Origin of the sequence: Streptomyces massasporeus (genome assembly GCF_014648995.1) — a bacterium.
In the GTDB taxonomy this organism is placed as follows: Bacteria; Actinomycetota; Actinomycetes; order Streptomycetales; family Streptomycetaceae; genus Streptomyces; species Streptomyces massasporeus.
Genome location: NZ_BMSE01000005.1, coordinates 227,642 through 444,588, shown reverse-complemented (window position 1 = coordinate 444,588; position 216,947 = coordinate 227,642). Strand labels below are relative to the sequence as shown.

General features: G+C 71.8%; 189 protein-coding genes, 2 pseudogenes and 2 riboswitches (1 of these 193 cut by a window edge). Of the genes and pseudogenes, 103 read left to right on the top strand and 88 right to left on the bottom strand.

Annotated features, from left to right (window positions below):
• Nucleotides 1–795 (bottom strand): maltotransferase domain-containing protein (locus tag IE153_RS15710; protein WP_189590318.1); only part of this gene is annotated, 795 nt, incomplete at its 3' end.
• Between the two features lie 215 nt (nt 796–1,010).
• Nucleotides 1,011–2,213: a S8 family peptidase gene (locus IE153_RS15705; protein WP_189590317.1), complete on the bottom strand. Its 1,203-nt coding sequence runs from the start codon at nt 2,211–2,213 to the stop codon at nt 1,011–1,013.
• A gap of 276 nt (nt 2,214–2,489) precedes the next feature.
• Here IE153_RS15705 and IE153_RS15700 point away from each other — a divergent pair, with 276 nt between their 5' ends.
• The gene (locus IE153_RS15700; protein ID WP_189590316.1) at nt 2,490–5,108 is read left to right on the top strand and encodes a glycosyltransferase family 1 protein; all 2,619 of its coding nucleotides are present in this window, start codon (nt 2,490–2,492) and stop codon (nt 5,106–5,108) included.
• 75 nt (nt 5,109–5,183) lie between these two features.
• Here the strand turns inward: IE153_RS15700 and IE153_RS15695 are convergent, their stop codons facing one another.
• The 7 genes from IE153_RS15695 to IE153_RS15665 form a co-directional block, all read right to left on the bottom strand.
• Nucleotides 5,184–5,714: a DUF1990 domain-containing protein gene (locus tag IE153_RS15695; protein WP_189590315.1), complete on the bottom strand. Its 531-nt coding sequence runs from the start codon at nt 5,712–5,714 to the stop codon at nt 5,184–5,186.
• Nucleotides 5,715–5,781: 67 nt separating this feature from the next.
• Nucleotides 5,782–7,428, bottom strand: coding sequence for a M4 family metallopeptidase (locus IE153_RS15690; RefSeq protein WP_189590314.1), 1,647 nt, complete (start codon nt 7,426–7,428; stop codon nt 5,782–5,784).
• A 220-nt stretch (nt 7,429–7,648) separates the two neighbouring features.
• Entirely contained in the window at nt 7,649–9,709 is a 2,061-nt protein-coding gene (locus IE153_RS15685; RefSeq protein ID WP_189590313.1) for a M4 family metallopeptidase, read from the bottom strand.
• 315 nt (nt 9,710–10,024) lie between these two features.
• Nucleotides 10,025–11,797, bottom strand: a complete 1,773-nt coding sequence (locus tag IE153_RS15680; protein WP_189590312.1) for an ABC transporter ATP-binding protein — start codon at nt 11,795–11,797, stop codon at nt 10,025–10,027.
• A complete protein-coding gene (locus IE153_RS15675) occupies nt 11,794–13,587 on the bottom strand; it encodes an ABC transporter transmembrane domain-containing protein (protein ID WP_189590311.1) in 1,794 nt (597 codons plus the stop codon). The genes IE153_RS15680 and IE153_RS15675 overlap by 4 nt, the downstream gene beginning before the upstream one ends.
• A gap of 25 nt (nt 13,588–13,612) precedes the next feature.
• Nucleotides 13,613–15,499: an ABC transporter ATP-binding protein gene (locus tag IE153_RS15670; protein ID WP_189590310.1), complete on the bottom strand. Its 1,887-nt coding sequence runs from the start codon at nt 15,497–15,499 to the stop codon at nt 13,613–13,615.
• Nucleotides 15,496–17,301, bottom strand: coding sequence for an ABC transporter ATP-binding protein (locus IE153_RS15665; protein WP_189590309.1), 1,806 nt, complete (start codon nt 17,299–17,301; stop codon nt 15,496–15,498). Before IE153_RS15665 ends, IE153_RS15670 begins: the two co-directional genes overlap by 4 nt.
• Nucleotides 17,302–17,684: 383 nt before the next feature.
• Here IE153_RS15665 and IE153_RS41615 point away from each other — a divergent pair.
• Nucleotides 17,685–17,774 (top strand): annotated as a pseudogene (locus IE153_RS41615) (ABC transporter ATP-binding protein); the annotation flags it as partial.
• 6 nt (nt 17,775–17,780) lie between these two features.
• Here the strand turns inward: IE153_RS41615 and IE153_RS15660 are convergent.
• Nucleotides 17,781–19,187, bottom strand: a complete 1,407-nt coding sequence (locus tag IE153_RS15660; RefSeq protein ID WP_189590308.1) for a sulfatase family protein — start codon at nt 19,185–19,187, stop codon at nt 17,781–17,783.
• Between the two features lie 173 nt (nt 19,188–19,360).
• Complete coding sequence (gene glgX, locus IE153_RS15655) at nt 19,361–21,628, bottom strand: glycogen debranching protein GlgX (RefSeq protein WP_189590307.1); 2,268 nt, start codon at nt 21,626–21,628, stop codon at nt 19,361–19,363.
• A 188-nt stretch (nt 21,629–21,816) separates the two neighbouring features.
• Here glgX and IE153_RS15650 point away from each other — a divergent pair, with 188 nt between their 5' ends.
• The 5 genes from IE153_RS15650 to IE153_RS15630 all read left to right on the top strand — a co-directional run bounded on the left by IE153_RS15650 (nt 21,817) and on the right by IE153_RS15630 (nt 27,490).
• Nucleotides 21,817–23,061 carry a L,D-transpeptidase gene (locus IE153_RS15650; RefSeq protein ID WP_189590306.1) on the top strand — a complete coding sequence of 415 codons (1,245 nt, stop codon included), beginning with the start codon at nt 21,817–21,819 and terminating at the stop codon, nt 23,059–23,061.
• Between the two features lie 155 nt (nt 23,062–23,216).
• Nucleotides 23,217–24,449, top strand: a complete 1,233-nt coding sequence (locus IE153_RS15645; RefSeq protein ID WP_438817919.1) for a L,D-transpeptidase — start codon at nt 23,217–23,219, stop codon at nt 24,447–24,449.
• Nucleotides 24,450–24,689: 240 nt separating this feature from the next.
• Complete coding sequence (locus IE153_RS15640; protein WP_097220785.1) at nt 24,690–25,457, top strand: enoyl-CoA hydratase/isomerase family protein; 768 nt, start codon at nt 24,690–24,692, stop codon at nt 25,455–25,457.
• A gap of 169 nt (nt 25,458–25,626) precedes the next feature.
• Nucleotides 25,627–26,235 (top strand): ATP-binding protein, encoded by a 609-nt coding sequence (locus IE153_RS15635; protein ID WP_189590304.1) that lies wholly within the window; start codon nt 25,627–25,629, stop codon nt 26,233–26,235.
• A 76-nt stretch (nt 26,236–26,311) separates the two neighbouring features.
• Nucleotides 26,312–27,490, top strand: coding sequence for a YncE family protein (locus tag IE153_RS15630; protein ID WP_189590303.1), 1,179 nt, complete (start codon nt 26,312–26,314; stop codon nt 27,488–27,490).
• On the opposite strand, the gene IE153_RS15625 is transcribed toward IE153_RS15630, so the two are convergent.
• Nucleotides 27,457–28,185, bottom strand: coding sequence for a GNAT family N-acetyltransferase (locus IE153_RS15625; RefSeq protein ID WP_438817918.1), 729 nt, complete (start codon nt 28,183–28,185; stop codon nt 27,457–27,459). The genes IE153_RS15630 and IE153_RS15625 overlap by 34 nt on opposite strands.
• Between IE153_RS15625 and IE153_RS15620 the strand changes: the two genes are divergently transcribed.
• The 3 genes from IE153_RS15620 (at nt 28,184) to IE153_RS15610 (ending at nt 30,202) form a co-directional block, all read left to right on the top strand.
• The gene (locus IE153_RS15620) at nt 28,184–29,098 is read left to right on the top strand and encodes a helix-turn-helix domain-containing protein (protein ID WP_189590301.1); all 915 of its coding nucleotides are present in this window, start codon (nt 28,184–28,186) and stop codon (nt 29,096–29,098) included. The two genes, IE153_RS15625 and IE153_RS15620, sit on opposite strands and share 2 nt — an antisense overlap.
• Nucleotides 29,099–29,146: 48 nt before the next feature.
• The gene (locus tag IE153_RS15615) at nt 29,147–29,359 is read left to right on the top strand and encodes an EF-hand domain-containing protein (protein WP_030855113.1); all 213 of its coding nucleotides are present in this window, start codon (nt 29,147–29,149) and stop codon (nt 29,357–29,359) included.
• Between the two features lie 180 nt (nt 29,360–29,539).
• Nucleotides 29,540–30,202: an NADPH-dependent F420 reductase gene (locus IE153_RS15610; RefSeq protein WP_189590300.1), complete on the top strand. Its 663-nt coding sequence runs from the start codon at nt 29,540–29,542 to the stop codon at nt 30,200–30,202.
• 1 nt (nt 30,203) lies between these two features.
• On the opposite strand, the gene IE153_RS15605 is transcribed toward IE153_RS15610, so the two are convergent.
• The 6 genes from IE153_RS15605 to gcvT all read right to left on the bottom strand — a co-directional run bounded on the left by IE153_RS15605 (nt 30,204) and on the right by gcvT (nt 36,793).
• A complete protein-coding gene (locus IE153_RS15605; protein ID WP_189590299.1) occupies nt 30,204–30,761 on the bottom strand; it encodes a glycoside hydrolase family 25 protein in 558 nt (185 codons plus the stop codon).
• A 143-nt stretch (nt 30,762–30,904) separates the two neighbouring features.
• Nucleotides 30,905–32,314, bottom strand: coding sequence for an MFS transporter (locus IE153_RS15600; protein WP_189590298.1), 1,410 nt, complete (start codon nt 32,312–32,314; stop codon nt 30,905–30,907).
• A gap of 102 nt (nt 32,315–32,416) precedes the next feature.
• Nucleotides 32,417–33,784, bottom strand: a complete 1,368-nt coding sequence (locus IE153_RS15595) for an L-serine ammonia-lyase (RefSeq protein WP_189590297.1) — start codon at nt 33,782–33,784, stop codon at nt 32,417–32,419.
• An 87-nt stretch (nt 33,785–33,871) separates the two neighbouring features.
• Nucleotides 33,872–35,134, bottom strand: coding sequence for a serine hydroxymethyltransferase (gene glyA / locus IE153_RS15590; protein WP_189590296.1), 1,263 nt, complete (start codon nt 35,132–35,134; stop codon nt 33,872–33,874).
• Nucleotides 35,135–35,142: 8 nt separating this feature from the next.
• Entirely contained in the window at nt 35,143–35,520 is a 378-nt protein-coding gene (gene gcvH / locus IE153_RS15585; RefSeq protein WP_097220803.1) for a glycine cleavage system protein GcvH, read from the bottom strand.
• A 103-nt stretch (nt 35,521–35,623) separates the two neighbouring features.
• Nucleotides 35,624–36,793 carry a glycine cleavage system aminomethyltransferase GcvT gene (gcvT, locus tag IE153_RS15580; protein ID WP_435812004.1) on the bottom strand — a complete coding sequence of 390 codons (1,170 nt, stop codon included), beginning with the start codon at nt 36,791–36,793 and terminating at the stop codon, nt 35,624–35,626.
• A riboswitch (glycine riboswitch) is annotated at nt 36,784–36,904 on the bottom strand. It overlaps the preceding gene by 10 nt.
• Nucleotides 36,905–37,004, bottom strand: a riboswitch (glycine riboswitch).
• Between the two features lie 223 nt (nt 37,005–37,227).
• Here gcvT and IE153_RS15575 point away from each other — a divergent pair.
• The 9 genes from IE153_RS15575 to IE153_RS15535 all read left to right on the top strand — a co-directional run bounded on the left by IE153_RS15575 (nt 37,228) and on the right by IE153_RS15535 (nt 46,919).
• The gene (locus IE153_RS15575) at nt 37,228–37,896 is read left to right on the top strand and encodes an AAA family ATPase (protein ID WP_189590294.1); all 669 of its coding nucleotides are present in this window, start codon (nt 37,228–37,230) and stop codon (nt 37,894–37,896) included.
• A gap of 102 nt (nt 37,897–37,998) precedes the next feature.
• Nucleotides 37,999–38,787: an enhanced serine sensitivity protein SseB gene (locus IE153_RS15570; protein ID WP_189590293.1), complete on the top strand. Its 789-nt coding sequence runs from the start codon at nt 37,999–38,001 to the stop codon at nt 38,785–38,787.
• 136 nt (nt 38,788–38,923) lie between these two features.
• Nucleotides 38,924–39,724 carry an enhanced serine sensitivity protein SseB C-terminal domain-containing protein gene (locus IE153_RS15565; protein ID WP_189590292.1) on the top strand — a complete coding sequence of 267 codons (801 nt, stop codon included), beginning with the start codon at nt 38,924–38,926 and terminating at the stop codon, nt 39,722–39,724.
• A gap of 344 nt (nt 39,725–40,068) precedes the next feature.
• The gene (locus IE153_RS15560) at nt 40,069–41,067 is read left to right on the top strand and encodes an ABC transporter permease (RefSeq protein ID WP_030851332.1); all 999 of its coding nucleotides are present in this window, start codon (nt 40,069–40,071) and stop codon (nt 41,065–41,067) included.
• 8 nt (nt 41,068–41,075) lie between these two features.
• Nucleotides 41,076–42,842: an ABC transporter substrate-binding protein gene (locus tag IE153_RS15555; protein WP_189590291.1), complete on the top strand. Its 1,767-nt coding sequence runs from the start codon at nt 41,076–41,078 to the stop codon at nt 42,840–42,842.
• Between the two features lie 91 nt (nt 42,843–42,933).
• Nucleotides 42,934–43,944 (top strand): ABC transporter permease, encoded by a 1,011-nt coding sequence (locus IE153_RS15550; RefSeq protein ID WP_030851334.1) that lies wholly within the window; start codon nt 42,934–42,936, stop codon nt 43,942–43,944.
• Nucleotides 43,941–45,023, top strand: coding sequence for an ABC transporter ATP-binding protein (locus IE153_RS15545; RefSeq protein WP_189590290.1), 1,083 nt, complete (start codon nt 43,941–43,943; stop codon nt 45,021–45,023). The genes IE153_RS15550 and IE153_RS15545 overlap by 4 nt, the downstream gene beginning before the upstream one ends.
• The gene (locus IE153_RS15540) at nt 45,020–46,180 is read left to right on the top strand and encodes an ABC transporter ATP-binding protein (RefSeq protein WP_189590289.1); all 1,161 of its coding nucleotides are present in this window, start codon (nt 45,020–45,022) and stop codon (nt 46,178–46,180) included. The genes IE153_RS15545 and IE153_RS15540 overlap by 4 nt, the downstream gene beginning before the upstream one ends.
• Nucleotides 46,181–46,244: 64 nt before the next feature.
• Nucleotides 46,245–46,919 (top strand): trimeric intracellular cation channel family protein, encoded by a 675-nt coding sequence (locus tag IE153_RS15535; protein ID WP_078885028.1) that lies wholly within the window; start codon nt 46,245–46,247, stop codon nt 46,917–46,919.
• Here the strand turns inward: IE153_RS15535 and IE153_RS15530 are convergent.
• The gene (locus tag IE153_RS15530) at nt 46,810–48,045 is read right to left on the bottom strand and encodes an alpha/beta hydrolase (RefSeq protein WP_189590288.1); all 1,236 of its coding nucleotides are present in this window, start codon (nt 48,043–48,045) and stop codon (nt 46,810–46,812) included. The two genes, IE153_RS15535 and IE153_RS15530, sit on opposite strands and share 110 nt — an antisense overlap.
• 144 nt (nt 48,046–48,189) lie before the next feature.
• On the opposite strand from IE153_RS15530, the gene IE153_RS15525 reads away from it, so the two are divergent.
• Together IE153_RS15525 and IE153_RS41610 are read left to right on the top strand one after the other, a co-directional pair.
• On the top strand, nt 48,190–49,050 hold the full coding sequence (locus tag IE153_RS15525) for a thioesterase family protein (protein WP_189590287.1): 861 nt from the start codon (nt 48,190–48,192) through the stop codon (nt 49,048–49,050).
• A 382-nt stretch (nt 49,051–49,432) separates the two neighbouring features.
• Nucleotides 49,433–49,585 (top strand): hypothetical protein, encoded by a 153-nt coding sequence (locus IE153_RS41610; protein ID WP_229829007.1) that lies wholly within the window; start codon nt 49,433–49,435, stop codon nt 49,583–49,585.
• 171 nt (nt 49,586–49,756) lie between these two features.
• Here IE153_RS41610 and IE153_RS15515 read toward each other — a convergent pair whose 3' ends face one another.
• Nucleotides 49,757–50,395, bottom strand: a complete 639-nt coding sequence (locus tag IE153_RS15515) for a TetR family transcriptional regulator (RefSeq protein ID WP_142159257.1) — start codon at nt 50,393–50,395, stop codon at nt 49,757–49,759.
• 116 nt (nt 50,396–50,511) lie between these two features.
• On the opposite strand from IE153_RS15515, the gene IE153_RS15510 reads away from it, so the two are divergent.
• From IE153_RS15510 to IE153_RS15500, 3 genes are all read left to right on the top strand, one after another.
• The gene (locus tag IE153_RS15510; RefSeq protein WP_031103608.1) at nt 50,512–50,676 is read left to right on the top strand and encodes a hypothetical protein; all 165 of its coding nucleotides are present in this window, start codon (nt 50,512–50,514) and stop codon (nt 50,674–50,676) included.
• Between the two features lie 50 nt (nt 50,677–50,726).
• Nucleotides 50,727–50,993, top strand: a complete 267-nt coding sequence (locus IE153_RS15505; RefSeq protein ID WP_031103607.1) for a hypothetical protein — start codon at nt 50,727–50,729, stop codon at nt 50,991–50,993.
• 140 nt (nt 50,994–51,133) lie between these two features.
• Nucleotides 51,134–52,303: a cysteine desulfurase family protein gene (locus tag IE153_RS15500; RefSeq protein WP_189590285.1), complete on the top strand. Its 1,170-nt coding sequence runs from the start codon at nt 51,134–51,136 to the stop codon at nt 52,301–52,303.
• 61 nt (nt 52,304–52,364) lie between these two features.
• Here the strand turns inward: IE153_RS15500 and IE153_RS15495 are convergent, their stop codons facing one another.
• A complete protein-coding gene (locus IE153_RS15495) occupies nt 52,365–53,030 on the bottom strand; it encodes an N-acetylmuramoyl-L-alanine amidase (RefSeq protein WP_189590284.1) in 666 nt (221 codons plus the stop codon).
• A gap of 60 nt (nt 53,031–53,090) precedes the next feature.
• Between IE153_RS15495 and mnmA the strand changes: the two genes are divergently transcribed.
• Nucleotides 53,091–54,221, top strand: coding sequence for a tRNA 2-thiouridine(34) synthase MnmA (gene mnmA / locus IE153_RS15490; protein ID WP_189590283.1), 1,131 nt, complete (start codon nt 53,091–53,093; stop codon nt 54,219–54,221).
• An 81-nt stretch (nt 54,222–54,302) separates the two neighbouring features.
• Here mnmA and IE153_RS15485 read toward each other — a convergent pair whose 3' ends face one another.
• Both IE153_RS15485 and IE153_RS15480 read right to left on the bottom strand, forming a co-directional pair.
• Nucleotides 54,303–55,085 carry an alpha/beta fold hydrolase gene (locus IE153_RS15485; RefSeq protein ID WP_189590282.1) on the bottom strand — a complete coding sequence of 261 codons (783 nt, stop codon included), beginning with the start codon at nt 55,083–55,085 and terminating at the stop codon, nt 54,303–54,305.
• Between the two features lie 61 nt (nt 55,086–55,146).
• The gene (locus IE153_RS15480; protein WP_189590281.1) at nt 55,147–55,470 is read right to left on the bottom strand and encodes a DUF427 domain-containing protein; all 324 of its coding nucleotides are present in this window, start codon (nt 55,468–55,470) and stop codon (nt 55,147–55,149) included.
• Nucleotides 55,471–55,551: 81 nt separating this feature from the next.
• Between IE153_RS15480 and IE153_RS15475 the strand changes: the two genes are divergently transcribed.
• The 6 genes from IE153_RS15475 to IE153_RS15450 all read left to right on the top strand — a co-directional run bounded on the left by IE153_RS15475 (nt 55,552) and on the right by IE153_RS15450 (nt 63,482).
• Complete coding sequence (locus IE153_RS15475) at nt 55,552–56,355, top strand: class I SAM-dependent methyltransferase (RefSeq protein ID WP_189590280.1); 804 nt, start codon at nt 55,552–55,554, stop codon at nt 56,353–56,355.
• The gene (locus IE153_RS15470; protein WP_189590279.1) at nt 56,352–56,891 is read left to right on the top strand and encodes an LOG family protein; all 540 of its coding nucleotides are present in this window, start codon (nt 56,352–56,354) and stop codon (nt 56,889–56,891) included. The genes IE153_RS15475 and IE153_RS15470 overlap by 4 nt, the downstream gene beginning before the upstream one ends.
• Nucleotides 56,892–56,964: 73 nt before the next feature.
• Nucleotides 56,965–57,654: an SDR family oxidoreductase gene (locus tag IE153_RS15465; protein WP_189590278.1), complete on the top strand. Its 690-nt coding sequence runs from the start codon at nt 56,965–56,967 to the stop codon at nt 57,652–57,654.
• A gap of 71 nt (nt 57,655–57,725) precedes the next feature.
• Nucleotides 57,726–58,733: a methionine synthase gene (locus IE153_RS15460; RefSeq protein WP_189590277.1), complete on the top strand. Its 1,008-nt coding sequence runs from the start codon at nt 57,726–57,728 to the stop codon at nt 58,731–58,733.
• A gap of 15 nt (nt 58,734–58,748) precedes the next feature.
• Nucleotides 58,749–60,944, top strand: coding sequence for an NAD-dependent DNA ligase LigA (ligA, locus tag IE153_RS15455; RefSeq protein WP_189590276.1), 2,196 nt, complete (start codon nt 58,749–58,751; stop codon nt 60,942–60,944).
• A gap of 258 nt (nt 60,945–61,202) precedes the next feature.
• Complete coding sequence (locus IE153_RS15450) at nt 61,203–63,482, top strand: putative bifunctional diguanylate cyclase/phosphodiesterase (protein WP_189590275.1); 2,280 nt, start codon at nt 61,203–61,205, stop codon at nt 63,480–63,482.
• Nucleotides 63,483–63,571: 89 nt separating this feature from the next.
• Here IE153_RS15450 and IE153_RS15445 read toward each other — a convergent pair whose 3' ends face one another.
• Entirely contained in the window at nt 63,572–64,159 is a 588-nt protein-coding gene (locus IE153_RS15445) for a TetR/AcrR family transcriptional regulator (RefSeq protein WP_189590274.1), read from the bottom strand.
• 95 nt (nt 64,160–64,254) lie between these two features.
• On the opposite strand from IE153_RS15445, the gene IE153_RS15440 reads away from it, so the two are divergent.
• From IE153_RS15440 to gatB, 5 genes are all read left to right on the top strand, one after another.
• Nucleotides 64,255–64,626, top strand: coding sequence for a DUF4267 domain-containing protein (locus IE153_RS15440; RefSeq protein WP_031107477.1), 372 nt, complete (start codon nt 64,255–64,257; stop codon nt 64,624–64,626).
• Nucleotides 64,627–64,729: 103 nt separating this feature from the next.
• Nucleotides 64,730–65,026 (top strand): Asp-tRNA(Asn)/Glu-tRNA(Gln) amidotransferase subunit GatC, encoded by a 297-nt coding sequence (gene gatC, locus IE153_RS15435; RefSeq protein WP_007384860.1) that lies wholly within the window; start codon nt 64,730–64,732, stop codon nt 65,024–65,026.
• A 5-nt stretch (nt 65,027–65,031) separates the two neighbouring features.
• Nucleotides 65,032–66,525 carry an Asp-tRNA(Asn)/Glu-tRNA(Gln) amidotransferase subunit GatA gene (gene gatA, locus IE153_RS15430; RefSeq protein WP_189590273.1) on the top strand — a complete coding sequence of 498 codons (1,494 nt, stop codon included), beginning with the start codon at nt 65,032–65,034 and terminating at the stop codon, nt 66,523–66,525.
• On the top strand, nt 66,522–66,761 hold the full coding sequence (locus IE153_RS15425; protein WP_030851407.1) for a hypothetical protein: 240 nt from the start codon (nt 66,522–66,524) through the stop codon (nt 66,759–66,761). The genes gatA and IE153_RS15425 overlap by 4 nt, the downstream gene beginning before the upstream one ends.
• Before the next feature lie 16 nt (nt 66,762–66,777).
• Complete coding sequence (gene gatB / locus IE153_RS15420) at nt 66,778–68,292, top strand: Asp-tRNA(Asn)/Glu-tRNA(Gln) amidotransferase subunit GatB (RefSeq protein ID WP_189590272.1); 1,515 nt, start codon at nt 66,778–66,780, stop codon at nt 68,290–68,292.
• 56 nt (nt 68,293–68,348) lie between these two features.
• On the opposite strand, the gene IE153_RS15415 is transcribed toward gatB, so the two are convergent.
• The gene (locus IE153_RS15415) at nt 68,349–69,158 is read right to left on the bottom strand and encodes an SAM-dependent methyltransferase (protein ID WP_189590271.1); all 810 of its coding nucleotides are present in this window, start codon (nt 69,156–69,158) and stop codon (nt 68,349–68,351) included.
• A 191-nt stretch (nt 69,159–69,349) separates the two neighbouring features.
• Between IE153_RS15415 and IE153_RS15410 the strand changes: the two genes are divergently transcribed.
• The 7 genes from IE153_RS15410 (at nt 69,350) to IE153_RS15380 (ending at nt 77,069) form a co-directional block, all read left to right on the top strand.
• Nucleotides 69,350–69,703 (top strand): hypothetical protein, encoded by a 354-nt coding sequence (locus IE153_RS15410; protein ID WP_189590270.1) that lies wholly within the window; start codon nt 69,350–69,352, stop codon nt 69,701–69,703.
• Nucleotides 69,704–69,860: 157 nt separating this feature from the next.
• Complete coding sequence (locus IE153_RS15405; RefSeq protein WP_189590269.1) at nt 69,861–72,107, top strand: MMPL family transporter; 2,247 nt, start codon at nt 69,861–69,863, stop codon at nt 72,105–72,107.
• On the top strand, nt 72,085–72,657 hold the full coding sequence (locus tag IE153_RS15400; RefSeq protein ID WP_031107468.1) for a GNAT family N-acetyltransferase: 573 nt from the start codon (nt 72,085–72,087) through the stop codon (nt 72,655–72,657). The genes IE153_RS15405 and IE153_RS15400 overlap by 23 nt, the downstream gene beginning before the upstream one ends.
• 35 nt (nt 72,658–72,692) lie before the next feature.
• A complete protein-coding gene (locus tag IE153_RS15395) occupies nt 72,693–73,229 on the top strand; it encodes a hypothetical protein (protein ID WP_184908548.1) in 537 nt (178 codons plus the stop codon).
• Between the two features lie 196 nt (nt 73,230–73,425).
• Nucleotides 73,426–73,611, top strand: coding sequence for a hypothetical protein (locus IE153_RS15390; RefSeq protein ID WP_189590268.1), 186 nt, complete (start codon nt 73,426–73,428; stop codon nt 73,609–73,611).
• Between the two features lie 128 nt (nt 73,612–73,739).
• Nucleotides 73,740–76,823: a helix-turn-helix transcriptional regulator gene (locus IE153_RS15385; protein WP_189590336.1), complete on the top strand. Its 3,084-nt coding sequence runs from the start codon at nt 73,740–73,742 to the stop codon at nt 76,821–76,823.
• A 60-nt stretch (nt 76,824–76,883) separates the two neighbouring features.
• Complete coding sequence (locus IE153_RS15380; protein WP_189590267.1) at nt 76,884–77,069, top strand: DUF6191 domain-containing protein; 186 nt, start codon at nt 76,884–76,886, stop codon at nt 77,067–77,069.
• A 9-nt stretch (nt 77,070–77,078) separates the two neighbouring features.
• Here IE153_RS15380 and IE153_RS15375 read toward each other — a convergent pair whose 3' ends face one another.
• Both IE153_RS15375 and IE153_RS15370 read right to left on the bottom strand, forming a co-directional pair.
• The gene (locus tag IE153_RS15375; protein ID WP_189590266.1) at nt 77,079–78,251 is read right to left on the bottom strand and encodes a PQQ-dependent sugar dehydrogenase; all 1,173 of its coding nucleotides are present in this window, start codon (nt 78,249–78,251) and stop codon (nt 77,079–77,081) included.
• Nucleotides 78,252–78,379: 128 nt separating this feature from the next.
• Nucleotides 78,380–79,378, bottom strand: a complete 999-nt coding sequence (locus IE153_RS15370; protein WP_189590265.1) for an aldo/keto reductase — start codon at nt 79,376–79,378, stop codon at nt 78,380–78,382.
• A 77-nt stretch (nt 79,379–79,455) separates the two neighbouring features.
• Between IE153_RS15370 and IE153_RS15365 the strand changes: the two genes are divergently transcribed.
• The 6 genes from IE153_RS15365 (at nt 79,456) to serA (ending at nt 89,404) form a co-directional block, all read left to right on the top strand.
• Nucleotides 79,456–80,406, top strand: a complete 951-nt coding sequence (locus IE153_RS15365) for a 2-hydroxyacid dehydrogenase (RefSeq protein ID WP_189590264.1) — start codon at nt 79,456–79,458, stop codon at nt 80,404–80,406.
• A 385-nt stretch (nt 80,407–80,791) separates the two neighbouring features.
• Nucleotides 80,792–83,803: a putative bifunctional diguanylate cyclase/phosphodiesterase gene (locus IE153_RS15360; protein WP_189590263.1), complete on the top strand. Its 3,012-nt coding sequence runs from the start codon at nt 80,792–80,794 to the stop codon at nt 83,801–83,803.
• Between the two features lie 225 nt (nt 83,804–84,028).
• Nucleotides 84,029–85,879, top strand: a complete 1,851-nt coding sequence (locus tag IE153_RS15355; RefSeq protein ID WP_189590262.1) for an acetolactate synthase large subunit — start codon at nt 84,029–84,031, stop codon at nt 85,877–85,879.
• Between the two features lie 21 nt (nt 85,880–85,900).
• Nucleotides 85,901–86,425: an acetolactate synthase small subunit gene (gene ilvN / locus IE153_RS15350; RefSeq protein ID WP_003993148.1), complete on the top strand. Its 525-nt coding sequence runs from the start codon at nt 85,901–85,903 to the stop codon at nt 86,423–86,425.
• Between the two features lie 121 nt (nt 86,426–86,546).
• Nucleotides 86,547–87,545, top strand: coding sequence for a ketol-acid reductoisomerase (gene ilvC / locus IE153_RS15345; protein ID WP_030851456.1), 999 nt, complete (start codon nt 86,547–86,549; stop codon nt 87,543–87,545).
• 269 nt (nt 87,546–87,814) lie between these two features.
• On the top strand, nt 87,815–89,404 hold the full coding sequence (serA, locus tag IE153_RS15340) for a phosphoglycerate dehydrogenase (RefSeq protein WP_031106628.1): 1,590 nt from the start codon (nt 87,815–87,817) through the stop codon (nt 89,402–89,404).
• A 56-nt stretch (nt 89,405–89,460) separates the two neighbouring features.
• On the opposite strand, the gene IE153_RS15335 is transcribed toward serA, so the two are convergent.
• Entirely contained in the window at nt 89,461–91,002 is a 1,542-nt protein-coding gene (locus IE153_RS15335; RefSeq protein WP_189590261.1) for an MFS transporter, read from the bottom strand.
• 86 nt (nt 91,003–91,088) lie between these two features.
• Here IE153_RS15335 and IE153_RS15330 point away from each other — a divergent pair, with 86 nt between their 5' ends.
• Nucleotides 91,089–91,667 (top strand): TetR/AcrR family transcriptional regulator, encoded by a 579-nt coding sequence (locus IE153_RS15330; RefSeq protein WP_189590260.1) that lies wholly within the window; start codon nt 91,089–91,091, stop codon nt 91,665–91,667.
• Here the strand turns inward: IE153_RS15330 and IE153_RS15325 are convergent.
• A complete protein-coding gene (locus IE153_RS15325; protein WP_229829006.1) occupies nt 91,637–92,299 on the bottom strand; it encodes an HAD family hydrolase in 663 nt (220 codons plus the stop codon). The two genes, IE153_RS15330 and IE153_RS15325, sit on opposite strands and share 31 nt — an antisense overlap.
• Before the next feature lie 14 nt (nt 92,300–92,313).
• Entirely contained in the window at nt 92,314–93,918 is a 1,605-nt protein-coding gene (locus IE153_RS15320) for a PucR family transcriptional regulator (RefSeq protein ID WP_189590259.1), read from the bottom strand.
• A gap of 152 nt (nt 93,919–94,070) precedes the next feature.
• Here IE153_RS15320 and IE153_RS15315 point away from each other — a divergent pair, with 152 nt between their 5' ends.
• The 4 genes from IE153_RS15315 to IE153_RS42365 all read left to right on the top strand — a co-directional run bounded on the left by IE153_RS15315 (nt 94,071) and on the right by IE153_RS42365 (nt 97,715).
• A complete protein-coding gene (locus IE153_RS15315) occupies nt 94,071–94,997 on the top strand; it encodes a proline dehydrogenase family protein (RefSeq protein WP_189590258.1) in 927 nt (308 codons plus the stop codon).
• Between the two features lie 90 nt (nt 94,998–95,087).
• A complete protein-coding gene (gene pruA / locus IE153_RS15310) occupies nt 95,088–96,719 on the top strand; it encodes an L-glutamate gamma-semialdehyde dehydrogenase (RefSeq protein ID WP_189590257.1) in 1,632 nt (543 codons plus the stop codon).
• A gap of 73 nt (nt 96,720–96,792) precedes the next feature.
• Nucleotides 96,793–97,335 (top strand): GNAT family N-acetyltransferase, encoded by a 543-nt coding sequence (locus IE153_RS15305; protein WP_189590256.1) that lies wholly within the window; start codon nt 96,793–96,795, stop codon nt 97,333–97,335.
• Between the two features lie 248 nt (nt 97,336–97,583).
• Complete coding sequence (locus IE153_RS42365) at nt 97,584–97,715, top strand: hypothetical protein (protein WP_104781486.1); 132 nt, start codon at nt 97,584–97,586, stop codon at nt 97,713–97,715.
• A gap of 54 nt (nt 97,716–97,769) precedes the next feature.
• Here the strand turns inward: IE153_RS42365 and IE153_RS15300 are convergent, their stop codons facing one another.
• A complete protein-coding gene (locus tag IE153_RS15300) occupies nt 97,770–99,350 on the bottom strand; it encodes a purple acid phosphatase family protein (RefSeq protein WP_189590255.1) in 1,581 nt (526 codons plus the stop codon).
• A gap of 154 nt (nt 99,351–99,504) precedes the next feature.
• Between IE153_RS15300 and IE153_RS15295 the strand changes: the two genes are divergently transcribed.
• Both IE153_RS15295 and IE153_RS15290 read left to right on the top strand, forming a co-directional pair.
• Nucleotides 99,505–100,548 carry a 3-isopropylmalate dehydrogenase gene (locus IE153_RS15295; protein ID WP_097220902.1) on the top strand — a complete coding sequence of 348 codons (1,044 nt, stop codon included), beginning with the start codon at nt 99,505–99,507 and terminating at the stop codon, nt 100,546–100,548.
• 16 nt (nt 100,549–100,564) lie between these two features.
• Complete coding sequence (locus IE153_RS15290) at nt 100,565–101,671, top strand: branched-chain amino acid aminotransferase (RefSeq protein WP_189590254.1); 1,107 nt, start codon at nt 100,565–100,567, stop codon at nt 101,669–101,671.
• 126 nt (nt 101,672–101,797) lie between these two features.
• On the opposite strand, the gene IE153_RS15285 is transcribed toward IE153_RS15290, so the two are convergent.
• Entirely contained in the window at nt 101,798–103,261 is a 1,464-nt protein-coding gene (locus IE153_RS15285; protein ID WP_189590253.1) for an L-fucose/L-arabinose isomerase family protein, read from the bottom strand.
• Nucleotides 103,262–103,263: 2 nt separating this feature from the next.
• The gene (locus tag IE153_RS15280; protein ID WP_189590252.1) at nt 103,264–104,550 is read right to left on the bottom strand and encodes an MFS transporter; all 1,287 of its coding nucleotides are present in this window, start codon (nt 104,548–104,550) and stop codon (nt 103,264–103,266) included.
• Between the two features lie 209 nt (nt 104,551–104,759).
• Between IE153_RS15280 and IE153_RS15275 the strand changes: the two genes are divergently transcribed.
• Nucleotides 104,760–108,710, top strand: coding sequence for a glycosyl hydrolase family 2 protein (locus tag IE153_RS15275; protein WP_189590334.1), 3,951 nt, complete (start codon nt 104,760–104,762; stop codon nt 108,708–108,710).
• Here IE153_RS15275 and IE153_RS15270 read toward each other — a convergent pair.
• The 4 genes from IE153_RS15270 to IE153_RS15255 all read right to left on the bottom strand — a co-directional run bounded on the left by IE153_RS15270 (nt 108,707) and on the right by IE153_RS15255 (nt 112,530).
• A complete protein-coding gene (locus IE153_RS15270) occupies nt 108,707–109,726 on the bottom strand; it encodes a LacI family DNA-binding transcriptional regulator (RefSeq protein WP_189590251.1) in 1,020 nt (339 codons plus the stop codon). The genes IE153_RS15275 and IE153_RS15270 overlap by 4 nt on opposite strands.
• A gap of 115 nt (nt 109,727–109,841) precedes the next feature.
• Entirely contained in the window at nt 109,842–110,603 is a 762-nt protein-coding gene (locus IE153_RS15265) for a carbonic anhydrase (RefSeq protein WP_189590250.1), read from the bottom strand.
• A gap of 130 nt (nt 110,604–110,733) precedes the next feature.
• Complete coding sequence (locus IE153_RS15260; RefSeq protein ID WP_189590249.1) at nt 110,734–112,002, bottom strand: MFS transporter; 1,269 nt, start codon at nt 112,000–112,002, stop codon at nt 110,734–110,736.
• A 96-nt stretch (nt 112,003–112,098) separates the two neighbouring features.
• The gene (locus tag IE153_RS15255; protein WP_189590248.1) at nt 112,099–112,530 is read right to left on the bottom strand and encodes a helix-turn-helix domain-containing protein; all 432 of its coding nucleotides are present in this window, start codon (nt 112,528–112,530) and stop codon (nt 112,099–112,101) included.
• A gap of 77 nt (nt 112,531–112,607) precedes the next feature.
• On the opposite strand from IE153_RS15255, the gene IE153_RS15250 reads away from it, so the two are divergent.
• Genes IE153_RS15250 through IE153_RS15240 form a run of 3 tightly spaced genes read left to right on the top strand, consistent with a single transcriptional unit; the run spans nt 112,608 to nt 115,300 of the window.
• On the top strand, nt 112,608–113,459 hold the full coding sequence (locus IE153_RS15250; RefSeq protein ID WP_189590247.1) for a class I SAM-dependent methyltransferase: 852 nt from the start codon (nt 112,608–112,610) through the stop codon (nt 113,457–113,459).
• 51 nt (nt 113,460–113,510) lie between these two features.
• The gene (locus IE153_RS15245; RefSeq protein WP_189590246.1) at nt 113,511–114,221 is read left to right on the top strand and encodes a ThuA domain-containing protein; all 711 of its coding nucleotides are present in this window, start codon (nt 113,511–113,513) and stop codon (nt 114,219–114,221) included.
• Nucleotides 114,191–115,300, top strand: a complete 1,110-nt coding sequence (locus IE153_RS15240; protein ID WP_189590245.1) for a Gfo/Idh/MocA family protein — start codon at nt 114,191–114,193, stop codon at nt 115,298–115,300. Before IE153_RS15245 ends, IE153_RS15240 begins: the two co-directional genes overlap by 31 nt.
• 2 nt (nt 115,301–115,302) lie before the next feature.
• On the opposite strand, the gene IE153_RS15235 is transcribed toward IE153_RS15240, so the two are convergent.
• Nucleotides 115,303–116,781 carry a glutamate-cysteine ligase family protein gene (locus IE153_RS15235; protein WP_189590244.1) on the bottom strand — a complete coding sequence of 493 codons (1,479 nt, stop codon included), beginning with the start codon at nt 116,779–116,781 and terminating at the stop codon, nt 115,303–115,305.
• A 140-nt stretch (nt 116,782–116,921) separates the two neighbouring features.
• Between IE153_RS15235 and IE153_RS15230 the strand changes: the two genes are divergently transcribed.
• From IE153_RS15230 to IE153_RS15220, 3 genes are all read left to right on the top strand, one after another.
• Nucleotides 116,922–118,103, top strand: coding sequence for an MFS transporter (locus IE153_RS15230; protein ID WP_189590243.1), 1,182 nt, complete (start codon nt 116,922–116,924; stop codon nt 118,101–118,103).
• A 101-nt stretch (nt 118,104–118,204) separates the two neighbouring features.
• Nucleotides 118,205–119,083 (top strand): SDR family oxidoreductase, encoded by an 879-nt coding sequence (locus tag IE153_RS15225; RefSeq protein ID WP_189590242.1) that lies wholly within the window; start codon nt 118,205–118,207, stop codon nt 119,081–119,083.
• Between the two features lie 64 nt (nt 119,084–119,147).
• The gene (locus IE153_RS15220; protein WP_189590241.1) at nt 119,148–119,876 is read left to right on the top strand and encodes a maleylpyruvate isomerase family mycothiol-dependent enzyme; all 729 of its coding nucleotides are present in this window, start codon (nt 119,148–119,150) and stop codon (nt 119,874–119,876) included.
• An 18-nt stretch (nt 119,877–119,894) separates the two neighbouring features.
• Here the strand turns inward: IE153_RS15220 and IE153_RS15215 are convergent, their stop codons facing one another.
• Nucleotides 119,895–120,287, bottom strand: a complete 393-nt coding sequence (locus tag IE153_RS15215) for a MarR family winged helix-turn-helix transcriptional regulator (protein ID WP_189590240.1) — start codon at nt 120,285–120,287, stop codon at nt 119,895–119,897.
• Nucleotides 120,288–120,373: 86 nt separating this feature from the next.
• Here IE153_RS15215 and IE153_RS15210 point away from each other — a divergent pair, with 86 nt between their 5' ends.
• A complete protein-coding gene (locus tag IE153_RS15210; RefSeq protein ID WP_189590239.1) occupies nt 120,374–121,864 on the top strand; it encodes an MFS transporter in 1,491 nt (496 codons plus the stop codon).
• Between the two features lie 70 nt (nt 121,865–121,934).
• On the top strand, nt 121,935–122,219 hold the full coding sequence (locus tag IE153_RS15205) for a DUF6332 family protein (protein WP_189590238.1): 285 nt from the start codon (nt 121,935–121,937) through the stop codon (nt 122,217–122,219).
• Here the strand turns inward: IE153_RS15205 and IE153_RS15200 are convergent.
• The 3 genes from IE153_RS15200 to IE153_RS15190 form a co-directional block, all read right to left on the bottom strand.
• Nucleotides 122,180–122,845, bottom strand: a complete 666-nt coding sequence (locus tag IE153_RS15200; protein WP_097215071.1) for a response regulator — start codon at nt 122,843–122,845, stop codon at nt 122,180–122,182. The two genes, IE153_RS15205 and IE153_RS15200, sit on opposite strands and share 40 nt — an antisense overlap.
• Nucleotides 122,842–124,098 (bottom strand): sensor histidine kinase, encoded by a 1,257-nt coding sequence (locus IE153_RS15195; protein WP_189590237.1) that lies wholly within the window; start codon nt 124,096–124,098, stop codon nt 122,842–122,844. The genes IE153_RS15200 and IE153_RS15195 overlap by 4 nt, the downstream gene beginning before the upstream one ends.
• Nucleotides 124,099–124,197: 99 nt before the next feature.
• Entirely contained in the window at nt 124,198–124,890 is a 693-nt protein-coding gene (locus IE153_RS15190; protein WP_189590236.1) for a TetR/AcrR family transcriptional regulator, read from the bottom strand.
• Nucleotides 124,891–125,061: 171 nt separating this feature from the next.
• Between IE153_RS15190 and IE153_RS15185 the strand changes: the two genes are divergently transcribed.
• Complete coding sequence (locus IE153_RS15185; RefSeq protein ID WP_189590235.1) at nt 125,062–125,511, top strand: nitroreductase family deazaflavin-dependent oxidoreductase; 450 nt, start codon at nt 125,062–125,064, stop codon at nt 125,509–125,511.
• Here the strand turns inward: IE153_RS15185 and IE153_RS15180 are convergent.
• Nucleotides 125,495–126,736 carry a geranylgeranyl reductase family protein gene (locus tag IE153_RS15180; RefSeq protein WP_189590234.1) on the bottom strand — a complete coding sequence of 414 codons (1,242 nt, stop codon included), beginning with the start codon at nt 126,734–126,736 and terminating at the stop codon, nt 125,495–125,497. The two genes, IE153_RS15185 and IE153_RS15180, sit on opposite strands and share 17 nt — an antisense overlap.
• Before the next feature lie 190 nt (nt 126,737–126,926).
• Here IE153_RS15180 and IE153_RS15175 point away from each other — a divergent pair, with 190 nt between their 5' ends.
• Both IE153_RS15175 and IE153_RS15170 read left to right on the top strand, forming a co-directional pair.
• Nucleotides 126,927–128,282, top strand: coding sequence for a dipeptidase (locus IE153_RS15175; protein WP_189590233.1), 1,356 nt, complete (start codon nt 126,927–126,929; stop codon nt 128,280–128,282).
• A gap of 61 nt (nt 128,283–128,343) precedes the next feature.
• On the top strand, nt 128,344–129,045 hold the full coding sequence (locus IE153_RS15170) for an MBL fold metallo-hydrolase (RefSeq protein ID WP_189590232.1): 702 nt from the start codon (nt 128,344–128,346) through the stop codon (nt 129,043–129,045).
• A gap of 22 nt (nt 129,046–129,067) precedes the next feature.
• Here IE153_RS15170 and IE153_RS15165 read toward each other — a convergent pair whose 3' ends face one another.
• The 13 genes from IE153_RS15165 to IE153_RS15105 all read right to left on the bottom strand — a co-directional run bounded on the left by IE153_RS15165 (nt 129,068) and on the right by IE153_RS15105 (nt 142,142).
• Nucleotides 129,068–130,153, bottom strand: coding sequence for an ABC transporter ATP-binding protein (locus tag IE153_RS15165; RefSeq protein ID WP_189590231.1), 1,086 nt, complete (start codon nt 130,151–130,153; stop codon nt 129,068–129,070).
• A gap of 26 nt (nt 130,154–130,179) precedes the next feature.
• Nucleotides 130,180–131,280, bottom strand: coding sequence for an ABC transporter ATP-binding protein (locus tag IE153_RS15160; protein WP_189590230.1), 1,101 nt, complete (start codon nt 131,278–131,280; stop codon nt 130,180–130,182).
• Between the two features lie 26 nt (nt 131,281–131,306).
• A complete protein-coding gene (locus tag IE153_RS15155; RefSeq protein WP_189590229.1) occupies nt 131,307–132,299 on the bottom strand; it encodes an ABC transporter permease in 993 nt (330 codons plus the stop codon).
• Nucleotides 132,300–132,377: 78 nt separating this feature from the next.
• Nucleotides 132,378–134,054: an ABC transporter substrate-binding protein gene (locus IE153_RS15150; protein WP_189590228.1), complete on the bottom strand. Its 1,677-nt coding sequence runs from the start codon at nt 134,052–134,054 to the stop codon at nt 132,378–132,380.
• A gap of 76 nt (nt 134,055–134,130) precedes the next feature.
• Entirely contained in the window at nt 134,131–135,162 is a 1,032-nt protein-coding gene (locus IE153_RS15145; protein ID WP_189590227.1) for an ABC transporter permease, read from the bottom strand.
• Between the two features lie 306 nt (nt 135,163–135,468).
• Nucleotides 135,469–136,512, bottom strand: a complete 1,044-nt coding sequence (locus IE153_RS15140; protein WP_189590226.1) for an NUDIX hydrolase — start codon at nt 136,510–136,512, stop codon at nt 135,469–135,471.
• A gap of 140 nt (nt 136,513–136,652) precedes the next feature.
• Complete coding sequence (locus tag IE153_RS15135; RefSeq protein WP_189590225.1) at nt 136,653–136,880, bottom strand: hypothetical protein; 228 nt, start codon at nt 136,878–136,880, stop codon at nt 136,653–136,655.
• A gap of 66 nt (nt 136,881–136,946) precedes the next feature.
• Nucleotides 136,947–137,171 carry a hypothetical protein gene (locus IE153_RS15130; RefSeq protein ID WP_189590224.1) on the bottom strand — a complete coding sequence of 75 codons (225 nt, stop codon included), beginning with the start codon at nt 137,169–137,171 and terminating at the stop codon, nt 136,947–136,949.
• Nucleotides 137,172–137,221: 50 nt separating this feature from the next.
• Nucleotides 137,222–137,497: a hypothetical protein gene (locus IE153_RS15125; protein ID WP_031106777.1), complete on the bottom strand. Its 276-nt coding sequence runs from the start codon at nt 137,495–137,497 to the stop codon at nt 137,222–137,224.
• 169 nt (nt 137,498–137,666) lie between these two features.
• Nucleotides 137,667–140,060, bottom strand: a complete 2,394-nt coding sequence (locus IE153_RS15120) for an ATP-binding cassette domain-containing protein (RefSeq protein WP_189590223.1) — start codon at nt 140,058–140,060, stop codon at nt 137,667–137,669.
• A gap of 101 nt (nt 140,061–140,161) precedes the next feature.
• On the bottom strand, nt 140,162–140,578 hold the full coding sequence (locus tag IE153_RS15115) for a VOC family protein (RefSeq protein WP_189590222.1): 417 nt from the start codon (nt 140,576–140,578) through the stop codon (nt 140,162–140,164).
• A gap of 10 nt (nt 140,579–140,588) precedes the next feature.
• Nucleotides 140,589–141,032: a helix-turn-helix transcriptional regulator gene (locus IE153_RS15110; RefSeq protein ID WP_030834860.1), complete on the bottom strand. Its 444-nt coding sequence runs from the start codon at nt 141,030–141,032 to the stop codon at nt 140,589–140,591.
• Between the two features lie 156 nt (nt 141,033–141,188).
• Nucleotides 141,189–142,142, bottom strand: coding sequence for an ROK family protein (locus IE153_RS15105; protein ID WP_189590221.1), 954 nt, complete (start codon nt 142,140–142,142; stop codon nt 141,189–141,191).
• Between the two features lie 198 nt (nt 142,143–142,340).
• Here IE153_RS15105 and IE153_RS15100 point away from each other — a divergent pair, with 198 nt between their 5' ends.
• Nucleotides 142,341–143,405 carry a LacI family DNA-binding transcriptional regulator gene (locus IE153_RS15100; protein WP_189590220.1) on the top strand — a complete coding sequence of 355 codons (1,065 nt, stop codon included), beginning with the start codon at nt 142,341–142,343 and terminating at the stop codon, nt 143,403–143,405.
• Nucleotides 143,406–143,412: 7 nt separating this feature from the next.
• Nucleotides 143,413–144,228, top strand: a complete 816-nt coding sequence (locus tag IE153_RS15095; protein ID WP_189590219.1) for a hypothetical protein — start codon at nt 143,413–143,415, stop codon at nt 144,226–144,228.
• Here IE153_RS15095 and IE153_RS15090 read toward each other — a convergent pair.
• Together IE153_RS15090 and IE153_RS15085 are read right to left on the bottom strand one after the other, a co-directional pair.
• Nucleotides 144,174–146,123 (bottom strand): serine/threonine-protein kinase, encoded by a 1,950-nt coding sequence (locus tag IE153_RS15090; protein WP_189590218.1) that lies wholly within the window; start codon nt 146,121–146,123, stop codon nt 144,174–144,176. The genes IE153_RS15095 and IE153_RS15090 overlap by 55 nt on opposite strands.
• A 154-nt stretch (nt 146,124–146,277) precedes the next feature.
• Nucleotides 146,278–147,606 carry a DUF6986 family protein gene (locus IE153_RS15085; RefSeq protein WP_189590217.1) on the bottom strand — a complete coding sequence of 443 codons (1,329 nt, stop codon included), beginning with the start codon at nt 147,604–147,606 and terminating at the stop codon, nt 146,278–146,280.
• Between the two features lie 193 nt (nt 147,607–147,799).
• Here IE153_RS15085 and IE153_RS15080 point away from each other — a divergent pair, with 193 nt between their 5' ends.
• The gene (locus IE153_RS15080; protein ID WP_189590216.1) at nt 147,800–148,705 is read left to right on the top strand and encodes an endonuclease/exonuclease/phosphatase family protein; all 906 of its coding nucleotides are present in this window, start codon (nt 147,800–147,802) and stop codon (nt 148,703–148,705) included.
• A 56-nt stretch (nt 148,706–148,761) separates the two neighbouring features.
• Here the strand turns inward: IE153_RS15080 and IE153_RS15075 are convergent, their stop codons facing one another.
• The 4 genes from IE153_RS15075 to IE153_RS15060 all read right to left on the bottom strand — a co-directional run bounded on the left by IE153_RS15075 (nt 148,762) and on the right by IE153_RS15060 (nt 151,774).
• Nucleotides 148,762–149,724 carry an electron transfer flavoprotein subunit alpha/FixB family protein gene (locus tag IE153_RS15075; protein WP_189590215.1) on the bottom strand — a complete coding sequence of 321 codons (963 nt, stop codon included), beginning with the start codon at nt 149,722–149,724 and terminating at the stop codon, nt 148,762–148,764.
• Nucleotides 149,725–149,776: 52 nt separating this feature from the next.
• Entirely contained in the window at nt 149,777–150,565 is a 789-nt protein-coding gene (locus IE153_RS15070; protein WP_031106599.1) for an electron transfer flavoprotein subunit beta/FixA family protein, read from the bottom strand.
• Between the two features lie 220 nt (nt 150,566–150,785).
• Complete coding sequence (locus tag IE153_RS15065; RefSeq protein ID WP_189590214.1) at nt 150,786–151,277, bottom strand: flavin reductase family protein; 492 nt, start codon at nt 151,275–151,277, stop codon at nt 150,786–150,788.
• Between the two features lie 83 nt (nt 151,278–151,360).
• Nucleotides 151,361–151,774 carry a thioredoxin family protein gene (locus IE153_RS15060; protein ID WP_189590333.1) on the bottom strand — a complete coding sequence of 138 codons (414 nt, stop codon included), beginning with the start codon at nt 151,772–151,774 and terminating at the stop codon, nt 151,361–151,363.
• A gap of 78 nt (nt 151,775–151,852) precedes the next feature.
• Between IE153_RS15060 and IE153_RS15055 the strand changes: the two genes are divergently transcribed.
• Complete coding sequence (locus IE153_RS15055; protein ID WP_189590213.1) at nt 151,853–152,269, top strand: DUF4395 domain-containing protein; 417 nt, start codon at nt 151,853–151,855, stop codon at nt 152,267–152,269.
• A 188-nt stretch (nt 152,270–152,457) separates the two neighbouring features.
• Nucleotides 152,458–153,186 (top strand): lysophospholipid acyltransferase family protein, encoded by a 729-nt coding sequence (locus tag IE153_RS15050; protein WP_189590212.1) that lies wholly within the window; start codon nt 152,458–152,460, stop codon nt 153,184–153,186.
• 18 nt (nt 153,187–153,204) lie between these two features.
• Here the strand turns inward: IE153_RS15050 and IE153_RS15045 are convergent, their stop codons facing one another.
• Nucleotides 153,205–153,906, bottom strand: a complete 702-nt coding sequence (locus IE153_RS15045; RefSeq protein ID WP_189590211.1) for a B3/B4 domain-containing protein — start codon at nt 153,904–153,906, stop codon at nt 153,205–153,207.
• Nucleotides 153,907–153,916: 10 nt separating this feature from the next.
• The gene (locus IE153_RS15040) at nt 153,917–154,489 is read right to left on the bottom strand and encodes a transglutaminase-like domain-containing protein (RefSeq protein WP_189590210.1); all 573 of its coding nucleotides are present in this window, start codon (nt 154,487–154,489) and stop codon (nt 153,917–153,919) included.
• Nucleotides 154,490–154,660: 171 nt separating this feature from the next.
• Between IE153_RS15040 and IE153_RS15035 the strand changes: the two genes are divergently transcribed.
• Complete coding sequence (locus tag IE153_RS15035) at nt 154,661–156,034, top strand: hypothetical protein (protein ID WP_189590209.1); 1,374 nt, start codon at nt 154,661–154,663, stop codon at nt 156,032–156,034.
• A 9-nt stretch (nt 156,035–156,043) separates the two neighbouring features.
• On the opposite strand, the gene IE153_RS15030 is transcribed toward IE153_RS15035, so the two are convergent.
• From IE153_RS15030 to IE153_RS15020, 3 genes are read right to left on the bottom strand one after another with little or no spacing between them, the layout of a single operon-like run.
• Nucleotides 156,044–157,114 (bottom strand): threonine aldolase family protein, encoded by a 1,071-nt coding sequence (locus IE153_RS15030; RefSeq protein WP_031106610.1) that lies wholly within the window; start codon nt 157,112–157,114, stop codon nt 156,044–156,046.
• The gene (locus IE153_RS15025; protein WP_189590208.1) at nt 157,111–157,857 is read right to left on the bottom strand and encodes an SDR family NAD(P)-dependent oxidoreductase; all 747 of its coding nucleotides are present in this window, start codon (nt 157,855–157,857) and stop codon (nt 157,111–157,113) included. The genes IE153_RS15030 and IE153_RS15025 overlap by 4 nt, the downstream gene beginning before the upstream one ends.
• A 41-nt stretch (nt 157,858–157,898) precedes the next feature.
• The gene (locus IE153_RS15020) at nt 157,899–159,296 is read right to left on the bottom strand and encodes a DUF6421 family protein (RefSeq protein ID WP_189590207.1); all 1,398 of its coding nucleotides are present in this window, start codon (nt 159,294–159,296) and stop codon (nt 157,899–157,901) included.
• A gap of 249 nt (nt 159,297–159,545) precedes the next feature.
• Here IE153_RS15020 and IE153_RS15015 point away from each other — a divergent pair, with 249 nt between their 5' ends.
• Nucleotides 159,546–160,229: a glycerophosphodiester phosphodiesterase gene (locus tag IE153_RS15015; RefSeq protein WP_189590206.1), complete on the top strand. Its 684-nt coding sequence runs from the start codon at nt 159,546–159,548 to the stop codon at nt 160,227–160,229.
• Here the strand turns inward: IE153_RS15015 and IE153_RS15010 are convergent.
• The gene (locus IE153_RS15010; protein ID WP_189590205.1) at nt 160,226–160,771 is read right to left on the bottom strand and encodes a GNAT family N-acetyltransferase; all 546 of its coding nucleotides are present in this window, start codon (nt 160,769–160,771) and stop codon (nt 160,226–160,228) included. The two genes, IE153_RS15015 and IE153_RS15010, sit on opposite strands and share 4 nt — an antisense overlap.
• 71 nt (nt 160,772–160,842) lie before the next feature.
• Here IE153_RS15010 and IE153_RS15005 point away from each other — a divergent pair, with 71 nt between their 5' ends.
• A complete protein-coding gene (locus IE153_RS15005) occupies nt 160,843–161,235 on the top strand; it encodes a VOC family protein (RefSeq protein WP_189590204.1) in 393 nt (130 codons plus the stop codon).
• Here IE153_RS15005 and IE153_RS15000 read toward each other — a convergent pair.
• A pseudogene (locus IE153_RS15000) lies at nt 161,217–162,152 on the bottom strand (N-acetyltransferase). The gene IE153_RS15005 and the pseudogene IE153_RS15000 overlap by 19 nt on opposite strands.
• A 184-nt stretch (nt 162,153–162,336) precedes the next feature.
• Between IE153_RS15000 and IE153_RS14995 the strand changes: the two are divergent.
• Nucleotides 162,337–163,098: a VOC family protein gene (locus IE153_RS14995; protein WP_189590203.1), complete on the top strand. Its 762-nt coding sequence runs from the start codon at nt 162,337–162,339 to the stop codon at nt 163,096–163,098.
• A 99-nt stretch (nt 163,099–163,197) separates the two neighbouring features.
• Nucleotides 163,198–164,250, top strand: a complete 1,053-nt coding sequence (locus IE153_RS14990; RefSeq protein WP_189590202.1) for an aldo/keto reductase — start codon at nt 163,198–163,200, stop codon at nt 164,248–164,250.
• Nucleotides 164,251–164,284: 34 nt separating this feature from the next.
• Here the strand turns inward: IE153_RS14990 and IE153_RS14985 are convergent, their stop codons facing one another.
• A complete protein-coding gene (locus IE153_RS14985; RefSeq protein WP_189590201.1) occupies nt 164,285–164,851 on the bottom strand; it encodes a MarR family winged helix-turn-helix transcriptional regulator in 567 nt (188 codons plus the stop codon).
• 209 nt (nt 164,852–165,060) lie between these two features.
• Nucleotides 165,061–166,725, bottom strand: coding sequence for an FUSC family protein (locus IE153_RS14980; protein ID WP_189590200.1), 1,665 nt, complete (start codon nt 166,723–166,725; stop codon nt 165,061–165,063).
• Between the two features lie 149 nt (nt 166,726–166,874).
• On the opposite strand from IE153_RS14980, the gene IE153_RS14975 reads away from it, so the two are divergent.
• The 5 genes from IE153_RS14975 to IE153_RS14955 all read left to right on the top strand — a co-directional run bounded on the left by IE153_RS14975 (nt 166,875) and on the right by IE153_RS14955 (nt 170,907).
• Nucleotides 166,875–167,423 (top strand): DUF5134 domain-containing protein, encoded by a 549-nt coding sequence (locus IE153_RS14975; RefSeq protein WP_189590199.1) that lies wholly within the window; start codon nt 166,875–166,877, stop codon nt 167,421–167,423.
• 95 nt (nt 167,424–167,518) lie between these two features.
• Entirely contained in the window at nt 167,519–168,454 is a 936-nt protein-coding gene (locus tag IE153_RS14970) for a M56 family metallopeptidase (RefSeq protein ID WP_189590198.1), read from the top strand.
• Between the two features lie 147 nt (nt 168,455–168,601).
• A complete protein-coding gene (locus IE153_RS14965) occupies nt 168,602–169,270 on the top strand; it encodes a phosphatase PAP2 family protein (protein ID WP_189590197.1) in 669 nt (222 codons plus the stop codon).
• A gap of 60 nt (nt 169,271–169,330) precedes the next feature.
• Nucleotides 169,331–170,020, top strand: a complete 690-nt coding sequence (locus tag IE153_RS14960) for an HAD family hydrolase (protein ID WP_189590196.1) — start codon at nt 169,331–169,333, stop codon at nt 170,018–170,020.
• 200 nt (nt 170,021–170,220) lie between these two features.
• The gene (locus tag IE153_RS14955; protein WP_189590195.1) at nt 170,221–170,907 is read left to right on the top strand and encodes a TetR/AcrR family transcriptional regulator; all 687 of its coding nucleotides are present in this window, start codon (nt 170,221–170,223) and stop codon (nt 170,905–170,907) included.
• On the opposite strand, the gene IE153_RS14950 is transcribed toward IE153_RS14955, so the two are convergent.
• Nucleotides 170,895–172,397, bottom strand: coding sequence for an LVIVD repeat-containing protein (locus IE153_RS14950; protein WP_189590194.1), 1,503 nt, complete (start codon nt 172,395–172,397; stop codon nt 170,895–170,897). The genes IE153_RS14955 and IE153_RS14950 overlap by 13 nt on opposite strands.
• A gap of 190 nt (nt 172,398–172,587) precedes the next feature.
• Between IE153_RS14950 and IE153_RS14945 the strand changes: the two genes are divergently transcribed.
• Nucleotides 172,588–173,241: a DUF305 domain-containing protein gene (locus tag IE153_RS14945; protein WP_189590193.1), complete on the top strand. Its 654-nt coding sequence runs from the start codon at nt 172,588–172,590 to the stop codon at nt 173,239–173,241.
• Between the two features lie 28 nt (nt 173,242–173,269).
• Here IE153_RS14945 and IE153_RS14940 read toward each other — a convergent pair whose 3' ends face one another.
• Entirely contained in the window at nt 173,270–173,728 is a 459-nt protein-coding gene (locus tag IE153_RS14940; RefSeq protein WP_189590192.1) for a DUF6214 family protein, read from the bottom strand.
• Between the two features lie 208 nt (nt 173,729–173,936).
• Here IE153_RS14940 and IE153_RS14935 point away from each other — a divergent pair, with 208 nt between their 5' ends.
• Nucleotides 173,937–175,283, top strand: coding sequence for an FAD-dependent oxidoreductase (locus IE153_RS14935; protein WP_189590191.1), 1,347 nt, complete (start codon nt 173,937–173,939; stop codon nt 175,281–175,283).
• A 6-nt stretch (nt 175,284–175,289) separates the two neighbouring features.
• Here the strand turns inward: IE153_RS14935 and IE153_RS14930 are convergent, their stop codons facing one another.
• Complete coding sequence (locus IE153_RS14930) at nt 175,290–175,640, bottom strand: ArsR/SmtB family transcription factor (protein WP_189590190.1); 351 nt, start codon at nt 175,638–175,640, stop codon at nt 175,290–175,292.
• A gap of 118 nt (nt 175,641–175,758) precedes the next feature.
• On the opposite strand from IE153_RS14930, the gene IE153_RS14925 reads away from it, so the two are divergent.
• Entirely contained in the window at nt 175,759–176,838 is a 1,080-nt protein-coding gene (locus tag IE153_RS14925; RefSeq protein WP_189590189.1) for an NADH:flavin oxidoreductase/NADH oxidase, read from the top strand.
• 34 nt (nt 176,839–176,872) lie between these two features.
• Here the strand turns inward: IE153_RS14925 and IE153_RS14920 are convergent, their stop codons facing one another.
• Entirely contained in the window at nt 176,873–178,168 is a 1,296-nt protein-coding gene (locus IE153_RS14920) for an extracellular catalytic domain type 1 short-chain-length polyhydroxyalkanoate depolymerase (protein WP_189590332.1), read from the bottom strand.
• Between the two features lie 392 nt (nt 178,169–178,560).
• On the opposite strand from IE153_RS14920, the gene IE153_RS14915 reads away from it, so the two are divergent.
• Complete coding sequence (locus tag IE153_RS14915) at nt 178,561–179,349, top strand: pectate lyase (RefSeq protein WP_189590188.1); 789 nt, start codon at nt 178,561–178,563, stop codon at nt 179,347–179,349.
• An 83-nt stretch (nt 179,350–179,432) separates the two neighbouring features.
• Here the strand turns inward: IE153_RS14915 and IE153_RS14910 are convergent, their stop codons facing one another.
• Nucleotides 179,433–180,191, bottom strand: coding sequence for a PaaX family transcriptional regulator C-terminal domain-containing protein (locus IE153_RS14910; protein ID WP_189590187.1), 759 nt, complete (start codon nt 180,189–180,191; stop codon nt 179,433–179,435).
• A gap of 75 nt (nt 180,192–180,266) precedes the next feature.
• On the opposite strand from IE153_RS14910, the gene IE153_RS14905 reads away from it, so the two are divergent.
• Nucleotides 180,267–181,937, top strand: coding sequence for an acyl-CoA dehydrogenase family protein (locus tag IE153_RS14905; RefSeq protein WP_189590186.1), 1,671 nt, complete (start codon nt 180,267–180,269; stop codon nt 181,935–181,937).
• 196 nt (nt 181,938–182,133) lie between these two features.
• Nucleotides 182,134–184,149 carry a HEAT repeat domain-containing protein gene (locus tag IE153_RS14900; RefSeq protein WP_189590185.1) on the top strand — a complete coding sequence of 672 codons (2,016 nt, stop codon included), beginning with the start codon at nt 182,134–182,136 and terminating at the stop codon, nt 184,147–184,149.
• Nucleotides 184,150–184,152: 3 nt separating this feature from the next.
• Here the strand turns inward: IE153_RS14900 and IE153_RS14895 are convergent, their stop codons facing one another.
• Nucleotides 184,153–184,737 carry an Rv1733c family protein gene (locus IE153_RS14895; protein ID WP_189590184.1) on the bottom strand — a complete coding sequence of 195 codons (585 nt, stop codon included), beginning with the start codon at nt 184,735–184,737 and terminating at the stop codon, nt 184,153–184,155.
• 201 nt (nt 184,738–184,938) lie between these two features.
• Between IE153_RS14895 and IE153_RS14890 the strand changes: the two genes are divergently transcribed.
• From IE153_RS14890 to IE153_RS14875, 4 genes are all read left to right on the top strand, one after another.
• The gene (locus IE153_RS14890; RefSeq protein WP_189590183.1) at nt 184,939–186,096 is read left to right on the top strand and encodes a WD40/YVTN/BNR-like repeat-containing protein; all 1,158 of its coding nucleotides are present in this window, start codon (nt 184,939–184,941) and stop codon (nt 186,094–186,096) included.
• A gap of 88 nt (nt 186,097–186,184) precedes the next feature.
• Nucleotides 186,185–186,862 carry a uracil-DNA glycosylase gene (locus IE153_RS14885; RefSeq protein ID WP_189590182.1) on the top strand — a complete coding sequence of 226 codons (678 nt, stop codon included), beginning with the start codon at nt 186,185–186,187 and terminating at the stop codon, nt 186,860–186,862.
• A complete protein-coding gene (locus tag IE153_RS14880; RefSeq protein ID WP_189590181.1) occupies nt 186,859–187,845 on the top strand; it encodes an N-acetylglucosamine kinase in 987 nt (328 codons plus the stop codon). The genes IE153_RS14885 and IE153_RS14880 overlap by 4 nt, the downstream gene beginning before the upstream one ends.
• Before the next feature lie 110 nt (nt 187,846–187,955).
• Entirely contained in the window at nt 187,956–188,879 is a 924-nt protein-coding gene (locus IE153_RS14875; protein ID WP_189590180.1) for a sirohydrochlorin chelatase, read from the top strand.
• Between the two features lie 149 nt (nt 188,880–189,028).
• Here IE153_RS14875 and IE153_RS14870 read toward each other — a convergent pair whose 3' ends face one another.
• Nucleotides 189,029–190,063: a lactonase family protein gene (locus IE153_RS14870; RefSeq protein WP_189590179.1), complete on the bottom strand. Its 1,035-nt coding sequence runs from the start codon at nt 190,061–190,063 to the stop codon at nt 189,029–189,031.
• A gap of 790 nt (nt 190,064–190,853) precedes the next feature.
• Entirely contained in the window at nt 190,854–192,344 is a 1,491-nt protein-coding gene (locus tag IE153_RS14865; protein ID WP_189590178.1) for an FUSC family protein, read from the bottom strand.
• A 210-nt stretch (nt 192,345–192,554) separates the two neighbouring features.
• Between IE153_RS14865 and IE153_RS14860 the strand changes: the two genes are divergently transcribed.
• The 4 genes from IE153_RS14860 (at nt 192,555) to IE153_RS14845 (ending at nt 197,593) form a co-directional block, all read left to right on the top strand.
• Entirely contained in the window at nt 192,555–193,031 is a 477-nt protein-coding gene (locus tag IE153_RS14860) for an Lrp/AsnC family transcriptional regulator (RefSeq protein ID WP_189590177.1), read from the top strand.
• Between the two features lie 19 nt (nt 193,032–193,050).
• A complete protein-coding gene (locus IE153_RS14855; protein ID WP_189590176.1) occupies nt 193,051–193,746 on the top strand; it encodes an HAD family hydrolase in 696 nt (231 codons plus the stop codon).
• Between the two features lie 128 nt (nt 193,747–193,874).
• On the top strand, nt 193,875–196,694 hold the full coding sequence (locus IE153_RS14850) for a beta-L-arabinofuranosidase domain-containing protein (protein WP_189590175.1): 2,820 nt from the start codon (nt 193,875–193,877) through the stop codon (nt 196,692–196,694).
• A gap of 140 nt (nt 196,695–196,834) precedes the next feature.
• Nucleotides 196,835–197,593, top strand: a complete 759-nt coding sequence (locus IE153_RS14845) for a DUF4142 domain-containing protein (protein WP_189590174.1) — start codon at nt 196,835–196,837, stop codon at nt 197,591–197,593.
• Between the two features lie 48 nt (nt 197,594–197,641).
• Here IE153_RS14845 and IE153_RS14840 read toward each other — a convergent pair whose 3' ends face one another.
• Nucleotides 197,642–198,424, bottom strand: coding sequence for a LysR family transcriptional regulator substrate-binding protein (locus IE153_RS14840; protein ID WP_189590173.1), 783 nt, complete (start codon nt 198,422–198,424; stop codon nt 197,642–197,644).
• A gap of 58 nt (nt 198,425–198,482) precedes the next feature.
• Here IE153_RS14840 and IE153_RS14835 point away from each other — a divergent pair, with 58 nt between their 5' ends.
• The 6 genes from IE153_RS14835 (at nt 198,483) to IE153_RS14810 (ending at nt 204,448) form a co-directional block, all read left to right on the top strand.
• Nucleotides 198,483–198,866, top strand: coding sequence for a DUF5997 family protein (locus tag IE153_RS14835; protein WP_031103267.1), 384 nt, complete (start codon nt 198,483–198,485; stop codon nt 198,864–198,866).
• A 200-nt stretch (nt 198,867–199,066) separates the two neighbouring features.
• Nucleotides 199,067–200,419, top strand: coding sequence for a sugar ABC transporter substrate-binding protein (locus IE153_RS14830; RefSeq protein ID WP_229829005.1), 1,353 nt, complete (start codon nt 199,067–199,069; stop codon nt 200,417–200,419).
• The gene (locus IE153_RS14825) at nt 200,416–201,327 is read left to right on the top strand and encodes a carbohydrate ABC transporter permease (protein WP_189590172.1); all 912 of its coding nucleotides are present in this window, start codon (nt 200,416–200,418) and stop codon (nt 201,325–201,327) included. The genes IE153_RS14830 and IE153_RS14825 overlap by 4 nt, the downstream gene beginning before the upstream one ends.
• Entirely contained in the window at nt 201,324–202,268 is a 945-nt protein-coding gene (locus IE153_RS14820; RefSeq protein WP_189590171.1) for a carbohydrate ABC transporter permease, read from the top strand. Before IE153_RS14825 ends, IE153_RS14820 begins: the two co-directional genes overlap by 4 nt.
• A gap of 24 nt (nt 202,269–202,292) precedes the next feature.
• The gene (locus IE153_RS14815) at nt 202,293–203,201 is read left to right on the top strand and encodes a 5-dehydro-4-deoxyglucarate dehydratase (protein ID WP_189590170.1); all 909 of its coding nucleotides are present in this window, start codon (nt 202,293–202,295) and stop codon (nt 203,199–203,201) included.
• Complete coding sequence (locus IE153_RS14810) at nt 203,198–204,448, top strand: glucarate dehydratase family protein (protein WP_189590169.1); 1,251 nt, start codon at nt 203,198–203,200, stop codon at nt 204,446–204,448. Before IE153_RS14815 ends, IE153_RS14810 begins: the two co-directional genes overlap by 4 nt.
• A gap of 46 nt (nt 204,449–204,494) precedes the next feature.
• Here the strand turns inward: IE153_RS14810 and IE153_RS14805 are convergent, their stop codons facing one another.
• From IE153_RS14805 to IE153_RS14770, 8 genes are all read right to left on the bottom strand, one after another.
• A complete protein-coding gene (locus tag IE153_RS14805) occupies nt 204,495–205,385 on the bottom strand; it encodes a peptidoglycan-binding protein (RefSeq protein WP_189590168.1) in 891 nt (296 codons plus the stop codon).
• On the bottom strand, nt 205,385–206,932 hold the full coding sequence (locus IE153_RS14800) for a DUF6519 domain-containing protein (protein WP_189590167.1): 1,548 nt from the start codon (nt 206,930–206,932) through the stop codon (nt 205,385–205,387). Before IE153_RS14800 ends, IE153_RS14805 begins: the two co-directional genes overlap by 1 nt.
• Before the next feature lie 83 nt (nt 206,933–207,015).
• The gene (locus tag IE153_RS14795) at nt 207,016–209,163 is read right to left on the bottom strand and encodes a hypothetical protein (protein ID WP_189590166.1); all 2,148 of its coding nucleotides are present in this window, start codon (nt 209,161–209,163) and stop codon (nt 207,016–207,018) included.
• Nucleotides 209,163–212,987, bottom strand: coding sequence for a putative baseplate assembly protein (locus IE153_RS14790; protein WP_189590165.1), 3,825 nt, complete (start codon nt 212,985–212,987; stop codon nt 209,163–209,165). The genes IE153_RS14795 and IE153_RS14790 overlap by 1 nt, the downstream gene beginning before the upstream one ends.
• A complete protein-coding gene (locus IE153_RS14785) occupies nt 212,984–216,094 on the bottom strand; it encodes a putative baseplate assembly protein (protein ID WP_189590164.1) in 3,111 nt (1,036 codons plus the stop codon). The genes IE153_RS14790 and IE153_RS14785 overlap by 4 nt, the downstream gene beginning before the upstream one ends.
• On the bottom strand, nt 216,091–216,486 hold the full coding sequence (locus IE153_RS14780) for a GPW/gp25 family protein (RefSeq protein WP_189590163.1): 396 nt from the start codon (nt 216,484–216,486) through the stop codon (nt 216,091–216,093). Before IE153_RS14780 ends, IE153_RS14785 begins: the two co-directional genes overlap by 4 nt.
• A complete protein-coding gene (locus tag IE153_RS14775) occupies nt 216,483–216,818 on the bottom strand; it encodes a hypothetical protein (RefSeq protein ID WP_189590162.1) in 336 nt (111 codons plus the stop codon). Before IE153_RS14775 ends, IE153_RS14780 begins: the two co-directional genes overlap by 4 nt.
• A gap of 15 nt (nt 216,819–216,833) precedes the next feature.
• On the bottom strand, nt 216,834–216,947 hold the 3' end of the coding sequence (locus IE153_RS14770) for a phage baseplate assembly protein V (RefSeq protein WP_189590161.1). 423 nt of this gene lie beyond the right edge of the window; 114 of the gene's 537 nt are visible here — the last part of the coding sequence; the start codon falls outside the window, past its right edge; the stop codon is at nt 216,834–216,836.

Sequence of the window (216,947 nt, the reverse complement as noted above, 5' to 3'; positions counted from 1 at the left end):
GCGGAACGTGCCGTGGGGCTGCTCGGGGGTGCCCTCCGAGCGCGGGAAGAACTCGTACCACGAGCCGTACAGGGCCCGCTCACGCTCCACGAGGAGCGGCAGGGGCTCACTGCTGGTGACCAGGTCCCGCAACGGATGCCGCTCCAGGACCGCGTCCACCTCCGGCGTCAGCGCCGCCGCCAGACGAGCCGCCGCGGGACGGTCCTCGTCCCGCAGGGCGTCGACGGCGGTGAGGATCACGTCGCGCAGTCCCTCCTCCTCGGGCACGCCCGCGGCCGCCCGCTCGTACAGACGCGCGCCCTCCTCGAGGACGACGTCCGTGTCCATGCCCGCCGGGATCTTGATCTCGGCGTGGTGACGCCAGGTACCGACCGGGTCCCCCCATGCCTCGACGGTGAACGTCCACAGGCCGGGTTCCCCGGCGGTGACCGTCGCACCCCACCGGTCCGTCCCCGGGGCGAGCTCGCGCATCGGCGTCCACGGGCCCGGACGGCCCTCGGCATCCTTCAGGACGGCGTTGGCGGCGACCGCGTCGTGCCCCTCCCGGAACACGGTCGCCGAGATCTCGAAGGTCTCGCCGGTGACGGCCTTGGCCGGCCGGCGGCCCCGCAGGACCACCGGGCGGACATCCAGTACGGGTATGCGCCCCACCGCGGTCGCGTCGTGATCGGGTGGTGGTGGCGAGGCCGGTTGACCGGCGACGGCCGGGCGCGCGGGGCGTGCCTCGCCGCCGGGTGCGTGCGCCCCGGTCGTGCGGCGGTTGGGGGGTGCTGGCGAATGGTGCTTGGCGGGCATGACCGCTCCTGTCCGCGTCAACGTGGGTAGGCGGATGTCTGTGGGGAGGTGGGTCCTGCGTGGTGCTCCTGAGAGGGGTACCCGCAGGAGCCTTCCCACCCTATTCGGGTGAGCAATCCGGCACTTTGTTAACTACTCACGCGTATGTCGACACACAAGACCGGCCTCGTCCGCGACGGACGAGGCCGGCCCCCTGGCATGGCTGCTCCTTCGCCCTATGCGCGCGGCACCCGCAGTAATTTGTCCGGCGAACCGATACCCCGGCCGGAGACCTTCCCGGCCGCCGCCGTGGTGGTCAGGACCGCCCCGACCTGGGCCGGAGTCGCTTTCGGATGATCGGCCAAATAGAGCGCGGCCGCGCCGGCGGCGTGCGGGGACGCCATCGACGTACCCGAAAAGGTGGACCGCGCCGTGTCGCTCGCGGCGGACGCGGAGGTGATTTCGACGCCCGGGGCGAACAGATCGAGGGCCGGACCGTGGTTGGAGAAGGCCGGTTTTGTATCCCCGCGGTCGGTCGCGCCGACCGTGACGGCCTGTTTGACGCCGCCCGGGGAGTACAGGCCGGCCGGCCTGCCGTCGTTGCCCGCGGCGACCGTGTAGGTGACGCCGGAGGCGATGGAGGCGCGCACGGCGGCGTCCAGCCGGTCGTTGCGCGGGCCACCCAGGCTGAGGTTGGCGACCGCGGGCTTCCTCGCGTGCCGGGTCACCCAGTCGATCCCGGCGATCACCCGGGCCGTGGTGCCCCCGCCCGCGGCGTCGAGGACGCGCACGGAGACGATCCGGGCCCGCTTCGCGACGCCGAAGGACGTTCCGGCGACCGTACCGGCGACGTGCGTGCCGTGGCCGTTGGCGTCCGAGGCGACCCGGTCGTTCCCCACGAAGTCCCAGCCGTGGCTCGCCCGGCCGGCGAAGTCCTCGTGGGTGGTCCGGACGCCGGTGTCGATCACGTACACCGTCACCCCCGCGCCGGCCGACCGGGGCCAGGTGTAGCTCCGGTCCAGCGGCGGCTTCCGCTGGTCGAGCCGGTCGAGCCCCCACGACGGCGGGTTCTGCTGGGTGCCGTCGAGCCGCACGCGGGTGTCCTGGACGACCGAGGCGACCCGGGGGTCGGCGGCCAGCCGCGCGGCCTGTCTCCCGCCCGCCCGCACCGCGTAGCCGTTCAGGACCGTGCCGTAGGTGTGGCTGATCTCCGCCCCGTACTCTTCGGCGAGGCCTTTTCCGGCCGCCGACCGGGCCTGCGTGCCCTCCTCCAGTGTCACCAGGTAACTTCCGTGCACGGAGCCGGGTGATCCGGCACCGAGTATCCGCCCCTCCGGTACGGCGTGCGCGGGCAGGGTGGTGGCCGAAAACGCCGCGGCGCAGATCGCCGCCGTCAGGCCCCCCGCCCGGCGCAGACGCCGCTCGCGCGTCCGAGCCATGGTCCGAGTTCCCCTCCTCGACTCGGCGTACGGCTGCCGCGCGGAGCCGCGTGCGGCGGGCGCGGGCCGGTACGCCAGAGGCAGCCTCTCGTGACGTGTGAAGCACCACAAGGACGCCTATGGGTGCGGAATCGGCCATATCCGTGAATGGTGCTGTTCAGGCCGATCGGGGGGCGGGTGGCGGAGCTCCAGCGGCGGGGGCGCCGACGCCGGTACTGTCGTAGGAGACGTCGTCGAAGCCCTGCGAAATCCAGCGAACGCGCCGAGGTGGAACCCGTGAAGGCGATCCGTCGATTCACCGTCCGACCCGTTCTCCCCGAACCCCTCCGGCCGCTCAGCGATCTGGCCCGCAACCTGCGCTGGTCGTGGCACGCGGAGACCCGTGACCTGTTCCGGTCGGTCGACCCCGAGCGGTGGGCCGCCTCGGGCGGCGACCCCGTCCGGCTGCTCGGCAGCGTGCCGCCCGCGCGGCTGGCGGAGCTCGCCGGGGACCGCCCGTTCCTGCGTCGCCTCGCCGCGGTCGCGGGCGATCTGCACGACTACACGACCGGCGAGCGCTGGTACCAGACCCAGCCCGAGGAACTGCCCGCCGCGATCGCCTACTTCTCGCCCGAGTTCGGCATCACGGCCGCCCTGCCCCAGTACTCCGGCGGCCTCGGCATCCTGGCCGGCGACCACCTCAAGGCGGCCAGCGACCTCGGCGTCCCGCTGATCGGCGTCGGCCTGCTCTACCGGCACGGCTACTTCCGCCAGACCCTCTCCCGGGACGGCTGGCAGCAGGAGCACTACCCGGTCCTCGACCCGAACGAGCTGCCCGTCGTCCAGCTGGAGGAGCCCGACGGCACCCCCGCCCAGGTCGCCCTCGCCCTGCCCGGCGGCAGGCAGCTGCACGCCCGGATCTGGCTGGCGCAGGTCGGCCGGGTCCCGCTGCTGATGCTGGACTCCGACGTCGAGGAGAACGACCTCGGCGAGCGCGGCGTGACCGACCGGCTCTACGGCGGCGGCAGTGAGCACCGGCTGCTCCAGGAGATGCTCCTCGGCATAGGAGGTGTCCGGGCGGTACGGACGTACTGCCGGCTGACCGGCCACCCCGCGCCGGAGGTGTTCCACACCAACGAGGGGCACGCCGGGTTCCTCGGCCTGGAGCGCATCGCCGAACTCTGCGCCGACGCGCTGGACTTCGACTCCGCGCTGGAGTCGGTGCGCGCCGGGACCGTCTTCACCACCCATACGCCCGTCCCGGCCGGCATCGACCGCTTCGACCGCGAGCTGGTCGCCCGCCACTTCGGCCCCGACGCCGAGCTGCCCCGCATCGACGTCGACCGCATTCTGCGGCTCGGCATGGAGACCTACCCCGGCGGGGAGCCCAACCTCTTCAACATGGCCGTGATGGGCCTGCGCCTGGCCCAGCGCGCCAACGGGGTCTCCCTGCTGCACGGCAACGTCAGCCGTGAGATGTTCGCCGGCCTGTGGCCCGGTTTCGACGCCGACGAGGTGCCGATCACGTCCGTGACCAACGGGGTGCACGCGCCCACCTGGGTCGCCCCCGAGGTGTTCCGGCTCGGCGCCCGCCAGATCGGCGTCCAGCGCGCCGAGGACGCGCTGACCGTCGGCGGCTCGGACCGCTGGGACACGGTGGCCGACATCCCCGACCAGGACATCTTCGACCTCCGGCGGGTGCTGCGCGAGCAGCTCGTGACCGAGGTGCGCGAGCGGCTGCGGGCCTCCTGGCGGCAGCGCGGCGCGCACACGGCCGAGCTGGGCTGGATCGATGGCGTCCTCGACCCGGACGTCCTCACCATCGGCTTCGCCCGGCGCGTCCCCTCGTACAAGCGCCTGACGCTCATGCTGCGCGACCGGGACCGGCTGATGGACCTGCTGCTGCACCCCGAGCGGCCGGTCCAGATCGTCGTGGCGGGCAAGGCGCACCCGGCGGACGACGGCGGGAAGCGGCTGGTGCAGGAGCTGGTGCGGTTCGCGGACGACCCGCGGGTGCGGCACCGGATCGTGTTCCTGCCGGACTACGGCATGGCGATGGCGCAGAAGCTGTACCCCGGCTGCGACATCTGGCTCAACAACCCGCTCAGGCCGCTGGAGGCCTGCGGCACGTCCGGGATGAAGGCCGCGCTCAACGGCTGTCTCAACCTGTCCGTCCTGGACGGCTGGTGGGACGAGTGGTTCCAGCCCGACTTCGGCTGGGCCATCCCGACGGCGGACGGGGTGGGGACGGATCCCGATCATCGTGACGCCATAGAGGCCGCGGCGCTGTACGACCTGCTGGAGCAGCGGGTGACGCCCCGCTTCTACGAGCGCGGGCGCAGCGGGCTGCCCGACCGGTGGATCGAGATGGTCCGGCACACGCTGAGCCTGCTCGGGCCGAAGGTGCTGGCGGGGCGGATGGTCCGCGAGTACGTCGAGCGGCTCTACGCTCCGGCGGCGCTCGCCCACCGCTCGCTCGTGCCGGACTCGGCGCGGGAGCTCGCCGAGTGGAAGGGGCGGGTGCGGGCGGCCTGGCCGGGCGTCACGGTCGACCATGTGGAGACGTCCGCGGTGGCCGCGCTGGCGGAACTCGGCACGACGCTGGGGCTTCGGGTGCTGGTCGGGCTCGGGGAGCTCGGGCCGGACGACGTGGAGGTGCAGGTCGTCTCGGGGCGGGTGGACGAGGAGGACCGGATCGGTGACGCGACGGTGATTCCCCTGAAGCCGGTGGGCTCCGCCGATCAGGAGGGGCGCTGGGTTTACGAGGGGCCCTTGTCGCTGGATCGCACCGGGCCCTTTGGGTACACGGTGCGGATCCTTCCCGCGCATCGGCTGTTGGCTTCGAGCGCGGAGTTGGGCTTGGTTGCCGGACCCTCTGAGGAACTGGTCGCGGCTGCGGGGTTGCTGATGCGGTGAGTTCGCCGTCTGCGGGCGCGTGGGGGGTGCTCGCGCCCACGCGGCGGAGCCGCGCATCGATACGGCCCCGCGCCCCTAGGTCGGCTCGCCACCCTGCGTCGCGAGGTTCCGCAGGACGTTGCCGCACCTGCGGGCGTACGCGTGCTGGAAACCCCTGGTCGCCGGGCCGCCCGCTTTGGCGTACCACTTGGCCGCCCGGCTGAAGGCGTTCACCGTCAGCCACACCGTGCCGTCTCCCGTCCGGTCCACGATGAACGACTCCTCGCCGGTTTCCGGGTGGCCGGGCAGCGTGCCGTAGGCCCAGCCGGCGCGGCGGGGTTCCTCGACCGTCCAGACCACCCGGCAGGGGGCCTTGATCATGCCGGCGAGGGTGACGGTGACGTCGACGCCGGGGGCGGCTCGTTCCGCGCTCGCGTCGAGGCCGACGCCCATCGACCGGTGCATCTCCCAGGTGAGGACGGCCTCCGAGGCCCGTCGGAAGACCTCCTCGCCCTCGCCGAGGCGGGTGCGGACGTTCATGGAGTGGAAGCCCGGAGGGCAGAAACCCTGGTCACGGGTGGCGCCGACATCGGCGTAGGTGAAGTCCTGCGAATCCGTAGAAGACACGGTCCCAAGAGTAGGGCGGTACCCGGACCCGCTTCGGGTCCGGGTACCGCCCAGGGGCGTGGATCGGTCAGCCGACGTTCACGGCCGACCAGGCGGACGCGACCGCCTTGTACTCGGTGCTGGACGCGCCGTACAGCGCCGAGGCCGCGTTCAGGGTCGCGGTGCGGGCCTGCGCGTACTTGGTCGTCGACGTCATGTACGTCGTCAGCGCCTTGTACCAGATCTGCAGTGCCTTGGTGCGGCCGATGCCGGTGACCGTGGAGCCGTTGGACGTGGGCGAGTTGTAGGTCACGCCGTTGATCGTCTTCGAGCCGCTGCCCTCGGACAGCAGGTAGAAGAAGTGGTTGGCGGGACCGGAGGAGTAGTGGACGTCCACCCCGCCGAGACTGGAGGACCAGCTGTCCTTGGACGCGCCGTCCTTGCTGGGCTTGTCCATGTAGCGCAGCGGGCTGCCGTCGCCGTTGATGTCGATCTCCTCGCCGATGAGGTAGTCACCGACGTCGGAGGAGTTGTTGGCGAAGAACTCGGCGCCCGCTCCGAAGATGTCGGAGGTGGCCTCGTTCAGACCGCCGGACTCGCCGCTGTAGTTCAGGCCCGCCGTGGCCGAGGTCAGGCCGTGGCTCATCTCGTGCGCGGCCACGTCGAGCGAGGTCAGCGGGTTGGTGTTGCCCGAGCCGTCGCCGTAGGTCATGCAGAAGCAACTGTCGGACCAGAAGGCGTTGACGTAGCTGTTGCCGTAGTGGACGCGCGAGTAGGCGGCCTTGCCGTCGTTGCGGATGCCGTTGCGGCCGAAGGCGCTCTTGTAGAAGTCCCAGGTGATCTGGGCGCCGTAGTGCGCGTCGGCGGCGGCGGTCTCGGCGTTGGACGGGTTGCCGGTGCCCCACACGTCGTCGGAGCCGGAGAAGAGGGTGCCGGTGCCGGAGGTGCCGCGGTTGAGGTTGTACGTCTTGTGGCCGCCGCGGGTGCCGTCCGTCAGGTTGTACGTCGACCCGGACTTGGTGGTGCTGAGCGTGACCGAGCCGCTGTAGGTGGTGTTGCCGGTGCCGGTCTCGACGCCCTGGTACTCGTAGAGCTTCTTGCCGGTGGCGGCGTCGGTGACGACGTGCAGTTCGTTCGGGGTGCCGTCCTCCTGGAGACCGCCGACGACGGTCTCGTAGGCGAGGACCGGCTTGCCGCTCGCCGCCCAGATCACCTTGCGGGGAGCCGAACTCGCCTCGGTCTTGGCCGAGCCGGCCGCCTTGGCGAGGGTCACGGCCTGCTTCTCCGCCTTGGCGGCGGTGACCTCGGGCTTGAGCGAGGTGACCTTCAGGGCCGCCTTGGTGGCTCTGGTGACGCCCTTGGCCGCGCCGGACTTCGACTCGTGCACGACGAGGTCGCCGCCGAGGACCGGCAGGCCCGCGTAGGTGCGCTCGTAGCGGGTGTGGACCGAGCCGTCGGCGTCCTTCACGACGTCCCTGACGACCAGCTTCTCCTGGGCGCCGAGGCCTATCTCGTCGGCGGTCTTCGTGGCGTCCGCCTGCTGCTCCTGGATGAGCGCGGTGCGGGCGGGCGCGGAGAGCAGGACCGGGGCGGCGGCGAGAGCAGGCTTGCTCGCGGAGTCCGCGGCGGCGCTGCTGCCGGAGGTCAGGCCGGTGGTGAGCAGGGCGCCGGCGGCGACGGCGGTGGCGATGGCGAGCGTGGCGCGCTTTTGACGCGCGTAGACAGAGGTGGACACACGAGCTCCTCGTTGTGGGGGAAGTGCTTCGGTGCTGTGCGGCGTGGGGGAAGAGTGGCACTGGAGACGCGTACATGTCAGGAGTGGGGCGTGATGTTGGCCGGAACTCGACGGCCAGATGTACGCGAGGGCAGGTGAAACGGACGCCGCCCCGGGGGATTCGAACCCACCGGGGCGGCGCCCTGACTCTGAGGCCCTACGGGCCCGCGGATCTACCGGCCTACGGGAACGTCAGCTTCCAGCTGTTGATGTAGCCGGTGTCGATGGCCGCGTTGTCCTGCACCCGCAGCTTCCACACGCCGTTGGCCACCTCGGAGGAGGCGTTCACCGTGTACGTGGTGTTGATGTTGTCGGCGCTGCCGCCGGTGCCGTACCCCTTCAGCGTGTACGCCGTGCCGTCGGGGGCGACGAGCTCCACCTTGAGGTCACCGATGTAGGTGTGGACGATGTCCACCGCGACCTGGAGGTTGGACGGCGCGTTGCCCGTCCGGCCGGAGACGGTGACCGACGAGGTGACCGCCGCGCCCCGGTCCGGGATCGCCACGTCGGCCGTGTTCTCGAAGGACGTGCCGCCGCCGCCCCCGCCGCCGGAGCGCTCGCCGACGTTGATGCCCGCCCACGCGTCCTGGACCGCCTTGTACTCGGCGCTGTCCGTGCCGTAGAGCTCACCCGTGGCCGCGAGGGTGCCGGTGCGGGCGCCCGCGTAGTTGGTGTTCGAGGTGAACTTCGTGGTGAGCGCGCGGAACCAGATCTTCTCCGCCTTGTCCCGGCCGATGCCGCTGACCGGAAGGCCGTCCGAGGTGGACGAGTTGTACGTGACACCGTTGATGGTCTTGGTGCCGCTGCCCTCGGAGAGCAGATAGAAGAAGTGGTTCGCGGGGCCCGACGAGTAGTGCACGTCGATCGAGCCGATGCCCGAGTACCAGCTGTCCTTGGACGCGCCGTCCTTGCTCGGCTTGTCCATGTAGCGCAGCGGTGAGCCGTCGCCGTTGATGTCGATCTCCTCGCCGATGAGGTAGTCACCGACGTCGGAGGAGTTGTTCGCGTAGAACTCGACCGTTGATCCGAAGATGTCGGAGGTGGCCTCGTTCAGGCCGCCGGACTCGCCGCTGTAGACGAGGCCCGCGGTGTTGGACGTGACGCCGTGGGTCATCTCGTGACCGGCCACGTCGATCGACGTCAGCGGGTGGGTGTTGCCAGAGCCGTCGCCGTAGGTCATGCAGAAGCAGCTGTCGGACCAGAAGGCGTTGACGTAGTTGTTGCCGTAGTGGACCCGGGAGTAGGCGCCGACGCCGTCGCCCTTGATGCCCGAACGGCCGTGCACGTTCTTGTAGTAGTCCCACGTCAGCGCGGCGCCGTAGTGCGCGTCGGCGGCGGCGGTCTCGGCGTTGGACGGGTTGCCGTTGCCCCACACGTCGTCGGGACCGGAGAACAGCGTGCCGGTGCCGGAGGTGCCGCGGTTGAGGTTGTACGTCTTGTGGCCGCCGCGCGCGCCGTCGGTGAGGTTGTACGTCGACCCCGACTGCGTGGTGCCGAGCGTCACCGTGCCGCTGTACATCGTGTTGCCGGTGCCGGTCTCGATGCCCTGGTACTCGTAGAGCTTGGCGCCCGTGGCCGCGTCGGTGACGACGTGCAGCTCGTTAGGGGTGCCGTCCTTCTGGAGGCCGCCGACGACGGTCTCGTAGGCGAGGACCGGCTTGCCGCTCGCGGCCCAGATCACCTTGCGCGGGGCCTTGTCGACGTCGGCGCTCTTGGCGTCGTCCGCCTTCGCGGCGGCCAGCGCCTGCTTCTGCGCCTTGGCGGCGGAGACGGCCGCGGTGGTGGTGGCCGGCTTGATGGCGGCGCGGGTCGCCTTGACGACGGCCTTCGTCGCACCGGACTTGGCGGCCTTGACGACGAGGTCGCCGCCGAGGACGGGCAGGCCGTCGAAGGTGCGCTCGTAGCGGGTGTGGACCGTGCCGTCGGCGTCCTTCACGACGTCACGGACGACCAGCTTCTCCTTGGCGCCGAGACCCAGGTCCCGGGCGGTCTGCGCCTTGCCGGCCTCGGCCTTGCGGATCAGCTCGGCGCGCTGGGCCGGGCTGAGCTTGACCGATTCCGAGCCGGGGGTCGCCTTGCTCGCGGCCGGCGGCGTCTTCTCGGGGGCCGCGACGGCAGTGCCGCCCTGGACGGCGGCGGCCATCAGCGCGGCGACGCCGAAGAGGGCCACGGCCGCGGTGCGGCGGGGGGTGTGGGGAGTGCGTCTGTGGGAGGTGCCTCTTCGCGAGGAACTGCTTCTCAACACTGACTCCTTCTGCGGGACCGGGGGTCGCCCGGCCTGGGGAGGTGGAGGTGTTGCTGTGGGGTTCCTGTGGAGCAGTCGTGGGAAGCGTGGCAGGGGAGCGCGCTTTCTGTCAGGACCGCGTCAAAAGTATGGCCGGAAACGGTTCGTTGTCCGGAAGTTCATGTTCGTTATACGGACACGTCGCTCTTCGGACGCTTCGCTGTCTCCGGGGGGATTCGCTGTGCTGGCCTCGGCGGATTCGCGGTGCGGGCGCTGCGCTGTCCTCGGCCGGATCCGCTTGGGGGGGCGCTGTGCCGTCCTCGGCCAGATCCGCTAGGCGGGCGCTGTGCCGTCCTCGGGCAGATCCCCGTGCCAGGAGTGCCACAGTGCCGCGTAGGCGCCGCCGGCCGCCACCAGCTCGTCGTGCGTGCCGAGTTCGGTCAGCCGGCCGTCCTCCATCACCGCCACGCGGTCGGCGTCGTGCGCGGTGTGCAGCCGGTGCGCCACGGCGATGACGGTGCGCCCCTCGAGGACGGCGGCCAGGGCCCGCTCGGTGTGCCGGGCGGTCGTCGGGTCGAGCAACGCGGTCGCCTCGTCGAGGATCAGCGTGTGCGGGTCCGCCAGCACCACCCGGGCCAGGGCCAGTTGCTGGGCCTGAGAACCGTCGGTACGGCAACCGCCCTGCCCCAGCGGGGTGTCCAGCCCTTGCGGCAGCTTCCGCACCCACGCGTCGGCGCCCACCACCGCCAGCGCGTCCCACAACTCCTCGTCCCCCGCCGACGGTTCGGCGATCCGCAGGTTGTCGCGGACCGACCCGAGGAACACGTGGTGCTCCTGGGTGACCAGGACGACCTGGCGGCGCAGCCGCTCCGGGCCCAGCCCGACGACCGGCACACCGCCGACCGTCACCGAGCCCGCGGTCGGCGCGTCGATGCCCGCCATCAGCCGGCTGAGCGTGGTCTTGCCGGCGCCGGACGGCCCGACCATGGCGAGCCGCTCCCCGGGCCGCACCGTCAGATCGACGCCGCGCAGCACCTCGACGCCTCCGTCGTACGCGTAGCGCACCCCGGTGACGTCGATCCGGTCGCCGTCGGGATCCGGACAGTCGCCCTCGCCGGGGGCCTGCGGGGCCCGGGCGAGCCCCTCCACCCGGGCGAAGGAGGCGCCGCCGGACTGGAGTTGCTCGATCCGCACCAGGACCTCGTCCAGGGGTGCGCTCAGCTGGTGCAGATACAGCGTCGCCGCCACCACCGCTCCGAGGCTCATCGAGCCGGACGCGTGCAGTGCGCCGCCGATCACCAGCACTCCGGCCACCGGGAGGACGTACGACGTCTCCATCACCGGGAAGAACACCGAGCGCAGGAACAGCGTGTAGAAGCGGGTGCGGCGGGAGGCCTCCAGGGCGTCCCGGCTCGCGGCCGTGCGCTGCTCCCGGAGCCCGAAGGCCTCCACCGTGCGTGCCCCGGCTGCCGTCGACGCCACGATCTCCGTTACGTCCGAGGTGGCGGCGCCCTCGGCGAGGTACCCGTCCCGGGCCCGGCGGAGATACCAGCGCAGGGCGATCCAGATCGGCGTCAGCGTCAGCACCGCGAGGGCGCCGAGGAGCGGGTCCATCAGGAACACGGCGACGATGAGGAACAGCGCCTGGACCAGGTTGACCAGCAGGACGGGACCCGCGTCCCGCAGGGTGTTGCCGACCGTCGTCACGTCCGCCGTGCCGCGTGCCGTCAGGTCACCGGTGCCGGCCCGCTCCACCACCGACGCGGGCAGGGTCAGCGCCCGGTCCACGAACCGCTCCCGCACCCGGGCCAGGGTCCGCTCCCCGAAGCGGTGCCCCACGTACCGGGCCCAGCGCGCCAGCAGCACCTGCGCGAGGGCGGACAGCAGCAGGAGCAGGGCCAGCCGGTCCACGGCTGCCGTTCCGTGCCCGGCCCGCACGTCGTCGATCATCCGGCCCAGCAGCCACGGCCCGGCCAGTCCGGCCACGGCCGCGAGCGCGTTCAGGCCGAGGACGACACCGAAGGCGCGGGCGTCGGCCCGGACGAGACCCAGCAGGGCGCGCCGGACGTCGGCCCGTTCGGCGACCGGCAGGTGTGCGCGGTTCATCCCAGGACCTCCTCGGTGTCCCTCGCGACGAGGGCCCGGTAGCCGGGGGTGGTGGCGAGCAGTTCGTGGTGGGTGCCGGTGGCTTCGACCTTGCCGTCCCTGAGGTAATGGACGGTGTCCGTGCGGTCCAGGACGAGGGGGGAGGTGGTGGTCACGACCGTGGTGCGGCCTTCCCTCGCCCTCCTCAGCCGGGCGGCGACGGTGGCTTCGGTGTGGGCGTCCAGGGCCGAGGTGGGCTCGACGGCCAGGAGGATCTCCGGGTCGGTGAGGAGGGCTCTGGCCAGGCGGATGCGTTGGCGTTGGCCGCCGCTGAGGTTGCGGGCCTGGGCGTCCATGGGGGTGTCGAGGCCTTGAGGGAGGGCTTGGACGATGTCTTCTGCGGCGGCTGTGTGGAGCGCCTTTTGGGTTGCCGCGCGGGGTTGTCCGGCGGGGGCGGGGGCGGGTGCGTGGGGGCTTGTCGCGCCCCGCGGCGGAGCCGCAGATCGACACAGCCCCGCGCCCCTTCCGGGCGCGTCCCTGGAGCCGATCATCTGGTGCAGGGGGCCCGCGAACAGGTCCGCCTCGTGGTCGGCCACCAGGATGCGGGCCCGGATCTGGTTCAGGGCGATGTCGTCCAGGCGGGTGTCGCCCCACGTCGCGCCCGACGGGGCGTAGCGGCCCAGGCGGTCCACCACCGTCCTGGCGTCCGCGGGGTGCTCCGCGACCAAGGCTGTCAGGCGCCCCGGCAGGATGCGTACGCCCGACTCGGGGTCGTACAGGGCCGACGGCTCGGACGGGGCGTCCAGGGTCCCCGAGTCGGCCATCGGTTCCAGACGCAGGAACCGTACGACCCGGCGTGCGCACACCACGCCGCGGCTGACCTGGTAGCCGCACTCGACCAGGAAGGCCACCGGCCACACCAGCACCGCCACATAGCCGTAGACGGACACCAACTGGCCCACGGTGATGTCGCCCTGCGCCGCGAGCCGGGCCGCCAGCCACGTCACGACCGCGAGGAACAGGCTCGGCAGGCCGATTCCCAGCGCCTGGACCCAGCTGGTCACCGCCCCCACCCGGTACCCCTGCTCACGCAGCCGCCCCGAGTCCCGCCGGAAGGCGTCCGCCACCAGTTGCCTGCCGCCCAGGCCGGCGAGGACCCGCAGGCCGCCGGCGAGGTCGCCGATCCGCGCGGTCAGCACGCCCTGCCGCTCGCGGTACTCCGCCTCCGACCCCTGCAACCGGCCGAGCAGCGGCCCGACCAGCAGGGCGAGCACCGGAATGCCCAGCAGCACGACCAGCGCGACGACCCCCGAGACCGACACCAGCAGCACGGCGATCACCAGGTACCCGACGACCGCGCCGATCCCGGGCCCCACGACCGTCAGCGACTGGCTGACCGTCTGCACGTCGCCCACGCCGATCGTGACGACCTCCCCGGCGCCCGCCTGCCGCCGCAGCGAGGCGCCGAGCCGCACCGCCTGTCCGACGACCACCTTCACCGTCCGGAAGTTGGCGTCCATGCGGACCCGGGTCATGGTGCGGTGCCGCATGATGCTCAGCCAGGCGTTGAAGCCGCCCACCGCGAACAGCGCGCCGCTCCACAGCGTCAGCGCGCTCATGTCGCCGGGCTCCAGGCCGTCGTCGATCGCCCGGGACATCAGGTACGGCGTCGCCGCCAGCAGCACCATCCACACCGTGCCGAACATCGCCCCCGCGGCGCACCGCCCCGGCTGCCGGGTGACCAGCCACCACAGGTAGCGGGCGCCGCCGCGGTGGTCGGGTGTGCCGGGGTCCTCGTACGCGTCGATCATCCGCCCGCCCTCTGCCGTCGTCGCCCTACGCCAGGCTGTCCCGCCAGGCCCGGTGCAGATCCGCGAACCTGCCGGTGCCCTCGATGAGTTCGGCCGGTCCGCCGTCCTCCACGATCCGTCCGTGCTCCATCACCAGGACCCGGTCCGCGATCTCGACGGTCGACAGCCGGTGTGCGATGACCACCGCCGTACGGCCCTTCAGCACCGTCGTCATGGCCCGCTGCACCGAACGCTCCCCGGGGACGTCCAGCGAGCTGGTCGCCTCGTCGAGGATGAGCACCGCCGGGTCGGCCAACAACGCCCGGGCGAACGCCACCAGTTGCCGCTGCCCGGCGGAGATGCGGCCGCCCCGCTTGCGGACGTCGGTGTCGTAGCCGTCGGGCAGGGTGGTGATGAAGTCGTGTGCGCCGATCTCCTTCGCCGCCTGCTCGATCTCCTCACGGGTGGCGTCCGGGCGGCCGATCGCGATGTTGTCGGCGACCGTCCCGGAGAACAGGAACGCCTCCTGCGTCACCATGACCACCCCGCGCCGCAGCTCGGGCACGGCGAGGTCGCGCAGGTCGACGCCGTCCAGCAGCACGCGGCCGCCGGAGGGGTCGTAGAACCGGGCCAGCAGCTTGGCCAGCGTCGACTTGCCGGCGCCCGTGGAGCCCACGACCGCGACGGTCTGTCCGGCCGGGAGGGTGAGGTCGAACGTGGGCAGCACCTCGCCGCCGGTGCGGTAGCCGAAGCGGACGCCGTCGAAGACCACCGCGCGGCCGGGGTGTTCGCTCTCGAGCGGGGGGAGCTGCCGGGGCGTGGCCGGCTCGGGCACCGACGGGGTCTGGGCGAGCAGTCCGGCGATCTTCTCCAGGGAGGCCGCCGCCGACTGGTAGGAGTTGAGGAACATCCCGAGCCGGTCGATGGGGTCGTACAGCCGTCGCAGGTACAGCACGGCCGCGGCCAGCACACCGAGGGCCAGCGTGCCGTCCGCGACCCGGTAGGCGCCCCACAGCACGATCGCCGCGACCGCCGTGTTGGCGACCAGCCGCGAACCGGTGACGTAGCGGGCCATCTCCAGCAGCGCGTCCCCGTTGGTCCGCTCGTGCCGCCGGTTGAGTGCGCCGAAGTCCGCGTCGCCCGCGGCCTCGCGGCGGAAGGCGCGCACCGGCCGGATGCCGTTCATCGTCTCGACGAACTTGACGATCACGGCCGCGATGGCGGTCGACCGGGCCCGGTACACCCGCCCGGCCCGCCGCTGGTACCACCGCACCAGCGCGTAGAGCGGCACCAGGGACGCCACCGCCACGCCCCCGAGGCCCAGGTCGAGCCAGAGCAGCATCGCCGAGATGTAGACGAAGGACAGGACGACCGTCACGAGTTCCTGGAGGCCCTCGTCCAGCAGTTCCCGCAGCGACTCCACGTCGGTCGTGGAGCGGGAGATGAGCCGGCCCGAGGTGTAGCGCTCGTGGAAGTCGACGCTCAGCGCCTGCGCGTGGCGGAAGATCCGGCCACGCAGGTCCAGCAGCACGTCCTGGCTGACCCGGGCCGCGGCGGCGACGAACGCGAACTGCAGCCCGCCCGCGGCCAGCGCGCACGCCAGATAGCCGACGCCCACCGCGATCAGCGGCCCGTGGTCCTGCGCCCGGAACGCCGGTACGGCACGGTCGATGGCGTACGCCACGAGCAGCGGGCCCGCCTGCACGACCGCCTGCTGGAGCAGCAGCAGGAGCGTCGTGACCGTGACCCGGGCCTTCAGCGGCGCGAGCAGGGAGCGCAGCAGGGCTCCGGTGGCGCCCGGCGGGGTGGGCAGGACGTCCCGGTCGAAGGGGTCGCCCGGGGCGAGGGGCCGGTCGTCGGTCCGGCCGCCGGGTCGGCCGTCCGGTTGGCCGTCGGGCTTGTTGCCGGCCGGTGCGCTGGTGGCCGCCGTCATCGTGCGCCCTCCTCTTCCCCTGACATCAGATGCGCGTACTCGGCGTTCGTACGCAGCAGTTCGTGGTGGGTGCCGACCGCGGCGATCCGGCCGCCGGACAGCAGGGCGACGCGGTCGGCGAGCAGCACGGTCGACGGGCGGTGCGCCACGATCAGGGCGGTGGTGTCCGCGAGGACCTGCCGCAGGGCGGCCTCGACGGCGGCCTCGGTGTGCACGTCCAGGGCCGACAGCGGGTCGTCCAGGACGAGGAACTCCGGCTGCCCCACGACGGCCCGGGCGAGCGCGAGGCGCTGGCGCTGACCCCCGGAGAGGCTGAGGCCCTGCTCGCCCACCTGGGTGTCCGTCCCCTGGGGCAGGGCGTGCACGAAGTCGGCCTGGGCGACGGCGAGCGCCCGCTCCAGGTCGGCTGTTCCAGCGGTGTCCTCCGCCCCCATGAGAACGTTGTCGCCGACCGCGGCCGAGAACAGCGTGGGTTCCTCGAAGGCCACGGCGACCTTGGCGCGCAGCGCGTGTCGGGACAGCTCCGTGATGTCGACGCCGTCGAGCGTGATGCGGCCCGAAGTGAGCTCGTAGAGGCGGGGGATGAGTGCGGTGAGGGTGGTCTTGCCGCTGCCCGTGGCGCCGACCAGGGCCATGGACTCGCCCGGCCGGATGTGCAGGTCGATGTGCTGGAGGACGGGCGGGGTGTCGGCTGGAGCGTCGGGGTAGCGGAAGCGGACGTCGTGGAAGCGCAGGCCCCTGTCCCCGGCGTGCCCGGTGCCGGTGGCGGAGTCTGAGCCGGTGCCGGTGCCCGGGGCGGTGGTGGCGTCCTCCTCCTCCTCGTCCATGACCTCGAAGTACCGCTCCGTCGCCGTCGCCGCCTCCTGGCTCATAGCCAGCAGGAACCCGATCGACTCCACCGGCCACCGCAGCGCCAGCGCCGTCGACAGGAACGCCACCAGCGTCCCCGCCGACAGGGCACCGTCGGCCACCTGGACGACCCCCACCACCAGCGCCGCCCCGATCGCGACCTCCGGCAGCGTCACGATGACGCCCCAGATCGTCGCCAGCAGCCGCGCCTTGCGCAGTTCCGTGCCGCGCAGCGTCTTCGACAGGTCCCGGAACGCCCGCGCCTGGCTGCGGTGCCGACCGAAGCCCTTGATGATGCGGATGCCGAGGACGCTCTCCTCGACGACCGTCGTCAGGTCGCCGACCTGGTCCTGCGCACGCCGGGCCACTTTGGCGTAGCGCTTCTCGAAGACCATGCAGGTGACCATGAGGGGGACGGCGGGCCCGAGGACGACCAGCCCGAGAGTCCAGTCCTGGAGCAGCATGATGACCACGCCCACGACGATCGTCACTCCGTTGACCAGGAGGAACGTCAGCGGGAAGGCGAGGAACTGACGCAGCAGCATCAGGTCCGTCGTCGCCCGGGACAGCAACTGCCCCGAGGCCCAGCGGTCGTGGAAGGCCACCGGCAGCCGCTGGAGGTGCCGGTACAGATCCGCGCGCATGGACGCCTCGACGTGCGAGAGCGGACGGGCCACCAGCAACCGCCGCAGCCCGAACAGCAGGGCCTCCGTGAAGCCGAGCAGCAGCAGGTACAGCGCGCCGAGCCACACCCCGGCCGGGTCCCGGTGGGCGATCGGCCCGTCCACCATCCACTTCAGGACGAGCGGGATCACCAGGCCCACACAGGAGGCGAGTATCGCGACGAACGCGGCACTGGACAGCCGCGCCCGCACGGGCCGCACATACGGCCACAGGCGCAGCAGCGTGCCTACGGTGGAACGGTCCTGGGCGGGGGCGGGTGTCGTGGCCATCAGCAGCGAGCCTACGGATCGCCACTGACACTGCCCACCGAGTTTCCGCCGGACCGGATTCGGTCGTCGGTCCTACGACCTGCATGTTCGACGGGCCGGACGGCGCCGGCGGCCGGGGCCTGCAGCGCCACAGCCGGGGCCCACAGCGCCACCGCCCGGGGTTCGTGCAGCGCTGTCGCCCGGGCCGCACGGCGTCACCGCCCGGGTCGTACCGCCGCATCAGCCGATCGGTTGATGTCCGTTCGAGCGCGACGGCCGATGCGCCGGACTCCGCCTCGCCGGGACCCTTCTTCGTATGCCGACCGCACCTGTCATCGAAGTCACCGAGCTGCGCAAGAGTTACGCGGGCCGTCCCGCCGCCGACGGTGTCTCCTTCGCCGTGGAGGGTGGCCGCCCGGGACACCCCGGCCGGTCTGATCCGCCGCTCGGCGGGCTCCACCGTCGTCAGCTTCACTCCGTCCGCGCCGGGCGATCCTCGGCTAGGAGGGGTAGGGCAGCAGGGTCCGGTCGGTCTTCTCCCAGGCGGACTTCAGCTCGTTCACCAACTCCGGCCGGTCCGGGGCGAGGTCGGCCTGTTCACGCTGGTCATCGGCGAGGTTGTACAGGTGGTCGGTGCCCTTCGCGTCCCGGTAGTACTTCCAGTCGCCGCGCCTGAGCGCCCGGTTGCCCCGCACCCTCCAGAACAGGTCCCGTTCGGGCGGTTCCTCGCCCCGCAGCAGGTACCCGGCGAGGCTGCTGCCGTCCAGTGGATACGCCGGGTCGGGCCGGGCGCCGGCCACCTCCAGCAGGGTCGCGGTCCAGTCGGGGGAGAAGTGCGGCGCGTGACTGACCTGGTGGCCGTCGACGCGGGCGGGCCAGCGCAGTATCGCGGGCACCCGGATGCCGCCCTCCTGGAGGGAGAACTTGCCGCCGCTGAGCGGCCACAGGTACGACCAGCGCTCTCCGCCGTTGTCGCTGGCGAACAGCACGAGGGTGTTCTCCTCCTGTCCCGAGCGGCGCAGCGCGGCGAGCACCTCGCCGACGGCCGCGTCCAGGCTCTGCACCATCTGGGTGTACTTCGCGACCGAGCCGCCGTCGTAGTGGTTCAGCGCCGTGCTGACCTCGGCCCGGCTCGTCGCCGCCCTGATCTTCGCCGCGATCTCGGCGGCGGTCTCCTCGTCGCCCTCGGCGAGCCAGGGCCAGTGCGGGGTGGTGAAGTTGAGGTTGAGCAGCCAGGGGCGGTCGTGGTCCCGGCGTACGTATTCCACGGCCCGCTCGGTGAGGACGGTCGTGTAGTACCTCAGGTCCTTGTACTCGGCGTCGCCCTCGTAGAGGTCGTACTCACCGAGCTGGCCGAGCTTGGAGTAGTACTCCAGCACGCCCCCGAAGTTCCCGAAGAACTCGTCCCAGCCCGACTTGGTGGGGCTGAAGTCGGGCAGCCAGCCGCAGTGCCACTTGCCGATGAGCGCGGTGGCGTAACCCGCCTTCTTCAGCAGGGAGGCGAGGGTCGGGTGGTTCGGGTCCAGGCCCTGGGACCGGTCGGCGATCGGCTCGGCCAGTCCGCCCTTCGTCCGGCCCGGGTAACGGCCCGTGTACAGGCTGAACCGGGTCGGGGAGCAGGTCGAGGAGCCCGAGTAGGCGTCGGTGAAGCGCACCCCCTGGCGGGCCAGCCGGTCCAGGTTCGGCGTGCTGATGTGCGGGGCGCCGTAGGAGGACAGGTCGGCCCAGCCGAGGTCGTCGCCCAGGATGACGAGGACGTTGGGGCGCTGTCCGGAGGCGGCGCCGGGAAGGGCCCGGAAGGGGCGTTCGGTGGCAGCCGCCTCGGCGGCACCAGCCGTACCGGCGACGGCGCCCACGGCGCCACCGCCGACGAGAGCACCGAGGGCACGACGTGATATTTCGGGCATGCGGAGGTCCTGGAGAGTCCGAGAAGGGGTGGGGGGGAGAAGCTGCGGCTCGGCATGGACGCTGCCAGCGGTCCCACGGCGGGGTCAAGAAGATCCCCGCCGCGTTCACGGACCCGCAACGAGCCGCAACAATCCCCGGCGTCACCCTTCCGGCCGACCGGCGAAACGATGCCTCAGCCCGCCACCCGCAGCAGCAGCACCGCCCGGGCCGGCATCGTGATCTCCGTCCCCGCCCGGTGCTCCACGCCCGGCGCCTCCCCCTGCTCCTCCAGGCTCGTGTCGACGACGACCTCGTACCGCTCGGCCCAGGGCGGCCCCGGCAACCGGATGTCCACCGGCCCCTCGCCCGCGTGCAGCACGGCCAGGAAACTGTCGTCGAGGATCTGCTCCCCGCGCTCGTCACGGCCCGGGATGTCCCGGCCGGACAGGTACATGCCCAGCGTGGCGGCGGGCGCGTACCAGTCCTGCTCCGTCATCTCCGTGCCCCGGGACGTGAACCAGGCCAGGTCGCGCAGCCCGTCGGCGGTCTGCGCCCGGCCGGAGAAGAACGCCCGGCGCCGGAGCACCGGGTGCCGGTGGCGCAGCGCTATCAGCCGGGAGGTCAACGCGAACAGGGCCTGCCAGCCGGGATCCTCCAACAGCTCCCAGTCCAGCCAGCTGATCTCGTTGTCCTGGCAGTAGGCGTTGTTGTTGCCGCGCTGGGTGCGGCCCAGTTCGTCGCCCGCGACCAGCATGGGCACTCCCGTCGACAGCAGCAGGGTGGTCAGGAGGTTCCTGAGCTGCCGCCGCCTGAGCGCCCGTACGCCCTCGTCGTCCGTCTCGCCCTCGGCGCCGCCGTTCCAGGCCCGGTTGTCGTCCGTGCCGTCCCGGTTGCCCTCGCCGTTGGCCTCGTTGTGCTTGCGCTCGAAGCTCACCAGGTCGCGCAGGGTGAACCCGTCGTGCGCGGTGATGAAGTTGACGGACGCGTACGGCCTGCGCCCGCCCCAGGCGTACAGGTCGCTGGAGCCCGACAGGCGGTAGCCCATCTCCCGTACGTCCGGCAGCGCGTGCCGCCAGAAGTCCCGCACGGCGTTGCGGTACCGGTCGTTCCACTCCGTCCACAGCGGCGGGAACGCCCCCACCTGGTAGCCGCCCGAGCCCACGTCCCACGGTTCGGCGATCAGTTTCACCCGGCGCAGCACCGGGTCCTGGGCGATGACCGCGAGGAACGGGGAGAGCATGTCGACGTCGTGCATGGAACGGGCCAGTGCCGCCGCCAGATCGAAGCGGAAGCCGTCCACGCCCATCTCGGTCACCCAGTACCGCAGCGAGTCCGTGATCAGCCGCAGCACGTGCGGCTGCACCACGTGCAGGGTGTTGCCGCAGCCGGTGTAGTCGGCGTAGCGGCGGGCGTCGTCCTGGAGGCGGTAGTAGCCGCGGTTGTCGATGCCCTTGAGGGACAGCGTCGGACCCAGTTCGCCCGCCTCCGCGGTGTGGTTGTAGACCACATCGAGGATGACCTCGATCCCGGCCGCGTGCAGGGCGCGCACCATCCGCTTGAACTCGCCGACCTGCTGCCCGGTCGTCCCGGAGGCCGCGTACGCCGCGTGCGGGGCGAAGTAGCCGATGGAGTTGTAGCCCCAGTAGTTCTTCAGGCCTCTGCGCAGCAGGTGGTCCTCGTGGGCGAACTGGTGCACCGGCAGCAGCTCCACCGCTGTCACGCCCAGCTTCACCAGGTGCTCGATCGCCGCCGGGTGCGCGAGGCCGGCGTAGGTGCCGCGCAGCTCCTCGGGGATGCCCGGGTGGAGTTGAGTGAAGCCCTTGACGTGCAGCTCGTAGATCACCGAGTCCGCCCAGGGCGTCTTCGGGCGGCGGTCGTCGGCCCAGTCGTCGTCATCGTGCACGACGACGCCCTTCGGGACGTGCGGCGCCGAGTCCCGGTCGTCGCGCACGGTGTCGGCGACATGCTGCTGCGGCCAGTCGCGGACGTGCCCGTACACCTCAGGCGGCAGGCTGCTGTAATCATTCCCTTCGGCCCCGTCGACCGCCCGCGCGTACGGGTCGAGGAGCAGCTTCGCCGGGTTCCACCGGGCGCCGGTCCACGGGTCCCAGCGGCCGTGCACCCGGTAGCCGTAGCGCTGCCCGGGCAGCACACCGGGGACGAAGCCGTGCCAGATCTCGTGCGTCAGCTCGGCGAGCCGGACCCGCGACTCCCTGCCCGCCTCGTCGAACAGGCACAGCTCGACGCCCTCGGCCCCGCCCGCCCACAACGCGAAGTTGGTGCCCGCCACCCCGTCCGGGCCGACCCGGAACCGGGCGCCCAGCGGCGTCGGCGCACCCGGCCACGCGGGCACGGTGGGCGGCGGCGCGGCCCGTCGTGCGCCGTTCACGGCGGCGGCCTGGCGCCCGTTCCCGGTGGCCTGACGACCGGCCACCGCCTCCTGCTCGGCTGCGCTGGACACCTGTCAGCCTCCCACCGGCTCATGGGACGACGGGGGACAGAGGGGTGCGGCCAGTGCTGCGGCCCGGGTCGCGGCTCCCCTGCGCGTCGTCCTCCCCACTGTTCTGCCCAGAGCGTGGGTCGCACTCACGTTTCCCCGGGGGCGGGCATGGTCGTTTCCCGGGGACACGGCCGGTCGTTGGGCACCGCGTGAGGCACGTACAAGGGCGCGCGCGGCGCGCGAGGGCCGCGCTGGCCGCCGTAGTGACATGGGCAGGGCTCCTCGCCGGGGCCACGGGCTGTACCTCGGACGACGCGGGAGGGATCGCCGGGGCGTTCGGCGCGCCCCCGGCGCCCGAGGACGTCATCAAGGTCTCGCCCGACGACGGCAGCAGGGGAGTGCGCCCCGGGAAGAAGCTGCGGGTGCGCGTGCCCGACGGCCGGCTGGAGAAGGTGAAGGTCGTCAGGTCGCAGGACGCGCAGGAGTCCCCGGTGCCCGGGCATCTCTCCGCCGACGGCCTGACCTGGGAGCCCGACGACGAACGGCTCGCGCTGGCCGCCAAGTACACGATCGACGCCGTGGCCGTGGACGGTGGTGGACGCCGCTCCGCCCGGCACACCACCTTCACCACCTACGTCCCGGAGGAACGCTTCATCGGCTACGTCGCCCCGGAGAACCGCGCCACGGTCGGCACCGGCATGATCGTCTCACTGGAGTTCAACCGGCAGATCGCCGACCGGGCCGCCGTCGAACGCGCGGTCCGGGTCACCGCCCGCCCGGCCGTCGAGATCCGCCCGCACTGGTTCGGCCGGAGCCGCCTCGACTTCCGCCCCGAGGACTACTGGAAACCCGGCACCCAGGTCACCGTCGCCCTGAACCTGCGCGACGTCGAGGGCGCGCCCGGCGTCTACGGCCTCCAGCACAAGACGTTCTCCTTCACCGTGGGCCGCAGCCAGGTCTCCATCGTCGACGCCGCCGCGCACTCCATGGAGGTCCGGCGCGACGGCGAGCCCCTCGCCACCGTGCCCGTCACGGCCGGGGCCCCCGGCAACACCACGTACAACGGCACGATGGTGGTGACCGAGATGCTCGACGTGACCCGGATGAACGGCGCCACGGTCGGCTTCAAGAAGCGCGACGGCAAGGGCGAGTACGACATCCCGGACGTCCCGCACGCCATGCGCCTGACCGATTCCGGGACCTTCCTGCACGGCAACTACTGGGCGCACCCCAGCGTCTTCGGCCGCACCAACGTCAGCCACGGCTGCATCGGACTGCGCGACGTGAAGGGCGGCAGTTCGGACACCCCGGCCGGCTGGTTCTTCGACCGCAGCCTCATCGGGGACGTCGTCGAGGTCGTCAACAGCAATGACAAAAAGGTCTCTCCCGGCAATGGGCTCGGAGGCTGGAATTTGCACTGGAATGCATGGAAGGCGGGCAGTGCGGTGAAGTAGCCCGACAAGGGGGCGGGTTGAGCCGGCGATCTGTTGGGACCGAACAGTGACAATCGCGGGCCGCCGGTGCCGTGCACCCTGTGGTTACTATTCGCCGACGCGCGGGGGATCGCGCGGGGTGCGGGCCTGACCAGGCCCTGGGAGGGGAGAAAGACGTGAACGGGCGACCGATATCGGGGGCGTCGGTTGGGCGCAGGAACGGAATGCTCGCGTCGGCGATCGGCGTGCTGCTCCTCGCCGTGACGGCGTGCGGCGGCGGGGGGACCGGCTCCGGTTCCGGCGAGGGCGACGGCAAGGGCAAGGACTCGGGCGCCGCGCAGAGCAAGCAGTCCGAGGCGGTCGTCGGCATCACCCCCAAGGACGGCGCCAAGTCCGTCGACACGAGCGGTGCGCTGAAGGTGACCGCCGAGAAGGGGAAGCTGACCGAGGTCGAGGTCAAGGACGCCAAGGGCAACAAGGTCGGCGGCGCGATATCCAAGGACGGCGCCAGCTGGACGCCGTCCATCCACCTGGCCGGCGCCACCAAGTACACGGTCCACGCGGTCGCCAAGGACTCCGAGGGCCGCACGGCCGCCGAGGACGCCGGCTTCACCACGCTGACCCCGGAGAACACCTTCACCGGCACCTTCACCCCCGAGGACGGCTCCAAGGTCGGCGTCGGGATGCCGTTCTCCATCCGCTTCGACCGGGGCATCACCAACCCGGAGGACGTCGAGAAGGCAATCCGCATCAAGACGGAGCCGGCCGTCGACGTCGAGGGCCACTGGTTCGGCAACGACCGTCTCGACTTCCGCCCCGAGAAGTACTGGAAGCCCGGCACCAAGGTGACCGTCGACCTGAACCTCGACGGCGTCGAGGGGCGCTCCGGTGTCTACGGCGAGCAGGACAAGACGGTGAAGTTCACCATCGGCCGCAACCAGGTCTCCGTCGTCGACGCCAAGAAGCTCACGATGAAGGTCATGCAGGACGGCAAGACCATCAAGACCATCCCCGTCACCACCGGCCAGCCCGGCATGGAGACCTGGAACGGCCAGATGGTCATCAGCGAGATGCTGACGGTGACCCGGATGAACGGCGAGACGGTCGGCTACGGCGGCGAGTACGACATCAAGGACGTCCCGCACGCCGTCCGCCTGACCACCTCCGGCACCTTCCTGCACGGCAACTACTGGGCGGGCGGCGCCTTCGGCAACTACAACGCCAGCCACGGCTGCATCGGCCTGCGCGACGTGCGCGGCGGCTGGGACAAGAAGGTGCCGGCCGCGTGGTTCTTCAACCACTCGATGATCGGCGACGTGGTGGTCGTCAAGAACTCCGAGGACCGGACCGTCGACCCGGACAACGGGCTGAACGGCTGGAACATGTCCTGGGAGAAGTGGAAGAAGTAGCTCGCCGCTGCTGACAAGAGGGCCCCCGTGCGACGGACCGCACCGGGGCCCTACCCATTGGCCCCCGTGCTGTGCTTGTCCGGGGGCTACCCCCGGATCCCCGGCCGATGTGACCCACCGCACCGCCCCCAATCCTGTTGGCCCCCGTGCTGTGCTTGCCCGGGGGCAACCCCCGGACCCCCGGCCGATGTGACCCACCGCACCGCCCCCAATCCTGTTAGCCCCCGTTAACCTGCTGCCATGACCGTCTCTCTCGAAGTCGCTGAAGGCGTCGGTACGATCCGCCTCGACCGCCCGCCCATGAACGCGCTGGACATCGCCACGCAGGACCGGCTGAAGGAACTGGCCGAGGAGGCCACGCGCCGCGAGGACGTCAGGGCCGTGGTGCTCTACGGCGGCGAGAAGGTGTTCGCGGCCGGCGCGGACATCAAGGAGATGCAGGCGATGGACCACACCGCGATGGTCCTGCGCGCCCGCGCCCTCCAGGACTCGTTCACGGCGGTGGCTCGGATCCCCAAGCCCGTCGTCGCGGCCGTGACGGGGTACGCGCTCGGCGGCGGCTGTGAACTCGCCCTGTGCGCGGACTTCCGCATCGCCGGCGAGAACGCCAAGCTCGGCCAGCCGGAGATCCTGCTCGGCCTGATCCCCGGCGCCGGCGGCACCCAGCGCCTGGCCCGTCTGGTCGGCCCCTCCAAGGCCAAGGACCTCATCTTCACGGGCCGCATGGTGAAGGCCGACGAGGCCCGCGAGATCGGCCTGGTGGACCGGGTCGTCCCCGCCGACGAGGTGTACGCGCAGGCACACGCCTGGGCCGCGAAGCTCGCCCAGGGTCCGGCGCTCGCGCTGCGCGCCGCGAAGGAGTCGATCGACACGGGCCTGGAGACGGACATCGACACCGGCCTCGCGGTCGAACGGAACTGGTTCGCGGGCCTGTTCGCCACCGAGGACCGCGAGCGCGGGATGCGCAGCTTCGTCGAGGAGGGCCCGGGCAAGGCGAAGTTCCTCTGAACATCCCTCCAGGGGCTTGCAATTGACACGGTGTCTGACCCGGGGTCCCTCGATGGGGCGGTTTATGGCAACCTTAAGGCGGCCTTAAGCGTGCTGGAACGGAAGAGTCCGTCGATTGCCCCGGAACAAGACGTTCCGGCAGGTCAGGTGGGGCGCCGGAGGCTCCGATGTGCCACTGGCATATGACGGACGGCCATCGGTTCACCCTCCGTTCCCCGGGGTGTATTCCCCGGGAACGGCCCCGCCGGACGCCCTGGGCGGCCATGATGGGGGCATGGCGGGGCTGGAGGGTATGGAACAGCCGCGGGGGCGCGCACATGCGGCCGCGGCGCGCTGGTCGCCGACCGTCGAGGACGAACACGCGCTGAAGGCGCTCGAGTTGTACGGCAACCCGACGGAGGCAGAGGTTCCACTGCCGTCCCGCCCCGAGTCCGCGGCCACCGCGAGACGCCTCACCCAGGTCGTGGTCCTGCGCCACTGGGGCCTCACCCCCAAGACCACCGAGGACGCGGTCCTGCTCGTCTCCGAACTGGTCGGCAACGCCGTACGCCACACCGGCGCCCGTGTCTTCGGACTGCGCCTGCACCGGCGTCGCGGCTGGATCCGCGTCGAGGTCCGCGACCCCTCCCGCGGGCTGCCGTGCCTGATGCCGGTCCAGGAGATGGACATCAGCGGCCGGGGCCTGTTCCTCGTCGACAAGCTGGCCGACCGCTGGGGGGTCGACCTGCTGCCCCGGGGCAAGACGACCTGGTTCGAGATGCGGGTCGCCGACCGCTGAGCGCGCCCGATGCCTCACCCGGTCGCCGGACGGACGAATCACTGGTTTCCCTCCGAGGTGCCCATTAAATGGTGCAATGCACCGCCATCTCGTCAAGAGTGCCCTGGTCGTGGGTGCCGCCCTCGCCGTCCTCTCCGCCTGCGGCACCGGGGGCGGGGAACGGACCTCCGAGGCGCGCGCCACGAAGGCCGCCGTGCCCGCCCCGCCCGAGAAGAAGCCCGTGAAGGGCCTGCCGGGCATGCCGCCCGTCCTGGACCCCGAGGACGTGTACGCCGCCGACCGCCCCAACAAGCTGTCCCCCGTGGTCAAGGACTTCCCGTCCCGGGTCTACGTCCCCAACACCGAGTCCGACACGGTCACCGTCATCGACCCGAAGACGTACGAGGTCACCGAGACGATCCGGGTGGGTCGGCAGCCCCAGCACGTCGTGCCCTCCTGGGACCTGAAGACGCTCTGGGTCAACAACAACCGCGGCCACACCCTCACCCCGATCGACCCGAAGACCGGCAAGGCGGGCAAGGACGTCGAGGTCCACGACCCCTACAACCTCTACTTCACACCCAACGGCAGGTACGCCGTCGTCATGGCCTCCCTCGACCGCGAGCTGGTCTTCCGCGACCCGCACACCATGAAGGTGAAGAAGACCGTCCCGGTCTCCTGCTACGGCGTCAACCACGCCGACTTCTCCCTCGACGGCCGCTACTTCATCGTCTCCTGCGAGTTCAGCGGCGAACTGCTCAAGGTCGACACCGAGAAGATGGAGGTCGTCGGGCAGCAGCGGCTGCCGTTCGAGGGCGCCATGCCGCAGGACGTGAAGATCTCACCCGACGGCAAGAGGTTCTACATCGCGGACATGATGGCCCACGGCATGTGGGTTCTGAACGGCGACGCGTTCACCGAGCCCGTCCTGATGCCCACCGGCAAGGGCTGCCACGGCCTCTACGTCGGCCGCGACTCCCGCGAGATGTACGTGACCAACCGCGGAGAGGGCACCATCTCGGTCTTCGACTTCACCCAGGGCAGGCTGACCAAGAAGTGGAAGCTGCCCGACGGCGGCAGCCCCGACATGGGGGGCGTCTCCGCCGACGGCAAGGTGCTGTGGCTGTCCGGCCGCTACAACGCCGAGGTGTACGCCGTCGACACCCGCACCGGTATCCAGCTCGCCCGGATCCCGGTCGGCAGCGGCCCGCACGGCCTCGCGGTCTACCCGCAGCCCGGCCGCTACTCGCTCGGCCACACGGGCGTCTTCCGGTGACGCCCGGCTCCCGGGACGAGCAGCACTTCCGAGCCCACCGGCCGGTAACCGGCCGCCTGGAACGCCCGCAGACTGCGGGCGTTCCCCGCCGACACCTGCGCCCACACCGGCGCGCCCCCGGCCAACTGCCGGGCCGCGGACACCAGCCGCCGCCCGACCCCGCGGTGCCGCGCCCCCTCCTCCACCTCGACGGCGACCTCCCAGCGCCCGGCCACCCCGCGGCCCAGCACGAGCACTCCGCCGTCCGCCGTCCACACGCGCACGCCGTCCCGCCGCCGCATCGCGGACACCACGCGCGGATGCCCGAGGTCGTGGACCTCCGTGAGCGCGACCGGTGGCTCCCCGGGCAGCGCGGCACCCGTCAGCAGCACGTCGACCGTGTCGGACGTACGCCCCGTCCGGTCCATCAGGGCCGTCAGGAAACGGGCGTTCATCGTGGCGGCGAGGGCGTCGCACTCGGTGCGGGCGAGGACGCCGCGCACCCAGTCGGGGTCCTCGTCCGTGAAGACGACCGAGTGGGCCGTGAAGGCGAGGACCCCGGCGTCCCGGGCCGAGGGCTGGGGGACGACCGTCGTACCGCCGTCCGCCGACGGGAAGACGCCCCGCGCCGCCGCGTCGAGGATGTCCGCCAGAGTGTCCGTCACCGCCGCGCTCCTTGAGTCTCCACCCGCTGGAGGGTCCAGACTCGCAGGCATGATCGACGACCGCACCGGACTGCTCACCATCGGCGAACTGGCCCGGGTCACGGGACTCACCGTGCGCACCATCCGCTACTGGTCCGACGAGGGCGCCCTGCCCCCGGTGGGCCGGTCCGCGGGCGGATACCGGCTGTACGACGCGGCGTCCGTGGCACGGCTGGAGCTGATCCGCACCCTGCGCGAACTGGGCCTGGGCCTCGCGGACGTCCGCCGGGTCCTGGTCGGTGAGACGACCGTCGCGCAGGTCGCGGCCGCGCACGTGGTCGCGCTGGACGCGCAGATCCGGGCGCTCAAGGTGACCCGTGCGGTGCTGTCGACCGTGGCGAAGCGGGGTTCCGACGCGGAGGAGATGACCCTCGTGAACAGACTGGCACGGCTCTCGGCGGCCGAGCGGCGGCGGATCGTGGAGGACTTCATGGCGGAGATCTTCGAAGGGATCGACACGGCCGACCCGGACATCCGCCGCAGGCTGCGCTTCCCGGCCGCGAAGCTCCCTGACGACCCCACGCCGGAGCAGGTGGACGCATGGGTGGAGCTCGCCGAGCTGATCCAGGACCCCGGCTTTCGCGCGCAGATGCGGCAGATGATCGAGTTCAACGCGGCGGACCGGGGGCCGGACGCCCCGGCGGGTTCGTCCCTGTGGTTCATGAGCCGGCTCGTGTCGCTCGCCGGCGAGGCACGGCAGCGCGGCATCGCTCCGGACGCACCGGAGGCCGACGAGGTCCTCCGGGACCTGCTCGGTGGCATCGACCGGGCCGTCGTACTCGAACGCCTCACGGCGGCCTCCAACATACGGGTCGCCCGCTACCGCGAACTACAGGCCATCGTCAACGGCCTCGACCCCCAGCCGACCTACGACGAGGAGTTCGTCTGGGTGGTCGCCGCGCTGCAGGCCCGCACGGCCGGTTAATCTGACCTGCGTCAGCAGGAAGCACAGCACGAGATGAGGGGCGGATCGGTGGCGGACATCGAGGAAGCACGCAAGCAGTTCGAGCGGATCGATACGGACGGTGACGGATTCATCACCGCTGCCGAGTTCAAGAGCGCCCTGGCCAAGTCGGGTGACTGGAACGTCACCGAGTCGGTCGCCGAGGTCGTCATCAAGACCCGCGACCTGGACGGCGACAAGCAGCTGAGCTTCGACGAGTTCTGGGCCTACCTGAACAAGTAGGCCTCCGGCTCGCCCGAGGGGCACGAAGGGGCCCGGTCCACGATCCTCGGACCGGGCCCCTCGCCATGCCCGGGCGCAGACCCTTCCCGGACCCGGAATAGCCCACCCGCCCCCGAGGTTGACCCTGGTCACCAAGGCTTCACGCGGCGCTGTTCATCTCCGGAAGGACGAGGCGAGGACATGAAGATCGGCATCATCGGAGCGGGCAACATCGGCGGCAACCTGACCCGGCGGCTCACCGCCCTGGGGCACGACGTGGCCGTCGCCAACTCCCGGGGTCCGCACACCCTCAAGGCCCTCGCGGAGGAGACCGGCGCGACGCCCGTGACGGTGGGGGAGGCGGCCCGGGGCGCCGAGATCGTCGTCGTCACCGTTCCGCTGAAGGCGGTCCCGGACCTTCCCTCCGGCCTGCTCGACGGCGCGGCGGACGGCGTAGCGGTCATCGACACCGGCAACTACTACCCGCGGCAGCGCGACGGCAGGATCGCGGAGATCGAGGACGACGGCCTCACCGAGAGCCGCTGGACGGAACGCCGGATCGGCCACCCGGTCGTCAAGGCCTTCAACGGCACCTACGCCCAGGACATCCTGGACCGCCCGCTCCCCGCCGGCGACCCCGGCCGCATGGCCCTCCCGGTGGCCGGTGACGACGAGCCGGCCAAGCGCAAGGTACGGGACCTCATCGACGCCCTCGGCTTCGACACGGTGGACGCGGGCGGCATCGACGACTCCTGGCGCCAGCAGCCCGGCACCCCGGTCTACGGCCTGCGCGGCGGAGTCGAGGCGGTCTCGAAGGCCCTGACGGAGGCGTCCCCGGAGCGCACGCCGGAGTTCAGCGGTTAGGTCAGGCGTCCTCCGCCCACCTCCGCAGCGCCGCCTTGCTCTCGAAGTCGGCCACGTTCTTGTCGAGCGGGTCATCGGTGTACTGGTGGAAACGCCACTTGGCCTTGATGCGGGGCTTGCCCGCGCTCACGTAGTCGGCGATCCACAGGGCGTCGCCCGCATAGGAGGTGGTGTCGACGTTGAGCCAGAAGTGGCGGTTGCAGTAGAGCACCACCTGACTGTTCGGCCGAAGGTCCTTCAGCTTCCTGATGAACAGGTCCTTCTCGGCGTTGCTCGCGTGCGTGCCGTTGCTGGTGTTCTCCCAGTCGACGGCGAGGATGTCGCCCGCCCGCTCGGGGGCCTTGCTCACGAAGTACTCGGCCTGGGCGGTCAGGTTGCCGGGCCACAGGAAGTGGTAGAAGCCGACGACCAGCCCGGCGTCACGGGCTCGTCTGGTCTGGGCGGCGAGTTTCGGGTTGACGTAGGAACGGCCCTCCGTCGCCTTGACGAAGACGAAGGAGAGGCCGTCGGTGCCGTAGGAGGAGGACTGGTAGGCGCTCACGTCGATGCCGCGCAGCATGGGGGCTCCCTCTGGTGCGGGTGGGGCTGAAGTTCCCTCGGGTCAGGGGTTGTTGTTATGCCCCGCGAGGGCGGCCGTACGCCGGGCGTGAGGAGGCTCGCGGCACGGCGGTGGTGAACGCCGGTGGGTTTGGCGGTCGGTTTTCAGGGGGCGGGGGAGCCGGCCGGGGCGCGGGCCGGGTCGTCGGCGACGGCCTCCCGGTCGTCCAGGGAGACGTCCTTGGTCTCCTTGCCGAGCAGGAGCGCGATCAGCGTCAGCACCGCCATCGCCGAGAGGTAGACACCGACCAGCCACGGTGAGCCGTCCCCGGTCTCCCACAGCGCCACCGCGATGAACGGGGCGAGAGCCGCCCCGAGGATCGAGCTGACGTTGTACGAGATGCCGGAGCCGGTGTAGCGCACGCTGGTCGGGAAGAGCTCCGGCAGCAGCGCGCCCATGGGGCCGAAGGTCATGCCCATCAGGGTGAAGCCGAGCACCAGCCACAGCACCACGCCCAGGGTGCCCAGCTCGATCAGCGGCACCCAGACCAGTCCGAAGACCACGATCGCGGCGGTGATCCAGATCAGGGTGGCGCGCCGCCCGTACCGGTCCGCGAGCGGACCGGAGATCAGGGTGAACGCGGCGAAGAACAGCACGCCGAAGATCATCATGAGCACGAACGTCGTGTAGCCGTACCCCAGTCCGGGCACGGCGGCGTCCTTCGCGGCCCGTCCGTAGCTGAGCGAGAACGTGGTCATCAGGTAGAAGAGCACGTAGGTCGCCAGCATGATGAAGGTGCCCAGGACCAGCTGCTTCCCGTGGCTGCGCACCACGGTGACGAGCGGCAGCCGCCGCACCCCGCCGGACTCGCGGGTCCTGGCGAAGACCGCCGACTCGACGAGCCGGGAGCGCACCCACAGGCCGATCGCGACCATCACGGCGGAGAACAGGAACGGGACACGCCAGCCCCAGCTGACGAAGGCCTCCGAGGGCTGCGAGGGGTCGGCACCGGCCGCGGACGGCAGGAGCGCGCCCATGCCCAGGAACAGGCCGTTGCCGATGATGAAGCCGAGCGGGGCGCCCAGCTGCGGGAAGGTGCCGTACAGGGCGCGCTTGCCGCTGGGGGCGTTCTCGGTCGCGACCAGCGCGGCACCGCTCCACTCGCCGCCGAGGGCGAACCCCTGCGCGAGCCGCATCAGCACGAGCAGCGCGGTGGCCAGCCACCCGGCTTGCGCGTAGGTGGGCAGAACACCGATGAGGAACGTGGCGATGCCCATGGTGAGCAGCGAGACGACGAGCGTCTTCTTGCGGCCGAGCCGGTCTCCGAGGTGCCCGAAGACGACGGCGCCGATCGGGCGGGCGACCATCGCGGCGCCGAACACCGCGAAGGACGACAGCAGCGCGGTGGTCGGGTCACTGCTCGGGAAGAACAGCTGGGGGAAGACGAGCACCGCGGCGGTCGCGTAGATGTAGAAGTCGTAGAACTCGATCGTCGTGCCGATGAGGCTGGCGACGAGGACGCGGGACCTCGGGTTGACGGGCGTGGGGGCTGAGCCGGTGGCTGGTGCGGGCATCGTTCGGTCTTTCACGTATGAAACATGGGTGCTACAACGATGTCAGCCGTCTTGATTCCCGGTATGGACGTCTCGCATGGCAAGACGTGCGCCGCCCCGGGCTCAGCACTCGATGATGTTCACCGCCAGCCCGCCCCGGGCCGTCTCCTTGTACTTCACCGACATGTCCGCGCCGGTGTCCTTCATCGTCTTGATGACCTTGTCCAGGGACACCTTGTGGGAGCCGTCGCCGCGCATCGCCATGCGGGCGGCCGTGACGGCCTTGACCGCGGCCATGCCGTTGCGCTCGATGCAGGGGATCTGGACCAGGCCGCCGACCGGGTCGCAGGTGAGGCCGAGGTTGTGCTCCATGCCGATCTCGGCCGCGTTCTCGACCTGCTCGGGCGAGCCGCCGAGGACCTCGGCCAGGGCGCCCGCGGCCATGGAACAGGCGGAGCCGACCTCGCCCTGGCAGCCGACCTCGGCGCCGGAGATGGAGGCGTTCTCCTTGAAGAGCATGCCGATCGCGCCCGCGGCGAGCAGGAAGCGGACCACGCCCTCCTCGTCGGCGCCCGGCACGAAGTTGACGTAGTAGTGCAGGACCGCCGGGATGATGCCGGCGGCGCCGTTGGTGGGGGCGGTGACGACCCGGCCGCCGGCGGCATTCTCCTCGTTGACCGCCATGGCGTAGAGGGTGATCCATTCCATGGCGAGGGCCAGCGGGTCGCCCTCGGAGCGCAGCTTGCGCGCGGTGTTCGCGGCCCGGCGGCGCACCTTGAGGCCGCCCGGCAGGATGCCCTCCTGGGACAGTCCGCGCCCCACGCAGTCCCGCATCACCTGCCAGATCTCCAGCAGGCCCTCGCGGATCTCCTCCTCGGTGCGCCAGGCCCGCTCGTTCTCCAGCATCAGCGCGGAGATGGACAGACCCGTCTCCTCGGTCAGGCGCAGCAGCTCGTCACCCGTGCGGAAGGGGTACTTCAGCACGGTGTCGTCGAGCTTGATGCGGTCGGCGCCGACCGCGTCCTCGTCGACGACGAATCCGCCGCCGACCGAGTAGTACGTCTTCGTCAGCAGTTCGGCGCCCGAGGCGTCGTACGCCCACAGGGTCATGCCGTTGGCGTGGTACGGCAGCGTCTTGCGGCGGTGCAGGACCATGTCGTCGTCGAAGGAGAACGCGATCTCGTGCTCGCCGAGCAGGTTCAGCCGGCCACCGGTCTTGATCGCCTCCACCCGCTCGTCCGCGCTCGACACGTCGACCGTGCGCGGGGAGTCGCCCTCCAGGCCGAGCAGCACCGCCTTGGGCGTGCCGTGGCCGTGGCCGGTCGCGCCCAGCGAGCCGTACAGCTCCGCGCGGACCGAGGCGACGGACCCCAGGAGCTCCTCGTTGCGCAGCCGCCGGACGAACAGGCCGGCCGCCCGCATCGGGCCGACGGTGTGGGAACTGGACGGGCCGATGCCGATCGAGAACAGGTCGAAGACCGAGATGGCCACGGGGGAACTCCTGACTACATGGGTGGTGCAGAGGGGGTGGGCGCCGCGTCCGCTGGTGGCGGGCGCGGCGCCCGAAAGGTTTCTTCGTTACGGGTTCAGACCCGGGTACAGCGGGTGCTTGTCGGCCAGGGCCTTCACCCGGGCCTTGAGGGCCTCCGCGTCGTAGGACGGCTTCAGCGCCTCGGCGATGACGTCCGCGACCTCCGCGAAGTCCTCGGTTCCGAAGCCCCGGGTCGCCAGCGCCGGCGTGCCGATCCGCAGACCGGACGTCACCATCGGCGGACGCGGGTCGTTCGGGATCGCGTTCCGGTTGACCGTGATGCCCACCTCGTGGAGGCGGTCCTCGGCCTGCTGGCCGTCCAGCTCCGAGTGACGCAGGTCGACCAGGACCAGGTGCACGTCCGTGCCGCCGGACAGGACGTCCACACCCACGGCCCGGACGTCGTCCTTCACCAGACGCTCGGCCAGGATGCGGGCACCCTCCAGCGTACGGCGCTGGCGCTCCTTGAAGTCCTCCGAGGCGGCGACCTTGAAGGAGACCGCCTTGGCCGCGATCACATGCTCCAGCGGGCCGCCCTGCTGACCGGGGAAGACGGCGGAGTTGATCTTCTTGGCCAGTTCGGCCGTGGAGAGGATCACACCGCCGCGCGGGCCGCCGAGGGTCTTGTGGGTCGTGGTGGTGACCACGTGCGCGTGCGGCACCGGGTTCGGGTGCAGCCCGGCCGCGACCAGCCCGGCGAAGTGGGCCATGTCGACCATCAGGTACGCGCCGACCTCGTCCGCGATCCGGCGGAACGCGGCGAAGTCCAGCTGCCGCGGGTAGGCGGACCAGCCGGCGACGATCAGCTTCGGCTTGGACTCCTTGGCCAGCCGCTCGACCTCGGCCATGTCGACCCGGCCGTCCTCGCCCACGTGGTAGGCGACGACGTCGTAGAGCTTGCCGGAGAAGTTGATCTTCATGCCGTGGGTCAGGTGCCCGCCGTGCGCGAGGTTCAGACCCATGATGGTGTCGCCCGGCTTGAGCAGCGCGAACATCGCGGCGGCGTTGGCCTGGGCGCCCGAGTGCGGCTGGACGTTGGCGTGCTCGGCGCCGAACAGTTCCTTGATGCGGTCGATCGCGATCTGCTCGACCACGTCGACGTGCTCGCAGCCGCCGTAGTAGCGGCGGCCGGGGTAGCCCTCGGCGTACTTGTTGGTGAGGACCGAGCCCTGCGCCTCCATGACCGCGACCGGAGCGAAGTTCTCCGAGGCGATCATCTCCAGCGTGGACTGCTGGCGGTGCAGCTCGGCGTCGACCGCGGCGGCGACCGCCGGGTCGAGCTCGTGCAGGGGTGTGTTCAGGACGGACATACGACTCCTCAGCCCGCGGAGAACGCGGTGTACTCGTCGGCGGAGAGCAGGTCGCCCGGCTCGTCCGTGACCCGCACCTTGAACAGCCAGCCGCCCTCGAAGGGGGCCGAGTTCACCAGCGCCGGGTCGTTCACGACGTCCTCGTTGACCTCGGTGATCTCACCGGAGACGGGGGAGTACAGGTCGGACACCGACTTGGTCGACTCCAGCTCGCCGCAGGTCTCGCCGGCGGACACGGAGTCACCCACCTCGGGAAGCTGGACGAACACGACATCGCCGAGCGCGTTGGCCGCGTGCTCCGTGATGCCGACCGTCGACACGCCGTCCTCGGCGGCCGACAGCCACTCGTGCTCCTTGCTGTAGCGCAGCTCTTTGGGGTTGCTCATGGCCTGGATTCTCCTGTACGCGCGGGAGTGCTGTGGAAGGGGGGACTGCTGGTGAGCTGGGACGACGGGCACGGGGTCGCTGCCGCGGCCCTTCGGCCAGTGTCTACTTCTGGCGCTTGTAGAACGGCAGCGCCACGACCTCGTACGGCTCGTGACTGCCCCGGATGTCCACACCCACGCCGCTCGTGCCGGGCGCGGCGTGCGCGGGGTCGACGTACGCGATCGCGATCGGCTTGCCGAGGGTGGGGGAGGGGGCGCCGGAGGTGACCTCGCCGATCACCTCGCCGCCGGCGACGACGGCGTACCCGGCGCGCGGGACCCGGCGGCCCTCGGCGATCAGGCCGACCAGGACGCGCGGCGGGTTCTGCTCGGCGCGGGCGGCGGCCTCGCGCAGGGCCTCGCGGCCTACGAAGTCGCCCTCCTTCTCGAACTTCACCACCCGGCCGAGCCCGGCGTCGAAGGGCGTGAGGGAGGTCGTCAGCTCGTGCCCGTACAGCGGCATGCCCGCCTCCAGGCGCAGCGTGTCGCGGCAGGACAGCCCGCACGGGACGAGGCCGACGCCCTCGCCGGCCTTGGTCAGGGCCTGCCACAGCTCGACGGCGTGCTCGGGCTTCACGAAGAGCTCGAAGCCGTCCTCGCCGGTGTAGCCGGTCCGGGCGATCAGGGCCGGGACGCCCGCGACCGTGCCGGGCAGCCCGGCGTAGTACTTCAGGCCGTCGAGGTCGGCGTCGGTCAGGGACTTCAGGATCCCGGGGGACTCGGGACCCTGTACGGCGAGCAGCGCGTAGGCGTCCCGGTCGTCGCGCACCTCGGCGTCGAAGCCCGCGGCGCGCTCGGTCAGCGCGTCCAGCACCACCTGGGCGTTGGAGGCGTTGGCGACGACCATGTACTCGGTCTCGCCCAGCCGGTAGACGATCAGGTCGTCCAGGATGCCGCCGTCGGCCCGGCAGATCATGGTGTAGCGGGCCCGGCCCGGCTTCACGCCGCCGATGTTGCCCACCAGGGCGAAGTCCAGCAGGGCAGCGGCCTGCGGCCCGGTGACGGTGATCTCGCCCATGTGGGAGAGGTCGAAGAGGCCGGCCTTCGTGCGCACGGCGATGTGCTCGTCGCGCTCGGAGCCGTAGCGCAGGGGCATGTCCCAGCCGGCGAAGTCGGTCATCGTCGCACCGAGGACACGATGCAGGGCATCGAGCGCGGTGTGACGGAGTTCTCCTGTACTGCTCACGGTCGGTCGTCTCCAAGGGGCATGACGGGCGAGGGCGTTCCTCCCCATCTGTCATCGGAACCTGAGAGGTTCGCCATGACCGCACGGGTCCATGGCTTGCACCTTGGGTGGAGCCGCATCCCCGTCGAGGACAGGGGGCGGCCCGCTTTTCAGATGTGCCTCGCCCGCGCGGTAACGGGGCCTGAGAGATTCAAGGGAGGGACTTGCTCCTTCGGCGCCCCAGCTCTTGCGGTGCTGGGGACTCTCCCGCGCGGATTCAAACGGCCGGTATGCAGTTGGCGCGCACATCATTGCACGCATCCTTCCGGCGCGGCAGGGGGACCTTTCACAGGGAGTGCACGAGTCCCGCCGCGCCGGGCACAGCGACCTGTAGCAGCCCTGTTGCAGGACGAGAACGTAAATGAGAGGCCTGCCGCATTACCTTCTCTTTACACTCGGCGGGGATGGGACTCCGTACCTGGCCCCAGGGGAGGACGATCACGGTGAACAGGACCACCGCGTACGCGACGACGGGCATCGCGCTGCCCGAGCAGCCGGCCGCCGCTCCGGTCCGGGCGGTCCGCGCCCCGGCGCCGGCGCCGGTCGTCCGCGACCTGCGCGACCGCCCCGGGGGCGGCCCGCACGCGCTGCTGTTCGGCCCCCGCGACCTCGTCGTGGTCACGGGCCTGCCCGGCAGCGGCAAGTCGACGCTGATGCGGCGCGCCGTGCCGGGCCGGCGCATCGACTCCCAGGACACCCGCGACCGCTGGGAGCGCCGCATGCCGCGCGCCCTGCCGTACGCGCTCTACCGCCCGCTCGTCCGCCTCTCCCACTACGCCGGGCTGCGCCGCGCCCTGCGCACCGGGGAGGGCGTCGTCGTGCACGACTGCGGCACCCAGGCCTGGGTCCGCCGCTGGCTCGCCCGCGAGGCCCGCCGCCGGGGCGGCACGCTCCACCTGCTCCTCCTCGACGTCACCCCCGAGCAGGCCCTGGCCGGTCAGCGCGATCGCGGCCGCGGCGTCTCGCGCTACGCGTTCCTGCGCCACCGCGTGGCCGGCAACCGTCTCCTGCGCGCGGTGGAGCGCGGCGACCTCCCCGCCGGCTGCGGCTCGGCCGTCCTCGCCGACCGGGACACGGCGAACACCCTGCACAGAATCGGCTTCACGGGCTGAGCCCGCGCCGTCGTACACCGGTCCTGTTCCCGATGCCCCCGGCGTCCCGTCAGCCGTTAGCCTTTTGAGCCACAGCAGTGGTTCCAGGCAGGCGGTAGGCAGATGGACATCCCGGCGGACTTCTCCGCGGACTTTCCGGCGCAGACGCAGACCCACCCGCACGGCGGTTGGCCCGGCAACGAGCTGGAGGAGGTGCTCTCGGCCTCCCTCGGCGCCGGACCGGCGGCCGGCGGGCGGATCGTCGAGGTGCTCGGCCGGAGCTTCGTGTGGATCCCGCTGCCCAGCGGCGGCGGCCCGCACAGCGGCCCCCTCGACCTGCCCGGCATCGAGATCGACGGCCAGGCGTTCGTGCCGGTGTTCAGCTCCGAGGAGCAGTTCCACCAGGTCGTCGGCTCCCACATGTCGTACACCATCGCGCCCGCCGTGGAGTTCGCCCGCGGCCTGCCCCCGCACGCCGGCATAGCCGTCAACCCGGGCGGTGTGGTGGGCATCCCGCTCCCGCCGCCCGCCGTGGCCGAGCTGTGCCGGGCCGGCCGGACGCCGCTGGACGGTCCCGCGAGCGGCGGCCGGGTCCGCCTCTTCGAGCCCGACTGGCAGGACGACCCGGTGGACTTCCTCGCCGCCGCCTCCGCCGAGTTCGAGGCGACCGGCGTCGTCGTCACCGCCCGCCGCTGCCTCGCCGCGATCGAGACCGCCGACCCGGTGATGTTCGTCGGCGTCGAACTCTCCCAGTGGGAAGGCGACCTGCGCGCCCTCCCTCTGGACGCCCTCACCCGGGCCGTCACCGCGGTCCCGGCCCCCTGGCCGGTCAACCTCGTCCTGCTGGACGTGGCGGAGGACCCGGTGGGCAACTGGATGCGGGACCGGGTCCGGCCCTTTTTCCAGCGGTAGGCCAGTACCCCAGGGGCGCGGGGAACTGCGCGAGAACCACCCACGACCCGCGGCCGCGATACGACCCCAGGCTCCGACCTCTCGCGCGGGCTTAAGCTAGGGCACCGTCGAGGCGTTGTACGAAGGGGCGGTAAAGGTGAGCGCGAGCGGCACGGCCGCGGCCGGACAGGTCGAGCACATGCTGCGCCAGGTCACGCCCGGGCGTTACGACGCCTACGAGGCACTCCTGCGCGCGCTCGCGACCCCGCACAGCGGCCAGATCTGGATGCTCCTGTGGCACGGGCAGGCCGGCTCCCTCGACGCCCAGTACGGAAACATGGACGTCGACGGCTGCGGCTACGCCCCTTGCGTGACCTCCGCGCAGGAGCTCTCCGCCAGCGGCTGGAACCGCTCCTACGAGGTGGTCGACGGAGTCGACGTCGCCCGCGCCCTCTACCCCGACCACTACGGCCTCTGGCTCAACCCGCACGCCCCCGGCGGCGGCGTCGGCATCCCCTGGCTCGACCTGCGCAGAATCGCCACGGGCCTGGACCGCCAGCCCGCCGGCCCCCTGCGGCTGTCCGAACCCGCCATCGAGATCCCGCAGTTCTACGCCCTGCTCGCGCAGAACGCCCACCGCACCCCCGCCGTCCGCTCGCTGCGCCGGGCCTGGGTGCAGCCCGCCCTCGGGGCGCCGTACCTCGCCATCGGACTGGATGTGTACGACACCTCGCCGCCGGCCGTGGACTCCGTGCGCGCGATGATGCAGCAGTCCCTCGGCGCCGTGCCGGACGGGCTTCCCGTGTCGACCGTCGCCATGTCCGACGAACACGACCCGGTGGCCATGTGGCTGCGTGCGAAGGCCCGCCCGTTCTACGACCGCGAGGCCCACGCCACCGCCCCCGTCCAGGCCCCGGTCTCCGGCTACGGATACCCTCCCGCGCAGGGCCGGTACTGACCGGCTCGAAGTCGCCCCCCTGGGCCCCTCTCGCACCACCCCTCGAACGCGACAACCGCTCAGCTCTCCGCGCGTAGATAGGGGCGAAAACCGCCAGGATGTCCTAAAATGCCCCTGTCCTGGTGTGTCCGACCCCCGCTACCCGCTGTCCGGATAACGGAACCCCCCAGACAGCATCACGTTTACGCATCCTTTCATCGCCAAGTCTGGCAACAGATCGCCAAAGCGTTGAAGACTCCCCGCAAGACACGGGCCGGGTCGGTCTTGTGTACGAGACAAACAAAACCGCTACAGCGGCAGCCAGGGGCTCGGCGATCGCCGGCCCGAGAGGGGTCAATCGCACCGTGACCGCACCCATCGAGACCACCGGGGCGGAAGCCGGAGCACAGCCCGAGGCCGTGCTCTCCGGGGTCAAGAAGAGCCAGATCGAGGGGCGCTCGCTCACCCAGATCGCCTGGATGCGCTTCAAGCGGGACAAGGTGGCGATGGCGGGAGGCGTCATCGTCATCCTGCTCGTGCTGATGGCGGTGTTCTCCAAGCCGATCCAGTGGATCTTCAACCTCGATCCCAACAAGTTCAACCAGGACCTCATCGACCCGGCGCTGCTCGCCCCCAAGGGCGGCTGGGGAGGAATGAGTTGGGACCACCCGCTCGGCGTGGACCCCCAGTACGGCCGTGACATGCTCGCCCGCATCATCGACGGCTCCTGGGTCTCCCTCCTGGTCGCGGGCGGCGCCACGCTGCTGTCCGTGTGCATCGGCACCGTGCTCGGTGTCGTCGCCGGCTACTACGGCGGCTGGATCGACAGCGTGATCAGCAGGCTCATGGACACGTTCCTGGCCTTCCCCCTGCTGCTGTTCGCGATCTCGATCTCCGCCTCCGTGCAGGACGGATTCTTCGGCCTCGAAGGCCTGTCCCTGCGCATCAGTGTGCTGATCTTCGTGATCGGCTTCTTCAGCTGGCCGTACATCGGCCGCATCGTGCGCGCCCAGACGATGACCCTGCGCAAGCGGGAGTTCATCGAGGCCGCCACGAGCCTCGGGGCACGCGGCCCGTACGTCCTGTTCCGGGAACTGCTCCCGAACCTCGTCGCGCCGATCCTCGTCTACTCGACGCTGATCATCCCGACGAACATCCTGTTCGAGGCCGCGCTGAGCTTCCTCGGCGTCGGTATCGCTCCGCCGCAGGCTTCCTGGGGCGGCATGCTCAGCAACGCTGTGGATCTCTACACGGCTGATCCGCAGTACATGTTCGTGCCCGGACTGGCGATCTTCATCACCGTCCTGGCCTTCAACCTGCTGGGTGACGGGCTGCGTGACGCCCTCGACCCTCGCAGCAAGTGATCCATCGAATGAGGGGGCTTCCTCAGGTGAAGACGAGAAGGGTGACCGCCGGCGTTGCGTCGGTCCTGGCACTGTCGCTGGGTGCTGCCGCGTGCGGCGGCGGAGGTGACGACAACGACGGGGGAGGCAACGGCAAGAAGGACGCCGCGCTGAACTCGATCGTCAACGCGTCGGACAAGAAGGGAGGGACGGCCACGTACGAGCACTCGGACGTGCCGGACTCCCTCGACCCGGGCAACACGTACTACGGCTGGGTGCAGAACTTCTCCCGTCTCTACGGCCGGACGCTCACCACGTTCAAGCCGGCGGCGGGCAAGGAAGGCCTGGAGGTCGTGCCGGACCTCGCCGAGGGTCTCGGCAAGTCCAGCCCGGACGCCAAGACCTGGACGTACAAGCTGCGTGCGGGTGTGAAGTTCCAGGACGGCACCCCGGTGACGTCCAAGGACGTGAAGTACGCCATCGAGCGCTCCAACTTCGCGCCCGAGGCGCTGTCCAACGGCCCGACGTACTTCAAGGCGTACCTGGAGGGCGGCGACAAGTACAAGGGCCCGTACAAGGACAAGTCCGCCGAGGGCCTGAAGTCCATCGAGACGCCGGACGACCGGACGATCGTCTTCAAGCTGAAGCAGCCGTTCGCCGACTTCGACTACCTGGCGACGTTCTCGCAGACGGCCCCCGTGCCGCAGGCGAAGGACACCGGTGCGAAGTACGTCCAGGCCATCCAGTCCACCGGCCCGTACCAGTTCCAGTCCTACGAGGAGGGTCGCGGCGCCACCCTCGTGCGCAACAAGCAGTGGGACGCCAAGACGGACCCGATCCGCAAGGCCCTGCCGGACAAGATCACGATCAAGTTCAAGGTCAACCCGGTCACGGTCGACAACAACCTGCTCTCCGACAAGATCACGGCTGACGCGGCCGGCACGGGTGTGCAGCCGCAGACCCAGCCGAAGGTGCTGCGCGGCAAGTACGCCAACCAGACGGACAGCTCCTACGCGGGCGCCACGCAGTACATCGCGCTCAACGTGAACGTGAAGCCGTTCGACAACGCCGACTGCCGCAAGGCCGTTCAGTGGGGCCTCGACAAGCAGTCGGTGCTCGACGCCATGGGCGGCTCGCCCAAGGGCGACGTGGCGACCACGCTGCTGCCGCCGTCGGTGAACGGCTACACCAAGTTCGACACCTACGCGACCGACGGTCACAAGGGTGACGTGGCCAAGGCCAAGGCGGCCCTGAAGGCGTGCGGCAAGCCCAACGGCTTCAACACGATCCTGACGGCCCGTTCCGACCGTCCCGCCGAGATCGCCGCGGCGACCGCCATCCAGGCGTCGCTGAAGAAGATCGGCATCAACATCGAGATCAAGCAGTTCCCCTCCGGCAAGTACTTCTCCAACTTCGCCGGTGTCCCGAGCTACGTCCACGACAACAAGCTCGGCATGCTCTCGATGGCGTGGGGCGCCGACTGGCCGACCGGCTACGGCTTCCTCGACCAGATCGTCAACGGTGCGGCCATCAAGCCCTCGGGCGGCAACAACCTGATGGAGCTGGACGACCCGAAGATCAACAAGGCCCTGACGGACGCGATCGCCAACACCGACGACGCGGCCCGCACCAAGGCCTGGGGTGACATCGACAAGATGGTCCTCGACAACGCCTCGGTCGTCCCGCTGGTCTACCGCAAGAACCTGCTGCTCCGGCCGACGTCCGCGACGAACGTCACGGTCACGCAGGCCTACCTCGGCATGTACGACTACCTGCTGATGAGCTCCTCGAAGTAATTCAGCAGGCCGGATCCTTTCGAAAGGCAGGTGAAGGCACCGGGTGGCCGCGGCGGACGACCCCGCCGCGGCCACCCGGGGCCGTACAGCTGTGGCTGCGTACATCCTCCGACGCGTCATGGGCGCAGTGCTGTTGCTGCTGGTGGTCAGCGCAGTCACCTTCGCCATCTTCTTCCTGGTACCCCGCATCGGCGGGCAGACGGCCGACCAGTTGGCCACCCAGTACGTGGGCAAGGACGCGAACCCCGCATCCGTTGCCGCGATCAAGCAGAACCTGGGTCTGGACCAGCCGCTCTACGTCCAGTACTGGGACTTCCTCAAGGGCCTCGTGGTGGGCGCCGACTACAAGTTCGGTCCCGACGCGACGCACTGCAGCGCACCCTGCTTCGGGTACTCCTTCAAGAGCCACATCGAGGTGTGGCCGCAGTTGGAGCAGCGGATCCCCGTCTCCTTCTCGCTGGCCGTCGGTGCGGCCGTGATCTGGCTGGTCACCGGCGTGACGACCGGTGTGATCTCGGCGCTGCGCAAGGGCAAGCCGATCGACCGCTTCTCCATGTTCATCGCGCTCGCCGGCGTCTCGCTGCCGATCTTCTTCACCGGCCAGATCCTGCTCGCGCTCTTCGTCTACGAGATCCCGATCTGGGAGAGCATCGACTACGTCCCGTTCACGGACAACCCGGCCGAATGGGCCTGGCACCTGATGCTGCCCTGGATCAGCCTCGCGTTCCTCTTCTCCGCGCTCTACGCCCGGCTCACCCGGGCGGGCATGCTGGAGACGATGAGCGAGGACTACATCAGAACGGCCAGGGCCAAGGGTCTCAAGGAGACCACGGTCGTGGCCAAGCACGGCCTGCGCTCCGCGCTCACCCCGATCGTCACCATCTTCGGCATGGACTTCGGCACCCTGGTCGGCACCGCGGTGCTCACCGAGACCGTGTTCTCCCTCCAGGGCATCGGTGCCTACTCCGTCCAGGCCATCAAGGACAACGACCTGCCCATCGTGATGGGCGTGACCCTGGTCGCCGCGTTCTTCATCGTCTTCTGCAATCTGATCGTCGACCTGGTGTACGCCGCCATCGACCCCCGGGTGAGGTACTCGTGAGCAAGCTCGACAAAGCCGCGCTCGGCGAACCGGACACCACTGCTCCGTCCGTCCCGGACGACGTGTTCCTGTCCGTCCGTGATCTGCGCATCCACTTCGACACCGACGACGGTCTGGTCAAGTCCGTCGACGGCGTCAGCTTCGACGTGCGCAAGGGCAAGACCCTGGGCATCGTGGGCGAGTCCGGCTCCGGCAAGTCGGTCACCTCGCTCGGCGTGATGGGCCTGCACCGCTCGGCGCGCGCCAAGGTCTCCGGCGAGGTCTGGCTCGACGGCCAGGAGCTGATCGGGGCCGACCCCGACGAGGTGCGGCGGCTGCGCGGCCGGAAGATGGCCATGATCTTCCAGGACCCGCTGTCGGCGATGCACCCCTACTACTCCGTGGGGCAGCAGATCGTCGAGGCGTACCGCGTCCACCACGACGTCAGCAAGAAGGTCGCCCGGCAGCGGGCGGTCGAGATGCTCGACCGGGTCGGCATCCCCGAGCCCGCCAAGCGCGTCGACGGCTACCCGCACGAGTTCTCCGGCGGTATGCGCCAGCGCGCCATGATCGCGATGGCGCTGGTGAACAACCCCGAGCTGCTCATCGCCGACGAGCCGACCACCGCCCTGGACGTCACCGTGCAGGCGCAGATCCTGGACCTGATCCACGATCTGCAGAAGGAGTTCGGCTCCGCGGTCATCATGATCACCCACGACCTGGGTGTGGTCGCCGAGATGGCCGACGACCTGCTGGTCATGTACGGCGGCCGGTGCGTGGAGCGCGGCCCCGCCGAGGACGTGTTCTCCGAGCCCCGCCACCCCTACACCTGGGGCCTGCTCGGCTCGATGCCGCGCATGGACCGCGAGGAGACCGACCGGCTCATCCCGATCAAGGGCGCGCCGCCCTCCCTCATCAACCTCCCGTCCGGCTGCGCCTTCAACCCGCGCTGCCCGTACGCGGACGTCCCGAAGGACAACGTCACCCGCACGGTCCGCCCCGAGCTGACCGAGGTCGGCGGCTCGCACTGGGCCGCCTGCCACATGACGCAGGAGCAGCGGGAGCGTATCTGGACCGAAGAGATTGCGCCGAAGCTGTGAGCGACGACAAAACGGTGAGCACACCGGACACCAGCGGGAGCACCCTCACCAAGGGCACCACCGCCGACGGCGAGGTCCTGCTGAAGGTGACCGGCCTTCAGAAGCACTTCCCGATCCGCAAGGGCCTGCTCCAGCGGCAGACCGGCGCGGTGCGTGCCGTCGACGGCATCGACTTCGAGGTGCGCAAGGGCGAGACCCTCGGCGTCGTAGGCGAGTCGGGCTGCGGCAAGTCCACCATGGGCCGGCTGATCACCCGGCTGCTGGAACCGACCGGCGGCTCGGTCGAGTTCGAGGGCCAGGACATCACGCACCTGAAGACCGGCGAGCTGCGCCCCATGCGCCGCGACGTGCAGATGATCTTCCAGGACCCGTACTCCTCGCTGAACCCCCGCCACACGATCGGCACGATCGTCGGCGCCCCCTTCCGGCTCCAGGGCGTCGAGCCCGAGGGCGGTGTGAAGAAGGAGGTCCAGCGGCTGCTGTCGGTGGTCGGCCTCAACCCCGAGCACTACAACCGCTACCCGCACGAGTTCTCCGGCGGTCAGCGCCAGCGCATCGGTATCGCCCGCGCGCTTGCCCTCAACCCCAAGCTGGTCGTGGCGGACGAGCCGGTCTCCGCGCTGGACGTGTCGATCCAGGCGCAGGTGGTGAACCTGCTGGACGACCTCCAGGAGGAGCTGGGCCTGACGTATGTGATCATCGCGCACGACCTGTCGGTCGTCCGGCACGTCTCGGACCGGATCGCGGTGATGTACCTCGGCAAGATCGTCGAGCTGGCCGAACGCGACCAGCTGTACAAGTCCCCGATGCACCCGTACTCCAAGGCCCTGCTGTCGGCCGTGCCGGTTCCGGACCCGAAGCGCAGGGGCGCCAAGAGCGAGCGCATCCTGCTCAAGGGCGACGTGCCCTCGCCGATCGCCCCGCCGAGCGGCTGCCGCTTCCACACCCGGTGCTGGAAGGCGACGGAGATCTGCAAGACGACCGAGCCGCCGCTCAAGGAGCTGCGGGCCGGGCAGCAGGTCGCCTGCCACCACCCGGAGAACTTCGCGGACCAGCAGCCGCAGGACACCAAGCTGCTGTCGTCGGCGCGCGAGGCGGCCGCGGAGAACAACCTGGAGAAGACCGCGGGGAACGACACCGCGACCGTCGAGAAGTGAGTCACCCCGAGCCCCCGCCCTCGTACGTCAGGGCGGGGGCTCACCCGTGGGTGAAAATGACGGGGTGCTCCAGCAACTCTTCAGCCCGTCCGTCCAGCACACGCTCGACCTGATCGGCATCTTCGTCTTCGCGATCTCCGGCGCCCTGCTGGCCGTGCGGAAGAACTTCGACGTGTTCGGCATGGCCGTCCTCGCCGAGGTCACCGCGCTGGGCGGAGGGCTGTTCCGGGACCTGGTCATCGGGGCCGTACCGCCCGCCGCCTTCACGGACCTGGGGTACTTCCTCACCCCGCTGCTCGCCACCCTCCTGGTCTTCTTCCTGCACCCCCAGGTGGAGCGCATCCAGGTCGCGGTGAACGTCTTCGACGCGGCCGGCCTCGGCCTGTTCTGCGTCGCCGGCACGATCAAGGCGTACGAGTACGGGCTGGGCCTGACCGCCTCGGCCGGACTCGGGCTGACCACCGCCGTGGGCGGCGGTGTCCTGCGGGACGTCCTCGCCAACGAGGTGCCCTCGCTGCTGCGCTGGGACCGCGACCTGTACGCGGTCCCGGCGATCGTCGGCTCCGCGCTGATCGCCCTGTGCATCCGCTACGACGTCGTGAACCCGCTCACCAGCGGTCTCGCGGTGATCACCGCCTTCGTACTGCGCCTGCTCGCGATGCGGTACCACTGGCGAGCTCCGCGGGCGTGGCACCGCCGGTCGACGGTGAGCGAGGAGGAGCAGCCCGTCCTGCCGTGACGGGGCGGGCGCCCATCTCCTGGGTCAGCCACCGGAACACCGGCACCACCTGCGGCCGCCACAGCGCCATGTTGTGGCCGCCCGCGCTCTTCGGGATGTACACGACGTGCACGGTCGTCGGGGCCTTCGCGGTCTGCTCCAGGGCCACGGCGGCCTCGTAGCCGTCGTGCGGCTGGCCGGAGAGGTACAGCGCGATCCGCGGCGGGACGGGAGACCGGCGCAGCATCAGGAAGGGGTTGTTCGCGACGCGCAGGGCGGGGCTCTGCGCGGTGAGGGAGTCGCGTTCGCCGATCGGGTCGTTGTAGCCGGACAGACTGACGGCGGCCCGGTAGCGGTCGGGGTGGGCGACGGCGAGCCGGGCCGCGCAGTGCGCCCCGGCCGAGTAGCCGGCGACGGCCCAGCCCCGCGGGGCGGGCTGGGCACGGAAGGTGTCCGTGACCATCTTCGGCACGTCGACGCTCAGCCAGGTGTCGGCGTTGACGGTGCCCGGGATGTTGGCGCAGCCGGTGTCCACGCCGGCCAGCAGGCTGGTGCGGGGTGCGACCAGGATGAACGGGGCGACCTGCCCGCTGCGCATCAGCGGCAGCAGTTGCTCGTGCGCGCGCAGCGAGCCGAACCATGCCTTCGCCGATCCGGGGTAGCCGGGCAGCAGCTCCACCACCGGGAACCTGTGGTGCCGGTAGGCCGGTTCGCCGTACTGCGGTGGCAGCCAGACGTAGACCTCCGCGTTCACCCCCGACACCCGGCCCCTGAGCTGGGTCACCCGCACTCCTCCGGCCGCGCTCATCCCGGGCCCGGTGGCCGGCTCGAAGGCCTGCCGCACCTTGGGCAGCCGCTCGAGCGCGATCCCGCCGGTGCCGTCGGCGCCGAGATTCGCCGCCTGCTGCACGTGGTCGCCGGTGCCGAGCAGGTCGGCCCAGTTGTCGTACAGGTTGTTGGCGTTGTTGACCAGCGTGAAGACCAGGGCCACGGCCGTCCCCTGGGCGAACAGCAGCATCAGCGCCCGGGCCGCGGCACGCAGGACCCGGGGACCGCGGATGCGCGACCAGAGGACCAGCGGCAGGACGAGGGCGGCGACGGACAGTACGACCAGCGTGCAGAGGAACGGTGTCCCGGTGAGGCTCATGCCCCTGTAGAGGACGCGTCGAGCCCCTGGGTGTACGGACGAGTCGGACACTTACCGAGAAATTGCCCGTGTCTCACCAAGGCATGACCCTGGCCCGGAACAGAAAAGCTACCGCTTAGTAGTTAGTTCTTGTACTGTTCAGCCATGCCAGAAGCAGCCACCGCCCCGGCCGCCCGGGCCACGATCGGCGACAGCGAGTTCGACCGCGACACCGCGCTCACACGCCGCGCGCCGGGCGTCTACGACATCGACCTCTCCGCCGGCTGGACGATCATCAGCGCCGTCAACGGCGGCTACCTGCTGGCCGTCCTGGGCCGCGCCCTCGCGGACGCCCTGCCGCACGCCGACCCCTTCACGATCTCGGCGCACTACCTGACCGCGTCCCAGCCCGGCCCGGCGGTCGTCCGCACGGACGTCGTCCGCACCGGCCGCACCCTGTCGACCGGCCAGGCCTCCCTCTTCCAGTACGACGACGAGGGCCGCGAGGTGGAACGCATCCGCGTCCTCGCCTCCTACGGCGACCTGGACGCCCTGCCCGACGACGTCCGTACGACGGCCCGGCCGCCCGCGATCCCGCCGCTGGGGCACTGCTTCGGCCCGGAGGACGGACCCGCCCCGGTCGACGGCAGCTCGGCCATCGCCGACCGGCTGATGCTCAAGCTCGACCCGTCGACCCTGGGCTGGGCCCTCGGACAGCCCTCCGGCAAGGGCGAGATGCGCGCCTGGTTCGGCCTCGCGGACGGGCGCGACCCCGACCCGCTCTCCCTGCTGCTCGCGGTGGACGCGCTGCCGCCCACCGCCTTCGAGATCGGGCTGAAGGGCTGGGTGCCGACCGTCGAGCTGACCGTGCACGTCCGCTGCCGCCCGGCGCCGGGCCCGCTGCGGGTGTCCATCACCACGCGCAACCTCGCCGGCGGCTTCCTGGAGGAGGACGCCGAGGTGTGGGACAGCGCGGACCGGCTGGTCGCACAGTCGCGGCAGCTGGCGCGGGCCCGCCTGGGCTGAACTTTGCCCGGTTGACAGGCAGGTCACAGGGCGGCCCCAAGGGAGGCCCAAGCGGGGTTGGTTGAGTTCACGCCTCAGGACTTCCTCACCCTCCCTGGAGTTGTTTCTCATGAAGCGTGCGCGTCTCCTTCCCGCCGTGGCCCTGCTGGCGCTCTCGCCCCTGGCCTTGGCGGCCTGCGGGTCGGGTGACTCCTCGTCGTCCTCGAACAGCGGCGGCGGGTCCGGGCAGCAGCAGGCCTGCCAGGCGCCGTCGGGGGCGGCCTCGGGTGCCCCTTCCGGCGCTCCGTCAGGCGCTCCGTCCGGCGTACCCTCCGGGGCTCCCTCGGGTGCCGTTTCCGCGGGAGCCAAGCCCACGGGCACGCCGTCCGGGGCTCCTTCGGGGATGCCCAGCGGCGCGCCGGGAGGCGGGCAGGGCGGCCAGGGCGGTCCCGGTGGGGGCCAGGGCGGCGGCTGCGGCGGCCCGGGCGGCGGCGGTCAGGCCGCGGGCGGGCAGGAGCAGGGGCAGCAGTCGCAGCAGTCACAGAAGGAGCAGTAGGCGTGGTGCAGGCCCGGGTCCGCCCGGGTACGGCAGGGGCGGCGCGTCCGGGTAACGGGCGCGCCGCCCCTGTGCGTTGTCACGAGGGTGGATCCGGCGGCCGGGGGTGTCGATCCAGCCGGTGCTGGCGGCCGAGGGTGTCGATCCAGTCAGTGCCGGCGGCCGAGGGTGTCAATCCAGCCAGTGATGGCGGCCGAGGCCGATCAGCCGCATCTGGCGGGCCGCCAGCTGTGCGACCTGCCGGGTCCGCTCCGGGCGCTCCTCCTCCGGCCCTTCGAGGGCCTCCAGGAACAGCGACGCCGTGCTCAGCATCTGGTCGACATAGAGATGCGCGAGCATCAGCAGGTCGTCCTCGCTCCAGCCCTCGGACACCGGGTCCTTGGCCAGTTCGTCCTTGACCTCCTGGGCGAACCGGGCGAGTTGCTCCCGTATCGCCTCCCGGACCGGCTGAACTCCGCCATGTCGTTCACGGGCGATGAACCGGACATGGGCGGGGTACCCGTCGACGTGACGGGCGATCAGGTCGATGGTGCGTGTGACGCGTTCCTCGCGGTCGCCCGTCGTGGACACCGTCGTCCGGATCATCGGGTGCAGGCTGCCCAGCGCCTCCTCGACCAGGGCCACGCCCAGATCCGCCGTGGAGCGGAAGTGGCGGTAGAAGGCGGTCGGGGCGACACCGACGGCGCGGGTGACCTCGCGCAGTCCCAGACTGCTCAGGCTCTGCTCCTCGAGCAGCGCCAGGGCCGCGTCCAGGAGTGCCTGCCGGGTCTTCTGCTTCTGGGCCTGCCGGATGCCGAGGGTGTGACTCATACCATGCAGTTAACAACTGTTCTCTGGAATTGAAAAGTCATGAGAGGCGTTAGACTGGGAAGTCAGTGAACAACTGTAACTACAACCGTTCACCGAAACCTTGGGGGCTGTTACCCGTGCTGTTCATCGTCGCCGCGCTCCTGCTGCTGGGTGTCGTCCTGGGCACCGTCGCGCACGCGCCGCTCACCTTCTCCGTCGCCGTCGGCGCCGTCATCGCCGTCTGGCTCGGCATCTTCGCGCTCCGCGAGCGCGGTCGCCGGCGCCACACCCAGGCCCACTGACACCGACGCCGTCCACCGTCCCTCCGATCCGACTTCGGGAGTCGATCATCATGCAGCTCACCGCTCCGGCCTCGCGCCGCACCGGTATCCGTGACACCGACGGCATGGCCGTCGCGTCCTTCATCCTCGGCCTGCTCGGCCTGCTCGTGCTCAACCTCTTCCTCGGCCCGATCGCCATCGTGCTGGCGAGCGTCGCCCTGTGGCGCGGCACCGAGCGCCGCGGACGCGCACTGCTGGGCCTGGGCCTGGGCGTCGCCGACCTGCTGGTCCTCGCGGCCTTCATGGAGTTCGACAGCACCATCTCGTGGAGCTTCTGAGCCGTCGTCGGACAACCGTCCGCCGGTACGCCGCGGCCGGGCCCGGGGACGACGGGCCGTCGCCGCGCCGCACGGCGCTTCACGTTCGGCCAGCCTTGATCTGAGGCCCGCCGAAAGGGAGCCGTAGAATCGGGCTCACCATGGCTTACCTCGACCACGCCGCGACCACCCCGATGCTCCCGGAGGCGGCAGAGGCGCTCACCGCCCAGCTGGGTGCCACCGGCAACGCGTCCTCCCTCCACGCATCCGGCAGGCAGGCCCGCCGCACCGTCGAGGAGGCCCGCGAGACCCTCGCCGAAGCCCTCGGCGCCCGCCCCAGCGAGGTCGTCTTCACCTCGGGCGGCACGGAGGCCGACAACCTGGCCGTCAAGGGCCTTTACTGGTCACGTCGCCACGCCGATCCGGCCCGCACCCGCGTCCTCGCCAGTCCCGTCGAGCACCACGCGGTCCTTGACGCCGTGCACTGGCTCGGCGAACACGAGGGCGCCACCATCGAGTACCTGCCGGTCGACTCCCACGGCCGCGTCCACCCGGAGGCCCTGCGTGAGGCGATCGCCCGCAACCCCGACGACGTGGCCCTCGCCACCGTCATGTGGGCGAACAACGAGATCGGGACGATCCTCCCCGTCCGTGAACTCGCCGACGCGGCAGCCGAATTCACCGTCCCGCTGCACGCGGACGCCGTCCAGGCCTTCGGTCAGATCCCCGTGGACTTCGCCGCCTCCGGCCTCGCCGCGATGACCGTCTCCGGCCACAAGATCGGCGGCCCCTACGGCATCGGCGCGCTGATCCTCGGCCGCGAGTACACCCCCGTACCGGTCCTGCACGGCGGCGGCCAGGAGCGCCATGTGCGCTCCGGCACCCTCGACGTGCCCGCCATCGCCTCCTTCGCCGTAGCAGGGCGACTGGCCGCCGAGCAGCGTGAGTGGTTCGCCCGCGAGATCGGCGCCCTGCGTGACGCTCTCGTCAGCGCGGTCCGTTCGGCCGTCCCGGACGCGATCCTCGGCGGCGACCCGGACCCGGAGGGCCGTCTTCCGGCCAATGCGCACTTCACCTTCCCCGGCTGCGAGGGCGACTCCCTGCTGCTCCTGCTCGACGCCCAGGGCATCGAGTGCTCCACCGGCTCCGCCTGCACCGCCGGTGTCGCCCAGCCCAGCCATGTCCTCCTCGCCACCGGCACGGACCCCGACCTGGCCCGCGGCACCCTGCGCTTCTCCCTGGGCCACACCTCCACCGAGGCCGACATAGAGGCCCTGGCGAAGGCCATCGGCCCGGCGGTGGAACGGGCGAGGGCGGCGGGACTGACCTGACCTTGCAGGGGCCGGGTCTGGTCCCGTCGCGAACGGGCCGGTGTCGTCCGCGCCCGTCGGATCAGGCCGGTGTCGTACGCACCCGTCGGACCAGGCGCATGTACTTCTCCCAGTCCCAGTGCCGCCCCGGATCCGTGTGGTCCGTGCCCGGGACCTCCACGTGGCCGATGATGTGCTCGCGGTCGACGGGTATGTCGTAGCGGGCGCAGATCCGGGCCGTCAGACGGGCCGAGGCCTCGTACATCTCGTCCGTGAGGTCCTGCGGGCGGTCCACGAAACCCTCGTGCTCGATGCCGACACTGCGTTCGTTGTAGTCGCGGTTGCCCGCGTGGTAGGCCACGTCCAGCTCGCGGATCATCTGCGTGACATGACCGTCCTGCCGGACGATGTAGTGAGCCGCCGCCCTGTGCCCCGGGTCCTGGAAGGCCTTCACCGCGCTGTCGAAGCTGCCCTGTGTGACGTGCACCACGACCATGTCTATGCCGTAGTCGTCGGGGCGGTCCGCGCGCCGCCAGTTCGCGTCCGACGCCGCCACCCAGCGCGCGCCCGCGTAGTCGACCTCGCCCTCCTTGCGCGGCTTCTCGACGCCCGGAGTGCGCCACCACAGGCGCGCCAGCTCGTCCCGGGCGAGCACGGCGGAGCCCGCCGCGGCCACCGTCCCGCCGATCAGCAGCGCGCGGCGGCCGACCTTCCGGTCGCCGTCCTTCGAAGCCTTCCGCTCTCCCATGTGATCGTCAACGGATACCCGGCGGCCCTGGTTCCCGCGTCCCCGTACCCTGGAAGGGTTATGACTGACACCCCGCAGCGCCCCCGCCCCCTCCGCGTCCTGGCCGCCATGTCCGGCGGAGTCGACTCCGCCGTCGCCGCCGCCCGCGCGGCCGAAGCGGGCCACGACGTGACCGGCGTCCACCTCGCGCTCTCCGCCAACCCCCAATCCTTCCGGACGGGCGCGCGCGGCTGCTGCACCATCGAGGACTCACGCGACGCCCGCCGGGCCGCGGACGTCATCGGCATCCCGTTCTACGTGTGGGACCTCGCCGACCGCTTCCGCGAGGACGTCGTCGAGGACTTCGTCGCCGAGTACGAGGCCGGCCGCACCCCCAACCCGTGCCTGCGCTGCAACGAGAAGATCAAGTTCGCCGCCCTCCTGGACAAGGCGCTGGCGCTGGGCTTCGACGCGGTCTGCACGGGCCACTACGCCCAGGTGATCGTCCGCGAGGACGGCACCCGCGAACTGCACCGCGCCTCCGACATGGCCAAGGACCAGTCGTACGTCCTCGGCGTGCTGGACGACCGGCAGCTCGCCCACGCGATGTTCCCGCTCGGCGACACCCTCACCACCAAGGACGAGATCCGCGCGGAGGCCGAGCGCAGGGGCCTGGCCGTGGCCAAGAAGCCCGACTCGCACGACATCTGCTTCATCGCCGACGGCGACACCCAGGGCTTCCTCGCGGACCGGCTCGGCCGCTCCGAAGGCGACATCGTCGACGAGTCCGGCGCCAAGCTCGGCACGCACGAGGGCGCGTACGGCTTCACCATCGGCCAGCGCAAGGGTCTGCGCATCGGCACCCCCGCCGCCGACGGCAAGCCGCGCTACGTCCTCGACATCTCGCCGGTGGACAACACGGTGACCGTCGGCCCGGCCTCCGCCCTGGACGTCGGCGCCCTGACCGCCGTCAAGCCCCGCTGGTGCGGCGCCGCCCCCACCGGCCCCGGCACCTACACGGCCCAGCTGCGCGCCCACGGCGGCGAGACCGAGGTGACCGCCCACGTCGTCGACGGCACCCTGGAGGTCACCTTCACCGAGCCCGTCCGCGGCGTCGCCCCCGGCCAGGCGATCGTGCTGTACGACGGCACGCGCGTGGTGGGTTCGGCGACGATCGCGTCGACGACCCGGGCGACGGCGGGCGTGGTCTGATCCCGCCGCGGGGCCCGGGACCCGATCCCGCCGCGAGACCCGGAGGCGGGCTCTACGCGCGCGTGGTCCCGCGCCCCGGGCTCAGTCCCGGCTGAAGAACTCCGTCAGCACCGGCGCCAGTACATTCGGCTCCACCATGTGCGTCTGCCCCTGGAGCGTGCGGTACGTGCCCTCGGGGACCGCGTCCGCGATCGCCCGGGCCGCCTCGCGCAGCCAGGCCGGGCTCGCGTCGCCCGCCACCGCCAGGACGGGAACGGCCACCGAGCCCAGCCGGGAGCGCGGGACCCGGCCGTCGCGCATCACGGCGTCGTCGTAGGCGAGGCTCGCGGCCATCGTCTCCATGCCGGCCCACATGGGGGACTGGCGGGCGCCCTGGATCATGCCCTCGGCGAGGCCCGTCAGCCGCAGGAACAGTTCGATCGCGTCCCCACGCCGCCCCTCGCCGAGCGCCTCCGTCAGCCGCTCCGTGTACGCCGCACGCTCCTTGGCGCCCTCCTCGGACATCGCGAACGGCGTCTCGTACACCGCCACGCGCCGTACCGGCAGCCCGCTCGCCGCCGCCTCCAGCGCCAGAGCCCCGCCCGAGGAGATGCCGTACAGGATCGCCTCGCCGCCCACCGCCTCGATCACCGCGGCCAGGTCCTCGACCTCACGTTCCACGGCGTACGGCGCGGTGTCCGCGCTGGCGCCGCGGCCCCGGCGGTCGTACACCACGGCCTGGAAACGCTCCGAGAGCGACACGGCGAGCGGCGCCAGGGTGCCGCCCGTCGACATCGCGCCGCTCACCAGGACGACCGCGGGACCACGGCCGGTGCTCTCGTAGGCGATGCGGGTGCCGTCGCGCGAAAGGGTCTTCTTGTCCATGCTCACGCAGACTGCCGCACGCCGCGGTGTTCATCGGTGAAGCGGGCGGCGCGTCAGCCGATCAGAACACTTCCACTTCGTAGAAGCACAGGTGGTCCTTGATCTCCGCGACGTCCGGCTTGGGGTCCGGATACGCCCAGACGAGGTCCGCCGCGTCCGGCCGCGACCAGTAGGAGGCGGTGCCCTTGAACGGGCAGTACGTCTGCGTACCGGACGGCGTCAGCAGGTCCAGGCGCACGTCCTCGGGCGGGATGTAGTACCGCTCGGGACAGCCCGTCTCGCGCAGCACCAGCGACCGGTCGCTCTCCGCCAGCACCTGCCCGTCGTGCACCACGCGCACGTGCCCGCCGCCGCGTTCGATGGTGATGCGATGCCCTCTGGTCACGATCGCCCCTCCTCGGGTAGCCGACTCCTGAGGTACAGCGCAGGCTGAAGCGGAGTTCTTCCCTCGCCGCAGGAGGCCCCGATGCGCGCCACGGAACCGGCCGGAAACCGCTCCCGTCTGCTCCACCAGGTCCGGTACGCGCTGCGCCACCCGGAGCGGGTGCCCGCGCACGCCCGGCGCGCGGTGCGGGACGCCTGGCTGCGGCTGCGCCACCCCGACCACATCGCCTACTACCGGGCCGTCATGGCCTCGGACGCGGCCCGCAGCACCGAGGCGGCGGTCGGGCACAACCCCTCGCGCGAGCAGTGGGCGCGGATCGGCCGCATGCAGTTCGACTACCTGGTGGGCCACGGCCTGCGGCCGCACCACCGGATGCTGGAGATCGGCTGCGGCAACCTGCGCGCCGGGCGCCTGTTCATCGACCACCTCGACACCGGGCACTACTACGGCATCGACATCTCGCCGCACATCCTGCTCGCCGCCCAGGACACCCTCGTCGCCGAGAGGCTCCAGCCCAAACTGCCCTACCTGGCGCTCGCCGACGACCTCACCTTCGCCTTCCTGCCGGACGCCCACTTCGACGTCGTGCACGCGCACAGCGTCTTCTCGCACTCGCCGCTGCACGTCATCGAGGAGTGCTTCGCCCACGTCGGCCGGATCCTCGCGCCCGGTGGGTTCTTCGACTTCACCTTCGACCGCACCGAGGGCGCGGAGCACCAGGTCCTGCACGAGGACTTCTACTACCGGACGCGGACCCTCACCGAGCTCGCGGCCGAGCACGGCCTGGACGCCCGGTTCATGGACGACTGGGAGCGCCTGCCCCACCGGCAGTCCAAAATGCGGGTCGTGGTCGCGGGGGACCGGGCCCGTACGGTGGGTTCATGAACATCTGTGTCTTCCTGTCCGCCGCCGACCTCGACGAGCGCTACACCCGCCCCGCGCGGGAGTTCGCCACGCTGCTGGGCAAGGGCGGTCACACGCTCGTGTGGGGCGGCTCCGACGTCGGCCTGATGAAGGTGGTCGCCGACGGGGTGCAGGAGGCGGGCGGCCGGCTGGCCGGCGTCTCCGTGCAGTTCCTCGCGGCCAAGGCCCGCCCGGGCGTCGACGAGATGGTCGTCGCCAAGGACCTCGCCGAGCGCAAGAGGCTGCTCCTGGAGAGGGCCGACGCCGTGGTGATCATGGTCGGCGGCACGGGCACGCTCGACGAGGCCACCGAGATCCTTGAACTGAAGAAGCACGGGCACACCGACAAGCCGGTGGTCCTGCTCAACACCGCCGGCTTCTACGACGGTCTCAAGGAGCAGTTCCGCCGCATGGACGCCGAGGGCTTCCTGCCCCGGCCGCTCACCGACCTGGTGTTCTTCGCCGAGGAGCCGGTGGGGGCGATGGCGTATCTGGAGGAGAGCCGGGGCATCGAGTAGGCCGGTGCCGATGCGAGCACGGCGGGAGAGCCGGGGCATCGAGTGACCCGGCCGTGATGCGAGCATGGCGGGCATGGCTACTCATGTGATCACCGGAGCCGGCTCCGGCATCGGCGCGGCCGTGGCCCGCCGCCTGCACGCGCGCGGGGACGAGCTCGTGCTGCACGCGCGCGACGCGGGCCGCGCGAAGGAGCTGGCGGCCGAGTTCCCCGGGGCGCAGACCCTGGTCGGCGACCTCGCCGACCCCGACAGGCTCTCCTGGGCCTTCTCCCACCAGTCGCTGCCGGACCGGGTGGACTCGCTGCTGCACATCGCCGGCGTCGTCGACCTCGGCCCGGTCGGCGAGCTCACCCCGAAGGCCTGGCGCCAGCAGCTCAACGTCAACCTGGTCGCCCCCGCCGAGCTGACCCGCCACTTCCTGCCCCAACTGCGCGCCGCCCGCGGCCACGTGCTCTTCGTCAACTCCGGCGCCGGCCTCAACGCCCACGCCGACTGGTCCGCGTACGCCGCCTCCAAGCACGGTCTGAAGGCGCTCGCCGACTCCCTGCGCCACGAGGAGCACGGCAACGGGGTCCGCGTCACCTCGGTCTACCCCGGCCGCACGGCCAGCCCCATGCAGGCCAAGGTCCACCAGCAGGAGGGCAAGGAGTACGACGCCGCGCGGTGGATCGACCCGGAGTCGGTCGCCACGACGATCGTCATGGCCCTGGATCTCCCCAGGGACGCGGAGGTCAACGACCTGACGGTGCGTCCGGGGGGCTGACCCCGAGAGCCGACCACGGGAGCCGACCCCGGGAGCCGACCCCGGGCCGGGCCCCTGCGTACGCTTCTCCGGTGAGCGAAAACAGCCAGTTCAGGTTCGGCGCGGCCACCGGCGTGGGGTCCATGCCGGGCGGCGACGCCCTAGAGGCCGCCAAAACCGTCACCGGCACCTTCGAGGACTTCCCCTTCCTGCCCGAACTGCCCGCCCGGGGACCCGGCGCGGACATGATCGGGCGGACCGCCGGCATGCTCGTCGAGCTGTACGCGCGCGTGGAGCCCAGCGGATGGCGCCTCGGGGACCGGCCGGGGCGGGACACCAAGCGGGCCCGCTCCTGGCTCGGCGAGGACCTCGACGCGCTGGAGGAGTTCGCGCAGGAGTACGAGGGGCCGCTGAAGGTCCAGGCCGTCGGTCCCTGGACCCTCGCGGCCAACCTGGAGCTGCGGGGCGGCGAGGTGGCGCTCTCCGACCCGGGGGCCTGCCGCGACCTCGCCGCCTCCCTCGCCGAGGGGCTGCGGCTGCATCTTGCCGATGTGCGGCGGCGGATCCCCGGCGCGCAGCTCGTCCTCCAGCTCGACGAGCCGTCCCTCACCGCCGTCCTGCGCGGGCAGGTGAAGAGCGCCAGCGGTTACCGCACCCACCGGGCCGTCGACCGGCAGCTCGTCGAGCAGACGCTGCGCGACCTCGTCGGGACGCACACCGACGGCCCGGTCGTGGTCCATTCCTGCGCTCCCGACGTGCCGTTCGCGCTGCTCCGCCGGGCGGGCGCGGCCGCTGTCTCCTTCGATTTCTCGCTGCTCACCGAGCGTGACGACGAGGCGATCGGAGAGGCCGTGGAGGGCGGCACCCGGCTCTTCACCGGTGTCGTCCCGTCCGCGGAGGGCCCATTGTCAGACCCTGCCGGTAGCGTCATGGGGGTCAGGACGCTGTGGCGCAGGCTGGGGCTGTCTCCGGGGCTTCTCGCGGAGGCGGTCACGGTCACCCCGGCGTGCGGACTCGCGGGGGCCTCCCCGGGGTACGCGCGCACGGCTCTCGCGCACTGCGCCCGGGCGGCGAGATCCCTCGCGGACAACCCAGAGTAACGGGAGGACGACACGGTGGCCGGCGACAAGCAAGCGGAGACGACGACGGTGCCCGCAGAGGCACGGGAGAAGCACGCGCGCCTCGCGGAGCAGATCGAGGAGCACCGCTTCCGCTACTACGTGAAGGACGCTCCCGTCGTCAGCGACGCGGAGTTCGACCAGCTGCTGCGTTCCCTTGAGGCGCTGGAGGAGGAGTACCCGGAGCTGCGCACCCCGGACTCGCCGACCCAGAAGGTCTCCGGCTCCTACGAGACGGAGTTCACGGCGGTCGAGCACCGCCAGCGCATGCTCTCCCTCGACAACACGTTCAACGACGAGGAGATGGCCGCCTGGACGGAGCGCATCGCCAGGGAACTGGGCGAGCAGGACTACCACTTCCTGTGCGAGCTCAAGGTCGACGGCCTCGCGGTGAACCTCACCTACGAGCACGGCCGCCTCACCCGCGCGGCCACCCGCGGCGACGGCCGCACCGGTGAGGACATCACGCCGAACGTGCGGACGATCGCGGAGATCCCCGACCGGCTGGGGGGCGACTCCGTCCCCGACCTCGTGGAGATCCGCGGCGAGGTCTACTTCCCGATGGAGAAGTTCCAGGAGCTCAACGCCCGCCTCGTCGAGGCCGGTGACAAGCCCTTCGCCAACCCGCGCAACGCGGCGGCCGGTTCACTGCGTCAGAAGGACCCGCGCGTCACCGCCACCCGCCCCCTGCACATGGTGGTCCACGGCATCGGCGCCCTGGAGGGCTTCACCGGCCTGACCCGCCTCTCCGAGGCCTACGACCTCCTGAAGTCCTGGGGCCTGCCCACGTCCGGCCACAACCGGGTGGTCGACGGCCTGGACGGCATCCGGGAGTTCATCGCGTACTTCGGCGAGAACCGCCACTCCGTGGAGTGGGAGATCGACGGCGTCGTCGTCAAGCTCGACCAGATCCCCCTTCAGGGCCGCCTCGGCTCCACCTCGCGCGCCCCGCGCTGGGCCATCGCGTACAAGTACGCGCCGGAGGAGGTCAACACCAAGCTCGTCAACATCCGCGTGGGCGTGGGCCGCACCGGCCGGGTCACCCCCTACGCCCAGGTCGAACCGGTCACGGTCGCGGGCTCCGAGGTCGAGTTCGCCACGCTCCACAACCAGGACGTGGTCAAGGCCAAGGGCGTCCTCATCGGGGACACGGTCGTGCTGCGCAAGGCCGGTGACGTCATCCCGGAGATCCTCGGCCCGGTGGCCGACCTGCGCGACGGCAGCGAGCGCGAGTTCGTGATGCCGAGCGAGTGCCCCGAGTGCGGTACGGCGCTGCGGCCGATGAAGGAGGGCGACGTCGACCTCCGCTGCCCGAACGCCCGCACCTGCCCGGCCCAGTTGCGCGAGCGCCTGTTCTACCTGGCGGGCCGCAAGGCGCTGGACATCGAGCACTTCGGCTATGTGGCGGCGGCGGCCCTCACCGCCCCGCTGGAGCCGAAGACCCCGCCGCTGGTCGACGAGGGCGACCTGTTCGACCTCACCATCGAGCAGCTGCTGCCCATCAAGGCGTACGTCCTCGACCCGGACAGCGGGCTGCCCAAGCGCGACCCGAAGACCGGCGAGGAGAAGGTCGCCACGATCTTCGCCAACCAGCAGGGCGAGCCCCGCAAGAACGCGGTCGCCATGCTGGAGAACATCGCGGCGGCCAAGGAGCGCCCGCTCGCCCGGGTCATCACCAGCCTGTCGATCCGTCACGTCGGCCCCGTGGCGGCCGAGGCACTGGCCCGCGAGTTCCGCTCGATCGAGCGCATCGACCAGGCCACCGAGGAGGAGCTGGCGGTCACCGAGGGCGTCGGCCCCACCATCGCCGCCTCCCTGAAGCAGTGGTTCGCCGAGGACTGGCACCGCGACATCATCCGCAAGTGGAAGGCCGCAGGCGTCCGCATGGAGGCCGAGAGCACCGGCGAGGACGAGGGGCCGCGCCCCCTCGAAGGCCTCACCGTCGTCGTCACCGGCACCCTCGACCACTTCACGCGGGACGGCGCCAAGGAGGCGCTGCAGAGCCGCGGAGCGAAGGTGACCGGCTCGGTGTCGAAGAAGACGTCGTTCGTCGTGGTGGGTGACAGCCCCGGGTCGAAGTACGACAAGGCGATGCAGCTGAAGGTTCCGGTCCTGAACGAGGAGGGTTTCGGCGTCCTGCTGGAGCAGGGACCGGACGCGGCGGCCGAAGTCGCCCTTTCGGCCGAGGAGTAGCGGTTGAAGGCCACCCGTTCGGCGCATACCAGATGCATACGGGTGGCCGGGGCGCATTCGGGCAACCGTCGGCGACCGCTGCCCCTGGAAGCCTTCTGCGGCCTACTGTTGAGAGGTGCGCCTGCCGTGCCCAGCTGCGGTCGGGGCATCGTCGTGCTCGCACAGAGCGCGGGGAAGGGTTTTCGGGCGCGGGCCGTTGAGGGTTGTCGGGCACCGGGCCGCGGGGCGTGGGCACCGCCGGCTGTGAGAGGGACGGGAATGGAACCGACCGAGAGCGCCGTGCCGGGCTCACGGCTGCGCCTGCGCCGCATGGCGGTCGCATGGCGTGCAGTCCGTGAGGCCGTGCGGCCGGCGGGGCGTCCGGGTACGGAGGTGCGCGCCGTCGGACAATACACCCCGAACGGACGTGGCAGTGCGGGGCGCGCCGCGGACGGCCCCGGAGCACAGCCGATCACCGACCACACGCCCGGACTCACCGGCGCGGACGACGCGGACGGGGAACGGCACCAGTCCTGGCCGGCGATGCCCGCGGCCGTCGTCGCGGCGGCCGGGTGCGTCCTGGGCGCGGGCTTCTACCGCGCCTTCACCGACGGCCACGCACTCTTCCCGGCGGGCACGGCCGGCTGGTCGCTGGCCGTGCTGACCGGCATCATCGTCGGCCACCTCGTCATGCTGGGCCGCTCCCGCTGGTGGGGCGGCACCGGCTCGGGCGCCGCCCTCACCCTCGCCGTCCTGCTGCTCTACGGCTGGGTTCCGGCCGGCATGGTCAGCCTCACGGTCGTCGTGCTGGTCGGGGTGGCCCGCCGCAACCGCTGGCGCCAAGGCGTGCTGCACGGCGCGGTCGACCTCCTCGGCATCGGAGCCGGCGCGCTCGTGCTGGGCGTCTTCGGCACCGTGCCGTCCGTCGAGTCCCCGGCGGAGCCCGCCGCCTGGACCCTCGCCACCGCACTCCAGGTGGCCCTGGTCGCCGTCGCCTACCTGATGGTCACCCGCGTCCTGCTCTGGTACCTGCACGCCCCGCGCCCCGGACTGCCCACCGTCGCCCGCACCGCCCTGGTCAGACAAGGCCTGGTCGCGGTCGCGCTGCTGGGGATCGCGCCGCTGATCTGCGTGGTCGCCGTGGCCAAGCCGATCCTGCTGCCGCTGTTCTCCATCCCGCTGATCGCCCTGGACTCCACCCTGTGGATCGCCCGGGCCCGGGCGGAGGAACAGCTGCGCGACCCGCTGACCGGTCTGCCCAACCGCCAGTGGCTGCTGGAGCGCATCTGGACCGCTCTGGACGACGCGGAGCGGATCAACGCCCGCGCCGCCCTGATGCTGATCGACCTCGACCGGTTCCGGTCGGTCAACGACACGCTCGGTCATCTCGCCGGTGACCGGCTGCTGCTGCAGATCGCCGACCGGCTGCGGGTGGCGCTGCCGCGCGGCGCGGAGGCCGCCCGGCTCGGCGGGGACGAGTTCGCCGTCTTACTGCCGGTCGCCGACTCCACGACCTCCGCGACCCGGGTCGCCCGCAACCTGGTCGCCGCTCTCAGTTCCCCCCTCGACCTCGACGGCCTCACCCTCGTCCTGGAGGCCAGCGCCGGAGTCGCCGTCTTCCCCGACCACGCCCTGGACGCCGAAGGGCTGCTGCGGCGGGCGGACGTGGCGATGTACCAGGCGAAGCGGGACCGCACCGGCGTCGAGGTCTACGAGTCCAAGCGCGACTCCAACACCCCCGACCGCCTCGGCCTGCTGGGGGATCTGCGCCGCGCCCTCGACGCGCACGAGGTGCATCTGCACTACCAGCCCAAGGTCCGCTTCGACGGGCAGGTGGCGGGCCTGGAGGCCCTGGTCCGCTGGGTGCACCCCGAGCGGGGCAAGGTGCCGCCGGACGAGTTCATAGCGATCGCCGAGTCCTCGGGCCTGATGCCCCACCTCACCGAGTACGTCCTGGAGACGGCGCTCGGCCAGGTCGCGCTCTGGCGGGAACAGGGCCTGTTCGTCCCGGTCGCGGTGAACGTCTCCCCGCGCGATGTGCACACCCCCGGCTTCGCCGGCTCCGTCGCCGCCCGGCTGGCCCGGCACGGCGTCCCGGCGGGAGCGCTCCAACTGGAGATCACGGAGCACGTCCTGCTGGAGGACCCGCAGCGCGCCGCCGACACCCTCAACCAACTGACCGCGCACGGCGTGAAGATGTCCCTCGACGACTTCGGCACGGGCTACTCCTCGCTCGTGCACCTGCGCCGGCTCCCGGTCAGCGAGCTGAAGATCGACCGTTCGTTCGTGGCCCGGCTCGCGGTCGACACCGAGGACGCGGAGATCGTGCGCTGCACGGTCGACCTCGCGCACTCCCTCGGCCTGCTCGTCGTCGCCGAGGGCGTCGAGGACGACGAGACCTGGGAGCGCCTGCGCGACCTCGGCTGCGACGCCGTCCAGGGCTGGCTGGTCGCGGCGGCGATGCCCCCGGAGGAGACCACGGCGTGGCTGCGGGCGCGGGGGCCCCGGGGCTGGCAGCGCCCACGCGCCGCGCTCCCCGCCGCGACGGCCGACGAGTAGGCCGCACCCACCTGTTCCGCTCGCCCGGCCGCTCCACTTCGGTCGAACCTCGAACCCAGGGCTTCGGACTTCGGGCCCGGGGCGAGCGCTCAGCTCGTGCCGGGCGGCACGAAGTGGCCGATCAGCAGCGCCAGGCGCTGCTCGTGTGCCTCCTCGGGCAGCCGGCCGCTGCGCATCAGGGTCACCAGGCCGTGCAGCCCGGCCCAGTACGTCTCCGTCAGCAAGCCCGTGTCCTCGCCGTCGGCCGCGATCGGCAGGACGGCCTGGAGCAGTTCGCCGAAGGCGTCCTGGAGGGCGGGCGGCGCCTCGGGGGTGGCGAAGGGCAGGTCCACGGCGAGCGTGAAGATCACGTCGTAGAGCGCGGGCCGCCGCCGGGCGAAGGCGGTGTACGCGCCGCCCACCGCCGCGAGCGCCTCGCGGGCGCTCCCGGCCGCCGTGCGCGCCGCCCGCATCTCTTCGGCCAGGTCCGCGCAGCCCTGCACCGCCACCGCCGCCATGATCGCGCCCTTGCCCTTGAAGTGGCTGTAGAGGACCGGCTGGCTGTACTCGATCTCCTCGGCGAGCCGGCGCGTGGTCACCGCGTCCCAGCCCTCCGCCTCCGCCAGTTCCCGTGCGGCCGTCACGATCAGCCGCTCGCGCTCCGCTCGTTCGCGCTCCCGGCGCGTCTGGATCGTCATGCCCGAATTCTAGCAGCGCTAGCGTTCCTGTCGACGCTCTGCTAGCTTCGCTCTCATCCCTAGCACTGCTAGAAACTCGGAAATCGGAGAGAGCCATGACCGTGACCGCGTACACCCTGGCCGTCGTGCTCAACCTGTTCTGCCTGTTTCTCGGCTACCGGTTCCTGTTCCAGCCCGCCTCCGCGGCCGCCGGCTACGGCGTCCCGGCCGACCCCGGCGGCGACGCCGGGGCCTACCTGACGATCAAGGGCCTGCGGGACGGCACCCTCGGGCTGGTCGGTCTGGCGCTGCTCGCCTTCGCGGGGGCCGGAGCCGAGGCCTGGTTCATGCTCGCCGTGGCGCTCGTGCCGCTCGGCGACACCCTGATCGTGCTGCGCAACGGCGGCACGAAGGCGGTCGCCTTCGGAATCCACTTCGCCACCGCGGTCGTCGTCCTGGTCATCGCGGGACTGCTCTTCGCGGTCTGAGGGGGCCCGAGAGCCTCCGGGGCGGCAAACCGTTTCACGGGCACGGCCCCCCGCCCCATAGGATTGGGCCAAACCACATTCACTCACCCCAGAGGATCGCTGCATGCCTGGCATCACGCGCGAGGAGGTCGCCCACCTCGCCCGGCTGGCGCGTCTGGAGCTGAAGCCCGAAGAGCTCGAGCACTTCGCGGGACAGCTGGACGACATCATCGGCGCGGTCGCACGCGTCAGTGAGGTCGCCGACCAAGACGTACCGCCGACCTCGCACCCGCTCCCGCTGACGAACGTCATGCGGGCGGACGAGGTCCGTCCGTCGCTCACCCCCGAGCAGGCGCTCTCCGGCGCCCCGGCCCAGGAGCAGCAGCGTTTCAAGGTGCCGCAGATCCTGGGGGAGGACTAACAGCCATGACGGACATCATCAAGCTCACGGCCGCCGAGACCGCTGCGAAGATCGCCTCCGGCGAGCTCACCGCGGTGCAGGTCACCGAGGCCCACCTCGCCCGCATCGAGGCCGTCGACGAGAAGGTGCACGCCTTCCTGCACGTGGACCGCGAGGGCGCCCTCGCCCAGGCCCGCGCCGTGGACGAGAAGCGCGCCAAGGGCGAGAAGCTCGGCCCGCTGGCCGGCGTGCCCCTCGCGCTGAAGGACATCTTCACCACCGAGGGCATCCCGACCACCGTCGGATCGAAGATCCTCGAGGGCTGGATCCCGCCGTACGACGCGACGCTCACCAAGCGGCTCAAGGCCGCCGACGTCGTGATCCTCGGCAAGACCAACATGGACGAGTTCGCCATGGGGTCCTCCACCGAGAACAGCGCCTACGGCCCGACCGGCAACCCCTGGGACCTCACCAAGATCCCCGGCGGCTCCGGTGGCGGTTCGTCCGCCGCGCTCGCCTCCTTCCAGGCCACGCTCGCCATCGGCACCGACACCGGCGGCTCCATCCGCCAGCCGGCCTCCGTCACCGGCACGGTCGGTGTGAAGCCGACGTACGGCGCGGTCTCCCGCTACGGCATGGTCGCCTTCTCCAGCTCCCTCGACCAGGGCGGACCCTGCGCCCGCACGGTCCTGGACGCGGCGCTGCTGCACGAGGTCATCGCCGGGCACGACCCGCTCGACTCGACCTCCATCGACGAGCCCGTCCCGGCGGTCGTCGAGGCCGCCCGCAACGGCAGCGTCGAGGGCATGCGCGTCGGCGTGGTCAAGCAGTTCCGCGGCGAGGGCTACCAGGCCGGCGTCATCCAGCGCTTCGACGAGTCCGTCGAGCTGCTGAAGGAACTGGGCGCCGAGATCGTCGAGCTGGACTGCCCGTCCTTCGACCTGGCGCTGTCGGCGTACTACCTGATCGCGCCCTCGGAGTGCTCCTCCAACCTCGCCCGCTTCGACGGCCTGCGCTACGGCCTGCGGACCGGCGACGACGGCACGCACTCCGCCGAGGAGGTCACCTCCCTCACCCGCGAGGCCGGTTTCGGCCCCGAGGTCAAGCGCCGCATCATGCTGGGCACGTACGCCCTGTCGAGCGGCTACTACGACGCCTACTACGGCAGCGCCCAGAAGGTCCGCACGCTCATCAAGCAGGACTTCGACAAGGCGTTCGAGCAGGTCGACGTGATCGTCTCCCCGACGACCCCGACCACCGCCTTCGCGATCGGCGAGCGCGCCGACGACCCGATGGCGATGTACCTCGCCGACCTGTGCACCATCCCGACCAACCTGGCGGGCAACGCGGCCATGTCGCTGCCGTGCGGTCTCGCCCCGGAGGACAACCTCCCGGTCGGCCTGCAGATCATCGCCCCCGTCATGAAGGACGACCGCCTGTACAAGGTGGGTGCCGCCGTCGAGGCCGCCTTCGTGGAAAAGTGGGGCCACCCGCTGATCGAGGAGGCTCCGTCGCTGTGAGCGCACTGTCCAAGGCCAAGGGCTTCAAGAAGTCCAAGTCCGGTCTGTACATCTCGATGGCCACGTCGGCGTTCGGCGCCGTCGGGGTCTACAAGCAGATCAAGAAGGCCCGCGGAGACAACGACACGCTGCGGCTGCTCGACGCCGTCGTGACCGGAGCCGCGGTCGTCACCAACCTGGCCATTCTCTATCGCGAGCTGAAGCAGCTGGGCGACGACGACGTTCTGCTGGGCTGAGAGGGAAGTACTCACCGTGACCACCACGACCGACCTGGTGTCGTACGAGGACGCACTCGCGTCGTACGACCCCGTCATGGGCCTCGAGGTCCATGTCGAACTCGGCACCAAGACCAAGATGTTCTGCGGCTGCTCGACCGCCCTCGGCCAGGACGCCAACACGCAGACCTGCCCGGTCTGCCTCGGCATGCCCGGCGCTCTCCCGGTCGTCAACGCGACCGGCGTCGAGTCCGCGATCAAGATCGGCCTCGCGCTGAACTGCGAGATCGCCGAGTGGTGCCGCTTCGCCCGGAAGAACTACTTCTATCCGGACATGCCGAAGAACTTCCAGACCTCCCAGTACGACGAGCCCATCGCCTTCAACGGCTACCTCGACGTGCAGCTGGAGGACGGCGAGACCTTCCGCGTGGAGATCGAGCGCGCCCACATGGAGGAGGACACCGGCAAGTCGACGCACGTCGGCGGTGCCACCGGCCGCATCCACGGCGCCTCGCACTCGCTGCTGGACTACAACCGCGCCGGCATCCCCCTCATCGAGATCGTCACCAAGCCGATCGAGGGCGCCGGCGAGCGTGCCCCGGAGGTCGCGCGGGCCTACGTCCGTGAGCTGCGCGAGCTCATCAAGGCGCTCGGCGTCTCCGAGGCCCGTATGGAGATGGGCCAGATGCGCTGCGACGTGAACCTGTCGCTGCGCCCGCACGGCCGGGAGAAGTTCGGCACGCGTTCCGAGACGAAGAACGTCAACTCGCTCCGGTCCGTGGAGCGCGCGGCCCGTTTCGAGATCCAGCGGCACGCGGCCGTGCTGTCCTCGGGCGGCACGATCATCCAGGAGACCCGCCACTTCCACGAGGACACGGGGTCGACGACCTCGGGCCGGGTGAAGGAGGAGGCCGAGGACTACCGGTACTTCCCGGAGCCCGACCTCGTCCCGGTCGCCCCGTCCCGCGCGTGGGTCGAGGAGATCCGGGCCGGGCTGCCCGAACTCCCGCTGGTCCGCCGCAGCCGGCTCCGCGAGGAGTGGGGCGTCTCCGCCACCGACATGCAGGCCATCCTCAACGCCGGTGCGCTGGAGCCCATCGTCGCCACGATCGAGGCCGGGGCCGACGCCGCCTCCGCCCGCAAGTGGTGGATGGGCGAGCTGGCCCGCAGCGCCAACGAGTCGGGCAAGGCGCTCGACGAGCTGGCGATCACGCCGGCGCAGGTCGCCCGGGTCACCGAGCTCGTCGCGAAGGGCGACCTGAACGACAAGCTGGCCCGGCAGGTCATCGAGGGCGTCCTCGCGGGCGAGGGCACCCCGGACGAGGTCGTCGACAAGCGGGGTCTGAAGGTCGTCTCCGACGAGGGCGCCCTCACCACCGCCGTCGAGGAGGCCATCGCCGGCAACCCGGGCGTCGCGGACAAGATCCGCGGCGGCAAGGTGGCCGCGGCCGGTGCACTGGTCGGTGCGGTCATGAAGGCCACCCGCGGCCAGGCAGACGCGGCCCGCGTGAAGGAACTGATCCTGGAGAAGCTGGGCGTCAGCGAGGGCTGACCCCGGCGGACCCGACGAGGGGGGATGCACCGGACCGGTGCATCCCCCCTCGTCACTCACACGCGGCGGCCGACGACGCGGGTGAAGCCCAGGACGTGGTCCACATCGGCGTGCATCAGCTCGACCGACCAGCGGGCCATGTCGGCCATGAAGTCGCTCGTGCTCTCCTCGGCGCAGACCTCGCTCCACAGCAGCCAGTCGCGCCAGCCGTCGTCGAGCCAGTCGGCCGACTCGACCTCGACGGCCCCGCTGCGGGCCCACAGCCGCCGCCACCAGGCGGGGGAGTGGAAGGCCCAGAAGCCGGGATCCTTCTCCCAGTACTCCTTCAGGTGCGCCGGCGGCTCGTCGCCCTCCGGCTCCTCCCGCAGCGCCGGCATCACGACACCGATCCGCCCGCCCGGCTTCAGCAGCCGGGTCAGGGTGGGCAGGTAGAGGTCGTTGGTGCCGAAGTACTGGTAGGCGTCGATCGAGACGATCGCGTCGAAGGTGCCCTCGCCGAACGGCAGGTCATGGGCCTCGGCGAACACGGGCAGGACCCGGTCGGCGACACCCGCCTCGGCGATGCGCCCGGCGTTGTCGTCGGGCTTGATCCACAGGTCGGCGGCGACGACCTGGACGTCGTACTCCTTGGCGAGGAAGATCGACGTCATGGCGCGGCCGCAGCCCAGGTCGAGCACCCGGGAGCCGGGGCTCAGGGTGTCGAGCCCCAGGGCGGGGGCCAGCCACTCCAGCAGCCACAGCGCGTGCGGGCCCATCTGGTTGTCGATGGTCCAGCGGGCGTCGTAGCCGTTGCTGCGGGGGTAGCCGGGGTGGCTCACACGGTCAGTGAGGGGGTCGTTCGAGGTCCGGGAAGTGATGTCCGGCATCGGTGAACGGGCTCCTTGAGTCCTTGAGGGAGAACGGGCATGCGTAGGAGCTCGGTCGGACCGTCAAACAATGCACCTGCTTCGGCCGGGCGGCGGGAGGCCGCGGGCGTTTCTCGGACCGACGGACGCTAACAGCCGGCCCGGCGGCCCCGCACCCGGTTTTCCGCGACCGGCGCGCTACCGTCTCGGCCATGAGTGGACGTCCTGATTCCGACACCGGTCCAGAGACAGCGGACTCGGAGGCGGCAGCCGAGAAGGACGCGTCCCACGCCCTCCTGGACGAGTCCGACGACCTCCTGGAGGACGCGCGCCGGGCCCGCTGGACGGCTGCGGGCACCGGCGCCGCGCTGACGCTGGCCGGTCTCGCCGCGGCGCTGCTCCGCCTCATCCGCTCCGCACCGGCACTCGTCCCGGCCGCGTACGCCGGCGGGGCCGCCGTGTGCGCCGCCGCCGCCGTGCTGGGCTCCCGCGGGCGTACCCGGAGGGCCCTGTGGCTGCTGATCGCGGGTGTGATGGTGATGGCGCTGGGGGACCAGTTCGACTGAGACCGGCCGCTGTGAATAAGCCCACGAAACCGACAAATGATCTCGTTCGTTTGTAAGAGTGGCAGCGCATTGCTCATGCGTTCTTTGCTGGCTGTTCAGTTCATGTACGACTGTTCCCGGTCAAAGATCCACACAAGGCAACCCGGGAGCACGTTTCGTGGCAGCCCTCGCCCGCTGGTGTGTCCAGCGCCGTCTGCTCAGCGTCATGCTGTGGCTCCTCGCGTTCGCGGGTGTCGCCGCGGGTGCCGCCGTCGCCGGCACCACGTACTCGAACGACTACCAGGTCCCCGGTACCGAGTCCGGCCGCGCCACCGAGCTGCTGCACGAGGGCTTCCCGCGGCTCGGCGGCGACAGCGACACCGTCGTCTGGCACACCACGTCCGGCAGCGTCCGCGCCGCCGACGTCGAGCAGACGATGACCCGCACCCTGGACCGGATCGAGAACCTGCCCGGCGTGGCCTCGGTCACCAGCCCCTACGGCGGGCCCGGCGCGGGCCGCGTCAGCGAGGACGGTCACACCGCGTACGCCTCGGTCACCTTCGACGACCAGGCCGAGAACATCGCCAAGAGCGAGGCGCAGGCCGTCGTCGACACCGCGAAGAGCGCCGAGACCGACGGGCTCCGGGTGGAGCTGGGCGGCAGCGCCGTCGCGCTCACCGAGTCCTCCGGCGGGCACGTCGCCGAGATCGTCGGCGTGATCGTCGCCGCCGTGGTGCTGTTCCTCGCCTTCGGCTCGCTCGCCGCGTCCCTGCTGCCCATCGCCACCGCCCTGGTCGGCGTCGGCACCGCCTACGCCGGGATCGTGCTGCTCGGGCACGCCATGACCGTCGCCGACTTCGCCCCCATGCTGGGCATGCTCATCGGGCTGGGCGTCGGCATCGACTACGCGCTGTTCATCGTCACCAGACACCGGCGCGGGCTGAAGCGCGGGCTGTCCGTCACCGAGGCCGCCACGAACGCCGTCGCGACCACCGGACGGGCCGTCGTCTTCGCGGGCGCGACCGTTTGCATCGCCCTGCTCGGCATGCTGATCCTGCGGCTGAGCTTCCTCAACGGCGTCGCCATAGCGGCGAGCCTCACCGTCATCCTCACCGTCGCCGCCTCCGTGACCCTGCTGCCCGCCCTGCTGTCCTTCATAGGCATGCGCGCGCTCAGCCGCCGCGAGCGCCGCCGCCTCGCGGAGCACGGGCCCGAACCCGAGCTGCCCACCGGATTCGCGGCCCGCTGGTCGGCCTTCGTGGAACGCCACCCCAAGGTGCTCGGCGCGGTCGCCCTGGTCGTCATGGGCGTCCTCGCACTGCCCACCTTCTCCCTGCACCTGGGCACCTCCGACCAGGGCAACGGCCCGAAGACCGCCACCACCCGCCAGGCCTACGACCTGCTCGCCGACGGCTTCGGCCCGGGCGTGAACGGCCCGCTCACCCTCGTCACCAAGGTCGACGGAGCCGACGACAAGCTCGCCCTGGACAACCTCGACGGCACCCTGCGCGCCACCGACGGCGTCGCCTCGGTGACCCCCGTGACCTTCGACTCCGGCGGCCACACCGCCTACCTCACCGTCGTCCCGGAGTCCTCCCCGCAGTCGCAGCACACCAGCGACCTCGTCGACCGGCTGCGCGGCGAGGTGCTGCCGCGCGCCGAGTCGGGCACCTCGCTCGATGTGCAGGTGGGCGGCATGACGGCCGGCTACGACGACTTCGCCGACGTCATCGTCTCCAAGCTGCCGGTCTTCGTCGGGGCCGTCATCGGCCTGGGCTGTCTGCTGCTCCTGCTGGCCTTCCGGTCCGTCGGCATCCCGCTGAAGGCCGCCGCGATGAACGTCGCCGCCGTGGCCTCCGCCTTCGGAGTCGTGGTCGCGATCTTCCAGTGGGGCTGGGGCAGCGAACTGCTCGGCCTGGGCAGCGCGGGGCCCATCGAACCCTTCCTGCCCGTGATCATGGTGTCGGTGCTCTTCGGCCTCTCCATGGACTACCAGGTCTTCCTGGTCAGCCGGATGTACGAGGAGTGGCTGGAGACCGGCGACAACCGGCGGGCCGTGCGCGTCGGCCTCGCCGAGACCAGCCGGGTGATCAACTCGGCGGCGGTCATCATGATCTCCGTTTTCCTGGCCTTCGTCCTCAGTGGCGACCGCGTGATCGCCATGTTCGGCATCGCCCTGGCCGCCGCCGTCGCCCTCGACGCGTTCGTCCTGCGCACCCTCCTCGTCCCGGCCCTCATGCACCTGCTCGGCGGCGCCAACTGGTGGCTGCCCCGCTGGCTGGACAAGCGCATGCCGCGCATCAGCATCGAGCCGCCCGAGAGCCGTGCCGCCCATGAGAGGCTGGCCGCCGCGACGGATGCCGAGGTGGCGGACGTCCTGGCGGAGGAGGAGCGGCAGCGGGATGTACGCGATATCCCTGGGTGACGACGCCGAGCTGAGGCCCCTGGAGCCCTGGCACGCCGGGGAGTTCCTGGCGCACCTGGAGCGGGGGCGGGAGTTCATCGGGCAGTACATCCCTTTCGGCACGACCGAGACGGACCTGCTCTCGGCCCGCGCCAAGCTCCAGCGCTACGCCGACATGCGCGCCGCCGACACGGGGTCCCTGCACGGTCTGTGGCTGGAGGGCACACTGGTGGGCGGAGTGCTGTTCCTGAACTTCGACGCGGCGACCGGCAACTGCGAGGTCGGCTGCTGGCTGGAGCCGGCCGCGACGGGCCGGGGTCTGGTCACGCGCGCGATGCGGGTCCTCATCGACTGGGCCGTCGAGCAGCGGGGCATCCACCGCGTCGAGTGGGTCGCCGCCGCCGGCAACCGGCCCAGCCTGAACGTGGCGCGCCGGCTCGGCATGACCCGTGACGGTGTGCGACGCGAGGCACACCCCTATGGTGGCGTACGGCACGATCTCGAAGTCTGGTCGGTGCTGGCGCCCGAGTGGCGCGCCGCACGCGCGCGTGCCGCTCACAACGATCATTAAGAGACTTCTCAGACAGCGACCCTACGGTGCGAGACATGGCTACGAACGCAGTGGACGAGACCGAGGCCACCAAGGCCACGACCGACGAGAAGGCGGTGGACACCACCAAGTCCGACGAGGTGCCCGAGACCGAGGTCCCGGCCGCGGCCGACGACGCGCAGACCAAGGAGGAGGCACCCTCCGGCGTCGGACAGGGCGCCGCCGCCGTCGTCTCCGCCGCACTGGGCGTCGTCTCGCTCACCGGCAGCTGGATCGGCACCGTGGCCTCCGCGCGCCAGAACCTCGTCGGCCAGCTGGAGACGGCGCAGAACGCGGGCGTGGCCCAGCAGATCCAGGCGGTCTACGGCGACGCCTGGCAGACCACCGCCCTGTGGGGCGGCCTGTTCGCGCTGATCGCGCTGGTCGTCGGCGTCGTGACGCTCGCCCGGCCCGCGTTCGGCACGCCGGGCCGGATCCAGGCCCCCTGGATCAAGTCCGTCGCCTGGGCGGGAGTCGCGCTCGGCGTCATCGGCCTGTTCCTGGCCGTCCTCAAGTACACCGGCATCCTGCTCGGACTGCCGTCCGCGAGCTGAGAGCCCGCAGGTCCTGAGGGGTCTTAGGCGGTTCCGTGAGCACCTTACGGAGCGCCTGAGGCCCCTCAGTCGCGTCTAAGGCCCCCCGCGCGGTCGAAGATGCGGAACTCTCCCGATGTGGCGGCCCCACCTGGGAGACGAGAGTGAGGTCATCACGGAGAAACACTCCGTGACCGCCTCTCCTCAAGGACACACCATGTACGAGTACGAGCTCCAGCAGCTGCGCACCAACGACCTCATCCGCCGTGCCGACCACGAGCGCCTGGTCCGCGAAGCCGCCCGGGCCCGCCGCGCGGCCCGCCACGAAGCCGACCAGGACTCCGCCGAGCACGAGAGCCATAGCCGCCGCTTCCGCCGGCCGCGATCCGCCCGGACCGCGTGAACACCGGGGCGGGACCGGCAGCCGGCGTGGCCGTCACAGGAGCAGCGACCGTCGTTCGCACAGGAACGGCGGCCGCTGCTCCGGCCGTTCGACGGAAAACCGGTGCCGTGCCGTCGGACCCGCATGCGATGCTCGGGGCCGTGGAGACCAGGTCCGTGAGCCCCGTGTTCGTCGGCCGTGCCGAGGAACTGGGCACGCTGCACGACGCGCTCGTCCGCGCCTGTGAGGGCGAGCCGCAGGCACTGCTCATCGGCGGGGAGGCCGGAGTCGGCAAGACCCGCCTCGTCGAGGAGTTCGCCGCCGCCGCCCGCCGGCGCGGGGCGGTGGTCGCACTCGGCGGCTGCGTGGAGATCGGCGCCGACGGGCTGCCCTTCGCCCCTTTCTCCACCGCCCTGCGCGCCCTGCGCCGCGAACTCCCCGCCGAGCTGGCCGCCGCGGCCGCCGGCCAGGAGGAGGAACTGGCCCGGCTGCTGCCCGAGCTGGGCGAGTCCAGAGCCGGGCGGCACGACGAGGACGGCATGGCCCGCCTCTTCGAGCTCACCGCACGCCTGCTGGAGCGCGTCACCGCCGAGCACACCGTCGTCCTCGCCCTGGAGGACCTGCACTGGGCCGACGCCTCCACCCGCCACCTCCTCTCCTACCTCCTGCGCACCCTGCGCACCGGCCGCCTCGTCGTCCTCGCCACCTACCGCTCCGACGACATCCACCGCCGCCACCCGCTGCGCCCCCTGCTCGCCGAACTCGACCGGCTCCGCACGATCCGCCGCCTGGAACTCGCCCGCTTCAACCGCGACGAGGTGGGCCGCCAGGTCACCGGGATCCTCGCCCACGAGCCCGAGCCGGACCGGGTCGACGCGATCTTCGAACGCTCCGACGGCAACGCCTTCTTCGTCGAGGAACTCGCCGTCGCCGCCCACGAGGGCTGCCGGACCGGCCTGACCGACTCCCTGCGCGACCTGCTGCTCGTCCGCGTGGAAGGACTGCCGGAGTCCGCCCAGCAGGTCGCCCGCATCGTCGCCGAGGGCGGCTCCACCGTCGAGCACCGGCTGCTGGCAGCCGTCGCCCGGCTCGCCGAGGACGATCTCATCGAGGCGCTGCGGGGCGCCGTGAACGCGAGCATCCTCGCCCCCGCACCCGGCGGCGACGGCTACCGCTTCCGCCACTCCCTGGTCCGCGAGGCCGTCAGCGACGACCTGCTCCCCGGCGAACGCTCCCGCCTCAACCGCCGCTACGCCGAAGCCCTGGAGAGCGACCCGGCCCTCGTCCCCGCCGACCAGCGGGCGACCCGCCTGGCCAGCTACTGGTACCACGCCCACGACGCCGCCAAGGCCCTGCCCGCCGTCCTCGAAGCCTCTGTCGAGGCCCGCCGCCGCCACGCCTACTCCGAGCAACTCCGCCTCCTGGAACGGGCGATGGAACTGTGGGACGCCGCCCCCGACGCCGTCCGCCGGACCCTGCGCCCCGTGGACTACGCCGAGGTCTATCCGCCCTGCGGCTGCGACCCGGCCACCACCGCGCTGCGCTACCTGGATCTGCTGGCCGAGGCGGCCGTCGCCGGACGGCTCTGCGGGGAGCGGGAACGCGCCCTGAAGATCACCAAGCGGGCGCTGCGCCTGCTGGAGGACGACGACGATGCTCCCCCAAGCTCTCAACTGCGTTCGAGCAGGGGGGACCCCCACCGCGCCGCCTGGTTCTGGATCCAGCGCTCCCGGCTGGTGCAGGGACTGGCCCGGGGCGACGGCTGGAAGGAGATCGCCACCGCCCAGGAGCTCGTCCGTGGTCTGCCGCCGTCCGAGGTGCACGCCGAGGTGCTGGCCACGGCCGCCCACTGGTCGATGCTGCACGAACCCGGCCCGGACGCCTTGACCGCCGCCGAACGGGCCGTCGAGTACGCGCGCATGGTCGGCGCCGACGACATCGAGTCCAACGCCCGGCTCACCCTCGGCGGGCTCATGGTCGACGCCGGGCAGATCGACGCCGGGCTCGGCCACATGTACGACGTCAGGGACGAGGTGGTCGCCCGTCGCCTCGCGGCGGTCGTGGGCCGCAGCCATGTGAACCTGCCCTCGGTCCTCGAAGGCGTCGGCCGCTCCGAGGAATCCGTCGGCATCCTGCGCGAGGGCCTGCGGCTCACGGGGACGATGGGCCTGCGGGACGCCGAGGCCTGGGTCTGGAGCAACCTCGCCGAGTCGCTCATCTCCCTCGGCCGCTGGGACGAGGCCGCCGACGCCGCCGCCAACGCCCAGCGGCGGGGCCAGACGGCGGGTCCGCACGGGTCCGGCGCCAACTGCCTGGCCTACCTGGCGCTCGCGCGCGGGCAGGTGCCCGACGCCGCCCGGTATCTGGCCCAGGGCCGCGCCGCCTACGGTCCGCACGACCCCATGCCGCAGCACGACCTGCCGATCTCCTGGCTCACCATCGCGCTCGCCGCCGCCGAGGGCCGCCTGGCCGACGCCCGCGCCGAACTGGCCCGCACCCTGGAATCCGGCTTCCCGCTCGGCACCCAGCGCTACGCCTGGCCGCTGCTGCTCCAGGCGGCCACCGCCGAGGCCGACGCCCGGGCGCTGCCCGCCGCCCGCGACGGCCGCGAGCAGGTCCTGGACGGCATACGCTCCACCGCCAAGCGCCTCACCACCCACGCCCCCGTCTGGCTCGCCCACGAGCAGTGGGTGCGCGCCGAACTCCACCGCGCCGAGGGCCTGAGCACCCCGGACATCTGGTCGGAGGTGGTCACCGCCTTCGAACCCCTGAGCCGGCCCTACGACCTCGCCCGCGTCCGGTACCGCCTGGCCGAGTCCCTGCTGACGTGCTCCGGCGAGGACGAGCGCGAGCGCGTCACGGAACTGCTCCGCCTCGCCCACACCGTCGCCCGCCACCTCGGCGCCCGGCCGCTCGCCGACGCCGCCACCGCACTCGGCCGGCGCGCCCGCCTCCCGCTCACGCCCGCCACGCAACCCGGCCCCGCACCGGCCGACCCCGCCGAGGCCCTCGGCCTCACCAGCCGGGAACGGGACGTCCTGCGCCTGGTCGCCGCCGGCCACACCAACCGCCGCATCGCCCAGGAGCTGTTCATCTCCCCGAAGACCGCGAGTGTGCACGTCTCCAACATCCTGGGGAAGCTCGGCGTCTCCGGGCGGGGCGAGGCGGCGGCGGTGGCGCACCGGCTGGGGCTGTTCCCGGCCGAAATGCTCATGCCCGGTCCGGCGGGCTGAGGCATACGCTGTAAGGGACGCCGCGGATGACGTGAAGCCCGCGGCCCAGGGAGGCACCCGTTGTTCAACATGTTCGAGGAGCTGTTCTCGCCCGGGCGCAAGCACACCCGCGACGAGCAGAACCGCCTGGAACTGACCCGTGAGGACGTCGGGGACGGCGATCCCGGACGCGGACCGATAGATCTCGCGTCCGGAAAGGTCGTCGTACGCCCGCCCGACGAGGAGCAGGACACCCCCGGCAGCTAGGGGGAGTCGCTACGTCACTCGCAGTTCCAGGATCCGGTCGTCCCCGTCCTTCGGGCTGCCCCGGCCGTCCGTGTTGCTGGTCACCAGCCACAGCCGGTCGCCGCCCGCCGGCACCACCGTGCGCAGCCGGCCGTACTCGCCCTCCAGGAAGGCCTGCGGTTCGGCCGAGGCCTCCGTGCCGTTCAGCGGGATGCGCCAGAGCCGCTTGCCGCGCAGGCCCGCCATCCAGATCGAGCCCTCGGCGTAGGCGATGCCGCTGGGGGAGGCCTCGGCCGTCGTCCACTGGTCGATCGGGTTGTGGAACTGCTTGTCGCCGGACCGGCCCTCGGCCTCCGGCCAGCCGTAGTTGTCGCCCGGCTTGATCGCGTTGAGCTCGTCCCAGGTGTCCTGCCCGAACTCCGAGGCGAACAGCCGCTGCTTGCCGTCCCAGGCCAGCCCCTGCACGTTGCGGTGGCCGTACGAGTACACCGGCGAGTCCGGGAAGGGGTTGCCCGGCGCCGGCTCGCCCTCCGGCGTCAGGCGCAGGATCTTGCCGCCCACGGAGTCCTTGTCCTGGGACAGACCGGTGTCGCCGCTCTCGCCCGTGCCCACGTAGAGCATCTTGTCGGGGCCGAACCGGATGCGGCCGCCGTTGTGGATGAAGCCCTTGGGGATGCCCTTGTAGACGGTGTCGGGCGCGCCGAGCTGCTCGCCGGCCGGCTTCTGCTCGTCGTAGATCATGCGGACGATGCGGTTGTCGGAGGCCGAGGTGAAGTAGGCGTAGACCATGTGGTCCGAGGCGTAGTCGGGGGACAGGGCGATCCCGAGGAGGCCGCCCTCGCCGGCCGCCGAGACCCCCGGCACCTCGCCCAGTTCGGTCTTCTTGCCGGTCTTCTCGTCGACGCGGACGATCGTCCCGTCGTCCCGGGAGGAGACGAGCAGGCCACCGCCCGGCAGCGGAGCGAGCCCCCAGGGGGAGTCCAGGCCCTCGGCAACGGTGCGGACCACCTTCACCGAACCCTTGGCCGCAGGCGTCTCCTCGGCGGCCTGCCCCGGCGGCGCGGACGACCCGGGTGCCGTACGGCTCGGGGAGGCGCTCGTCTGCTTGCCGGACGAGCCTCCGCTGTCGGAGGAACAGCCGGCCGTCAGCAGGAGCGCGGCGGCGGCCAGCACGGCCGGGACGGCTCGACGTTGCACGATCATGGTCCCTTCGACGGGGCGGGTCCTCTCCCTGTCATACACCGCTCGCGGCTCCCAGGTTCCCGATCACGGAAACGCCCGACCGGGAAGGACGGGGTTTGCCCGAAACGCACCGGAGGGGGAACCGGGGCTCAGTCCCAGGACCCCTGGGCCGGCGGCAGCCCGGCTATCTCCTTGAGGTCGTCGGGGGTCAGGCGCACCGCCGTCGCGGCCGTGTTCTCCGTGACCCAGCGCTCCTGTTTCGCGCCCGGGACCGGGACGACGTGCGGGCCCTGGGCCAGCACCCACGCGAGGGCCACCTGTCCGGGGGTGACGTCGGTGCCGTGCCGGCGGGCGACGCGGCGCAGGCCCGCGACGACCGGCTGGTTCGCGGCCATCATCTCGGCCGTGAAGCGGGGGTGCCGGGCACGCGGGTCGTCCGCCTCGAAGCCGGCGCCGGGCCGCAGCCTGCCGGTCAGGAAGCCGTTGCCGAGCGGCATCGCGGCGAGGAAACCGACGCCCCGCGTCCGGCACCAGGGCAGCAGGGTCTCCAGCGCCTCCGGCGACCACACCGACAGCTCCGCCTCGACCGCGCTCACCGGGAAGACCTGCTGCACCCGCTCCAGCTGCCGGATCGTCCCGTCGTGCAGCCGGGCCCCGGACCGGCGGCCGGCCCGGGCGCCCACCGCGCACAGGCCCAGCGCCCGTACCTTCCCGGCCTGGACGAGCTCCGCCATCGCGCCCCAGGTCTCCTCGACCGGCACCTCGGGGTCGGCCCGGTGCAGCTGGTAGAGGTCGATGACGTCCGTCTGGAGCCGGCGCAGCGACGCGTCACAGGCGCGCTTCACATACCCGGGGCGGCCGTTGGCGACGATGTGCTGGTCGCCCACGAGCAGCCCGACCTTCGTCGACACGAACGCGTCGGACCGCCGCTCCTTCAACGCCCGCCCCAGCAGCAGCTCGTTGGTGAAGGGGCCGTACATGTCGGCCGTGTCCAGCAGGGACGCACCCAGGTCGAGCGCCCGGTGCACCGCCCTGAGCGACTCGTCGCCGCGCCGCCTCGACGCGCTGTAGGCCCAGCTCATCGGCATGCACCCGAGTCCGACGGCCCCCACCGCGAGCGCCGCCGCGCCGATCGTCCTGCGCTCCACCTGGTCGTGACCCTCCCTGTTCGAGCCACCCCAACCTAACCTCTGCCGTCGCACGCTCCTGACATAGCCTCCAGAGCATGACTGCTGACGTGTGGCTGCCCATCCCGCCGGACGAGATCGAGGGACTCCCCGAGGGCCCGGAGTACCGCTTCTGGAACGGCGCGGAGGAGTTCCCCGCGGACCCGGCCGACTGCGCCTTCTACGTCGTCCCCTACATGAAGCCCAGCCCGCTGTGCGTGCGTCCCCTGGGGCGGATGAGCAACGTGCAGGTCGTGCAGACCCTCTCCGCCGGGATCGACCACGTCGAGCCGGGCCTCGGTCGGCTGCCGGCGGGCGTGCGGCTGTGCAATGCGCGCGGGGTGCACGAGGCCAGCACCGGCGAGCTCACCCTCGCGCTGATCCTGGCCTCGCTGCGCGGGATCCCCGACTTCGTCCGTGCGCAGGACCGGGGGGAGTGGCTCGGAGGGTTCCGTCCGGCGCTCGCCGACAAGAACGTCCTCATCGTGGGGTACGGCTCGATCGGCGAGGCCATCGAGGACCGGCTCGTTCCGTTCGAGGTGGCGCGGGTGGCGCGCGTCGCGCGCTCCGAGCGCACCACGGCGCGCGGTCCGGTGCATCCGCTCACCGAACTCCCCGCGCTGCTGCCGCAGGCGGATGTCGTCATCCTGTCCACCCCGCTCAACGAAACCACCCGTGGCCTGGCCGGAGCCGACTTCCTGTCCCGCATGAAGGACGGCGCGCTCCTCGTCAACGTCGCCCGCGGCCCGGTCGTCGACACCAAGGCCCTGCTCGCCGAGTTGGAGACCGGCCGCATCACCGCCGCCCTCGACGTCACCGACCCGGAGCCGCTGGCGCGCGAACACCCCCTGTGGCGTGCGCCGGGGGTACTCATCAGCCCCCACGTCGGCGGACCCACCTCCGCGTTCCTTCCGCGCGCCAAGCGGCTCCTGGTGGACCAGTTGAACCGTTATGTGAACCGGGAGCCGCTCCGCAACGTGATCCTCACGACGGGTGCATCAACCGGCTGAGAGACCTTCGAGCACCGTCCGCAATCCTTCAGGTGCGGTGGGTACTCATATATCTGTTGATCGTCACGGAGCGTAGAGAACCTATGTCCCTGAGTGACGAGACTGGTGTATCGTCCCGACAGGGGCTGCGCCGGGGACCGTTCGGCGCCGGGGACGGACAGTTCGGACTGTGAGGGGGGCGACAGGCGATGCACGGCCTATGGACGAGCGATCCGACGGGGCGGGACTGCCGGCGGCGACCCGGGCGGACGGCCGCGGGCAGACGCGGTCAGCACGCCGAACACCACGCCGAACACAGCCATCACCGCCGCAGGCCCGGCAGTCGCAGAAGGCATGACCGGCCGGTCCACCGGGGCCCGGGAGCGGCGCGGACCGGGAGGGCCCGGTGAGCGCGCCCCCCACCCCCACGCTGGACGGAGCGCTGCGGGCACAGCCTCCGTCCCCGGGCGCGCTGCTGCCTCGCACGCCGGGTCCCGGCCGCCGGCCGGGCCTGGCCCTCCAACTCGTCCTCGCCCTGGCCTGCTCGGGATACGCCGTCGGTGCCGCGTTCGGCTGGGGTTCGTACGAAGTGGCCCTGTTCATGGGTGACTTCGGGCTGAGCGCCGCAGCCGGCACCGCCGCCGTCTCGTGCTTCCTCTACGCCCGCAGCCGCCGCACCCGCTTTCGGCCCGCCTGGCTGCTGTTCGGCCTCTCCTCGGCCATGGCCTCCCTGGGCAACCTGGTCTGGGGGTGGTACGAGGTGGTCCTCGGACTGCCCGTGCCCAGCCCCAGCTACGCCGACCTGTTCTTCCTCTGCTTCGCGCCCCCCGCGATCGTCGGGCTGCTCGTGCTCGCCAAGCGGCCGGTGACCAAGGCCGGCTGGGTCTGCCTGGGCCTCGACGCCTGGCTGATCGGCGGATCGCTGCTGACGCTGGCCTGGAGCCTCGCCCTCGCCCAGGCCGCGAAGTCCGAAGGGCCCGGCGTGGCGCACATCGCGCTGTCGCTGGCGTACCCCTTGCTCGACATCGCGCTGGTCAGCATGGTGCTCGCCCTGCACTTCCGGCGGTCCGCGGTGAACCGCTCCGCGGTCAACACCGCCATCGGCGCGCTCGCGCTGACCGTGATGTGCGACGCCCTGTTCACCTCGCCGCTCATGCACCACGACTACCGCTCCGGGCAGCTGCTCGACGCGGGCTGGTTCGCGGGCTCGCTGCTCCTGGCGTACGCCCCCTGGGCCGCGCCCCGCGCGGAGGGCGACCGGTCGGGCCCCGACCGGCACGCCGGCACGGGCCGTACCCGGGTGGTCCACGAGCACGTGCCGGGGCAGCGCAGCGGACCCAACCACCAGGCGGCCCTGCCCGGCGCCGAGCACAGCCGGTACCCGGCCGCCCGGCCCATCGCCGGCTCCCTGGCCGCCCTCACGCCGTATCTCGCGGCCGCCGTGTGCACGCTGGGGATCCTCTACAACGTCCTCAACGGCCGCAGTGTCGACCGCGTGGTCCTGCTGACCGGGGGCACGGTGGTGCTCGCGCTCGTCGTGCGCCAGGGGATCATGCTGCTCGACAACATCACCCTCACCCAGGAACTGGCGCAGAAGGAGAACCACTTCCGCTCCCTGGTGCAGGGCTCCAGCGACGTCATCATGATCGCCGCACCCAGCGGCGTCCTGAGGTACGTCTCCCCGGCCGCCGCCGGTGTGTACGGCCGCTCGGCGGAGGAGCTGGTGGGTACGGAACTGGCCAACCTCATCCACCCCGAGGACCTGGGCTGCGTCGTGCACGAGGTGCGCAGGTTCCTCGCCGCCAACCCGGTCGAGGAACCCACCACCCGCATCGAGTGCCGCTTCCGCTCGGGCGACGGGGGCTGGCTGAACGTCGAGTCGACCGTCAACCGCCATCACGGCGGCCTCATCTTCAACAGCCGAGACGTGACCGAACGGGTGCGGCTCCAGGCCCAGTTGCAGCACAACGCCGAGCACGACCCGCTCACGGACCTGCCCAACCGCGCCCTGTTCACCAAGCGCGTCCAGCACGCCCTCTCGGGCCGCCGCGCCTCAGACCGGGGCGTGGCCCTGCGCAACACGGCGGTGCTGTTCATCGACCTCGACGGCTTCAAGGCCGTCAACGACACCATCGGGCACCAGGCCGGGGACGAACTGCTCGTCCAGGCCGCTCGCAGGCTCCAGGACTCCGTCCGGCACGGAGACACCGCCTCCCGGCTCGGCGGCGACGAGTTCGCGGCCCTGATCGCCGGGGACAACACCCGGGACCGGGACGCCCGGGAGCGGCACATACTGGAGCTCGCCGACCGGCTCAGGACGACGCTGTCCCAGCCCTACCTCATCGACGGCAACGATGTCCGTGTCAACGCCTCCATCGGCGTGGCCTTCGCGGAATCCGGCCTCGGTGCCGGCGAACTGCTGCGCAACGCCGACCTGGCCATGTACCGCGCCAAGGCCGGCGGCAAGGGGCGCGTCGAGCTGTACAAGCCGCAGATGCAGCAGGACGTCGTCCGCAAGGCCGAGCTCGCCACCCGCCTGCGGGCCGCCCTGCACGACGGGGAGTTCGCCCTGCTGCACCAGCCGGTGGTGTCCCTGGAGGATGGCCGGATCGCATCGGTGTCCGCGCAAGCGCGCTGGCGCTCCTCGCAAGGGGTGCTCTTCACCCCGGCGGAGTTCCTGCGGGTGGCCGAGGACAGCGACAAGACCGCCGAGCTGGGCCGCTGGATGATCGAGGAGGCCGTCGAGCAGGCCGCCGAGCGGCACGCCACCGGGCTGTCCGTGCCGGTCGTCGTGCGGATGAGCGCCCGCAGGCTGCTGGACCGCTCGATGCCGCTCGGCACGATCGAGGCGCTGCTCACGCGGCACGGGCTGCCGTCCGGGTCGCTGATCATCGAGCTGTCGGACGCCGACCCCAGGGTCTCGCTGGACGAGCTGGAGCGGCGCCTGGGCGCCCTGCGGCGGGTCGGCGTACGGATCGCGCTCGACGGGTTCGGCAGCGGCTACGCGGCGATCACGGCCCTCAGGCGCCTGCCCGTCGACGTCCTGAAGCTCGACCGCGGTCTGGTCGAGGGCGTCGTCGAGTCCGCCCGCCTGCACAAGATCACCAGTGGGCTGCTGCGCATCGCGGGCGACCTCGGGCTGAAGTCCGTGGCCGAGGGAGTGGATCTGCCCGAGCAGGTCGTCGCCCTGCGCGCGATGGGCTGCACGCACGGGCAGGGCATGGCGTTCTCCGGGCCGCTCGACGAGTACCGGCTGCGCCGCGCGCTCGCCGTCGGCCACTATCCGGTGCCGAACGGACCGGCCGAACCGGCGTTAGTGGGCGGCTCCCCGCGGCTGTACAGCTCGGGTGTGTCCGCCGTCATCGGAGGCGGCACGGCCCTGCGCTCACATAATGAGACTCCCGTCCCACCCACTTGACAGTGAGTGCGTGCCGGGGGGAGGGTCAGTGCCATGCGCACCCGAATTCTCGTACTTGGAAGGCGCGTCGGCTGACGCTGAGCCTCGACCGCTCAGCGACCCCACCCGGCGCGCTCCCCTCGCTTGCCTTATGGCACGAGGGGTTTTTTGTTGCACAGGCACCCTTCGTGCAGCAGCCGAATACCGTACAAACCTCGCAAAACACCCTCAGCATCTGAGAAGAGAATGCCGATGACCGAGCAGGCCACCGGGGCCCACCACCCGCAGCCCCGGCCCCGATCCGGAGGACACTCCGCCCCCGAGCAGGTGACGGGCGCGCAGTCCCTCATCCGCTCTCTCGAGGAGGTCGGCGCCGACACGGTATTCGGCATTCCCGGCGGTGCGATCCTCCCGGCCTACGACCCGCTGATGGACTCCACCAGGGTGCGCCACGTCCTGGTCAGGCACGAGCAGGGCGCCGGTCACGCCGCCACCGGCTACGCCCAGGCCACCGGCAAGGTCGGCGTCTGCATGGCCACCTCCGGGCCCGGCGCCACCAACCTGGTCACCCCGATCGCCGACGCGCACATGGACTCCGTGCCGCTGGTCGCGATCACCGGCCAGGTGGCGTCCAAGGCGATCGGCACGGACGCCTTCCAGGAGGCGGACATCGTCGGCATCACCATGCCGATCACCAAGCACAACTTCCTCGTCACCAAGGCCGAGGACATCCCGCGGATCATCGCCCAGGCGTTCCACATCGCCTCCACCGGCCGTCCCGGCCCGGTTCTGGTCGACATCGCCAAGGACGCCCTCCAGGCGAAGACCACCTTCTCCTGGCCGCCCACCATGGACCTGCCCGGCTACCGACCGGTGACCAAGCCGCACGCCAAGCAGATCCGCGAGGCCGCCAAGCTGATCACCGCCGCCAAGCGGCCCGTCCTCTACGTCGGCGGCGGTGTCATCAAGGCACACGCCACCGCCGAGCTCAAGGTCCTCGCCGAGCTCACCGGAGCGCCCGTCACCACCACCCTGATGGCGCTCGGCGCATTCCCCGACAGTCACCCGCTGCACGTGGGAATGCCGGGCATGCACGGTGCGGTCACCGCCGTCACCGCGCTGCAGAAGGCCGACCTGATCGTCGCCCTCGGCGCCCGCTTCGACGACCGCGTCACCGGCAAGCTGGACAGCTTCGCGCCGTTCGCCAAGATCGTCCACGCGGACATCGACCCGGCCGAGATCGGCAAGAACCGCGCCGCCGACGTGCCGATCGTCGGTGACGCCCGCGAGGTCATCGCCGACCTGATCCAGGCCGTCCAGAAGGAGCACAGCGAGGGCCACCAGGGCGACTACAGCGCCTGGTGGAAGGACCTGAGCCGCTGGCGCGACACCTACCCGCTCGGCTACGACCAGCCCGAGGACGGCTCGCTCTCCCCGCAGCACGTCATCGAGCGCATCGGACAGCTCGCTCCCGAGGGCACGATCTTCGCGGCGGGCGTCGGCCAGCACCAGATGTGGGCCGCCCACTTCATCGAGTACGACAAGCCGGCCACCTGGCTGAACTCCGGCGGCGCCGGAACCATGGGCTACGCCGTCCCGGCCGCCATGGGCGCCAAGGCCGGCGCGCCCGAGCGGGCCGTCTGGGCGATCGACGGCGACGGCTGCTTCCAGATGACCAACCAGGAGCTCACCACCTGCGCCCTGAACAACATCCCGATCAAGGTCGCCGTCATCAACAACGGCGCCCTCGGGATGGTCCGCCAGTGGCAGACCCTCTTCTACAACCAGCGGTACTCCAACACCGTGCTGCACTCCGGTCCGGACGACGTGAACCCGGAGGCCCGCGGCACCCGCGTCCCCGACTTCGTGAAGCTGTCGGAGGCCATGGGCTGCTACGCGATCCGCTGCGAATCCCCGGACGACCTCGACAAGGTCATCGAGGAGGCGAACTCGATCAACGACCGCCCGGTCGTCGTCGACTTCATCGTCCACGAGGACGCGATGGTCTGGCCGATGGTCGCCGCCGGCACCTCCAACGACGAGATCATGGCCGCCCGGGACGTCCGCCCCGACTTCGGCGACAACGAAGACGACTGAGCGAGAGAGACGTAAAAGATCATGTCCAAGCACACGCTCTCCGTCCTGGTGGAGAACACCCCCGGCATCCTCGCCCGGATCGCCGCCCTGTTCTCCCGCCGCGGCTTCAACATCGACTCCCTCGCGGTGGGCGTCACCGAGCACCCCGACATCTCCCGCATCACCATCGTCGTCGGCGTGGAGGACCTGCCGCTGGAGCAGGTGACCAAGCAGCTCAACAAGCTCGTCAACGTGCTGAAGATCGTCGAGCTGGAGCCGTCGCAGGCGGTGCAGCGCGAACTCGTCCTGGTGAAGGTGCGCGCCGACAACGAGACGCGCTCCCAGATCGTCGAGATCGTCCAGCTGTTCCGCGCCAAGACCGTCGACGTCTCCCCGGAGGCCGTCACCATCGAGGCCACCGGGTCCGGCGAGAAGCTGACCGCGATGCTCAAGATGCTGGAGCCGTACGGCATCAAGGAGCTCGTCCAGTCCGGCACGATCGCGATCGGCCGTGGCGCACGATCCATCACGGACCGGTCGCTGCGCGCCCTGGACCGGTCGGCGTAAGACCCGAAACGGGCGGTCGGCGCGCCGTCGGCCGCCCGTATTCCGAGACCCTGAGACTTCCCTTCCGCCCCCCGTCATACGGTGGGACGCAACACCTGCACTCCCGAGGAGAGAACCCAAAGTGGCCGAGCTGTTCTACGACGCCGACGCCGACCTGTCCATCATCCAGGGCCGCAAGGTCGCGGTCATCGGGTACGGCAGCCAGGGCCACGCCCACGCGCTGTCGCTCCGTGACTCGGGTGTCGACGTCCGCGTCGGTCTGCACGAGGGCTCCAAGTCCAAGGCCAAGGCCGAGGAGCAGGGCCTGCGCGTGGTGAGCCCGTCCGAGGCCGCCGCCGAGGCCGACGTCATCATGATCCTCGTCCCGGACCCGATCCAGGCCGAGGTCTACGAGAAGCACATCAAGGACAACCTGAAGGACGGCGACGCGCTGTTCTTCGGCCACGGCCTGAACATCCGCTACGGCTTCATCAAGCCCCCGGCCGGCGTCGACGTCTGCATGGTCGCCCCGAAGGGCCCGGGCCACCTGGTCCGCCGCCAGTACGAGGAGGGCCGCGGCGTGCCCTGCATCGCCGCTGTCGAGCAGGACGCCACGGGCAACGGCTTCGCGCTGGCCCTGTCGTACGCGAAGGGCATCGGCGGCACCCGCGCCGGCGTCATCAAGACGACCTTCACCGAGGAGACCGAGACCGACCTGTTCGGTGAGCAGGCTGTGCTCTGCGGTGGCACCGCGGCGCTGGTCAAGGCGGGCTTCGAGACCCTGACCGAGGCCGGCTACCAGCCGGAGATCGCCTACTTCGAGTGCCTGCACGAGCTGAAGCTGATCGTGGACCTCATGTACGAGGGCGGCCTGGAGAAGATGCGCTGGTCGATCTCCGAGACCGCCGAGTGGGGCGACTACGTCACCGGCCCGCGGATCATCACGGACGCCACCAAGGCCGAGATGAAGAAGGTCCTCGCCGAGATCCAGGACGGCACCTTCGCCCAGCAGTGGATGGACGAGTACCACGGCGGCCTGAAGAAGTACAACGAGTACAAGAAGCAGGACTCCGAGCACCTGCTGGAGACCACCGGCAAGGAGCTGCGCAAGCTCATGAGCTGGGTCGACGAGGAGGCGTAAGCCGCCTGCCCGAGGGGCCGGAGCATCCCGCTCCGGCCCCTTCGGCGAACCCCGGGTAACGTCGGGTAGTGAGGCGTTGTCCATCCCGTCCGGCCACGGACGGGTGATCCTTCCGCAGCGGCACAAGACGACGCCCCATGCGCCACTAGACTGCTGCACACATACGCGTCAGGCCCACAGCGTCGTGCGTCTTCCACGCGGCAAGCACCCCTCCACCGCCTGCGGCCGTCGGGACGGCCGTCCGCAGCACTGGACTTGTGAGGACTCACGTGAGCTCGAAACCCGTCGTACTCATCGCTGAAGAGCTGTCGCCCGCCACCGTCGACGCCCTGGGCCCGGACTTCGAGATCCGGCACTGCAACGGCGCGGACCGAGCCGAGCTGCTCCCGGCCATCGCCGATGTGGACGCGATCCTGGTCCGCTCGGCCACCAAGGTCGACGCCGAGGCGATCGCCGCCGCGAACAAGCTGAAGGTCGTCGCACGAGCCGGCGTCGGCCTGGACAACGTGGACGTCTCCGCCGCCACCAAGGCCGGCGTGATGGTCGTCAACGCCCCGACCTCCAACATTGTGACCGCCGCCGAGCTGGCCTGCGGCCTGCTCGTCGCCACCGCCCGCCACATCCCGCAGGCCAACGCCGCGCTGAAGAACGGCGAGTGGAAGCGCAGCAAGTACACGGGCGTGGAGCTGGCCGAGAAGACCCTCGGTGTCGTCGGCCTCGGGCGCATCGGCGCGCTCGTCGCCCAGCGCATGTCCGGGTTCGGCATGAAGGTCGTCGCCTACGACCCCTACATCCAGCCCGCCCGCGCCGCGCAGATGGGCGTCAAGGTGCTGTCGCTGGACGAGCTGCTCGAGGTCTCCGACTTCATCACCGTCCACCTGCCCAAGACCCCCGAGACGGTCGGCCTGATCGGCGACGAGGCGCTGCGCAAGGTCAAGCCGAGCGTGCGGATCGTCAACGCCGCGCGCGGCGGGATCGTCGACGAGGAGGCGCTGTACTCCGCCCTCAAGGAGGGCCGGGTCGCCGGTGCCGGTCTCGACGTGTACGCGAAGGAGCCCTGCACGGACTCCCCGCTGTTCGAGTTCGACCAGGTCGTCTGCACCCCGCACCTGGGCGCCTCCACCGACGAGGCGCAGGAGAAGGCCGGTATCGCCGTCGCCCGCTCCGTGCGGCTCGCGCTCGCCGGTGAGCTCGTGCCGGACGCGGTGAACGTGCAGGGCGGTGTCATCGCCGAGGACGTCAAGCCGGGCCTGCCGCTCGCCGAGCGCCTGGGCCGGATCTTCACCGCGCTCGCCGGTGAGGTCGCCGTCCGTCTCGACGTCGAGGTCTACGGCGAGATCACCCAGCACGACGTGAAGGTGCTGGAGCTGTCCGCGCTCAAGGGTGTCTTCGAGGACGTCGTCGACGAGACGGTCTCCTACGTCAACGCCCCGCTGTTCGCGCAGGAGCGCGGCGTCGAGGTGCGTCTCACCACCAGCTCCGAGGCGACCGAGCACCGCAACGTCGTCACGGTGCGCGGCACCCTCGCCGACGGCGAGGAGGTGTCGGTGTCCGGCACGCTGGCCGGCCCGAAGCACCTCCAGAAGATCGTCGCCGTCGGTGACTACGACGTGGACCTCGCGCTCGCCGACCACATGATCGTGCTGAAGTACGAGGACCGCCCCGGTGTCGTCGGCACGGTGGGCCGCATCCTCGGCGAGGCGGGCCTCAACATCGCCGGCATGCAGGTGTCGCGGGCGGTGGCCGGTGGCGAGGCGCTGGCGGTGCTGACCGTGGACGACACGGTGACCGCGACCGTGCTGGCCGAGGTGGCCGAGGAGATCGGAGCGACCTCGGCTCGCTCCGTCAACCTGGCCTGACATCCCCGGGGGGCTCGCCCCCCGGGAACCCCCGTTCACCCTGAACGGGCTCGTTCTCACACGCCGGACGGGCTGAGCTGATCAGCCTGTCCGGCGTTTTCGCGTACTCGCACCCGCCGCAGGGTGACCGCCGCCGCTGCCGCCGCACCGGCCAGCAGCACCGCGCCCGTGACCGCCGCCGTGTGCATGCCGCTGGTGAAAGCCTCGCGTGCCGCCGTCGCCAGGGCGTCCCCCGCGCGCCCCGGGAGCCGGTCGGCCACGGCCAGGGCGCCGCCCAGGGTCTCGCGGGCCGCGGCGGGTGCCGAGTCCGGGATCTCGTGGCGGTAGACGGCCGTGCCGATGGAGCCGAGGAACGCCATGCTCAGCGCGCCGCCGAACTCCGTGCCGGTCTCCAGCAGGGACGACGCCGCGCCCGCCTTCTCCACCGGCGCCGAGCTCAGCGCCAGGTCGGCCACCTGGGACATGACGGTGACGATGCCGCAGGCCAGCACGGCGCACGCGGCCAGCAGCAGCCACAGGGAGTCGGTGTCGACCAGAGCCAGCATCACGTAGCCGCACGACGAGACCGCGAAGCCTCCGCAGACGACGTACGCGCGAGGAACGCCCCGCTGCACGAGGTGGGCGCCGACCGGGGCCGCGAGTCCGATGGGCACCGACGGCAGCAGGCTCCACAGCGCCGCCTCCAGGGGGCTGTTGTCCAGGACCGACTGGATGTACTGGGTCGTGAAATAGGCCGAGCCCATCATGCCGAAGGCGGCCACGAGGTTGAGGACGACGGCCGGGCTGAAGCCGCGGCCCCGGAACAGCTGAGGCGAGATCAGCGGGGAGGCCGCCGTGCGCTGGCGGTGGACGAACAGCGCGGCGAAGAGCAGACCGACGGTCACCGACATCGCGTACCGCACGTTCCAGCCCTCGGAGGCGAGTTCCTTCAGGCCGTAGATCACGGGGAGCACCGCCGCCATCGACAGGGGGACGCTCAGCAGGTCGAAGCGGCCGGGGTGGGGGTTGCGCGACTCGGGCAGCAGGACCGGGCCGAGCAGCAGGAGCAGCAGCATCGCGGGCAGGTTGACCAGGAAGACCGAGCCCCACCAGAAGTGCTCGACGAGCACCCCGCTCATCACCGAGCCGAGCGCGATGCCGGCCGTCATCACCCCCGACCAGACACCGATCGCCTTGGTGCGCTGCGCGGGGTCGGTGAACATCGTGCGCACGAGCGCCATCGTCGACGGCATCAGCGTCGCGCCGCCGATGCCGAGGACCGCGCGGGCGGCGATGAGAGTCTCGGCGCTGGTGGCGTAGGCCGCGACCAGGGAGGCCGTGCCGAAGGCGGCGGCGCCGATCAGCAGGAGCCTGCGGTGGCCGATGCGGTCGCCGAGCGAGCCCATCGTCATCAGCAGACCGGCCAGCACGAAGCCGTAGATGTCGAAGATCCACAGCTGCTGGGTGGCGCTCGGTTCCAGGTCGGCGCTGATCGCGGGGATCGCGAAGTAGAGGACGGACACGTCCATCGAGACCAGCAGCAGCGGAAGCATCAGCACGCCGAGGGCCGTCCATTCGCGGCGGCCGGCGAGGGCGGGAGGGTGTGGGTTCGTCGTCATGGGCAGGACTGTACGAGTGTATTAAACGCTTGTCTAGTACGTTTGTTTAATACGCTCGTCTGGATCCCGGGGTAAGGTGATGTGCCATGGGACACCGTGAGGATCTGCTCGAGGGCGCCAAGCGCTGCCTGCTGGCGAAGGGCTTCCTGCGCACCACCGCGCGCGACATCGTCAAGGAGTCGGGCACCAACCTGGCGTCGATCGGCTACCACTACGGCTCGAAGGACGCGCTGCTCGCGCAGGCGTACGTCGAGATGGTGGAGGGCATGTCCGACGCGTTCGAGGGGGGCGGTGAACTGCGGGGCGAGCCGGGGTCGTTGGAGCGCTTCGCGGAGGTGTGGGCGAACATCATCGGGACCATGCGCGATCCCGGGTCCATGTGGCGGCTCAGCATGGAGATCGTGGCCATGGGGGACCAGCTGCCGGAGGTGCGGGACCATCTGGCCCGGGCCCAGCGGGAGGCAGCGCGCGGCATCGTGACGCTCTTCCACGGCGGCCCCGAGGAAGACGTGACGGACGAGCGGGTGGACACCCTCGGGTACTTCTACCTGACTCTGATGATGGGCCTCATGGCGCAGTGGACCTTCGATCCGAAGAGCGCCCCGGAGGCCGGGCAGCTCGCCGCGGGGCTGCGTCAGGTGATCGAGGCCGCCGAGGGGAAGTGACGCGTCCCCCTCACCCGGGGGCGTCGACGACCGAGTCGATGGCGGCCGCGGTGTCGGGGGCGGTCCGGGTGCCAGACGCTTCGGGCGCCGATGCCGGCCGCGCCGGCGATGTCGGCGTGCGGGGAGTCGCCGATCACCCAGGCGCCGTCGAGGCCGGCGCCGACGGTGGCGGCAGCGGCGTGGAAGATCTCCGGCGCCGGTTTCTTGTGGCCGACGGCCTCGGAGACGACCCAGCCGTGGACCAGCGCGTCTAGCCCGGTGGTGCGGATCTTCGTCTCCTGTTGCGCGGTACGGCCGTTGGTGACGATCACCAGGGTCCAGCCGGCGGTGAGTGCCCGGGCGAGGGCCCCACGGACCGGGCCGGACAGGACGACGCGGTCGGCCGCACCCCGGTCGAGCAGATCGCGGACGGCGCGCCCGGGCGCCCTCTCGCCGTACCGCGCGTGCACGGCCCGGGCCACCTCGGCGCGGGGCGTGTAGCCACCGGCGTCGACGGTCATCAGCCACTCGGCGTCGTGCGCGGGCAGGGCGTGCTCGGCCAGGAAGTCCGCGACCGCCGCACGGAACGCGGCGTCCCGGTCGACCAGGGTGTTGTCCAGGTCGAGCAGCAGCAGGGGCAGGGGCATGGGCATGGGCGGGCCCGTCCTCACAGTCGGTGAGCCTTCAGGGCCATGTGCAGCAGCAGCCGGTCCTCTCCGTCGTCCAGGTCGAGCCCGGTGAGCTTCTCGATGCGGGACAGCCGGTAGTACAGGGTCTGGCGGTGGATGCCCAGCTCGGCGGCGGCCCGGGCGGCCTGTCCGGCGCAGTCGAGGAAGACCTCGGCGGTCCGGGCGAGTTCGTGGTGGACCGGGGCGAGCAGCGTGCGGGCGACGGGGTCGTGGGCGACCTCCGGGGGCAGGGCCGTGAGCAGGCGGAACGGCCCGATCGACGCCCACTGCGCGACCGGCCCGAACCGCGCCTCGGCCAGTGCCGCCCGGGCGGCCGCCGACGCCTCCGCCCATGCGGTCGCCAGGTCGGCGAGGCCGGTGCGGGGGGTGGCGACACCGGCAGCGGGGCCGGAGTGGGAGGTGGCGCCACCCGCGGCGGGGCTGGAGCGGGGGGTGGCGGCACCGGCGCCGGAGCCGGCTGCGCCAGTTCCGCTCGTGCCCGCTCTGCTCGCCGTGCCTGTTCCGCTCGTGCCCGCTCTGCTCGCCGTGCCTGTTCCGCTCGTGCCCGCTCTGCTCGCCGTGCCTGTTCCGCTCGTGCCCGCTCTGCTTGCCGTGCCTGTTCCACTCGCCGTGCCCGCTGTGCCCGCTGTGCCCGTTGAACCCGCCGGGCCCGGGCCCGTGGAGGATCCATCCGTGCCGCCGGTGGCGTCTGCGCCCCGGCCGCTGCCGCCCGCTCCCCGGGAAGCGGCGCTCGGAGGACCGCTGCCGCCGGCCCCCCGCGCAGCCGCGCTCCCCGCGCCGCTTCCCCCTCGCGCCCGCTCCAGCAGCCGCCCCGCCGCCGTGGTCGCCGGGGTGAGGACGTCAGGGGAGCGCAGGCGGATCAGGAGCGCCAGGCACTGGGCCGTCGCGCCCCACGGCAGCGTGCACAGGGCCGTCGCGCCGGGGACCGCGCGGACCGAGGGGGCGTCGTCCGGATCCGCCGAGGGCCAGGGAGCGACGCACATCAGGGCGTGGAGGCCGTCGGCGCGGGGGCCGAGGGCCGTGCGGAGCTCGGCGACGGCCATGTCGCTCTGCCAGCCGCGCTCGGCCGTGAGGACCGCTCTCAGTTCGCGGCTGAGGTCGGCACCGTGCTGGGCCTCGTCCGCGAGCAGGGCGCCGATGCGGGCCGTGACCCCCATGGCGGCGGTGAGCTGGCGTTCGCTCGGGCCGGGATCGTCGTCCAGGAGCCAGATGTAGCCGTGCACCACGCCCCGGTGGCGGACGGGGAGACAGATCCGGCCCCGGTAGACCCCGGCCTCCGGTGTCGGGGGGATGCGGACCGGGCCCGTCGCCCGGGTGATGCCGAAGCCCTCGAACCACGCCCGGACCGCCGCCGTCGAGCGGCGGGTGAGGATCGAGCGGGTGCGCACCGGGTCCAGGGCCGACGGATCGAGGTCGCCCTCGCTGTCGTAGGCACCGAAGGCGATCAGCTCGAAGTCCCGGTTCTCCAGGGTCGCGGGCGCGCCGAGCAGCTCCGAGATCTCGTCGACCAGCTCCTCGTAGTCGCCCCTGTGTTCCGACGTCACCCGGGCATTGTCGCGCACTTTCCGGACCCCTTCATACATCTGTCTGAGATCTGCGGCACGGATGCGTGACAGCTGTCGATGGCCGACGATCGGAGGGATCCCTAGGTTTCACGGTGGTTCTCCGTGCCGTACCCGACGCGCCATCCGCGAGGGGTCCGGCCTTCACGTTGCTTGTGCTCTGGAGGTGCCCCGTGCTGGGTCCCGTGATTCTCGCCGCGTCCCGCAGCGACCGGATGCGACGCCTGATCTCGGCGGCACCGGTGACCAAGCAGGTCGTCGACCGCTTCATCCCGGGCGAGGACGTCGACGACATCGTCCCCGTCGTCCGGGAGCTCGCCGATCACGGCCTCGAACTGACGATGGACGTCGTCGGCGAGGACATCACCAACCCCGCGCAGGCCGCCGCCGCCCGGGACGCCTACCTGGAGCTCGTCGACCGCCTCAAGCCGCTGGAGCTCGGTACCCGCGCCGAGATGTCGGTGAAGCTGTCGATGTTCGGTCAGGCGCTGGAGGGCGGCCACGAGCTGGCCCTGAGCAACGTCCGCCCGGTTGTCGAGGCCGCTGCCGAGATCGGCACCACGGTCACGCTCGACGCCGAGGACCACACCACCCTCGACTCGATGTTCGCCATCCACGAGGAGCTGCGGAAGGACTTCCCGCAGACCGGCTGCGTCATCCAGGCGTACCTGTTCCGCACCGAGGCCGACGCCCGCCGCCTGGCCGGGAGCGGCAGCCGGGTCCGACTGGTCAAGGGCGCGTACAAGGAGCCCGCGTCGGTCGCGTACCAGGACAAACACGAGATCGACCGGGCATACGTCCGTATTCTGCGGACGTTGATGCAAGGGGAGGGGTACCCGATGATCGGGTCCCACGACCCGCGCCTGATCGCGATCGGCCAGAAACTCGCCCACCAGGCCGGGCGAAAGCTCGACGAGTACGAGTTCCAGATGCTGTACGGCATCCGCACCGACGAGCACCTGCGGCTGGCCGCCGAGGGCCACCGGATGCGCGTGTACACCGCGTACGGCACCGACTGGTACGGCTACTTCATGCGCCGTCTCGCGGAGAAGCCGGCCAACCTGCGCTTCTTCGCCCGTTCGATGCTCACCAAGGGCTGACCGCCCTTCGAGGGGCGAGAGCCCTTGAAGGGCCTGGAGCCCGTCAAGGGCCGAGACCGAATCACCGCTCAGTAAGGAGTTACGGAAAACATGGACGCTGTGACCCAGGTCCCCACCCCCGTCAACGAGCCGGTGCACGGCTACGCCCCCGGCTCGCCCGAGCGCGCCCGGCTGGAGGCCAGGCTGAAGGAGCTGGCCGACAACCCCGTCGACCTGCCCTGCACCATCGGCGGCGAGAAGCGGATGGGCGGCGGCGAGGCCTTCCAGGTCGTCCAGCCGCACAACCACCAGGCCGTGCTCGGCACGTACCGCAACGCCACGCAGGCGGACGCCCAGGACGCCATCGACGCGGCCCTGGCCGCCGCGCCCGCCTGGCGTGCGATGTCCTTCGACGACCGCGCGGCGATCATCCTGCGCGCCGCCGAGCTGCTGTCCGGCCCCTGGCGCGAGACGCTCGCCGCCTCCACCATGCTCGGCCAGTCCAAGACCGCCCAGCAGGCCGAGATCGACACGCCCTGCGAGCTGATCGACTTCTGGCGGTTCAACGTCTCCTACGCCCGCAACCTGCTCGCCGAGCAGCCCCCGGCGAACTCCCCGGGCGTGTGGAACCGCCTGGACCACCGCCCGCTGGAGGGCTTCGTCTACGCGGTCACGCCCTTCAACTTCACCGCGATCGCGGGCAACCTCCCGACGGCCCCCGCCCTGATGGGCAACGTCGTCGTCTGGAAGCCGTCCCCGACGCAGACCCACGCCGCCGTGCTGCTGATGCAGCTGCTGGAGGAGGCCGGTCTGCCCAAGGGCGTCATCAACCTCGTCACCGGCGACGGCATCGAGGTCTCCAAGGTCGCCCTGGAGCACCGCGACCTCGCCGGCATCCACTTCACCGGCTCGACCCCCACCTTCCAGTACCTGTGGAAGACGGTCGGCAACAACATCGAGAAGTACCGCACCTACCCGCGCCTCGTCGGCGAGACCGGCGGCAAGGACTTCCTCGTCGCCCACCCGTCGGCCGACCCGGCGATCCTGAAGACGGCGTTCACCCGCGGTGCCTTCGAGTTCCAGGGCCAGAAGTGCAGCGCCACCTCCCGGGCGTACATCCCCGCCTCGATCTGGAACTCCGGTTTCAAGGAGGAGCTGGCCGCCGAGGTCGACGGCATCAAGATGGGTGACGTCACCGACCTGTCGAACTTCATCGGCGCCGTCATCGACGAGCGTGCCTTCGCCAAGAACAAGGCCGCCATCGACCGCGCCAAGGAGGACGCCTCCTGCACGATCGTCGCGGGCGGCACCTACGACGACTCCGTGGGCTACTTCGTGCGCCCGACCGTCATCGAGTGCACCGACCCGGAGAACGAGGTCTTCCGCACCGAGTACTTCGGCCCGATCATCGCCGTGCACGTCTACGAGGACGACAAGTACGACGAGATGCTGACCCAGATGGAGTCCGTCTCCGACTACGCCCTGACCGGCTCGGTCATCGCGAACGACCGCGCGGCGGCGGCCTACACGGCCGACAAGCTCCGCTACGCGGCCGGCAACTTCTACATCAACGACAAGTCGACCGGCGCCGTCGTCGGCCAGCAGCCCTTCGGCGGCGGCCGCGCCTCCGGCACCAACGACAAGGCCGGCGCCCCTCAGAACCTGATGCGCTGGACCCTGACCCGCGCCATCAAGGAGACGCTGGTCCCGCCGACGGACTACACGTACCCGCACATGGGCTGACACCCCCGAACGAACCGACGGGCCGGGTCGAAAAGACCTGGCCCGTCGGCATGTCCGGAGAAAGACTGGGCCGATGACCATCCGAGTGCGCACCGCCCACACCGCCGATCTGACCCCCGCCGAACTCGACGCCGTACGCGGCCTGCTGGACGCCGCGTTCGAGGGGGACTTCGGTGACGAGGACTGGGATCACGGTCTCGGCGGTGTGCACGCCCTCGTGCACGACGACTCCGGGCTCGCCGCGCACGGGGCGGTCGTGATGCGACGGGTGCGGCACGGCGGGCGGTGGCTGCGGGCCGGGTACGTCGAGAACGTCGCCGTGCGCGCCGACGCCCGTCGCGGTGGCCTCGGCGGGCGGGTCATGGCGGAACTGGAGCGCGTCGTCGACCGCGCCTACGACCTCGGCGCCCTGTCCGCGAGCGACGACGGGGCCCTGCTCTACACCTCCCGCGGCTGGGAGCCGTGGACCGGCCGGGTGCACGCACTCAGCCCGCGGGAGGGCATCGTCCGGCTGCCGGAGGAGGAGGGCAGCACGTACGTCCGCACCGCTCTGGCCGGCTTCCTCGACCCCGCGCACGAGCTGGTCTTCGACTGGCGCGACGGCGACGTGCTCTAGAAAACACCGCAGGTCAGCACGGTGTGACCCAGTCCACCGTCTCAGATAGTAGGAAGTCCGAGTAATTGTGGAGACAGACGCTCCGCGCTCCCTTAGTTTTGTAGGAGCCGAACGTCTCGCTCGACCAAGCGAATGGCGGTCGTGAGCCGGGCCCCGTGCAGGCAACCCCTGCGGCACCGCTCCCCGCCCCCTCCGGCGTCTCGTATACCTCCCTGTGCACTCCGTGCTGTCGAAGGAGTCGATTTCCCATGGCCGAGACGACCGTCCGCCGCCGAGTCCGTCACGTCTCCCGTACGACCGAGTCCGACCGGAAGAACGCCGCCGCCGCGCTCCAGCGCGCCCTCGACCGCAGGGACAACGGCGGATCCAGCGGCCACTGAGCCGCACACCGCATACAGGACCGGGAGCCGCCCGATGAGGCGCGGCGCGGGGTCTCACGCCCCGCGCCGCACCTCGAAGTGGTCGATCCGCTCACCGCTCGACGCCAGCGCCGACACCTTCAGTCTCGGCCTGGCGCCGCTGACCGCCTCCACCGAGAGGAACGAGAAACCGCGGTAGCGCACCCGTGACCACTGCGCCGACTCCGCCTTGGTGTCCCGGGACTTGGTCCACCGGAACGTGCTGACCGGCTCGTGGTCGGCGGCGTTCCCCTCGTAGCTCTCCTTCACGCCGTCGGGGAAGCCGTACAGCTCCTTGCCGCCGCCGCCCGCGGTGACGTACACGATCCCGTCCCGCCGCGGATCCGTCGTCCCGCCGACCGGCACCGGCCGGCCCACCTCGCCGTTCCGGATGGCGTCCGTCCGCTCGTAGACGTGGTTGTGCCCGTTGATCACCAGGTCCACCTCGTGCCGGGCGAACAGCGGCAGCCACTCGGCGCGCACCCCGCCGTCCGAGGCATGCGTGGACGTCGAGTACGCGCAGTGGTGGAAGAAGACGACGACGAAGTCGACGTCCTTCGAGGACCGCAACTCGCCGAGTTTGCCGTCCAGCCACTTCGTCTGCCGCCCCTCCGTGTAACCGAAGTTGGCGGGGATCTCGTACGACACGTCGTTCGCGTCCAGCGCGACCACGCCCACGTTGCCGTACGTGAAGGCGTACACGCCCGGTGCCGTACGCGCGTCGAAGCCGCTGTCCGGCAGGGAGAACCGGGCGAGCTGGCCGCCGTAGCCGTCGGGCGAGTACCAGGCCTCCATGTCGTGGTTGCCGGTCGTCACCATCCACGGCACCGACCTGGCCACGGGCTCGGTCTGCTTGAGGAACCGGTCCCACTGGCTCGCGTCGAAGACGTCCGACTCCTTGCCCTTGCCGGTCGGATCGGCGTAGCAGATGTCGCCGGCGTGCAGATGGAAGGCGGGCTTGCGGCGCAGCAGCGTACGGTCGTTGAGGGCCGCCTCGTCACCGACGCCCTGGTCGCCGAACGCGGTGAACACGAACCGCTCGGGCGGACTCGCCGGGGCCGTGCGGAAGGACGTGACGGTCGACCGGTGCCGTGGAATGGCCGGGTCGAAGCCCTCGTGGCCGACGCCGTAGTAGTACGTCGTGTCAGGGCGCAGGCCGTCCAGCGCGGCGTGCAGGTAGTACTGCTCGACCGCCGCCCGGATGCCTTTCAGCTCCGGGGTGTGCAGGTCGCGCAGCTCCGCCTCGATCTTGCGGCCGAGGTCGTCGGGGCGCAGGCCCACCCGGACGTACGGCTTCTTCACCGCGAGCGGCACCTGCCAGGAGATCCGCATCTGGGTCTTCGGATCGGCGCCGAAGGCCAGATGGCGGCCGAAGGGGGTGACCAGGGAGCCGGGCGCCTGCGACGTGCTCGGCGACGGGCCGCCGGTCGCCGTGGCTCCGGCCTGCCCCGAACGGGAGCCGGAAGCGGAGCAGCCGGTCAGCAGCCCGCTCGCCACCGCGCCCGCCGTCACCAGCGTGCGCCGCCGCGACAGCCGGGTCCGCAGGTACTCGTGCTGCTCCGCCATGCTCATCCGGCCGGCGAGCTCGGGCGGGAGGCCGAAGTGGGGGATCTCCATGGGAAGTGAATGTCCCAGCAGAGGCCAACGGCCGCACCACATACGGGTGAACGGCACCCGACGGACGCGTGCCGTCCCCCGATCGGGTGCCTCCCGACTGTCCGCATCACGGACACCGTGTGTCATCCCATGGGACGAGGAGTAGGGTGCCCGCATGTCTCGCAGCATCAATCTCGCAGTGATTCCCGGTGACGGCATCGGCCAGGAGGTCGTGGCCGAAGGCCTGAAGGTCCTCTCCGCCGTCCTTCCGCAGGATGTGAAGCTGGAGACCGAGGAGTACGACTTCGGCGCCCGGCGCTACCACGCCACCGGTGAGACCCTCACCGACGCCGACCTCGACGCCCTGAAGCGGCACGACGCCATCCTGCTCGGCGCGATCGGCGACCCGTCCGTGCCCTCCGGCGTCCTGGAGCGCGGCTTCCTGCTCAAGCTGCGCTTCGCCTTCGACCACCACGTCAACCTGCGTCCCTCGAAGCTCCTGCCGGGGGTTGCCACCCCGCTCGCGGGCGAGCCGGAGATCGACTTCGTCGTGGTCCGCGAGGGCACCGAGGGCCCGTACACCGGCAACGGCGGCACGATCCGCAAGGGCACCGAGCACGAGGTCGCCACCGAGGTCTCCGTGAACACGGCCTTCGGTGTCGAGCGCGTGGTCCGCGACGCCTTCGCCCGGGCCCAGGCCCGCCCCCGCAAGAAGCTCGCGCTGATCCACAAGAACAACGTGCTGACCTTCGCCGGTCACCTGTGGACGAACGTCTTCAACAAGGTGGCCGAGGAGTTCCCCGAGGTCACCACCGAGTACATGCACGTGGACGCGGCGACGATCTACCTCGTCACGCAGCCCGAGCGCTTCGACGTGATCGTCACCGACAACCTCTTCGGCGACATCGTCACCGACCTCGCCGCGGCCGTCTCCGGCGGCATCGGCGTCGCCGCGAGCGGGAACATCAACCCCTCCGGCGACTTCCCCTCGATGTTCGAGCCCGTGCACGGCTCGGCCCCGGACATCGCAGGCCAGGGCAAGGCCGACCCGACCGCCACCGTGCTGTCCGTCGCGCTGCTCCTGCGTCACCTCGGCTACGAGGCCGAGGCCGCCCGCATCGACGAGGCGGTCGCGGCCGACCTGTCGGAGCGCACCGGCAAGCCCGCCCGCTCCACCTCGGAGATCGGCGACGCACTCGCCGTACGCGTAGCCGGCTGACCCGGCGGGAGGTTTCATGGCACTGCTCACGATCGAGAAGAAGCCGACGGACGACGTCCTGCCCGCCGCGCAACGGGAGGCCATCCTCTCGGACCCCGGATTCGGCCGTCACTTCACGGACCACATGGTGACCATCACCTGGACCACAGGACGCGGTTGGCACGACGGCCGGCTCGTCCCCTTCGGGCCGCTCTCCCTCCATCCCGCGGCCAACGTCCTGCACTACGCCCAGGAGGTCTTCGAAGGGTTGAAGGCCTACCGACTGCCGGACGGCACGACGGCGCTCTTCCGGCCAGAGACGAACGCACGCCGCTTCCAGGACTCGGCGCGGCGCATGGCGATGCCGGAACTCCCGGTCGCCGCCTTCCTCCAGGCCTGCGAGGCGCACCTGCGCCAGGATCGGGCCTGGGTCCCTGAGCACGGCACCGAGAAGTCCCTCTACTTGCGCCCGTTCATGGTGGGAACGGAGCCGGGCCTGGGCATGCGGCCGGCCGACGAGTACCTCTTCGCGCTGATCGCCTCACCCGCGGCGGCCTACTTCGCCGGTGATGTCGAACCCCTTTCGATCTGGGTGTGCGAAGACCGGGTGCGCGCCGCTTCGGGCGGGGTCGGCAACGCCAAGACCGGGGGCAACTACGCCGCATCCCTCCTCGCCCAGACGGAAGCCGCGGCACGAGGCTGCGATCAGGTCGCCTACCTCGACGCCGTGGAGCACAGGTGGGTCGAGGAGCTGGGCGCCATGAACCTGTTCTTCGTGTACGAAGGCCGGGCCGGAGCACCGCCCACGATCGTCACCCCGCCGCTGACCGGGTCGCTGCTCGCGGGCGTCACCCGGGACTCCGTGCTGACGTTGGCCCGAGAGCTCGGCTGGGGGGTGCGCGAGGCCCCGGTGTCCGTCGACCAGTGGCAGGCGGATGCCGCCGAGGGCGCCCTCACCGAGGCCTTCGCCTGCGGCACGGCGGCCGTCCTCACACCGGTCGGCGTGGTGAAGCGGACCGGCGCCGAGTGGATCCATGGCGACGGAGCGCCCGGCAGGGTCACCCTGAAGCTCCGCAGGATGCTGCTGGACATCCAGCGTGGCCTCGCCGGGGACCGGCACGGCTGGGTGCACCGCGTCCACTGACAGCGGTCCGTGTGCCCGAGGCGGCGCTCGCCTCGGGCACACGCACGACCGGCGCAACCGCACGGTCCTCGTCGACGCGGGCCCGCGGGCGTTCCGGTCGGTGCCGGAGCCGCCCGGCGGGGACGGTCAGACCTGCCGGTGGTCGATGCCCAGCAGGCTCGCGGCCGCCCGGAAGTCGGCCGTGTGACGGCCCACCGCGAGGGACCAGTGGTGGCCGACGCCCGTGGCGCTCCAGGCGTCGACCCATTCGCCGGGGTCCCGGCCGAAATCGACCCGGCTGGTGGTGTTGCCGATCTCCAGCAGCGGTCCCGGTACGACGGTGCCCTCGGAGGTGACGAAGGACAGGCTGCCGTCGGCGTCCTGGCCGAGGCCGAGCAGGGTGACGGGGCCGTGCCGGACGTCGAGCTCGACGCTCACGCCCCAGCCGCGTTTGCCGTGGTAGACGCCGAGGCCGCGCAACAGCGGGTCGCGGGCGCCGAGCGCGAGGTGGGCGGGGCCGTCGTGGCCCATCTCCACGACGCCGTCCTCGAAGTTCAAGGCCTGGATCTCGGTGAAGGAGCCTCCGGCACCGACGCTCTGGGAGGCCAACTGGGCGACGGATGTGCGCAGTTCGTACTCGCCGGCCGCGGGCACGCCCCGGGCGGTCAGCAGGGAGGCGCCGAGGATCATGCCGGCGGCGAGTCGCTCGTGCAGTTCGCCGTCGAGCCCGCGGTGGTAGTAGGCGAGGCTGTCGAGTCCGAAGTCCGCGACCAGCCGGTCCAGGGCGACGGACACGGTCGCGCCCCAGGCGAAGTCCTCCTCCACCACGCTCTCGTCGAGGGTGAACACCTGCCGGGCGAGCGCCATCCGCTCCCGGGTCTCCGCCTCCGTCACCTGTTCCACGCGGTGCCGCAGGTCGTCGAACTCCAGGACCTCCACGTGCGAACCGAACGTCGAGGCCAGCAGTGTCGGATCGGTCTGCACGTCGAGCATGCCCGGATAGACGTGCCCCATGAGGCCGTGCCGGCCGTGCCGGAGCGCGGCCCGGATGTGCGCGGCCCGGATCCACTGCTCGATGCGCCCCCAGGCGGATTCCTGGTGCAGCCAGCCCGAGACCGACCGGAAGGGGATGCCTGCACGGCGGAAGACGTTGCCCACCTCGGGGACGGAGCACTGGGCGCAGTAGGCCAGCCAGTCCCCCGTGCCGAAGGTCGCGTGGTCCATCCGCTCCGACGGCTGGAGGTCGATGACCAGGACCGGGGTGTGCGAACGCTGAGCGATCGGCAGCACCATCGAGGAGGTGAGGTACGTGGTCAGGAACAGCACGATCAGGTCGCAGTCGGCCCTGCGCAATTCCTCGGCGGCGCGGGCGCCTTCCCGGGCGTCGGACACGAACCCGGCGTCGGTCACCTCCGCGTCCATCTCCCGGAAGCGGTCGGCGACATGGGCGGCCGACTCCTTCAACCGCGGGAGGAGGCCGGGGAACTGAGGCCAGTACGTGCCGAGTCCGCCGGCGACCAGTCCGATCCGGGTGCGGCGCCGGGTGACCGGGGGGAGCAGGTCGTGCAGGGCGGCGGTCCGTACGGCCGTGCGGTCCGCGGTCGTTGCCATGGTCAGTGCTCCTTGTCGGAGAGGCCGGCGGGCCAGGTGCTGGGGACGCGCAGGTCCACCGCGTCCCGCGCGGGGTTCGCGGATCGCGGGACCAGGACGCGGATGATGAACACGCCCGCGAACGCCGCAGCGGTCATGCAGGCGGTGATCGTCCAGAGCAGGACGGACGGGCTGTGGTCGGCCAGGGCCGGGGTGAAGAACGCCGCGACCGCGAAGACACCCCGGGACAGGGCGTAGGTCAGGCCCTGAGTGGTGGCGCGGGTGTCCGCGGGCAGCGTGAGCTGCGACCACACCTTGTAGTTGGTCTCTCCGGCGAAGGGGTGGGAGAGCTGGTAGAGCACGAAGAAGACGAGCATTCCGACGAGTGCGCCGGCGGTCAGGGACGCGATGACGAAGGCGAGGATCTGCACCACCGCGGCCACGTGGAACAGCCGGTCGCGCCAGGGGCTGTCGGCGACGCGCACGAAGGCGAAGGTGAGCAGCACGCCGACGGGGATGAAGGCCAGGTTGATCCCGGTGGCGAGGCTCTGCGAAGCGTCGCTGACGGTGACGAGCAGATAGGTGCCGAACTGGCCGAAGGTGTTGGCCCCGAGGCCCCAGGTCACGTAGAAGACGAAGGTCGCGGCCATCGGCAGCAGGGCTGCTCGCGTCCACACGCTCTTCAGGGAGATGGCTTCCGGGGCGGCGCCGGTCTCCGTCTCCGGCGGCTCGTAGGGCAGCTTCAGCCGGGACCGCAGGGCCCAGGTGACGAGAGCGGCGACGGCGAGTTGTCCGGTGATGAGCCGGGCTCCGGTCATGCCCGTGGTGGACAGGACGAAGCCGAGGAAGATGGCGACGGCGATGCCCAGCATCCACATGACCTGAGTGAACGCCACGAGTCTCCCCCGGGCCCAGGCGGGCGCGGCGTCCGACACCACGGCCAGTGACGTCGGCAGGTCGGCGCCGGCCGCGAGCCCCGCGACGAGGACGCCGACGAGCAGGGTGATGTCGTCCGGCGCGAGGGTGATGACGAGGGCGCCGATCGCGAAGCAGAAGATGTCCCAGTTGTAGACACGGCGGCGGCCGAAGAGGTCGGCGAGTCGTCCGCCGACGAGGGATCCGACGGCGATGCAGCCGGTGACGATCGCGCTGATCGCCCCGGCCATCCACACGCCCATGTCGTAACTGTCGCGGTAGATGGCCAGGTTGACGGAGATGCTCACGATCAGCCCGGCGTCGAGGTAGGAGGCCATGCCCGACAGGGCGGCGGCCTTCCAGAGCGGTGGAGGGATGGGGCGGGTACCGGCCATGATGCGACTCCGTCGTCTGGTGACATCGCGGTTCCGGGGGCCTGGTCGCAGCGAATATAGGGCGAGAAAAACGTTGCAACAAGGTGTCGCGCACGCATGGGCGACATGACGCCGAAATCCTCGGCCCCGTACGGGGATATGGCGTGGCCGCCCCAGCTCGCCTACGGTGAAAGCGGCCTGAAAAACGTTTCAGGGGAAGGACCGTGTCCGTGATCTCCCCCGAGCTCCGGCGACTGTTCGACGATCCGCCCCGCGACTTCGGCCCCACTCCCCTGTGGTGGTGGTCGGGGGCGAACGTGACCCGCGAGCGACTCGCCTGGCAGGTGCGGGCGTTCGCGGAGGGCGGCGTCCACAACCTGGTCGTCATCAATCTGGCCCCGGCCGGCCCGGCGTTCGGGGCCCGGGCCGACGATCCGGCGTGGTTCGGCGAGGAGTGGTGGGCGCGCTTCACCGACACCTGCGAGATCGCCGCCGAGCTGGGCACGCGGCTGTGGTTCTACGACCAGATCGGGTTCTCCGGGGCCAATGTGCAGGGCGGTGTGACGCGGCGTCATCCCGAGGCCGCCGGACTCGCACTGCGCTGCCGTGACGTGCGCGTCTCTCGGGGTTCGGTCGCCCTGACGGATGCCGAGACGCCGCTGGCCGCGTACTCCCGGCAGGGCCGGCGGCTCGACCTCGACGCGGACGGGCGGACGGCTGCCCCCGACGGAACCGAGGTGCGGCTCGTCACCACCGTCCCGACCGCGTTCGACTACCTGGACCCGCACGCCGTGGGCCTGTTGATGGACACGGTCCACCACGAGTACGACCGCCGCGTGCCGGAGTACCTCGGCAGCGTCATCGCGGGCAGTTTCCAGGACGAACTGCCCGGCACCAACGCCTGGAGCCACCGTTTCGCCGACGAGTTCCGCTCCCGGCGCGGCTACGACCTGCTCGACCACCTGCCGTCCCTGTTCGGCACGGACGCCGGGGTGCCGGAGGGGAAGATCCGCTCCGACTACTACGCGGTCCGCGCTCAGCTGACCGAGGAGGCGCTGTTCCGGCCGCTCGCCGCCTGGCACCGCGAGCGCGGTCTGCTGCTGGGCAGCGACCAGAGCCATCCCGCCCGCGCGGGCTACCCGGCCCAGTCCACACAGATCTACACCGACTACTTCCGCACCCACCGCTGGTACGGCGCCGCGGGCAGCGACCATCACGGCGACGCCAAGGTGCACTCCTCCATGGCCCACCTCCACGGCCACGAGCGCGTGTGGATCGAGGCGTTCCACTCCTCCGGCTGGGGCGGCACGCTGGAGGACACCTACGGCTGGCTGTTGCCGTTCCTGCGCAGCGGCGCCAACCTGTACAACCCGCACGCCAGTTACTTCGGCACCGCGGGCGGCTGGTTCGAGTGGGCGCCGCCGTCCACCGACTGGCGCCAGCCCTACTGGAAGCAGTACCCGGCGTTCTCCCGGGCCGTGGCCCGGATCTGCTCGATCATGTCGTGGGGCGGCTACGCGGCCGATGTGGCGGTGCTGCATCCGACCGCCACCATGCAGGCGCTGATCCCGCTGGACGCGCCGGTCCGGCACTTCGGCGACGGGCGGCTGGGCGACGGCCATGCCGAAGCCGACGAGACTCAGCGCCACTACCTGGACCTGTGCGGCTCCAACAACTGGCTGGGGCCGCACGCCGGCGCCCTTGACCGGCACGGGATCTCCTTCGACGTCGTCGACGACGACTCGGTCCAGCGTGCCGAGGCCACCGACGGCGCCCTGCGGATCATGGGCCTCGCCTACAGGGCGGTACTGCTGCCCTCGGCGAGCGTGCTGGAGGAGGGGACGGCACGGCGGCTGTGCGAACTGCTCGACGCGGGAGGGCGGGTGGTGGTCGTGGGCCGTCCGCCGGGGACGGCCGCGGGCCGGGCCGGTGACGACTCGGTCGTGGCGGCCCTTCTGGCGCATCCCCGGCTGGAGCGGGTGCCCGACCCCGAGGCCGCCGCCGTGGCGGTGGCGGACGCGGCCGGGCACGCGACGGGCGAGGTACCGCTGCTCGTCCGGCGCAAGGGGCACGAGGCGGTGGCACTGGTCACGGCGGCCTTCCCTGAGATCGGCGCGCATCCGCTGCGCCCGCCCGGAACCGCGCCCGAGCCTGCGCGCGACGCGTCCGTCACCGTCCGGGCGTGCGTCGCGGAGGCCGAGGTCTGGAACCCGGCGACCGGCTCCCGCGACCCCGCCCGTGTCACGGTCTCCGGCAACGGTGCCGTGTCGACCATCGAGGTGCCCCTGGACGGCGCCCCGGCGGCCCTGGTCGTCTGGCGGGAGGGCCGTCCGGCTCCGGCACCGGCCCCCTCCGCGAGGAGGACCGCGGTCCGGACGGTCGACGTCTCGTCGGGCTGGCACGGCCGGCTGGTCCCCACGATGGACAACACCTGGGGCGATCTGGCGTTGCCCCCGGGAGCGTCCGTGGCGGAGCCGCAGATCTGGACCATGGAGTGGACCGAGGGCTCGGTGTGGGAGGAGATCCGGGTCACCTACGGCAACCGGGTCCGGGTCCTGCCCCCGGTGTCTCCCGACCGGGCTCCCGAACCGCTGGACTCCGCGGACGCGGAGCGGGTCCTGGCCGGTGAACGGCCCCTCGTGCCACCGGACTCGGACTGGGAGACCGGGGTGTACTCGTCGAGCCGCGGCCTCCCGGACCAGGGCGGACTGCTGGGTACCAAGGGGCTGGTGAACGAGGAGTTCGTACAGGTCCCCGTGCCGGTCGGCGGCACGACCGCCCGGGTCCGGGCGCTCGTGGAGACCCGCCATCGAGGCCTCGCCGAGCTGCACGTCGGCGCGGAGGCGGTCAAGCGGGTGTGGTGGAACGGGCAGCCTCTGGGCCCGTACGACGGCGGCTACCTCGCCTCCGCCCCGGTCACCGTGGCCCGCGACCTCAATGTGCTGGAGTACGAGCTGTCGGACGCCCAGGACCGGCCCTCCACCATCTCGGCAGCCGCCGGCACACCGCTCGGCAGCTTCTTCTGTCTCTCCGGACCGGGCGGGCTCGGCCCCCGGCCACGGTTCATGCGTCCGCCCGACGGGGTCCGGCCCGACGGCCGGGTCGCCTATCGCGGACGGCTCCGGGTGCCGGCCGGACAGGCGCGGGCGGTGCTCGTCGTGGGTGCCGCCTCGGCGGTGACCGTGCTGCTCGACGGGGAGGTGGTGGCACGGCAGGAGAAAGTGGAGTACTACGCGGCGGACTGGGGCACCGTGCCGATGTTCTTCCGCCATGAGCCTCAGCTCGGGGCGGGCGAGCACACGCTGGAGGTCGTGGCCGACACCGCCGATGTCCGGGACGCCGTGTTCGTCGACCTGGTGGCGACCTCCGGGTCCGAGTTCACGTCCCTGGTCAGTGGCGCCGGCTGGGAGGCCGGGACGGGCGCGTGGCGGGGCCGGACCGTCGAGGACACGCGCAGGCGGGGTGAGTTGCAGCACTGTCACGCCGCCGTACGGCCCCACCCGCTGCCGGACACCGCGTGGCTCAACGGGCACCCGCTGCTCGGCGGTGCCGTACGGCCGTTGCGGACCACCGACGACGTCCGGCCGTCGCCGCAGCGCTTCCGGTTCACCGTGCCGGCGGGAACGGTGTCGCTGGATCTGCCGTTGGCGCTGCCCGCGCGGGTGCGGGTCGGGGCAGGAGCGGAACCGGCCCTGTCAGGCGGTCGGCTGACGCTTCGTGAGCCGCTCCCGGCACCCACCCGGGTCGAGGTGGTCACCGAGCCCACGACGGTGCTGCGGGGTGGCTCCGCCTGGCACGGTCCGGTTCGGGTGCGGACCGTGGCGGCGCCGCTGGAACTGGGTGACTGGCGCGAGCAGGGGCTGGGCGGCTGGAGCGGGGGCGTGACCTACGCGCGTGCGGTGGAGGTTCCGCCCGGGCCCGATCCCGTGCTGGATCTCGGGCGGGTGCGGGGCAGCGTGGAGGTGTCGGTCGACGGGGAGTTCGCCGGTGAGGCGTTCTGCGCGCCGTACCGCTTCCCGTTGCGCGGGTCCGCGGGGCGGACCGTCCTGCTGGAGGTGACGGTCCGGGGCACGCTGGCGCCGCATCTCGCGGAGGCCACGCCGACCGCCTGGGCTTTCCCGTCGCAGCTGCCGTCGGGGCTGTGGGGGCCGGTGACGCTGCGGATTCCGTCCTCGTGTTAGCCGTCTGCGGACGGCCGGGTCGAGTCGCGCAGGACGAGGCCCGGGGCGAAGACGCGGGTCTCGTGGAGGTGGTCGGCGCGGGCCTCGATCTCGTCGAGCAGCATCTCCACGGCCGCCCGGCCGAGGTCCTCGACCGGCTGCCGGACCGTGGTCAGGGTCGTCGCCCCGAAGGTCGCGACGTCGAGGTCGCCGTAGCCGACGACCTGCACGTCCTCGGGGATGCGCACCCCCCGCTCGGTCAAGCCCCGGCACAGGCCGGCGGCGAGGAAGTCGTTGGTGCAGAACACCCCGTCGGGCAGGTCCTTCAGCCCGCGGGCGATCTCCGTGCCGTACGCGACGGTCATCCGCTCGGCCACGACCTGGTCGAGCCGGGCCCCGCGGCGGCTGCGAACGGCCTGCCGGGCGCCCTGGTAGCGGTCGGCGCACTGGCGTATGCCGCGCTCGCCGTTGACGACGAGGATGTCGCGGGCCCCGCTGTCGAGGAGGCGCTGTACAGCGATGCGGCCGCCCGCGATGTCGTCGACGGAGGCCGAGCAGCCCTCCCGGTCGGGCATCGCGCGGTCGGCCAGGACGAGCGGGATGCCCCGCTCGCGCAGCCGGGCCAGCCGGCCCGGGTCGGCGCCGAGCGGTACGACGACGACGCCGACCGCCCGCTGCTCGACGAGCATGCTGAAGTAGCCCTGCTCCCGTTCGGGGTCGTCCCCGCTGTGGCACAGGACGAGGGAGTAGCCGTGGTCGTAGGCCGCGTCGGCGGCGCCTCGCGCGATGCGCGCGTAGAAGGAGTTGGTGACGTCGGGCAGGACCAGCCCGATCGCGGAGGAGTGTCCGGTGCGCAGCCCCGCGGCTCCGGGGTGGGGGACGTAGTCGAGCGCGGCGACGGCGACGCGGACGCGCTCGGCGGTCTGGGCGGTGACCCGCTCGGGCCGGTTGAGCACGTTCGACACCGTCGACACCGAGACACCGGCGGCGGCGGCGACGTCCTGGATGCGGGCGGGGCGTGCCGGAACGGCGTCCACCCCCTCGCTGTTGCGGCCGCGCGACCAGGCACGACGATGGCCTTCATGGGCGGCACGAGTATAACGTGACCGGGCGTGGAACGTTTTTCCCCGCCCGGTCCCCGTCGTCCGCCGGTCAGGCGGAGGGTGCACCGCTGAGGACCTCCACGCGGCCGGTGTCGAGCGAGTAGTAGGCGCTGACGACGGCCAGTTCACCCTTCTTCACGAGCGGCGCGAGGTCCTTGTTGGACCGCAGGTCGGCGGCGGTCTGCTTGGTGTGGATCCGGACCATCGCGTCGACGGGATCCGCGTGCTGCCGCTCGACGGTCTCCCGGTAGGCCGGCCGCAGGGCCTCGGCGATCGACTGGAGATTGCCGGGCAGCGGCTTGCGGTCCTTCAGTGCTTCGTACGCCGCCTTGACCGCGCCGCATCGCTGGTGGCCGAGGACCACGACGAGTGGCGTGCCGGACGTCATCGGGCCGTACTCCACGGAACCGACGACGACCGGTCCGACGACCTGCCCGCCGGTGCGCATCACGAACAGGTCGCCGAGGCCCGTGTCGAAGACGAGCTCCGGCGGCACGCGGGAGTCGATGCAGGAGAGGATCACGCCGTACGGGTCCTGCGCCTCGGCGACGAACTCGCGCCGCTTCGGATCGCGGTCGGGGTGCTGGAGTTCGCCGTCCACCCAGCGCTTGTTGCCGTCCATCAGCCGTGCGAAGGCCGACCAGGGGGAGTCCGGTCGCGAGGCCGTCGCGGGAGAGGGCGAGGGCGTGCCCGCCACGGCCTTGCCCGTGCCGGCGGTGTCCTTCGACGAGCAGGCGGTGAGCAGCGCTGCGCCGGCAGCCAGCCCACCCGTGAGTATGGCCCTGCGCTGCGGTGCCTTTGCGGTACCCATGTGGCCGTCCCCTTTCGGTGGCCGCCTCCCTGGTGGGAGGCGGTGATGCCACTCTCGCGGGAGGCCGGTTAGGGCCCGTACAACGCTCGTGCAGCGCAGGAGAAGGACTGATCCAAGACGTGGGACGCGGTCAGGACTGCACCGTGCCGGTCGCCGCACCGCTCGGCGCGGCCGCCGAACCGCTCCCGAAGCGGATCCCCTTGGCCTCCTTGCCGAGTGCGCTCAGCAGGATCACCACGGCCAGGGTGGGCACGATGGTCCACGCCATCGCCGACGGGTACCCGTGGCGCTCGGCGAGGGCCTCCTGGATCGGCAGGTTGAGCGCGGCGATCAGATTGCCCAACTGGTAGGTGACGCCCGGGTAGAAGCCCCGGACGGCGTCCGGGCTCATCTCGGTCAGATGCGCCGGGATGACACCCCACGCGCCCTGCACGCACACCTGCATCAGGAAGGACGACAACATCAGCCGGCCGACGGTGGTGGACAGCACGAAGAACGGCACCACGACCAGGCCCCCGGCCGCCGCGACCATGATCGTCCGACGGCGGCCCAGCCGCTCGGAGTACGCCCCGAGCAGCACCCCGCCGATCATGGCGCCGATGTTGTAGACCACGGCGATCGCGATCGACGTGTTCGCCGACAGGTCGAGACCCTTCTTCACGAAGGTCGGGTAGATGTCCTGGGTGCCGTGCGACATCCAGTTGAAGGCGGTCATCAGCGCGACCAGGTAGACGAAGCGCCGCAGCACCGCCGGATTCCTGAACACCTGGTGTGCCGGTGTGCGGTTGAGCCGGACGCTCTTCTCCCACACCTCGCTCTCCTCCACCCGGCTGCGCACCCACAGCGCGACCAGGGCGGGCAGCAGGCTGAAGGCGAACAGGCCGCGCCAGCCGAAGGCGGGCTCGATGACGAAGAACGCCACGGCGGCCAGCAGGTAGCCCAGCGAGTAGCCGCTCTGCAGCAGGCCGGACCAGAATCCGCGCCGTTCGGCGGGGATCTTCTCCATGGCCAGGGCGGCGCCCAGGCCCCATTCGCCGCCCATGCCGATGCCGTAGAGCAGGCGCAGCACCAGCAGAACCGTGTAGTTGGGCGCGAAGGCGCAGGCGAAGCCGACGATCGAGTAGAAGACCACGTCGACCATGAGGGGGACGCGGCGGCCCCGGCGGTCCGCCCACATGCCGAAGATCAGGGCGCCGATCGGCCGCATCACCAGGGTCGCGGTGGTGAGGAAGGCCATGTCGGTGAGGGAGACATGGAAGTCGTCGGCTATCTCGCTGTAGACGAGCACGACCAGGAAGTAGTCGAACGCGTCCATCGCCCAGCCGAGATAGGCGGCCACGAAGGCGTTGCGCTGGTCCTTGGTCAGACCCGCCGCCTGCCCTTTCACGGTATTCAGCACTGCGGCCTCCCGGAGTTCGCAGCCGAGGCTAGGCACGCGCTGGCGGGAATCGGGCAAAGCGCGGCCCAGTTTTGGACCAAGAGCGCCGGTGGCCCGTCAACGGCGTTCGGGGGGCCGCCTTCCCGGCGCCGCGACACCGCCGGAGGCCGCCGCGTCGATCAGGCGGCGGAAGGTGGAGCACTCCAGGTGGCTCGGCGCGGGGCACGCGGCGGCGTGCCGCAGGGAGTCCCGCAGGACGCCCAGTTCGCGGATCGTGCGGTCCAGTTCGTCCGCCTTGGCGGACAGCATGTCCCGGTCGATGCGCGGCCGCCCGTCCGGCGCGAACATCTGCGCGATCTCGTCGAGCGAGAACCCGGCCGTCCGCCCCAGCGCGATCAGCGCCAGCCGATCCAGCACCCCGGGGTCGTACTGGCGGCGCAGGCCGCGCCGGCCGGTCGAGGAGATCAGCCCCTTCTCCTCGTAGAAGCGCAGCGTCGAGGCGGGCACTCCGGCGCGGTGCGCCACTTCTGCTATGTCCAGATCTGTCATTGTCTTGACCTCAAGTCGACTTGAAGTAGAACGCTGTCATCCCGTCCCGACGAAGACAAGCAGAGGGAGATACGACGATGGATGCCTCACGCAGGTCCTACGACGAGCAGGCCGCCCGCTGGAACGGGCCCGCCGGCCACGCCTGGGTGGATCTCCAAGGGGTGCTGAACGAGATGTTCGGGCCGATCGAGAAGCTGCTCGTCGACGCCGTGTCAGCCGAACACGCGGCCGGTGTGCTGGACGTCGGCTGCGGCACCGGCAGCATCACCCGGGCCGTCGCGCGCAGGACCGGGCACTGCGTGGGTGTCGACATCTCCGGCCCGATGATCGAGGAGGCGCGGGCGCGGGCCGAGCAGGAGGGTGTACCGGCGTCCTTCGTCCAGGCCGACGCGCAGGAGTACGCCTTCGAACCCGCCGCCTTCGACGCCGTCATCTCGCGCTTCGGCGTCATGTTCTTCAGCGACCCCGTGCGGGCCTTCACCAATCTGCGGAGCACGGTGAAGGACGGGGCCGCGCTGCGGTGCGTCGTGTGGCGGGGGCCCGAGGAGAACCCGTTCATGACGACGGCGGAACGCGCCGCGGCCCCCTTCCTGCCGGAGCTTCCCGCCCGCCGGCCGGACCAGCCGGGCCAGTTCGCCTTCGCGGACCCGAAGCGGGTCCACCACATCCTGGCGGAGAGCGGCTGGGCCGGAATCGGCATCGAGCCGGTCGACGTGGTCTGCACCCTGCCAGAGAAGGAACTCGTCACCTACTTCACCCGGCTCGGTCCCCTCGGCACGGTCCTGCCCGACGCCGACGAACGGACCCGGGCGGAGATCATCGAAGTGGTCCGGCCCGCCTTCGACCCGTTCGTGCAGGGCACGGAAGTCCGCTACACAGCGGCCTGCTGGATGGTCTCGGCGCGGGCCTCCCACGCGAAACTTTCGTGAGGTCCGGCCCTCTTTTCCGATCGCGGGCGCCCGGCGCATAGTGAGATCACGATGACGCAGAAGAGAGCCCTGGTGGTCCGAGGCGGCTGGGAAGGACATCAGCCGGTCGAGGCCACGGAACTGTTCCTGCCCTTCCTCCGGGACAACCGATTCACGGTCCGGATCGAGGAGTCGACCGAGATCTACGCGGATGCCGCCGAGATGGCCGGCACGGACCTGGTCGTGCAGTGCGTGACGATGTCGGAGATCACGCGCGACCAGCTGACGGGGCTGAGCTCCGCGGTCGTGGCCGGTACCGGCTTCACCGGCTGGCACGGCGGCATCGCCGACTCGTTTCGCGCCTCCTCGGACTATCTCCACCTGGTGGGCGGCCAGTTCGCCACACACCCCGGCAAGGAACCGTGCGAGCGCCGGGGTGCGGCGGACGACAACTTCCTGCCCCACACCATCGTTCTCACCGAGGCCGGCCGGGAGCACCCGATCACGTCCGGCATCGAGGACTTCGCGCTGGACACCGAGCAGTACTGGGTGCTCCACGACGATCTGATCGACGTCCTGGCCACCACCACGCATCCCGTCCGGCCGTGGCAGCCCTGGCACCGGCCGGTCACCTCACCGGCGGTCTGGACCCGCCGGTGGGGTGCCGGGCGGATCGTGGTGACGACGCCGGGGCACAGCGTCGACGTGCTGGAGAACCCCCAGGTCCGCACCATCATCGAGAGGGGCATGCTGTGGGCGACGCGCACCGCGTCGGAGTCGTAGGGCTCGGCGTCATCTCCCGCGCGTACCTGGACACGCTCGTCGGCCGTCCCGGCGTACGCGTCACCGCGGTCGCCGACCTCGACGCCTCCCGGTCGGCCGCGGCCGCCGCCGAACTGCCCGGCGCCCGGGCCCTGACGGTCGAGGAGCTGCTGAGCAGCCCGGAGGTGGACACGGTCCTGAACCTGACCACGCCGGCCGCCCACGCGGAGATAGCCCTCGGGTCGATCCGGCACGGCAAGAACGTCTACGGGGAGAAGCCCCTGGCCGTGGGCCTGGAGGACGCCCGGGCCGTGCTGGAGGCCGCCGCGAAGGCGGGCACCGGTGTCGGCTGCGCCCCGGACACCGTGCTGGGCACGGGAGTTCAGACCGCGCGGGCGGCGGTGGAGGCCGGGAGCATCGGACGCCCCCAGTTCGCCTCGGCCGTGATGGTCACCCCGGGCCACGAACGCTGGCACCCTCACCCCGACTTCTACTACACGGCAGGCGGTGGTCCGCTGCTGGACATGGGGCCGTACTACCTCTCGTCCCTGGTGCACCTGCTGGGGCCGGTGCGTGCCGTGACCGGGGCGGCCGGGCGGCTGCGCGCCGAGCGCGTGATCGGATCGGGCCCGCGCGCCGGCGAGCGCATACCGGTCGAGGTGGACAGCCATGTCACCGGAGTGCTGGAGCACGTGAGCGGGACGCTGACGACGCTCACGACGAGCTTCGACGGCGTGGCCACCACGGCCGCGCCCATCGAGGTGCACGGCGAGAGCGGCACCCTGTCGGTCCCCGACCCCAACCGCTTCGACGGGGAGGTACGCCTCCACACGCTCGGCGACACCCGCTGGCGCGCCCTTGCGACGTCGGCGGGTTACGCGGACGGCGCGCGCGGCGTCGGCCTGCTCGACTTCCTCACCGCCGACGAGCGGCGGGCGCCGCGCGCGAGCGGTGAACTGGCCCTGCACGTGCTGGAGGCGATGACCGCTCTGCTGCGTTCGGCCGCCGAGGGGCGGCGGATCGAACTGACGACGTCGGCCGAGGTGCCCGCACCCGTGCCCCTGACGGCTGCCGCGCAGTGGCACGGCCGCCCCGACTGAGGTCAGTCCACGGGCCAGGTGTGCGCAGGTGCGTTCATGTGCATGTAGTCCATGTACGTCCTGGTCATCTGCCGCAGTGCCTCGCGGCGGTCGGAGATGCCGGCCTTCTCCAGGTGGTGCACCGTCTCCGCCTGCCACAGGGCGCCGTTGCGGCCGGTGACGCAGCGCTGCTCGATGATGCCCAGCAGGGGCTCGCGCCAGGCGGCGTCCATGCCGGTCAGCTCCAGGCCCTTGTGGGCCAGGGGCAGCAGCCGCCGCAACACCAGTTCCGTGACCGGCACTTCGCCCACGCCGGGCCAGTACAGGCGGGCGTCGATGCCGTCGCGGGCCGCGGTGTGGAGGTTCTCCTCGGCGACCGAGAAGGACATCCGCGTCCACACCGGCCGGTCCTCGTCGACCAGGGCGCGGGTCAGTCCGTAGTAGAAGGCGCCGTTGGCGATGATGTCGGCCACGGTGGGACCGGCGGGCAGCACGCGGTTCTCGATGCGCAGATGCGGGCCGCTGTCGGTGACCGCGTAGATGGGGCGGTTCCAGCGGTAGATCGTGCCGTTGTGCAGGGTCAGCTCGCCCAGCTGGGGAACGCCGCCGCTGTCCAGCTCCTTCTGCGGGTCCTCGTCCTCGCACAGCGGCAGCAGGGCCGGGAAGTAGCGCACGTTCTCCTCGAAGAGGTCGAAGACGCTGGTGATCCAGCGCTCCCCGAACCACACCCGGGGCCGTACGCCCTGGGCCTTGATCTCCTCGGGGCGGGTGTCGGTGGCCTGCTCGAACAGGGGGATGCGGGTCTCGCGCCACAACTCCTTGCCGAACAGGAAGGGCGAGTTCGCCGCGAGGGCGATCTGCACGCCCGCGATGGCCTGGGCCGCGTTCCAGTAGTGCGGGAACTCCTTCGGGGCGACCTGGAGATGGAACTGGGTGCTGGTGCAGGCGGCCTCGGGAGTGATCGTGTCGGCGTACGTCGACAGGCGTTCCACGCCGTCGACCCTGATCCGCAGGTCCTCGCCCCGGGCCGCGAAGATCTGCTCGTTGAGCAGCCGGTAGCGCGGATCGCCGGAGAGGGCGGACCCGCTGACGTCCGACTCGCCCAGGGTCGGCAGGATGCCGACCATGATCAGGTGCGCGCCCACCGCGGCTGCGCGGTCCTCGGCGTGGTTGAGGGCGTCGCGGATCTCCTGCTCCCAGGAGCCGGGGCCGCCTGCCGTGAGCTGCCGGGGCGGGATGTTGATCTCCAGGTTGAAGCGGCCGAGCTCGCTGGACCAGGCGGGGTCGGCGATCGCCTGGAGCACGTCGGTGTTCCGCATCACGGGCAGCCCGGCGTCGTCCACCAGATTGAGCTCGATCTCGAGGCCGACCTGGGGGCGCTCGCTCTCGAAGCCCGACTCGTGGAGCATCCGGGCGAGCACCTCGAGGTCGGTGTGCATCTTCTCCCGGTATCGACGGCGGTCCTCCCGGGTGAACACCAGGGCCGGCACGTCACGTCCCATGTGCCCTCCTGCGCTCCTGCGGCGGCTGCGTCCGCTCCTCGGCGATGGGTCTCGTCCCAGAGTCGCACCTTGTCCCCGCCCCCGCACCCACCTAGCCTGATTTTGTGCCGCAAATAAACAAACCCCGAACGCACAGTGCCGTGCCGGGCAACGGCAACTCCCTGACCCGACTCCGCATCGCCCTCACCGTCTTCTTCGCCCTCGACGGCTTCGTCTTCGCCGGCTGGGTCGTGCGCATCCCCGCCATCAAGGCGCAGACCGGCGCCTCCGCCAGTGCTCTCGGCCTCGCACTCCTGGGCGTCTCCGCCGGGGCCGTCATCACCATGACCCTCACCGGGCGCCTGTGCCGCCGCTACGGGAACCACCAGGTCACCGTCGTCTGCGCGGTGCTGCTCTCCCTCTCCGTCGCCCTGCCCCCGCTGGCCCACTCGGTGCTCGCACTGGGCCTCGTCCTGCTGCTCTTCGGGGCCGCGTACGGCGGGATCAACGTCGCCTTCAACAGCGCGGCCGTCGAACTCGTGGCCGCGCTGCGGCGGCCGGTCATGCCGAGCTTCCACGCGGCCTTCAGCCTGGGCGGCATGGTCGGAGCGGGGCTGGGCGGGCTGGTCGCGGGGGTCCTCTCCCCCACCCGGCACCTGCTGCTGCTCACGCTGGTCGGCCTGCTCGTCACCGCGGCGGTGGGCCCCACCCTCTTGCGGCACGAGCCGCCGACGCCCCCGGAGCGGGACCTTCCCACCGAGGGAGCCCCGCGCCGACTGGACGGCCGCACCCGCGCGCTGGTGATCGTCTTCGGCCTCATCGCGGGGTGCACGGCATACGGCGAGGGGGCGCTGGCTGACTGGGGCGCCCTGCACCTCGAGCAGGACCTGCACGCCTCGGCGGGTGCCGCGGCCGTGGGCTACTCCTGCTTCGCGCTCGCCATGACGGTGGGACGACTGTCCGGCACCATGCTCCTGGAGCGCCTGGGGCAGACCCGGACCGTCGTCGCCGGAGGCACCACAGCGGCGGCCGGCATGCTGCTCGGCGCCCTCGCCCCCTCCCTCTGGGCGGCCCTCCTCGGCTACGCGATCACGGGCATCGGCCTCGCGAACCTCTTCCCCGTGGCCGTGGAACGGGCCGGGGCCCTCGCCGGACCCGACGGCGTCGCCACGGCCTCCACCCTGGGCTACGGGGGCATGCTCCTCGGCCCGCCCGCGATCGGCTTCATGGCGGACTGGTTCTCCCTGCCGGCCGCACTGACCAGCGTGGCGGTCCTGGCCGCGGTGGCGGCGGCCGTCGGAGCCCTGGTGGGGGCGTCCGCGAGGCGGACGGCCGGGGACTGAGAGGAGGGGCACCGCCAGGGGGGATGCCGGTGATCCTGGGTACCCGTGGCCACGCCCGGTGTGATCACCGGGCCGTACACCGCGGACAAGGAGGCAGACCCGTGACCGAACAGCAGCACCCCGGAGAGCAGCACCCGACCCCGGAGTTTCCCTCCCAGGACCAGCCGCACCCGGGCTGGACGGGCCCCATGGACCCGCCCCCGGACCACGGCGAGGACTCCTACCGGGGCAGTGGCCGGCTGACCGGCCGCAAGGCGGTGATCACCGGCGGGGACTCCGGGATCGGCCGCGCGGTCGCCCTGGCGTTCGCCCGTGAGGGAGCCGACGTGCTGTTCACCCATCTGGATGACGAGAAGGACGACGCCGCCGAGACGGCCCGGCTCGTCGAGGAGGCCGGCCGGCGTGCCGTGCCCGTCGCGTGCGACGTACGGGAGGAGGAGAACTGCCGGGCGCTGATCGACCGCGCCGTGGAGGAGTTCGGCCGGATCGACGTCCTCGTGAACAACGCGGCGTACCAGATGTCGCAGCCCGACGGCATCGAGGCGATCACCACCGAGCAGTTCGACCGGGTGCTGCGCACGAACCTGTACGGGATGTTCTGGCTGTGCAAGCTGGCCCTGCCGCACATCCCGGAGGGCGGCAGCATCATCAACTCCACGTCGGTGCAGGCGTACAAGCCCAGTCCGCATCTGCTGGACTATGCGACGACGAAGGGCGCGATCGTCACGTTCACGCAGGGGCTGGCGCAGATGCTGATCGAGAGGGGCATCCGCGTCAACGCGGTGGCGCCGGGCCCGGTGTGGACGCCGCTGATCCCGGCGACCCTGCCGGACACGCAGACGTTCGGCAAGCAGGCCCCCATCGGACGGCCCGCACAGCCTGCCGAGATGGCTCCGGCGTACGTCTTCCTCGCCTCGCAGGAGGCGTCGTACATCACCGCCGAGATCGTCAACGCGACGGGCGGGACGCCGCTGCCGTAGCCCCCGGGGCGGCCGCCGGAAATCCCCCGGCTTCGAGAGCGCTTCATGCGGCAGACTCGGCGCCATGGAGATCGCCGAGTTCCTTCAAGCACTGGAGACGGAAGGCCGGCTGCTGGCAGCGGCCGCCGAGGAGTCCGGGACGGAGGCGAAGGTGCCGACCTGCCCCGAGTGGCAGGTGCGCGATCTGCTGCGGCACACGGGCGCCGTGCACCGCTGGGCCGCCGCCTACGTCGCCGAGCAGGTCACCGAGCGCCGCCCGCTGGTCGAACCCACGGACCTCGACGGCGCGGAGCTCATCGCCTGGTACCGCGACAGCCACCGCCGGCTCGTGGGCACGCTGGCCGGCGCCTCGCCCGACGTGGAGTGCTTCGCCTTCCTGCCCGCGCCGTCCCCGCTGGCCTTCTGGGCCCGTCGGCAGGCGCACGAGACGGCCGTGCACCGGGTCGACGCGGAGTCCGCCCGCGGCGGCGCCCCGACGGAGGTCACCCCCGAGTTCGCGACCGACGGCATCGACGAACTGCTGCGTGGCTTCCACGCCCGTTCCAGGAGCCGCGTACGCACCCCCGAGCCGCGCGTCCTGCGGATCCGCACCGAGGACACCGGCGCGGTGTGGACGCTGCGCCTGTCGCCGGAGCCGCCCGTGACCACGCGGGACGAGGCCGGGGAGGCGGAGTGCGAACTGTCCGCCCCAGCCGGGCAGTTGTACCTGGCGCTGTGGAACCGGTCGCCCCTGCCGAGCGCCACGGGCGACCAGGCACTCGCCACGCTGTGGCGGGAGACGTCGGCGATCTGAGCGGCCACCGACGGACGGTCAGTCGTCGGCGAGCATCCTCGCCAGCACCGCGCGCTGCACGGGAAGAACCTCACCGTGCAGCGCGCGCCCCTTCGCCGTGAGGCAGACCTTCACGCCACGCCGGTCCTCGGAGCACATGCCGCGCTCGACGAGACCCTCCTTCTCCAGCCGGGCGATCAGCCGCGACAGAGCGCTCTGGCTCAGGTGGACCCGCTCGGAGATCTCCTGGACGCGGTAGGACGGCGTGCCCTTCGGCGTCCGGCACCCGGCGAGGACGTCGAGCACCTCGAAGTCGCTGGCGCACAGCCCGTGGCCGTGCAGCGCACGATCGAGCTCGCACTGGGTCCGCGCGTGCAGCGCCAGAATGTCCCGCCAGTGTTCCACGAGCGCCTGCTCGGCCTGCTGAGCCATGCGCCGCACCGTAACAGAGAACCGAGATTGTTGCACCTGAATTAAATGCATTTGCATCTCATGCATACGCATGTACTGTCCCGGGTATGACCTCTCCGCTCATCTCCCCCACGTCCGAGGGGCGTTGGACGCCACGGCTCTGGGGCACCCTGCTCGTGCTCTGCGCCGCGATGTTCCTGGACGCCCTGGACGTGTCCATGGTCGGCGTCGCCCTGCCGTCCATCGGCGCCGACCTCGGCCTGTCGACCTCGGCGCTGCAATGGATCGTCAGCGGCTACATCCTGGGCTACGGCGGTCTGCTGCTGCTCGGTGGACGCGCCGCCGACCTGCTGGGCCGGCGTCAGGTCTTCCTGGTGGCCCTGGGCGTCTTCGCGCTCGCCTCGCTGCTCGGCGGGCTCGTCGACTCGGGTCCGCTGCTCATCGCCAGCCGCTTCATCAAGGGCCTGAGCGCGGCCTTCACCGCCCCCGCCGGCCTGTCGATCATCACCACGACGTTTCCCGAAGGCCCGCTGCGCAACCGCGCCCTGGCCATCTACACCACCTGCGGCGCCACCGGCTACTCGATGGGGCTGGTCTTCTCCGGCCTGCTCACGGAGGCCAGTTGGCGGCTCACCATGCTCCTGCCCGCCCCCATCGCGCTGATCGCCCTGCTCGTGGGCCTGAAGCTGCTGCCGCGCACCGAACGCGAGCGCGGCCAGGGCGGCTACGACGTCCCCGGCGCCATCCTCGGCACCGGCTCGATGCTGCTGCTGGTCTTCACCGTCGTCGAGGCGCCCGAGGTGGGCTGGGGCGCGGCCCGGACCATCCTGTCCTTCGTCGCCGTGGCGGTGCTCCTCGTGGCCTTCGTCGCCGTCGAGCGGCGCAGTCCCAGCCCGCTGATCCGGCTCGGCGTGCTGCGCTCGGGACCGCAGGTGCGGGCCCAGCTGGGCGCGTTGACCTTCGTCGGCAGCTACATCGGCTTCCAGTTCCTGGTCACGCTGTACATGCAGCAGCTGCTCGGCTGGTCCGCGCTGCACACGGCCCTGGCCTTCCTGCCGGCGGGCGCGCTGGTGGCGCTGTCCGCGACCAAGGTCGGCGCCGTCATCGACCGGTTCGGCACCGCCCGGCTGATGGTGCTGGGCTTCGCCCTGATGGTCACCGGGTACGTGCTGTTCCTGCGCATCGACCTCGACCCGGTCTACGCGGCGGTGATCCTGCCGACGATGCTGCTGGTCGGCTCCGGCTTCGCGCTGACCTTCCCGTCGCTCAACGTCCAGGCCACCAACGGTGTCGACGAGCACGAGCAGGGCATGGTCTCCGGGCTGCTCAACACCTCGGTCCAGGTCGGCGGCGCGATCTTCCTCGCCGTGGTGACGGCGGTGGTGACCGCGAACTCCCCCGAGGGGCCCCACCCCTCCCCGCAGGCCGTGCTCGACAGCTACCGGCCCGGCCTGGCCGTCGTGACGCTCGTCGCCCTCATCGGCCTGCTGATCACCCTCACGGGTCTGCGCCCCCGCCGGGACCGGCCGTCCGGGCCGACCGTCGTGGTCGCCAAGTCCACCCCCAAGGAGGCGGAGCGCGTCGCCGTGCGCGACTAGGGGGACGCCTCCGACCGTGCGCCCGGCGGGCTGCCTTGATCGCCGGGCGCACCCCTGTTTGACTCGCCGTATGACCAGTCACGGGGGACGGCGCAGTCAGGCCGAACGCGACGCGATCACCGTCGAGATCGGGTACGCGCTGTGCAGTGCGGCCTTCGCCGCGGCGGTGGTGTTCGGGGCGGTGGCGGGGCCCTCGCTGCTCTTCGACCTGCCGGACACGGCCGAGCGCCTGCTGCTGCGCGCCGGTGTGGTGCTCGCTCCGGTCCTCTTCGTCGCGCGGGTCGTCAGCGTCCTGGTCCGGTTCCGGAGGGCGGATCAGCCCAGCCAGCCCGGCCGCACCAGCCCCGACTCGTAGGCGAGCACGACCAGCTGGGCCCGGTCGCGGGCGCCGAGCTTCACCATCGTGCGACTGACGTGGGTCTTCGCGGTGAGAGGGCTGACGACCAGGCGGCGGGCGATCTCCTCGTTGGACAGGCCGATCCCGACCAGCGCCATCACCTCCCGCTCCCGCTCGGTGAGCCGGGCCAGGGCGCCGGCCGCCGCCGGTTCCTTGGAGCGGGACGCGAACTCGGAGATCAGCCGCCGGGTCACGCCCGGCGACAGCAGCGCGTCGCCCGCGACCACCGCCCGGACGGCGCGCAGGAGTTCCTCCGGCTCGGTGTCCTTGACCAGGAAGCCGGAGGCGCCGGAGCGGATCGCCTCGAAGACGTACTCGTCGAGCTCGAAGGTGGTGAGCATGACGACCCTGACGTCCTCCAGGTGGGGATCGCCGGTGACCTGCCGGGTCGCGGCCAGGCCGTCGAGGGCGGGCATGCGGATGTCCATCAGGACGACGTCGGGGCGCAGTTCGCGGATCCGGCGCACGGCCTCCTCCCCGTCGGCGGCCTCTCCGGCCACCTCGATGTCGGGCTGCGCGTCGAGCAGCGCCCGGAACCCCGCCCTCACCAGGGACTGGTCGTCGGCCAGCAGTACGCGGATCAACGGTCCTCCTGTGTCGGGCTCGTCGGCCCCCCGGTGGATGTGCCGGCCGATGCCGTCAGCGGCAGCACGGCGAGCACCCGGAACCCTCCGTCCGGGCGGGGGCCCGCCTCGATGGTGCCACCCAGGGCCGCGGCCCGCTCCCGCATCCCGGCGAGTCCGTTGCCGCTGCCGCCGGCGTCGTCCCCGGTCGCGGGCCCGTCGTCGTCCACGCGCAGCCGCAGCACGCCCGCACCGGACGCGAGGTGCACGCGCGCGTGCCGCGACCCCGAGTGCCGGACGACGTTCGTCAGGGCCTCCTGGAGGATCCGGAAGGCGGCGAGGTCGGTGCCGGGCGCGAGGCGCGGCGCCTCCCCCTCGACGTCCACCGTGAGGCCCGCGCTCCCGGCCTGCTCCACCAGCTCGGACAGCCGGTCGAGCCCGGGCGCGGGGGCGCGCGGCGCGTCACCGGGGGTGCGCAGGGTGTCGAGCACCTGGCGCACCTCGCCGAGCGCCTCCTTGCTCTGGTCCTTGATCGTGGTGAGGGCCGTGCGGGCCTGCTCGGGGTCGGTGTCGAGGAGCGCGAGGCCGACCCCGGCCTGCACGTTGATGACGGAGATGCTGTGGGCGAGGACGTCGTGCAGCTCCCGCGCGATCCGCAGCCGCTCCTCGTCGGCCCGCCGCCGCGCGGCCTCGGCCCGTTCGGCCCGTTCCCGGACCCACTGTTCGCGCCGGACGCGGAACAGCTCCGACACCGCCGCGATCGCCACCACCCAGGTGGCGACCACGATCTCCTCGCCCCAGGAGGCGGCCAAGTCGCCGGACGGCGGCAGCCACCGGAAGAGCCAGTGCGCCACCAGGACGTGTCCGGCCCAGAGCATGCCCATCGCGGCCCACGCCGCCCGGCGGTGCCCGGCGACGATCGCGCTGAAGCAGGCGAGGGCGACGGTGAAGAGCACCGGCCCGTAGGGATACCCGGCCCCCAGGTAGACCATGACGGCGGCCGCCGTGCCGAACACCACGGCCACCGGATACCGCTTCCGCCACAGCAGCAGCCCGCCGGCCACCAGCAGCAGCGCCCGCGCGAAGAGATCCAGCTCCGCCCGCTCGCCCTGCTGCCCGTGGGCGGCGAAGTTCGACCCGACCAGGACGAACGCGGTCACGAGGACCGTGGACCGCCAGGGCCATCGCGGCTCACGCCCCTCCCACCGGTCCCACCACGCGGGCCCGTGCCGCCACCACCGCGGCGAACCGCCCCGCGCACGCTGCTCGTCCATACCGGCCACGCTAGACGCCACGCTCCCGCGGCCGCGTCACCCCTGCGTGGTGCTCACGCGTACTCCCCGGGAAGTACGCCCGTTCACCGGGCCGGTGGCCTACCGGGAGGCGGGAATCAGCCCGACCCCTCGGGCGAGTTGCCCCACCGCGTGCCGGAAGAACGTCTCCCGGTCCTCCACCACCCGGTTGAACTGGCCGAACAGTTCGAAGCCGACCAGCCCGTAGAGCTGGGCCCAGGCCGCGACGAGTGCCGTCACGACCGCCGGGGGGAGGTCGGGGGCGAGGTCGGCGGCCATGCGTTCGGCCTCCGGGCGGAGCTCGTCCGCCAGCGGGGGCCGGGCGAGCTCCGGGTCCTGGTGGGCGTCGCGGGCGATGCCGATGAGCAGGAGCCCGACGCGGGCGGCGGCCGGGACGGTGGCGTCGGGGGCCGTGTACCCGGGGACGGGCGATCCGTAGATCAGCGCGTACTCGTGCGGATGGTCCAGCGCCCAGCCACGCACCGCCTCGCAGACCGCGATCCAGCGTTCGAAGGGGCCGGCCGCCGGCTCGTGGGCCGCCTCGGCGCTCTCACCGAGGGAGTCGTAGGCGTCGATGATGAGGGTGGTGAGCAGGTCGTCACGGCTGGGGAAGTAGCGGTACAGCGCGGAGGACACCATGCCGAGCTCACGGGCCACGGCCCGCAGCGAGAGCCGGGCGGCGCCCTCCGCCGCGAGTTGTCTGCGGGCCTCGTCCTTGATGGCCGCGGTGACTTCGGTCCTGGCCCGGGCACGGGCGCCGTGTGCGGTGCTCATGCCGAGCAGTCTCCCATGAAAGAAGAGCAGTGCACACAAAAGAGAGCGGTGAACAAATTGGAGAGCAGTGCTCTTGCTCTGGCGCACGGCCTCGTGCAGACTGACACCAGAAAGAGCGAGAGCGGTGCTCACAGAAGAGAGCACCGCTTCGCAGCCACCCGAGGGGGCCCCATGTCCACGCACGTCCAGAAGCCCGGCTGGTTCACCGTCAACGTCTTCAACCGCTTCGTGGCCTGGCTGACCCGCCGCGGCGTCAGCGTCTGGGGCTCCCGCGTCCTCGCCGTCCGCGGCCGCAAGAGCGGCCAGTGGCGCACCACCCCGGTCAACCTGCTGACCCTGGACGGCAAGCAGTACCTGGTCGCACCCCGCGGTCATGTGCAGTGGACGCACAACATGCGCGCCGCGGGCGGCGGCGAACTGCACCTCGGCACGCACGTGGACACCTTCACCGCGGCCGAGGTCGGCGACGACGACAAGACCCCGATCCTGCGCGCCTACCTCAAGCGCTGGAAGGCTGAGGTCGGGGTCTTCTTCAACGGAGTCGGCCCCGACTCCCCGGACGACGAGCTGCGCCGCATCGCCCCGGACCACCCCGTCTTCGAGATCACTCCGACGAGCTGACCTCCGCGGGCGCGGCGGGACGGCGGTCCATCGCGGCCAGGGCACGCTGGGCGATCGGATACGTGCGGACGATCTCGCCCAGCGACGTCGAGCCCTGTGTGATCTCCTTGAACGCCCTCCATGCGGGGCGCAGGCCCGTCAGCGCCGCGTGGAACAGCCCGGGACGGCGCTCGAACGCCGTGAGCAGCCGCTTGCCGACGCTCATCTCCACCCCGAGCCCGGCCTTGACCGCGAACGCGTAGTTGAGAGCCTGCCGGCGCGTGTCCACGGCGTCGTGCGCCTCGGCGATCCGCACCGCCCACTCCCCCGCCAGCCGGCCGGACCGCAGCGCGAAGGAGATGCCCTCGCGGGTCCACGGCTCCAGGAGCCCCGCGGCGTCACCGCACACCAGCACCCGTCCGCGGGAGAGCGGCGAGTCGTCGGCGCGACAGCGGGTCAAGTGGCCCGAGGAGATGCTCGGTTCGAAGCCGGCGAGGCCGAGCCGGCCGATGAACTCCTCCAAGTACCGCTTGGTGGCGGCGCCTTCGCCACGGGCCGAGATCACCCCGACCGTCAGGGTGTCGCCCTTGGGGAAGACCCAGCCGTAACTGCCGGGCATGGGGCCCCAGTCGATGAGCACCCGGCCCTTCCAGTCCTCTGCGACGGTCTCCGGCACCGGGATCTCCGCCTCCAGGCCGAGATCCACCTGGGCGAGCTTGACCCCGACATGCGCCCCTATGCGGCTGGCGCTGCCGTCCGCCCCGACGACGGCCCGGGCGAGCACGACCTCACCGCCCTGGAGGACCACGGCGACCGTGCGCCGGTCCGGCACCGTCGAGCCGTGCTGCTCGACCCGCTGGACCGTGACGCCCGTACGCAGCTCGGCGCCCGCCTTCTGCGCGTGCTCGACGAGTTGCTGGTCGAACTCGGGCCGGTTGATCAGCCCGAAGAGCATCTGCCTGGAACGGCGCGTGCGGGTGAAGCGGCCGTTGTTCGAGAAGGTCACCGCGTGCACCCGGTCCCTGAGCGGCAGCTCGAAGCCGGGCGGCAGGGCGTCGCGCGAGGGGCCGATGATGCCGCCGCCGCAGGTCTTGTACCGCGGCAGCTCGGCCTTCTCCAGCAACAGCACGCGTCTGCCGGCCACTGCCGCCGCGTACGCGGCCGAAGCGCCCGCGGGTCCCGCGCCCACCACGACGACGTCCCACACCTGCCGCGCGTCGTCCGCCGAAGAGTTCTCGCTGCTCACGATGGTCTACTGCTCCCGATCAAGCCGCCTGCCGCTGTCTCCCGCATCCTACGGCGGCGGTCACCGCAGGCCGCTGTGGGAGGATCGGCGGCGTGGGTGGCCCTTACACGGGGCCGCGCCCACACCACACGATCACCGCGTACCGAGAGGTACGCATCCGTACAACGTCGCACCCACGAGGAGCGTGCCCATGTCGTCGAATCCGGTCGCCGAGACCGTCGCCTCGCTGATGCCCAGGGCGAAGGAGGAGCTCGCCGAACTGGTGGCCTTCCAGTCGGTGGCGGACTTCGACCAGTTCCCCAGGAGCGAGAGCGAGGGCGCCGCACGCTGGGTCGCGGACGCGCTCGCCGCCGAGGGTTTCCAGGACGTGGCCCTGCTCGACACCCCCGACGGCACACAGTCGGTCTACGGCTTCCTGCCCGGCCCTCAGGGCGCGAAGACCGTCCTGCTCTACGCCCACTACGACGTGCAGCCGCCGCTGGACGAGGCCGCTTGGACGACCCCGCCGTTCGAGCTGACCGAGCGGGACGGCCGCTGGTACGGGCGCGGGGCCGCCGACTGCAAGGGCGGCCTGATCATGCATCTGCTGGCTCTGCGCGCGCTCAAGGCGAACGGCGGCGTGCCCGTCCACGTGAAGGTGATCGCCGAGGGCTCCGAGGAGATGGGCACGGGCGGCCTGGAGCGGTACGCCGAGGAACACCCGGAGCTGCTGGCGGCGGACACGATCGTGATCGGCGACGCGGGCAACTTCCGGGTCGGCCTGCCGACCGTCACCTCCACCCTGCGCGGCATGACCATGGTGCGCGTCCAGGTCGACACGCTCGCGGGCAACCTCCACTCCGGCCAGTTCGGCGGTGCCGCTCCCGACGCGCTCGCCGCGCTGATCCGCGTGCTGGACTCACTGCGCGCCGAGGACGGCTCGACGACCGTCGAGGGGCTCTCCGGTGACGCGGGCTGGGAGGGGCTCCAGTACGAGGAGGAGCAGTTCCGCCGGGACGCCAAGGTGCTGGACGGCGTCGAGCTGATCGGGTCCGGGACGGTCGCCGACCGCATCTGGGCGCGGCCGGCCGTCACGGTCATCGGCATCGACTGCCCGCCGGTGGTCGGCGCCACCCCGTCCGTGCAGGCGAGCGCCCGTGCGCTGATCAACCTGCGGGTGCCGCCGGGGGTGGACGCGGGCGCGGCGACCAAGCTGCTCCAGGCACACCTGGAGGCGCACACGCCGTGGGGTGCCCGGGTGAGCACCGAGCAGATCGGCGAGGGCCAGCCGTTCCGCGCCGACACCACCAGCCCGGCGTACCAGGCCATGGCGGCCGCGATGGCGGTCGCCTACCCGGGGCAGGAGATGCAGTACGCGGGGCAGGGCGGTTCGATCCCGCTGTGCAACACGCTGGCCGCGCTCTATCCGCGTGCGGAGATCCTGCTGATCGGGCTGAGCGAGCCGGAGGCCCAGATCCACGCGGTGAACGAGAGCGTGTCGCCCGAGGAGCTGGAGCGGCTGTCGGTGGCGGAGGCGCTGTTCCTGCGCACCTACGCGGCGAGCTGACCGCTCTGCCCGCAGCAGAAGGCCCTCGTCCTCGGACGGGGGCCTTCCCTACGGTCGTCCCATGGACGTCATCGAACTGTCCCCCCGCTTGCATCTGTTGCGCTTCCCGGTCGGCCAGGCCTACGTCTGGCGGGACGGCGGCGAACTCACCCTGGTCGACGCGGGGCCGGCCGGTTCCGGTGCCCCGATCGCCGAGGCGGTGACCGCCCTCGGCCGGCATCCCCGGGACGTACGGCGGATCGTGCTCACCCACTTCCACGAGGACCACGCGGGCGGGGCGGGCGAGTTCGCCGCGCTGAGCGGCGCCGAGGTGCTGGTCCACCGGCTCGACGCGCCGTTCGTGCGCGGGGACCTGCCGGGCCCGCCGCCGGTGTTCGAGGACTGGGAGCGGCCGCTGCACGAGCAGGCGGCGAAGCTCCTGCCCGAGGGGGACTTCGCCCGGCCGCCGCGGCTGACCGAGGTGTCCGGCGGTGACGTGCTGGACATCGGCGGCGGGGCGCGGATCGTGCACGTCCCGGGGCACACGCACGGCAGTATCGCGCTCCATCTCCCGGAACACGGGGTGCTGTTCACGGGTGACACGGTCGCCGCGTCACCCGTCGACGGCACGGTCATGCCGGGGGTGTTCAACCTCGACCGCCCGCAGGTCCTCGCGGCCTGCCGGCTCCTGGCCGAACTGGACGCGGACGTGGCCTGCTTCGGCCACGGAGCTCCGGTGACGAGTCGGGCGGGCCGCGCGCTGCGGAACGCGGCGCACGGGTGATCCACCCCGTGGGTGACCCGCCCTAGTCGAGGGCCGGGTCCAGGACGATGTCCTCCTCGCGTGCGGTGACGGACGGGTCCTCGGGGAAGTGACAGGCGGTCAGGTGGCCCGAGGGGCTGCCCTCGACGCGCACCAGTTGCGGCTCCTCCAGGGCGCACTTCTCCTGTGCCTTCCAGCAGCGGGTGCGGAAGCGGCAGCCGGAGGGCGGGTCGATCGGGGAGGGCACGTCTCCGGCGAGCCGGATGCGTTCGCGCCGGTCGACGGCGTCCGGGTCGGCCTCGGGCACGGCGGACAGCAGTGCGTGCGTGTAGGGGTGCCGGGGCCCGGTGTACAGCGACTCCCGCTCGGCGACCTCGACGATCTTGCCGAGGTACATCACGGCGACCCGTTCGGAGAAGTGCCGTACGACGGCGAGGTCGTGGGCGATGAAGACGAACGCGATGCCGAACTCCCGCTGGAGGTCCTGGAGCAGGTTGACGACCTGCGCCTGGATGGAGACGTCCAGCGCGGAGACGGGTTCGTCGGCCACGATCAGCTTGGGTCGCAGGGCCAGGGCGCGGGCGATGCCGATGCGCTGGCGCTGCCCGCCGGAGAACTCGTTCGGGTAGCGGTTGTAGTGCTCGGGGTTGAGCCCGACCGTCTCCAGGAGTTCCTGGGCGCGCTTCTTGTGGCCCTGGGGCGGGTTGATGCCGTTGAGCCGCATCGGCGTCTCGATGATGGTGCCGACGGTGTGCCGGGGGTTCAGCGAGGAGTACGGGTCCTGGAAGATCATCTGGAGGTTGCGGCGGGCCTGACGCATCCGCCCGGGCGGCTGGTGCGTGATGTCCTCGCCGTCGAAGACGACGGAGCCGCCGGTGGGTTCGAGCAGCCGGGTGATCAGTCGGCCCGTGGTCGACTTGCCGCAGCCGGACTCGCCGACCAGGCCGAGCGACTCGCCGGGCGCGACCGAGAAGTCGATGCCGTCGACAGCCCGGACGGCTCCGATCTGCCGCTGGAAGATGATGCCCTGCCGGAGGGGGAAGTGCTTCTGCAGACCGCGTACCTCAAGGAGGTTCTCGCCGGCTGTGCGGTCGGTGCTCTGCCCGGTGAGGGGCTCGGTGGTGCTCACGGCATGGTCCCTTTCGTCCGCCGCCGTCACTGCGCGGCCCGTGCGGCCGCGGGGCCCCGGTCGTCCGGACCGGCCCCGACGCGGATCTCCTGTTTGGCGTCGTCGCTGAGATGGCACGCGGCGAGGTGCCGTTCGCTGCCGGAGACGAGGCGCAGCTCGGGCCGCTCCGCCGGGCAACGGCCCTGAGGCACCCAGCCCTTGTAGGCGCAGCGGGGGTGGAAGGAGCAGCCGTCCGGCAGGTTGATCAGGCTCGGCGGGGTGCCGGGGATCGGGTTGAGCCGCTCGCCGACGTCGCCGCTGAGGTGCGGCATCGACTGCAACAGGCCCCAGGTGTAGGGGTGCTGGGGCTGCTTGAGCACGTCGCGGGTGGTGCCGTACTCGATGCGGCGGCCGCCGTACATCACCAGGATGTCGTCGGCGACGTCGGAGACCACGCCGAGGTCGTGCGTGATGATGACGACGGCCGAGCCGAACTCCTCCTGGAGGTCGCGGATCAGGTCCAGGATCTGCGCCTGGACGGTGACGTCCAGGGCGGTGGTGGGCTCGTCGGCGATCAGCAGCTCCGGGTCGCACACCAGGGACATGGCGATCATGGCGCGCTGGCGCATGCCGCCGGAGAACTGGTGCGGGTAGTCCCTGACCCTGCGCTCGGGCTGCGGGATGCCGACCCGCTTCAGCATCTCCACCGCGCGGTCCCTGGCCTCCTTCTTGGAGACCTTGTGGTGCACCCGGTAGGCCTCGGCGATCTGGGAGCCGACGGTGAAGAAGGGGTGCAGCGCGGAGAGCGGGTCCTGGAAGATCATGGAGACGGTGCGGCCGCGCAGGGCGCGCATCCCGGCTTCGGGCAGGGCGACTAGGTCCCGGCCGTCCAGCCAGATCTCGCCGGACACCTGGGCGCGGGTGCCCTTGTGCAGTCCGAGCAGGGCCAGTGAGGTCACCGACTTGCCGGAGCCGGACTCGCCGACGATGCCGAGGGTCCTGCCCTTCTCCAGGGTGAAGGAGACGCCGTCGACCGACTTGACGAGGCCGTCCTCGGTCGGGAAGTGCACCTTCAGGTCGCGTACGTCGAGGAAGGGTGCGGGCGCGGGTGCGACGTCCGCTGGCTGCGGTGAGGTCGATACGGACACGGGTGTTCCTAAGGACGAAGGAGGGCTCAGGCGAGGCGCACGCGCGGGTCGACGAGGCCGTACACCAGGTCGACGACGACGTTGGCGATGACGACGAACGTCGCGGCGAAGAGCGTGGTGCCGAGGATGACCGGCAGGTCGGAGTTCTGGACGGAGTCGACCGCGAGTTTGCCGATGCCGTTGATGCCGAACACCGACTCGGTGATGACCGCGGAGCCGCCGATCAGGGAGCCGACGTCCATGCCGAAGATGGTGATGATCGGGGTGATGGCGGCGCGCAGTCCGTGCTTGAGGACGACGGTGGCGGCCGGCAGACCCTTGGCGCGAGCGGTGCGCATGTAGTCCTCGGCGAAGACCTCCAGCATGGAGGAGCGGGTGAGCCGGGTGTACATCGCGAGGTAGACGATGACCAGGGTGGTCCACGGCAGGATCAGCCCCTGGAACCAGCCGGCCGGGTCCTCGGTGATCGGCGTGTAGCCGGAGGCCGGCAGGATCTGGAACTTGTCGACGAAGAGGTAGAGCAGCAGCAGACCGATGAAGTAGATCTGCACCGACACGCCGAACAGGGCGACTCCGACCGCGGCCTTGTCGGCGGCCCTGCCCCGGCGTACCGCGGCGACGGTGCCGAGGCCGACGCCCAGGACCAGGAAGGCCACCGCGGCACCGAGGCCGAGGGAGAGGTCCGCCGGAAAGTCCGACAGGAGGGTGGTCAGGACGGGGGTGTCGGTCTGGAAGGAGACGCCGAGGCAGGGCGCGCCGCAGTGGATGCGGACGCTCTGGTCACCGAAGACACGGCCGGCGAACAGCCCCTTGAGGAATTCCCAGTACTGCGTGAGGTAGCTCCGGTCCAGGCCCAGCGAGTGCTTGATCTCCGCGAGGCGCGAGGGCGAACAGGTCTTTCCGCAGGCCAGGAGTGCGGGGTCGGACGGCAGCGCGAAGAAGATGAAGAAGGTGATCGTGGTGATCACCAGCATGATCACGGCCGCTGCCAGCAGGCGTCTGATGAGGTAACGAAACATGGGGTGCCGGGACCTGACGTGAGTGGGATGCCCGCCGGCGGCCGGGGCCGCCGGCGGGGTGCGGTGGAGACGGTTCCGTCAGTGCTTGATGTAGACGTGGACCAGGCTCGGCTCGGCCAGGATCGTGTCGGAGATGACCCCGCCGACCTTGGAGCCGGACATGTCGCTGAAGTTCATGTACATCAGCGGAACCACGGCGGCGTCCTTGAGGATCTGCTCGTCCATCTGCCCGTAGGTGGCGTTGCGCTGGGCGACGTCGGTCATCGTGGCGGCCTTGTCGATCAGGGCGTTGACCTTCGGGTCGTTCAGGTAGGAGAGGTCCTGGTTCGACTGCGGGTTCTTCTTGATCAGCCGGCCGTCGAAGAGGGTGGGCAGCACCGTGGAGGCGTTGGGCCAGTCGGCGATCCAGTCGCCCCAGGTCAGGTCGTACTGGTTCTTCGTGTTGTTGATGGTGCTGAAGTAGTTCGACGCGTCGATCGGGGAGATGTTGACGTGGATGCCGATGTGCTCCAGCGAGGTCTTCACGGCGTCGGCGAAGTGCTCCTCGGTGGGGGTGTTCTCCACAGCGATCGACATGGTGGGCTTCGGGTTGCCCGCCTGCTTCATCAGCTCCTTGGCCTTGGCGAGGTTCCCCGCCGGGTTGGCGCTGTACAGGTTGAACTTCCGGTAGCCGCCGATGCCGGGGCTCAGCATGGTGGTGGCGTAGTCGCCGTAGGCGGAGCCGCCGAAGGCACCGCGCACGGTGGTCTTGTCGATGGCGTACTCGATCGCCTCGCGGACGTGGATGTCCTTGACCCGGGTGGTGTTGATGGCGAGGTAGTTGATGCCCGGCGCGGGAATCTTGTAGTAACGGCTCTTCAGGGACGGGTCGCCCGCGAGCTGAGCCAGGTCGGATCCGGCGATGGGCCACTGCTGGATCGAGGTCTGGGCGGTGCCGGCGTCGGCCTTGATCTGCTGGTCGATGGCGGACTCGTCCTGGCCGAACTTCACGTCGATCCCGTCGACGTTCTGCTGCCGGATCGGGTCGGTCGCCTGGGACCAGTACGTGTTGCGGGTGAGGACGAGTTCCTTGTTCTTGGTGTACGACTTGATCATGTACGGGCCGTCGGACCAGACCTTGGTGTCATAGGTCGAGCCGGTGTCGTGGGCCTTGGGCACGGCGGACCAACCGGTCATCGTGGTGGTCTCGTTGAAGTCGGCCACCGGCTGCTTCAGGTGGAAGACGATCGTGTACCTGTCCGGCGTCCGGATGGAGTCGAGCTGCTTGCCCTGGTAGGGGCCCTTGTAGTCGGAGCCGCCGACGAGCCACTGGGCCGCGTAGGGCGGGCCGCCGTTGATGTCGGAGGAGAAGCCGCGCTCCACGCCGTACTTGACGTCCTGCGCGGTGACCTCGGTGCCGTCCTGGTACTTGACGCCGTGCCTGAGGTGGAAGGTCCAGACGGTGGCGCCCTTGCTCGGCGTTCCGGTGTCGGTGGCCAGGTCACCGACCAGCTTCGGCTTCGAGCCGCTCTCGTCCCAGCCCGTCAGGGTCCGGAGGATCTCCTGGTCCATGCTCTGGCCCTCGGTCGTGTAGACGCGCTGGGGGTCCAGGTGGTCGAAGTCGGCCTTGTTCAGGACGGTGAGGGTGCCGCCCTTTCCGGGGGTGCCGCTGCCGCTGTCGCTGGAGGACCCTCCGCATGCGGTGGCTCCGAGGGCGATCACCACGGCGGTTGCCGCGAGAGCGACCGTACGGGATCTGCGCGTTCTGCGCGTCATGGGGGAAACTCCGTTCTTGCTACGGGCTCGGCGGCCGTTCGTGGGACCGCCGGGCCGAAATCTCGGGGGTGGCTTGTCAGCCGCGCCGGGCTCGGGGGTCCAGGGCGTCCCGGACGCCGTCCCCGAGCAGGTTGAGCGCCAGGACCAGGAGGAGGAGCAGGACGCCGGGCACGAAGAGGTACATCGGATCCTGGAGGAAGAACTGGGAGGCGTCCGACAGCACGGCTCCCCAGTCGGGGTTGGGCGGGATGACACCGACGCCCAGGTACGACAGCGCCGCCTCGGTCGTGATGTTCTGCGGGACGGCGAGCGCGAAGGAGATCAGGATCGGCGCCCACAGGTTGGGCAGCAGCTGGCGGAAGAGGATGTGCCGACGGCCGGCGCTCATCAGCCGCGCGGCGTCGACGAACTCCCGTTCGCGCAGGGACAGTACCTGCCCGCGCACCAGCCGGGCGGTGTACGCCCAGGCGAAGACCGCGATGTTGAGGACCAGGACGAGCAGCCGGAGGTTCTCGTCGGTGCCGCCGTGGGTGTCGGTCTGGAGCGCGTTCTGGATCACCGGGGTGAGCGCGATGATGAACAGCAGCTGGGGAAACGCCAGCATCACGTCCATGATCCGGGACAGCAGGGAATCGACCCAGCCGCCGAAATAGCCGGCGGCGAGCCCGGCCACGACTCCGACCGCGGTGGACAGTACGGCCGAGGCGAATCCCACGTAGAGGGAGGTGCGCAGGCCGTAGACGATGCGGGCGAACAGGTCGTAGCCGGTGCCCGGTTCGACGCCGAGGAGGTGCTCGGCGCTGATACCGCCCAGCGACCCGTAGGGGAAATTGCCCGTGTCCGGATTGATCGCCTTGTTGTCGGGGGTGATCGGTCCCCAGCCGGTCACCGCGGTGAGGACCGGCGCGAGGAGCGCGATCGTGATGAACAGGAGGGTGGCCGCCAGAGCGGCCGTGGTGACCTTGTCCCGCCTGATCCGCCGCCAGGCCATCCGGGCCGGTGGGCGGCCGGCGACAACCGTGCCGCCGGGTCTGGAGTCCTGCGTCGACGGCTCGGTCGGCAGCGCGGTGCCGCCGCCGGTGTCGACCGGCTGGTGTTGCGTGGTCATCGTACGGACATCCCGGATCTGCCCCTGGGGCAAGGAAATTGGGTGGCGGTCGTTGCTTCCGCCATGAGACTCTGCGGACTTTCGCAACGGCGTGCGAGTCCGGTCAAGCCGCGCAGGGGCGAGAAAAGGGATTGTTTGCGGTCATGGAAAAGTGTTGACGAGAGTGGGGAATGCGATTACCCGCCGCGTGAAGGTTCGCGGGAGATTCCTTGGGCAGCGATTGGCCGTGACCCGGGCGCCGTTTCCTTTTGCTTTTCCCTCGAAATCTCCCGCGCCGGGTAAAGGGCGCGCGCGGCGGGCCCGGTGTCAGCCGACCGGCACCCCGGCCTCCAGATAGAGCGCCGCTCCGCGTTCGCGGGCCCGCAGGGCCCAGCGCAGCCGCTCGTAGCGCACCGGGGGCAGCAGGTCGGCGGCCTCCTCCTCGGTGACGAACCGCCAGGCGCGCAGCTCCGGGCCGGGCAGCAGCAGCCTGCCCGCCTCGGCGGAGTGCAGGAGGCCGCCGTCGAAGAGGAGCCGCAGTCCGCCGTACCCGGGGGGTGCGGGGCGCTCCCAGTCGACGACGAGCAGGCTCGGCACCTCGTCGAGGCTGATACCGGTCTCCTCGGCGACCTCGCGGATCCCGGCGCGCGCGGGGGCCTCACCGGGTTCGACGACGCCACCGGGGAACTCCCAGCCGGCCTTGTACGTGGGGTCGACGAGCAGCACCCGGTCCTGCTCGTCGAAGAGGAGCACTCCGGCGGCGACGGTCTCGGCGGTGGGCTCGGGCGTCTGCACGATGTCGCAGACCGGCACGGTACCGCCGGCGACGGCCTCGGCGATCTTGACGGCCGTCTCGTACGGCGTGAGGTCGCTGGTGTCGACGGGGTGGGCGTCGGCGGTGAGCCAGGAGGCGAGAGCGGCCCGGTACGGCTCGATGTGGTCGAAGGACCACTGGCGTATTCGCATGTCGCCGTCGGGGAGGTCGCGCGGGACCTCACGGCCCGCTATGCGCTCCCGCAGTATCGTTTCGGCCGGAGCGAGCAGGATGTGGCTGACCGGGATCCTGCGCGCGGCCAGGCCGCCGAAGATCTCGTCGCGGTACTCCTGGCGCAGCAGGGTCATGGGGACGACGAGGGTCCCGCCGAGCTCGGCGAGCATCGCGGCCGCCGTGTCGATCACGAGCCGTCGCCAGATCGGCAGGTCCTGGAAGTCGCCGACCTCGGCGAGGCGTTTCGGCGGCAGCAGGTGGGCGAGCGCGCCGCCGATGACCTCCGGGTCGAAGAGCGTGCTGTTCGGGATCAGTTCGATCAGTTCCCGTGCGGTGGTGGTCTTCCCCGCACCGAACGCGCCGTTGATCCAGACGACGGTCACAGGTCCCCCTCTTCTGTTGGCCCCCTGAGGCTTGCCCGCTCCACCCTGCCACGGAAACCAGCCGCAGTTGAGGGCGCATGACGACGGCGCCGGCGCCCCCCACGCGGGGGAACGCCGACGCCGTGGGCCGTGGCTGGTCGTCAGCCCCTCTTCGGGGCGGCCTTCTTCTGAGCGCCCTTCTTCTTCTGGACGCCGTCCTTCCTGTCCACGGCCAGGCCGTCCCTGGCGACGGTCTGGTTGAGCGTCTTGAGGGTCTCGTCCACGTTGATGGCGGGGACAGTCTCTCCGATGGCGTGCGACGGAGTGACCGCCGCGACGACGAAGCCGGTGGCCAGGGAGGCGATCGCGAGCATGCTGCGCTTCTTCATGCCCCACTCAACTGCCGGACGGGCTCCAGGGTCACGGCACTGGGCCGTTCGGGGGAAGCGGCGGCTTCACGCGTGGCCGGTTCCCCAGGCGCCGGATCCACCGCCGCGCCATTCGATCAGCCCCGATGCCGCCACGTACGCCTCGTCCGCGTCCTCGATCCCGGCTCGCCGCAGGAACTCGGCGATGTCGAGTGGCCCGTAGGCGATACCGAGGAACTGGTCGTCCACACGGACCCGCCGTCCACCGTCCGCGGCGGGCGGGTAGACCACGACGGGTTTCACGGGCGCCATGGCACCAGGGTGCGCGGGGGCGGCGCCGGGCGCGCGCCGGGATGGGCCGTTCAGCCCGCCTTCCGCGTCGGCCGGAACTCGTGGACGTCGGCGGTGAGGGTGCCGTCCTGCTGCTCGTAGTGCGACAGGGCGAGGCCGAGACCGAAGAAGGTGGGTGCCCACTCACCGACGAAGATGCCCCAGCGGTCGGCACGGGCGACACCGGTGCCTGCTTCCATCTTCCTGGAGCCCATCCAGGCGACGACGCTGAGGCCGATGGAGGCCATGCCGGCCATGTAGGCGTGCTCGCTGCGGACGCCCATCTCGTGCATCTTCTTGATGATCATCAGCGGCTCCGTTCCGTGGGGGATTCAGGAGACGGAGTGCCCTCACCAGATGACGATATTCGTCTGATTTGTCCCCAATGTCCGACATGGGGCTGTCCACCCGGCACGAGGCCGTGAGGAGGGCCCGGAGCACGCCGGGCGGCTCGCCTCACGGCCGTACGGACATCCCTCAGGCACCCACGTAGGCCGCCAGGTGCTCCCCGGTCAGCGTGGAGCGGGCCTCGACGAGGTCGGCCGGGGTGCCCTCGAAGACGATCCGGCCGCCGTCGTGACCCGCACCGGGGCCGAGGTCGATGATCCAGTCGGCGTGCGCCATGACCGCCTGGTGGTGCTCGATGACGATGACCGACTTGCCGGAGTCGACGAGCCGGTCGAGCAGGCCGAGCAGCTGCTCCACGTCCGCCAGGTGCAGACCGGTGGTCGGCTCGTCGAGGACGTAGACGCCGCCCTTGTCGCCCATGTGCGTGGCCAGTTTGAGGCGCTGCCGCTCGCCGCCGGACAGCGTCGTGAGCGGCTGGCCGAGGGTGAGGTAGCCGAGCCCGACGTCCGCGAGCCGCTCCAGGATCTTGTGTGCGGCCGGGGTGCGGGCCTCGCCGCTGCCGAAGAACTCCTCGGCCTCGGCCACGGGCATCGCCAGCACCTCGCTGATGTCGCGGCCGCCGAGGCGGTACTCCAGCACCGACGCCTCGAACCGCCTGCCCTCGCACTCCTCGCACGGAGTGGCGACGCTCTGCATGATCGCCAGGTCGGTGTAGATGACACCGGCGCCGTTGCAGGTGGGGCAGGCGCCCTCGGAGTTGGCGCTGAACAGCGCCGGCTTGACCCCGTTGGCCTTGGCGAAGGCCTTGCGGATCGGGTCGGCCAGACCGGTGTAGGTCGCCGGGTTGCTGCGCCGGGAGCCGCGGATCGGGGTCTGGTCGATCGCGACGACACCCTCTTCGGTGGGGATCGAGCCGTGCACCAGCGAGCTCTTGCCGGAGCCCGCGACACCGGTGATGACGGTGAGGACGCCGAGCGGGATGTCGACGTCGACGCCCTGGAGGTTGTTCGCCGAGGCGCCCCGGATCTCCAGCGCGCCGGTCGGCTTGCGGACCGTCGCCTTGATCTTGGCGCGGTCGTCGAGGTGACGGCCGGTGACGGTGCCGCTGCCCCGTAGCCCTTCCAGGGTGCCCTCGAAGCAGACGGTGCCGCCCGCCGTGCCGGCGCCGGGGCCGAGGTCCACGACGTGGTCCGCGATGGCGATCGTCTCGGGCTTGTGCTCCACGACGAGCACGGTGTTGCCCTTGTCACGCAGGCGCAGCAGCAAGTTGTTCATCCGCTGGATGTCATGGGGGTGCAGGCCGATGGACGGTTCGTCGAAGACGTACGTGACATCCGTGAGCGAGGAGCCGAGGTGGCGGATCATCTTGGTGCGCTGCGCCTCGCCGCCGGAGAGCGTGCCCGAGGCCCGGTCGAGGGAGAGGTAGCCGAGGCCGATCTCCACGAACGAGTCGAGGGTGTGCCGGAGCTTGGTGAGCAGCGGCGCCACCGACGGCTCGTCGAGTCCCCGGACCCACTCCGCGAGGTCCCGGATCTCCATCGCGCAGGCGTCGGCGATGTTCACCTTGCCGATCTTCGAGGAGCGGGCGAGCTCGCTGAGCCGGGTGCCGTCGCAGTCGGGGCACCGGGTGAAGGTGACCGCCCGGTCCACGAAGGCCCGGATGTGCGGCTGCATCGACTCGCGGTCCTTGGAGAGGAAGCTCTTCTGGAGCTTGGGGATCAGCCCCTCGTAGGTGAGGTTGACCCCGTTGATCTTCACCTTGACCGGCTCGCGGTACAGGAAGTCGTGCCGCTCCTTCTTGGTGTACTTGCGGATCGGCTTCTCCTTGTCGAAGAAGCCCGACTCGGCGATCACCCGTACCACCCAGCCGTCACCGGTGTAGGTGGGGATGGTGAACGGGTCCTCGGACAGCGACTTGGAGTCGTCGTAGAGCTGGGTGAGGTCGATGTCGGAGACCGTGCCCCGGCCCTCGCAGTGCGTGCACATGCCGCCGGTGCGGCTGAAGGACACCTTCTCGGTCCTGGTCTTGTCGGCACCGCGGTCCACCGTGAATCCGCCGCTCGCCGAGACCGAGGCGGTGTTGAAGGAGAAGGCGCCGGGCGGGCCGATGTGGGGCGTGCCGAGCCGGCTGAAGAGGATCCGCAGCATCGCGTTGGCGTCGGTGGCGGTGCCGACGGTGGAGCGGGGGTCGGAGCCCATGCGCTGCTGGTCGACGGCGATCGCGGTCGTCAGCCCGTCCAGCACGTCGACCTCGGGCCGGGCCAGGTTCGGCATGAACCCCTGCAGGAAGGCGCTGTAGGTCTCGTTGATCAGCCGCTGCGACTCCGCCGCGATGGTGTCGAACACCAGCGAGCTCTTGCCCGAACCGGAGACGCCGGTGAACACCGTGAGCCGGCGCTTGGGGATCTCGATGCTGACGTCCCTGAGGTTGTTCTCGCGCGCGCCGTGCACGCGGATCACGTCATGGCTGTCGGCAACGTGCGGCCCGGGCGACTGTCTGTCCGTCGTCGTGGCCTTGCTCATGGTGTCTCCATCTGTCGGGCGGGGCTGCCGCGCTCGGACGATCTCGTTCCCCCGCGCCGCTCCCGAGGGGCGGCGCGGGGGGAGGTGCGGTGCGGGGGCTGTTACGACGCCTTGAGCTGCTGGATCCGGACCATGTTGCCCGCGGGGTCGCGGAAGGCGCAGTCGCGGACGCCGTAGGGCTGGTCCACCGGCTCCTGGACCACCTCGGCGTCGCCCGCCTGCACCCGCTCGAAGGTGCCGTCGACGTCGCTGGTGGCCAGGACGATGCCGGCGTAGGTGCCCTTGGCCATCATCTCGGCGATGGTGCGGCGCTCGTCCTCGGTGATGCCGGGGTCGGCGGCCGGCGGGTGCAGCACGATGTTCGTGCCGGGCTGGCCGACGGGGCCGACGGTGATCCAGCGCATGCCCTCGTATCCGACGTCGTTTCTGACCTCGAAGCCGAGGGTGTCGCGGTAGAACGCCAGGGCGGCGTCCGGGTCGTCGTGCGGAAGGAAGCTGGCGTGAATGTGAAGGTCCATGGCCCTCACGCTAGTTTCGGCTCGCGGCGGGCGCTTCTCGATTCCTGACCGGTCTGGTCACCTGCTTCGACACGCACGACGGAATGCCCGCAGTCGCGCGCGCCGCCTCACGCCGGTAGGCACTGGGCGGCATGCCGACCAGCTCGGTGAAACGGGTGCTGAACGTGCCCAGCGACGCGCAGCCGACCTCGAAGCACACCTCGGTGACACTGAGGTCGCCCCGGCGCAGCAGCGCCATCGCGCGCTCGATGCGCCGCGTCATGAGGTAGCTGTACGGAGACTCGCCGTACGCCTGCCGGAACTCGCGACTGAGGTGCCCGGCCGACATGTGCACGCCCCGGGCGAGGGCCTCGACGTCGAGGGGCTTCGCGTACTCCCGGTCGATCCGGTCCTTGACGCGGCGCAGTCGGGCGAGGTCACGCAGGTGCTGCGCCGAGGCGGGTCTGCTGCTCACAAGCGCGATCGTGCCACATCACACGGACATGCGGTCGATGTCCGGCGATACTGACCGGACCGGTCCGTATCACCCCGGGGTCACCGCCGCGTCAGCCCTCGGGCCCCGCGCCCCACCGCAGACTGAACGTTCCTGCCGATTCGGCCGCGCCCCGGCTCACACCCCGGCCGCCGCCGCGTCCGTCCGCTTCGCCAGTGCGGCCGCCGCCGCGCCCACCAGCCCGGCGTCGGTGCCCATCTGGGCCGGTGCCACGGTCAGGTGCCGGACGAAGGACAGCGTCGCGTAGGTGCTCAGGGCCTTGCGCAGGGGGTCGAACAGGACGTCGCCCGCCTTGCCCACTCCCCCGCCGATCACCGCGATGTCCATCTCCACGAGGGTCGCGGTGGCGGCGATCCCGGCGGCCAGGGCCTGGGCGGCCCGCTCGAAGGAGGCGACGGCCACCGGGTCGCCGGACCGGGCGGCGGCGGCCACCGCGGCGGCGGAGGTGTCCCCGTCGGGGCCGGGCAGCCAGCCGTTCTCCAGCGCGCGCCGGGCGATGTTGGGGCCGCTCGCGATGCGCTCCACGCAGCCGTGCGAGCCGCACGGGCACAGATCGCCGTCGAGGTCCACGCTGATGTGGCCGATGTGCCCGGCGTTGCCGGTGGGCCCGGGGTGCAGCCGGCCGCCGAGCACCAGACCGCCGCCGACGCCGGTGGAGACGACCATGCACAGCGCGTTGTCATGGCCGCGGGCGGCGCCCTGCCAGTGCTCGGCCGCCGTGATCGCCACGCCGTCGCCGATCAGCTCGACGGGCAGGTTCCCGGCGGCGGCCCGGACCCGGGCGACGAGCGGGTAGTCGCGCCAGCCGGGCACGTTGACCGGGCTCACCGTGCCCGCGGAGGCGTCCACGGGCCCGGCGCTGCCGATCCCCACGGCCGTGGCACGCCCCCACAGCGGCGACGCGGTGAGCTCGCCGAGCACCTGCTCCACGGCCCGCATCACGGTGTCGCCGTCCTCCCGGGCGGGCGTCGGCCGCTGGGCGCGGGCCAGGATCCGGCCGAGGCCGTCCACCAGAGCGCCGGCGATCTTGGTGCCGCCGATGTCGAGCGCGGCCACGAGGTCGGTGTGCATCAGAGTCGGATCTCCCCGTCGGGCATGCATGAGAAAAACGCCGAGAAAGCCATCAAGCAGGGCAAGCAGCGGACCGGTCCCGTGGCGGTGCACGGGTCCGGAGATTGCGGTGGACAGTCTCCCCCGAGCCTGACAACGTTGTCCAGGCTCTATGCTCGACGCCACATCCTCATACAAACCCAGGATCGACGCACCCCCGTGGACGACAGGACAGGACACCGCACCGTGCCCCAGACCCCCCTCCGATCCGCAACGCGCTACGGCACCCGGCCGACCATGAAGGACGTAGCGGCACGCGCCGGAGTCGGCCTCAAGACGGTCTCCCGTGTCGTGAACGGGGAGCCGGGGGTCACCCCGGAGACGGAGCGGCGGGTCCAGGAGGCGATCGACGCGCTCGGCTTCCGCCGCAACGACAGCGCGCGGGTGCTGCGCAAGGGCCGTACGGCGAGCATCGGCCTGGTCCTGGAGGACCTCGCGGACCCGTTCTACGGCCCCCTGAGCCGGTCGGTCGAGGAGGTGGCCCGCGCGCACGGCGCCCTGCTGATCAACGGCTCCAGCGCGGAGGACCCCGAGCGCGAGCAGGAACTGGTGCTGGCCCTGTGCGCGCGGCGGGTGGACGGGCTGGTGGTGATCCCGGCCGGGGACGACCACCGGTACCTGGAGCCCGAGCTCAAGGCGGGTGTCGCCACGGTGTTCGTGGACCGGCCGGCCGGGCACATCGACGCCGACGTGGTCCTGTCGGACAACTTCGGCGGCGCCCGCGACGGCGTCGCCCACCTCATCGCCCACGGGCACCGCCGGATCGGCTTCATCGGCGACATGCCCCGCATCCACACCGCCGCCGAGCGGCTGCGCGGGTACCGGGTGGCGATGGAGGACGCGGGCATACCGGTGACGGACTCCTGGATGTCCCTCGGCGTCACCGACCCCGAGCGGGTGCGCAGGGCCGCCGAGGAGATGCTGACCGGCCCGGACCCGGTCACGGCGATCTTCGCGGGCAACAACCGCGTGACGGTCACCGTGATCCGGGTGCTCGCCGAGCAGGCCCGCCGTGTCGCCCTGGTCGGCTTCGACGACATCGAGCTCGCCGACCTGCTCCAGCCGGGCGTCACGGTCGTCGCCCAGGACGCCTCGGACATCGGCCGCACCGCGGCGGAACGTCTCTTCCGGCAGCTGGACGGCACCCTCGTCACCCCCGAGCGCATCGAGCTGCCGACCCGGCTGATCACCCGCGGCTCGGGCGAGATCCCGCCGGCGGACTGAGCGGCCCATGGACGACGCCACCGATCGCACGCTGCGGGCACTCGGCCTGGCCGAGGCGCCGCGCGAGCACCCCCTGCTGTATCCGGGTGCGTGGCCCGCGGATTCCGGACTCCTCGACGGGGACCGCTTCCTGCCGCCGGAGCGGCTGGTGTACGAGGACCGCACACCGGTCATCGCCATCGGCTCCAACGGCTGCCCGGGGCAGTTGCGGCACAAGATGACGGAGTTCGGGATCATGTCACCGCTGCCGATGGTGAAGGCACGGGTGACGGGCCTCGACGCGGGTGTCTCCGCGCACGTGAGCCGCATGGGATACGTGTCGGCGTCACCGGTCGGCGCCCCGGGCACCGTGCGGGAGTTGTTCGTCCTGTGGCTCGACGCCGAGCAGCTCGCGGTGATCGACGCGAGCGAGGGCGTGCCGGTGCCGGGCGGCAACTTCGACCGGGCCTGGCTGCCGTCGCCCGACGTCCGGATCGACCTCGCGGACGGCACCCGCCTGCCCGGGGCCTACGCCTACGTCAACCGGCACGGCGTCCTCCACGACGGCACGGGCACTCCGCGCACGCACCCGGGAGAGCGGGAGCTGCTGACCGAGCTCCTCGTCGGGCTGCCGCGGCTGCGGGAGCTGTTCGGTGTCGTGCCCGAGGAGTTCTGCGCGCGGGCACGCGGAGACCGGCGGCTGTGCGAGCGGGGCACCCGGCTGTTCATCGAGGAGAAGCTGGTGACGGCCTCCGGGCTGGAGCGGTACGTGGCCGCGTCGGCGCGGGCTCAGCAGAGCGGGAGCCCGGGGACCGGCGCGTCGTCGTCGCCGCCCTTGATGTAGACGTCGCTGATCCAGACGTCCGTGTTGCCGCTGTCGTCGTCGGTCTTGGCCCACCAGACGTTGGTCCACTGGCCGGAGGTCTCGCGGCGGCCCAGGTTCTGCTGGCAGTAGAAGTAGTTGGTGCCCGCGTTGAGGATGCCGGCCTTGGCGCCGGAGGCGGTGTAGGAGTCGGCGGTCTTCCAGACCTGGCAGTTGTACTTGCCACCGCCGATGGGGTGGCAGACCGGGGCCGGGGTGGTCGAGCCGCCGCCCGTCGTGGCGCCTCCGGAACCGCTGCCGGTGGTGCCGCCGTCCGGCGCCCCCGCGCCCGCGCCGCCGGACGGCTTCCCGGGAGCCGGGGTGGTCGGCCGGCCGGTGGGCTCGGGGTCCTTCTTGTCGGCCGGCTTCTCGGGGGGAGCTGTGCCCTTGTCGTCGCCCTGTCGCGTGGCCCTCGGGGCGTTCGAGCCGTCGTCCGCTCCACCGGGCTCGGAGGACCCGGCCTCCCCGCGGGCCGCGTCGGTCCGCGCGCCGCTCTCCTTGGCTCCGGAGTCGTCGAGGAGGGCGACCGTGGTCCCGGCGGCGGCGAGGACGACGGCGACGGCCGCGGCGGCCATCAGGACGCGCGCCTTGCGGCGGGAGGCGGTGCGGTCGGGGTTCATCGGGGTGGTCGGGGCGGAGGCGCCGGGGGTGGTGCTGCCGGGGTCGAGCGGCCCGAAGCCCTGAGGGCCGGTGCCCGGGTTCTGCGTGCCTGGGCCCGGGTTCTGCGTGCCTGGGCCCGGGTTCTGCGTGCCTGGGCCCGCCGGAGCGGGGTGACCGGGGCCCGGGGCCTGTGCGCCGGGGTCGGTGCGTCCTGGCCCGCCGTGGCCCACGGTCCCCGCCGCCCCCTCGGACGCGCCTGCCGTGCCGAAGCCCGGGGTGTTCGTCCCTTCCTGAGGCCCGGCCGCGCCCTGCTGCGGAGGCCCGAACCCCGGCGGTACCGACGGGACACTGCGTTCCGTCTCCGCGCGCGGGGGTGTGGCCGCCGGACCCCGCAGGGTGGACGTCGGCGTGTCGGTGTCGCCCGTGTCCGCGACCGCCTGGAGCAGTGCACGGGCCTGGTCGGCCTCCGGGCGGGACTCGGGGCGCTTGTCCATCAGCCGTTGGAGGACCGGCCCGAGGGGGCCGGCGCGGCGGGGCTCCGGCAGCGGCTCGGAGACGATCGCGGTGAGCGTGGAGAACGTGGACGTGCGACGGAAGGGCGAGGAGCCCTCGACGGCCGCGTACAGCGCGGCACCCAGGGCCCAGATGTCGGAGGCGGGGCCCGGGTCGGCGCCCTGGGCCCGCTCGGGGGCCAGGTAGTCGAGGGAGCCGACGAGTTCGCCGCTGCGTGTGAGGTGCGTGGCCGAGCCGTCCCCCGGATCGTCCATCGTGGCGATGCCGAAGTCGGTGAGGACGACCCGGCCCGAGCGGTCGAGCAGGATGTTGCCGGGCTTGACGTCCCGGTGCAGGACGCCCGCGCGGTGGGCGGCGGCCAGCGCGTCCATGACCTTCGCGCCGATCCCGGCCGCCTCACCCGGGTCCAGCGTGCCGCGCTCGCGCAGGACGTCGTCCAGGGACGGCCCGTCGACCAGTTCCATGACGATGAGCGGGCGGCCGTCGACCTGGGCGATGTCGTGCACGGCGATGACACCGGGGTGGCGTACCCGGGCCGCCGCACGGGCCTCGCGCTGCATCCGCAGCTGGAGAGCGGCCAGTTCGGGGCCGGCCGCGTCGGTGTAGGTGCGCAGTTCCTTGACCGCGACCTCACGGCCGAGGACCTCGTCGACGGCCTTCCAGACGATGCCCATGCCGCCGCGCCCCAGCGCCGCCGTGACGCGGTAGCGGCCCGCCAGCAGCCGCCCGGCCCCGTCCGTCTGCCCGTGCTCCCCCGTCGACACCGCTGCCCCGTTCCTGTGACCCCACCGGATGCGCCGGCGGACGACTCCGTCGGTGCGTGGCGTACAGACTAAGGGGCGGCGGTGACGGCGAGAGCCGCCGACGACGGCTGTGACAGGGCCGGTACGTGCCGGCGGATCCGGCGTGCGAAAGCCGTCAGGCGGAGGCCGTCAGGTCCCCGCGCCGGGGCGCCGCGAAGCTCTCCAGGTCCGCCCGGGTCAGGCCGGCCAGGCGGGCCACCTCCCCGATGTCCAGGGCGCCGCAGTCCAGGCCCCGCAGCAGGTAGCCGCTGAGGGCCTTGGCGGTGGCGGGTTCGTCCATGACGTCGCCGCCGGTGCGGTTGGCGTAGCGGGACAGTCGGGCGGCGGCCTTCTCGAAGCCCTCGCGGTAGAAGGCGAAGACGGCCGCGTAGCGGGTGGGGATGTGGCCGGGGTGCATGTCCCAGCCCTGGTAGTAGGCGCGGGCCAGGGCGCGGCGGGTGAGGCCGTAGTGCAGGCGCCAGGCGTCGTGGACCTTCGCGGTCGGGCCGACCGGGAGGACGTTGGTCGAGCCGTCCGAGACGCGTACGCCGGTACCGGCCGCCGCGACCTGCATGACGGCCTTGGCGTGGTCCGCCGCGGGGTGGTCGCTGGCCTGATGTGCGGCGGAGACGCCGAGGCAGGCGCTGTAGTCGAAGGTGCCGTAGTGCAGTCCGGTCGCGCGGCCGCCGGCGGCCTGGATCATGCGGGCGACGGTGGCGGTGCCGTCGGCGGCGAGGATGGACTGGCTGGTCTCGATCTGGATCTCGAAGCCGATCCGGCCGGGCTCGAGCCCGTGCGCCTTCTCGAAGGCGTCCAGCAGCCGCGCCATGGCGGTGACCTGCTCGGCGTAGGTCACCTTCGGCAGGGTGAGGACCAGCCCGTCGGGCAGGCCGCCGGCCTCCATCAGGCCGGTGAGGAAGATGTCGAGGGTGCGGATGCCCCGGGCGCGTACGGGCGCTTCCATGCACTTCATGCGGATGCCCATGTAGGGGGCGGCGGTGCCTCCCCCAGCCTCCGGCCGGGAGGTGCCCCCAGCGTAGGCCTCGGCGACGATGCGGGCGGCGCGGGCGGCGGCCTCGTCCTCCTCGGCGTCGGGGCGGTTGCCGTAGCCGTCCTCGAAGTCGACGCGCAGGTCCTCGATCGGCTCGCGCTCCAGCTTCGCGCGCACGCGCGCGTGGACGGGCTCGGCGAGTTCCTCGGAGAGGCCGAGGACGGCGGCGAAGGCCGCGGCGTCCGGGGCGTGCTCGTCGAGGGCGGCGAGGGCCCGGTCGCCCCAGGAGCGGACGGTGTCGGCGGCGAAGACGTCGCCGGGGACGTAGACGGTGTGGACGGGCTGGCGGGTGCCGGGGTCCCCGGGGTAGCGGCGCTCCAGCTCCGCGTCGACGGGCGCGAGGGAGGCGCTGATCTCCTCGCTGACCGCGCCCGCGAGGCTCGTCGCCACCTTCTCCTGCTGGCCCTGACCCATTCCGAGACCCTCCTCTTTTCCGCTTTACGGAATCAACAATCCGTAGAGCGAAGTTATCGGCCGACCTTCGGCCTGGTCAACACCGTCGTGAAGTGGGGTTCCCCATCCTTCACCCTCGGTCACTGCCGACCGGCCCTCATCTTCCGTATTCAGTAGGCAAGCTTCATCCTGACGCGCAAGGGGAGGAGACCACGTGCCGAACGAGGCCGGAGTGACGCGCCGCCACGGGCTCAAGGCGGCGGCCGCCGCCGTCGTCGCAGGACCGCTGCTCACCACCGCGGGCCCCACACAGCCCGCTTCCGCCGGCGAGCACCCGGGCGCCCTGGACGTCATGACGTTCAACGTCCGCTTCGGGACCGTCGTCGACACGACACCGCGCTGGGAGGTGCGCCGACCGGTGATGCGGGAACTGCTGCGCCGCGAGCGACCGCACGTCATCGGCACCCAGGAAGGGCTCTACCGGCAAGTGCGCGCGATCGAGAAGGATCTCGGCGAGCACTACGACTGGATCGGCACCGGACGCGGGGGCGGCAGCAAGGACGAGTTCATGGCGGTCTTCTACGACACGCGCAGACTCCAGCCGATCGAGTTCGATCACTTCTGGCTGTCCGACACCCCGTACACGATCGCCTCGAACACCTGGGGCGCGGACTGGCTGCGCATGGTGACCTGGGTCCGTTTCGTCGATCTCGCCGACGGGGGACGGGAGTTCTACGTCCTCAACACCCACCTGGACAGCGTCAGCCAGTACGCCCGGGAACGCTCGGCGGGACTGATCGGCGAGACGATCACCGGGTGGGACCGGTCGTCACCGGTCATCGTCACCGGCGACTTCAACGCGGCCGCCCACGACAACCGGGTGCACGACCTCATGCTGGACATCGGGCTGGTGGACGCCTGGGACGCGGCGGCCTCGCGGGGTCCGGCGTACGGGACGCACCACGGCTACCGGGCGCCCAGGCCCGGCGGGCGGCGCATCGACTGGATCCTCACCACCCCCGGGGTGACCACGCACCGGGCCGGGATGAACACCTTCAGCAGGGACGGGACGTGGCCGAGCGACCATCTGCCGGTGCAGGCCTCGATGTCCCTGGGATGAGAAGAGCCCCCGTGACCGTTCGCGCGGTCACGGGGGCCTTCCACAGCCGGGGTCGATCAGCCCTTGCGGGTCTTGATCTCCTCGGTGAGGGCCGGGACGACGTCGAAGAGGTCGCCGACGACGCCGTAGTCGACGAGGTCGAAGATCGGGGCCTCGGCGTCCTTGTTGACCGCCACGATGGTCTTCGAGGTCTGCATACCGGCGCGGTGCTGGATCGCGCCGGAGATGCCGTTGGCGATGTACAGCTGCGGCGAGACGGACTTGCCGGTCTGGCCGACCTGGTTGGTGTGCGGGTACCAGCCGGCGTCCACCGCGGCACGCGAGGCACCGACGGCCGCTCCGAGCGAGTCGGCGAGCGCCTCGATGATCGCGAAGTTCTCCGCGCCGTTGACGCCACGGCCACCGGAGACCACGATCGCGGCCTCGGTCAGCTCCGGACGGCCCGTCGACTCACGCGGCGTACGGCCGGTGACCTTGGTGCCGGTGGCCTGAGCGGAGAAGGTCACGGACAGGGCCTCGACCGCACCGGCGGCCGGGGCGGCCTCGACGGCGGCGCTGTTGGGCTTGACCGTGATGACCGGGGTGCCCTTGGAGACACGGGACTTGGTGGTGAAGGACGCGGCGAACACGGACTGCGTGGCCACCGGGCCCTCGTCGCCGGCCTCGAGGTCGACGGCGTCGGTGATGATGCCGGAGCCCAGACGCAGCGCCAGACGGGCGGCGATCTCCTTGCCCTCGGCGGAGGACGGCACCAGCACGGCGGCCGGGGAGACGGCCTCGGCGGCGGCCTGGAGGGCGTCGACCTTCGGTACGACCAGGTAGTCGGCGTACTCGGCGGCCTCGTGGGTGAGGACCTTGACCGCGCCGTGCTCGGCGAGGGCGGCGGCGGTGTCACCGGCGCCGTTGCCCAGCGCGACGGCGACCGGCTCGCCGATGCGGCGGGCCAGGGTCAGCAGCTCCAGGGTGGGCTTGCGGACGGCGCCGTCCACGTGGTCGACGTAGACGAGAACTTCAGCCATGGGACTTCTTCTCTCCTGCTTGCGAAAGATGAGGGGCGGTCGGCGAAGGGGCTCAGATGAACTTCTGGCCCGCGAGGAACTCAGCGAGCTGCTTGCCGCCCTCGCCCTCGTCCTTGACGATCGTGCCCGCGGTGCGGGCCGGGCGCTCGGCCGCGCCGTCGACCTTGGTCCAGGCGCCCTCCAGGCCGACCTCCTCGGCCTCGATGTCGAGGTCGGACAGGTCCCAGGACTCCACCGGCTTCTTCTTGGCCGCCATGATGCCCTTGAAGGACGGGTAACGAGCCTCGCCCGACTGGTCGGTCACGGACACGACCGCCGGGAGGGAGGCCTCCAGGTTCTCGGAGGCGGCGTCGCCGTCGCGGCGGCCCTTGACGGTGCCGTCCTCGACGGAGACCTCGGAGAGCAGGGTGACCTGCGGGACGCCCAGGCGCTCGGCGAGCAGCGCGGGCACGACGCCCATGGTGCCGTCGGTGGAGGCCATGCCGGAGATGACCAGGTCGTAACCGGCCTTCTCGACGGCCTTGGCCAGGACGAGAGAGGTGCCGATGGCGTCGGTGCCGTGGATGTCGTCGTCCTCGACGTGGATCGCCTTGTCGGCACCCATGGACAGCGCCTTGCGCAGGGCGTCCTTGGCGTCCTCGGGGCCCACCGTCAGAACGGTGATCTCCACGTCGTCGTCGGAGTTCTCGGAGATCTGCAGCGCCTGCTCGACCGCGTACTCGTCGAGCTCGGAGAGCAGACCGTCCACGTCGTCCCGGTCGACGGTCAGGTCATCGGCGAAGTGCCGGTCGCCAGTGGCGTCGGGCACGTACTTCACAGTGACAACGATCCTCAAGCTCACGCCGGCTCTCCTACTGCATCGTCATTTCCATGCTGCCTACTTGCAGGCAGCATAGGCGCCTCTAGCGTCCGATCCCGGTCGGGGCGAACCCACGCCCCGAGCGAAATATTACTCGTCAGTACACCTAGTTCGTTCCCGCTAAGCAAGCGCTTTGAACTGTGACCTTCGCAACGCAGCGTAACCGGAACTCGACGGTCACGCAGCCCGGGGGAGGCCCTGCTCAGTCGCGCAGGCGCTGGAATCGTCCCTGGTGGTAGAGGAGGGGACGGCCGGTGCCCGAGGGGTCGCCGTGCACCACCTCGGCGAGCACGATCCGGTGGTCCCCGGCGGGCACGCGCGCCACGACCCGGCCCACCAGCCAGGCCACCACGCCGTCGAGGACCGGGACACCCTCGGGCCCCTCCCGCCAGACGGTGGGCGGGCCGAAGCGGTCCGCGCCGCTGCGGGCGAAGGTGGCGGCGAGCTCCTGCTGGTGCTCGCCGAGGATGTGGACACCGACGTGGTCCGCCGTCGCGATCGCGGGCCAGCTGGAGGCGCCGGTGCCGACGCCGAAGGACAGCAGGGGCGGCTCGGCGGACACGGACGTCAGGGAGGTGGCGGTGAAGCCCACCGGTCCGGCCTCGCCACGAGCGGTGATGACGGCGACTCCCGCCGCGTGCCGCCGGAAGACCGAGCGCAGGAGGTCGGGCGTGGCGAGAAGGTCCGCAGGCATGGGGTCAGGCTGACGATAAATGGTACGCACAGTCAAGTTCGTTCCGTGATGTGGGAGATGACTCACGGGCGGCGTCACACCCGTCACACCGCCTCCCCCAGCGCGGCGATCACGTCGGCCTTGCGCGGCTGACCCGTGGCCCGCCGCACCACGCGGCCGTCGGCGTCGAGAACCAGCACGGTCGGCGTCTTGAGGATGTCCAGCCGCCGCACCAGGTCCAGGTGGGCCTCGGCGTCGATCTCGACATGGGTCACTCCGGGCACCACCGCGGCGACCTCGCCAAGGACCCGCCGGGTCGCCCGGCAGGGCGCGCAGAAGGCACTCGAGAACTGTACGAGCGTGGCCCGCTCGCCGAGTTCCGCACCCAGTTCCGCCGCATCGAGCCGCTTGCCGTCGTCCCGCCCGCGCACCCGCACTCTCCCGCTCCGCCGCCGTTGCAGCACTCCGTAGGCGCTCGCCACCGCGAGCACCACCACGCACACCACCAGTCCGGTCATCACCTGCTGCAAGCGTTCACGAGACCGCAAAGATTCCCGCCCCCTGCGCACGGCCGGGCTGCGGAATGCTTGGTTCCCATGGACATCGATGTGAGGGGGCCGCGCTTCGGCGCGGCCGTCACGGCCGCCGTGCTGGCGGTCGTTCTGGTCACCGGGAGCGCCTGGCTGCTGGCCTGGCAGACGCTGGCGTTCCTGCTCGGCGCGGCGGGCGGGGTCCGGCGCTCCCCCTACGGCCTGCTGTTCGCCAAAGCCGTACGGCCGCGGCTCGGGCCGCCGACGGAGTTCGAGGCGCCCGAACCACCGCGCTTCGCCCAGGCGGTGGGGCTGCTCTTCGCCGGGCTCGGGCTCGTCGGCCTCACCCTGGGACCCGGCTGGCTGGGACTCGCGGCGACCGGCGCCGCGCTCGCCGCCGCCTTCCTCAATGCTGCGTTCGGGTACTGCCTGGGCTGCGAGTTGTACCTGCTCGCGCGGCGGGTGACGGCGCGTGCGGGGTAATGGGGGAGCAAAAGCACGAGGTGGGAACAGTGGGGCGACGTGACGAGAATCTCGCCGCCGACGGGCACGAGGACTGGCTACCCGGCCGTTCTTCGGGCACGATCTGCGACAAGCCGTAAACCTACGGCTGCGTAACTTTTCCACTGGGAATCCCTTCCCAGGCAGAGCAGGAAGGGTCCGACCCGCCCATGGCAGAGCTCGTCTACCGTCCCGTCGTCGGTTTCGCCCGCACGCTGTTCAAGGTGTGGGACCTCAAGATCGACCTCCAGGGTTCGGAGAACATCCCGCGCTCGGGCGGCGCCGTGCTGGTGAGCAATCACATCAGCTACCTGGACTTCGTCTTCGACGGCCTGGCGGCGCTGCCGCAGAAACGTCTCGTGCGTTTCATGGCGAAGGAGTCCGTCTTCCGGCACCGGATCTCCGGCCCGCTGATGCGCGGCATGAAGCACATCCCGGTGGACCGCAAGCAGGGCGAGGCGGCCTACGCGCACGCCCTGGACTCACTGCGGTCGGGTGAGATCGTCGGAGTCTTCCCGGAGGCGACGATCTCGCCGTCCTTCACGCTGAAGAGCTTCAAGTCGGGCGCGGCGCGCCTGGCCCAGGAGGCCGGCGTCCCACTGATCCCGATGGCGGTGTGGGGCACGCAGCGGCTGTGGACCAAGGGCCACCCGCGCAACTTCAAGCGCAGCCACATCCCCATCACGATCCGGGTCGGCGAGGCGATCGAGGCTTCCCGCGACAAGTACGCGGGTGCCATCACGCGCCAGTTGCGGGAGCGCGTCCAGGAGCTCCTGGAGGCCGCTCAGCGCGCCTACCCCGTCCGCCCCAAGGGTCCGGACGACACCTGGTGGATGCCCGCCCACCTCGGCGGCACGGCCCCGACGCCGGAGCAGGTGCGGGCGGCCGAGGCGCACTGACGCCCGTTCGGCCGGGGCTCAGGCCGCGGACTCCGCAGCGCGGACGGCGATGTCCGCTCCCGGGCTGAACTCCGCCAGCAGTCCGGCGAGTTCCTCCGCGGCCGCCGTCACCTCGGCGACCGGCATCGGCGCCAGGCTCTCCAGCAGGAAGACGCCCGACGTCGTCGCCTCGGTGAGCCGGGTACGCGGGCCCTGGCGCCAGTTCCAGCGGCGGCAGGTCACGCCCGCGTCGTCGCACCACACCACTTCGCCCGCGTCGGGGTGCTCGACGGCCTCCTCGCCCGCGGCGACGGTGACGAAGTCCTCCCGCCCCGTGGCGCGGATCAGGCGCATGCCGCCCTCGATGCGGTCGATGTCCTCGCCACCGACGGGGATCAGACGGGCGACGGAGACGGCGTTGTAGAGGTCGACGAGCAGGTTGATGCGGGGCAGCCCGGCGTCCGAGAGGGCCCGCTTGGCCAGCGCCTCCGCCGAGTTGCGGGTCCGGGACGGCTTCGAGCCGAACGCCGTGTAGACCTGGCGCCAGGCGGCCATGTGCGGGTCCTCGTGCGGGGCGAGGCCGTCCAGTCGTGCGGCGAGCCGGCGTGCCGCGTCGTCCAGCAGGGCCGAACCGGCCTCGTTGCTCGGCCCGTTGACCAGCCCGTGCGCCTCGATCGCGACGTGGGTGAAGCCGGGCGCGAGGGCGCGTACGTCGTCGGACACGGTCAGCGTGAGCGTCATGGTCGTTGCCTCAGAGTGCGGTGGGGAGCGTCTGCCACAGGTGCGGCCGGTCGCGAGCCGCCGTGAGGGCGTCCAGCACGACCGGATGCGGTGCTGCATACAGTACCGGGTAGTCCAGTTCATTGGACGCCGGGTCGGGCGTGAAGGCGAGCCGCTCACCGTCGAGGGAGAACCGGGCGTCGACACCGGGCTTGTTGCCCCGGGGGTCCTGCCGGTGCCACGCGCCGTTGAACCGCACGGCGACCAGCCCGTGCACCACGTCGAACTTCTGGTAGCACAGCGCGGTGGGGATGTCCTCGGCCCGCAGCAGGGCGGTCAGCGCGTGAGCCTTGGCGTAACAGATGCCGGTGCGCTGCTCCAGGACGTCGGAGGCGCGCCAGGTGACACGGAGATCACCGGAGTCCTGTGAGTGCGGGATGGTGTCACGCACGAACTCGAAGGCCACCCGCGCATACTCATACGAGTCGGCCACCCCCTCGGCGAGCCTCGCCGCCGTCTCGCGCACAAGCGGGTGGTGGTGGTCGATCGCCTCGTCGGCGGCCAGATAGGCGGAGAGGTCGGGCGTCTGCTGGATCGTCTGCATGCGCGCAGAGCCTAGGGAGAGATCCACTCCCGAGTCAATCGCTTTCCACTTGCTTGTATACCTATGCATTGCGAGAAGAACGGCTGAACACCGCCGCAACCCGTCGCGCCGTCACAACCCTTCCGCCGGGCCACGGGTCTCGGAGCCGCGGACAAGTGACGAGGAGAAGACATGAGACATCTACAGCGCCTGCTCGGAGCGGCGGTCGCCTGTGGCGCACTGGCGGCGGCCGCTGCCGGGACCGGGCCCGCCCACGCCCTGGACCACGAGTTGTGGATCAGCGCGCCGTACGAGACGGTGCTGCCCGGTGCGGACGCGGGCGGCGGCGCGCCGGAACGCAGCCTGGACGTGGCGGTCAGTCGCGATGTCGCCGACGGCCGAGTGCCCGCCGGGCAGCTCACCGTCGACGTGAGCGAGATCGCCGGCTTCGCGCGGGTGTCGTGGCCCGCGAACTGCGAGCCCGAGTCGGAGACCCGGGCGGTCTGCGCCTTCCCGGAGATGCCGGCCGGGACGGACAGCGTGCGGGCGGCCACGTTCGGGCTGCGCGCGCTGCCGGGGGCGGACGTCGGCTCCTCGGGCCAGGTGCGGTATTCGGCCACCGCGGGCGACCTGACGTCCCACCCCGGTGAGACCCGGGTCGGCGTGGGCAACGGACCGGACCTCGGGCTGAGCGAGGCACCCCACCAACGGGACCTCAGGCCGGGCACCGTGACGAGCGTGCGGGCGACGCTGTCCAACAGCGGGAACCGCACCGCGGAGCGCACCCTGCTGTGGCTCGACGCCTCCTACGGGCTGCGCTTCACGGAACGGCACGCGAACTGCGAGTACCGGGAGCACAGCACCGGCACGGGAGCCCTGTGCGTGCTGGACGAGGCGGTGGCACCGGGACAGCGGTTCGCGCTGGACACAGAACTCGGCGTCGGCCGGAAGGCGCTGTACGAGCGGTTCGACCACTCCGTGCAGCCCTACTCGGACGAGGCCCTGGCCGAGGCCCGCGGCGAGTGGACATGGACCCGGGGCACGGGCGCCGAACTGGACCTGCGCCCCGCGGCCGGTGCCAGGGCCTCGGCGGCGGAGCCCGACATCGACCCGCAGGACAACTACGGGTCCGTCATCCTCGACGCCCGCAACACCGCCGACCTGAAGCTCACCGGCAGCCGGGTGCGCGGGGCCGCCGGTGACACGGTGACCGCGAAGATCACCGTGCACAACCGCGGCCCGGCCTGGGTGGCGTCGCTGGGCGCGGGCGCCGCCGTGGCCACCGTGCGGTTCCAGGCCCCGGAGGGCACGACCGTCGGCACCCTGCCGGAGGACCGGTGCTGGACGGCGGAGGACGGCACGTCCCCCACCACGCACTACTGCCGGACGCCGATCCACCTGCACGACAAGGCGTCGTACACGTTCGAGATCCCGCTGCGGATCGACCGTGTGGTGCGCGGGGCGCACACCACCGTCGCCACCATCGACGACGATCCCGAGCTGAGCATCAGGAAGTTCGACCCGGACCTGCGCAACAACAGGACGGAGATCGTCGTCAACCGGTGAGCCCGCGGGTCAGCGGGCCATCTCCTCCTTCAGCGCCGCCACGAACGTGTCCACGTCCTCCTCGGTCGTGTCGAAGGCGCACATCCAGCGGACGTCGCCCGCGGCCTCGTCCCAGAAGTAGAAGCGGAACCGCTTCTGGAGGCGCTCGCTGACGTCGTGGGGCAGCCGGGCGAAGACCGCGTTGGCCTGCACGGGGTAGAGGATCTCCACCCCGTGCACGGCCCGCACGCCCTCGGCGAGGCGCTGGGCCATCTCGTTGGCGTGACCGGCGTTGCGCAGCCACAGGTCCCGGGCGAGCAGGGCCTCCAGCTGCACCGACACGAAGCGCATCTTGGAGGCGAGCTGCATGGACAGCTTGCGCAGGTGCTTCATGTGGCTGACGGCGTCCTGGTTGAGCACCACGACGGCCTCACCGAACAGGGCGCCGTTCTTCGTGCCGCCCAGGGAGAGGATGTCGACGCCGGCGGCGTTGGTGAGCGTCCGCATCGGGACGTTCAGGGTGGCGGCGGCGTTGGCCAGCCGCGAGCCGTCCAGGTGCACCTTCATGCCGTGCGCGTGGGCGTGCTCGCAGATGGCGCGTATCTCGTCCGGCGTGTAGACCGTGCCCAGCTCGGTGGCCTGGGCGATGGAGACGACCTGCGGCATCGCGCGGTGCTCGTCGTCCCAGCCGAACGCCTGCCGGTCGATCAGCTCGGGCGTGAGCTTGCCGTCGGGCGCCGGAACGGTCAGCAGCTTCAGGCCGCCGACCCGCTCCGGTGCGCCGCACTCGTCGACGTTGATGTGCGCGCTCTCCGCACAGATCACCGCGCCCCATCGGTCGGTGACCGCCTGGAGCGCGACGACGTTCGCGCCGGTGCCGTTGAAGACCGGGAACGCCTCGGCCGTGGGCCCGAAGTGGCTGCGGACCACCTGCTGGAGGTTCTCGGTGTAGGCGTCCTCGCCGTAGGCGACCTGGTGCCCGCCGTTGGCCAGGGCCAGGGCGGCGAGGACCTCCGGGTGCGCCCCGGCGTAGTTGTCGCTGGCGAAACCGCGGACCTCGGGGTCGTGATGACGGCGGGCGTCGGTCCTCGGCGGGTTCACGGCTTCTCGGTGAGCCACAGACGTTTTCCGTTCACTTCGGCGGCGGGCTTGTCCCAGACCTCGGTGATGGCCTCGGCCAGGTCCTTGACGTCGGTGAAGCCCGCGAACTTCGCGTTAGGCCGGTCGGCGCGCATCGCGTCGTGGACCAAGGCCTTCACCACCAGGATCGCAGCCGCCGACGTCGGGCCCTCGGTGCCCCCGGCCTTGCGGAAGTAGTCCGCCATGGCCAGCGTCCAGGCCTCGGCCGCCGCCTTGCCGGCCGCATAGGCGGCGTTGCCCGCGGTGGGGTTGCTGGCGCCCGCGGCGCTGATCAGCACGTACCGGCCGCGGTCGCTGCGCTGGAGCCCCTCGTGGAAGGCGAGGGACGTGTGCTGCACCGTGCGGACCAGCAGCATCTCCAGGAAGTCCCAGTCGTCGAGGCTGGTCCGCGTGAAGGTCTCGCTGCCGCGCCAGCCGCCCACGAGGTGGACCAGGCCGTCGACGCGGCCGAAGTCCTTCTCGATGCGGGTGGCCCAGTCGCGGGTGGCCCCCAGGTCCAGCAGATCGACCGTGTCACCGGTGACGGTGGCGCCGCCGGACGCGAAACTCGCCGCGTCGACCGCCTCCGCCAGCCGCTCCGGATCGTTGTCCGAGCCGATGACGGTGGCTCCCGCCTCGGCCAGCCTGAGCAGCGCGGCCCGGCCGGCGGGTCCGCCCGCTCCGGCCACCGCGATCACCGCACCGCTGAGCGCCCCGTTCCCCATGATCCTCGCCTCCTGAGCAGTGTTCCCGGTACGCCGATCGCTCACGCGGCGATCCGCTCGGCGCCGTCCGCCGTGATGCCCTTGGTGGAGGCGATCACGTTCTTCAGCTTCTTGGACAGTGCCTCATAGAACATGCTCAGCGGAAACTCGTCCGGAAGCACGTCATCGACGAGTTTGCGCGGCGGCTGCGTCGTGTCCAGGGCATCGGGGCCCTTGGCCCACTTGGAGCCCGGGTGCGGGGAGAGGTAGGTCGAGACCAGCTCGTACCCGGCGAACCAGTGGACGAGCTTCGGGCGGTCGATGCCGTCCCGGTACAGGTCCTCGATCTCGGCGCACAGCTGGTTGGTGACCTGCGGGGCGCGCTCCCAGTCGATGGTGAGCCTGTTGTCGGTCCAGCGGACGACGTCGTGCTTGTGCAGGTAGGCGAAGAGGAGCTGGCCGCCGAGGCCGTCGTAGTTGCGGACGCGCTCGCCGGTGACGGGGAAGCGGAACATGCGGTCGAAGAGGACCGCGACCTGCACGTCACGGGCCTGCGGGACGCCGTCGGTCTCCAGCTTCACGGCCTCCTTGAAGGCGGTGAGGTCGCAGCGCAGCTCCTCCAGGCCATACATCCAGAACGGCTGGCGCTGCTTGATCATGAACGGGTCGAAGGGCAGGTCGCCGTGGCTGTGGGTGCGGTCGTGGACCATGTCCCACAGGACGAACGCCTCCTCGCAGCGCTTCTGGTCGTGCACCATGGCGGCGACGTCCTCGGGCAGCTCCAGGCTCAGGATGTCGACGGCGGCGTCGGTCACCCGGCGGAAGCGGGCGGCCTCGCGGTCGCAGAAGATGCCGCCCCAGGTGAATCGTTCCGGCGCCTCGCGCACGGCGATGGTCTCGGGGAACAGCACGGCCGAGTTGGTGTCGTAGCCGGCCGTGAAGTCCTCGAACTTGATGCCGCAGAACAGCGGGTTGTCGTAGCGGGTGCGCTCCAGCTCGGCCAGCCAGTCCGGCCAGACCATCCGCAGCACGACCGCCTCGAGGTTGCGGTCCGGGTTGCCGTTCTGCGTGTACATGGGGAAGACGACGAGGTGCTGGAGGCCGTCCGCACGGTTCGCGGCGGGCTGGAAGGCCAGCAGCGAGTCGAGGAAGTCGGGCACCTGGAAGCCGCTGTCGGCCCACCGGGTCAGGTCCTTGACCAGGGCCTCGTGATAGGCGCCGTCGTGCGGGAGCAGCGGGGAGAGCTCCAGGACGGCGTCGGCGACCTGTCGGACCGCGAGCTCGGCGTCGGCCGGGTCGGGCGCGCCCTCGGCGTCGAAGTCGATCGACCCGTCCTTGGACTGCCATGGCCGGATCCGCTCCACGGCATCCTTGAGCACGGGCCATGCCGGGTGCTCCACCACCCTGGCCACGGGAGGAAGACCTTCCTCCGAACCCACCTGCACAAGAATTTCCGTCATGTCCCACCTTCCACGGGAGAATCTCACGTATGCAGACCGTATACACACGAGGTTCCTCCCAGCAAGGGTGAACCCGGGAAATTATCCTGCCCGACCCTCTCCTTCACCGCACTTTTTCCTGTCGGTCATGCTTCTGCCCGGATGCACGGCGACCATGCCCTCACTCTCTGCACAGGGCGGGTCCAGGCGATACGGTCAGGGGGGCCGTCAGGCCCCCAGTGCCGCCTGTCGACGGAAGAGAGTCGCGTCTTGAACTTCCTCACCATCGGTCACCGCGGAATCATGGGTGTGGAACCCGAGAACACCCTCCGGTCCTTCGTCGCCGCCCAGGAGGCGGGACTCGACGCCATCGAACTCGATCTGCACCTGAGCAAGGACGGCGCGCTCGTCGTCATGCACGACACGGATGTGGACCGCACGACCGACGGCACCGGGCCGATCGCCGAGAAGACCCTCGCCGAGCTGCGGGCCCTGGACGCGGGCCGGGGCGAGCGGGTCCCGGTGTTCGAGGAGGTCCTGGAGGCCGTGCAGTCGCCGCTCCAGGCGGAGATCAAGGACAAGCAGGCGGCGCGGGCCCTGGCCGAGGTCATGAACGAGCGCGGGCTGGCCGGCCGGGTGGAGGTGTCCTCGTTCCACGACGAGGCGATCGCCGAGATCAAGCCACTGGTCCCGGGGGTGCGCACCGCTCTGATCGCCAGCCGCTACGGCACTGACATCGTGGACCGCGCCGTCCAGGCCGGCGCCGAGACCGTCTGCCTGAACATCCGGCGGCTCACCCTGGAGATCGTGGAGCGGGCTCGCAAGGCCGATCTGAGGATCATCGGCTGGGTGGTGAACACGCAGGACCAGCTGCGGCTCGTCCGGGCGTTCGGCCTGGACGGCGCGACCACCGACCACCCGGACATCAAGCGCACGGGCCGATTCACGGCCTAGGGCTGGGCGAACTCCTTGACCAGCAGCTCGAACTGCAGGTCGTCGCGCTGCGGGACGCCGAAGCGCTCGTCGCCGTACGGGAACGGGGTCATCCGTCCCGTACGGCGGTAGCCGCGCCGCTCGTACCAGGCGATGAGGTCGTCGCGCACGGAGATCACGGTCATCTGCATCTCCCGCACTCCCCAGGTCGCGCGGGCCTGCCGCTCCGCCTCCGCGATGATCACCTTGCCGAGGCCCGCGCCCTGGAGCAGGGGGCTGACGGCGAACATCCCGAAGTAGGCATGGTCGCCCTGGTGCTCCAGCTGGCAGCAGGCGACGATCCTGCCGTCCCGCTCCACGGCCATGAGCCGGCTGTCGGGCGACTTGATGACCTCCAGCACCCCCTCCGGGTCGGTCCGCTGCCCTTCGAGGATGTCGGCCTCGGTGGTCCACCCGGCCCGGCTGTCGTCGCCCCGGTACGCCGACTCGATCAGCGCGACCAGTTCGTCGACGTCGGCGTCGGTGGCATCGCGGAAGGTCAGTGCGGTGGTGGCGGTCTCCATGGGCGTACGTCTCCGTTTTCCGGCACGGCTCGGGCAGGGATGAGCGTAACGCCGCCACTAAGCTCCGCTGCATGGTGCATGTACTCAGCAGCCGGATCCTGCTCCGCCCCACCGACCCCGAGCGGTCCCGGGCCTTCTACGGTGAGCAGCTCGGCCTCGCCGTCTACCGCGAGTTCGGCACGGGAGCGGAGCGCGGCACGGTCTTCTTCACGGGTGGCGGCTTCCTGGAGGTCTCGGGCCGGGCCGAGACGCCCCCGACGACCGCGGTCCGGCTGTGGCTGCAGGTGGACGACGTGGCCGCGACACAGGAGGAACTGCGGGCGAAGGGCGTGGACATCGTGCGGCCACCGGTCAAGGAGCCCTGGGGGCTGGTCGAGATGTGGATCGCGGATCCGGACGGGACGCCGATCGTGCTGGTGGAGGTGCCGGCGGACCACCCGATGCGCTACCGGCCGGGTATCTGAGCTCGCTCCGGGCGGTGCTCCCACCCTCGGTCGGTGCGGGTGAGTTCGCGAAAGCCCGCCCCGGCCAGGAGGGCGAGCGCGGCACTGTCGGCGGCCGATTCGTAGGCGGCGAGCCGGTCGACGCCGCACAGCCGCAGCCAGTCGGCGGCCCGGGCGAGGAGCCAGTGCTCCGGGCCGGTGCCGTGCTGTGCGGGGTCGATGTGCAGGTTGCCGACGTCGGCGAGACCGGCCGCGCGGGCGTGGCGTTCCGGACGGGCCAGGGCGGTGTCGATCTCGATGTGTCCGAGGGTCCGGCCCTCCGCCCGGGCCGTGAAGCGGGGTCCCGCACTCCCCCGGCGTGCGCTCGGCCGTGACCCCCGGCCGGGGCCCGGCGGCCGGCAGGTCGGACACCCGGGCGAGCAGGATGACCTCGGTGTCCCCGGTGTGCCGGAACCCCGCGCGTTCGTAGAGGGCCCGGATGTGCGGCCAGTTGCGGGGCAGGCCGTAGACGAGCGGGGCGGGCAGGGATCCGTCGGCGTACCGGACCCGGGCGTTCCAGCGGGCGAACCGTCGAGGCACGCCCGCATCAGCAGGTCCGCGGCGAGGTCGGCGTCCGGCCGGAGTGACGCCTCCGGGCGGTGGACGAACCAGTTGATCTCGGCGGCGTCCCGGTAGGTGGCGCCGACCTCGGCGTCCGCCCGGTGGCGCAGCAGGTGGGCCGCGGCGAGGACGTGTCCGCGCTGCTCGGCGACGAGCGTCGTCCGCTCGGCCACCCACGGGTCCGTGACGAACTCGCCGGGCCGCCGCTCCAGGTCGCCCAGGACGGTGTTCACGGAGACGGGGACGCCGGGGACGACGGCCGCCACGTGCAGGTTGACCAGGCCGGTCAGCTGGTCGCGGTCGGTCCGGCGGAAGGGGCGCACCTCGGGCGCGGGCATGGGTACCTCCGGGCAGGGTGAAGGGCGCTGGAGGCCGCCACGCGGTGCGGTACGGGGCGAGAGTACGCCCGGGCCGCGGCGGTACACCAGTGGGTTTCCCCGGATGGCAGGGAGGCCGGGGGGCGGCTTAGCGTGCTGGAGGGGGCCCCGGGGGCCTGTCCCCGCCGCTCGTGGAAGGAACGCCATGAAGCTCGACGCACCGGTGACCGGTGGCCCCTGCTGGACCGAGCTGGGGACCAGCGACCTGGACGCGGCCCGGCGGTTCTACACGCGGCTGTTCGGCTGGCGGCCCGAGACGGACGCGCGTCAGGAGGCCGGCGGCTACACCGTCGCGCACCTCGGGAACGCGGCCGTGGCCGCCCTCGCCCCGCTGTACCAGCCGTCGCAGCCGGTCGCGTGGAACGTGTCGTTCGCGGTGACCGACGCGGACGCCACCGTCCGCGCGGTGTCGGAGGCGGGCGGGACGCTGCTGCTGGGCCCGATGGACGTGTTCGACGTGGGCCGTTTCGCGGTGGCCGCCGATCCGGGCGGTGCCGTGTTCCAGCTGTGGCAGGCGGGGACCTTCCCGGGTGCCGGGCTGTTCAACGCGCCCGGTTCGCTGGGCTGGGTGGAGCTGATGACGCGGGACCCGGAAGGGGCCGTGTCCTTCTACACGCGGGTGTTCGGCTGGACGGTGGCCCCGTCGGACCGCTACACCCAGTTCGGCATCGGCGGCGCGGACTTCGGCGGCATGGTGACGATGGACGAGAAGTTCCCGCCCGAGGTGCCGGCGCACTGGCTGCCGTACTTCGCCGTCGCCGACGTGGACGACACCACCGCCGTCGTCCAGCGGCACGGCACGGTCCTGATGGTGCCCACCTCCGTCCCCGACGGGCCGCGCATCGCGGTGCTCCGGGACCCGCAGAGGGCGATGTTCGGCGTGTACCGGGCGGGCGACGAGGGCTGAGACGGCTGGGGTGCGACACGGGGGGCTGCTGTGACTTGCGCTGAAGTGCGCTCCAGCTCCTAGCGTCCTGCGTACGACCTGCCCGGAGGGGGACGAAGCGTGCGTTACACACTGTTCGGCAAGACCGGTCTGCGCGTGAGCGAGCTGAGCCTCGGCGCCATGACCATCGGGGACGACTGGGGCTGGGGCGCCGGAAAGGAGACCAGCGCCCAAATCCTCGACGCCTACGCGGAGGCCGGCGGCAACTTCGTCGACACCGCCAACAACTACACCGACGGCAGCTCGGAACGGATCCTCGGAGAGCTGCTCGAAGGGCGGCGCGACAGGTTCGTGCTGGCCAGCAAGTACACCTGCGCCATCCGCGACGGCGACGTCAACGCCGCGGGCAACCACCGCAAGAACCTGGTCCAGTCGGTGGAGGCGAGCCTGCGACGGCTGCGCACCGACCGGCTGGACGTGATGTGGGTGCACGCCCGGGACAACTTCACACCCGTCGAGGAGGTCATGCGGGCCCTGGACGACCTCGTCCGCACGGGCAAGGTGCTGTACGTCGGTGTCTCCGACTGGCCCGCCTGGGAGATCGCGCAGGCGAACACCCTGGCGGAGCTGCGGGGCTGGACCGCGTTCGCCGGTTCGCAGCTGCGCTACAGCCTGCTGGAACGGACCCCGGAGCGCGAACTGCTGCCACAGGCCCGGGCGTTCGACCTGGCCGTGCTCGCGTGGGCGCCGCTCGCGGCCGGGAAGCTCACCGGCAAGTACCGCAGGGGCGAGACCGGCCGGCTGGACACCACCGGCGCGGACGCCGACCCGCGCGAGGAGGCAGTGATCAGCGCCGTGCTGGAGGTCGCCGAGCAGGGCGGCTGGAGCCCGGCCCAGGTGGCGCTGGCCTGGTTGCTGGCCCGGCCCGGCAACGTGGTGCCGATCATCGCGGCGACCAGGGAGAGCCAGCTCGCCGACAATCTGGGCAGTGTCGGCGTCCGCCTCGACACGGACGCCCTCGCCCTGCTCGAGGAGGTGAGCGCGGTGCCGCTCGGGTTCCCGCACGACTTCGTCCGCGAGCCCGCCATCACCCGGAACATCTACGGCGACCGCTGGGCGGCCGTCGACGACCGCCGCTCCACGCATCGCCGCACCGTGCACGAGGTGCTGTAACCGGTACGCCGACGCGCCCCGGCCGGTGGCCGGTTCAGGTCCGCAGCACGCCGAGTCGCCCTTCGAGCTGACTGAGCAACTCCCCGAGCAGTGCCGCGAGTTCGCCCTGCTCGGGGCCGTCCAGGCCGGACAGCACGGCGGTCTCGTAGGCGAGCTGGACGGGCAGGATGCCGTCGACCAGGTCACGTCCGGCGTCGGTGAGGCGGAGGTGGACGACCCGGCGATCACGGGTGTCCCCGCGCCGCTCGACCAGACCGCGCTCGGTCAGCTGCTTGAGGCGTTTGGTGACGGCGGCCCCCGAGGAGAAGGTCTCCCGGGCCAGGTCCCCGGGCGTCAGCTCGTGCCCGGTGCGACGCAGCGCACCCAGCAGATCGAACTCGGGCCGGCTGAGTCCCGCCCGGCGCAGCGGAGCGTCCTCGGCCTGCTGCAGCAGCGCGGCACAACGGTTGATCCGCCCGATGATCTCCATCGGCCCGGTGTCGAGCCCGGGCTGCACGGCCTGCCACTGCCGGACGACCGCGGCCACGGTGTCGCCCCGACGGCCATCGCCGGGATCGGCTCCGCCCTGGAGCCCGGCGTCCGGGCCGGCTTCGCCGGTCATGTCGCGAACCGGATGCCCGGCGGCGGTTGCCCGCTCCTCGGCCGAATGCCCGCCGGGAACATCGCCTGTGACGGCCCGGGCGCCGCCGACGGGCTCCCCTCCCGCCGCCGCGTCGGCCGCCCGTCCCTCCGCCACCGGTTCCGCCTCGTCCCCCGGCTGCGGGGGCCGTCCCCCGGCACTCCCCGTGGGCGATGGTCCTTCGGTCGGCGTCATGGCCGTGCGTCCTCCGTTTCGGTGGCCGGGTCCCGGTCCGGGAGCAGGCCCTGGCGTCGGGCCGTCGCGGCGAGCGTACGGTGTCCGGACTGTTCGGCGAGCACGACCCGCTCCTGGGGCAGGGCCCGCTGCCACCATTCACCGGCGGCGGCGTCGGCCGTGGCACGCAGGTCGGACAGGGCGACGGCGAGGCCGCGGCGGGCGGATTCCAGGGCCGCGGGGCCGGAGTCCGGCTCGGCCAGGAGGCGGGCGGCGTGTTCACGGGCCCGGTCGGCGGTGGTCAGCGCGCGTTCGACGCGGTCGCCCGCGCGCCGGTTGGTGACCGCGACGGCGGCGACGAACCCGACCAGCGCGCCGACGACGGTGTCCACGACCCGCTCCGTCATCAGCGTCCCGGCCGCCTGGTATCCGGCGAACTCCGTGATGAGCAGGGCCATGGGCGTCACACAGACGCTGCCGAGCCAGTAGTTCCGGCTGATCAGCACCTCCGCACCGAAGCTGAACGCCAGGCAGCACAGCACGAGCGCCGGCGGGCCCAGGTGCGCGAGCGGCACGACGGCCAGGAAGACGAGCACGCCGACGACGTTGCCCACGACACGCTGGACGGCCCGGGTCCAGGTCAGCGCGATGTTCGCCTGGTACAGCGAGGCGGCGGTGACCAGTGCCCAGTAGGGGCGGCCGATCCCGAGGGCGAGCGAGGCGTAGCCGGCGAGCGCGCAGCCGAGCGCCGTACGTGCCGCGAGCGGGGTCAGCGGGCCCAGCCGCGCCCAGAGGGGCCGGGTCGCGTCCACGCCGAGCAGTTCATCGGCGGCCGCGCGCGGAAGTCCGGCCTCCGGGACGGGGCCGGTGCCGCGCAGCGAGCCCGCCCACGTGCGCAGCCGGCCGGCGTCCGCCTCCGTCGGCGCCGCGAGGGCGACCTCGGCGCGGACGACGAGCCGTTCGAGGGCCCGCCGGGTCCGGGAGGGGGCGCTGGTGGACAGCAGCGACTGCCAGGCGGCCTGCACGGCGGCGTAGCCCGCGGCGCGGGCCCGGGCGTGGCCCTCCCCGGTGCCACCGGTGTCGGCGTACACGGCGGCGGCCTTCAGGGCCGTGGCGGTGGCGCGGCGCTCCGGTCCGTGCGGCCGGACCAGCGCGGGCGCCATGCAGACCAGCCAGGCCCACGCGCCCGTCGCGGCGGCCAGAGCCAGATGGCCGGGCACCTGGGCGAGGGTCTGCGGTGCGAACAGGGAGGCGGAGCTGACGAAGGTGAGGACGACGTTGCCCGGCGGGCCGACCCGGGTGGCGTCGCACAGCACCTTCTGGGCGGCGGCCAGCAGCGCGCCGACGGTGACCAGGACGACGGCGCTGCCGGTGAGCGAGGCCGAGACCAGCGCCACGGCGACCCCGCCGAGCATGCCCAGCACCACCCATCCCAGGACCCGGGCCCGGGCGGCGTAGGGCCGGTTGTGGGCGTACAGGGCGCACAGGGAGCCGGCCATCGCGTACATCACGAGGTCGAGCCGGCCGAGCGCCAGGAGAGTGAACGCGGGCGGGGCGATCGCCGCGACCACGCTCAGCGCGGGCTTGAACCAGATCTCCGAGGGCCTGCCGAGGCGCAGCACACCCGCCAGGGGGAGACGCCGGGCGGGTGGGGTGGAGGGGGTGGGGGGAGTACTGCTCATGACGGCAAGATTAACAGGTGTTTTACCCGTAAAGCACATTCTCTCACCTGGCGTGCTCCGTCGAATGCTCCCCGTGTACATCCTTGCGCTCGCGTGCGCGCCGCATGGCCCGGGCATCGAATGACCGACCGGCGAACGGGGAGGTACGCGTGCACGGACCGGCTTCGTCCGGCTGGCTGCTGGTGGCGCTCTGCGCGGTGACCGGCACCTACTGCCTGGCGCGGATGCGCAGCGGCGCCGAGGAGCAGCGCGGTGCCGCGGGCGGCGAGGCGCTGATGGGATTCGGGATGGCCGCGATGGCCGTCCCAGCGGCGGTGTTCACTCCGCCCGCGTGGGCCTGGCCCCTCTACGCGGCGGTGTTCGGGGCGGCGGGGGTCCACGCGCTGTGGGCGGCGCGTACTGGCCCGCACCATCTCCACCACCTGGTGGGGGCCGCGGCGATGGTCTACATGTCCCTCGTCATGGCCGGCTCCCCCGGACACGCGCACGGTCGGGGCGGATCGGGAGTCCCGCTCCTGACCGGGGCGCTGCTGCTCTACTTCGCCGCCTACGTGCTGCTGACCGGCGTCCGTCTGGTGCCGGTCGCCGCCGTGGCCGGGGGCGGTGTACGAGCCGGATGGGGCGACCGGCCGGAACTGGCGCGCGCCTGCCGTCTGTCCATGGGGATCGCGATGGTGGCGATGCTGCTGACGCTGTGAGCGGGACCGTCCCGCGCCCAACGGATCCGTTGCCTGCGTCACTTTGCCGCCACAAGGCGTACCCCTAGGCGGGGCCGCGCTCATAGGCTGCCCTCATGATGCTCACCGCCGCGCTGTTGCTGCTCGGCGCCGTGACCGCCGTGGTCGCCCCCCGGCTGCTCGCCCGGGCGGACTGGCCGGACCGTGAGCCGGTGGTGGCGCTGTGGGTGTGGCAGTGCGTGGTGGCGGCCGTCCTCGTGTGCTGTGCGCTGTCCATGACGCTCAGTGCGGCGGCGGCCTGGCACGCGGTCGGCGGGCACCTCTTCGCGACGGCCCCGCGCGCGGTCGTGGAGGCCTACGCCCTCGGCACGGCGGGGCCCTGGGCCGCGACCACGGCGGTCGCGCTGGCCGGCGCCGGGCTGTGGAGCGCGGCGATGCTGGTCCACGAGATCGGCGAGGCCCGCGCCCGGCGCCGCCGCCGACGTGCCGATCTGCTGGTCCGGGCCCCGCTGCTGCCGGGCGAGGTGGCCGTCTCCGGCCGGCTCGTCGTCCTGGAGAGCGAGCAGCCCGACGCCTGGTGGCAGCCCGGCACTCCCCCGCAACTGGTGGTGACCACGGCCGCGTTGCTCCGGCTGAAGGGCCGGCAGCTGGACGCGGTGCTCGCCCACGAGCAGGGCCACGCCCGGGCCCGGCACGACTGGCTGCTGAACTGCTCCTCGGCTCTCGCCGGCGGTTTTCCGCAGGTACCGGTGTTCGCCGCGTTCCGCGACGAGATGCACCGCCTGGTCGAACTCGCCGCCGACGACACGGCATCGCGCCGCTTCGGCCGCCTCACGACGGCCCTTGCTCTGGTCGAACTGAACGAGCACCGCGGCGTGTTCGGGCCCTGCCCCACTCCGCAGGCCCATGTCCCGGCCCGGGTGCACCGGTTGCTCACTCCCCCGGACCGGCTGACCGCGGCCCGGCGTCTGCGGCTGACGGCGGCGGCCGCGCTGGTGCCCGTGGTGCCGGTCCTGGTGGCGTTCGTGCCGGGGCTGCGGGCGCTGGGGTAGCCGAAGTGCCCGGGCCTCCCGAGCCTCCCAGCGCGGGGCGCCCGGTCGCCCTCCGGTGGGTCCGGCATGGCCGGAGCATGCCGTCCCGGTGACGGAAGATCTTCCCCGTACTGGATCCGGACCCCCCGGTTCGGCGAGGATCGCTGTATGCACACCTCGTCCGTCGATTCCCCACCCCGTCCGGAGCACCGCGCCACCGCAGGTCTCGCCGGTGTCCTGGCCCTGTGCTCGGTGCTGTTGCTGACCCTCGTCGCGGCGAGATGGAGCCCGTTGATCAGCGCGGACGGGGAGATCTCCGACACCACCCACCGCTGGGCGGTCGACTCGCCGGCCCTCACCCAGGCGTGCCGCATCCTCACGGACTGGGTGTGGGACCCGTGGACGATGCGTCTGCTGTGCGCGGCCGTCGTCGTGTGGCTGGTGGTGCGGTGGGCGGCGCGCTGGACGGCGCTGTGGCTGGCGCTGGCCGTCGCGCTGGGCACGCTGCTGCAGCAGGGCATCAAGGCCGCGGTGGATCGCCCCCGCCCGGTCTGGCCCGATCCCGTCGACTCGGCCCACTACTCGGCGTTCCCGTCGGGCCACGCCATGACCGCCACGGTGGTGTGCGGCCTGCTGCTGTGGCTCCTGCACCGGCACGGCGTCGGCCGGGCCGTGTGGCGTACGGCCGTTGCCGTGGCCGTCGTCTCCGTGGTCGGGGTCGGGCTGACCCGGATCTGGCTCGGTGTCCACTGGCCGTCGGACGTGGTGGGCGGCTGGCTGCTGGGCACGATGGTGGTGGTCCTGGCGGTGTGGGTGCACCGGCGCCGGCAGCCCTGAACCCGTCACCGCCTCACCGGTCTTCGTTCGCGGCGCCCCGCGGCCTCGTAGGATCGCCCCATGACCGCCGTGCTCTTCGACTTCTCCGGAACGCTCTTCCGTGTCGAGTCCACCGACTCCTGGCTGCGGGGCGCCCTGGCCGCGACCGATGTCCGGCTCACCGAGGCCGAGTCGACCGCCGCGGTCCTGGCTCTGGAGGCGGTGGGGGCGCTGCCCGGCGGCGGTGATCCCGCGCGCGTGCCGGAGGAACTCGCGGACGCCTGGCCGATCCGGGACCGCAGCGCCGCCCTGCACCGGGCGGCCTACACCGGTCTCGCCCGGCAGGTGCCGCTGCCCGACCCGGCGCTGCACGACGCGCTGTACGACCGCCACATGACGCCGGCTGCGTGGGCCCCGTACCCGGACGCCGTCGAGGTGCTGCGCGCGTTGCGGGACCGGGGCGTTGCCGTCGGGGTGGTCAGCAACATCGGCTGGGACCTGCGGCCGGTCTTCCGCGCACACGGCCTGGACCCGTACATCGACGCGTACGTCCTGTCGTTCGAGCACGGCGTGCAGAAGCCCGACCCGCGACTGTTCGGCATCGCCTGCGAGGCGCTCGGCGCCGACCCGCGCACCACCCTCATGGTCGGCGACGACCGCCGGGCGGACGGCGGTGCCACCGCTCTGGGATGCGGGGTCCACTTCGTGGACCATCTGCCGGCGGCCGACCGGCCGGACGGGCTGCGGCCGGTCCTGGATCTGGTGAGCTGAGACGGACGCGCCGTCCACGGGGACGGTGAGCCGCTTCGGAAAGTAGCCCAAGGCCACTACCGGGGCCGAGTGCTCGCCCGCCTCGGACGATCCCCCGCGTCGCCCGAGGCAGACGGCATCACCGGCCCAGACCCTGGCAGGTCTTGGCCGGACCCTCTGAGTATAGTTGGCTGGCAGCCAGTCAACACAGGAGTTGCAGCATGTCTCCGCGTAGCGCCTCGGTGAACGAAGAGTTGCGGCGGCGTTCCCGGGAGCGGCTCCTGCAGGCGGCGGTCGAGCTGGTGAGTGAACACGGTTACGACGCGACCACGCTCGGCGACATCGCGGACCGGGCGGGATCGGCCCGGGGCCTGGTGTCGTACTACTTCCCCGGCAAGCGCCAGCTGGTGCAGTCCGCCGTGCACCGGTTGATGCACCGCACGCTGGAGGAGGCACTGGAGCGCGAGCCGCGCACGGAGGACGGCCGGGAGCGGATGGCCCGGGCCATCGACGCGATCCTGGGTCTGGCCCGTGACCGGCCCGTGCTGATGCGCCAGCACATGGCGGGGATCCTGCAGGCCGAGGGCTTCATGCAGTGCCCGGAGCAACGCCGGCTGGCCGAGCTGCTGCGGGACACCATGGCCCGGCACGGGTCGCCGGACGTCGACAGCGACTACCCGATGATGCGCGCTCTGCTGATGGGTTCGGTGTACGCGGCCCTGGTGCCGGGGGCGCCGATGCCGGTGCCGGTGCTGCGCGCCGAGTTGTTCAAGCGCTACCGGCTCGGCTGGGAGCTGGGCCTCCCGCCGGAGACCGGAGCCTGCGGCGGGAGGGGCGACAAGGATCTGTCGCGGTTCTTCGCGACCGGGGCCGCACCGGAGTGCGACCCGGGGGGTCAGTCGAAGTAGTCCGGCTGGGTCTGGACGTTGAGCTCACGCTGGTGGATCCGGCGGGCCGGGTCCGTGCGCCGGTCGTCGATCTTCAGCACGTCGAAGCCCCGGGCGTACTCGTTCGAGTAGATGTAGCCGTTGTAGTAGTACGCGGACCACGAGCCGCCCGACTTGATCGTGTCGGTGGTCAGCGGACCGCGGTCGAAGTAGGCGATCTCCTTCGGCTTGGCCGAGTCGGTGAAGTCCCAGACGGAGACGCCGCCCTGGTACCAGGCCTGGACCATGATGTCCTTGCCCTTGACCGGGATCAGCGAGCCGTTGTGGGCGACGCAGTTCTCGGTGTCCGCCTGGTGGCGGGGGATCTTGAAGTAGCTGCGGAAGACGAGCTTGCGCTTGTCGCCCTTGCCGACGATGTCGTAGATGCCGTCGGCACCGCGGTCCGGGCCGATCTCCGCGTTGCAGGTGGCCGCGCCGCCACCGCCCAGTTCGTCGGTGTAGACGACCTTGTTCGCCTTCTGGTTGAAGGTCGCCGAGTGCCAGAACGCGAAGTTCACGTTGTCCTGCACGCGGTCGATGACCTTCGGGCGTTCCGGGTCCTTGATGGAGAACAGGATCCCGTCGCCCATGCAGGCGCCCGCGGCCAGGTCCTTCGACGGCAGCACGGTGATGTCGTGGCAGCCGGTGGTCTTGGACACGCCCGGGTTGGTGGGTCCGCCCGGGTTGCCGCCGCCGTCCGGCCCCTGACCGGGGAACAGCACGGGGAAGCCCACGACCTCGGCCTTCTCGGGGGCCTTGCGCGGCACCTTGATCACGGAGATGCCGTCGTGCGGCGGCTGGCAGTCGGGGTAGGCGGCGTTCGGCGAGTACGAGGAGACGTACACGTAGACGTTGCGGCGCTCGGGCACCAGCGTGTGGGTGTGCGAGCCGCAGGCGGTCTCGACGGCGGCGACGTACCTCGGGTTGCGCTTGTCGCTGATGTCGAAGACCTTCATGCCCTCCCACGAGGACTTCTCGGTCGCCGGCTGGGTGGTGCTGGAGCAACTGCTGTCGCTGCGCGAGGAGTCGGTGGACAGGAACAGCAGGTCACCGGAGACGGAGATGTCGTTCTGCGAGCCGGGGCACAGCACCTGGGCGACGGTCTTCGGCGCCTTGGGGTTGCTGATGTCGAAGATGCGGAAGCCGTCGTAGTTGCCCGCGAACGCGTACCTGCCCTGGAAGGCGAGGTCCGAGTTCGTGCCCTGGAGCACGTCCTTGGGGACGTGGGCCAGGTGCCGGATGTTGTCGGAGTGGACGATCTCGTCCTGTCCGGGTATGTCGCCGTTGCGGATGGCCTCCCGGACCTCTGCCTGGTCGCTCTTGGAGACCTTCTTCGGCGCGGGCGGCGCGTCCCCCGGGTCGGGGGTGGCCCCTGCCGGTGCCGCCGTGAGGAGCGCGGCCAGCAGCCCGGCGGCGGCAGCGGCAACTCCCAAGCGTCTGCGGCGTGTTCTGCGGTCGTTCAACAGGATCACTGTTTTCCTCCCTGGTTCCGTTCACTGCGGAACGGTTCACGCACCACGCAGTATCGTCTTCGCCATGCACATACCAATAGAGGGCAACAGAATCGCAATGAAGTTTTCCGATCAATGACCCGCGGAAATGTGCGTGTACGTCGTCCGCAACCCGAGGTGCGTCCCAACCCGCTTGCCACAGGAGGTCGTTGTGCTCTTCCGCCGTGCGTCCCGGGCGTCCGCCGTCACGACGGGGCTGGTCGCCCTGGCCGTGCTCGCGGCCGGGGGCTGTGACTCCGGTCCGGACCGGGGGCCGGCCGCCGCGGACGGGCCCGCCGTGATCGCGCCGGGGGAACCCGGCGAGGCCAACCGCACCCTGTCCGCCGAAGAGGCCGCCGACCGGCGCTCGGAGAACGACTCCCCCAACTCGGCCGACGTCTCCTACGTCCGGATGATGATCGAGCACCACGCGCAGGCCCTGGTGATGACCGAACTCACCCCGCAGCGCGCCCAGTCGAAGGGCGTGAAGCGGATCGCCGAGCGCATCGCGGCCGGCCAGAAGCCGGAGATCGAGGCCATGAAGGGCTGGCTGAAGTCGTACGGCAAGCCGCTGAAGGCCGGGCGGCACGAGCACGCCGCGATGCCCGGCATGGCGACGCAGGCGCAGCTGAAGAAGCTCCGCGCGGCCGACGGAAAGGCCTTCGACCACCTCTTCCTGACCCTCATGACGACCCATCACCAGGGTGCGATCACCATGGCCACGGAGGTGAAGGGGCAGGGCAACAACATCCGCGTCGAGGAGATGGCCGACGAAGTGATCGCACAGCAGACGAGCGAGATCACACGGATGCGGAACATGCTCTGATCGCGCTCGGGGCGGACCTCGTCCCGGTTCAGCGCCGGGCGCGGCGCGCCGACAGCAGGCCCGCGTCCCTGGCCTGGCCGATCAGCCTGAGCGACGTACGACGGCTGTGCCCGGTCGCGCCCATCACGGCGAGGACCGGGTCGGCGCCGTCCCGCTGGGCCGCGCGGTACTCCCGCGCCACCAGCAGCCTCCCCTCCGCCCCGCGCGGCCAGGCGGGCCGGGCCCGGCGCCCCTCGCTCCCGCAGCCGTCGGGCCCGGGCCCGGTAGCGCACGCCTCGGCGACCGACTCCTCGATCCAGTCGGCGAGCACCGCCATGTCGTCGAGGGACAGCGGGGGCTGAGCGCGCACCTCCTCGACGCAGACGCATCCGCCGCCCACGACGGCCAGCGCGTCGACCCGGGCGCCGTCCGCGAAAGCCAGCCGGAACTCGAACCAGCGCGTGGCGCCCTCGTTCTCCCGTACTTCCCAGGCGGGGCGCACGGCCACCGCACCGTCCGCCGGAGAGCGATCAGAAAGATTCAGAAAGGATGCTTCCAGCACACACCGAACGTAACCGCATGACCACATTCCCGACAGATCGGACACGCGCCACGGGCGGAGCACTGCACCCTGTCAGCGGAGCCCGGCCGGTGCGATGCTGGATGCGTCAGCGCTCTCCCGAGATCCGCCGGATCCCCCGGGTAAGGAGTTCCCCGTGCTGCGAGTCGCCGTCGTAGGTTCCGGGCCGAGCGGGTGCTACACCGCCCAGAGCCTCGTCCGGCTGGACTCCGAGGTGCGCGTCGACGTCCTGGACCGGCTGCCGTGCCCCTACGGCCTCGTCCGCTACGGCGTGGCACCCGATCACGAGAAGATCAAGTCCCTGCAGAACAACCTGCGCGCGGTCCTGGAGCACGAGCGGGTCCGGTTCCTCGGCGGTGTGCAGATCGGCCCCGGCGGCGTGACCGTCGGCCGGCTGCGGGAGCTGTACCACGCGGTGGTGTACTGCGTGGGCGCCGCCACCGACCGGCATCTGGGCGTCCCCGGGGAGGACCTGCCGGGGAGCTGGTCGGCGACGCAGTTCGTGTCCTGGTACAGCGCCCACCCGGACGCCGAGGACGCCGGTTTCCTGCGGGACGCCCGGTCTGCCGTGGTCATCGGGGTGGGGAACGTCGCCGTGGACGTCACGCGGATGCTGGCCCGGGGACTGGCCGAGCTGACCTCCACCGACATGCCGCAGGCGGCCCTGACCACCCTGGCGGACAGCCGGGTCACCGAGATCCACATGGTGGGCCGGCGCGGCCCGTCCCAGGCCCGGTTCACCACCAAGGAGCTGCGTGAACTGGGCACCCTGCCGGAGACGGACGTGGTCGTGGACCCGGCGGAGCTGGCCCTGGACCCGGGATACACGGACCCGTCCGCGCTGCCCGCCCCGCAGCGCCGCAATATCGAGGTCCTGCGCGGTTGGGCCGGGACTCCCCCGAAGGGCGCCCCGCGCCGCATCCATCTCCGGTTCTTCCTCCGCCCGGCCGAACTGCTCGCCGAGCGGGGCCATGTGGGCGCGGTGTGGTTCGAGCGGACGGTCCCGGACGGCCAGGGCGGCGTGACGGGCACCGGCCGCCATGAGGTCATCGAAGGGCAGCTGGTCCTGCGCTCGGTGGGCTACCGCGGAGTTCCCCTGGAAGGCCTCCCCTTCGACCCGGCCACCGGCACCGTCCCGAACCTGTCCGGGCGGGTCCTGCGCGAGGGTGCCGTCGCCCCGGGTGAGTACGTGGCGGGCTGGATCAAGCGCGGCCCCACGGGCGTCATCGGCACGAACCGCCCCTGCGCGAAGGAGACGGCGACCTCGCTCCTGGAGGACGCGCCGGTCCTCGCTGTGCGGGCCGTGCCCGGCGGCGACCCCCTCCCGGCGCTGCGCGCGGCGGGAGCCGACCCGGTGGAGTGGCCGGGCTGGCAGTCGATCGAGCGGGCGGAGGCGGAACTGGGAGCCTCACTGGGGCGGGGCGTGGTGAAACTCCCGGACTGGCCGTCCCTGTTGAAGGCCGCGGCGGGCAAGGCTCCCTGAGGGCGCTCAGCCACCGAGCCGGGCGGCCTGCCGGGCGGCGGCGTCGAGCAGGGCGTCCAGCAACCCGGGGAACAGCTCGTCCAGGTCGTCCCGCCGCAACCCGTTCATCTTGGCCGTCCCCCGGTACACCTGGCGGATCACCCCGCTCTCCCGCAGCACCCGGAAGTGGTGCGTGGTGGTCGACTTGGTGACGGGCAGATCGAAGTGCGAGCAGGACAACTCGCCCGGCGCACCGGCGAGTTCTCGCACGATCCGCAGCCGCATCGGATCCGAGAGCGCGTGCAGAACGTCCTCCAGCCTGATCTCGCCGGACGCGGGATGCGGCAGGTCACGACTGCTGACGGCGGGGGACGACACGGCGGGCTCCACTTCCTCGGGGACTCCATAGTACGAGAACCATCGTAGTTTGACATCCACCGTACTACGATGCCTATCGTACGAGCCGACATCGGCCCCGTGACGAATGGAGTCCGCCGTGACCGCGCTCTTCGAGCCCTACACCCTGCGCGAGCTGACGATCCCGAACCGCGTGTGGATGCCCCCGATGTGCCAGTACTCGGCGGCGCCGGAGGGCCCGGAGACCGGGGTCCCCACGGACTGGCACTTCGCGCACTACGCCGCCCGTGCCACCGGCGGGACGGGCCTGATCATCGTCGAGGCGACCGCGGTGTCGGCGCAGGGCCGCATCTCCCCCTACGACCTGGGCATCTGGAACGACGCGCAGGTCGAGGCGTTCCGCCGCATCACCCGCTTCCTCACCGCGCAGGGCACGGTGCCGGCGATCCAGCTGGCCCACGCCGGACGCAAGGCGTCGACGGACCGCCCCTGGAAGGGCGGCGCCCCGGTCGGCCCGGACGCCCACGGGTGGGACTCGGTCGCCCCCAGCCCGCTCGCCTTCGACGACAGGCACCCGGCCCCGGCCGAGCTGACCGTCGACCAGATCGAGGACGTGGTCGAGCAGTTCGCGGCCGCGGCCCGTCGCGCGCTCGCCGCGGGTTTCGAGGTGGCCGAGATCCACGGCGCCCACGGCTACCTGATCAACGAGTTCCTCTCCCCGCACTCCAACCACCGCACCGACGCCTACGGCGGCTCGTACGAGAACCGCACCCGCTTCGCCCTTGAAGTCGTCGACGCCGTGCGGGAGGTGTGGCCGGACGACAAGCCGCTGTTCTTCCGCGTCTCGGCGACCGACTGGCTCGAGGACGGCGGCTGGACCGCGGACGACACGGTCCGTTTCGCGGCCGATCTGCGGGCCCACGGCATCGACCTGCTGGACGTCTCCACCGGCGGCAACGCCTCCGGTGTCCGCATCCCCACCGGCCCCGGATACCAGGTGCCCTTCGCCGCCCGGGTGAAGAACGAGACGGCCCTGCCGGTCGCCGCGGTCGGGCTCATCACCGACGTCGAGCAGGCCGAGAAGATCCTGGCCAACGGCGAGGCGGACGCGGTCCTGCTGGGCCGTGAGCTGCTGCGCAACCCCTCGTGGGCGCGGCACGCGGCGCGGGAGCTCGGCGGCGAGGTGCGGGTGCCGGACCAGTACCACCGGTCGGTCTGAACCGACCGTCCGGCCCGGCGCCCGCCCGGGCACGTCAACCGGCCGCGCACGCCGTTCCGTTGAGCGTGAACGCGGCCGGGGCGGCGCTGTTGCCGCCGTGACTCGCCTGGTAGCCGATGCTGACGCTCGCGCCCGGCGCGATGGTGCCGTTGTATGCGGCGTTGGTGGCGGTGACCGGCCCGGACGACGGCGCGTACGTGGCACCCCAGCCGCCCGTGACCGTCTGCCCCGCGGGCAGCGTGAAGCCGAGCTTCCAGCCGTCGACGGCTGTCGTGCCGGTGTTGGTGAGGGTCACGGAGGCGGTCAGGCCGGTGCTCCAGGCGTTCACCGAGGCCGTCACCCTGCAGGCGCCGGGCTGGGGCTGGGGAGCCGGGCCGGAGCCGTCCAGGCCGAAGAAGGTGAGCACGCGGGACGCCATGCCCTGGGCGTAGAGGTTGTGGCCGACGCCCTGGAGGCTGACGGCCTCCACGGGGGCCCGGTCACCCGTGCCGCCGTAGCGGGTCCGGGTCCAGCCGGACTGGGGCGTGTCGGTGGTGGTGGGGGTCTGGCTCACGCCCTGCACATCGGTCCACTGCTTGATCTGCTCCCCGAAGTTGGGGTAGCGCAGGACGTCGTCCTGGGTGCCGTGCCAGATCTGCATCCGGGGCCGGGCACCGGTGTAGCCGGGGTACGCGCCCCGGGCCAGGTCGCCCCACTCCTTCGGGGTGCGGGTCACCGAACCGCCCGAGCAGGCGCTGTTCCACTCGGAGCCGTCGGTGGTGGCGAAGCAGCCGAACGGGACGCCGGAGAAGGCGGCGCCCGCCGCGAACACGTCCGGGTAGTCCCCGAGCAGGACGTTCGTCATCATCGCGCCGGAGGAGATGCCGGTGGCGAAGATCCGGCCGGTGTCCGCGTCGTAGGTCCGGGTGGTCCAGTCGATCATCGATTTGATGCCGACGGGGTCGCTGCCACCGCCTCGGCGCAGGGCCTGGGGTGACGAGACGTCGAAGCACTTGCTGCTGCGGGTGACGGACGGGTAGAGCACGATGAATCCGTAGCGGTCGGCGAGCGTGTCGTACTCGGTGCCGTTGTACATGTCCGGGCCCGAGCCGGTGCACCAGTGCACGGCCACCACGACGGCCGGCTTCGGTGTGACGCTCTCCGGTACGTACAGGTACATGCGCAGGTTGCTGGGGTTCGTGCCGAAGTTCGTGACCTCGGTGAGGGCGGCGGCGGGGACGGCACCCGCGCGGGCGGCACCGCGTGCGGGTTCGCCCGCGGCGGCCGCGGGTGCGTGGAGCGCGGTGGCCGCGAGTAACGGCAGCAGCGCGGCGACGAGCGCGAGGAGCATCGACCGCAGGCGTCTCGGCACCGTGGGGTGGGGGGTGGCAGTCACGTCCGGGTTCCTTCCGTCGTGAGGTGCGGTTCAGGAAGCATCCGTTCGGCATGGTGACATGGACATGGTTTTCATGGAAGCGCTCCCACGCCGACATCACCCTGACCAGGAGCGGCCGAATGTGTTCTGCGCGAGCCGTTGACTAGAAAGCGCTTGCCCCCTACGTTCCGTTCAACAGTGTGACCCGCTGACACGAACGGACCCCTATAGGGGCTCGTATCGGACGGCAGGCTGAACGATGTTCACTCACATGACCCCAGCTCGATGAAGGCACGCCCCCCGACGGGACGCTCGGGCTCCGCGGGAGCCCGAAGCGCCTCCACCCCCACGACAGAAGGAATCGGGACATGACTTCTGCGACACGCCCGCGCGCCCGCAGGCGCGCACTGACCGGCGCACTGGCCACCCTCGGCCTTTCGGTTGGCATGATCATGACTACCAACGCGCCCACCGCGAGCGCCGCGACCTGGCCGACCCCCAACGGCAGCCAGGGCACCTCCTCCACCATCTCCGTGTCCGGCACCAAGGACTACGGGATGAAGCGGTACTACGGCACCGGAGACCTGGCCGGTGACGGCCAGGAGGAGGGTCAGGACCCGATCTTCAAGCTCGCGGACGGCGCCGTACTGAAGAACGTCATCCTCGGCGCCCCCGCGGCCGACGGCATCCACTGCGAGGGCAGCTGCACGCTGCAGAACGTCTGGTGGGAGGACGTCGGCGAGGACGCCGCCACCTTCCGCGGCGGCAACGGCGCGACCTACCAGGTGATCGGCGGCGGAGCGAAGAAGGCCGCGGACAAGGTCTTCCAGCACAACGGCGGCGGCACGCTGACCATCTCCAACTTCGCGGTGCAGGAGTTCAAGACGCTGTACCGCTCGTGCGGGGACTGCTCCACGCAGTACACCCGCAAGGTCAACCTCAACACCGTCGACGTGACCGGCACCGGCTCCACCGCGCGGCTCGTCGGCATCAACGTCAACCGCAACGACGTGGCGACGCTGCGGAACATCACGATCCGCAACGACTCCGGCCGCAAGGTCGTGCCCTGCCAGAAGTACAACAACAACACGGCCGTCGGCTCCGGACCCGACAGCAAGAACTGCCTCTACTCCACCTCGGACGTCACCTACAGGTAGTCCCGGGCAGGTCATCATCCTCCCCCCACGGTGAAGGCGGCCGTGCGGAGCGTCTCTGCGGGCGCTGCGCACGGCCGTCCGCGTCAGGTGCCGCGCACCCGTGCGCGCACCTCCCCGACCAGCTCCCGCTGGTAGTCGGTGTAGGCGGCGCGCAGTCCGGCGCCGGGCCAGTCGGCGGGCAGGAGTCCGGGCGGCAGGACGGGGTCGGCGAGCAGATGCCGTACGACGGCGGCGAAGGCGGTCAGGCGGTCGGCCGGGCGGGGAGCGCCGGCGATGTGGTCGAGCAGGGCCCGGGCCGTGGCGGACCAGGCGTCCAGCGGCCACAGCGTTTCGGCCAATGCGCCCGGGGGCCCGTCGGGGCGGGCGGTGTAGCGCTGGACCACCCGCTCCAGGTCACCGGGCAGGGCGCGGGTCAGGTTGGCGGGGCGGAGCCAGACGCCCTCGCGGAGTTCGGCGAGCCGGAGGGCGCTCAGCCGGGTGCGCAGGTCGGCCCGTTCGGCGGGGCCGCGTCCCGTCGCGGTGACCACGACCATCTCCCAGTCGCCGTCCCACGCGCGCGTGCGCGGGTGCACGGCGTCGTCCTGGCGGCGCTGGCGCTCCAGCAGCCGGTCGCTGAGGCGGTAGCCGCCGTCCGTGCGCCGCAGGTCCCCCGCGGTCACCATCCTGCTGAGCGCGGCCCGCAGGGTCGAGCCGCCGACGTCGAAGCCCTCCACGAGCCGCACCAGTTCCCTGACCGGCAGCTCGGGGGGATGCGTGCCGAGGAGCAGGCTCAGCACGACCGACCGCGCGGACAGCGGACGCAGGTCGAGCGCGCCGGACCGCGCCGGGACGTTCATCGGCATGGTCACGTACTGTACGCGGCGGAATTCAATGTTGCAGGATTGCTGCGGTCGCAGTCACAGTGCAACACTCACGGCATGGTCTCGACACTGGACGAACAGCGGGCGCACGGCGGTGCCGGAACGCACGACGTCACCAACCAGGCCCCGCCCCTCACCCCCTACGACGCCTCCGACGACACGGCCCTGCTGGAGGGGCTGCGGCGGGAGGGCGCCGGGTGGGCCGAGGAGGACCTGCGGCGGCTCGGCCGGCAGGCCGGCAGCGCCCAGGCGCAGGAGTGGGCCGACCTGGCCAACCGGCACGAGCCGGAACTGCGGACGCACGACCGGTACGGCAACCGCGTCGACGAGGTCGAGTTCCACCCCAGCTGGCACCACCTGATGCGCACGGCGATCGGGGAGGGCCTGGCCGCCTCGCCCTGGGCGGACGACCGGCCCGGCGCCCATGTCGTGCGCAGTGCGGGCGGACTGGTGTGGGGGCACACCGAGGCCGGGCACGGCTGTCCGACGTCGATGACCTACGCGGCCGTTCCGGCGCTGCGCAGGCAGCCGGAGCTGGCGAAGCTCTACGAACCGCTGCTGACGAGCCGGGAGTACGACCCCGTCCTCCGGGAGCCCACGGAGAAGCGCGGGCTGCTGGCGGGCATGGGGATGACCGAGAAGCAGGGCGGTTCCGACGTCCGCACGAACACCACGGCGGCCACACCCACGGCCGAGCCCGGGGTGTACACGCTGCGCGGGCACAAGTGGTTCACCTCGGCGCCGATGTGCGACGTGTTCCTGGTGCTGGCGCAGGCACCGGGCGGGCTGTCGTGTTTCCTGGTACCGCGGGTGCTGCCCGACGGGACCCGCAACATGTTCCGCATCCAGCGGTTGAAGGACAAGCTGGGCAACCGGTCCAACGCCTCCTCCGAGCCCGAGTTCGACGGGACGGTGGCCTGGCTGGTCGGGGCGGAGGGCCAGGGCGTGAAGACCATCATCGAGATGGTCAACTGCACGCGGCTGGACTGCGTGATGATGTCGGCCGCGCTGATGCGCAAGTCGCTCGTCGAGGCCGCGCACCATGCGCGCCACCGCAGCGCGTTCGGCGCACGGCTCGTGGACCAGCCGCTGATGCGCAACGTTCTCGCCGATCTGGCGCTGGAGTCGGAGGCCGCCACGACGATCACCCTGCGGCTGGCGGGGGCGGCCGACCGGGCGATCCGCGGGGACGAGGGTGAGGCGGCGTTCCGCCGGATCGCCACCGCCGTCGGCAAGTACTGGGTGACCAAGCGGGGCCCGGCCTTCACCGCGGAGGCCCTGGAGTGCCTCGGCGGCAACGGCTACGTCGAGGACTCGGGCATGCCCCGGCACTACCGGGAGGCACCCCTGCTGTCGATCTGGGAGGGCTCGGGGAACGTCAACGCCCTCGACGTGCTGCGGGCGCTGAGCCGTGAACCGGGCACCGCCGAGGCCCTGTTCGGGGAGCTCGCCCTCGCCCGGGGCGCGGACGCCCGGCTGGACGCGGCCGTGACGCGGCTCAGGACGGGGCTGTCCGCGGCGTCTCCCACGACGGCACGGCGTCTCGTGGAGCAGATGGCGCTGGCCCTCCAGGGCTCCCTCCTCGTGCGGCACGCCCCGCCGGCGGTCGCCGACGCGTTCTGCGCGACGCGGCTCGGGGGCGACTGGGGGCACGCATTCGGGACGCTGCCGGAGTCGGCGGGCCTGGACGCGATCGTGGAGCGGGCGTTGCCCGGCGGCGAGGGCTGAGGCGCGGGGCGGGCTGACGCCGGGCGGCCTCGCGGGCCCCGGGTGGTCGGCGGGGTCGGCGCGCCGGGGCGGGGCCGACTCGAACTCAAGCCATCGTGCGTACAGTTCGCGCACAGTCATCGCCCGATTCCGCTTCGTTGTCAGTGCCGTGGTGCAGACTCCCCGTCAGTTGGCAGTTCGCCTGGGGGAGGACACCGTGTTCAGGGGGATCGACGAGGTCGACTGGGCCTCGCTGCGCCATGCGTACGGCAGCGCGGAGGACGTGCCCGGACTACTGCGGGGACTGGCCTCCGCCGACCCGGCCGAGCGACAGACCGCGCTCGACGGGATGTACGGCGCGGTGCACCACCAGGGCGGGGTCTACGACTCGACACTCGCCTGTGTTCCGTTTCTCCTCGCGCTCGTCGGCCGTGAGGAGGTGCGGGACCGGGCGGAGGTGGTGGAGCTCCTCGTCAGCATCGGTGACATCGACGATGCCCCCGATGGTCCCGCGGCGAGCGCCCGGGACGCCCTGCGAGCGCGTGCCGACGTCTTCGAACGGCTCGCGGGGGACGCGGACCCCGGCGTGCGCCGGGCAGCCGCCGGGGCGCTGGTGCGGTTCCTCGGCCGGCCGGCGCGCGTGCTCGCCCTGGTGCGGGAGCGGATCACCGTGGAGCGGGACGACCGGGTGCTGCTCGCCCTGGCGGAGAGCCTCGGCCTGTTCGCGCGGCGGTACCGCCCGGCCGATGCCGCCCACACCGCCGAGGCGGTGCGCCTGCTGACCGAGCTGAGCGGGCCCCCTCACGGCCCCGGCCTGAGGCTCGCCGCACTCGGGCAGCTCGCGGGGTGTGCCGAGGACCGGCTCCCCGCCGATCTCGTACCGACCGTCGTCCGCCTGCTCAGGGACAGATCCGAGCAGCGAGGGCGGGCGGGGCACCCGTACGAGGGTTCCGGCCCGGACACGCTCGCCGGCCGGCTGCGGCGGCTGCGCCCCTCGGACGAGGAGGGGGCCCGGCTGCTGCGGACCCTGCACTCGGCGCTCGGCAGCCGGGTGCCCGACCGGGTCGCCCTGTTGTGCGGGCAGTTGACCAGCCCGGATCCCCTCGACCGGTGCAACGGTGTGTGGATGTCGGCCGGGCTGATCCGTGAGTGGCGTACCGGCCACGCGGAGCCGGTCGTCCTCATCGGCAACCAACTGGGCGCGAAGGAGGGCCGGTTGCACGACGCTGCGGTCGCCGTCCTGGTGGAGCTCCTCGCGCTGGCCGCGCCCGCCGCCGACCCCCTCCACGCGCTGGTGACGTACCGTCCCGAGCTCCGGATACGGCACGCGGAGCGGGGTGCGCCGGCCCTGGGCGGTCCGCTCAGGGCACTGGCCGGGGCCGGGGACGCGCGGGCCGTGCCGGTGCTGTCGGAGGTGCTGGCCGGCCCGGTCGTCCCGAACGATCTGGGTCTGGTGATACCTCACTTGGGCGGCGCGGCCGTTCCGCTCGCCCCGGCGCTGCGGCGACGGCTCGCCCGCGTGCCGCTCGACGCGTCCGATGTCCGCGAGCGGGCCGTTCCCCTGCTGTCGGCTCTCGCCGCGCTGGGCGACGTCGAGTCCATGCCCGCGGTGCTGCGTCTGCTGCGGGGCATGCCGGACGGTGCGCGGCAGCGCGACGCCGTCACCGCGGCGGCGGTCCGTGCCCTCGGCGTGCTCGGTGGCGCGGCGCGCGAGGCGATACCGGAGCTGCGCGGGCTGCTGGGCACCGACAACGCGGTCGCGGCGGCCGACGCGCTGTGGTCGGTCACGGGCGACGCCGACGCCGTGCTGCCCGTACTGCTGCGGGAGTTGTCGGACACCGGGAGCGGCCAGCGACCCCATGCCGCGGCCGTACTGGGGCGGTTGGGCGCGGCGGCGCGTCCGGCCCTGCCCGGGCTGCGCGAGATGGCCGCCTCCGGCGACGCGTGGGCGCGGGCCACGGCCGTGTGCGCAGTGTGGCGCACGGCCGGGGAACCGGAGGGGTTCCTCCCTGTCCTGCGCTCCGCATGGGTGGAACACCCGCGCACGCGCACAACGATCGCGGAGTGCGTCTCGGCGCTGGGGCCCGCGGGAGCACCCCTGCACGACGTGCTCCGGGCGGAGCTCGCCGCCCCCCGGCGGCATCGCAGCGACTCCGGCGGCCACCGCATAGGCGAGGACCTGGCGTTGCTGCGGATGTGCCGGGAGGCGCTGGCCGGGCAGGGGCACCCGTAGGCCTCACCCTGCCGTACGCCCCCACATCGGGCCGAATCGGGACCACTCCGCGTCCCACTGGTCGATGCGGCGGCGCTCCAGGCGGCGGCGGAGGCCTCGGCCGGCGCCCAGCGGGACGACCGCGGCGCACAGGCCCGACACGCCCCCGATCAGGGAGGCCCGTACGCGGGCCTGGGGCTCGGTGACGGGCCGGGTGACCTGGCGGCCTTCGGGGTCCGTCCACACGGTGACCGGGGCGCCGGCGGCGCTGCCCGCCGGGACCCGCAGCTGGCCGGAGTGCTCGGCGCCGTCCGCGGCGGTCCACCGGGCCGTGGCCCACACCTGCTCGGCCCGGGACACGTGGCCGTTCTCGGAGGCCGTCCCGGGAGCGCGCTCGGCGAGCCGCGCCACGAGCGGGCGCCATTCGGCCCGTTCCCGGGCCAGCCCGTCCTCCACGGAGCGGCTCACCGCCGTCCCGGCCAGCACCCCGACGAAGAGGGTGAGCAGCCACACGCCCAGGACGACCCAGGCCTCCACCCTGTCGGCGCGGCGCTTGAGCGGATTGCGCCGCCAGCGCCACAGCCACACCCTCGGACCACGTAACGCCATCGAAGGCCTCCTCCTCACGAGCCCACGACCATCCCGCCGCTCTCCCCATACGGACGGCGGCGCCTGGATGCTCAGTGCACCTACCCGACGTGACGGTCCCCACGGGCCGGTGCCCTGCGGGGGCGGTCTGCGGGAGGCTGCGCCCACAGCGTCGACACCCCCGCTGACCTGCGCCGGAACTCTTTCCGGAGGTGACTGTCAGTGGTCGGGTGCAGACTGGCCGGTGTTCGGGACGAAGGCGTCAAGGACGACGCCGCGGAGGTGATCGGCATGACCGAGGTACTGCTCGCCGTGGGCACGCGCAAAGGCCTGTTCATCGGGCGCCGGCGAGGTGGTGGCGCCTGGGAGTTCGACGAGAGCCCCTACTTCAACGCGCAGGCCGTGTACTCGGTCGCCATCGACACCCGGACCGGCACCCCGCGGCTGCTGGCGGGCGGCGACAGCGCGCACTGGGGCCCGTCGGTGTTCCACTCCGACGATCTCGGCCGGACCTGGACCGAACCCGCCCGCCCGGCGGTCAAGTTCCCCAAGGACACCGGGGCGTCCTTGGAGCGGGTGTGGCAGCTGCACCCGGCCGCCGCCGAGCCGGACGTGGTGTACGCGGGCACCGAACCGGCCGCGCTGTACCGCTCGGAGGACCGGGGGGAGACGTTCGAGCTGGTCCGGCCGCTGTGGGAGCACCCCACGCGGTCGAAGTGGGTGCCGGGCGGTGGCGGTGAGGGCCTGCACACCGTGCTCACCGACGCGCGCGACCCGAAGGCGGTGACGGTCGCCGTCTCGACCGCCGGCGTGTTCCGCACGCTGGACGGCGGCGCGAGCTGGGCGCCGTCCAACTCGGGTGTCTCGGCGGTGTTCCTGCCCGACCCGAACCCCGAGTTCGGCCAGTGCGTGCACAAGGTCACGCGGGACGGTGCCACCGCGGACCGGCTGTATCTGCAGAACCACTGGGGGGTGTACCGCAGCGACGACGCGGGCGCGCACTGGACGGACATCGGCGAGGGCCTGCCGTCCACGTTCGGCTTCGCGGTGGCGGCGCATCCGCACAGAGGCGACACGGCGTACGTGTTCCCGATCAACGCCGACGCCGACCGGGTCCCGGCCGACCACCGGTGCCGCGTCTACCGGACGGCGGATGCCGGCAAGAGCTGGGAGCCGCTCTCCGCGGGGCTGCCCCAGGAGGACCACTACGGCACGGTGCTGCGCGACGCGATGTGCACGGACGACGCCGACCCGGCGGGCGTGTACTTCGGCAACCGCAACGGCGAGGTGTTCGCGTCGGCGGACGACGGCGACAGCTGGCAGCAGCTCGCCTCGCATCTGCCGGACGTGCTGTGCGTGCGTGCCGCGGTCGTCGGCTGAGGCGCGGACGGGGCAGGGGGGTGAGGGTGCTTACAGGCGTTGGCCACTGGTTGATCGCCGGTGCCCGTACGGCAGTAGGGTGACGCCCGTGGCACCACGACCCTTGCATGAGATCGTCGAAGCGGGCTGGGCGAAGGCCCTGGAACCGGTGGCCGAACGCGTCGCCGCGATGGGGGACTTCCTCCGCGCGGAGATCGCCGCCGGACGCACCTACCTCCCGGCGGGGGCGAACGTCCTGCGGGCCTTCCAGCAGCCCTTCGACGACGTACGCGTCCTGATCGTCGGTCAGGACCCGTACCCGACTCCGGGGCACGCGGTGGGGCTGTCCTTCTCGGTCGCGCCCGAGGTGCGGCCGCTGCCGGGCAGCCTCATCAACATCTACCGCGAGCTGAACGCCGACCTGGGGCTCCCCCAGCCGTCCAACGGCGACCTGACGCCGTGGATGCAGCAGGGCGTACTGCTGCTCAACAGGGCCCTGACCACCGCCCCGCGCAAGCCCGCCGCGCACCGCGGCAAGGGCTGGGAAGAGGTCACAGAGCAGGCGATCCGGGCCCTGGCGGGGCGCGGCAAGCCGCTGGTGTCCATCCTGTGGGGCCGTGACGCCCGCAATCTGCGCCCGCTCCTCGGCGATCTGCCCTCCGTCGAATCCGCCCACCCCTCCCCCATGTCGGCCGACCGGGGCTTCTTCGGCTCCCGTCCGTTCAGCCGGGCCAACGACCTGCTGATCCGCCAGGGCGGCCAACCGGTGGACTGGCGCCTGCCGTGACCGGGGTGTCGGAGGGTTCCGGGTTCCTCGCCGTGGACTCCGGCGGCTCCGGGCTCCGGGCCGTGGTGGGGACCGCCGAGCGCGGTCCGCTCGCCCGGCGGGAATCCAGTGAGCCGGTCCGCACCGGAGAGCGGGGCATCGACCCCGAACACTTCATGGCGCGACTCGTCCCCTTGGTGCGCGCGTTGACCGCCGAGGCGGGGGCGGTGCCGCTGACCACCGTCGTCGTCGGCGCGACCGGGCTGGCCTCGCTGGGGGACGGGCTGCGCGCCGAACTGCCGGGCGCCCTGGCCCGGGAGTGGGGCGTGCGCAGGGTCGCGCTGGCCGCCGACGCCGTGACCGCGTATGTGGGCGCGCTCGGGCCACGCCCCGGTGCCGTGATCGCCGGCGGGACCGGACTGATCGCGATCGGCACCGACCTCACCGGCTGGCGGCGGGCTGACGGCTGGGGGCATCTGCTCGGCGACTGCGGAGGTGGCGCGTGGATCGGGCGGACCGGTCTCGAGGCCGCGCTGCGCGCCCACGACGGGCGTGAGGGCGGCTCTGCCGGGCTGCTGGCCTGCGCCGAGGAGGTGTTCGGGCCCGTGGCGGGGCTGCCCGGCGCGCTGTATCCCCGACCCGACCGGCCGGCCGTGCTCGCCTCCTTCGCGCCCCGCGTGGCCGCCTGCGCGGACGAGGACCCCGTCGCGGCGGGCATCCTGCGTGCGGCCGCCCGGCACATGGCCGACTCCGCGGCGGCCGTGTGCCCCTCCGGCGGCGCGTCGCGCATCGCCGTCACCGGCGGCCTGTTCAAGCTGGGCGAGCCGTTGCTCGGCCCTCTGGACGAGGAACTGAAGCGGCGGCTGCCACAGGTGCAACGGGTTCCGGCCGAAGGTGATCCCCTGCACGGCTCGGTGCGCATGGCGGCCGAACTGAGCGGCGGTTCGCTCATGCTGCCGAGTGACGGGACAATGCTGTCCGTGACCACCCGTTCGGGTGATTGATGCGTTCGCTTCCCATCCGTAAGTAACTCATCAGACAAAACAGGACGGATACCGCTCACCTGCACCCTCCCCGAACAGGGGAACCCGAGAAGCCAGTAACATGCGGCGCCATGAGTTCCCCCACTGGGCCCGCGGATGGCCTGCCTGTACGAATGCCGCGCCCCCGCCAGCCCGGACGGCACCGCCGTCCCGAGCCGCTGGTTGCTCCCGAGGGCGCGCCCGCGCTCGTCCTCGCCGTGCCGGGGACGCCCAGTAGCGCCACGCGCAGCCTCGCCGAGGAGGTCGTGAGCATCGCCCGCTCCGAGCTGCCCGGCCTCGACGCCCGCATCGGTTACCTCGACGGGGACAACGCGGAGTTCCCCTCGCTGCAGGCCGTGCTCGTGCACACCGCCGAGGAGCGCACGGCCCGTTTCGAGCAGGCCCGCGCCGCCGGCATGGACGTCAAGATGCCCGACGGTCCCGTCGCCGTCGTCGTGCCGCTGCTCGCCGGGCCGGACAGCGCGCTGCTGCGCCAGGTCCGCCAGGCCCTCATGGAGAGCCGTGTCGCCGCCGAGCTGACCGATGTCCTCGGTCCGCACCCGCTGCTCGCCGAGGCGCTGCACGTGCGGCTGTCCGAGGCCGGTCTGGCCCGTGCCGACCGCGCCCGGCTGTTCACCGTGGCGACCGCCGCGGACGGCATCGTCCTGGCGTCGGTGGGCGGTGACGAGGCCGTGCAGGCGGCGGGGATCACCGGCATGCTGCTCGCCGCGCGCCTCGCCGTGCCGGTGATGGCCGCGGCGCTGGACCAGGAGGGCTCCATCGCCTCCGTCGCCGAGCAGCTGCGCTCCTCGGGTTCGCAGCAGCTGGCGCTGGCGCCGTATCTGATCGGTCCGGAGATCGAGCCGGGTCTGATCGAGGAGGCCGCGAAGGAGGCGGGCTGCTCCGCCGCCGAGTCGCTCGGCCCCTACCCGGCGATCGGCAAGCTCGCCCTGGCCAAGTACACGACGGCGCTGGGCATCGCGCCGCAGCAGGCGCAGAGCACGCCGGCCCGCTGACGCGAGGCGCTGCGCACGACGCCGAGAAGGCCCGCTCCGGTTCGGAGCGGGCCTTCGCCGTCGGTGGAGGGGGCTCATGGGCTTCCGGGGTCCCGGGCCGGATGCGGGCGCGTTCGGTCCCGCGGCCCCCGGCCCTCAGCTCTCGACCCTCAGCCGAGGACCACGCACGAGGCCGCCGTCACCCGGATCGAGCCGCCTCGTCGCGGGACGCCCGTGAGCGGATCGACCGCGAACCACGTCACGTCGCCGGAGCGCTCGTTGGCGACGTACAGGGAGCCGCCGGAGGCGGTGAGGGCGCGCGGCCAGTGGCCGCCGCAGTGGACCGTGGTGACGAGCCGCAGCTCCTCGCCCTCGGCGCCCTCGACGGCGAGCACGGACAGGACGTCCTCGCCGCGGGTGGCGGTCCAGACGAAGCGGCCGTCGGGCGAGGTGACGATGCCCGAGGGGTAGGCGTCGCGCGCCGGTGCGCCCTTCAGCACCGGGGTCTCGGACAGCGGCGTCAGGACGCCCGACGCGGCGTCCCAGCGGCAGACCGTGACGGACGGGCTCAGTTCGTTGACGACGTACGCCCGCGAGCCGTCCGGGTGGAAGGCGAGGTGGCGCGGTCCCGAGCCGGGGCGCAGAGCGGTCTCCCGGTGCAGGGCCAGGGCGCCGTCCGTCAGCGTACACACCCGTACCGAGTCCGTGCCGAGGTCGACGCTGATGACCCAGCGGCCGCTCGGGTCGGGCTGCACGTGGTGGGCGTGCGGCGCCTGCTGGCGTGGGGTGTGCGGCCCCGCGCCGCTGTGCCGGAGCACGCTGGACGCGGAACGCGCGAGGGCGCCGTCGGGGCGGACGGGGACCGCGGTGACGCTGCCGGAGCCGTAGTTGGCGGTCAGGACGTGGTCGTCGAACAGGCCGAGGTGGGTCGGACCGCTGCCGCCGACCAGCACGGGCCGCCCGGCCGGCATGGGTTTGTCCCCGTCCACCCGGTACGCGGCCACCGCGCCGTCGGCCGTCTCACTGACCGCGTAGAGCGTCCGCCCGTCGGGCGCGAGGGTCAGGTAGGAGGGGTCCTGCACGGCGTTCACGCTGCTCAGCACGGTCAGCGCGCCGCTGCCGGGGTCGACCTCCGCGGTCACGATCCCGGGGCCGCCGGCCGCCGTGAACGACCCGATGTACGCCCGCCGCCCGCCGTCCGCCACCGCTGTCCCCTCTCACCCGCACCGCCCGGAATGACCGCGCAGCCGATCATGCAAGGTCTAGACCAAACGGTCAAGGGTGCTTCGCCCGCCTGGACCCGTGCCGGACGCGGTAGGTACTGGCGGGACGGTTGGCCCGGCCCTCCGGGGCAGGCTCGGGCCATGCCCGGAGCGGCCCGCCAGGGTGCACACCAGCCGGCGGCATGCACACCGGACGGGCCGGCCGGCCACGGGGCGCGCGGGAGTGCCCCACGACCTGACGCCCCAGCGTGCACAGCCCAGCGGTCGAGTCACCCGAAACCCGCCACGGGCCGCGCCGAAGTGCCCCGCCTGGCGCCCCCCAGCACGCGCACAGCCGAGCGGCCGAGTCACCCCAAGCCCGCCACGGGCCGCGCGGGAGTACCCCGCCAGGCGCCCAGCGCGTGCACAACCCAGTGGCCAAGTCACCCGAAACCCGCCACGGGCCGCGCGGAAGTGCCCCGCCTGACGCCCCCCAGCACGCGCACAGCCGAGCGGCCCAGTCACCCCCAGCCCGCCACGGGGCGCGCGGGAGTACCCCGCCAGGCGCCCAGCGCGTGCACAGCCCAGTGGCCGAGTCACCCGAAGCCCGCTGCGGGCCAGGCGGGAGTGCGCCGTCAGGCGCCCCGCCAACCCGCGCAGAGTGCCGGTCGGCTCGGGTCAGAGGTGCTCCACGTCCCCTCCCCGGCCCGACCGTCACACGGCGGGCCGGCGGGCTCCGTCGGCCGGTCCGGGTTCGCCACCGTCTGCGCCCGGGCCTCGCCGAGCGCTTCCGTCAGGCGCCCACCAGAGGCGAGCCCGACGGTGCGCGCAGGGGGCGGGCCAGTTCGGAGAGGGCTCGTTCCAGGCCGTGCAGGTGGGCCAGGGCCGGTTCCGCGTGGGGCGGGCCGTCCGCGTGGACCGCGATGTCCCTGCCCTCGGTCAGGGCCTCGACGGCGGCCTCCACCCGTCCGCAGGCCACGGCCAGACGCGCGTCGTGGGAGGCCTCCGGGTCGGCGGCGACCGCGACCAGGCCGCGGACCTCCCGGGCGCAGTCGTCGAGGAGGGCGAGCACGTGCCGGGCCCGGCGCTTGCGGCCGAGCATCGGGTTCAGCGGGTGCACGAGCGGGGCGACCGAGAGCCGTACCCGGGCGAGGAGCTGCTCCAGCTCCGCCACCCGCGGGGCCGGGTCGGCGTCCGCCGCACCCGCCAGGCGCCGGGCGGTCTCGACGGCGCAGGCGTGCACACAGCCCAGGGCCCGCCGGATCCAGGCGTCGGTGATGCTGTGGGTGGTGACGGGCAGGACGAGGATCACGGCCAGGGCGGCACCGAGCGCCCCGACGCCGGTCTCGGCGAGCCGCAGGGCGAGCAGCCCGGGGCCGAGCACGCCGAGGAGGCCGTAGAGCAGGCCGGCGAGGAGGGTGACCCAGAGCATCATCCAGGTGTAGGACACGGCGGCCGTGTAGAAGATGCCGAAGACGCAGACGGCGGCGAGGGCGGCCGTGACGACCGGGTCGCCGTCCACGGGCACCGCCACGAGCAGGCCGAGGGCGATGCCGATGACCGTGCCGAGCAGCCGCCGGAAGCCGCGGACCAGGGTCTCGCCGCGCGAGGTGGTGTTGACGAAGATCCACCAGGTGGCGCCGACGGCCCAGTACCAGCGCTGCCCGGACACCAGCTGACCCACGACGAGCGCGAAGCCGGCCCCGGCGGTGGCCTGGATCGCCTGCCGGGTGGTGACCCGGGCCAGGCCGGTGCCGCCCGGCGGTACGGGCACGGCGGGCGGCGGCAGGCGGCGTTCGTAGCACCACAGGCCGAAGCGCACCGCGGCGGCGGCGAGGACCGACAGCAGGACCGCGACATACAGCTGGGGCAGCTGGTCGGTGGTGGCGTGCAGGAACTGCGCAACGAAGAAGGTCATGAACGCGAACACGCCGAGGCTGTGCCCGCGCGGTCCCCAGCGGCGCGCGTACACGCCCGCGCCGACCACGGCGAGGAAGGTGAGGTCGCGGGCCACCGGGTGGTCGTGCAGCTCGGCCGCGGCGGTGAGCACGGGCAGGCCGACGGCGGGCAGCAGCGCGGTCGTGACCGCCTGGCCGCGGACCGTGGCGTCGGTGACGGTGAACAGGGCGAGCAGGGCGGCGAGACCGCCGGTGACGGCACCCGCGAGGGAGTGCCCGGCCAGGCCGCACAGAGCGACCGCGAGCGTGATGCCGAGCACGGCCCGCGCGCCGAACCGCAACCTCGTCCGCCCCGGATCCGGAGCCATGAACACCCTCTTCAGCACCGCTTACCGCCCCTCTCGCAACACCGGCCATGAGCACGCGTGACCGCACGCATGAAAAAGGCGCCGCGGGGTCCGCAGCGCCATCGACGCCTCCATATCAGCATCCCGGGGGCCACTGGCTCAACCGGCTCCTTCTAGACTGTGCCATTGGCGCAGCCAGAGGGGTCGGGGGACGGCCGCGGCAGAGCCAACGGACGAGGAGGACGCGTCATGCCCGTGGACGAGCTCGACACCCGCATCCTGCGGTTGCTGCTGGAGCAGCCGCGCACGAGCGTGCGCGAGTACGCCCGGATCCTCGGCGTCGCCCGGGGCACACTCCAGGCCCGGCTCGACCGGTTGGAGCGCGACGGCGTGATCACCGGCACGGCCCCGGCCCTCTCCCCCGCCGCGCTCGGGCATCCGGTCCTGGCGTTCGTGCACATCGAGGTCACCCAGGGGCATCTCGACGAGGTGGGTGACGCGCTGGCGGCGGTGCCGGAGATCGTGGAGGCGTTCTCGATCACGGGGGGCGGGGATCTGCTGGCCCGGGTGGTGGCGCGGGACAACGCACATCTGGAGGACGTCGTCCAGATGCTGATCAGCATGCCCGGGGTGGTGCGCACCCGTACCGAGGTCGCCCTGCGCGAGCGCGTCCCCCACCGGATGCTGCCGCTGGTGGAGTCGATCGGGCGGTCGGCCCGCGGATGATCTTTGAGAGCATGGCCCCATGAGCACGCTCCATGGAATATCGGTCATCTTCGATCTCGACGGAACACTCGTGGACAGCGAGCCGAACTATTACGAGGCGGGCCGGCGGACGCTGGCCGACCACGGCGTCCCGGACTTCACCTGGGCGGACCACGAGCGGTACGTCGGCATCAGCACGCAGGAGACGGTCGCGGACTGGAAGGACCGCTACGACCTGCCCGCCTCGGTGGACGAACTGGTCGCCGCCAAGAACCGCCGCTACCTGGAGCTGGCCCGCGGCGCCACGCGCGCCTACCCGGAGATGCGCACCTTCGTCGAGCTGCTGGCGGCCGAGGGCGCGCCCATGGCCGTGGCGTCGGGTTCCTCCCCCGAGGCCATCGCCGCGGTGCTGACCGGAACCGGACTGGACGCACACCTGCACACCGTGGTCTCCGCCGACGAGGTCGCGCACGGCAAGCCGGCACCGGACGTCTTCCTGGAGGCGGCCCGCAGGCTCGGCGCGGCACCGTCCGACTGCGTCGTGCTGGAGGACGCCGCCCCGGGTGCCGCCGCCGCGCACGCGGCCGGCATGCGGTGCATCGCGATCCCGTACGTCCCGGCACAGGCGGACGCACCGGAGTTCGCCACGGCGGGGCTGCTTCTGCCGGGCGGTCAGGGGGAGTTCACGGCACGGTCCGCGTACGACTGGCTGGCGAACTCGGCCGGCCTTTCCTGAACTCGCCGCTCCCGACCCGTTGACGCTCCCGCGTCCCCTCCCTAGGGTCTGGTCGATCATCCGCACAGCGTTCGAGATATCGACCACTCGATGACCCGTGAGCACCGTGGACCCGTGGAGGAGCACATATGGCACGGCCCCTCTCCAGACGATCCCTTCTCCAGGCGGCGACCGCCGTCGCGGCCGTACCCGCGCTGTCGCAGGCGGCGACGGGGCGGGCCGCGGCGGCTCCGGCCGGCGCCGCTGCCGCCGACGTCCCATCCGCCTGGGCCGTCCGGCCCTTCGGGCTGGAGGACGTGAGCCTCGGGCAGGGTGTCTTCGCCGACAAGCGGAAGCTGATGCTGGATCACGCCCGCGGCTACGACGTGCACCGGCTGCTCCAGGTGTTCCGCGCCAACGCCGGTCTCTCCACGGGCGGGGCGGTCGCGCCGGGCGGCTGGGAGGGGCTGGACGGCGAGGCCAACGGCAATCTGCGGGGCCACTACACCGGCCACTTCCTGACCATGCTGGCGCAGGCGTACCGGAGTACGAAGGAGCAGGTGTTCACCGACCGGATCGCCACCATGGTCGGGGCGCTGACCGAGGTGCGCGCGGCGCTGCGGCGGGATCCGGGGGTGCTGAGCGTCGCGGGGAAGTTCGGGAGCGCGGCAGACCAGGTCCGGGGCTCCTACCAGTACGTGGACCTCCCGGCCGCCGTGCTCGGAGGGGCCTCGGCGGTCACGCTCTCCGCCTGGGTCCGGCCGACGCACGAGGCCGCCTGGGCACGGATCCTCGACTTCGGCAACGGCACGGACCGCTATCTGTACCTGGCCGCCCGCAATCAGGCCGGGGTGCCGCGCTTCGCCGTCACCACGTCGGGCGCCGGCGGCGAGCAGGGCCTCGACGGCACGGCCGCGCTGCCGCTGAACCAGTGGAGCCATCTGGCGGTCACGATCGCGAGCGGCACCGGCATCCTCTACGTCAACGGCACCGCCGTGGCGCGCAACACCGCCATGAGCCTCACCCCGGCGGCCCTCGGCACGCTCAAGAACAACTGGCTGGGCCGCTCGAACTACTCCGGTGACCCGGTCTTCGCGGGCGCCTTCGAGGAGTTCAACGTCTTCTCGCGAGCGCTGACCGCTACCGAGATCACGGAGTTGCAGAGCCACCGGGCCGCCGACGCCTCGACGGGCCGGGGCGATCTGGCGTCGTACGCCTTCGACGAGACGGCCGGCGGGACCTTCGCGGACGGCTCCGGCCGGGGCCTGACCGCCACCCTGCGCCGCACCTGGGGCGGGCCCAGCCACCCCGGGTTCCTCGCGGCGTACCCGGAGACGCAGTTCATCGACCTGGAGTCGAGGACCACCTCCGACTACACCAAGGTGTGGGCGCCGTACTACACCGCGCACAAGATCCTCAGGGGTCTGCTCGACGCGTACAGCGCCACGGACGACGACCGGGCACTCGACCTCGCGTCCGGCATGTGCGACTGGATGCACTCCCGGCTGTCCAAGCTGCCGGAGGCCACGCTCCAGCGCATGTGGGGGATCTTCTCCAGCGGCGAGTTCGGCGGCATCGTCGAGGCGGTCTGTGATCTGCACACGATCACCGGCAAGGCCGAACACCTCGCGCTGGCCAGGCTGTTCGACCTGGACCGGCTGATCGACGCCTGTGCCGCGAACACCGACATCCTCGACGGGCTGCACGCCAACCAGCACATCCCGATCTTCACCGGCTATGCGCGGCTGTACGACGAGACCGGCGAGCAGCGCTACCTCACCTCGGCGAAGAACTTCTGGGACATGGTCGTCCCGCACCGCATGTACGGCATCGGCGGCACCAGCACCGGGGAGTTCTGGAAGGCGCGGGACGTGATCGCGGGCACCCTGAGCGCGACCACCGCCGAGACGTGCTGCGCGTACAACATGCTCAAGCTGAGCCGGACCCTGTTCTTCCACGAGCAGGACCCGAAGTACATGGACTACTACGAGCGGGCCCTGTACAACCAGGTACTCGGCTCCAAGCAGGACAAGCCGGATGCGGAGAAGCCGCTCGTCACGTACTTCATCGGGCTGACGCCCGGTCATGTCCGCGACTACACGCCCAAGCAGGGAACGACCTGCTGCGAGGGCACGGGCATGGAGAGCGCCACGAAGTACCAGGACTCGGTGTACTTCGCGAAGGCCGACGGCGGCGCGCTGTACGTCAACCTGTACAGCGCGTCCACGCTGACCTGGGCGGAGAAGGGCATCACGGTCACGCAGACGACCCGCTTCCCGCAGGAGCAGGGCAGCACGCTGACCCTCGGGGGCAGGAGCGCCTCCTTCACGCTGCGGCTGCGGGTGCCGGCCTGGGCGACCGCCGGGTTCCGGGTGACCGTCAACGGGCGTGCGGTGTCGGGGAGTCCCAAGCCCGGGAGCTACTTCGACGTGTCCCGGGCCTGGCGGGCCGGTGACACCGTCCGCATCGCCATGCCGTTCCGGACGCGGGTGGAGAAGGCGCTGGACGACGCGTCCCTGCAGACCCTGTTCCACGGGCCGGTCAACCTGGTCGCCCGCAGCGCGGCCACCGAGTACCTGAAGGTGGGGCTGCACCGCGACGCCGGGCTTTCCGGCGATCTGTCGCACTCCCTCTCACCGGTGCCGGGCAAGCCGCTGCACTTCACGCTGGACGGGACCGAGTGGGCGCCCTTCGCCGAGGGGACGGAGGATCCGGCGCACGCCTACTTCCGGCGCGCGGAACCGAAGGTCGTGTTCGGAGGCCGGGACTCGGGCGTCGCCAACCCGGCCAAGTCCGGCGGTGCCACGCTGCTGGACGAGATCTGGGCCGGGGCGCCGTTCCGGGACAAGGGGGCGCTGGTGGCGCGGGTGCGGTCCACGGTGGACGCGTGGGTGTCGGCCGGGCTGCTGAGCAGAGCGGACGCGGACAAGGTCGCGGCGACGGCGGAAGCGGTTTCGTACCGGCCCTGAGCGCCTGCCCGGGCCGGGGCGTGTGCGGTGTCCCGGCGGGGCACCGCACACGGCCGAACTTTTTTGCGGCAGGGGTGATTGTTTCGCCCCTGGCATCCGTACCTCTTGGTGTTGGGCCGGTTGACATCCCAGGAGGCACGATGCGCATCTCGCGCAGCACGGCAGGAACCGCGTTCGTGGGCGGTGCGTTGATCCTTACACTGACCGCGCTCGCCTACCCGAGCATGCTGGGCGTGCAGAACGCGGCTTCCGGCCAGGACCGCATCATCGCCAACACCCAGTGGGGTCCGCTGACCGAGGCGGACCGCGACTTCGTGGTGCGGGTGCGCGCGGCCGGACTGTGGGAGTACCCGCTGGGGCAGCTGATCAAGGAGCGGAGCACGTCGCCGGAGATGCAGGAGGTCTCCAAGCATCTGCTCGTGGGCCACGGCCGGCTCGACGCGGGCTGCCGCAAGGTCTCCACGGACCTGGGCATCACCCTGCCGAACGAGGCGTCGCCGCAGCAGCAGCAGTTCGTGGCGACGGCGGAAGGCAGCGCCGGCAAGGAGTTCGACTCCACGGCCGTGACCATCATGCGCGTCGCGCACGGGGGCATCTTCCCGACGATCGCCAAAATCCGGGCGACCACCCGGAACAGCCTCGTGCGGGAGCTCGCCGACACGACGAACGACACCGTTCTCGACCACATCACGATCCTGGAGAAGACCGGCCTGATCAACCAGGAGCAGGTCAGCTTCCAGATCACCGCCCCGCCCAAGCTGCCCCAGGAGCAGACGACACCGCCGCCGCCGCAGCAGGGTGCGCCGGTACGCGTGCTGCCGGTCCCGGAAGACCTCAAGGATTTCCAGACGGTGGCCCCCAATCCGTCCTACGGGGCGCCGTCTCCGTCGGCCGGCTGAGCCGGGTACGGGGTTTCGGGGGCCGCGGTCTCGCCGCGGCTCCCCGTCCTACGAACGGCGGCGGGGCTTGCCGCGCCGGTCGTTCTTGGGGGCGCCGCGCCCGCTCTTCCCGGTGCGCTTCGCCCCGGCGGACCTCCCGGCCACCGACTTTCCGCGCGACGGCGTCCGTCGGGCGCCGCCCCGGTCCGCGTCCGTGGACCCGCCCGGCGCCGGAGGCTGCTGACGGCCCCGGGTGCTGTTGACCGTGCGGCCGCGGACGATGCCGATGAAGTCCTCGATCCGGTCCGTCTTCGCGTCCTCGGGCCAGGCCAGGGCCACGCTCGATTCGGGGGCGTCCTTCAGGGGCCGGTGGGTGAGGTCCTTGCGGTGGTGGAGGCGGGCGAGCGACAGCGGGACGACGAGGACGCCGATGCCCGCCGCGACCAGTTCGACGGCGTCGGCGGTGGTGGCCGGCCGTTCGAGCGCCGGCCGCCCGGGGAGGCTCTCCCAGTCGAGGACGTCGTCGAGGGGGTGCAGCACGATGTCGTCGGCCAGGTCTTCCGGCGCGACCTCGTCGACGGCGGTGACCAGGTGGTCCTTGGGCACGACGACGACCGTCTGCTCGGTGTAGAGGGGGATCGCGCTGAAGACCTCGCGGTCCACGGGCGTACGGACGAGGCCCGCGTCGGCGTCCCCGCCCAGCAGCCGCTCGGCCGCCGCTCCGGGGGGCACCTGCGTGAGGGTCAGGGGGACGTCGGGCTGCCGCTCGTTCCAGATGCGCACCCATTTGTCGGGCATCACGCCGGGGACGTAGGCGAGCCGGAACGAGGGGGTTGCATCCGAGCCTGTCACCTGGCCAGGTTACCGGCCGTGGTCGGAGGTCGTGCACACGCTCGATACGCTGGTCCGCATGACGTCGCACCAGAGCACCCAGACGATGAAGCCCGCGACCGCGGCGAAGAAGCTGGGTGTGTACCTCGAGGCCACACCCGCCGAGTTCCGGGAGGGTGTCGTCTCGCGAGCCGAGCTGAACGAGCTCCAGGCGAACCCGCCGCAGTGGCTGCAGGACCTGCGGCTCAACGGCCCGCACCCCCGGCCCGTGGTCGCCGCGAAGCTCGGCGTCTCCATCGCGGGCCTCGCCCGCGCGGGTGTCACCGAGCCCCTCACCACCGAGCAGATCGAGGCACTGAAGCAGGAAGGGCCCGAGTGGCTGGTGCGGGAGCGCGCCACCCAGGCGGAGGTCCGCAAGGAATCGGCCCGGATCAAGAAGAAGAACGCCGAACGTCAGGCCTGACCCGGGCACCCGCACTTTTCGGACGGCCCCCACCGGATGATCCGGTGGGGGCCGTCGCTGTCTCCTGGGTGCCTCTGGCCGCCGCGTGGCCTCGGTGAAATCTTTCGGCCATGTCTTGACATGGCGAGGAAGCGATCCGTAGCTTGGCCGATCATTTAGATTCGTGAAGGGCGTTCACGAATATGAACGGAGAACCACCCATGCGGGATCGTCGACGCTGCATCGACATGCGGCTCCGCCGCGTGCGCCGCCTGATCGCCACTCTCGCCGTCTCGGGGCTCCTGTTCGGAACGGCCGCCTGCGGCTCGGGTTCCGGCAGCGCCCGGGCCGGCGACCCGAACACCCTGGAGGTGTGGACCCGGAGCGATCCGGAGTCCGCCAAGACCTACGACCGTGTGTTCGCCGCCTTCACCGAGAAGACCGGCATCAAGGTCGATTTCCAGCCGGTCATGAACTTCGACCAGCAGCTGCAGAGCCGCGCGTCCGTCAAGGACCTGCCGGACGTCATGATCAACGACACGGCCCTGATGGGCAGCTACCAGGCCCAGGGCCTGCTCAAGCCGATCACCCCCGCCTCGATATCCGGACATGACGAGATCACCGCCAAGTCCTGGTCGTCCACGGTCGGCCTCGACGGCAGGCATTACGGCATCCCGTACTCCCGGCAGGCCATGACGCTGTTCGTCCGCAAGGACTGGCGCGAGAAACTCGGCCTGCCGCAGCCGAAGACCTGGCAGGACACCCTCGCCCTCGCCCAGGCCTTCGCCACCCGCGACCCCGACGGGGACGGCAGGAAGAACACGTACGGCATGGTCGTCCCGGGCAGCGCCCAGAACGGCTACGTCGCCTGGTGGGGCGCCAGCTATCTGTGGCAGGGCGGCGTGCAGATCCTCCGGAAGGAGGGGCCGGGCTACCGGCCCGCCATGGACTCGGCGGCGGCCCTGCGCACCGTCACCTGGATGAAGAAGCACCTCTTCTGCGGCGACAACGGTGTCATCCAGCCCAGCGCCCTGACCTCGGTCACCGCGAACACCACCAACTTCCAGGACGGCAACGCCGGGATGTACCTCACCGGCCCGTACAACATCTCCACCTTCGACAAGGCGCTCGGCAAGGACAAGTACGAGGTGCTGCCGGCCCCCTCGGGCCCGGCCGGCAACAACGACGTACTGGCCGACGGCGAGAACATCTACTTCGGGGCGAAGACCGGCAAGACGAAGCAGGAGCAGACGCTCGCCGCGTTCCTCGTCTCCCCCGAGGGCCAGGAACTCGCCATGACCGGCGACCACCAGCCCGTCGTGCGCATCCCGGTCAACTCCACCCTCGACGCGGCGAAGGTGCGCCACGACCCCCGCTGGAGCGTGGTGCAGAAGGCATATGAGACCGCCTCCGTGCAGTTCCCCAACGCGCCGAACTTCGCCCCGATCAAACAGGACACCGCCGACGCGCTCAACGCGATCTTCACCTACTGCGGCAGCGACGTCCGCTCCGGCCTGAAGGAGCTCAACGACACCCTCGCCGGTGACCTCAAGGACCAGGAGCTGCTGAAATGACCGCGACCGCGACGACGCCCGGGCCGCGCAGAGCCCGGGTCATCGGCAAGAAGGCCGTACTGCCCTGGCTGTTCCTCGCCCCGGGTCTGCTGCTGGCCCTCGTCTTCAAGTTCCTGCCCATGGGCAAGGGCGTCTGGCTCAGCTTCTTCGACGTGCGGCCCTTCCTCGGCGACAAGTGGGTCGGCCTCGACAACTACACGCGGGTCCTCACCGACCACCGCTTCCAGGACGCCATCGGCCACACCCTGCTCCTCGGCGTCGGGATGTCCCTCGGCGGGATCGTCGTCGGCTCCGCGCTGGCGCTGCTGCTGGAGGGCCAGGCCCGGTCGCTGAAGATCGTCCGTACCGCCGTGTTCCTGCCCGTCGTCACCGCCACCGCGGTGGTCGGCGAGATGTGGCGGCTGATGTACTACCCGACCTCCGACGGCCTGATCAACAGCGGTCTGGGGCTCCTGGGACTCGGGCCCGTGCCCTACCTGGACAATCCCGACACCGCGCTGTGGGCGACGATGGCCATGGGCATCTGGATGCTCGCCCCGTACAACATGGTGATCATCCTCGCCGGGCTGGCGGGCGTGGACCGGTCGCTGTACGAGGCCGCCGCGATGGACGGCGTCTCGCTCTGGCAGCGACTGCGGCACATCACCCTGCCGGCCATCCGGCCCGCCCTCGGCATCGTTCTCACCCTCGCCGCCATCCGCGGACTGCGCGTCTTCACCGAGGTCTACGTGCTCACCGGCGGCGGCCCGGCCGGCTCCACCGACGTGTGGATGACCCGCGCCTACACCCTCGGCTTCACCCGTAACGACATCGGCGGTGCCTCGGCCGCCTCCGTGGTTCTGCTCTGCGTGACGCTGCTGCTCACCGTCACGGTCAACTACCTCCGCAAGAGGGGAGACGTGAGATGAGCGCCCCCGCCATCGACCCCGTCCGGACCCCGGTGACCGCCTCTCCCCCGCGGACGTCCGCCGGGAAGCAGCGCACCACCCCCGCCCGATTCGACACCGCCCTCGGCTGGAGCGACCGGCCGGGCCCCGCCTGGGCGTTGCGCATCCTGCTCTGCCTGCTCGCCCTGGGCGTCTTCGCGGCACCGTTCCTGACGATCTTCTCCGGCTCCTTCAGCGAGAAGGCCAGCGGTTCGACCCTGTCGTTCCTCCCCCACCACCCGACCCTGCTGAACGTCCAGGTGGCGGGCGAGCGGGGCATCTGGGACTACTTCGGCAACTCCCTGGTCATCGCGGGCGGTGGACTGCTGTTGCAGCTCGCCGTGTGCACGCTGGCCGCGTACGCGCTGGCCCGGCACAAGTTCCGCGGCCAGGCGCTGATCCTGACCCTGTTCATGCTGACGATGATGCTCCCGGAGGAGGTCATCGCCATCCCGCTGTCCCTGGTCCTCGGTCATGTGCCGGTGGTCGGCGTCGACCTCAAGGGCACCGTCTGGGGCGTGATCCTGCCGCTCGGTGCCTGGGGCTTCTCCGTGATGCTGCTGACGGAGTTCATGAAGGACATCCCCACCGAGATCGAGGAGGCGGCCCGCATCGACGGCGTCGGCGAGCTGCGCATGCTGTGGCAGGTCGTCCTGCCGCTGTGCAAGCCCGCGCTCGGTGTCGCCGGGGTGCTCGGTTTCATCATGATCTGGGACCAGTACCTGCTGCCCCTGATCGCCGCCAAGGACCCCACCGACTACACGGTCACTGTCGCCCTGTCCATCCTGCGCACCGACCCCGAGGTCGGCTCCGGGGTGGTGCTGGCCGGTGCGGTCATCGCCCTGGTCCCCAGCCTGATCGTCTATCTGCTCCTCCAGCGCTCGCTGGTCACCGGCATCGCCGCCGGGGCCACCAAGGGCTGACAACCCCCCACGTATGAGGGAGACATGAAGTTCCACGGAGTGCTGTTCTTCCCGGTCACGCCGTTCGCGGCGGACGGTTCACTGGACGAGGAACGGCTGGCCCAGCACATCGAGTCGGGTGTCGCCGCGGGCGCGGGAGGTGTGTTCGTCGCCTGCGGCACCGGCGAGTTCCACGCGCTGTCGGCCGAGGAGATCGAGCGGGCCACCCGGGTCGCCGTCGAGACCACGGCCGGACGCGTGCCGGTCCTGGCGGCCGCCGGCGGCCCCAGCCCGGTCGCCCGTGACCAGGCCGCCCGCGTCGAACGCGCGGGTGCCGACGGCATCCTGCTGCTGCCGCCCTACCTCGTCAGCGCCCCGCAGCAGGGCCTCGTGCGCTACGTCGAGGAGGTCATCGCGGCCACGGACCTGCCCGTCGTCTTCTACCAGCGCGGCGCCGCCCGGCTCACCGCGGAGACGGCCGCCGAGATCGCCGCCCTGCCCGGGGTCGTCGGCCTGAAGGACGGCATCGGGGACATCGAGCGGATGCACCGCGTCGTCCGCGCGGTGCGTGCCGTGCCGGGTACGGAGGACTTCCAGTTCTTCAACGGGCTGCCCACCGCCGAGATGACCGCGCCCGCCTACAAGGGCGTCGGCGTGGAGCTGTACTCCTCGGCGGTGTTCGCCTTCGCCCCGGAGATCGCCCTGGCCTTCCACCGGGCGCTCGCGGAGGACGACGACGCCCTGGTCTCCCGGCTCCTCGACGAGTTCTACGGCCCGCTCGTCGCCCTGCGCGACGAGGTCCCCGGGTACGCCGTGTCGCTCGTCAAGGCGGGAGTGACCCTGCGCGGCCTGGACGTCGGCGGCGTACGGGCACCGCTGCTCGATCCGACGCCGGAGCATGTCGCCCGGCTCTCGAGACTCCTCGACCACGGACTGGAGGTGGTCGGCGCATGAGTTCCACGCGTATCCGTGAGCTGATCGTCACCCCGATCGCGTTCGGCGACCCGCCGCTGCTCAACTCCAATGGCGTGCACGAGCCGCTCGCCCTGCGGGTGATCCTCCAACTCGTGCTGGAGGACGGCACGGTGGGGCTCGGGGAGTCCACGGGCGGCACGGTCCGCCTGGATCGGCTGCACGCCGCCGCGAAGGTCGTCGTCGGCCTGGACGTGTTCGACAGCACCGCCGTCACCGCCGCGATCGACGCGGCCCTGCTGCCCACCGTGCCCAGCTCCCACGAGCGCGGCTGGACCACCTCGGCGGTCGAGGTGGCCTGCTTGGACGCGCAGGGCAAGCTGCTCGGCCGACCGGTCAGCGACCTGCTGGGCGGCAAGGTCAGGGACGCGGTGCCGTTCGCCGCGTACCTCTTCTACAAGTGGGCCGAGCACCCCGCGCTCGACGGCCGTGCGGCCATCGGCGACGACTGGGGCGAGGCCCTCGACCCGGCCGGGATCGTCGAGCAGGCCCGGCTGATGCAGGAGCGGTACGGCTTCCGGTCGTTCAAGCTCAAGGGCGGTGTCTTCCCGCCCGACGAGGAGATCGCCGCGATGCGGGCGCTGGCGGAGGCCTTCCCCGGGCAGCCCTTGCGGCTGGACCCGAACGTGGCCTGGACGGTGGAGACGTCGACGTACGTCGCCCGTGAACTCGACGGTGTCCTGGAGTACTTGGAGGACCCCACCAAGAGCATCGAGGGCATGGCGAAGGTGGCGGAGGACTCCCCCATGCCGCTCGCGACGAACATGTGCGTGATCGCCTGGGAGCACCTGAAGCCTGCTGTCGAGCAGAATGCCGTCCAGGTGCTCCTCACCGACCACCACTACTGGGGCGGACTGCGCCGCACCCGTGAACTGGCCGCCGTGTGCGAGGCGTTCGGGCTCGCCCTGTCGATGCACTCCAACTCGCACCTGGGCATCAGTCTCGCCGCGATGACCCATGTCGCCGCGGCCATCCCCAACCTCGACCACTCCTGCGACACGCACTACCCGTGGAACTCCGCGGACGACGTGATCGTCCCCGGCGTGCTGGAGCTGCGCGACGGCGAGGTCAGGGTGCCCACCGGCCCGGGGCTGGGTGTCGAGCTCGACCACGACCAACTGGAGCGCCTGCACCGGAGGTACGTCGACTCCGGGATGCGCGGCCGGGACGACACCGGCTACATGCGGCGGTTCCAGCCGGAGTACGAGCTGAAGCTCCCCCGCTGGTGAAGCGGTGCGCTCCGCCCCTGGCGGGCGGGGCGCACGCGCTCACCCCCTACGACTTGGGCACCTTCAGCCGGTCCCAGGTGACCTTGCCGGGGATGCCGTCGGCGTCCTTGCCGGAGAAGCCCTGCTTCTGCTGCCACAGCGCGTAGGACCGGCGATCGGCCTCGCTCCAGTCGGGGCTGGGCCCCTCCTCGTAGCGGCTGCACCCCTCGGCGACCAGGCGGCGGCCCATCGCCGTGATGATCGGGGAGCGCTGCCCGACGTGGAAGAACCCGGAGCCCGGGAACGGCTCGTGGGACGGCTTGGGGGACGGCTTCGGGTCGGGCGCCGGCTCGGTGCCGCCCCCGGCACCCTTGAGCCGGTCGCGTATGCGCTTGCGCATCCCGTCCATGGTGAAACCGCGCGGGTCGACCTTGCCCGGCTGCCACTCCTTGTGTCCGATGACGGAGCGCTCGGACCAGCCGTGGTGTCGGCAGATCGCGGCGGACACCCGCTCTATGGCCTCCTTCTGCGCCTCGGGCCACGGGTCCCTGCCGTTGCCGAGGTTGATGCACTCGAAGCCGTAGAAGTGCCGGTTGCCGTCGGTGTCGGCCTCGTTGTCGGCGGGCAGCTTCGATTCGTTGATCACGGCGCGCAGGACGTCGCTGTCGCCGAGGCCGGCGTGATTGGCCCGGCCGTTGCCGACCAGATGGACATGCCCCTTCTTGTCGATGACGCCGTGGCACAGCGGGCCGGGGAGGTTGGCGTGGCCGTCGTAGCAGAGGTCCACGGAGGAGGTCGTGCCGGAGGTGACCGTGTGGTGGATCATCACTCCGTTCACCGGGCCCCAGGGGCCCTTGCTGTTGCGGTTGTGGGTGCGCCAGCTGCGGACCTCGTGGACGGTCACGCCCTCGGCCCTCAGGATCTCCACCAGCTTGGACGCGCTCAGGGGCTTGGCCATCAGTTGTCTCCTTCCACGGCGGCTTCCGCCTCCGCTGTGGTCTGCGACCGCCCCTGGGAGGGGTCGGCCTCGGCGGCCTGCTCCTCGCGGCGGGCCTGTTCCTCCGCGGCGAGCGTCGCCTCGTCGGCGGCCGGCATGCTGCTCGCCAGCGGTCCGAAGGCCAGGCGCAGGTCGACCGCGCTGCCCTCGCCCTTGATCAGGGCCAGCGGGGCGAAGTGCCGGGCGATGCCGGCGGGTGCCTGGAGCAGCGGACGGCGGGCCTGGTCGGTCGGCCATTCGACGCTGCCGGTGGCCGTGCGGGCCGGGACGATCCAGTGGTCGCCGGTGCGGTAGGCGCCGCCCCGGGCGAAGTGGACCTCGACGCCGTCCTCCAGGGGCAGCCACTCCCCCTCGGTGACGGGGATGGCCCCGCCCTTCAGCGCCGTGCTGCGGCCCTTGCGCCTCGGGCCGCCCGTGTGGTCCCAGCGGCGCAGGTACGGGTTGAGGTGCGCGAGCCGTCCGACACCCGGGGCGGGTTCGGCGGACAGGCGGACCCGGCGGCCGGGCAGGTCGAGTTCCTCGACGCGCAGCAGCGGCAGGGGCTCCAGTCGGGAGGCGTATGCGGTGTCCACGAACTCCACGTGGTCGCCGACGTCCAGGTCCAGCTTGTCGTCATGGCCGAGGGACGCCAACTGCACCCAGGTACCGTCGAGTTCGTCGACGGAGAAGACGACGGAGCCGTTCTCCCGGGACCACTTGAACGTGGCGTCCTTCGCCTCTCCGCCCTCGTGGACCTCCACCCGGTACAGCTGGTTCTCCGTGCCGCGGTAGCGGGCGTCCGGCCTGACCAGGCACGGGTCGTCGTCCGCGTGGTCGGGGCGCTCGCTGCGGGCGGCGAGCCGGGCCGAAGGGGCCGCCCGGCGCTGCGCCCAGCGGGTGAAGGCGCCCCGCACCGTCTCCTTGGACGGGTCGGTCTCCTCGATCTCCAGCGCGGTGAGGGACAGCGCCAGCACCTGCCAGACGACCTTCACACGGGCGGCGGTGTCGGGCAGGGCCGCGCCGAGGGCGACCTCGCGCAGTGCCGGGTCCTCGGCGGCACTCACCGAGCGCTCCCACACCTGGAGGTAGGCCACGAACGGCGTCCGGGCGGGCGAGGGCAGCCGGTCGCCGGGTTTCTCCGGGTCGCGGAAGCCGTCGGGCTGGTCCCAGTAGGTCCAGTGCGCGGGCTCTTCCGGCGTGGACTCCTCGCTCTCCTCGTCGGTGACGGGCACTGCGGCCGCAGGCCGGTCGGCGTCGCACAGGATGCCGTCGACGTAGTACCGGCCGCCGTGGATCAGGAGGGTGTCGATCTCGTGCTTGCCGCCCACGTACTCGATGCGGAAACCGGCGGCGTCGCGCGGTCCGCCGTGCGGTCCGATCAGGTCGGCGGCGAGGCTGCGGGCCTGGTGGAGCTGGATCGCGGTCTGCTCGTTGAGGTCGGCGTCGAGCTGGACGCGGCCCTGCTGGGCGACGACCGCGGAGTAGTGCCGCTCCGGGCGGAAGGTGGAGCGGGAGAGGTCTGCGTGCATGAAGGGTGTCCCCCTGGTTCAGAAGTGCGGGTTCACGAGGTCGGTGGCGGGTGCGCGCTGCACGCCGTCGGCCGGTGCGCGCCTCACGTCACGAAGAAGATCCCGGCGTCGGTGCCGGCCGGCGTGTACTCGGCGAGCCGGGCCCTGAGGCCGTCCTCGCGCTGCGGCCGGTACAGGTCGTGGAAGACGCCGAGTTCGGCGCCGTCGTCGGCGCCGCGCCGGATCTCCTCGGGGCAGCGGTCCGCGAGCAGCCCGTACCAGGGCGTGCCGTAGCGCTGGGAGGTGAACAGCGGCTTGGTGTCCGGGCAGCGGTGGCGGCGCGGGGTGCGCGAACCGGTGGGGACGTAGGAGTACCGCAGGCAGCCGATGCCGCGCCGGGCCACGTGGAGCCGGCCCGTGAGGACGCTGTTCTCCGCGATCTCCACGGCGTGCGTGTGGATCTCGCCGATGACGGTGGTGCGGTGCAGGTGGAGCACGGCGTGGGCGTGGCGGCAGTCGGGGGCGGAGAGGGCCTCGCGGTCGTCGGCGGTGGCGTCCAGGACGCTGTCGCGGATGTGGATGTCGAGGGTGTCCTCGCTCACCTCGTCGCCGATGACCTCGATGGTGCCGAGGATGCTGTGCTCGATCTGGAGGCACGCGGTGGTGCGGTCCAGGACGATGCTCGGTTCCTCGGGCGAGTGCGGTGCGCACCCGGGCTCCAGCGACCAGCCGGGTACGAGCGTGCTGTGCCGTACGACGACGGCGCCCAGGGCACCGGTGACGTTGATGCCGCGCCCGGCGACGAGCAGTCCGTCGAGCACGATCCGAGGCCGCTCGTGCGGGGCGCAGTCGTCGGACACCGCGCGGATGTTGAGGGCGTCGGGGCGGTTGCTGTACCAGTCGAGCAGCCGGATGACCGGGCGGGTTCCCTCGGCCGCGCGCACCTCGAGCCGGTCGCCGGGGTCGAGGTCGAAGTCCAGCTGCTCCTGGTAGGCGCCGCTGTGGGTGATCTCGACGATGCCGGCGGGGCCGGTGCGGCCGGCCCGGCGGTCGTGCTGCCAGGCCCGGTAGGCGTCCATGATCTGCCGGTGGGGCTGCCCGGGCCCGACCCGGTACACCTCGGCGTCCGGCCGCGGCTGCCGGTCCCGTTCGTACTCGCCGCCGCCCAAGTCGGCGGCGAAGGCGTAGTGGTGGTCGACCCACACGCCCTGCCGGGGCGCCGACCGCGAGCCGAACGCCATCCGGCCCAGCTCCGGGTCGACGGCCACCTGCCCGCGCCGGGGCCGGTAGCGCCAGTCGGACAGGTCGGCGACCACGATGTCGGACGGCGGGACGGGGTTGTCCTCGCCGTCGCGCCGGATGACGAAGCTCTTGCCGGGGCCGTAGTAGTCGAGCAGCCGGTCGTGCAGGAGGCGGCGGGTGATGAACGCCGGGACGTTGTCGACGCCGGCGATGTGCGTCGGCGAAGGCTCCGGGAACGGCTTGGTGACCAGGGGGGTGTCGTTGCCGAGGATCGAGAAGGTGTACAGGTTGCGGGCCCGGTCGATGCAGTAGGCCGGGGTGCGGGTCAGGGCGTACGCCTTCAGCCGCCACACGAACAGGGCGGCACCGGCCGGACTCCAGCCGCCCTGACGGTGCCGGGAGTCGGCGCGGCGGACGTCGACCGTCCGGGCCGTGTTCGCGAAGGGCCCGCCGCCGAGGGCGAGTTCGGCGCCGTCGCGCAGGTCGGTGAGGCGGCCGCGCCGGCCGCGATGGGTGCCGGTGCCGTGCAGCTTCACAGGCTGCGTGTGGGCGACCTGCCGGGACAGTTCGACGGCCCGGGCAGGCCAGGAAGCGACCTGCTCGGACAGTTCCTCCAGCAGGTGCAGGGTGCCCTTGCGGCGGCGGTTCGCGACCGTGGCGGCGACGTCCCGGCGGGGGGCGACGGCCTCGGCGAGGGCGGCCCGGCCGCCGTCGTGCAGGCCGGTGGTGAGGACGCGTTCGTAGCCGGGCAGGGTGCGGTAGCCGACGAGGTCGCCCAGGTACGGCAGCACCCAGGGCGCCGCCGTCTCCACGAACAGGTCCTCGTAGCCCTGCTGGACGCCGTCGCGGACGCGGTCGATCTGCTCGGCGATCACGGCGAGCAGCGCGCGCAGCGGCTCGCCCTCCTCGGCGTCGCGCAGCCGGTGCCGGCGGGGCAGCAGGTCGGCTAGCCCGTCCGGCTCCCGGGGCGCCGCAGGGGCCGGGGTCTCCAACCGGTGGTCCGGGGACATCACTTGACCTCCGTAAGGATCAGGGTGTCCGCGGCGCGGGGCGACAGCAGCGCGAGCTGGGCCGGGCGGATGCCGCGGAAGACGAACACCGACCGGCCCCGGGGCAGGCGCCGGGTGTCGGTGATGTCGGGGTTGAGACGCAGGAGTTCGGCGAGCGGGATCCCGTGCCGGGCGCAGATCTCCGACAGCGTCTCGCCGTCGTCGGCGCGAACCGTGTGGATCTTCTCGTCGTACGCCGCCGGGTGCGCCGGGACGGACGCCCGGGGCGGGCCGGGCCGAGTGAGGAGTGCGGTGAGTTCCTCCGCGGTGGCGGAGGCGGGTACGCCGGTGAAGACGTCGACGTCCACGTAGTCGACGCCGGGCACGGTGTGGGCGGTGGCCAGGACCTCGGAGAGGCGGGCAGGCCGGCCCAGCTCCCGGCCTTCGAAGCCGAGCCGGTGCAACAGGGCCTGCCGCAGCCGGGGTTCGACGTACTGCCAGGCGTGGTCGGGGGCGACCTTCACCTTCGCGGCGATCAGCAGCAGGACCGGTTCACGCCCGTCCACGCGGACCGGGAGGCCGGGGTCGCCGTACTCGGCGAGGGCGCCGCGCAGGGCTGTGAGCGTGTTCGAGTCGGGGGCGATCGGCACGTCGTCCGTGCCGGCGACCGTCACGTGCAGCACGCGCCGCCGCCCGTCGAAGAGTTCGCGTGCGGCGGCCCGGCCGATGCCGGCGCGGGAGCGGGCGAAGTCCTCGAAGTCGGACTCGGACACCAGCCGGTCCAGGGCCGAGACGGCCAGCGGAACCGTACGGCGGGTCAGGCCCGGGCCGTCGGCGTCGGCACCGCCGGTGACCGGGCGCGGGTTGGTGACCGCGGTGACGCCGAGCGGCCGGGTGAGGGGCTGCGTGATCCGGTCCGCCGGCATGTTGGCGGCCTTGCCGGTGCCGAAGCGGTAGCGGGCGCGGATGTTCTCGTGGCCGGAGGGCAGCCGGGCGCCGTGCACGCCGTCGCCGAAGGTCACGGTCGTCCGGCCGTCGGCCGTGGAGCCGGTGATGTAGACCCGCTCGGCCGGGCCGTGTCCGGCGAGGCTGTCGACCTCGTGCCACAGCACCCCGTCCACCCGGACCTCCAGCACGGGGGTGGCGCCGAGGGGGTTGTCGTCGGCGAGCCAGGTCAGCGGGGACTGCCAGAGCGCGAAGGTCTGGTTGACGCGGTCCGAGTCACCGCTGCCGACGGCCTCCTCGCGGCTCTCGCCGTGGGTGGCCTCGACGACGTTGCCGAGGACGCGGACCGTCTCGCGGCGGTAGCGGTGGGCCAGGTCCCCGGTGAGCACGAGCCGGGTGTGGACGTGGTCGCCGGGCAGCCGGGGGTCGACGGCCGGGTCGGCGGAGGCGATGGTCACGATCTCCGTGGCCTCGAGGCCGGCCACCCCCGGGATGTCGCTGCGCTCGCCCGCGACGACGAGCGTACGGCCGGGCCGCAGACCCTCGTACAGCTCGGCGAGTTCGATCTCGTTGCCGTGCACGTCCTCGCCGAGGGGTTCGTCCGCGAGGCGCAGGGGCTCTCCCGCGGCGTGCACGGTGGTGTCGCGGATGTGCGACAGCAGGACGTCGAACTCGTCCAGCCAGGGGTCGGCGAGGGTGAGTTCGGTGCCGCGGCCGGTGATGCCGTAGGTGGTGTACGCGGCCGTGCGGGCGGCCACCACCCGGGTGGTGACGAACGCCAGCTTCGGGTCGCCGGGGACGCCCCCGTCGGCGCCCTTGGCGGGCCGTCGGACGGCCACCCAGCTGCCGACGGTGATGCCGTCGTGCACGGTGTCCAGCTGGAGGGTGCGGCGGTTGACCGGCTCCGGCTTGCTGGCGATGACGACCTCGACGCCCGGCTCGGCGCTGCCCACCGTGTACTTGAGGCTGACCTCGTACTCGCCGTGGGTGAACTGCTCACCGGCCCCCGGCCGGAGGGCGATCTGCTGGGAGGTGCCGTTGTGCACGCCGACGTGGACCAGGCCCTCGTCGTCGGGCCGGGACACGAACAGCGTGCGCTCGGGCAGGCCGGCGGAGAGACGGGCGGTGACGCCGGGTTCCTGGGAGTCGGCGGGCCGCCGGTTGAGCCAGTTCAGGTCGCGGTCCTGGCCGGAGCGCACGGACAGCTCGATCCGGCCGGGTCCGAGCGTGAAGGTGACCGGCTGGGTGACGGGCAGGTTCTCGGCGCGCTGGTCGGAGCTGCTGCCCTCGACGTACTGGAACTCGGCCCGGACCGGCGTCTTGCCGGCCGTGTCGTACACGACCCGCATGGTCGCCAGCACCGCGCCGGTCAGGGGCCAGTCGGCGGTGCGGATGACCCGGCCGCGATCGTCCTGGACCGGCTTGAGCGGTGCCGTGGCGCCGAAGGGGGCCGCGGTGACGCGCAGGGCGAGCAGCTCGCGCAGGAGCTGCGGGGCGCCAGGGGCGGCGGCCGTGCGCCAGGCCGGGTAGAGGCTGCCGAGGCCAGGGTCGAGGGCGGAGAGGAGGCGTGCGGTGTCGGTACCCGGGAGCTGCCGCCCGGTGGTGCCCCGGGGCACGGGGGCGGTGGCGCGCAGGGCTGGTAGTACGGCGCCCAGGGCTTCCAAAGCGGCAGCCCGCGCGTCGCCCCCCAGGGGCGCGGGGAACTGCGCGATCAGCCCAGACGGCGCAGCAGACGGCAGACCACCCACCACCGCACCCTCCGCATCCGCCTGCGCCGGCGCCAACTCCAGAGCCCGCTCCGCGAGTTCGGCAAGCACCGCTTCCAACTGCCCGAACCACGCCGCCACGTCCTCATACGGAGCAGCCAGCACCTGCGCCTCACCCAGACGCGCAAGAGGCTCCGCGAGACGGCCCGCGAGCCGCTCGGGCGTCTTGACCCCGTCCAGGTCGTCACGGAGCGGTTCGAGGACCTGGTCCTCGAAGTCCTCGATCAGCCGGCTGACCGGACGCGGGTTGGGCACCTCCGGCGTGGGCGGCTCCTCCCCCGGCTCTCCCGGCTGAGCGGGCGCAGCCGTCCAGCGGCGTACCTCGTCGACGACCTCCTTCAGGCTCGGCGGCGCCGACTTCGGCAGGGAGATCGCCGTGACGTCGTCGTCCCGGTCGACCCGCGTCCTCGCCACGGGCAGCAGCTTGCGCGCACCGCCCGCGCCCTCCCCGAAGACGAACAGCAACTGATCGCCGGTCCGGAGGGAGAGCCCCGTGCCCTCGACGAACAGCTCCGAACGCTGGTCGAGGTCCTGCGGCGTGACGAGCGAGGGACGGCGGCGGCGGACCTTCAGCTCGTTGAAGTCCCAGCGGGCCGTCAGGTCCCGGGCGGTCTCGAAGGTGAGCGACGCCTCGTCGGCGGACGCGGGCACGCTGTGGCTGCGCGCACCGCGCGGGATCAGCACGTTCTGGGCCTCGGCGCGCGGATCGCGTTCGAGGGTGTACGCCAGGTGTGTGGCGGCGGCGACCCCGGGACGCGGGCGGTGTCCGACGAGCCGGCCGAGCAGCACCAGAGAGCGGTGTTCGTTCGCGGTGCGGATGTAGGCCTCGTCGGCGATCCGCTCGGTGTGGAAGGTGAGCAGGTCGCCGAGGACGGCCGTGGCGTCGAGCAGGCCGATCGCCGGGTCGTCCGGGGTGCGGACGGTGAGGTCGTTCAGCGCCGGGTGGGCGGGCGAGGCGAGCCGGTCGAGCAGGGCGGCCCGGAAGGAGCCGTACGCGCCGACGCGGTAGTCCAGCGCGGTGCGGCCGGGCGCGTTGTGCGGCGGGGCCGGAGCGAGGCGCTCGTCATGGCCGCCGCGGCAGGCACCGCCGCAACCGCACGCGTCGGTCGCGGTGACCGGGTGCGTGTCCGTCATCGGGCACCTCCCAGGGATATCGCCAGCAGGCCGTTCTCCGGCCGGTCCGGGTCGTTGTCGCAGGTGGCGATCTCCAGCGGGCCGAGCCGCAGCACGCCGTCCTCCCTCTCTCCTCGGTCTTGTTCGGACAGCCGCCGCAGCCTCGTGACCTCGACGCTCTCCACTCCGGGCACGGCCGCGGCGGCGGCGACCAGCCGGCTGAGCCGGACCGGTCCGCCGAAGGTCAGCGCGTCGGGGTGGAAGAAGCCGAGCCGCCCGCCCGGCAGCCGTCCGCTGCCCAGCACGCGGTACAACTCGGCGAGGATCTGCCCGTGCTGGTGGCCGGGTTTGGCGCACACGCGCAGGGCGATGTCGAGCGGCACCAGCCGGGCGGGCCCGACCACGAGGTCGTGGCCGATGCGCCGGTACGTCTCCAAGGCCTGGGCGACCGAGTCGAGCAGTTCGCCCGACGGGGCGGCGGTGCCGTACGCGTCGATCGCGATGTGCGCCTCCTGGACGCTGCCCGTCCAGCGGAGCTCGGCCGCCGCCCGCTGCACGCCCGGCAGGGCGCCCGCGAGGGCGGCGTAGTCCTCGGCGGTGACCGCGCGCAGCCGGGTGCGGCGCAGGTCGAGCGGGGCCAACTGACGTACCTGTCCGACGGGTTCGGGCTGGATGCCGCCGGTGGCCGGCAGCGGGTTGCGCACGACGGCGACCGGCGCCGCGCACGCGCCCTGCACGACGAGGTGGTTGATGGCTTCGGCGCCGACGTTGCCGGCCGTGCCGCCGCCGAGCCGGTGGCGCAGCTCCAGTCGGGAGCCGGGTGCGGGTCGCGCGCCGTGACGGCCGTCGCCGAAGCGCAGGGCCAGACGGCCGTCGTCCTCCAGTTCGCCCACGAAGTGCCGGTCGCGGGGGCCGCTGTCGAGCAGATCGCGGCGCGGCACCCAGGTCTCGTCCGTGCCGTGCAGGCGTACGGCGGGGAGAGCCCGGCGCGGGTCCTGGGCGAGGGCGGCCGTCGCGGGTCCGCGCAGCACCGTCTCCTCCGGGTGGAGTCCGGCTGCGTAGGCCGGGCCCCAGGCGTGGGCGACCTCCCAGGCGATGGGGCCGTCGAGCACGGTGCCCGCGCGGGCCCGGGCGGCCAGGATCTCGGCGCGGCGCACCTTGGTGGCGAGCAACTGGTCGCTGCGGTAGAGGAGTTCGCGCAGGGCACGGACCGGATGGGTGCGCAGTTCGAGGCGTTCCAGCACGTCCAGCCCGTAGACGACGGCGAGTTCGGCGATCTCCTGTTCGCCGAGGCCGTCCCGGTCGCGGGCACTGCGCCACAGCTCGACCAGCCGCTGCCGGACCCGGCCCGGGATGGCCGCGATGCGGGCCGCCTGCCCGGCGGCGACGGTGCCGGGGTCGGGGTACGGCACCGCCTGGGTGACGGGTGCGCGGCCGAGGATCGGGCGGAAGCGGGGCGCGATGCCCGGGTAGACCGACTGGGCGAGCAGGGTGCGCAGTGCGGCGGCCTGGGCGTACGCCGTGCCGGGCACGACCTGTTCGTGCCGCTGACCGGCGCTCTCCAGGCCGAGACCCGCACGGTGGGTGGCGGCCTCGCCGACGACGTCGAAGAGCTCGCGGACGTCGTCCGGCACAAGGGCGCGGCCCGAGCCGGCCTTGTCCGTGAGGGCGTTGACCAGACGCGCGGGCGCGTTGCCCTCCTCGGTGTCGTGGCAGCCGAAGGCGGGCCGGTCGCACACGGCGGCGATCGCGGGCACGGGCGGCACGGTGACCGCCTCGGGGAGGCCGGTCAGGGTACGTCCGTGGTCGACGAGGACGACGTTGCCGCGGGCGAGGGTGACGTCCTCCACGGGCAGGCAGTCGCGGCCGGCGCGAGTGGTGAGGCAGAGCGGGAAACGCAGCGCGTCCTCGGCGGCCCAGGTGACCTCCAGCACCGGCTGGTCCTCGATCCGGTCGACGCCGGGCGTGACGGAGGTGAGGCGGACGGCCTGGCGGTGTGCGGGGTCGGCGTCGCCCGGGGTGCCGGTGCGCGGGCCCCTCACCTCCTCCAGGACGAGCACGTCGCCCGGCCGCAGGGCCAGCCGGCGTTCCCGGCACGTCTCGGGGTCCGCCCACGCGTCCCGGAGGGTGGCGGCCGTGGCGCCCCGGGGCAGGGTGCACACCTCGCCGCCCCAGGTCCACAGCCGGATGGCGTTGTGCGCGACCCTCAGCTCCAGCGGGTCGGTGGCGACGACGGGTTCGAAGACCTCCACCGAGCCGCGCTCGTCGAGGTCCCCGAGGTCGGCTTCGTCGATCACGACGCCCGGCTCGGGGCGGTCGTGCGGGTCGAGGCTGCGCACGTCGACGGAGGCGAAGCGGAAGGTGCCCGGGGCGAGCACCTGGTCGTCCGCCGTCTGGAGGGTGACGTACGCGCGGGCGTTGCAGCCGTCGTGCATCGCGTAGTCGATGAGCCGCACGTGGCGGCGCACGGAGACGCGGCGGCGGGCGGTGTCGAGGTAGGCCTCGGTGGCGACGGCGTCCTGCTGGTAGCTGATCTGGTCGCCGGTGTAGGCGAGCAGTTCGACGAGGGTCACGCCCAGGTCGGCGGCGTTGCGCTCGACCCAGTCGGGGGTGGTGAGCGCGAGCCGGTCCAGGAGGAGCTTGCGGATGGTGTCGTAGTCGCGGGCCGTGTAGTCGATGACGGGTGCGGCCGGGAAGGACGGCTCCTCGCCCGGGGCGTCCTTGCAGTCGAAGGGGGTGGGGCAGTCGGGCCCGAAGGCGAACGTGGCGCTGTGGTAGCGCTGGTCGAAGCCGCGGTACGGCTCGGTGCCGGGCCGCCCGTACGGGTCGGTCTCGACGAGCGAGAGCCGGTAGCGGGAGGTGTCGCCGGCGCGGTCGAGCGTGACGTAGAGCCGGTCGTCGAGCTCCGGGTCCTCCTCGCGTTCGACGCTGACGTCGACGGCGGTGATGCCGGTGACGCGGCGGCCGCCGTCGATGCGGACGTTCTCGGGGCCGAGGCCGTGCGGGGCCTTGCCGAGGAAGGTGACGGTGAGCAACAGCCCGCCGTCGTCGGCCTCGACGGTGTCGACGCCGTTCAGCCGGGCGGCCCTCACCTTGCCGCGACGGGACGCGGTGGTGCCGGTGGTCATGCGGCGGCCCTCCCTTCGAAGACGTCGTCGCGCCGGGCGCCGGTGGCCCGGACGGCGTACGACAGGTACACGCGGACGGAGTGGTCCTCGCTGACGATGTCCAGGGCCGTCACCTCGATGAGGTCGCCGAGCCAGCGTTGCAGCGCGGCCTGCACGGACAGTTCGAGCGTGCTGATCAGCTCGGGGCTGCTGGGGGCGAACACCAGGTCCAGCAGCCCGCAGCCGAAGTCGGGGCGCATCACGCGCTCGCCGGGGCTGGTGAACAGCAGCTGCTCGACCAGGTCGTGGACGTGCTCCCCGTGCCGGGCATGGGCGGTGCGGCCGCGGCGGTCGGCGCGGAACGGGAACGCGATGTCGGAGCGGGGCCTGGTGGCCCGGCTGTCGGGGCTCATCGGACGGTGACCTTTCGCTGCGCGGCCTGGACGACGGGGGGTCCCTGCGGGACGAGGGCCGCGCTGAAGCACTGGGCCGCCGAGGTGTCGAGCAGGACGGGAACACCGTCGGCGGTGATGCCGGTGCGGCCGGCGGTCCAGCGGACGGTGACGCACGGCGACGGCACCCGGTCGACGGTGTGCGGGCAGCCGGTCACCACATAGCCGTGCGCGGCCGTGGCGACGGCGGCGCCCGCGACGCGCAGGCCCCCGGCGGGCGGTGTGGCGGCGGTGACGCGGCCGCCGTGCGGGCAGCCGATCACGGCGCCCGCGTCGAGCAGATTCCCGGACACGTTCTGTCTCCCCGTCTATCGCTTCGAGAGCACGGTCAACTGGCCCTCGTTGATGGTCACTTCGCGTCCACGCAGCACGATCTCGGCGCCCGCGCCGGTCGCGATGACCACGGCCTCCTTGGTGATGCG

Bases quoted from the DNA above. Each gene is read 5' to 3' on its own strand.
- IE153_RS15705 (WP_189590317.1), bottom strand. From the start codon at position 2,213: ATGGCTCGGACGCGCGAGCGGCGTCTGCGCCGGGCGGGGGGCCTGACG.
- IE153_RS15680 (WP_189590312.1), bottom strand. From the start codon at position 11,797: ATGAACCGCGCACACCTGCCGGTCGCCGAACGGGCCGACGTCCGGCGC.
- IE153_RS15675 (WP_189590311.1), bottom strand. From the start codon at position 13,587: ATGATCGACGCGTACGAGGACCCCGGCACACCCGACCACCGCGGCGGC.
- IE153_RS15670 (WP_189590310.1), bottom strand. From the start codon at position 15,499: ATGACGGCGGCCACCAGCGCACCGGCCGGCAACAAGCCCGACGGCCAA.
- IE153_RS15665 (WP_189590309.1), bottom strand. From the start codon at position 17,301: ATGGCCACGACACCCGCCCCCGCCCAGGACCGTTCCACCGTAGGCACG.
- IE153_RS15660 (WP_189590308.1), bottom strand. From the start codon at position 19,187: ATGCCCGAAATATCACGTCGTGCCCTCGGTGCTCTCGTCGGCGGTGGC.
- IE153_RS15640 (WP_097220785.1), top strand. From the start codon at position 24,690: ATGACCGTCTCTCTCGAAGTCGCTGAAGGCGTCGGTACGATCCGCCTC.
- IE153_RS15630 (WP_189590303.1), top strand. From the start codon at position 26,312: ATGCACCGCCATCTCGTCAAGAGTGCCCTGGTCGTGGGTGCCGCCCTC.
- IE153_RS15620 (WP_189590301.1), top strand. From the start codon at position 28,184: ATGATCGACGACCGCACCGGACTGCTCACCATCGGCGAACTGGCCCGG.
- IE153_RS15625 (WP_438817918.1), bottom strand. From the start codon at position 28,185: ATGCCTGCGAGTCTGGACCCTCCAGCGGGTGGAGACTCAAGGAGCGCG.
- IE153_RS15610 (WP_189590300.1), top strand. From the start codon at position 29,540: ATGAAGATCGGCATCATCGGAGCGGGCAACATCGGCGGCAACCTGACC.
- IE153_RS15605 (WP_189590299.1), bottom strand. From the start codon at position 30,761: ATGCTGCGCGGCATCGACGTGAGCGCCTACCAGTCCTCCTCCTACGGC.
- IE153_RS15600 (WP_189590298.1), bottom strand. From the start codon at position 32,314: ATGCCCGCACCAGCCACCGGCTCAGCCCCCACGCCCGTCAACCCGAGG.
- glyA (WP_189590296.1), bottom strand. From the start codon at position 35,134: ATGTCCGTCCTGAACACACCCCTGCACGAGCTCGACCCGGCGGTCGCC.
- gcvH (WP_097220803.1), bottom strand. From the start codon at position 35,520: ATGAGCAACCCCAAAGAGCTGCGCTACAGCAAGGAGCACGAGTGGCTG.
- gcvT (WP_435812004.1), bottom strand. From the start codon at position 36,793: ATGGGGAGGAACGCCCTCGCCCGTCATGCCCCTTGGAGACGACCGACC.
- IE153_RS15570 (WP_189590293.1), top strand. From the start codon at position 37,999: ATGGACATCCCGGCGGACTTCTCCGCGGACTTTCCGGCGCAGACGCAG.
- IE153_RS15555 (WP_189590291.1), top strand. From the start codon at position 41,076: ATGAGGGGGCTTCCTCAGGTGAAGACGAGAAGGGTGACCGCCGGCGTT.
- IE153_RS15530 (WP_189590288.1), bottom strand. From the start codon at position 48,045: ATGAGCCTCACCGGGACACCGTTCCTCTGCACGCTGGTCGTACTGTCC.
- IE153_RS15525 (WP_189590287.1), top strand. From the start codon at position 48,190: ATGCCAGAAGCAGCCACCGCCCCGGCCGCCCGGGCCACGATCGGCGAC.
- IE153_RS41610 (WP_229829007.1), top strand. From the start codon at position 49,433: ATGCCCAGCGGCGCGCCGGGAGGCGGGCAGGGCGGCCAGGGCGGTCCC.
- IE153_RS15515 (WP_142159257.1), bottom strand. From the start codon at position 50,395: ATGAGTCACACCCTCGGCATCCGGCAGGCCCAGAAGCAGAAGACCCGG.
- IE153_RS15505 (WP_031103607.1), top strand. From the start codon at position 50,727: ATGCAGCTCACCGCTCCGGCCTCGCGCCGCACCGGTATCCGTGACACC.
- IE153_RS15500 (WP_189590285.1), top strand. From the start codon at position 51,134: ATGGCTTACCTCGACCACGCCGCGACCACCCCGATGCTCCCGGAGGCG.
- IE153_RS15495 (WP_189590284.1), bottom strand. From the start codon at position 53,030: ATGGGAGAGCGGAAGGCTTCGAAGGACGGCGACCGGAAGGTCGGCCGC.
- mnmA (WP_189590283.1), top strand. From the start codon at position 53,091: ATGACTGACACCCCGCAGCGCCCCCGCCCCCTCCGCGTCCTGGCCGCC.
- IE153_RS15485 (WP_189590282.1), bottom strand. From the start codon at position 55,085: ATGGACAAGAAGACCCTTTCGCGCGACGGCACCCGCATCGCCTACGAG.
- IE153_RS15475 (WP_189590280.1), top strand. From the start codon at position 55,552: ATGCGCGCCACGGAACCGGCCGGAAACCGCTCCCGTCTGCTCCACCAG.
- IE153_RS15470 (WP_189590279.1), top strand. From the start codon at position 56,352: ATGAACATCTGTGTCTTCCTGTCCGCCGCCGACCTCGACGAGCGCTAC.
- IE153_RS15465 (WP_189590278.1), top strand. From the start codon at position 56,965: ATGGCTACTCATGTGATCACCGGAGCCGGCTCCGGCATCGGCGCGGCC.
- IE153_RS15450 (WP_189590275.1), top strand. From the start codon at position 61,203: ATGGAACCGACCGAGAGCGCCGTGCCGGGCTCACGGCTGCGCCTGCGC.
- IE153_RS15445 (WP_189590274.1), bottom strand. From the start codon at position 64,159: ATGACGATCCAGACGCGCCGGGAGCGCGAACGAGCGGAGCGCGAGCGG.
- IE153_RS15440 (WP_031107477.1), top strand. From the start codon at position 64,255: ATGACCGTGACCGCGTACACCCTGGCCGTCGTGCTCAACCTGTTCTGC.
- gatC (WP_007384860.1), top strand. From the start codon at position 64,730: ATGCCTGGCATCACGCGCGAGGAGGTCGCCCACCTCGCCCGGCTGGCG.
- gatA (WP_189590273.1), top strand. From the start codon at position 65,032: ATGACGGACATCATCAAGCTCACGGCCGCCGAGACCGCTGCGAAGATC.
- IE153_RS15415 (WP_189590271.1), bottom strand. From the start codon at position 69,158: ATGCCGGACATCACTTCCCGGACCTCGAACGACCCCCTCACTGACCGT.
- IE153_RS15410 (WP_189590270.1), top strand. From the start codon at position 69,350: ATGAGTGGACGTCCTGATTCCGACACCGGTCCAGAGACAGCGGACTCG.
- IE153_RS15400 (WP_031107468.1), top strand. From the start codon at position 72,085: ATGTACGCGATATCCCTGGGTGACGACGCCGAGCTGAGGCCCCTGGAG.
- IE153_RS15395 (WP_184908548.1), top strand. From the start codon at position 72,693: ATGGCTACGAACGCAGTGGACGAGACCGAGGCCACCAAGGCCACGACC.
- IE153_RS15390 (WP_189590268.1), top strand. From the start codon at position 73,426: ATGTACGAGTACGAGCTCCAGCAGCTGCGCACCAACGACCTCATCCGC.
- IE153_RS15385 (WP_189590336.1), top strand. From the start codon at position 73,740: ATGCTCGGGGCCGTGGAGACCAGGTCCGTGAGCCCCGTGTTCGTCGGC.
- IE153_RS15375 (WP_189590266.1), bottom strand. From the start codon at position 78,251: ATGATCGTGCAACGTCGAGCCGTCCCGGCCGTGCTGGCCGCCGCCGCG.
- IE153_RS15365 (WP_189590264.1), top strand. From the start codon at position 79,456: ATGACTGCTGACGTGTGGCTGCCCATCCCGCCGGACGAGATCGAGGGA.
- IE153_RS15355 (WP_189590262.1), top strand. From the start codon at position 84,029: ATGCCGATGACCGAGCAGGCCACCGGGGCCCACCACCCGCAGCCCCGG.
- ilvN (WP_003993148.1), top strand. From the start codon at position 85,901: ATGTCCAAGCACACGCTCTCCGTCCTGGTGGAGAACACCCCCGGCATC.
- IE153_RS15335 (WP_189590261.1), bottom strand. From the start codon at position 91,002: ATGACGACGAACCCACACCCTCCCGCCCTCGCCGGCCGCCGCGAATGG.
- IE153_RS15330 (WP_189590260.1), top strand. From the start codon at position 91,089: ATGGGACACCGTGAGGATCTGCTCGAGGGCGCCAAGCGCTGCCTGCTG.
- IE153_RS15325 (WP_229829006.1), bottom strand. From the start codon at position 92,299: ATGCCCATGCCCCTGCCCCTGCTGCTGCTCGACCTGGACAACACCCTG.
- IE153_RS15320 (WP_189590259.1), bottom strand. From the start codon at position 93,918: ATGTATGAAGGGGTCCGGAAAGTGCGCGACAATGCCCGGGTGACGTCG.
- pruA (WP_189590257.1), top strand. From the start codon at position 95,088: ATGGACGCTGTGACCCAGGTCCCCACCCCCGTCAACGAGCCGGTGCAC.
- IE153_RS15305 (WP_189590256.1), top strand. From the start codon at position 96,793: ATGACCATCCGAGTGCGCACCGCCCACACCGCCGATCTGACCCCCGCC.
- IE153_RS42365 (WP_104781486.1), top strand. From the start codon at position 97,584: ATGGCCGAGACGACCGTCCGCCGCCGAGTCCGTCACGTCTCCCGTACG.
- IE153_RS15300 (WP_189590255.1), bottom strand. From the start codon at position 99,350: ATGGAGATCCCCCACTTCGGCCTCCCGCCCGAGCTCGCCGGCCGGATG.
- IE153_RS15295 (WP_097220902.1), top strand. From the start codon at position 99,505: ATGTCTCGCAGCATCAATCTCGCAGTGATTCCCGGTGACGGCATCGGC.
- IE153_RS15290 (WP_189590254.1), top strand. From the start codon at position 100,565: ATGGCACTGCTCACGATCGAGAAGAAGCCGACGGACGACGTCCTGCCC.
- IE153_RS15285 (WP_189590253.1), bottom strand. From the start codon at position 103,261: ATGGCAACGACCGCGGACCGCACGGCCGTACGGACCGCCGCCCTGCAC.
- IE153_RS15280 (WP_189590252.1), bottom strand. From the start codon at position 104,550: ATGGCCGGTACCCGCCCCATCCCTCCACCGCTCTGGAAGGCCGCCGCC.
- IE153_RS15265 (WP_189590250.1), bottom strand. From the start codon at position 110,603: ATGGGTACCGCAAAGGCACCGCAGCGCAGGGCCATACTCACGGGTGGG.
- IE153_RS15255 (WP_189590248.1), bottom strand. From the start codon at position 112,530: ATGACAGATCTGGACATAGCAGAAGTGGCGCACCGCGCCGGAGTGCCC.
- IE153_RS15250 (WP_189590247.1), top strand. From the start codon at position 112,608: ATGGATGCCTCACGCAGGTCCTACGACGAGCAGGCCGCCCGCTGGAAC.
- IE153_RS15245 (WP_189590246.1), top strand. From the start codon at position 113,511: ATGACGCAGAAGAGAGCCCTGGTGGTCCGAGGCGGCTGGGAAGGACAT.
- IE153_RS15235 (WP_189590244.1), bottom strand. From the start codon at position 116,781: ATGGGACGTGACGTGCCGGCCCTGGTGTTCACCCGGGAGGACCGCCGT.
- IE153_RS15220 (WP_189590241.1), top strand. From the start codon at position 119,148: ATGGAGATCGCCGAGTTCCTTCAAGCACTGGAGACGGAAGGCCGGCTG.
- IE153_RS15215 (WP_189590240.1), bottom strand. From the start codon at position 120,287: ATGGCTCAGCAGGCCGAGCAGGCGCTCGTGGAACACTGGCGGGACATT.
- IE153_RS15210 (WP_189590239.1), top strand. From the start codon at position 120,374: ATGACCTCTCCGCTCATCTCCCCCACGTCCGAGGGGCGTTGGACGCCA.
- IE153_RS15205 (WP_189590238.1), top strand. From the start codon at position 121,935: ATGACCAGTCACGGGGGACGGCGCAGTCAGGCCGAACGCGACGCGATC.
- IE153_RS15195 (WP_189590237.1), bottom strand. From the start codon at position 124,098: ATGGACGAGCAGCGTGCGCGGGGCGGTTCGCCGCGGTGGTGGCGGCAC.
- IE153_RS15190 (WP_189590236.1), bottom strand. From the start codon at position 124,890: ATGAGCACCGCACACGGCGCCCGTGCCCGGGCCAGGACCGAAGTCACC.
- IE153_RS15185 (WP_189590235.1), top strand. From the start codon at position 125,062: ATGTCCACGCACGTCCAGAAGCCCGGCTGGTTCACCGTCAACGTCTTC.
- IE153_RS15175 (WP_189590233.1), top strand. From the start codon at position 126,927: ATGTCGTCGAATCCGGTCGCCGAGACCGTCGCCTCGCTGATGCCCAGG.
- IE153_RS15170 (WP_189590232.1), top strand. From the start codon at position 128,344: ATGGACGTCATCGAACTGTCCCCCCGCTTGCATCTGTTGCGCTTCCCG.
- IE153_RS15155 (WP_189590229.1), bottom strand. From the start codon at position 132,299: ATGTTTCGTTACCTCATCAGACGCCTGCTGGCAGCGGCCGTGATCATG.
- IE153_RS15150 (WP_189590228.1), bottom strand. From the start codon at position 134,054: ATGACGCGCAGAACGCGCAGATCCCGTACGGTCGCTCTCGCGGCAACC.
- IE153_RS15145 (WP_189590227.1), bottom strand. From the start codon at position 135,162: ATGACCACGCAACACCAGCCGGTCGACACCGGCGGCGGCACCGCGCTG.
- IE153_RS15135 (WP_189590225.1), bottom strand. From the start codon at position 136,880: ATGAAGAAGCGCAGCATGCTCGCGATCGCCTCCCTGGCCACCGGCTTC.
- IE153_RS15130 (WP_189590224.1), bottom strand. From the start codon at position 137,171: ATGGCGCCCGTGAAACCCGTCGTGGTCTACCCGCCCGCCGCGGACGGT.
- IE153_RS15125 (WP_031106777.1), bottom strand. From the start codon at position 137,497: ATGATCATCAAGAAGATGCACGAGATGGGCGTCCGCAGCGAGCACGCC.
- IE153_RS15120 (WP_189590223.1), bottom strand. From the start codon at position 140,060: ATGAGCAAGGCCACGACGACGGACAGACAGTCGCCCGGGCCGCACGTT.
- IE153_RS15115 (WP_189590222.1), bottom strand. From the start codon at position 140,578: ATGGACCTTCACATTCACGCCAGCTTCCTTCCGCACGACGACCCGGAC.
- IE153_RS15105 (WP_189590221.1), bottom strand. From the start codon at position 142,142: ATGCACACCGACCTCGTGGCCGCGCTCGACATCGGCGGCACCAAGATC.
- IE153_RS15095 (WP_189590219.1), top strand. From the start codon at position 143,413: ATGGACGACGCCACCGATCGCACGCTGCGGGCACTCGGCCTGGCCGAG.
- IE153_RS15085 (WP_189590217.1), bottom strand. From the start codon at position 147,606: ATGGGTCAGGGCCAGCAGGAGAAGGTGGCGACGAGCCTCGCGGGCGCG.
- IE153_RS15075 (WP_189590215.1), bottom strand. From the start codon at position 149,724: ATGGCTGAAGTTCTCGTCTACGTCGACCACGTGGACGGCGCCGTCCGC.
- IE153_RS15065 (WP_189590214.1), bottom strand. From the start codon at position 151,277: ATGCCTGCGGACCTTCTCGCCACGCCCGACCTCCTGCGCTCGGTCTTC.
- IE153_RS15060 (WP_189590333.1), bottom strand. From the start codon at position 151,774: ATGACCGGACTGGTGGTGTGCGTGGTGGTGCTCGCGGTGGCGAGCGCC.
- IE153_RS15055 (WP_189590213.1), top strand. From the start codon at position 151,853: ATGGACATCGATGTGAGGGGGCCGCGCTTCGGCGCGGCCGTCACGGCC.
- IE153_RS15050 (WP_189590212.1), top strand. From the start codon at position 152,458: ATGGCAGAGCTCGTCTACCGTCCCGTCGTCGGTTTCGCCCGCACGCTG.
- IE153_RS15045 (WP_189590211.1), bottom strand. From the start codon at position 153,906: ATGACGCTCACGCTGACCGTGTCCGACGACGTACGCGCCCTCGCGCCC.
- IE153_RS15040 (WP_189590210.1), bottom strand. From the start codon at position 154,489: ATGCAGACGATCCAGCAGACGCCCGACCTCTCCGCCTATCTGGCCGCC.
- IE153_RS15035 (WP_189590209.1), top strand. From the start codon at position 154,661: ATGAGACATCTACAGCGCCTGCTCGGAGCGGCGGTCGCCTGTGGCGCA.
- IE153_RS15025 (WP_189590208.1), bottom strand. From the start codon at position 157,857: ATGGGGAACGGGGCGCTCAGCGGTGCGGTGATCGCGGTGGCCGGAGCG.
- IE153_RS15020 (WP_189590207.1), bottom strand. From the start codon at position 159,296: ATGACGGAAATTCTTGTGCAGGTGGGTTCGGAGGAAGGTCTTCCTCCC.
- IE153_RS15010 (WP_189590205.1), bottom strand. From the start codon at position 160,771: ATGGAGACCGCCACCACCGCACTGACCTTCCGCGATGCCACCGACGCC.
- IE153_RS15005 (WP_189590204.1), top strand. From the start codon at position 160,843: ATGGTGCATGTACTCAGCAGCCGGATCCTGCTCCGCCCCACCGACCCC.
- IE153_RS14995 (WP_189590203.1), top strand. From the start codon at position 162,337: ATGAAGCTCGACGCACCGGTGACCGGTGGCCCCTGCTGGACCGAGCTG.
- IE153_RS14985 (WP_189590201.1), bottom strand. From the start codon at position 164,851: ATGACCGGCGAAGCCGGCCCGGACGCCGGGCTCCAGGGCGGAGCCGAT.
- IE153_RS14980 (WP_189590200.1), bottom strand. From the start codon at position 166,725: ATGAGCAGTACTCCCCCCACCCCCTCCACCCCACCCGCCCGGCGTCTC.
- IE153_RS14970 (WP_189590198.1), top strand. From the start codon at position 167,519: ATGATGCTCACCGCCGCGCTGTTGCTGCTCGGCGCCGTGACCGCCGTG.
- IE153_RS14965 (WP_189590197.1), top strand. From the start codon at position 168,602: ATGCACACCTCGTCCGTCGATTCCCCACCCCGTCCGGAGCACCGCGCC.
- IE153_RS14960 (WP_189590196.1), top strand. From the start codon at position 169,331: ATGACCGCCGTGCTCTTCGACTTCTCCGGAACGCTCTTCCGTGTCGAG.
- IE153_RS14955 (WP_189590195.1), top strand. From the start codon at position 170,221: ATGTCTCCGCGTAGCGCCTCGGTGAACGAAGAGTTGCGGCGGCGTTCC.
- IE153_RS14920 (WP_189590332.1), bottom strand. From the start codon at position 178,168: ATGCTCCTCGCGCTCGTCGCCGCGCTGCTGCCGTTACTCGCGGCCACC.
- IE153_RS14915 (WP_189590188.1), top strand. From the start codon at position 178,561: ATGACTTCTGCGACACGCCCGCGCGCCCGCAGGCGCGCACTGACCGGC.
- IE153_RS14910 (WP_189590187.1), bottom strand. From the start codon at position 180,191: ATGCCGATGAACGTCCCGGCGCGGTCCGGCGCGCTCGACCTGCGTCCG.
- IE153_RS14905 (WP_189590186.1), top strand. From the start codon at position 180,267: ATGGTCTCGACACTGGACGAACAGCGGGCGCACGGCGGTGCCGGAACG.
- IE153_RS14895 (WP_189590184.1), bottom strand. From the start codon at position 184,737: ATGGCGTTACGTGGTCCGAGGGTGTGGCTGTGGCGCTGGCGGCGCAAT.
- IE153_RS14875 (WP_189590180.1), top strand. From the start codon at position 187,956: ATGAGTTCCCCCACTGGGCCCGCGGATGGCCTGCCTGTACGAATGCCG.
- IE153_RS14860 (WP_189590177.1), top strand. From the start codon at position 192,555: ATGCCCGTGGACGAGCTCGACACCCGCATCCTGCGGTTGCTGCTGGAG.
- IE153_RS14855 (WP_189590176.1), top strand. From the start codon at position 193,051: ATGAGCACGCTCCATGGAATATCGGTCATCTTCGATCTCGACGGAACA.
- IE153_RS14850 (WP_189590175.1), top strand. From the start codon at position 193,875: ATGGCACGGCCCCTCTCCAGACGATCCCTTCTCCAGGCGGCGACCGCC.
- IE153_RS14845 (WP_189590174.1), top strand. From the start codon at position 196,835: ATGCGCATCTCGCGCAGCACGGCAGGAACCGCGTTCGTGGGCGGTGCG.
- IE153_RS14835 (WP_031103267.1), top strand. From the start codon at position 198,483: ATGACGTCGCACCAGAGCACCCAGACGATGAAGCCCGCGACCGCGGCG.
- IE153_RS14830 (WP_229829005.1), top strand. From the start codon at position 199,067: ATGCGGGATCGTCGACGCTGCATCGACATGCGGCTCCGCCGCGTGCGC.
- IE153_RS14825 (WP_189590172.1), top strand. From the start codon at position 200,416: ATGACCGCGACCGCGACGACGCCCGGGCCGCGCAGAGCCCGGGTCATC.
- IE153_RS14820 (WP_189590171.1), top strand. From the start codon at position 201,324: ATGAGCGCCCCCGCCATCGACCCCGTCCGGACCCCGGTGACCGCCTCT.
- IE153_RS14815 (WP_189590170.1), top strand. From the start codon at position 202,293: ATGAAGTTCCACGGAGTGCTGTTCTTCCCGGTCACGCCGTTCGCGGCG.
- IE153_RS14810 (WP_189590169.1), top strand. From the start codon at position 203,198: ATGAGTTCCACGCGTATCCGTGAGCTGATCGTCACCCCGATCGCGTTC.
- IE153_RS14805 (WP_189590168.1), bottom strand. From the start codon at position 205,385: ATGGCCAAGCCCCTGAGCGCGTCCAAGCTGGTGGAGATCCTGAGGGCC.
- IE153_RS14800 (WP_189590167.1), bottom strand. From the start codon at position 206,932: ATGCACGCAGACCTCTCCCGCTCCACCTTCCGCCCGGAGCGGCACTAC.
- IE153_RS14795 (WP_189590166.1), bottom strand. From the start codon at position 209,163: ATGTCCCCGGACCACCGGTTGGAGACCCCGGCCCCTGCGGCGCCCCGG.
- IE153_RS14790 (WP_189590165.1), bottom strand. From the start codon at position 212,987: ATGACGGACACGCACCCGGTCACCGCGACCGACGCGTGCGGTTGCGGC.
- IE153_RS14785 (WP_189590164.1), bottom strand. From the start codon at position 216,094: ATGACCACCGGCACCACCGCGTCCCGTCGCGGCAAGGTGAGGGCCGCC.
- IE153_RS14780 (WP_189590163.1), bottom strand. From the start codon at position 216,486: ATGAGCCCCGACAGCCGGGCCACCAGGCCCCGCTCCGACATCGCGTTC.